The sequence below is a fragment of the Enteroscipio rubneri genome (assembly GCF_963929405.1).
In the GTDB taxonomy this organism is placed as follows: Bacteria; Actinomycetota; Coriobacteriia; order Coriobacteriales; family Eggerthellaceae; genus Enteroscipio; species Enteroscipio rubneri.
The window spans coordinates 154833-385518 of sequence record NZ_CAWVIN010000003.1; the positions used below are offsets into that span (position 1 = coordinate 154833).

Genomic DNA, 230686 nt, shown 5'->3' on the forward strand with positions numbered 1-230686 from the left:
CAAGCAGGTAAACAAGCGTACGCACGACGAACGAATGGGTGACCACGAGCACATTGCCGCCGCCGGCCGCAAGCGCAGCTCGACCCGCATCCTCGAAGAACCGCTTGAGGCGGATCTCGATGTCCGCAAAGCGCTCGGCGCGCCCGGAACGATCGGCTGCGGCGATGACATCGGCAACTTCGGGCAGACGGCTGTTGAGCTCTGCAAACGACAGCTTGCGACCAAACCCCTGGGCGAATACTCGGTGAAGCTGCTCGCCCGGCTCTCCCTCCAGATCGCCATAGCACCATTCGCGCAAGCGAGCATCCTGAGCAGCAGGGATGGAAAAGCCATCGTCCTCAGCGCACGCGGAGCGGGAGTTCGGCCCAGCCGGCACGTATACAGCGCTCTGCACGGCTTCGACGCTGGCAGGCGAGCCCTTGCCCTGCGCCCGCTCGTCGAAGCGCGCCCTTGCGCGTTCAGCCGCACGCGAATCGAGCACCTCGTGAAGCGTCTGCACCGCGCGTCCGCTGTCGCTCGAATACGCGGCGGCGAAATCGACGCCGGCGAGCCCCCGACCGAGCGAGCGTGCAGCTCGCACGCCCTCCTCGGTCAGGGGCGTATCGCACCAGCCCTGCACCTTGCCCATGACATTGAACAGGGTCTGACCGTGCCGCACGACGAAAAAAGTCACGTCCACGGCGCTACGCTCCTTCGTAGTTCGCCAAGAATGCCCGGGTGCGTTCATGCCGGGGGTTGTTGATCAGGTCTGCAGCCGTTCCCTCTTCCACGATCACACCCCCATCCATGAAGATAACGCGGTCAGCCACGTCACGCGCGAAGCTCATCTCGTGCGTGACGATAACCATCGTCATATGCTCGGCAGCAAGGTCGCGAATGACATTGAGCACATCCTTGGTCAACTCGGGGTCGAGCGCACTCGTAGGCTCATCGAAGAACAGGACTTCGGGATTCAGGCACAGCGCCCGGGCGATGGCCACGCGCTGCTGCATGCCTCCCGAGAGCTCGCAGGGAACCTTGTCCTCCGTGCCCGCGAGCCCCATCTTGCCCAGCAGGGCGCGCGCGTGCTCGAACACCTCATCCTTCGGGCGCTTTTGCACGTGGAGGGGCGCATCCGTGATGTTCTTCAGCACCGTGTAATGCGGAAACAGGTTGAAATTCTGGAACACCAAGCCAAACCGCATCTTGGCTTCGCGCTGCACCGCCTTCGATGCATACGCCGCCCGCCCCGCGGCATCGTTTTCGGCCACGATGAGATCGCCGTAAGCCAGGCGACCGGAATCGAGCGTCTCGAGCAGTGTCATGCAGCGCAGCAGCGTGGATTTTCCTCCGCCCGACGGACCGATGATGCCCACGACCTCGCCCTTGCTCACGGAAAGCGAGATGTCCTTGAGCACGATCGCGTCTCCGAAGCTCTTCTTCGCCTGTTCGAGCAACACGATTGGTTTGTCGGTCATCGGTACTCCTTCGTTCCCTAGAACCTCGCGGCTCTTTGAGCTTCGTCAGTCGTGGTAGTAGTCGAGCTTCTTTTCGATGCGGGTGAGGATCATCTCGACGACGAGGTTGAACACCCAGTATATTGCGCCGGCCACCACATAGGGCACCATACTCACTTGAGAGGCGGCGAGCGCCTTCGCCTGGCTGAACATCTCCATGATGCCGAGGACGAATGCAAGCGAAGTATCCTTGACCAACGTGATGATCTCGTTGCTCATTGCCGGAAGGATGCGCTTGACCACCTGCGGCAAGACGATTTTCATGAAGGTCTGGCCCTTGGAGTAGCCCAAGACCGTCGCCGCCTCATACTGCCCGCGCGGGATGGACTGGATGCCGCTGCGATAGATCTCGCCGAAGTAGGCCGCATAGTTGAGGATGAAGCCAACGGAGCATGCGACGTACTTCCAGTCGTTGCCCATATTGAGTCCGAGCAGATAGTACGGTCCGAACATGAGCGCCATGAGCTGCAACATGAGAGGCGTACCGCGCATGATGGAGATGTAGAACCGCGTGATGAGCGCAAGCGGTTTGAACCGGCTCATGCGGCCGAGCGCCACTACTACCCCGAGCGGCAGGGCTCCCACAAGTGTGGTCAAGAATATCTGGGCGGTGAACACCAGTCCTGATAGCAGCAGTTCGATCATGGTCGCGAATTCCATGTTGCCCCTTCCGCCGTTCTGCCGCGCCGCCCGATAGGCAGGTCCCCTTGGGGAGACAGCGGAACGGATTGACACCGCGAAGCGCCGAGGCACGCCGTCCTGCCGGTCGAAGTCCTCCCCGCGCGCATGGAGCGTGCTCTATCGGACGTTCGCGGCAATTCGACGCACCTCAGCGCTTCTCGCTGATTATTACACCAAGCTGCGTTACAGCACCCAGTTGTCGTAGGTGATGCCCTGGTCGGCGTACTTGTCGCACAATTCCTTGACGAAACCCTCGTCGTCAAGCTGCTTGAGAGCGTCGGTCACCTTCTGGGCCATCTCCGTGTTGCCCTTCTTGAAGCCTACTGCGTAGTTCTCGGTGGACAGGGGGTCGAGCTGCACGTAGGCATCGGGCTTCGCGGCCATCTGATACGCGGCGATGGACAGATCGCACGCAACAGCATCCACCATGCCGGACTCAAGCTGCATGAACGCGCTGTTGTATGTATCGATGGTCTGAAGCTCCTTGAACGTGGAGGCAAGGTCAGCCTGGTCGCCCTCGAGCACGTCGAGCGCCGCGGAATCGACCTGCGTCATGACGATCTTGTCGGCCAGGCCATCCAGCGCGGCAATTCCGCTATCGGCCTTCACGACCACCACTTGTTCGTTCATCATGTACGGATCGGAGAACGTGTAGTTGTCCTCGCGGCCCTCCATGGTGAAGCCGTTCCAGATGCAGTCGATGGAGCCGCTGTCGATGAGCGCATCCTTCGCATCCCAGTCGATGGCCTCAAGCTTGAGCTCCCAGCCATTCTTCTCGCATACAGCCTTGGCCAGCTCCAGGTCGAAACCGGTAAACTCGCCGTCGTCACCCACGTAGCCGTAGGGCGGATAGCCCTGATCGAAACCGAGCGTAAACGTGTCGCCCTGAGCGTCAGCCCCGTTGCCCGAATCCGCGGCCTGTTCGCTGCCGCCAGAGCATCCTGCCAGCAGCACCGCCGAAAACGCGAGCGTCGTCAGAGCGACGACGAGCGCCAAAAGCTTCTTCTTCATGTGGTTCTCCCATCCTTCTCCGAAGGTGCCGCTCCCTACCCCGGTAAACGGCACATCCGCTTTTCTACTTTACTGCACTAAAGTGCAGCAGAGAGTATAGCACAGATGGCGCAAGGCGCACGAACCTTCGGGGGACGAACGAACCTTCGGACAGAACGCGCGGCAGACGGCACACCGAAAAGCATGACGAACAGTCGGAGCGGAGCAACGAACGAGGCTATGCCTCGCACGGAACGCGACAACGGGGCGAGATGCGTCCGATACACGCCCTTCTCGGGATGCAGGCATGGCCTGTACGGCGCCTCTACCAGGAATCCCCCTTTTCGGAGGATGGGGCACAACCGGATGCGCCCGAAACATCCGATGCTTCACAGGCCGCATGAGCGCATCCTGCATTCAAGCCCGCAAGAGGTACGGCCCATCCGCCGTAGACGGCGGGCAAGCAGCGCCAATGGGAGAGGAACGAGAGGATAAGGAGAACATCATGAAGAACGAACGCGCCGCCAGCAAGACGAACGGAATGGCAGGATCGGGCAGCCTTTCAAGACGCGCTTTCCTCGGCGTCGGAGCGACGGCCGCGATCGGCGTCGGCGCCCTCGGATTGGCAGGATGCGCGCCCCAGGCGAGCGAGTCCGCCGGCACGTCCAGTTCGCAACCTGCACCTACCGCCGACGATCCGTGGGCCGGTTTCCGAGCCGAGGAGTACGCAGGATCCGCGAGCGAGACGGTCGATGTCGACTTCTGCATCATCGGCTCAGGCGCATCCGGCATGGTGGCCGCCGTCGAAGCCGCACAGAATGGCAAGCAGGTGCTCGTGCTGGAGTCGCAGGAGAACCCCGGCGGAAACGGCATGAACACCGACTGCTGCTTCAGCTTCGGCTCGCCTCAAATGGAGGAAGGCTGCGCGAAGTACGGGCTGACCGTCACCCCCTCCGAAATCATTCGCAGCGAAGTTGAGCTGTACGATTACATGGTAAACCCGCTGCTCTGGGCCGATACCATTGCCCATTCGGCCGACAACACCGCCTGGATGGTGGACAACGGCGTGCGCTTCGCGCCGACCACCGACTACTATGCCGGCAACATGGGCAAGACGCCCACGGCCCTCATGTGGGAGGACAGCTTCTTCAGCGGCGGCGAGTGCATGATGAAGCCCTTATTCGCTGCAGCCGAGAACTTGGGTGTCGAGACGCGAACCAAGACGCGCGCCAAGGCTCTCAAAACCTCGGAGGACGGTGCAGTGACCGGTGTGTATGCCGAGACGAAGGACGGCGTGCTGGAGGTGAACGCGAAGGTCGTCATCCTCGCAGGCGGTGGCTGGGCGGCCAACATGGACATGCTCGCCGAATACGGCGGCTACGACCCCGAAGCCATCACCTCCATGAGCGCAGCAGGCAGCATGGGCGATACGCTGAAGATGGCGGCGGCCATCGGCGCCCGCCAGGAGGCCAAAGCGCGCGGCTATATGTTTGGCAACATGATTGAGGATTTGACCACGTTCTCGCTGCCGCAATACCACCCGGGCATGTGGGTGAACGAGGACGGCGACCGCTTTGCAAACGAGGACTGCGGAGAACTCTGCCATGATTACACCGGCACGGCCGTAGGAGCCCAGAACGAGGTCTACGTCATCTTGAACGACGCGATGGTGGACGAAGCCGAAGCGAGCGGCAATAGCCCCGATTTGCGCAAGGAGATCGAGGCGGCCTTGGCCAAGGGATCGGCCAAGGCCGTATTCAAGGGAGACGACGCCGCCGATCTGGCGAAGAAGGTGGGTTGGGCAGGCGATTTCGAACAGACACTGGCCACATATGAGGAGTACGTCGCCAAGCAGTTCGACGACGAGTTCGGCAAGGACCCTTCGTACCTCGTCTCATTCGGCTCCGGCCCTCTCTACGCCCTCAAGATCCACCAGGAAATCGCGCTGTCGCTGGGCGGCATCATCACCAACCGCTCCTGGCAGGTCGTCGGCGAAGGCAGGCAGCCCGTTCCCAATCTCTACGCTATCGGCGCCGACGGACAGATGGTGTATTTGGGCCTGTACAACTTGAACACCTCGGGTGGCCATATGGCCACCAACGTTGAATCGGGACGCTACTCCGTGAAGCACGCCGTCGCGCACTGCTTCTAGCACTGCGAGCAGCACATCCACCGTTCCCGACGCGCAGCCTATCCCGTGCCCCGGCTTCCCTCCGCCGGGGCACGTCCATTGCGGCAGACGCTCTCGCTACCGGCCGAACTCGTCAAGCATCCTGAGCAGGTCCTGACGGTTGCCAACGCCCGTCTTCTCGTAGATGTGGCCGATATGGGTCTTCACCGTGCTGTGCGCTACGAACAGCTCATCGGCAGCGGCCTGCACGCTACGACCGCGCGCGATGAGCGCAAGGACCTCCGTCTCGCGCGCAGAAAGCCCGTATCGGCAGGCGAAGCGTTCGCACCTCCCAGGCGGTGCGTCCTCCTCGGCACGCGCAGGCGCCAGAATCGCGCCGTCCGCCAAACTCTTTCCCGGGATATCGAACGACCCCGCCAGAATGAAGGCGAATACGAGACCGAGCGAGATGACGGTCAGCCATGTTCCGGCACCGCTTGCCAAGAACAGCCCCAGGAAGAACGCGAGCAGCAGCGAAGCCTGCATGACCGCTCCGCCGAAACCGAACACGCGCCAAGGACTTTGGCGAGCCGCAAGGCAAGTGCGCGCCAACGACGTCAAGATAAACATCTCGAAAAGGATCGTCCCGGCCAGCACCAGCGCCGATGCAAGCACCTGATCTTGCGACCGCGCGAGCGCGAGCGCGATGAGGCCGACCGATATGATGGGCACAACGAACCGGTAGAGCAGATTCGAATAGCGCTCATGGCGCGCCAGCGCATAGTCCACCGCCGCCACAAGCGCGATGATCACCGTGTAGATGCCGTATATTTGGAACAGCGCAGTGCCAGATGCCTCGGCTGCAACCCGACTCGCCGCTCCCGTGACAAATCCTGCAGGCAGCTCGTATACGAACAGACCCACCACAAACGCGAGAGGGAACAGCGCACGCAACCGGGCCTTCGCAGCGCGCCCAGGAGCACAGCCCTCAAACACCAACCGGGAGGCGGAGGTCGGAAAGCCCGCCACAGCCGCACCGGACACGAGCGGCAGCACCAGGAGCGCTGCTACGGCCACCGTCGCATCGATTCGCGTCGTGACGAACCAGATGACTGTGCCGCATACGGTGGCCAGCAAAAAGACGGAGCCCGGCACCTTGCGCCCGACAAGCTCCGTGAACTTCGACATCCAGCAGAGGAACAGCAAAGCACCGCCGCACGCCGCCGCCGCACGACCGAGCACGATGCAAGCGGGAGGCAGCCCAAGGAGCACGGCGCCCGTCAGCATGGCCGTCCCGGCCGTGCACAATGCCGCCGTCAGAAAGAACGTGCGGTGACACGCGAACCCCATCGGACGAAGCGATGCCGCAACGGCGCAGATCACCTGCACGGCAAGGTATGCGACATGCACCACAAGCGATGCCGCGCCCGAATCCAGCGGCGACGACGCCCACACAAGCGGGCTGGACGTCATGGACAGCCACCAGGCGTTCGAAGCGCCGAGGCCCAGGCAGAACAACACGGTATGCAGCATGTCCTCTCGTTGCACCACAAGCCTCCCCGCCTCGTGCGTGTGCGATCGCACATCATCCCTCGGCCATTGTACGCCTTTCACATCGTTCGATCATCATGAACACAACGAAGGGCGCGCGCGGAGCGGACGCGGGACTGCGTCGGAAAAGATGGGACTGTTGTGACCTGGCCTTATCCGGGAACGAAACGCCTCGGCGGTTCTGAGTCCCTATCCTGATTCCCGAATTCGGCGATTGCCTGCCACTGAGTCCCGGCGGGAGGGAATGCGCTATCATAGGCGCATCGAAGCGATGGCCCTCCGGACGGCGGCCTTCCGGATGAAAGAGGAGGATATGGAAAGCTATCTGCACTATCGGGAAGAGGGAACGGGCGATCCGCTCATCCTGCTTCACGGAAACGGCGAGGACGGCGGGTACTTCGTACATCAGATCGAACGATTCTCACAGCGATTCCGCACCATCGCGGTCGATACGCGCGGACACGGCGCGTCGCCGCGCGGCAACGCGCCGTTCACGTTCGCGCAATTCGCCCGCGATCTCGAAAACTTCCTGAACGAACTCGAACTTCCGCGAGCGAACCTCCTCGGCTTCTCGGACGGCGGCATCATTGCGCTCCTGTTCGCGCTTGAGCACCCCGATCGCGTCGAGCGCATGGTGCTCAACGGCGCCAACCTGTTCCCAGAGGGCGTCGAACCCGGCCTGCGCGAACGCATTCGCGCGAAGCACGAGGCATACCGTGGCAACGCGCCCTACGAGGATGCCGACACGCAGCGGAAATACGAGCTTGTGCGCCTCATGGCCGAGGAACCGCATATCGACCCGGCCGATCTTGCCGACCTTGCCGTGCCGACCCTCGTGATTGCCGGCACCGGAGACATGATCGAGGAGGAGCACACCCGCCTTATCGCCGCAAGCCTACCCTGCGCCGAATTGGCCATCATTCCCGGCGATCACTTTATCGCCCGCGACAACCACGAAGCATTCAACGATGCGGTCGAGCGGTTCCTTCTTGCCCCGTAGGCAGCGTGCACGTTTCCGGAGCATGGATAGCCATCGGGTCCACCACGGCCCCGCGATAGCCTCGCAGGATTGCGAAGCGTGCAGCCCATCCAAGGAGGGTTGCACGCTTCGATCGCGTTCGCGCTAGCTTCGCACGCCCGATATGGTCTGCTCGACAATACTGTCCATGACATCGGCCGTGAGCATGCCCGATACGTAGCCGAACACGTTGCCGTCCTTGTCGATCATGAACGTCGTCGGAAACGACATGATGCCGTACGCGCCGAAAAGTCGGCTCGACGTGTCCATGAGCACGGGGTACGTGATGCCGTGCTCGTCGATGAACGCCTTCACCTCTTCCACGCTCGCATCGCTATTCTGCGGGTGCTCGTCGGTCTTGGGATTTGCCACGCCAAGCACCACGAGATCGCCTTCATTCTTACCGCGGTCGTTGTACAGCGCCTCGATATCAGGCAGTTCGCGTTGGCATGGCCCACACCAGGTGGCCCAGAAGTTCAGGAAGATCGTTTTGCCCCTGTAGTCCGACAAGGTATGCTCCACGCCGTTTTGATCCACGAGCACAAGATCTACGAGAGGAGCCTGCTGCACATCGGAATCCGCTTGCCCAGCCGAACCCGCATCGGAGTCCGGCGAACCGGAACCGGCTTTCGAGTCACCGTCTGCCGTACCCTGGTCGGCAGGCTGCTCCTGCGCAGCCGGCGCGGCGCCAAACGACGACAGGTAACTGGTCACGCCGTTCATCCACCCGGTTATGGTCATGATGCCCATGACGATGAGTAGCGCGCCGCCCACCTTCACCGTGTATTTCACCACGTTGCCATGCGACTTGAAGAACCTCAGCACCTCGCCCGTGAACAGGCCCACCGCCAAGAACGGCAGCACGAACCCGAGGGTGTACACGCCCACGAGCAGAAACCCCGTAGCCGCGGAAGCGCTCGACGACGCCATGAGCAGCACACTCGCCAACACCGGGCCCACGCACGGCGTCCACGCAAAACTGAACGTGAAGCCGAGCACGAGCGCCACGAGCGGATTCATGGCGAAGCGGTCGAGACGGAACGGCAGTCGCCGCTGCGTCTCGATGGCGCGAGCCTTGCCGAATGCGCCGAGCATGTACAAGCCGAATGCCGCCATGACGAGACCCGCCAGGATGGAGAACAGACGCTGATTGCCTGTGAAGAACTGACCGAGCGCCGTGAAGCCGAAGCCCAGCAGGAAGAACGCAAAGCTCACGCCCACAACGAAGAACACCGTGTTCATGAGTACGTTCACACGTGGATACTCAAAGGTGCCGTCCTCGCCCCGCTTCGCCGTGCCCCCGGCAAGATACCCCACGTACAACGGAATAAGCGGGAGCACGCAGGGCGAGAAGAAGCTCAACAATCCCTGGATGAACACGGTGATGGCGGGGACGCTCGTCTCGAGAGAAAAACCCATGGCGGCCTCCTTGCGGGTCGCGAAACATGTACAGGGTCAAGGCCTCAACAAGAGGCCGGATGCTTTATACGCTGCCGAAGATGCGCGCGTCGATGTCGGCCACGCTTGTGAGCGCTAACCGCTCGCGGCAGCGCTCATTGAGATCAACGAAGATATCGTCCATGATGTCCGCCATTCCCGAGGCCACAAGGCATTCCATATCAGTATCGCCGCTTCTCCACGATGACTGGACGAATCGAACGCCAAGCGCGTCGGCCACCTGCTTCAGATCAGTCTTGGCAGGATCGGCGGCGAACCGATAGCCGCCAACGCTTCCCTCCCGTGTCTCCACGAAGCCGGCGCGCTTGAGAGGGGCCATCACCTTGCGCACGCGCGCCGCGTTTGTGCATATATTATCAGCCAGCGCCTCGCTCGATACGACGTCGGCCTTATGGTTCAAGTACACGAGCGCATGAACCGCAACGACAAAATCGCTGTTCATAGTACACCTGCTTTCTTCATACCGAACATCCTGCGCACGACAACGGCCTCGTCGGCGCATATCGGACAAGAGGCGCAAGCACTTCCGCTCGGATTCTTCCGCGGTGCGCATGCTGAACCTCGGACGGCGCTTTGCAACCTAACTGTATTCATCATTTATACAGTATTTTCTGTACAGAAGCTAGATACAGTTTACCCGTCGACAAGATATCCACGAACCGAGCCGGCTAGCGCTTCAAACTGGAAAGGATGGCTGGGCGTGCCGGAGGATTCAGCAGGTGAATGAGGCGCGGCTCGAAATCAAACAGCTCGTCGGTGGAGACGACGGAGTCGACTTCGAGGCAGTCCTTGAGACAGGCGTCGGCGCACAACCCGCATTGCACGCAGTCAGCCGCCGAAAACTCGAGGAAGCTTCCCTCTCCTTCCTCGGGCTTCAAATCGCTTTTGGCGAGCGCGCCCGTAGGGCAGAACACCGTGCACATGCCACAGGAGCTGCACGCCTCAAGATCGATGGCAACGGTACCGAACAGGCGCGTATCGATCTCGTCCGCAACCGGCACGCCCAATCCGTCCATCGCGTCGAGCACGCGCATCCTTCGTTGCGGGTTGAACTGTGGAAGTGTGCCGGAATCGGACATGCGCAGTCGATCGCGCAGCGTGGGCGCGCCCTCTTTCTCGTTCTTGAAAGCCACCTCTACCGTCTTCTCGGCTGCGTCCTTCGCACGCGAGCGCGCCTGCGAGAAGAACCCGCGACGTGAAGCCCCCAGCAGGCTGCGCTTGTCTTCCAGCACGATATGCTCGGGAAAATCCGAGGCCCGTTCCACGCGGACGGCGCAGCCCTGCGCAGCTATGAGGCTGTTGGCCGACTTCACCGTGGCGTCGATGCCCGCCACGTTCGAACGGAACCGGCACGTATCGCACGTGCCGTCCACCAGCAGGATCTCGTCCACCCCGCGGGCGGCGAGGCCCAGCAGCACGCTCTCTTCAAGACGCGCGAGACAAGGAACCTCTGCATACTTCGAAGGATCGCCTCGATGCTTCGAAGCGATGCGCGCGCAGGCGAATACGGCCGGTCCGCCTGCGGCAACCACCGAGGAGGCAATAGCCGACGCCAAATCCTCGTCGAGCGGCTGAAGCGGAATGAGAGCCTCCGTCGGGCAGACGGTCGTGCAAGCGCCGCATGCAACACAGCGCTCCGTATCGATCGAGAGCACGTTGTGCTCGGCGTGCACGGCATCCATCGGACAGGCATCGGTGCATCTGCGGCACGATGCATGGCGGTTGCGAACGGCAACGCAACGGTCTACCGCCAGATACACCGCTTTACTCTCGAGCGCCTCGGCCACTTCCATGATATCTACAAGATTCGGCATGCCCGCCCATTCCGCCTTTCTTCGTTCCTTTTCACACTCGCCCCCGAGGAGACTAACATGCGCGTCCTTATTTTCCGAGGAACGATTCCTCGATGGAGCGCAGCTCCTCCGGCGTGTTCGCATTGATGAAGCAGCCGCCCATCGGCTCAGCTTCGAGCACCCGCTCCTGCGGAAACTCACACACGTTGACCTCGGAAAAGAACGCCTGGGCGCGCTTCTCGCCCCGATCAAGCGCCGCTTGCACGGCCGACAAGCATCCCGCTCTCCGGTAGAGCGCGTGAAACGGCTCGAAACCGTGCTTGTTCGAAGGAACGACGGCGTCCGCACCCGATTCGTTCATGGCAAGCGACTCGGCCACCACGAGTGACGCGCTGGCAAACACCATGTCGCACGCCACCACGGCCACGTACGGATTGCTCGCCGCCAGAAGCGCCGTGTAGAGTCCCGGGAGCGCACCGCGCACGGTGCGAGCATCGGGCACGAGCCGGATGCCGTGCTCCGGATACCGGTCTTTCAAGAATTCAAGATTCTCCGGCTCGTTCGTCGTGATGATCAGCTCGTCAGCCGCTGGAGCAAGGCGCTCAACCAGCCGGCAGATGAGGGGCCGACCGGCAAAGGCCACCGTCGCCTTGCTGCGGCCCATGCGGCGACTCTCCCCGCCCGCCTGGATGACCACCGTCACTCGGGGCCGCGCGAAACGCTGTTCGAGAAAGTCTGCCAGCGCACGCACGTCGTCCGGATCGAACGCCGGCACGCCGTAGGATACTGCGGCACGCCGAGCCTCGTCGATGTCAGTGACGACAGCGACCGTGCTTGCCGTAGGCAGCTTGCCTACAATATCGACACAGTCGATACCCGACGGCAAGGATCGGTCATCGCCCTCGCCGGGCGCGCCCAGGACGTCGTCAGACGCGCCCGAAGCCGCCAGTTCGCACGCACTTGTATCGAGGCTTCCCGCGCCAAGGGCAGCCCTGTATGCCCCGCGCTCCACCACGACGCGCTCGCGCGCAAGCTGAGTGAAATCGGCGCCGAGCGGCCAACCGCACCGCGCACCTTCGGCGAACACGGAAGCCGCGCGCGCATCAGACTCGTTGGCCGCACGCATGATCTCGATGGTGGGCAAGCCGCTTTTTCGGTAGCCCTCCACCACGACGATGTCGTGACCGGGCATGCCGCGCACGATGTCCGCGCACTCCAGCTCACCTTCGATGGACTTGATGCATGCCATTTGCCCTGGAGCGGCTATGACGGCCTCCCGCGCGCCCGCGGCGCGGTGGCGGTACGAGTCCTTGCCTGGATAGTCGATATCGAAGCCCGCATGGCTGTGGTGCTTCACGCTGCCCACATCCAAGCCACGCGCGACGAGTTCAGCGATGAGCCGCTCGACGAGCGTGGTCTTGCCTGAATTGTGACGTCCGACGACGGCAACAGCCGGGCTGGGAATGTACACCATGCGCTCCCCCCTCTGCATTCGGCGCACAGTATAGCATGACGTCCCTCTTCGACGCGTGAGGCTTAGCATCCGGCGCGCCCGCACGCAAGCAGAACAGCTCACCGAAAACTATTGTTGTGATTTCGTGGAGATTGTTTTATAATATGCTCTGTTTTACAAGAGGCTTCGATGCTTCGCTAAAGAAAGGGGTTCTGTTTTTGGAGGGGGCAGGACCCTTTTTCTTTCGTAAAACGGGCGGGCCGGATGCCAAGCATCCGGCCCGCTTCTTATGCAGCTTGACCACCTCGCTGCAGAACGGGTGCGCCTCGCATACTCGCCATCCGTCAAAAGCCTACAGCTCTCGACGCGCCTCGAGAGCGCGCCCAAGCGTCACCTCGTCAGCGAACTCCAAATCGCCGCCAACGGGAAGGCCGCTTGCCGGACGCGTGACGCGAATGCCAAGCGGCTTGATGAGACGCGCCAGATAGGCGGCCGTCGTCTCGCCCTCCACGTTGGGATTCGTGGCAAGCACAACCTCTTCGATATCTTCAGAGGCCAAGCGCTTCATAAGCTCGGCAATATGGAGGTTGTCCGGACCGACGCCCTCCATGGGCGACAGCTCCCCACCCAACACGTGATACAGCCCCGAGTATACGGCTGTTCGCTCGATGGGCGGAATATCGCGCGGCTCGCCGACCACGCAGATGGAGCGCGCATCGCGATTGGACGAGCGGCATATTTCGCACAGCTCGTCCTCGGCGTAATTGAAGCACCGCGCACAGAACCGCACGCTCTCCTTCACCTCTGAAATAGCCTCCGATAGACGCAGCGCCGTCGCCTTATCGGCGTTGAGGATCCAATAGGCTATCCGTTGCGCGGATTTGGGCCCGACGCCGGGTAGGCGCTCGAGCTCATCAAGGAGCTTTTGAATGGACGGCGCTGCATGCACGGCTTAAACGCTCCGACTACATGAGCCCGGGGATGTTCATGCCCCCGGTCACGGTGTTTAAGCGGCGCGAGCTTTCCTCGGAAACACCGCGCAGAGCCTCGTTGACGGCAGCGAGCACCGTATCCTCGAGCATCTCAACGTCGTCGGGATCAACCGCCTCGGGGTCGATAGAGATGCTCTTCACGGCCATATCGCCGGTTGCCACCGCCTTGACCATTCCGCCGCCCGCCGTAGCCTCGAACTCCAGATATTGGATCTCTTCCTGCGCTTTGGCGAGTTCAGCCTGCATGCGTTGGGCCTGTTTCATCATCTTCTTCATGTCCATGGTCTTGCCTTTCGGTCTCATTGGTATGTTCGAACGCCCGATTTCTCCTGCGCGCGCCACTTGCTCGCCGAACCGCCCCTACTCCCGCACTTCCTCGACAACGACGCCGTCTCCGAAGCTCGCCTCGAGCACGGCGCGCAAATCGTCAGGCGAGTCGAGAACCGCATCCGCCGACACGGGGGCGCGAACCCCCTCTTGCGCGGTTGCGACAGCGGGATCGGGAGCTGCAGGAGCTGCACTGCCGACGCTCGGAAGCGGCACGGATGCAGAAGCCGCAGGCGCAGCTGCGGGGATCTGGGGAGACCTGGCGGGCGCAGGCGCCGATCGATCGGCGGAAGCTCCTGCGAGCGCGGGTGCGAACTCGTCATCATAGGGCACACGCTCGTCCTCGTACGGAGGAAGATCGTCGTAAAGGTCGACCGGCACCTGGTCGGGATCGACTGACATTGACGGCGATGGAGCAGCGGGAGGCACTGATGCTCTCGCCGGCTGCGCTGGAGCGGAAGCCGGGCAGGTGGCGACCGGTGCGATCGGCGCGCCGGTATTCGAAGATGCAGGCGGCTGCGCAGCTCGCGAGACGGCTGTTTCGGCCTGTGCTCGCGCGGAAGATGCCGCGCGAGCGATCGGTCTCGGCGACATCGTCGGCGTCTCTACCGGAGCCGCCGACGGCGCCGGGGGGACGGACGTTCCGTTCTGCGTGTAGGCAAACGCCAGGGTCTCTCCGGTCGCCTGAACGAGAGCCGCTGATACGGCATCTTGCACATCGGGTTTCTGCACGGCTTTAAAGGCAAAAGCGTTCTCCGCAGGAAACTCGATGACGAACAAGGACTTCGCCTCGTCGTAGATGGCTTTTGTGTTGAGGAAGAGCACGCCGTACGCCGCCTTGTTTTTCTTGAGCGCGACGAGTGCGGCCTGCCACACCCGCTGCAACGCAGCGGGGTTGCGCAAGCTGGCGATCAACTGATCAGAGGGGCCTTTCCCCGTCCGAGCGACTGACGCAGCAGCCGGGACGGCGGGGGCCGCAGCGGGCTCCGCAGCACTCGGCTCGGGCGCAACAGATCCTGAGGCCGGGACGGGAGGGGCAGCAGGATCGGAGACAGCCGAGGGCGTTTGAACCAGCGTCTGCACAGGATCGTCCGACTCACCTCGCCCGTTCTGGACGGCGGAAGGAGCTTGCCCGCGCGGCATGGAAAACGGCTCGTCCGCAACGCCCGTCGATGCTGCCTGCGCAGCGAGGGCGGCCGTATTCGATGCTGGCGAGGAGGCGATCGGCGGCGCGGACCGCGCAATCTGCGAACCGTCGCCGGCAGGATCCGCACCCGTCACATGCGCGACAGCGGAATAACCGCTTTCGAGCGCTTCCACGCGCTCGGCAAGCCCGGCCAGCGTGAGGTCGGAATCGGGACGCACCATGCGCGTAAGCGCGATCTCGAATGACAGGCGTGGATTCGTGGACGTCTTGAGTTCGGCCGACAGATCGCCCAACACACCAAGCAGCCGTGCAAGACGGTCGGACCCGAACAAGGGCAACTCGCCCGTCAACTGGCGGCGCTCGGTAGCGCCCACCTCGAGCGCCACATCGGCATCGGTGAGCGACATCACATAGAGGTTGCGCACGTGTTCGGACAGATCGCGTGCGAATTGAGCGAGGTCGGCTCCTGTCTCCACATACTCTGCCGTCCAGCGAAAGCACGCCGCCACGTCACGTTGGCCGATAAAGCGGACGATCTCTGCAAGATCGTTCGTGTCCACGCCGCCCAGGAGCCGTTCGGCAACCTCGAGCGTGACCTTCCCTTCGCCGAACGCGATAAGCTGCTCAAGAGAGGTGAGCGCGTTGCGCATGCCACCCTCGGCACGGTGCGCGATGAGATCGAGCGCCTCCCCCTCGAACTCCACGTCCTCGCTCACACAGATAGCGCCAAGGCGCGATACAATGGCCTCGGCCGAAATGCGGCGGAAGTCGAATCGCTGGCAGCGCGAGTGGATGGTCTCGGGCACCTTCTGGGGATCCGTCGTGGCCAGGATGAACACCACATGGCTCGGAGGCTCCTCGAGCGTCTTCAACAGCGCGTTGAACGCAGCCGTCGACAGCATGTGAACCTCGTCGATGATATACACCTTGTACCGGCCGCGCGTGGGCGCGAACTGCACACGGCCGATAATCTCTTCGCGCACGTTCTCCACGCCGGTACGACTTGCAGCATCCAGCTCGTAGACGTCGGGGTGCTCGCCGTTGGCAATCATCACGCAGTCGTCACAGGTTCCGTCCGGCTCAGACGTGGGTCCGTGCTCGCACAGAAGCGCCTTTGCCAGCAGGCGCGCCGTGGTGGTCTTGCCCGTGCCGCGCGGACCGGTGAACAGATAAGCATGGCTTACCTTATCCTGCTCAATGGCGTTTTTGATCGTGCGCTCAATGCGCTCCTGGCCGACGACGTCCTCGAAGATCTGCGGCCGGTATTTTCTGTACAGTGCCTCTGACATGACGCGTGGATCCCGCTTTCCCATAGGCGTTTCAAGTTCTCGCACCTAGTATAAAAGAATCGCCCCGCACGCGGCGGCAGCCTTCTCCGCCCTCACAGCATCAGCAGGCGCTTTGGCGCGGCTACTCCGTGTCGGCCTTGGGGGCCTGCTTACCCTTGCGAGAACTCGTCGCCGCCTTGATCGCACCGATGATGGCCGGAGCTACGCTCACGGCCACGATACCCAGCACGATGACCTCAAAGTGCTCCTGCACGAACGGAATGCCGCCGAAGAAGTAGCCCACCAGCACGAACAGGCTTACCCAAGATATGCCGCCGATGCAGTTGAACAGCGTGAACTTGCCGAAATTCATGTGGCCCGTACCCGCAATGAACGGGGCGAACGTGCGGAAGAACGGCATGAAGCGCGTGATGACGATGGTGAGGCCGCCGTACTTCGCGAAGAAGTGGTCGAGCTTGGCCATGCGCTCGGGCGTGAGCGCCTTCACCTTGCCCGAATCGATAATCCGCGCACCGAAGAACCGAGCGATCCAGTAGTTCGAGGTGTTGCCAAGAATGGCTGCGACGTAGAACACGATCAGTGTGGCCCAGACATTCAGCCCGCCGCCATCTGCCGAGAACACGCCGGCCGCGAACAGCAGCGAGTCACCCGGCAAGAACGGGAAGAACACGAGCCCCGTCTCCACGAACACGATGAGGAACAGCGGGGAGTACACCCAGAGGGGCCCGAGCGCGATGATCCAACCAGCAATCGCCCCCCGAGGATCGGAGAGCAGGTTGACGAAAAAGTTGATGATATCCACAAACGCCCTTTGGTTTCGCTTTGATACACGAGTATCCCGGATAGGCAGGGGCGCTCGTCAGCGGTCCCTTATGGCTGCTTCCTCCCGGACCTGACCAGGTTCGGAACATGGCGCCGCCCCGGCCCATCCGGGATACTTCTCATAACACCGGTCAAGTATAAACGAAGGAGAATCTTCCCTGCTCCCCTTCCCACCTGAAAGCAACCAAAAGCACACAGACCCCAGAGGTTCGGCATATACGCGCCGGAAGCGCTCGGACCAGCGCAGGCAAGCACCTCGCTTCCGGCTTACAGGAAGCCGCGCTTCTCCAGAGCCATCAGCACATTGCGCCCTTCCTCAGTGCCTTCGATGATGCGCCGCGCGCGACTACTGTCACCGATGTTGATGATCTTCACGCTATTGTCGGCGTAGATCTGCTCCAAGTCCTCCAAAACAGGCTTGAAGGCCTTCATGCCCAGGCAAACGAACCCGTAATCGAAGGACAGCTCGCGCTCCCCTTCCTCGGTCTTCACCACAAAGCTGTCGGCGCGCACTTCCATCAAAGCCGTGTTGACAAGCTGCTCAACGTCGTTTTCGCGCATCATCGTGCCGAATGCAACCTTCGAGACGGGGTCGAGTCCGTTGCCGATGAGGGGCAGCATATCGACGATGGTGCAATCGGCGCCGCGGTTGGCGAAGAACTCGACAACGTCCAATCCCACCGCTCCCCCGCCAATGACCACCACGCGCTTGCCAGCCGCATCGTCTGGATATTCGTCGAGCGAGTCGATCATACCCTGGATCGACTTGACCGCGCCGCCCGGAAGGTCAATGAACTCATGCAAACCTGCGATAGGCGGCAGCAACGGCTTCGAACCTGTGGCGTTCACGATGATGTCGGGGTGGAACGTGGCGAGAGCGTCGGCAGTCGCCTTCGTCCCGGTGAAAACGTACAGGTTCTTGAGCTTCGCGGCACGCTGTACGAGATAGTGGGGAAAGTCGGCCAGTCGACGTTTCTCGGGGATCTTCGCGATGACAGTCGAAAGCCCGCCGAGCTCCTCCTTCTCTTCCAGCAAAAAGACACTGCATCCCACCTCGGCCGCCGTGCATGCCGCCTCGAGGCCCGCCGTCCCACCGCCGATGACAACGACATTGCACGGCTTATTCACCCGGCGCTGCAAATAGGCATCCCCGCCCACGACGTCGGGATTGACGGTGCAGCGGATGGGGATATTGCTGGAAATGCGATTGCCTGCGCATCCAATGTTGCAGGAGATGCACTTGCGAATCTCGCCTTCCCGTCCGTACCATACTTTGCGCACCCAGTTGGGGTCGGCAATGAGCCCACGCCCGATGCCGATCAGATCCGCATCGCCTTGCGCGAGCACCCGCTCGGCCACCTCGGGGTCGCGGTAGTTGCCCACCGAAATGCACGGCTTCCCATAACGCTCCTTCACCGCTCGGGCCATGTACGAGCGCCAGCCGTCAGGAAAGAACGGGGAATCGAGCTGCTTGTGCATCGATGCATTGAGTGCCGCCGAAACATCGAACACATCGATGTACTCTTCGACGAAGCGCAGGTATTCGAGGCAATCGTCAAGCGTGTTACCGCCAGGCAGGAACTCGTCTGCGCTGATGCGGCAGAGAACCGGGAAACGGGGACCCACCTGCTCGCGCACCTCGCGCGCGACGAGCGCGAGGAAACGGGCACGGTTCTCGGCGCTTCCGCCAAACTCGTCGGTGCGATGGTTGGTGAGTGGCGAAAGGAACTGGCTGATAAGGTATGAGTGGCCGCCGTGAATCTCGACTGCGTCGAACCCGGCAATGACTGCGCGCTTGGCGGCCTCGCCGTAGCGCCGAGCGATCTCGTGAATTTCCTTGACCTCAAGCGGACGCGGGATATCGCCGCCGTCTTTGGTCGGCACATCGGACGCGGATACGGGCTGGACGCCGGTACGGCTGAAGCTGGCCGACGCGCCAGCATGGTTGATTTGAACGGCAATGCGGCCTTCGGCCAGGTGCACCGTCTCGCACAGCTTGTGCAAGCGGGGGATAAACCCGTCATGATCGAGCCGCAGCTGCGTCGTGCCGTTGGAGCCGGTCGGCGAGTCGACGCTTGCGTTCTCCATGATGATGAGCCCGACGCCTCCGCGGGCGCGCTGCGCGTAGTATTCGATATGCTCGAAGCTCATCTCGCCGCTCAGTTTGCCGAAGTTGCTCCCCATCGGGCACATGACGATGCGATTTTTCAGCGTCATATCCCCGATCGTCAGAGGTTCGAAGATATGCGGATAACGCTGTTCCATGGAACCCTCCTTTATCGTTTCCTCCGGAATCGATTATGAAGCCGATGCCGCAGAGTTTCAAGCGGTTCCGCGCACGCAAAAGCCCGCCGAACCGTCGACGGGCTTTTGCTGCGTACAGGCTGAGGACGGATCAGGCAGTCTTGGCCGACCGCCGCCCAGTACGCTACAGCGTGCGCAGGTTGACTTCCTTGAGCTGGCGACCCGTCACGGCGCTCGGGGCGCCCGTCATCGGGTCGGACGCGCTGCTCGTCTTCGGGAAGGCGATGACGTCGCGGATGGATGCCTTGCCGCCCAGCAGCATGACCAGACGGTCGAGGCCCAGCGCGATGCCGCCGTGGGGCGGCGCGCCCAGCTCGAGCGCGTGGATGAGGTGGCCGAACTTCTCCTCAATCTCCTCATCGCTCAGGCCGCACGTGCGCAGCACGGCACGCTGCTCGTCGGCGTTGTGGATACGGATGGTGCCGCCGCCCACCTCAAAGCCGTCCATCACGAGGTCGTAGCTGTAGCTGCCGCACGCCAGCGGGTCGCTCTCGATCTTGTCCACGTCCTCGTCGAGCACGTGCGTGAACGGATGGTGCTCGGCGGCGTACTTCTTCTCGTCCTCGTCGTACTTGAACATGGGGAAGTTCACCACCCACAGCAGCTGATGGCCCTCGCGCGGCACGCTCAGCGCCTCGGCCATGTGCAGGCGCAGCGCGGAGAGCACGGCGCTCGCCACCTCGTAGGTGTCGGCGGCGAACAGCAGCAGGTCGCCCGGCTCCACGTCCATGGCCTCCTTCAGCGCGACGAATTCCTCGTCGCTGAAGAACTTGATGATGGGGCTCTTCTCCTTGCCGTCGGTCGTGAACGCGATCCAGGCCATGCCCTTCGCGCCGTTCTCGGCCGCGATGTCTGCCAGCTTCTCCACGTCGCCGCGGCTCCAGTCGCCCGCGCCCTTCGCGTTAATGGCCTTCACCACGCCGCCGGACTGAGCCACACTCGAGAACACCTTGAAGCCTGTGTCCTTTACGATGTCGGTGATGTCGACGAGCTCCATGCCGAAGCGCGTGTCGGGACGGTCGTTGCCGAAGCGGTCCATGGACTCGCGGTACTGCATGCGCTGCAAGGGGAACTCGTGGTCGACGCCCACGGCCGCGAGCGTCTCGGCCATGACGTCCTCCATGAGGTTCATCACGTCCTCGCCCTGCACGAAGCCCATCTCGATGTCCACCTGCGTGAACTCGGGCTGACGGTCGGCGCGCAGATCCTCGTCACGGAAGCATCGGGCGATCTGGTAGTAACGCTCGATGCCGCCCACCATGAGCATCTGCTTGAACTGCTGCGGGCTTTGCGGCAGCGCGTAGAAGCGGCCCGGGTTCGGACGGCTCGGCACGATGTAGTCGCGCGCGCCCTCGGGCGTGGAGTTCGCCAGGATGGGCGTCTCCACCTCGAGGAAGCCGCGCTCGTTCAGCGCGCCGCGCATGGCCTGGGCCACCTTGTGGCGCAGGTGCAGGGCCTCGAACATCTCCGGGCGGCGGATGTCCAGGTAGCGCCACTTCATGCGCGTGGTCTCGTCCGTCTCGATGCCGTCCTCGATGGCGAACGGCGGGGTGACGCTCGTGTTCAGGACCTCGACGGATTTCGCCAGTACCTCGATCTCGCCCGTGGCCATGTCGGGGTTCACGGCCTCCGCGCCGCGGTCGCGCACCGTGCCCGCGATCTTCAGCACGTACTCGCGGCCCAGGTGCTCGGCCTTCGCGAAGTCGTCGGCGCTCACGCAGTCGGGGTCGACGACCACCTGCGTGTAGCCCGCGCGGTCGCGCAGGTCGATGAAGATGAGGCCGCCGTGGTCGCGGTTGTGCCACGCCCAACCCGTGAGCACGACCTCGCGGCCGACGTCGCCACGGCGTAGCTCGCCGCACGTAGCGGTGTGCATGCAGTATTCGTTCATGAAGTCCGTCATAGTGGTGGTTCCTTGCTCCTTGGCGATGCTATCTGCATTTGCCGTCCGCTCAGGACGCAGCAGACGTTACTCAAACCTAGCCATTGTACAGGCCAACGAGGGGAAACAAACCCCTGATCGCGTCTTTTCATGCAAAATGCGCGCGAGGGCCCCTCTAAAACTCCGTATCCGTCAGCACGCAGTTCACCCCGTTGTCCAAACACAGCTGCTGCAGCTTGCGATCGAGCGTGAATAACGTGGCCGCGTGTCGCCGCGCGAGCACGAGATACATCAGGTCGTACACCGGATGATTCAGACGGACGGCCTCCGACAGCGCCTCGACGACAAGCTCGTCATCCTCGCAAAACTCGCTCACAAGGTTATTCGCAGCCTCGATATGACCCTTCGCTCCATCTTGGTCCATCACACCAGCTCGCACGAGTTTCCAGAGCGCATTCGCCAGCTCAACTTTGAAGAACCGAGGCGCCACCGTTTCTTCGCCCTCGAGCATCAGGGATTGAAAGGCGCACCCCTCCGCATGCTCCTGCGTGATGGCAAGCGCAGCATTGCAATCGAGGATTATCATAGCGCCTCCCTCATCCGACCCGCTTCCTCGTAGAAGCCACACGCTTCAAGGATCGTGCGCGAGCGCTCTTCCCTGCCCTCATGAATTATCGAGACAATATCATCGGCGGTCATTTCAACCTTCGGCAGCTTCTTGATTTCCTCAAACAGCGCCTTGCGCTTCTCGATGCGGGCGGCTCGCTGGGCTTCGGTGTCGAAGTCGAGGGGTCGCGGGCGTACGGCGCGGTAGAGCCGCTCGCCGTCCCAGAAGTGGGAGGCGTCCTGATGCGCCAGCATCTGCTCCACGGCCACGATGGTCTGCTGGGCGACGCTACGATGCTGGCTGGCGGCGTAGGTTTTCAGTTGCTCGTACAGATCGTCCGGGAAATCCCTCACTTGTAGTGCCGGCATAGGTGGCCTCCTTCAACGCATGTCTATAGCATGAATTATACATGCAATGGAAGAGAGCTGCAACTATGCCGGCACTTTGGTCGATTGAATCGGCCAGGTTTAATTGGCGGCCTTAATTGCCCTCGCTGATGCGGCCAAACACCTCGTCGATGCTCGGGCTTTCGGCGCCGTAGGGCTCGCCGCCAAAGCAGGCGAGCAGCGACTTCGCCGCCGCGAGATCGACCAGATGCTCCTCGTGCGTCTGCATGTTGCGCGCCTTCACCTGGCCAGCAGCAAGCTCGTCGGGGCCCATCACGACCACGAAGGCGGCGTCCAGCTTGTCGGCCAGCTTGAACTGGCTCTTCAGACTGCGGTGCTGGTGGTCCATCTCGCTAGCAAGGCCGGCGTCGCGCAGCGCCTGTACGAGCGAGAACGCCTCCGCGCGCACCGAGTCGTCGACGCACGCCACGAAACAGTCGCAGCGCCGGGCCGGCGGGAACGCGTAGCCTGCCGCCTGCAGTGCCAGCACGCAACGTTCGTAGCCCAGTGCGAAGCCGAAGCCGGGCGTGGGCCGTCCACCCACCTCCTGGGCCAGCTTGTCGTAGCGCCCGCCTCCACCGATGGCGTTCTGACTGCCCATACCCTCCGTCACCTGCACCTCGAACACGGTGCGCGTGTAGTAGTCCAGGCCGCGCACGAGCTTCGGGTCCTCCGTGTACGCGAGGCCCGCACCGTCCAGGTACGCCTTCACGGTGCCGTAGTGAGCGCGGCAGTCGTCGCACAGGTGGTCGGTGATCTTCGGTGCATCCTCCATGACGGCGGCGCAGCCGGGGTTCTTGCAGTCGAACGCGCGCAGCGGGTTGATGTCGGCACGGCGCTTGCACTCGTCGCACAGCTCGTCGGCGTGCGCGTCCATGTACGCCTTCACGGCGTCGCGGTAGGGCGGCCGGCACGCGTCGCAGCCCATCGAGTTCACCAGCAGCTCGGTGGCTTCCACGGGAATGCCGATGGCCGCGTAGAACCGCATGAGCATGATGATGCCCTCGGCGTCCACGCTGGGCTCCTCGGCGCCCAGGCACTCGATGCCCACTTGGTTGAATTGGCGCTGGCGGCCCTTCTGCGGGCGCTCGGCACGGAACATCGGACCCGCGTACACCAGCTTCACCGGAGGCGCGCCCTGCGGCACCAGGTCGTGCTGCACCACGGCGCGCACAACGCCGGCCGTGCCCTCGGGTCGCAGCGACAGGCGGCTCTTCGCCTTCACGGCGCCGCCGTCGAGCAGCCGTTTCAGGTTCTCGCCCGAGAGGGCGGTAAACATCTCCTTCGAAACCACGTCGGTTGCCTCGCCGATGCCGCGCACGAACAGGTCCGTCTGCTCGAACACGGGCGTCTCGATGGGCACGTAGCCGTACGCGCCAAACACGTCGGACGCCACCGCCTTGAAGTGCGCCCAGAACTTCGCCTCGTCGGGCAGGAGGTCGCGCGTACCTTCGGGAGATTGGATTGTCATGGAGGTTCCTTTTCGTATCGTGCGTTTCGATTGCCCGCTATTGTAGCGCATCGGAACGGGCTGCATGCGTCCGAGGTTTTCCGGCGATTCGAGCGACCGGACGGGCGGATGTCGACGCGAAAGCCTATTCCTCGAGCGACTTCAACACGTTCACAAGCGCATCGTCGGGACGATACCGCAAGCGCAACGCAAGCAGATTGCGCGACACATGGAACAAGCCCGCATCGGCCGCTGCAGCAGCGCTCTCATTCAGTATGTCGAGCACGGCCGCCGTCGGGGCAATCGGCACGCCGGCGGCGGCGAGCTTCTCATCCAAGCTGTCTTTATCGGGAAGCGCGACGCCGGTTTCCTCGACAAGCTCATGCAGCTCGGCCGTCGCCTGCAAAGCAACCGCCGGCGACGTGGCGAGCGACTTCACATAGCACAATGCGCCGACCTGCGGGTCACCCGCCTTCCAGCGCACATAGGCCAGCTGATAGTACGCCATGGCAATGTCGTCGGGCTGCACTGCGATACCCAGACCCCCTTCGAGCGTTTTCGCCGCGTTCTCCATATCACCCACAAGCATGAACGCACGACCGAGCTGTCGATAACCGGCGGACGTCGCGGGCGCAAGCTCGATAGCTCGGCGACCGAAGCGTAGCGCTTCTTCGGTGCGCTCGAAAGAGTGTTCGAGCAGACGCACAATCTCCAGATGGCAGAGGTAGAACGTATCGGGCGCGAGCTCGATGCGCCGGTGCGCGTCAGCTGCTGCAAGCGACGCGAGATCCGGAACGAAGGACGTCGTGCTGTCCGTACCGACACCCTGCATCTTGCTCGCCTCATCGGCGAGAACAGCGCAGTCATCGCACGCCGTGGCTCGTGCGCGGTTGTAGCATACGCGTGCCGCATACGAATCGAAGCATCGATAGACGGTCGCGGCGCCATCCGCGTACCCGTCGATCATCGATGCCTCCGCAACGGCATCGATCAGGATCGAGGCAGCACTTCCAGGATCCTGCGGTGCTCGCGTGCGGGCGCGTCCGAGGGCAACCAAACAACGATCTTCTCCGAGAAAACGGCCTACGATGGCGTTCTGCTCCTCCATATCGAGCGAGCCTTCGGCCAATGCCGCCATCAGCCTGGTACAGGCCGCGACCGTTCGTGCATCTTCACGCGCTTCTGCGGCATCCTGCTCCTCCCGCACGAGACGGATAGCCTCTATCGTGGTCTCGGCCCGCACAATGCCATCCGCAAGACGCTCGCCGATCCGACGGCGGTAGGTATCAACCTCAATGCGCAGGTCGCGAGCCTCGCGCGCCGCAAGAACCTCGGCAGCTTGACCAGATATCAGCGCATCGGCGCTCTCGGGAAGCGCACGACGCGATACGGCCGAGGGCAGCGCGTTCACGACGGCGAAGGGGTCGGCTGCCGGCAGATCGAACAGCGCGCCCGCATACGCGAACAAGGACGTCGGATCTCCCAGCCGAGCCGCATGGATGAGCTCATGATGCTCAAACAGGCCTCTCGTAAATGTAACCTGGTAATATGCAGGCGTATCTCCGACTTCCGCCGATCGGAATACGACGGGGTCGCCATCGGGAGCCTGAACGCGGTCGACATCCTCGACAGCAAGGGGACGGGCCACGAGATCGACGCGCTGAAGGAACGCGGACGATTCGAAAACGGCGAGCGCCAACGCGAGACCGACATGCATCGCATAGCAACGCGCTTGAGCCTCCCGTTCAGACGCCGTTGCGCTCGCCCAGCCATCAACCGACGAAGCAGGCGCACCCTGCGCAGCCGACGCGTTGCTGCAGCGACGCGTCGGCATGAGCCCGGCGTCAGGCACCGTAATCTCGATCGCCGCTGCACCTTCGCCGACGTCGCAGCGAAGCAAGGCCTCCACGCGAAATGGGAGCCTCATCCGTTCAAGCGCAGCGTTCACGGCGCATCGTGTCGCCCATTCTCCGCCGACCTCGCCGGACGAAGCGTCGCTTGCCAGATCAAAGGCGAGCGACGATGAAACGGCCGTGTCGACGAGATACCCCTCCCACCGCACGCAATCAATATCGCTCGCAAAGGATGCCCGTTCGTTGAACGCCTCGTTCATTAGAAGAAATCGGTTGAGCGCGCTCTCCAGGGCCCATATCTCACGGCGGGTGACAGGCGGATGCTCATCGTCCGCCGCAATGAAGAACGTATCGGCGTAGCGCGCGGTCCTGACAAGCCGCAAGATGTCGTCCGGCACGCCTCGAGCCTCAATCCGCTCGAGTCCGGCTTCGATAAGCCACCGCGCCAAACTTGACGCGAGCGCAGGGGGCCGCAGCACAGGATCCTCCTCAGCGCTTTCCACCGCGGAAACGATCGAGCGAAGCGCCAGAAGCAGCTTTTGCCCGCGCAGGACCGAGAAAGCAAAATCGACTCCGCGCGTTGGCATGGGAGCGTCGCAGGCTCGCGGCCGGTGGACAAACGCCAGAAAGGCGCGAGCCATCACATCGTCATAGGCCAGATCGGCCCCGTACGGCCCGAAATCATACCAGGAGTCGAAAATCGTATAGCGGCCGCGCCTGCATGCGTACTGCGCAACCTGACGCTTCCCTTCCGCATCGTGCACCTCGACGCTTCCCCGTTCCTCGTTCGATCCATCCTGCTCGGAGTACCGAGCGAACGCAAGCTCCGGCGGACGAGCAGGCGGCGACGGAACCGGACGATCCGTCGCAAACACCCGCCCGTAACGATCGATATAGGCAAGAATACGGAATTCGCTTGCACCGAGAAATTCCACCACGTAGCGATCGCTTTTGTTCGGCGCCGGGCACGCCCCTCCGATCCAGCCAAACGCACCGCAGTCGAACGCGACGGACGGCAACGCATGGGGTAGTACGCGTCGCACGGTACCGAGCAGCGCCTTCGCCGCGCCGATTCGATAGACGCCTTCGCGTTCCTCAACCTGCCGCACCCGTGCTCCTTTCGTGTCACCGAAAGCATAGCACGGCGTTTCGACTGGACGAGAAAAAACCGGACCGCAAAGGATACAACGCCCCCTCAGTGATGATGGTTACATGCCTGCTCCGCGCTCATGCGCGGAGCTTCGCCTGCAGCGACATGCTCAGCGGCGTCGCGCACGAGAGGATGTTCGTTGTCGAAGTACACAGCGATGCCCGCCTGATCGAACCCCATAAGCGGACGCATGCCCATACCTGCCGCAACGATGGCGTCTACGCCGGCCTTCGCAAGCAGACCAACGGGGCGCATGCAACCGCCCTCCTCGTGCGGAGGATTCGCAACCTCGAACGTGCCTGCAATCTGGCCGTCTACAATGTCGACCACCGTGAAGCAATCGCAGTGGCCGAAATGACCCGCGCGCTGGGAATCCAGGCCGGCCGCACCCATCGTGGGAATCGCCAGCTTCATCATCTTCTTTTCGTTCATCTTACCCTTCCTTCTCCGGTACTTCCGTATTCTCATCCAGCTGGTGCAGACCGCTTTCAAGCAGATCGACCAGCAGCTCGTCCAAACGCTGCCGGTCGCGCAGTACGTCGAGCCACTGCTCGGCAAGCTCGGCACCCTGCTGCGTAAGCTCGTATTCGCGGCGACGCGGGCCGACCTGCTCGTCGCACCATCGGGAAACGACAGCGCCCTCCTCTTCGAGGCGGCGTAGCGACCGGTACAATCCGCCCACGTCCACATCAACTTTCCCACCGGTCTTGTCTAGGATAATCTTGCGCATATCGTACCCGTAGCCGCCCGAATGCAGCAGCGCGGCGAGCGCTGCCGGCTCCGCAAGCGCCCCGCCCCCGCCGCCGCGCCGACGGCAACAGGACGTGCGCGTCGAAGTGGACGGCCCACCGCAGTCGCCGTGAGGCATGCGCATCATCCTTCCCGCTCCTTTCGCGCCCGCTTTGTCTGCGAACGACATGTATATGACATAAACATATATACGTCATATACATGCATGTTGTCAATATGCGGATGGGCAACGGATGGAGCGACACTCCTTCTCCTCGACGAGGATAGCGGACCTCATCCATCTATCCACCATTTCCCAGAACGCGCTTTTTTACCGTAGACACGTTTCGAGAAATCGGAAAGACAGGCTATCGCCGTCCCGCCATGGAACCGAAACGGGCTTCATACGCGAAACGACCCCTCCCGAGCATTCGCTCGGGAGGGGTCGTTTCGCGCAAGCCGTCACGCCGCTTGAGACCGTGCACCGTGTGCACCTCCGGATCCCTACAGGTGCGCCACCACGAGGTCGCCCATCTGAACGGTACCGACCACCTTGTCGGCGGGGGTGTCGACCTGCTTGATGTCGCCGGTGCGCCAGCCCTCGTCGAGCACGGCGGTCACCGCGCGGCGGATGTCGTCGGCGGCCTCACCCAGGTTGAAGCTGTAGCGCAGCATCATCTCGACGGACAGGATCTGCGCGAGCGGGTTCGCGATGCCCTTCCCCGCGATGTCGGGCGCGCTGCCGTGGCTGGGCTCGTAGAGCGCCGTGCCGTCGCCGAGGCTGGCGCTGGCCAGCATGCCGAGCGAGCCGGTGATCTGGGCGGCTTCGTCGGACAGGATGTCGCCGAACATGTTCTCGGTCACCACCACGTCGAAATCGACGGGGCGGCTGATGAGCTGCATGGCCGTGTTGTCCACGAGCAGGTCCTCGAGTTCCACGTCGGGGTACTCCTCCGCGCCGATGCGGTGCACGATCTCGCGCCACATGCGGCTCGTCTCCAGCACGTTCGCCTTGTCGACGCTCGTCACCTTGTTGCGGCGCTTGCGCGCGGCCTCAAACGCCTGGCGCGCGATGCGCTCGACCTCGTACTCGCGGTACTCGAGCGTGTCGTAAGCGCGCTGGCCGGCGGCGCCGTGGGTGCCGCAGCCCTCTTCGTCGTAGAAGCGTTCGCGACGACCGAAGTACAACCCGCCGGTCAGCTCGCGCACGATCATCATGTCCACGCCGTCCACGATCTCCGGCTTGAGCGTGGACGCGTCGGCCAGCGCGGCGAAGATCTGCACGGGGCGCAGGTTCGTGTACAGGCCCAGTGCCTTGCGGATGCCCAGCAGACCCTGCTCCGGACGCGGCTTCGCCGGATCCGTGGTGTCCCACTTCGGGCCGCCGACGGCCGCCAGCAGCACGGCGTCGGAGGCTTCGGCTACGTGCAGCGTCTCGTCCGGCAGCGCGGTTCCCGTCGCGTCGATGGCGCACCCGCCCAGCAGCGCCTCGGTGTAGGCGAACGCCGTGTCGTACTTCACGCCCACCGCGTCGAGCACCTTGACGCCCTCGGCGATGATCTCGGGGCCGATGCCGTCGCCGGGAAGCAGGCAGATGTTGTAGGTTTTGGCCATGGCTCTACTCCTCGCCCAGCTTCGCCTTCGTGCGGTTGATCAGGCCGCCAGCTTCGATGATCTCGCGGATGAACGGAGGGAACGGCTGAGCCTCGAAGGTCTGGCCCGTCGTCTCGTTCACGATGACGCCCGCGTCGGCGTCCACGCTCACCACGTCGCCCTGGCTGATGGCGTCCACCGCTTCGGGGCACTCCATGATGGCGAGGCCCGTGTTGATGGAGTTGCGGTAGAAGATGCGCGCGAAGCTCTTGGCGATGACCACGTCGACGCCAGCCGCCTTGATGGCGATGGGCGCGTGCTCGCGCGACGAGCCGCAGCCGAAGTTCTCGTCGGCCACGATGATGTCGCCGGGTTGCACGCGCTCGATGAACGACGTGTCGAGGTCCTCGAGGCAGTGCTTCGCCAGCTCGGCCGGATCGGACGTGGTCAGGTAGCGAGCCGGGATGATGACGTCGGTATCGATGTCGCGCCCGTAGCGGTGCGCGGTTCCTTTGAATTGCATGGTCGCAGTCCCTCCTAGTCCAAGTCTTCCGGCAGGCCGATGTGGCCGAGCACCGCGCTCGCCGCGGCGATGGCCGGCGAGGACAGGTAGACCTCGCTCGTAGGATCGCCCATGCGGCCGACGAAGTTGCGGTTCGTCGTGGCGATGGCGCGCTCGCCGGCGGCAAGGATGCCCATGTAGCCGCCCAGGCAGGGACCACAGGTGGGCGTGGATACGGCGCAGTTCGCATCGAGGAACACGTCCATGAGGCCCTCCTCCATGCACTGGCGGTACACGGCCTGCGTGGCGGGGATCACGATGCAGCGCACGTCGGGGTGGATCTTCCGCCCGCGCAGCACGTCGGCGGCCTGGCGCATGTCGACGATGCGGCCGTTCGTGCAGCTGCCGATGACGGCCTGGTCGATCTTAATGTCGCGCGCCTCGGCGGCCGGGCGCGTGTTCGACGGCAGATGCGGGAACGACACGGTGGGCACGATGGAGGCGGCGTCGATCTCGTAAACCTTCGCGTACGTCGCATCGGCGTCGGAGTGGTACTCGGTGTAGGGGCGCTCGGTGCGGCCGTCCATATAGGCGCGCGTCACGTCGTCGACCTCGATGAGGCCGGCCTTACCGCCCGCTTCGATGGCCATATTCGAGATGCTCATGCGCTCGTCCATGCCCATGCTCCGAATGGCGCTGCCGGTGAATTCCATGGCCTGGTAGAGCGCGCCGTCCACGCCGATCATGCCGATGATGTGCAGGATGACGTCCTTGCCGGTGACGCCGGGGGCCAGCTCGCCCTCGATCTTGAACAGCAGCGACTCGGGCACCTTGAACCACGCTTTGCCGGTGGCGTAGCCCACGCCGGCGTCGGTGGAGCCCACGCCCGTGGCGAACGCGCCCAGCGCACCGTACGTGCAGGTGTGGCTGTCCGCGCCGATGATGAGGTCGCCCGCGCCGACGACGCCCTGCTCGGGAAGCAGCGCATGCTCGACGCCCATGCAGCCCACCTCGTAGTAGTGGGTGATGCCCTGCTCGCGCGCGAAGTCGCGCACGATCTTGGCCTGCTCGGCGCTCTTGATGTCCTTGTTGGGGACGTAATGATCGGGCACGAGCGCGATCTTCGTGGGATCGAACACCTTCTCAACGCCGATCTTGCGGAATTCTTTGACGGCGATGGGGGCGGTAACGTCGTTGGACAGCACGAGGTCGAGATCGCATTCGATCAGCTGACCCGGCTCCACTTCGTCGAGCCCCGCATGGGCGGCGAGGATCTTCTCCGCCATGGTCATGGGACGTGGCATGTGTGCTCCTTTGTGCGGTGGGTCTCAAGCCTGCGCACGCGCAGGTACATGGAAAACGAGGCAATTGTACCACTGGCTTTTGCGCACAAGAAGAAGAGCCCCGCGGGGCTCTTCAAAGAGAAGCGATTTTCCAGATTGCGGTCGCACAGCGCGCATCCTAGTAGTAGCCGTGGCCGTAACCACCGTATCCCATGACGCTTGCTGCAACCGCGGAGATCATGCCGCCGATAGCCAAGCCGATCAAAAGGCCGATCACAATCCAAATCACGAAGCCGATGATGGCGAACTTGAGCGCGTCGCTTTTCACCTGCGGCATCTTGTCGACGTTCACAAGCCAGGCGATGATGATGCCTGGGATGCCCATGAGGGCGCCCACCACGAGCCAGGCAAACTTCATGCCCCCCGTCAGCTGCATGAGCGGAGCGGGAGCGTATACGGGCTGGGGCTGCGGGGCTCCGTACATCGGCTGCGGCGGCACGTGCTGGTTCATCGGAGGCTGCTGGTACGGCGCTGCCTGCTGGTACGCTGGCATCTGCGACCCGGCCGAATCGGGAACCGACGCACCAGCCTGCTGCTGGGGAGCCGCTTCGGGAGGCGTCGGTTGTAAAGGCTGCTGATTGTTCTGCTCGTCGGTCATGACGCACCTGCTTTCTTTTCGCCTGTCGTTACCATCGAACCGTCCTGTCGTCTCAAGGCCGACAGTCAGATGAATGCACCGTATAGGTTCGCAGCGTCCTGGTAGCGCCAGTATACGGGGCATGCGCGAACCGATGCGGCCCCGTCATCGAACCGACATGCAAATACACCATCTGGCGTAGAAACATGTCCGGGTTTATTGAGTTCTCCAGACGCAGTCGTCTAAGCGAGGCCTTCTAGCTAGGAAAGGGCTGAACAGAGCGCATCGAGCAACGTGATGGCGAAATGCTGCGCCGAACGTCCTTCGCCGGCGTCTCCCCATGCGGTGCCCGTCAGCTCAACGGCAATTCGCGACGGGGCCGACTCTTCAGCGACGCCGATAGCCGTCTCCAGCCGCAAAGCCAACGTCTCCTCGCCTTCGTAGCTGACCCGCGGGACGCTCGGAGCCGTATTCTCATCAGGCAGGACGATATGAACGAGCAGCATGGAGCTATCGGGCGCCACCAACAGGGAATCTGCGCTTACAATCTTGGATGCAGGGCTTGTGGCCAGCGCGAGATTCGACATGCGAGAAGCCACGCTGCGCGTGAATTCCTTTGTTCCGAACAGGCACAAGGCGTTGCGCTCAAGCACGTCGGCAGCTCGGGCGAAGCCCAGGTGGCTCGAGCCGTGCACAGCTTCCTTGCCCTCCCAGGAATGATGCAGGTTGCGAAGCGCCGCGTAGGTATAGGCGCCGGCGATACCGTCGGACGGAAGGCCGAGATTCAGCTGGAACTTGCGAAGAGCCAGCTCGGTGAAAGCACCAAAAATACCGTCGGTCTCACCGCACGCGAATCCGAGCGCACCGAGGGCACCTTGCAGCTCGAGCACATCCTGGCCATGAAAGTGGGGCATGCGCAGATATAACGTGCGGTCGCCCAGTTGAAAGGATGCATCTACCAGAGCGGACCACACCTTGTCCGTGACCTCGTCCGAAACGGGCAGGCACGCATGCTCGCAAAACGCCCATACGGCGGACGCCGTTCGCTCGCCAAATACGCCGTCGACCTCGTCTTCGTCGAGGAGGCCGACGATCGCGAGGCGCTGCTGCACGTCCTCGACCGCAGGACCTGTATCATGTCGCTTAATGGTTTCCATAGTCATCATGGTACCGCAGAAAGAAAGCGCCGCCCTGTACCGGGACGGCGCTTCCACCAAAGCAACAGAGCGACTATTGAAGCTGCCTTAGATTCCCCCATGTCGCATCGGCCGTCCTGCAACGTGAAAGACGCGCGGCAACGCTCAGAATCACTTCAACCGGTTCACGAACCAATCGGCCATGCTCACCAGAAGATCGCGCGAAGCGGAGGGGCGCACCATGTCGATCAGGCGATTCTTTGCAATGCTCGTAAGGTTCTCGGCATAGCTGCGCGCATAGTCGATGCTGCCTGATGCCTCCATGATAGCAACAGCATCGGCGAGCACTCTTTGGTCTTTCTCTTTCGACGAGAGGATCTCGATAAGGCGATCGCGCTCATCGGAATGCTGAAGCGCGTGCACCACCATAAGCGTGCGCTTGCCCTCCGTGATATCGTTACGGAAATCCTTCTTCGTGGACTCTTCGCTACCGATCAAATTCAGAAGGTCGTCTTGGATCTGGAACGCCAGGCCCGTGTCCAAGCCATAGTTGCGCAGCGCCTCAATCTCAGCCTCGGTTCCGCCACCTATGATGGCGCCAATGGCGAGCGGCACGGCACCGGAGTAATGAGCCGTTTTATGCGTGGCCATGACGAGGTAGTCCTCGGGCGTGATATCGTAACGGCTGTCGCGCGCCCAACCGATGTCGAGCGCCTGGCCTTCGATTGTGCGACGCGTCATGTCGATGAGCTCGGTAATGACGCGCACCTTCGTCGCATCATCGAGTCCCGTATCCGATACGACCGTCCCGTTCACAAGCGATAGCGCCAGATCTCCGGCATTGATGGCAAGACCCACCCCTTCGGTGAGGTGCATGCACGGCTCGCCGCGACGCAGCTCGGCCTCGTCAGCGATATCGTCGTGGATGAGAGCTGCCGTATGGAAATGCTCGATAGCGGATGCAGCGCTCGTAGCGCGTTCCATGTCGCCGCCGACCGCAAGGCACGCGGCAAAGCAGATGAGCGGACGATGACGCTTTCCGCCGTTTCTGCTGTACGCGACAAGAGGATCGTACAGATAGCGATCCATATCGGGATGAGAGCCTTTCGGGATGAACGAATTCACCAGATCGCCCACGCGATCAGCGTATAGCGACAAGTACTCTTCGAATGATTCAGGAGGCTCTTTAACAGCTGCGATGATCTCGTTGATGTTGTCCATGGCTCTTCTCTACACGGGTTCGTCTGCACGGCCGTTGGTCATGGTATCACAATGCCCGCAGTCGACTTGAACCGGCTTCACGAGCGGCGCATTTTTCCGTTATTCCCGCATATCGCCCAGGGCTGCGTTATTTTTGAACCTCATTGGGACATCCCGAGGCAAGGTTCGGTATTCGCAAACAATCCAATATGGTAGGGGCGGCGGGACTCGAACCCGCAAGCCTTGCGGCGGAGGATTTTAAGTCCCCTGCGTATGCCAATTCCGCCACGCCCCCAGGATGTTCGGATTCGCTGAACGGCGACCGGAATCATGGTAGCACGTCATCGGACGACGCTGCAATCTTTGACGTGCGCGCCTGCTCCCTTTCCGCCTCCCGCAAGACAATGCCGTGGAGAATGTCCGTCTCGCTCACGGTGAATGAATCGAATCCGGCAAGATCGAGCACGGTTTGCAGGATGATCATACCTGCCACGATCACCGGCGCACGACCGGGATCGAGACCCACGATCTTTTGGCGTTCCGCCAGCGGCGCGCAGCGAAGCTCGTCATACACGCTATCGAGCATCGGACGCGCAACGATCGCCTTGTGAACGCGCGTTGCGTCGTACACCTTCATGTGCTCGTGGACGGACACCACCGTGGTAGCCGTCCCAGCAACTGCAACCAGCCGATTTGGCACATGGTCTGCAACGCACAGCCTCTCAAAGAACGGATGCATGCCCTTCGCTATCCATGAACGAGCAGCGGCGAGTTCGTCCTTACTCGGGGGATCGGATGCGAGAAACTTCTCGGTCACCCTACGGCATCCGATGTCGAACGAATGCATGCGATCCGGCTCGCAGCCCGCCGTTCCCACGATGACCTCGGTGGAGCCGCCGCCTATGTCGACCACGATCAGCCGTTCGCCGCCAAACTCACATGAAGCGCCGGCGAAGGACAGCGCCGCCTCGCGCTCACCGGGGATCACCGTAAGTTCAATACCGGCGTCGCGCAGCAGCGCACCGAATTCTTCGGAGTTGTCCGCATCGCGCGCGGCCGACGTGGCCACAGCGGTCACCCGCACGTCCGGAGCGTCAGGAGCCTTATATGCTGCAAGCACCTCTTGGAATCGCACAATCGCATCGACAACGCGCCTCATCGCCTCTGGACGAAGCACGCCCGAAGCGTCGACGCCCTCACCCAGATTCGTGATCGCATATTCTCTGTCAAGTTCGGTCAGCCGTCCCCGCTCATCGATGTCGGCCACGAGCATGCGGCATGTGACCGTGCCGATATCGATAGCGGCGTAGCGGCCCGGCGCGCTCATCGCTGTTCCACACCTGCCGTTCGGGATCATCGGCCCCCCTACTCGACGCCAAACAGCGGATCGAGAATCGGCGAATACCAGGTTTCTGGCGCCGCTATGCTACCCGATACAATATTAGCGTGCACGGACGCGCTCTTCTCTTCGGAAGACGAGAGGCCCGATACCTTGGCCGTCTGCTCGCCTTCCTTGATCCAGCCCAGCTGATCGTGAGCCGCATTCTCTATGCCTGCATCGGTTTGCAAAGAGGACACCTCTCCCTGGATCGCATTGTTGCGCTCCACAAGGGCGGCATATTCGGCCGCAAGGCGATCACGTTCGCGCACCGATTGGTAATACTGCTGTACTGACGGATACAAAAACAAGCACGACAGCGCAAGGCAGACGACTACCGTCATGCTTGCTATGAACTTAGGCGCAGAAGCGGATGACGGGCTGGAGGCCGCCTTCGAACCGCGCTTCGCCGCGCGCGTCGAGGTTTTGTCCTGCATGCGAGCTGCCTGCCGGTGCTTCGCGCCCATTTCTCCCTTGTATACCGCAGCCCGCGGTCCCCCTTGGGAAGCCGATGACTCCGTATCGCCGAACTGCTTCGAATATGCGCGGCCGGCTTTGTTCTTCGCGCGGGAGCGCTTCAGAGAGGCAAGACGCGACTCTTTGCGCCGAATGGAATCATTCTGCACAGGATCGTCGTCGCAACCCTCGTCTGCCCGGCGCGTCTCTGTGCCGCTCCGGGCACGACGCGCGTCTCCGATACCGCGGTCAGCCGACGTACCACGACCGGCTTTTGCTCCACGATCCGATGGGAATCCATACCGATCGGCTACGGATGCTTCGGCACGCACAGCGCGACTCCCAAAAGACGAAGTGGCGGTCGTGTCGGGAAACGCGTCGGATGCGAAACGACGAGAGGTCGCGGTCGGGCAAGAAGCGGCGGGCGTCAAGCGGGAAAAGGCGCCGACCCGCTCTCGGGAAGTTGTGGAAACCAAAGATGCGGGGCGTTGCGAGCGGTTCTCTTGGCGATACGAGGAACGGGTGCTTGAAGCATGCTCCGAGTTCGGACGCGTGCGCACGCCTTGCCTTACCTCATCGAACGAGAGAATATTCGTCTGTTTAGCCAAACGGAATGCGCTCCTTTATGCATCGTGGTTCGTTACTGGTGTGTGTAATGCCGGAAGCTCGGTGCAGCATAGCACACTGAGCATGATTCTGCCACCGATGCAGAAGCCTGCAACATATCTGCGCTCCTTCGAAACCAGGCGATAACCGAATCGATAACCATCGGTACTTTGCATACACCGCGCACCGGCACGCGCCTTGCCGCATAAGACCGCGCTGAGCCCGCGACAATGCTACAAGTCGAGCTTCTTGACGTAAGCGCTCCACTTTGCAAAAGAGTCATCACTGATTGCATGCTCCATGAGGCAGGCCTCTTCTTCAGCACGCTCAGCGGGGATTCCGAGGGCCTTGGTGAGGAACGCGAACAGCAGATGATGTCGATCCAAAATGGACACCCCATAGTCGTACCCCTCGTCGGTGAGTGTTATATCGCCATAATAAGGCTGGTCCGCAAGGCCCTTCTCCTTCAGCGAGGCGATGGCCTTGTTCACCGAGGCCTTCGAAACGCCGAGTTTCGTTGCGACGTCGACAGACCTCACCGACGCCTCCGTCGTGCCGCCCAGCATGACGATTGCTTCGAGATAGTCCTCATGCGACTTGGACATCTTCTCCACGGGGCCCTCCTTCGGTTCGTCGTCACATGGTACCACACGACAAGGTCCGGCGAAATCGAGCGCCCGTACGGAGGGAAAGGAAGAGCCAGCGAGGAAGGGGGAGGCCTCGCTGGCCGCAGTGTGATGGACGACCAGACGAGAGGAGTCTCCACCACCGTGTTGGTGATAAAAAATGTCTGAGGACTCGATTCCTTTGCCCTACCTGACATTTGTTAGTTTAGGTCAACTTATATGTGACTGCAATGGGAGTTTACTGAGGTTTACAATCTCTCCACACAGACGAGACGGATCGGCGGGAATCACGCACGCCCACGAGCGCTCAAGGCGCGAGCACAGCCGAGCCGTTGCCTGGCACAGCGCGGATCACGCGCGCCCACGAGGCGCCCTCCATGCAGCCTTTCGTCGAAACGGCAAGAAATCGCCGAATTCGAAACGGCGCCGCTTCCGGCGGGCGCGGAGCGCGCCCGCCGGGCAGGGCCTCGCTGCAACCAGAAGCTAAACAAAAGAAGGCAGTCCGGCACACCCGCAGCGCGCGACCGATCTGCCAAATCCGGCGATTTCTTTCCATTCTCGCCCGTCCCCGGAAGCGGCGAAACGGATGTTTCACGTGAAACATCCGTTCGCTGATCGTTGTGTGGTTGCGCGACGCTTAGCGGCGAGGCTCGGCCGCGGCGCGCTTCTGCATGTCGGCCACCATGCGGTCGGCGGCACCGCAGCCGGAGCAGCCCGCGCATCCGCCGGCGCATCCGCCGTGCGCGTCATCCCCCTTGTGGCAATCGCACGGGCCGTTGCGCACCAGGCGTCGAATCGCGAGGAACGCGAGCGCCAGCACGACGAGTCCGACGACCACCGTGGACGGGGTGAATTCCAAACCGAGCATCTCGACTCCTTTCTTGCGAGTAGGGTCCGAAGGATCCCCCTCCCCCGAGCAACCTCTGTCGCGCCGCTTACGCGACGCCGCCCTCTGCTTCGAGCTTGCCTGCGGCCTCGCCCTTCTTCTTGTCGAAGGCGGGCATGGGCCGGAAGATCTGGAACAGCATACCGGCCAGCACCACGACCGCAACGCCGGTCCACAGGTTGAACGTCAGCTCGCCGGTGATGAGGCCGCCGAACTGGTAGAACATCAGCCCGATGCACCATGCGAAGACGGTCATGTAGCCGATGGTGAACCAGGTCCATTTCGCGTTGCCCATCTCGCGCCAGATGGTACCGATGGCGGCGAAGCAGGGCGCGCACAGCAGGTTGAAGGCGCAGAAGGCGAGGATGGCCGGCACCGATCCCGCGAACAAGGCGGCGAACGCGGCCCACATGGCAGGATCGGTCTCGCCGACCTCGCCCAGGCTGGTCAGAATGCCGACGGTGGCCACGACGTTCTCCTTCGCCACAAGGCCGGTGACGGACGTGACGGTGGCCTGCCAATCTCCGAAGCCGAGCGGCGCGAAGATCCAGCCGATCGCGTTGCCCAAACCAGCCATGAGGCTGTACTGGATGTAGTTGTCCGTCTCGGTGTCGAGCAAACCGAAACCCTCGCCCGCGTCGCCGAAGTTCATGAGCAGCCAGATGACGATGGTGGACAGGAAGATGATCGTACCGGCTTTGACGATGTAGCCCTTGATGCGGTCCCACGTGGACAGCAGGACGGACTTCACCGTGGGCATATGATAGGTTGGGAGCTCCATGACGAAGGGCGACGCGGGGCCGGCGAACATCCTGGTCTTCTTCAGCATGACGCCCGAGACGATGATGGCGATGACGCCCAAGAAGTAGAACGCGGGCGCAATCCACCAGGTTTGCTCGGTATTGCCGCCGGCGATGGCGCCGAACACGAGCGCGATGATGGGCATCTTCGCGCCGCAGGGGATCATCGTCGTCGTCATGATGGTCATGCGGCGGTCTTTCTCGTTCTCGATGGTCTTCGTGGCCGTGACGGCGGGCACGCCGCAACCGGACGCGACGAGCATCGGGATGAAGCTCTTGCCGGACAGGCCGAAGCGGCGGAACACGCGGTCCATGATGAACGCGACGCGCGCCAGGTAGCCGCACCCTTCGAGCAACGCCAACAGCAGGAACAGGATGATCATCTGGGGGATGAAGCCGATCACGGCGCCGACGCCCGCGACGATGCCGTCCATCACGAGGCTCTGGAGCCACGGGGCGACGTCGGCCGCTTCGAGGGCACCTCCGATCACCGCTCCCAAACCGGGGATCCACAGACCGTACGAGCCGTCGGAGGGGTCGGGCTCCTCTTCGGCCAACAGCGCCAGCTCCTCCTCGCTCGCACCGGCCTCCTCGGCGGCAGCCACGGACTCTTCCCACGCGCCCACGGCCTCTTCGTAGGCCGCGCCGCCGGTGTACAAAAAGCCGTCGCCGGAGATGCCGTCGTTGGCCCAGTCGGTGACCACGCCCGTGCCCACGGAGATGGCCAGGTAGTACACGAGCGCCATGACCACCACGAAGATGGGCAGGCCCAGCCAGCGGTTCGTCACCACGCGGTCGATCTTCTGCGTGGTGGTCATGCCCTTGCGCGAGCGCTTCATCGTCTCGTCAACGACGTGCGTGATGGCGTTGTAGCGCTCGGACGTGATGATGCTCTCGGCGTCGTCGTCGAGCTTGCCCTCCACCTCTTCGCGGATCGCCTCGACCGCCTTGAGGTCGGCATCGCTGAGCTTCATGGTGGCAACGGTGCGCTCCTCGCCTTCGAACAGCTTGATGGCGAACCAGCGCGCGGTTGCCGGGGACACGCGGTTGCCCAGGATGCCCTCGATCTTCTCGATGGCCTCCTCCACCTGCGCGTCGAAGGGCATCTTCGGCTCGGCGGGCTTTCCGGCCTTCGCGGCGTGCACGGCGGTTTCCATGAGCTCGGCCATGCCGTGCCCCCTGAGCGCCGTCGTCTCGACGACTGGGCAGCCCAACTGCTTCGACAAGCCGGCCACGTCGATCTTGTCGCCGTTCTTCTTCACGAGGTCCATCATGTTGAGCGCTACCACGACGGGCACACCCAGGTCGAGGATCTGCGTGGTCAGGTACAGGTTGCGTTCGAGGTTCGTCGCGTCCACGAGGTTCACGACGACATCGGGGCCGCCGTCCAACAGGTAGTCACGCGTCACGATCTCCTCGGGAGAGTACGGCGACAGCGAGTACACGCCCGGCAAGTCCGTGATGACCACGTCCTTGTCGCGGGTGTACTTTCCTTCCTTCTTCTCAACGGTCACGCCCGGCCAGTTACCAACGTACTGGCTGGCGCCGGTCAGATCGTTGAACATCGTCGTCTTGCCGCAGTTCGGGTTGCCGGCAAGCGCTATGCGAATTCCCATGTTCAGCCCTTCCATCTGCTTCGAAGCCTCCAGGGGTCTGCCATCCCCCGTCGGCCTGTTATAAGTTAGCTGTTACTAACTTAGTCTCAAAAAAGAAGCGCCGCAGCGCCTCTACCCTCGTCGTCTGGCGCTTGCGCCCGGCAACGTCAGCCGACGAGGATGCTCTCCGCCTCGCTCTTGCGCAGCGACAGCTCGTATCCGCGCACCGTGACCTCGATCGGGTCGCCCAACGGCGCGACTTTGCGGACGAACACGCTCGTCCCCTTGGTGATGCCCATGTCCATGATGTGACGCTTGAGCGCGCCCTCACCTTTCAAACGACGGACCGTGGCGGTTTTGCCGATGGCCACGTCGCGCAGCGTTCGATCCTGAGCTTCTGCCATATGCCTCGTTTCCTTTCCTTGATGTTTCCTGCGATTACGCCAACTCGATAAGCTCCGGCCGGTGCGGAGCAGATGTTTCACATGGAACATCTGCTCGTCTAGAACGAATGTTTCACGTGAAACATTCGCACGTGCACAGCGCACGATGCCCACCATGGGATGCACGCTATAGATGGCACCATGGATCCACGCCGTGAGGGTGCACCGTGCGAGGTGCGCTCCTTGCGGGGTGCGTGCTGTACCAGTTGTACGGTGCACGGAACGCCATAGTATGTTCGCTATGGAGGGTGCACCGTGCGGGGTGCGGACACGCTAAGCGGCGGCGTTCGTGATGATGCGGGATGCAACCTGGCGGTTGAGCGCAATCTGGGTGCCCTTGACCTCGACGATGAGGTCACCGGCGGCCTCGGAGACTACCGTCACCTGCGCGCCTTCGACGAAACCGAGGTTCTCCAGATGGTGATGAAGGTCACCGCGACCACGTACCTTCGCGATCGTGCCGGTCTCGCCGTCCCTCAGAAACGAGAGCGGCATCTGCTGGCACGCGATGCCGGGCGCAGACCCCGCGTCCGAACGACCGACCGTTCCCTGCATGCTTGCAACCGTTGCGTTGTCCATGGTGGCTCCCATCGAGTTAGCTTCATGTAACAAAAGTATCTTATAGCAAACTTTTGCAGAATGGAAGCCTTGGCTAACATTTTTTGGAATCGTTGACGGGACGTCGTGCGCAAGAGGACGTGGGCGGGAGCGGGGGCGAGAACCGGACGCCCCCGTGCGGGCTCAGTCGTCTTTGAGCGTCATCGCGTTCACGGCCACGATGACGGTGGACAGGCTCATGAGCACGGCGCCCACGGCGGGGCTCAGCAGGATGCCCGCGGGCGCCAGCACGCCTGCCGCCAGCGGGATGGCCACGATGTTGTAGCCGGCGCCCCACCAGAGGTTCTGCTTGATCTTGCGCGTGGTGTTCGTGCCCAGGTCGAGCAGCCGCACGATGTCCTCCGGGTCGCTCTTCACGAGCACGACGTCGGCGGAGTCGATGGCAACGTCGGTGCCGGCGCCGATGGCCGCGCCCACGTCGGCCTTCGCGAGGGCGGGCGCGTCGTTGATGCCGTCGCCCACCATCATGACCACGTCGCCCGCCGTGCGGCGCTCCTGCACGAGGCGCACCTTGTCCTGGGGCACGAGCCCAGCGTGGAACTCGTCGATCCCGAGGTCGCGGGCCACGGCGCGCGCGGCCTCCTCGTTGTCGCCCGTGAGCATGACGGGCGCGATGCCGCGCTCCTTGAGCTGCCGCACCGCCTCGCGCGCCGTGGGCTTCACCTCGTCGCCCTGGGCCACCACGCCGGCCACGACGCCGTCGATCACGAGGAAGCTCACCGTGAGGCCGCGGCCTGCGAGCTGCTGGAACAGGTCGCGGTCGTAGACGATGCGCCGCTCGTCGAGGTGGCGCGCGTTCGCAACGAGCGCCTTCCGCCCGTCCTCGAGCGTGCCCTCCACGCCCACGCCGGCCACGGCGTGCTCGTCGCGCACGGGCGCGGGGCGCACGCCCCGGTCGCGTGCTGCGGCCACGATGCTCGCCGCGAGCGGATGCGACGAGGACTGCTCGAGCCCGGCGAGGATCGCGAGCACGCGGTCATTGGCACGGTCGTCGGCGGATGCGCCGCCGTTTTTCCCGTCATTGCCGGCGACCGTGCCGTCGGCCCCTCCGGCATTATCGCCCTTGCCGTCGCCGGAGCCCGGCTTTCCCACCGCACGCACCTCCGCCACGCGGAAGTCGCCCTCGGTGAGCGTGCCGGTCTTGTCCATCATCACCACGTTCACGCGCGGCGCCACCTCAAGCGCCCGTCGGCGTCGCACGAGCAGGCCGTGCCGCGCGCCGATGGACGTGGAGCGCGCAGCCACGAGCGGTATGGCCAGGCCGAGCGCATGCGGGCACGCGATGACGAACACCGTGACCATGCGCGTGAGCGCGTCGCCCACGCTGCCCGTGACGGCAAGCCACGCGGCGAAGGCCGCGACGCCCACGCCCACGGCGGCGTAGAACAGCCAGCGCGCCACCTTGTCCGACAGCACCTCGGCACGCGACTTCTCCTGCTGCGCCTGCGACACCAGCTTCATGACCTGGGCAAGGTAGCCCGACTCGCCCGTGCCGGTCACACGCACGTACAGCGTGCCGTCGCCGTTCTGCGATCCGCCGAACACGGAGTCGCCCGCTCCCTTGGCCACGTCGCGCGCCTCGCCGGTGACGAGCGCCTCGTTCACCTGCGACTCGCCGCGCACGACCTCGCCGTCGGCGGGCACCTTCTCGCCCGCCTCTACCATGACGGTCTGCCCCACCTGCACCTCGGACAGCGGCGCATCGGCGAAGGAGCCGTCCGGCTGCTCCACGTGGGCCTGCGCCGGCAGGAGCTCGGCCATCTCCTTGAGCGCGTCGCCCGCGCCCATGACGGCCCGCATCTCCACCCAATGGCCCAGGAGCATGATGACGATGAGCGTGGCCAGTTCCCAGAAGAAGTCCATGTGCATGCCCGCTGCGTGCAGGACGGAGCGCTGGACGAAGGCGTAGATGCTGTAGGCGTAGGCCGTGGTGATGCCGAGCGCCACGAGCGTCATCATGGCGGGCTGGCGGCGCCTGAGCTCGTCCGCCGCCCCGCGCAGAAACGGCATGCCGCCGTAGACGAACAGCACCGTGGCGAGCGCCGCCACGACCCAGTCCGAGCCGGGGAACGCAAGCGTGATGGGGAGCGCCATCCCCATGGGCGAGGACAGCAGCAGGATGGGAATCGTCAGCACGAGGCTCGCGAAGAACCGCCGCTTGAGGTTCGCCCCGTGCATCGCCATGCCGCCCCCAGAGGCGTCCTTTCCGGAAGAGCCGTCCCGCCCGTCCTCGCGTTCGCCGTCATGCCCGCCCATCCGCCTCGCCTCGCCTTCATCGGTTGCCCTGCCTGCGCTATCGAGCACCAGGGTAGGACGCGACAGCGGCATCGCGCGGGTGCGGAGGCGAACCGTTGCACAGCGGAAACAAGGCGGTCGGGCGGGCGAAAGAGGCTCAGCCCACCATGCCCAAGGCGAGCGGCTCTATACGCTCAAGATCATCGCGATGGAGGTCGAGCGACTCCCACAAATCGGTGTTGCGCTGCAAGTTTAACCATACACGGGCGATGTGCCGAACAGGTTCTCGTCAAATCGAGTTTTCGGGAAGAAAAACAGGGTCTCGCGACGCGCCGGTTGTTTTCGGAACATAGTATACTTAGGATGGATAATCGAAACGTGCGAATTCGAGCAGAAAGCGCAGGACATGGCTGCAAACCATTACATCGACACGCGGGGGTGCGCCGAGCGCCCGGTCACGTTCACGGAAGCCGTCGTCGACGGGCTAGCGGCTGGCGGCGGGCTGTACGTGCCCGAGCGCATCCCGGAGCTTTCCCTGGAGGATATCGCGGCGCTGGCGCAGCTGCCCTACGCCCAGCGCGCGGCGCGCATCTACCGGGTGTTCGACGTCGACCTGCCCGCCGAGACCATCGAAGAGCTCATGGCCCAAGCCTACGGCGACAACTTCGACGACGAGCGCATCTGCCCCATCACGTCGCTTACGGCCGACACCCACGTGCTGGAACTGTGGCACGGTCCCACGAGCGCGTTCAAGGACATGGCGCTGCAGTGCCTGCCGCGGTTCTTCTCCGCAAGCGCCGCCCAGCTGCGCGAACAGGGGAAGCTCGACCACGACTTCCTCATCCTCGTGGCCACATCGGGCGACACGGGCAAGGCCGCGCTCGAGGGCTTCCGCGACGTGGACGGCGTGAGCATAGGCGTGATGTACCCCGACGGCGGCGTGAGCGACATCCAGTTCAAGCAGATGGCCACGCAGCGCGGGCGCAACGTGCAGGTGTGGGGCGTGCGCGGCAATTTCGACGACTGCCAAACCGGCGCGAAGAACGTGTTCGGCGACGAGGAGTTCGCGGAGCAGCTGTTGGAAGAGCACGGCGTGGCGCTCTCCAGCGCGAACTCCATCAACTGGGGGCGCCTCATGCCCCAGATCGTGTACTACGTGTCGGCCTACGCGCAGCTGGTGGCAGACGGCAAGTTGGGACTGGGCGACGAGCTGGACGTGTGCGTACCCACGGGCAACTTCGGCAACATCCTGGCCGCCTACTACGCCAAGCGCATGGGCGTGCCGCTGGGCATGCTGTACTGCGCCAGCAACGAGAACCGCGTGCTCACCGACTTCATCAACACGGGCACCTACGACATCTCCGAGCGCCCCTTCGTGCTGACGCCCTCCCCTTCGATGGACATCCTCGTGTCGTCGAACCTGGAGCGCCAGCTGTTCGAGCTGACGGGGCGCGACGCCGAGGCCATAGCCGGCTGGATGTCCGACCTGCGCGAGCAGCGCCACTTCCGCGTGGACGAGAACACGTTCGCCCGCGTGAGGGAGCTGTTCGCCTCCGACTCCATCGACAACGCCACGTGCCTTCGCACCATCAAGCGCGTGTTCGACGAGCACGGCTACCTGCTGGACCCGCATACGGCCGTGGCCTACCAGACCGCCGAGAACCTCCGGGGCGAGAACCCCGTGCTCATCGCGAGCACGGCGAACTGGGCCAAGTTCGGCGACAACGTATATCGCGCGCTGCACGGCATCGAGCCGGGCGCCGCGCTGCCCGACGACGTGGCCGCGCTTTCCGGCTGCGAGCTGAACGACCTGATCGCACGCGAGACGGGGGCGAATGACGTCCCCCGCGGCCTGGCCGAGCTCGACGCGCTACCCATCCGCTTCGGCGAGGTTATAGAGGGAGACGCGGACAGCATCGAGGCGGCGGCCGCGCGCTTCATGGAGAAGCTGGACGCGACGGCGTCCGCGCGCAACGACTGACGCTTCCCGCAACGAAAACGGCTATGACCGGAGAAGAACGAGGATAGACTATGAGCGAACTTGCGAACCTGAAGCCGACGATCAGGCTGTCCATCATGAACCCCGACTCCGAGAGCGGCTCGCTGTTCGGACGCGGCATCGCCAGCCTGTGCTTAGGCGTGCGCGAGACGGGTTCGCTCAACTCGTCGGCCAAAAGCATGGGCATGGCCTACAGCAAGGCATGGCGTATCGTGAAGGACACCGAAGCGGCTCTGGGCATCCAGCTGCTTGATCGCGACGGCGCGCACGGCAGCACCCTGACCGACGCCGGCGCCATGCTGCTCGAGGCCTACATGGCCATCGACAAGAAGCTTCAGGAAGACGCCGAGAAGGAGTTCGCCCGCATCCTGGGCTAGCGGGAAGCCCGCATGCCGCGCCCAGGCAAACCCGCTCGCCTGCTGGGATTCAGGTCTGGCACGGCATGGCATCAGGCGCTCGCCTGGAGCGACCGGCGCGAGGGATGCAGCACCAACTAACCTGCTGCCGCATCCAGTCCGACCCACCGCTGCGCGGCATCGAACAACCGCACGTACACGTCGTCGCCGCGCTGGCGCGCGAAGGCACACAGCGTGGGCGTCCAGTGGCGAAGATGACGCTCGAGAAACTCCTCGGCGAAGGCGCCGGCCGCCCTCCCCCGCACGTTCTCGGTCGCCTGCACGCGGCGCAGGTGCGCCATAAACGCGAGCTCGGCCACAAGGTGATCCGGGCGCATCGACCCGACGAGGGGGCCGAACCCGTTCAGCACGCGCGGGTCGAAGCCGTACATGCGATAGCAGGCCAGCACCTCGGTCATGCGCCTGCCGTCCACGTGCCCCGGTTCCAGGCGACCGTCCTCGCCCTGGCGCGCATCGGCCATGCAGCTTTCCACCGCCGGCACGTACAACGGTGACACCGCTACGACCAGGCGGTCATGGAAGCGGTGCACCAGTTCCTCGCCGACGGCAACGTCGCCGGGCGCTTCCGCGCCCGCTGCTTCCAGCAACAGACCCATGCGCTCAACCTGCTGCGCGTCGGGCTCGTTGGACAGCACGGAGGCGAACAGCGCATACACGCTCGCCGCGGCAAGGCTGTCGTTCCCTATCTGTTCCACAGCGTTTCCTCTCTCGAAGGAGGGACGGGGTCGCGCCCCGCCCCTCTGGCCGCAAGGGCAGATCGGCGAGCGCCCGGGAGGGGGCGGACGCTCGCCGTGATAATCATTCTGCTAGAAAGCGGCCCCCAAGGTGATGCTCACCGCAGCCATCACGATAACGTAGCGCATCGCGAACTCCCCGATGCAGGAAGCCACATAGCCGATCATGCCGACGTTCGTCACGTCGCGCCGCTTCGAAATAAGGCGGCATACGCCTGCGACCAGAGGAACGACGATTCCGCACACCACCACCCCTATCCAGAAAACAGGGGCGAAGGATCCCACGAGCATGCGCTGCACCGACAAACTCGCAGCAGCGTGCGCCGAGTCGCCGGGAACGGCCGCGGTGGCGACAAGCAACGCCGCAAAGAGAACCCCGACGAGCACCGGCAGCACAACCTCGGCTTTGGGCATGAATGTCAAGGAAGGGAGTTCGTCGCGAGCGGAAAAGTAAGCGATGGCCGACACGAGCGAGAAACCGGCAAGAGCAGCGGAAACGACGAACAATGCAGGGAGGATCGCCATGTTCCATAGCGGATACGCCTTCGCAGCCCCAAGAAGCACGCCGGTATACGTTGCGACGCCAAGCGAGCATAGCATCCCCAGCACGTCAATGAATTTTGGAACCTTCTTCTTGGCAAGCTGAAAGATCAGGGACGCCGCAGCAATCACGAGAAAGACGCTCAGGCACAACACTCCCCAAGCCATAGGCGAACCGAGATTCGACACGAGGCCGAAGAAGCGTGCAGGACTGCCCAGGCCCGCTCTTGCATCCACCATGAGAAGCAGCGTACCAACTGCAACCGTCGCCAAACCAACGACCGACCCGATAAGCCGGATCTTCTTCGTCGAACCGGAAAGCCATCCGGTGACGCTTGCAAGGAGAAACGACCCCGCTCCCAACCCGGCAAGAAACAGGTAGCATACGATAAGCTCGTTCCATACCATGGCGATCACGCTCCCATCTCTTCGAGTTTGACGGCCACGCGGCCGCCGTGCAGCACCGACGACGACTTCGGCAGCGCATTCGTCTCCGCCAGGCCCACGTAGCACGTGTTCGTGCCGATGCCCAGCTCGGGCAGCATGCTCTCGGCGCCCAGCTCGGCCACCTTCTTCGCCACCTCGCTGTTCGGGTCGTTCAGATCGCCGAACAGGCGCGCATGCGTGGGACAGTTGCCCGCGCACGCCGGAAGCAGCCCGGCCGACGTGCGGTTCACGCAGAACGTGCACTTCTCCACCTCGCCGGCGTCGTTCTGCCAGCGCACGGAGAAGGGGCAGGCCGCCATGCAGTACTTGCAGCCGATACACTTCTCCTGATCCACGAGGATGAGGCCGTCGTCGTTGCGGTACGTGGCGCCCGTGGGGCATACCGCCAGGCACGGCGCGTCATCGCAGTGGTTGCACAGGTGCGGCACGTTCGCCCGCACCACGTTGGGGTACTCGCCCGCATCCCACGTCTCGATCCACGTGTTGAACTGCTTGATCTCCAGCTCGTTTTCGAACTTGCACGCGTTCACACACGCGTGACACCCGATGCACAGCGACACGTCCACCAGCATGAACGGCCGTTTGCCCGATTTCGTCTCAGCTCTTTGCATGGTTCACCCTCTATTCTTGTCATCTCGTAGGTCCAGCAAAGTCAGCGAGGGTTTTCCGTGGTGCCCAAGATCGTGGGGAGGGCGAGGGCGAAGCGTACTTGCATACGCGAGTCCTCGGCCTCGCCGCGAGGTCGGGTGCCACGGGAAGCCGCAGCGTCGACCGGTTCCGACGGCCGTCAAGCCGTCGGAACCACCAATTTGAACATGCCGCCGTTGCGGCCCGGGGTGGACGCCTGCCATCAAGCTGGAGGACTTCGACAAGCTGTTTGTGGAGGTGCGCGAGACAAGGCCGCCGCAAGGCTACGTCACCGATTTCGGGAACCTCATCATCGCAGACGCGCTCGAGCCCGCCCCCGCCGCGGGCGCGCCGGAAGCGACGGGCGGGCGCGCGGCGGGGGCTGAGAGCGCGGTCGACAAGCTGGCCGGACGCTACGCGCTCTCGCCGCGCGAGACGGACGTGGCGCGGCTGCTGCTGGCGGGACGCAACCGACCATTCATCAAGGACGCCCTGTTCATATCCACCGGCACGGTGAACTCGCATATCTCGAGCATCTACCGCAAGACCGGCGTGAAGTCCCAGCAGGAGCTCATCTCGCTCGCCGAGCGCGTGGCACGGGGCGAGGACGATCGAGAGGCGTCGGAGCCCGGCTACCGTGCGCGGTAGTATGCGACGGCCAGCTGGGTACGGTTCTTCAGCTGGAGCTTCTGCAGGATGGCGCTGATGTGGTTGCGCACGGTGCCCTCGCCGATGTAGAGGGCGGCGGCTATCTCCTTGTTGTCCAGACCCTCGGCCACCAGCTCCACGATGGCGCGCTCGCGTTCGGACAAAAGCTCGAGCGCGGCGGCGGCATGAGCCTGCTCGGCGCTCTGCACCGCCGGCACCGCGGCGGCGGGTGCCAGCCGCGCCGCGCCGGACGACCCCGGCCCCCCGCCCTGCACGAGGGCCTCCACGCGGCCGAGCACCTCGCCGCCCAACACGCTCTGGCCGGACGTCACCGTGCGCAGCGCCGGGGCGATGGTGGCCACCTCCTGCTTGATGAGGTAGCCCTTCGCGCCCAGGCGCAGCGCCCGCACGATGTACTCGTCGTCGGAGAACGTGGTCAGGAACACGATGCGCGCCTCCGGGTGCGCGGCCAGGATGCGCTCGGCCGCCGCAAGGCCGTCCATGCCCGGCATCTGGATGTCCATGAGCAGCACGTCGGGCCGCTCGCGCTCGAACAGCGCCACGGCCGCCTCGCCATCGCAGCCCTCGCCCGCCACGGCCACGTCAGGCTCGGCGGCCAGGATGGTGGCGAGCGACGTGGTGACGAACGGGTCGTCGTCCGCGATGCACACGCGGATGCGCCCCTCCTGCGCCGCGGACGAGCCCGCGGCCTTCTCCTCGCTCATGGGAGATCCTCCTTCGGTACGGTGACGAACACCTTAAAGCCCTGGTCGTAGTCCACGCGGAGCATGCCGCCCAGCGCGCAGGCACGGTCGGACATGGTGGCCAGCCCGATGCCGCGAGCGGCCCCGGGGGCGGGCGCCGAGTCGGCCCCCTGTCGGTCGAGCACGGAGGCGGGCGGCGGCACGGAGCCGTTGTCGTGCACGGCCAGCCGGTAGAACGCCGGGTAGGCAGCCACCGACACGGACACGCGGCTGGCGTCGGAGTGCTTGGAGGCGTTCGAAAGCGCCTCGCGCACGATGGCCAGAAAGCCGTAGCCCACGTCGGGCGGCACGTCGGACGCGCGGTAGTCGATGTCCACGGCGAGCGTCGTGAAGGCGTCGGCCGCCTCCCTCAGCTGCGTCTCCAGGTCGAACGCGTCGTCGTGCAGATCGTGCACGCTGGCGCGGACCGTGCTCATGGCCTCGTGCAGCGTGGCCCCCACCTGCGCCAGCTCCGAGCGCACCCGCTCGTCGTCGCGGTGGACCACCTGCAGCGCCTCCACCTGCATGATGGATCGCGTGAGCAGATGTCCCACGTTGTCGTGGATCTCGCGCGCGATGCGGCCGCGCTCGGCCAGCGTCGCCAGTCTCACCTCGAGGTCCTGCTTGTCGCGCAGCCCGCGGTTCTTCTCCTCCAGTGCGAGTGACGTCTCCTGCACGCTGTCGCGCAGGAGACGGTAGGCAGCCTGCTCCGCCTGGGAACGGGAGGTGCGAAACGACAGCAGGAAGGCCACCGCGCAGGCCAGCAGCACGACGACGACGGCATCGAGCGGCAGGCGCACGGCGGCGGCGAGCGCGGGCACCGTCCAGCACACGCGCAGGGCCGGATGGTCGTCGCGCGCCAGGTCGTACACGGCAAGCGGCAGGAACAGCGCGAAGGGCGGCAGCGCGAGCGCGACGGCCGCGAAGGCCACAGGCGGCAGAACGCCCCAGCGCCGCGGCAGCACCTCGGCCGCGGCAGCGCTCACCACGGCCACGAGCAGGGCCACGATCAAGGCGGGCTCCCAGGGCACCATGACGAGGCCTGCCAGGCAGCAGACGAGCACGATGGCTTTGTCGACGGCTCTTTCCATGGGGCCATGGTAGCAGGTTGCGCGCCGCCCCACGCGCCGCGCGGCGGCGGCGCGTAGAATTCGTGACATTTGTCGCCCCGCGGGCGACGATCGATGACACCGCTCACTGGCGGGCGGCCCGCCGACGCGCGATGATGGTTCCAGCATCCGGTGCCGCCCGAGCGGCCGCGCCGCCCGCCCTCGCCCGCTTTGGCGGGCGGGCGCCTTCGAGAGAGGAACCGCAATGGAGGACATCATCGCCGTCGACAACCTGGTGAAGCGCTACGGCGACGTGATAGCGCTCGACCACTTCAACCTGCACATAGCCCCGGGGGAGGTGTTCGGCCTTCTGGGTCCGAACGGCTCGGGCAAGACCACCGTCATCAACTGCATGCTGCAGCTGCTCACCTACGACAAGGGCTCCATCAGCCTGTTCGGCGAGTCCATGACCCCCGTCCGCTACGACCTGAAACGCCGCGTGGGCATCGTGCCGCAGAACGTAGCCGTGTTCGAGGAGCTGACGGTGAGGCAGAACATCGACTACTTCTGCGCGCTGTACGTGCCGGACAAGGGCCGCCGCGCGGCACTCGTTGACGAGGCCATCGCCTTCGTGGGCCTGGAGGACTACGTAAGGTTCCGCCCGCGGAAACTCTCGGGCGGCCTGCTGCGCCGCCTGAACATCGCGTGCGGCATCGCGCACAAGCCCGAGCTCATCTTCTTCGACGAACCCACCGTGGCCGTGGACCCGCAGAGTCGCAACGCCATCCTGGAGGGCATCCTGCGCCTGAACACGCAAGGGTCGACCATCGTGTACACGAGCCACTACATGGAGGAGGTGGAGGACATCTGCACGCGCATCATGATCATGGATCAGGGCCGCGCGCTGGCAACCGGCACGAACGACGAGCTGAAGGCCATGATCGGCACGGGCGAGCGCATCCGCGTGGAGGTGGACGCCGCCGACGACGCCGTGCTGCGGGCGCTGCGCGCGCTGCCGTGCGTGGCGGGGGCGACGTTCGACGGCGCCGTGCTGGAGACGACCTGCGGCAACGGCCAGCACAACGTGGCCGACGTGCTGGCGGTGCTGGCCACGCACGGCGTGGCCACCGGCCGCATCTACGCGGAGCCGCCCACGCTGAACGACGTGTTCTTGGAAGTCACCGGCAAAGAGCTCAGAGACTAGGGGGCTGCCATGTGGAACGTGTTCAAGGGGGCGCTCACGGTGCTCACGCGCAAGCGGGAGCTGTTCGTGTGGTCGCTCGCCTTCCCCATCATCCTGTCCACCATGTTCATGTTCATGTTCTCGAACCTGGACAGCTCGACGGCATTCGACCCGGTGCCCACGGGCGTGGTGGCCGACGCCGCCTACAAGGGATCGGCGTTCGCCGACGTGGTCGACGAGCTGGGCGCCTCCGGCGACGACCAGCTGCTCGCCGTGCACGCCTTCGCAACCGCCGACGAGGCGCGTGAGGCACTCTCCGCGGGGGATGTGCTGGGCATCGTCTCGGTCGATGCGGAGGGGACGCCGCTGCTCGTGGTGACGCCCAGCTCTGGCGGGGTGGGCGTTGAGCAGATAGGGCGCACCGTCCTGGGCACCGTGGTGGACACCTACGTGCGCAACGCCGACCTGGTCGCCGGCATAGCCGCGGACAACCCGCTGGCGCTCGCCGATCCGAACCGCGTCGAGGAAGCGCTCTCTCGCGGCAGCGTCACCGAACAGGTCTCGCTCACGCATGCCGCGCCGACCGAGTCCGTGCGCTACTACTACGCGCTGCTGGGCATGGCCGCGCTGTTCTGCGGGCAGGTGGGCATGCTGGCCATCTGCGAGACGCAGCCGAACCTGTCGGCACTCGGCGCCCGCCGAGCCCTTGGCGCCACGAGCCGCGGCAAGACGCTCGCAGCCACGCTGGCGGCCAGCTGGCTTGTCTCGTTCGCGTGCCTGATCGTGGCGTTTCTGTACATGCGCTTCGCCGTGGGTATCGATTTCTCGGGGCGCGAAGGCCTCTGCGTGGCGGCCATCGCCGCGGCGGCGCTGCTGTCCACCGCGCTGGGCACGCTTCTGGGGTCGCTGCCGAAGGTGGGCCTGGGTGTGAAGACGGGCCTGCTCACCGCGCTCACCTGCTTCCTCTCGCTGTTCGCGGGCTTGTACGGCGAGCCGTGCATGGCGCTGGCCGACAGCATCGCGCGGAGCTTCCCGGCGCTCGCCTCGATCAACCCCGCGAAGGTGATCACAGATGTGTTCTACAGCCTGTACTACTACGACTCGCTCGTGCCCTTTGCCCAGAAAATCGGCATCCTGCTGGCGATAGCCGCCGCGCTGTTCGCCGTGTCCGCCCTGTTCATAAGGAGACAGCGCTATGCAAGCCTTTAAAGCCGCCCTGCACGTCGTCATGGACCATCCCGTGTACCTGCTGGTGTACGTCGGGTTCTTAAGCCTCATGGGCGTTTTCATTACCAGCAGCATCAACCTTGGCATCGACGGCTCGGAGTACACCGCGTCGAAGGCGCCCTTCGCGGTTATCGACCGGGACTCCAGCGAGCTTTCCGAGAGCCTGGCCGCCTTCTTGGGCGAGCAGGGCGAGCGTGTGGAAGTGACCGACGATCCCTTCGCCCTGCAGGACGCCGTGGCCACCGGCCAGGCGCGCTACCTGTTGGTGGTGCCGCAAGGATACGGCGACGAGTTCATAGAGTCCGCACGCACCGGGGCCGAGGAGCCGGTGCTGGAATCGACGTTCAGCTACGGCACCATGGCCGGCACGCTGGTGGACGAGCAGGTGAACCAGTACCTGGGCCTCGTGCGGGCCGCCGCGGCGCTCGAACCCGATGCCTCCATGGCGTCCGTGCTGGCGCGCGCTGACGAGGCGGCCGCCAAGGCGGCCGACGTGGAGACGGTGCAGACGCCCAACTCGTCGAAGCCGGCCGACCAGTTCGCCTTCTACCTGCAGTGGGGCACCTACACCATGACAGCCGCCATCGTGGTGTGCGTGGGACTGCTCATGGCGGCGTTCAACCGCACCGACCTGTACCGCCGCAACCTCGTCTCGCCGATGAGCAGCCTGCGGCTGGGTATGCAGAAGGCCGCGGCCAGCCTGCTGGTCACGGCTCTGGTATGGGCGATAACCTGCGGCATAGGCCTGGCCGCATTCGGCTCGTCACTCGCAGGAGTGCCCCCGGCGGCCGTCGCGCTGGCGCTGGGCGGCGCGCTCGTGTTCGCGCTCGTGCCGCTGACCATCGGCTTTTTGCTGGGACAGCTGGGCGCGAGCGAGATGGTGGCGAACGCCGTGGGCAACATCGCCGGCATGGTGATGTCGTTTCTGGGCGGAGCGTGGATCAGCATCGAGCTCATGGGCCCCGAGATCCAGACACTTTCCCGGTTCATCCCCACGTCCTGGTACACCGAGGCCGTGAGCAAGAGCGTCCACCTGACGGACGTGACGCTGTCCTCCGCCGCCCCGGTGCTGGCCAACCTGGGCGTCGTGGCCCTGTTCGCCGCCGCCCTGTTCGCCGTGGCCCTGGTGGCCGGCCGCGTACGCATGCGGTCTGCGGAGGCCGGCGGCAACGCCGCGGCGAGCATGACGGGGGCGTAGGGAGCGCACGACCCGACGTCATCGGCAGAGCGCTGCGCATGCAAGCCACAGCGCTAAGAACGGCGCCATGGGCATGCCGTCTTGCAGCGAAATCCGACGAGAAGCCAGGCCTACGAGCGCTGCGCAGGCGGCAGCTCCATAGCATGCAGCGAATCCCAGCGGCGCGTAGGCGCCGCTGGCCAGCGAGAGCGCGCCCATGCAGCGGATGTCGCCTGAGCCGATCGGCTTGGAATCGTCGCGCCGGAACAGGCGATTCGCCGCGCGACAGCCCGCAACCACGATGATCCCGCACACCGCCCCCGCCGCCACCCCCTCCACGCCGTCTTCGCAGGCGCGGAAAACCGTGCCTGCGATCGCAAGCACCGCACAAGCCGCAACGGGTATGGTTCGCGTGCGCAGATCGCACACGACAGCTACCGCCATGGCAATCGCGCATGCGCAGACTGCGCCAACGGTTACAAGCTCGCATGGAATCATCGCTATGCACCGCCGATGACGGACTTCGATACGACAAGGCCGTCCGACTGGTGCTCGCGGGCATGGGTGCCCCGCACGTCGCTGCGATCGACGACGAACCGAGCAGGAGCGCTCGCGCATTCGGGGCGGCGCTCGACGAACGGCGGCGCTGCGACGCGCACGACGACATTGCATGCCGCACGACGAATACCATGCCGCCCCTCCATGATTTCGCTTTCGCCCGCTCTTTCTGCGGACTCGATATCGGCGATGGGGACCGGGGGATCTTGTCCGACGACGTCGACCCCCGGCAGCTCGAACGTCACCGTCCAGCCTTGCATGCCCGACGGCTCGACGTGCACGTCGTCTCCGGTTGACTGCACGCTCACGCTTGCGCTCGGCGCTTCCGCCGCCTGATCCGCAGACGTGAGGCATGTCGCAGGCCGCGCGGACGCGAGAGCCGACGTCCCTCGCGAAACCCCGACCGGTTGCGACGCGCGTAGCGACGAAAACGGCACGGATGTCGAAGGGCACGACGACGCCGGCGCTTCCGAACACAGGGGCTCGCCGAAGTCGGTCGCGGACGCAATAGGAACATGCACCCGCCGGTTTGCCGATGCGTCCGGCACATCCGGCACGCGGAGGACGCCCGAGCTTCGCTCGAATCGGTACAGACAGCCATAGCACACCTCGGCGTCGTCGAACGCTTTGGCAGCGCATATCGGGCATGCCTTCATGCCTCCACCTCCCCGATCCGCACGACTCCAAGCCGATCACCCTCGGAAAACCACGGGCTTGAGCACGAGGAGAAGCGCTCGAGCACAGCGGCAGCACTGCGATTGCGCAAGCGACGCATCGGCCCCACGTCGCGATGGGCTTCGATCACGCGGCCTGCAACGTCGACGAAGGCGATGTCGAGCCTCCTTCGCATTCCCACCGTGTGAACATCGCTGCACGGCACGAGCAACAGCATCTCGTCATTCGGACGCGACAGCAAGAGCCCGCGCAGCCTGGCCGTTGCGCCCGAGGCTATCGCCAACGGCGCGCGGGCGGGATCGCAGAGTTCGTCGGCGAGGCGCGGTTTTCCGGCAGGACGCTGCCCTTCGTTGGGCAACGCGCCGTCGGAGCGTTCCTCTCTTTTGAGACGCTCTTTTCGACCTTGCACGTCTCCGATGCAGCCGAGTGCCGCGCAACGTGCCTTCTTTTCGCGCTCCATACCCATCACGCTCCTTCATCTAATGGCACGACCTGCACGACAACGCAAGTCGCAGTTCCGCTCCTCACGCAAGACGCGAGCGCCCAGCGGTATGCGCCGCCGCTTTTCACGAACGTCCCGTACGCGGAGGATCCGCTCCCGACGCGCGACCAACCCTTCGCCTCGAGCTCGGAGGACAGCTGGGCGAATGCGCGGTCGATCGGGTCCTCCACCGTGAATCCCACGATGCCCGCACGGGCATCTACCCGCAGATCGTCACGACCATCCAGCGTGAACAACTCCTCTTCGAACGATACCGGCGCATCGGATTGGCAAGTTGGTGTACCGGCGCTTGACATGAAGCTGGGAGACCCTTCGCCAACAGACCGAATCGAGAGGTCGGAAGCCTCGCGAAGCACGCCGGTGCCAGAAGCCCCTCCGAAGCCCCCGGCGAGCGCCACCGCGAGCAGCGCCACGGCGACAATCGCACAGGAGCGCAATGCTCGCACGCGCATCGAGGGCGCATGGTGCGCCGGCGCCCCTGCGAGGGCAGATGCGCGGAGTCGCCTCCGAGTCGCCGTCACACGAGCGCTCGGAGCTGCATGGAATCGCACAGCGCTCACAGCAGCACCCCCGGTTTGTAGCAGTCCACGGTGAATGAAATGGCATGCGCGATCTTCGGTAACGCAACGCCGAACACCGAGGTCTTCAAGCCCATGCCGAACAGCGTCGGAAAGAACTCGAGGGTCGATGTGAACGTGGCATGGCCACCCGCCGCGCCTTCGACTGCCACGCTCGACGCTGTGTACGGGCGGTCAAAAGACTCGGACAACGCAGCGGCTACGCGCGCCCTGCTCTGCTCCAGATCCTGGCCGTACGCAGGCGATGCGGCATGTATGCGCACCGCATCGCGAGAGGCGACGTCAAACGCGGCGCATTCGGAAAAGAACAGCAGCGCGTTAACGGCGATGGCGGCGACCGCCAGCAGCACCGGCAACGCAACGGCCAGCTCGACAGTCATCTGACCGTTTTCACCGCTGCGGCCCGCACTTGTCAATCCCACGCCCTCACCCCCGTCATCTGCGCGTATACTGATCTCAGACCATCCGCGATGCGTTGTACAAAATCGCTTGCCGCATGCTTCGCAGCGGCAGGAAGCGACACCTCGATCGTCACGGCGGGACCTCCTTCGCACAGCTCGACGACCGCAATCTCGAGCGTGCCCTCGAACGATTCGATACCCTCAACGGCGGTCTGCTCGAACGAGCTCACGATCGAGGAAAACACATCGTTCGATGCAAGCGGATTGGCGACAGCCTGCTCCTTCAAGAACAGCAGCCGAGCCGAAACCACGCCATCATCAGCCTGCGCCACGTGAGCCGAATTAACAAGAACCGGTTTGAGCGCATCGAGCTTTGCCGGCTCCAGACCTGCAGCGGAGATCGCTTCGCGCAAGGCGCCGGCAGCCCAGGTGCCGAGCCCGCTCGCGCTTGCAAGCGGCAGAGCGTCGAGCGCCTCGGCAACGGCTCCGTCGAGCACCTCCTGCCCCTCAGCATACGCCGAGAGCAATGCAGACCAGCAATCGAGCACCGCGCCCAACACGCCGACCGCCTGCCCGCCCTCGCCCGACAAGCCGTCAAGCAATGACGACACTACGTTCGCGCCCTCGTTCGCCGGCTCCGCAAGCAGCGTCGCAGACGAGACGGCGGCGCGGGCGCCCAGGATGCCCGTCGAGCGCACGAATGAGCTTTCGAACCCGGTAGACGCCGCTTCGCGGCCGCGATCCACCGCGAGGACCACGACACCGAGCGAACCGGGCGGCCGCGCATCGATGCGCATGCTCGACACAGCGCCAAGCGCTTCTTCGACGCGATCGAACAGCCCGCCCGCTTGCTGCTTGACTTCGGATGCGAGCGGATCCAGCTCAGCGCGCGCTTTCGCGTATTCGCTCGCAGCATCGGCAGTGGCTTCGTACTGATACTCGAACCCATTCTGGATGGAGGTCGACGCAGCCGCCACCTTCCCCATACTCGCAGCTGTGAACTCGCACCGGTCGCAGACAGGGTACGATCCTGCCTCCATCTGAGCGATCGAGCCAAACGATCCGGCTCCCACTGCGACCGGACACCCCGCCCACGCATGCATGACGAACGAGCCCGAAGCATTGCGCGTGACGGGATAGACGGCTTCGGTGTAGAGCGTCGTCGCGCGCATCTCCTCCGTGTTCTTCGGAAGATGGGGGAATAACGCCTCGAAGGATCCTTCTTCCTCATGCACGTATCCTCTTCCCACTTCTTCGGTCGCGAAGGAGTAGAACCGCTTCCGCAACTCCGAACGCGCATGCTCTCTGACCGACGAGCCCTCGGGCGCCTCCAGCGCGAGCCGAGCCGGATAGTACGCCTGAGCGCGCTCGAGCGCCACCGAAAAAGACCAGGTATCGACGCTCGAGAACAACGGATTCTCATCCCCCGCAAGCGAAGCGAGCGACTGCGCGCGTTCGTACATGCAGTAGGACGGATTCGCGCCGCAATCATGCTCGAATCCACGCAGCTTCGCCTCGTTGACACGCGCCGCCGCGCGCTCGGCCTCCTCGGCCGCCCGCTTGACCTCCTCTGCATCCTGATCCACAGCATCCTCCAGTTCAGCCGCTCCAGCAGCCTCACCCACGGCAATCTCCTCCCCCTCCGCGGGAACGAGCATTGCAAGCGCAAGATAGTTCGAGGTTCCGCGATCGTTCGCGGAGGCGACCGAGGCGGCATTCACCGCAGCTAAAAACGGCAGAGCGCGCTGAAGACGGCCGAGACCGGCTGAGGCCTTCTCCGCGAAGCCGTCACGCGCCCGCGCCACCTCCCTACCCGCTTTCAGAAGCGCATCGGAAGCCGCAGCAGTCGCCGGTGTGCACAGCGCGGCAACGCCAAGTCCCGTCGCCACAAGGCTCGTAAGCGACAGGGAAAGCACAACGGCATCGCAGGCATGCACAATGATCATGAATTCGGCGACTTCGTTCTGAGCTGCCAGCGCCGCCGCATCCGCAACGTTCTGCACCTTCGACGATGCCGCGTTGAGGCGGTATACCTGCGCTGCAGTAAATACGAGCGAGAGCGTGACCAGCAGAGCGATCACCATACCAACCGTCGTGAAGCCGTCTTCACACCGAAAGACGCTCATCGATTCCAACCGCCTGCATACAACCGATCGCTTCACGCATACCACGCTCCTATCCATCCCGCTGGATCACGACCGGCGTCCGCCGAGTCAGCCCATGCGGGCTGCGTCCGCTGCTCCGCCGCCACTTCGATCTCGAAATTCCCTGCGTCGTTCACAATGCCGAGCAGGACCCCACCCGCATCGAGCAATGGGAGCGGCTGCGCTTCGTTGCGGATGACAACGCGCACCGTTTCCGATTGCTCATCGCCCTCAAGCACGATGTCCCAGCTGCAACCGCCGTCATGCACGTGGAAGCAGGGTACGGGGGGCACGGCCCCAAGCCGATGCCTGACAAACGCCTCGCAGCCGTCGTCCATGTCGCCCGCCGCATCGGTCTTCGTAGCAAGCAAACGGCAGGCCTCCGCGGCGGCGGCGCCCATGATGATGCGGTCGTACAGGATCACGCCCGGCTGTATGAGGAGCAGCAACCCGATGAAGACGACCGGTATGAGAAAGGCCGCCTCGACTGTACCCTGCCCTTGCTTCGATCGCTCCAACAGCTCTTTCAACCTACGCCCAATGCGCACCTTCGACCCTCTCATCATGTCCCGCCGCCATATCAATACAAAAACACGTCGGCTATCGTTCCGGGGGCCGCCGACTCCACATGGTGCGACGCGGACGAGAGCGCATGCTCCACGAACAGCCCCTCCTCGAGTTGCCGCCACAGCAGAGCGCTCACGAGCACGACGACGAGCAGCGCCGCCGTCACGAGCGCAAACTCAACCGTCGACTGCCCGTCCGCGGCCTGTCGACGCCACGCGAGCCTTCTCAGAGTCCATTGATACCCTCTGCGATGGCATTCCACAGTTCCTGGAGCTTCGGGCGAAACACCGTGATAGCCAGGATCGCGATCACAACGAGGACGCCGACAAGAATGGCGTATTCCGTCGTGCCCTGCCCGTCTTCTCGACGCAACAAGCCCAACGCCCGACAGGTTCCCTTCGCGAGCCATTTCCGATACGTTTTCATAGTCGATCCTCCTCATTGGTCAGAACCCTTCCATCAACTCAAGCAACACGGGCCCGAGCACAAGCAGCAGCATGGCGGGGAGGATGAGAGCGCCTGTGGGCACCATCATCTTCACCGGAGCTTTCGCCACTCGTTCCTCTACGTGAGCCCGATGCTCGGCGCGTGCCTCGACGGCAGCCAATTCGAGTCCTTCGGCCAGCGACGATCCAAAGCGCAGGGATCGCACGACGCCCTCGACTACGCGTGCAAGCAGCGCCGAATCGTATGACGCGGCAAGCTCGCGCAGAGCCCGCTCCCGCGTCGCCAAACCGTACGACCATGTTCTCAACGCCTGTTCGCATGCGCTCGCGAACTTCGAATCGAAGTGGGCCGCATACAAGTCGAAGCTCCGGTCGAACGAGAGGCCGCTGCGCAGCCCGAGCGATACCACCTCGAGCATCTCGGAGAGGTCGCGCTCAAGCCCCTCTGCGCGCTCGCGCTCGAGCCTTTTGATAGATCGGGAGACAACGGATGCTCCCCATGTCGCGCCTGCCGCTGCGCCGAGTACCGCCAGCTCAGCAGAGAACGATGCACCGACGATTGCGCCCACAGAGGAGGCAGCCGCCGCGAGGCGGACGGCCGCTTCGCAAAGCCCTGCCGGCGAGACGGATCTCCCGATGCCGGCTTTGCCCGCGTGCGCCGCAAGCCACCGTTCGGAGCGTGCCGCCCCAAGACCCCGCAGTAACGGCGACGCAGCCCCGAGCGCGATCTTTTGGGTCAGATCCGCCGCGTACGCGACGATGCGAGCAGCGAAACCCTCACTGCCATGGCGTCTTGCCGCCCCGAGGCGGCAGCGTAGCCGGCGCTTGCGTTCGAGCGCGAAGTGCCTGCGCGTCCACGTAACCCCCAGGCATGCTCCTCCGGCTCCGGCGGCAACGGCGGACGCCATCGCGAGCAGCTCCACCGCAAGCGACGTCGACATCAGGATACCTCCACCTTCAGCATGCGGCGCACCATGGCTATGCCCGCAGCCTGCATACCCAGCGCCAGGGCCAGCGTCGCAAGGCCGAGTGCGCTCTCGAAGAATGGTTCCAGGAACCCGTCGCTCACGAGCGAGAACAGAGCAATCAAAACGAACGGCATCACGCTCACCACGCGCGCAGAGAGCTTCGCCTGCGCCGTTTGCACGCGCAGAGAGCGACGCAGTTCGATCTGGCTCTCGACGGAACCGCGCGCGGCGTCAAGCACTCGCTTCATGCTACCTCCTGCCTGATGCTGCACATCGAGAGCGACGGCTACGAACGCGAGTTCCGGAACCGAAGCCGATCCGTGCAGGATCGAAAGCGCCTCTTCGGCCCCGCGGCCGATTTCTAGCCGATGAGCTGCCTGCTCGAATAGGATCGAGAGCGGCTTCTTCGTCTCGACGGCCGTCTGCTGAAGCGTCTGCATCAGCGACAGCCCCGACTGAAAGCAAACGCTCATCGAGCGCAGGGCATCGGGAACCGCCTCCCTCAAAGCCTCGCGGCGGCGATCCTGCGCCGCCCGCAGCCATGTCGCCGCACAGGCGCACGTGCAGGCGCCCACTGCCAAACCGCACGCGATCGATGACGAAACCCATGACGAGGCGAGCATCGCGAGCGCGAGGGCCACGACAACGACGGACAACAGCGCTTCCGGCGTCGTCGTTATGCCGCGCGCATCCAGCGCCGCAACGGCCTCCTCCGCAAGCTCGGCAACCGGGCGGATGCGCACCGCCGCACGCGCCGCCGGCTTCGCCCACCCCACGCCGCGACGCAGCCACCACTGCATCCGGCCCACGGAAGCCGCATCGACGGCCCTGGCTGAAGCGCCCCTGCGTCTCGCGCCGGCACCAACCGCCGAAACCGTCAACGCACCGAAGAAGAACGCCGCAGCTGCGCCTATTCCGGCAAAAGGCACATGCGCGTCCACGTTCGCACCTCTTCTCCACTCGCAACGCCCAACTCCGCCAAACCGTCGATCCATGACGGTTTGCGCACCCATCTTCCCTGCTGTCGGGTAATCGGACGTCTGAACAGCGACGTTGCAACGCACCGACGCCGATCCTCGTCAAAGGAGAATTCGGCCACCTCGGAGATGAACCGAGAGCCGTCGAGCGCCCGAGACGTCTGCACAACCAGATCGAACGCGCTCGCCACATTCGCTTCAATGACGTCAACCGGTAGCTCAACCGCATAGCGCACCATCGTCGTCAGGCGGGCAACGGCATCGGCAGGCGAGTTCGCATGGAGAGTTGTCATCGATCCGTCGTGCCCCGTGTTCATGGCCTGCAGCATATCGAGCGCTTCAGGCCCGCGGCACTCGCCAACAACAATGCGATCAGGCCGCATCCTGAGTGCATTGATGACCAGGTCGCGAATGGTTACCTCCCCTGTGCCCTCTGCATTGCGCGGTCGGGCCTCCAGCCGCACCACGTGAGCATGTTCAAGAAAGCGCAGTTCTGCGGAGTCCTCGATCGTGATGATGCGCTCATCCTTAGGCAGGACGCAGGATAGCGCATTGAGCAGCGTTGTCTTGCCGCTTCCCGTCCCTCCCGAGACGGCTATAGATTTGCGCGCACGCACCGCCCACGTCAGGCACGCGAGCATGATCTCGTCCATTGAGCCAGCGGCCTTCATTGCTTCAAGCGTCATAACCTGATGGGCGAACTTGCGGATAGTCAACACGGGGCCATCCAGCGCGAGCGGCGGTATCACCGCGTGCACGCGATGGCCTTCGGGAAGACGCGCATTCACCAAGGGAGAAGCCTCGTCGATGCGCCGTCCCAGAGGCCCCAGGACGCGGTCGATAAGCGCTCTCACCTGGCCCTCGTCGACAAACGACCGGTCGCTGCGGTGCAGGCGCCCCTCGCGCTCGAAATAGACGTCGCGCGACCCGTTGACCATGATTTCGGTGACCGAGCTGTCGGCGAGCAAACTTTCGAGCGGACCGAAACCGAATGTCGCATTCAACAGCTCATCGACAAGCCCGCGGCGACGGTCATCCGAAAGCGCTGCCCAGGAGGGGTCCTCAAACGCACGGCGACAAGCACTTTTCAGCTCATTGCGCGCCCGACGAGGGTTTTCTCGTATCATGGCGGCGATATCGTCAACGGGCACCATGGCATGCACTTGGGTTTTCAGGATCTCCAAATCCTGCTCTCCTTGACTACTCGCCCCTTGAGAGCACCCGCCGGCCTTCGCCGCGCGTTCCATCAAAGACATGCCGCCTCCCTTCCCCTCCTGCGCGGACGCTTGCCTCTTCGCAATCCCAGACCTGTCCTGCGCGGCGCAGGCTCTGCGGCCGAGGGCGATGCGCCCGCGCTCGGAAGCATGTCGCGCAGCAGGGTCTCGAGGCTCCCGCACAATGCATTGCGCGACGACAAAAGCTCCTTCGGAAGCCCCATTCCCAAAAGCTCCTCGACCTCCCGACCGCCTTCAGCAAGCTCGACAACAGGAGCCCCTCGCAAAGCGCACGAGACGTCGATAGAGGTGAACAGAGCGTTTTTCGCGCATCGATTCACTGCAAACGAGAACGGGCCCGTTGCGATGCCGCATCGAGCGCAGAGGTCGAGAGCGTGGCGGCACGCCCGCAAAGAGGAGGCGCGCTGATCAATGAGGAACAGTGCCTTCGAGCTGCGCTCGAGCAGGACGGCATGCTGCTCGGCCCACGAAGCCCCCGTGTTACAGACGACCACGTCGAAACGCGGGAGCAGCCAATCGAGCAGCGCCGACGCATGCCCGGCCACGGCTTCGGACTGCTCAAGCCGCCTCGGGGCAGCCAGCAGCGCTGGAAGATCGCCCTCGGGAGCAAGGTGCTCGATGCGTGCGGGCGTCGACAGCACTTCGTCGACCGTCTGAGGACGCTCCACGCCGAGCAGATCGGGCATATCGCCGAACTGCAGATCGAAATCGAGCAAGAGCGTACGATAGCCGAGGCGCTGGCACAGGAGCGCGCTTAAAGCTGACACGGTGCTCTTCCCGGCTCCGCCACTGCCGCTGACAATGGGCATGAGAAAGCCTGTCCGCATGCAAACGCCGCTCGCCTCCTGCTCCGATGCCGCGCACGCCGCCGACCAGACGCGCGGCGGGACCTCCTTCGCCGGCGGCGCCATGACCGTGCCGGACGGGCCGTCGAGACTTGCCAGCGCTTGTTCCCGGGCACGCGCTTCATGCTCGCAACGTGCATCGAGCGCAGACCGCTTACGTTGCGCGTAACGGGCAAGGAACGCCTGGCGTGTAAGCGAGGCGTCGATGCCGGCAGCCGAAGCACGGCTCTTGAGCGACCCCGTTCCCTCGAACGCCACGAGGCACACGCGCCGATCCACCCGATCGCGCTTCAGCGTGGCCGCCAGGTTGATAGGGGCGACATCATCGCAGGACGCAATCCACACTTCATCCACCGAACGATCATCGCGCAAGAACCTGCGGGCCTCCGCCGCCGTTGCAAACAAGCGCAGCCACTCCTGCGCCGCAAGGTTCTCGCCCGCAAGCCCGAGCGTTTCCGGATGCTGCAGGCACGCCATATCGGCGCATAGTGCAACGTGAGACGTCATCGCTCCGCTCCTTCCTCGGTTTCTTCGACACGAGAACCGAGGCTCGCTCCTCCCCCGGCGTCTCCAGACTTCTCGGCGTCGGACTTCGCCGACATCTCGTCTCCCGGCAACGTGAAGTACAACTCCGTCTTTTGCGCCGCGGTCACGACCTCCTGTACGGATTCGGGAGCGACCGCCACGACGATCCATGTCACGCCCGTATCCGACGTCGAGCCTCCCGCGCTTGTTGCCAGCACGAGCACACTCCGAGCGATAACGTCGGTCGAAGTCCCACCCGTCGCATACATGTCCACCCGCGATCCCGCGCCCACTGCCCCGCCGACCGCCTGAACATCCTTCGCAGGCACGCTCACGGCAGTCAGTCCTTCGGGCACATCAAGCTCCGCTCCCACTTCTCCGAACCTACGCTCGGTCATGACTTCGCCCGCGACGATGGATGAGGCGACCTTCCTGCCCACCGCATCGTCGACCGAGCGCACGGCCTCAGCCGGCAGCAAATCCGCCACCCACATCCGAATCTCAACCGCCGCTGCATCCACTGTCTCACCGGCGGCGATATCCCGCTTCGCCACGCACACCTCCAGCTGCTCGCCTCCGTAGCGGGCAAGCGCCTCCGCCCGCGCCGCCTCCGCCTCCCCCCGCACACCTTGCGTGTAAGCGAGCACGCACGCCGCACACAGGAACCCGCACACGATACCCGCGAACGCCGTTCTGTTTCGTTTCATGTCGTCCGCCTTTCCGCTACGCTTCCCAGTATGAACAGCGTCCCCAGCAGCTCCATGGCGCGTTTCTCCTCGGATAGTCGCTTCGATCAAGCTTCGCCCCTACTTCCCATACACCCCGTTCCTGCACGCGGCTAATGCAGGTTCGGCGCGCATCCGATGCGCTTCTTTCGAAAATCAAGCAGGGATTCGACACGCACAGGAAATGCGGGCGACGGTGCGCATCGCAAGCGCAGGAGGGCGGCTGACGCGCATACGGCAGGCGCGAACGAACGACCTGAACCGCGAATGCGCAAAGAAAGGCAACTCATGCGATGAGCCGTTGCGCACTCAAGCGTTCTATGGGAGAATGGAAAATCGCCGCAAGGCGAACGGCCGGTTGGCGCAGCGGGAGCGCAGGTCCCTTACAAGGACAAGGTCACAGGTTCAAATCCTGTACCGGCCACCATGCCAGATACGGGCCATCGAGCTTCCTCGCCGATGGCCCGCTCGTTTTCACCTGAAAAAGAAGCGTCTTTGCGAGCCGAGCTTTTACGAACGCCCCTCCTACTTCGGCTTGGTCTTCGGAGCCCAGTCGCGCAGGCCCGACACCGCGCCGCCGGCAATCTCCCACAGATACAAGCTGGCCACAGTGCCGTAGGGCGAGTAGCGACGACGATACTTCGCGAACAGCTCGGGCGTGATGCGCCGATGATGATGAAGCATACGCAGGCCGCGCTGGATGGCCAAGTCGCCAAAGCTCATGATGTCGGGACGTTGCAGGGAGAACGTCATGAGCATCTCGGCCGTCCATGCTCCGATTCCCGGCAAACCCGAGAGCTCGCGGCGCACCTCGTCGTCGGGCAGCGCGGCGATCGCATCCAGGTCGAGCTCCCCTGCGAGCACGCGCTTTGCTGCACCCTTGATATAGCTCACCTTGCGAAACGATAGACCGAACGCCTGCAGCTCATCGTTGGAAAGCGCATCGATGCACTCGGGCGTCACGTCGCCGAGCGAGTCCGTCATGCGCTTCCAGATGGTGGCTTGCGCCTTCGTGGATATCTGCTGCCCCATGATGGCATTGACGAGCGCAGCGAACAGATCCGGGTGCACCTCTCGGCGAATAAACCCCACCGCCTCGATGGCCTCAGCCATCCGAGGATCGCGAGCGGCCAAGTATGACGTCTCCTCGTCTCCATACTCGAAATAGCGCAGCTCCCGCCCCATCTCGCCTCCATCTTCGCATCAATTCCGTCAGTATAGCGGAAGCTCGACGTATCGCGGCGCCGGGAAAAGCGCTATCATCGACAACGTCGTCCCATGAGAGAGGAAGCGCCATGCCGCCGATCGTTCGCGCCGTATATTTCAGCCCTACGCATACCACTGAGACCATCGTATCAGATGTGGCGAACGAGCTGGCCACCGCGCTCTCCGCGGAAACTGCAACCGTGAGCCTCACGCTGCCCAACGAGCGCCTCGCCAGCGTATCATGCGACGCCGGCGACGTGCTCGTGCTCGGGTTCCCGGTGTACGCGGGACGCGTGCCGGAGCTTGTGACCAGCGAAATTGCTCGGATGTCGAGCGGCGGCGCGCAAGCCGTCATCATAGGCATGTACGGCAACCGCCATTACGACGATGCCCTGCTGGAAGCCGCCGACGCGCTCGAAGAACGGGGCTTCCGCATTGTGGCGGCGGGGGCGTTTATAGGCGAGCACTCCATGACCGCGCACGTGGCTGCGGGACGTCCCGATGCGTCCGATCGAGAAGCCGCGCGCAGCTTCGGACGCAGCATAGCCCTCGTTATAGCGTCAGGCACCGCAGAAGCGCCGGCCATCGCAGGCAACCGCCCCTACAAGAAGCGCCCCGAACCCGCCGATATCCGTCCTTTGACTACGGACGACTGCACGTCGTGCGGGATATGCGCAACCGTGTGCCCGATGGGCATCATCGACCATGAAGATCCCAGGCTTGTACAAGCCGGATGCCTGCGCTGCAACGCGTGCGTCAAGCGCTGCCCCGAGAACGCCAAACACTTCGAGAGCGAGCTGACCGACAAGATCGTCGCTATGCTTGAAACCACCTGCCGGGAGCCTCGGAAGCCGGAGCTGTTTCTCTGATCCTGCGGCGCCTCGTCCCGTCAGTCGAGCAGCGCTTCGCCGAGAACTGAATCGAACCGTACCGAGGTACCGTCGGCGTATGCGATGTTCCACACGCGGTAGTCCAAGCTGTCGGGCACATCCTCGTCGGATAGCGCACACGCTTCCTCAGCCGCGTCAAGATCGCGCGCCTCGTCCCTCGGCGAAAGCTCGGCGGTGGATGCAGCATCGTCCTGCCCCAGATCCACCTCAACAACCTGCATCATCGGCTCGTTTCCGGCGTCGGCGGGATCATCGCCCCGTCGGAGGGCTGCTTCAGCCTCGGCGACTGCCGCCTCTATATCGGCCCGTGTCGGCTCGTCGCGCTGTACCGAAGAGGAAGCCCAGGCGTTCTGAGCATCGGGATCGGCAGCCGCCCATCCGCGCGAGTCGTCGCTGAAGCCCGCGGCTTCGTTCACGGCCTCGATAATGTCGGACGCCGAAGTCGACGAACGCTCTTCCCGTCCGATGTCCTTGAGCGCCTCAGCAGGGACTCCTTTTGCTGGAACGACATCGGATTCGCGCGGATCGTCTTCGGCCTCGCGGATGATATCCGCCGCCTCCGACTCCGCACGCTGCACCTCAATGGCGGCGCACGCCGGGATACGAATGGACGAGACAGGATCGGCCCCGAAGGCCCCTTGCACGAGCAGCGTCCGGGCACGCGCCACATAGCCTGCCGCCTCTGCCGGAATCGCCGAGCCTTTCATGCGAATGGCGATGACGGGGCCCATGCCGAACTTCACTTCGGCCCATTGAAACGGCACCGTCTGCTGCCCGTTATTGCGTCTCGCATCGTTCTCGCGCGCCACGAGCGCCGTCGTTTCATCGAACTCCTCGTCCAGCCAGGCGGTGAGCGCATCGCGCCAAACCGAGTCGTCGCCGGCCCGCTCGACGGCTGCATCGTCGCTCAGATCGAACCGCAGCACATTCGAACGTTGCGAGCCCTTGCTGGCGCGCACGACCTCCGTCGGCGCCACGGCGGCGAAGCGGCGCGCCAACTCGACGCTGTCGCCCCCCTCGTAGCTTTCCTCGTCGAGCACAATATGAAGCTGTACGGCAGGATGAATCGAAGCAGGCATAAGGCGGATCCTTTCGACGCGAGCCGCACGCACTGCGCTGCGGCAAGAATTGCTCGGTGCGCCCATTGTCCCCTCGTCCGCCTCTTTCAGGCGGCAGCGTTCAAGAGCGTTGCATGGCCGTTGCGCCGCCATTACGAAAAGGAGAGCCTGCCACGTCAGGGCCGCATGATCGCGACACTAGTCGAAAAGGACTATATCTGCAGGCTAGAAATAGCTACTTGGAGGATGGCAACCTCGCCCCCGGCGTCTAGTATGCGATCGACCGGTGCAGCGGCATCGAAAAACGAGAGGGGCTTGTATGACCGAACTGCGAACACCATCCGCCATCACGCTCGACCGCCGAAGCTTCATCGCGCTCAGCGCGGCTGCCACATCAGCACTCTGCGCCGCGGGCCTTGCAGGATGCGAGAACGACCTTGCCGAAGCGCCTGCGGAAAACGGGACCGCATCCCAAGATGAAACTTGGCTGCCGGTCGTCTGCTGGGCACACTGCGGAGGCAAGTGCGGACTGAAAGCGCTTGTGAAGGACGGAGCCGTCATCCGGCTGAAAACGGATGATACTCACGAAGACGACCAGGACTACCCTCAGCACCGCGCGTGCCTGCGCGGACGTGCTCGTCGAATGGACGTCTTCTCTGCCGACCGCATCAAATACCCCATGAAGCGCAAGCATTGGCAGCCGGGTGGTGGCGAGAATTCCCACGGCGATATGCGCGGCGTTGACGAGTGGGAGCGCATCGGCTGGGACGAGGCGCTCGACTACGTTGCCGACGAGATCGCCCGCATCAAAGAGGCCTATGGGAATCGCAGCATCCTGGGTAGCGGCTTCAATCCGACAGACGCAAGTCTCTTGGAGGCGAAAGAGCTGCCCGACTTCGCCGAATACTTTATCAAGGGACTCGATTTCGGCAACGTGTTGAACGCCTTTGGTGGACAGGTGTACCATTACGGCACCGCTTCAGCCGGCTCGTACCAATGCGTTCCGCAGATGTTCGGCTACGGCACCGGATCGAACAGCGGCGGTAAAGACTTCATGAACGACCGCATGGACGCCCGCACGTGCGAGTACGCCATCATGCTGGGCGTAAACCCCGCTTGGAGCGCTGACGGCACGACGTTCTGGGCGAACTACCTGCCCATGAAGGAATCCGGCTGTACGTTCATCAGCATCGACCCGTTCTACACGGACAGCGCCGAGGTGCTGGGGGCTGAATGGATACCCATCAGACCCGGAACCGACACCGCCTTCTTGCTGGCATGCGCCTACGTCATGATTATGGAAGACGATCCCGAAACTAATCCGCTCATCGATTGGGACGTGGTCGATCGCTGCACCATCGGGTTCGACGCCGGCCGCATGCCCAAAGGCAGCGATCCTCAGCAGAATTTTAAGGATCATGTGCTGGGCACCTACAGCGGCGTTCCCGCATCTCCCGAATGGGCAGCGGACATTTGCGGCATCGCGCCCGAAGATATCGAGCGCATCGCTCGCATTCTCGGCAAGGACAACAAGGTGGCTTTACTGTCCAGCTGGGCACCTGCGCGCGGAAACAACGCCGACAGCCTGCCCCAGATATTCATGGCCCTGGCAGCACTCGGCGGGCACTTCGGCAAATCAGGGCATATGACCGGCTGCTCCATACGCGACACCGGCGTCAACGGCGGCGATTTCCTCATCACCCCAGGCATGCGCAAGCTCCCCTACATTCCCAACCCTGTAGACGATTGCATCTACGACCCCATCATCTGGCCAGCGGTACTGAACAAGCACTACACCTACAACGGCATGGCGCAGTTCTTGCAAGCCGAAGAACGGGACTTGGACATTCACTGCATATACAATTATTCCCTCAACATGATGCACCGCCACGAAGGCCTCATGCAGGCGATCGAAGCCTACCGCAGCGTCGATTTCGTCGTCACGCAGGCTATCAATTTTAACGTGAATGCACAGTACTCAGACATCGTGCTTCCCCTTGCCACGCCATGGGAGTCGCCTATGCAGTTCGCCATGTTCACCGGACGCGAATCGGCTTTTATTGGCAACCAGGTGTGCGAACCTCTATGGGAGACAAAGCGCGCAAGCTGGATCGGACGCGAGCTGCTCACGCGCTGGGGCCTCGATCCGGACACCGTGTACCCGTACTCCGACGAGCAGCAGTCGTTCTTCCAGATGTCGAGCGCGATGGTGGCTACCGAGGATGGCTCCGGCTACGAGCCGCTCATCTCCTTCACCCAGCAGGATATCGACGAGCTCGGCGTGGAGGGGCAGCCGCAGGAGGGCCGCATTGCGTTTTCCGAGATGAGAATGCAAGGCGTATTCGCCGTCCCCCGCAAAGAGGGAGACCCGTACGGGCATATCGCCTACCGCGAGTTCCACGACGACCCGGAAGGGCATCCCATGAACTCCGAGAGCGGTAAGATGGAACTCTACTGCCGGCGCGTCAACGAGGTATCGCGGCGCATGGGCTTTAGCGAAGTTCCTCCCCTGCCCACTTACACGCCTCCAATCGGCGGATACGAGGACACGTTCAGCGACGTCGCCTCAAAGACAAAAGGCGCGTATCCCTTCCAAGTGTACAACCCTCATTATCCGCGCACCTCGCATTCCCACTTCGACGATGTCGCACAGCTCCGCGAGGCATGGAAGCGTCCCCTGTACATCAATGCGCGCGATGCGGCAGCCCTCGGCATCGAAGAGGGCGACACAGTGCAGGCTTCCAACGACTACGGCACCGTGGTCAGGCAGGCGTGCGTCACGAACCGCATCTGCGAAGGCGTGGTGGCGCTGCCGCACGGCGGTTGGGTGGAGATAGATCCTGAAACAGGGTTCGATCTCGGAGGCTCGGGCAACACCCTGTGCGCGCCCATCGCCACCGGATGCGGGACCTCGGGCTATAACACGCAGGTCTGCTCCATCGCCAAGGTCGACGCCAAGCCCGTCGACTGGGAGAGGCCCCTCGTCATGCCCGCATGCCAAGCCGAGGATCAGGAGGACTAGCCATGGGAAAACTCGGTTTTTACTTCGATAGCACGCTCTGCATCGGATGCAGAACCTGCCAGGTGGCCTGCAAGGACAAGAACGGCCTTCCTGCGGGCATCAGCTACCGCGTCGTGCGTTCGTTCGAAACGGGCGACTACCCCCGCCCCGGATTCTATCACTACTCAGGTGCATGCAACCACTGCTTCAGTCCGGCCTGCGTAGCCAGCTGCCCCGTCGGTGCGATGCACATCGACGAGGACGACGGCACCGTGCAATACGACGAGGAGACGTGCATCGGTTGCAAGGCATGCGTCGCTGCATGCCCCTACGGGGAGCCGCAGTACTTCGAGGAAGAGAACGTCGTCAGGAAGTGCGACGCATGCAAAGACGTGCGCGATCAGGGAGGCAACCCGGTATGCGTGGACGCCTGCCTCATGCGCTGTCTTGAGTTCGGCGATGTCGACGAACTGCAGAAGATTCACGGGGACAGCGTGGTCGACGAGTTGCCCATCCTGCCTTCAGCCGATCAGACGGCGCCCTCCCTGCGCATCAACCCCCGGCCCGCCGCGCTCGAGAGCGCATTCGCCGAGAAGTTCGTTTAAGACCCCTCCTTCCTCCCTGCGCGCCGCCCCGCATTCAAGGGCGGCGCGCCCTCACGATCGGAGCCATCATGCATACGACCAGCACGCATTGTACCTGCACGCCTTCCGATCTTGCGGAACAGCTTTCCGCCCAGGCGGTGCTCGCGAGGACCTTCCAAAGTGTGTTCGGCGTCGAACCGACGGCCGCTCAACTCGCGGCGCTGCACAGTCCCGCCGTCGAGGCCGCCTTCCGCATGATGTCGCTGGACGAAGGCGATACCACGGCCGACGCCCACGCGTTTCTCGCACGCACCGCCGACCGCAGAGACGAAGCCGTCGAGCGCCTGAAGATGGAGTACACGCGCCTGTTCATAGGCCCCGCGCGTCTACCGGCCCCGCCATGGGAGTCGGTCTATCGGGGGGAGGACCGCCTGCTTTTGCAGAACTCGACCCTTGAGGTGCGCGCGCTGTATCGCTCGCAGGGCGCGCTGCCGGCGCGCTATCCCGCCGTGGCGGACGATCACGTGGCCTTAGAGCTCGCCTTCCTCTATCTTGTTTCGAGTCGGGCGCAAGAAACCATTGCGAACGGCGCTCGTGCAGATTACCCCGCCCTGTCGTCTCTTGCAATAGGCATGGATCGAATCGTCAACGAGCATCTTCTGACATGGCTCCCCCGTTTTTCGCGCGCGCTCAGCTGCGACGCCCCGCAGGGGTACTATGCTGTATGCGCACGGTTGCTCGTCCGGTTCGCGCGGGCCTGCGGCAGCTTGGCGAAGGAGGTCCGGCCTCAATGGGAGGGCAGGGCCCGAGAGATGGCGAAGCCCTGACGAGGGAGGTTTCGCAGCACGTGGAAGGGGCGTTCCGCATGCGGAAGAGCGTATTCGCAGAGGTGGGGAAACGGTGGCCGAATCTGCAGCTTCTCAGTTTCACGTTCTTGCTGGCCTGGGTATATTTGGCTTTCTACGGAAACCCCTGGATAGACTGGAGCCTTGCAAGCGAGCGAGCGCCTCTGCTTATATTCGTGGTGCCCAACAGCGTATCGGTGGCAGCGTTCCTGCTGTGCTTTCTCTTTCAAAAGCACGTCTGCGCGATGCTCTATCGCCGATGGACTATTCCACTAGCCGGATGCATCGCCGCCTTGGGCGATCTTCTGATGGTTCTCTCCACGCAAGGTGCCGGAAGCGAGCAGCTCCTCATCGCAGGATGCCTGGCTGCCGGAGCAGGTACTTCGCTTCTCACCTTGAGGCTCGCCTATCTGCTGAGCGAGCAGGGAGCACGACGCACGCTGCTCTTCGTCGCGGTTTCGAGCTCCCTTGCCCTTCTTGTCTGGTTCCTCGGTATCGGCGTGCCGTTCGGCTACTCCGTCGTCCTGTTCGTTGCCGTGCCGCTGCTGCTGAGCGCCCTTCTTCTCACCGGATCGGGATCCTCTCTCAGGAAATACTGCCAAAAGCTGCAAAACGATCCGCCAGAAGCCGTGCCGCATGACTTCTGGCGCTTCTCCATCGTGTTCTGCTTATTCGCCCTCATCACCGGCATCACGAAAACGATGTTCAGCGAGTCGACGGGGTTTGACTATCCTCAGATCACGCTGTTCTGGGCGCTCATAGGCTGCATGGTTCTGACATGCGTCGCCGCATTGGGCCTGTCCTACCGCTTGGTGGAGCGCATGTACTACCTGCTCACGTTCTGCGTGGTCATCGCGGTGCTGGTCTCGCTCGTCATCGGGGCCGATTCGCCGCTCCTGTTCATCCCGGTCAATATGCTGTACATCGTCTTCGACATCATATCGTGGTGCCTCATCGCGGCCGCCGCGTATCAGCACCGGGGCATTCGCATGAAGATCATGGCATTCGGGCGCTTCTCGTTCATCGGAGGGACCGTGCTAGGCTACACCATCGGGTATAGCTTCCTTCCCTCCCTATACGATAACGGCATCTTTCTCATCTGCATCATCGTAGCAGTGATGCTGCTGGTCGCGGGAATCACCCTCGTCTTCTCGAACCGCAGCCTCGCGAACCTCGTCGAATCAGCTGTGAACGATTCGCCCGAAGCGTACGAACATGAAGGGATCGACTTCGAGAAAGCGCGCCAGGAGCACCTGCGCAACCTGTGTGAACGCATGGCCGCCGAATACAGCCTTTCGAACCGCGAGCTGACCGTGCTCATCATGCTCGCACGTGGGCGCAGCAATAGGGACATACGCGACGAGCTACTCATCAGCATCAACACCGTGCGCGCTCACGTCCAGAGCATCTACGGGAAGCTGGGCGTGCACAGCCGAAGCGAACTCGCGGCGTTTTTGGAGAACAGCTGAACGCCGGATAATCGGTGCCGGAACGACGCCGCCGGAACACCTTTGCCAAAACCTGCAATGCAAAGCCGCAGAGCGTGCGGCCCGATAAAACGGGCCTTACGCTATTTCACCGTGAGCACCGGCATATCCGCGTTTCGAAGCACCGCGTAGCTGACGCTACCGAGCATGCCCCGCAATGCTCCCAGGCCCCGCCGGCCCATAACGATAAGATCGCAGGTATGATCTTCGGCGTATTCGGTGATGCCGTCGGCTGGCGAGGCGGATACCACGGCCTCTACCGTAACCGAGCAGGATACCTCATCGAGCGCATCGCCGATGCTATCGAGCAGCTCTTCCTTCGCATTGCTCAAGATGCTGCCCATCACGTTTTCGTACACATCGTAGTTCGCGAACCTGAGCGCCGATCGCGCGAGCGGATTCCCCGAAGCGTCATAGGTCGCGGCCAGCGTTGCCGTCGGCAGCACGGTTATCACGTGCAATTCAGCAGACGCCTCGTCCCCGACAAGGTCGAGCGCAATGCGCAGAGCGCTTTGGGCATGCTCGGAATTGTCGAAGGGAACCAGGATGTTGGCGAACTTCATGACGTCTCCTTCCCGCCGCATCACACATCCAGTATCGCACATTCGCGGCGCTGCGTGCACGGCGATCCTCGTGCACTATCGCAGGCGCGTTCAACCTCGCCGACGCGTGCCACATGCGAAGCTTTTTGCGATTGGCAGGCACAACCGAGCAGCAAGGCCCTACAATATGGACAAGATCGAGAAAAGGAGCGCGCATGCCGGCCGACGCAAACCGACAAGCACCGCAGCCGGGCCACACCTACGTCATTGACCGATCCTACCGGGTCGTCTATATGGATCGAGCCTCGCGACGGGTATTTCCCGGCGGGCGCATCGGAGCGCTCTGCTACGAATGCTTCCGAGGCGCATCCGAGCCCTGCCACGACTGCCCTTGGCAGGCCGACACGCACGCGAGTGTGAATCAGACCGTCATTTACAGCGAGCGGCTCGATCAATGGTACGAGATCACGTGCGTCGAATTGGAATGGCTTGACGAGGGGCCCTGCGTGCTATTCTCGGGTCGGTCGGTCGACGATAGCAGCCGCAGCCTGTTCACAACGCTCAGCGAGCCTTCGTCATACGACGAGCTGTTCGAGATCAATGTCACCGGCAACGCGTACAAAGTGCTCTACAGCGAACCCGACAAGTACGTCATGCCGCCGTCCGCCGGCGCGCTCGATGTCATGTTCGCTGACGTGCTCGAGCACATGATCCACCCCGAAGACCGTGCCCGATTCATCGAGTTCTGGAATTTCGAGACCCTGCTCGAACGGATCGAGCAGTCGGGCGGCGCGCTACGTGCAGAGTTCCGCAAGCTGCTCACCGCAGGCGGATGGGGTTGGGCGGCGCAGACCATCGTGTCCGTGAAGCGCGGCGAAGGCGGCGAGACGGTGGTCATGTGCTTCATATCGGATATCGACGACGAAGTCCGCGAACGAGAAGCGCGCGCCCAGGATGCGCAGATGCTGCTTCTCAAAGAACGCGATCCTCTGACAGGACTGTACAACGCAAGCACGTTCTTCAGTAAAGCTCACGAATTCGTGGCGGACAACCCTTCGAAGCGCTACGAGGCGGTTTACCTCGATATCGAGCACTTTAAGCTCTTCAACGAATGGTACGGGCGCGAGGCTGGCGACGAGGCGCTGCAATCTGTCGCGGAAAGCATAGCGCGGCTGACGCGCGAGGGCGGTGTCGCCGGCTATTTGGGCGGCGACGACTTTGCCCTGATCCTCCCACAAGGAACGGCCACGCAAGACCTTATCGACGAGGATCTGCGAAGAAAGCCTCTCGCCTCCGAAGACGCCCTCGGTTTCCAGCCGTTGGCGGGCGTATGCCCGGTTGAGGGCAAAGGAGATGCCATCGTCACCGCCTGCGACCATGCCATGATCGCCATGAACTCGGTGAAGAGCGTGTACGGCAAGCGCATTGCCTGGTACGAGCCGTCTATGTCAGAGGAGATGGAAGACGAGACGAAGACCCTGCTTGAAGTCAGGCAGGCTCTCAAGAACCGCGAGTTCGTGTTGCACTGGCAACCGCAATGCAGCACGCGCACGAGCCGCATCGTGGGCCTGGAGGCGCTTGTGCGCTGGAACCATCCCGAGCGCGGCCTTGTCATGCCCGGTGCGTTCATCCCCATCCTCGAACGCACCGGATTCATCGCCAACCTCGACCGGTACGTCTGGGAGGAAGCGTGCCGCCACATCCGGTCGTGGCTCGATCGCGGTGGCACGCCGCTTCCCGTATCGGTCAACATTTCCCGTGCCGACCTTTACGCCATCGATGTCGTCGACACCATCGAAAGCCTCGTGAATCTCTACGGCATCGAACGCGGGCTGCTTGAGCTGGAGATCACCGAGAGCGCCTATGCCGAGGACGAGCGGATGACGCAGGCAGTCAACGAACTGAAGGAGCTGGGGTTCACCATTCTCATGGACGACTTCGGCAGCGGCTATTCGTCGCTCAACATGCTGAAGGACATCACCGTCGACGTCATCAAGATCGATATGAACTTCCTGAACCGCCAGCACAATATCCAGCGTGGCGAAGGCATTCTCGAAACCATCGTGTCTATGGCCCGCCTCATGGACCTCCGCATCATCGCGGAGGGTGCGGAAACGGCCGATCAGGTGGAATTCCTGAAGAGCATCGGATGCGACTACGCGCAGGGCTACTACTTCTACCGACCGATGAGCACCGAATCGCTCGAAGAACTCATACAGGATCAGGATGTCGTCGACTACCGAGGCGTGCTGAGTCCTATGGTCGATACCATCGATGTGGACGCGCTCGTTCACGAAGACGCCATGAGCCGCACCATCGTGGACAATCTCATCGGAGGCATGGCCGTGTACGCGGTGTACGACGACCGGTACGAGCTCATGCAGGTTAACAACGAATACTACCACGTCACAGGATGCAACCCGGTAGATCTGAAAGAGCGGCAGACCTGCATCTGGCAGCAGACGCATCCCGAGGACCGCGATGCCATGCTGTCTCTGTTCGATGCGGCCGAACAGCATCCGATATCGGGAGCCGAAGGCACCATCAGGCGCTACCGCCTGAACGGCGAGCTCATGTGGTTAAAGTTGCGGGTGTTCTTCCTGAGCCGCCAGGAAGATCGGCGACTGTTCTACGCGGCCGTGGAAGACGTCACGGAGCAACGGCAGCGCGAGCTCTCGATCATCGGGTCCGTCAACAGCGACGCACGTTTATTCGAACTGCTCAACGCGCAATCGGCCCATCATTGGTGCTTCAACGTGACGCGCGGAAGCTTTCTGAACGCCTTCGATCGGGAGCTGCTCGGCGCAAAGCTAGATATGCGGTTCGTGGATTGGTTGGACTACGACCTGAGAGCGACCATCGGAGCCGGCGTACGACCAGCCGGCGGATATGAAGCCGTCGCGGAGTTCCTGAATCTCGACGATATGCTCGCCCGCTTCGCTCAAGGGTTTTCCTCGCGCGTTATGGAGTACCGACGGCTTTCCGACCCGGCAGAGCGCCCGGATGCGCCCTCATCGGATGCCTGCCCTCCGCAGAACACCGCAGGAGCACGCGAAGGCGCTGCGCCGCAGGAGCGCTGGGCGGAGCTCCGCTACCATCTCATGCGTTTTGACGAAAGCGACGACGTGTACGCCTATCTCTACGTCATCGACATCGACGAGCGTAAACGCCGCGAGTTGCGGCTTGCCGACCAGGCTCAACGCGATTCCCTTACCGGACTGCTCAACCGCCAGACCGCATCGGCCCGCATACCTGACGCATTCGCCGCCACCATCAACGACGGGAAGACCGGAGCATTCGTCATTGTCGACCTCGACGACTTCAAAAACGTCAACGACGGCTACGGCCATCTCATGGGCGACCGGGTGCTCTCCGGTATCGGGCAGCACCTGAAGGCCGCTTTCCGCAAGCAAGATTTGATCTGCCGCTGGGGCGGCGACGAGTTCATCGTCTACTGCAACGACATCGGCTACGATGACATCGAGCGACGTGTGCGCGGGCTCTGCACGGAAACCTGGGAGACCGAGGCGGGTCCCGGCGCAACCGTCGCGCTGACCGTATCGGCCGGCGTCGCAATGGTACCCGAGCACGGCACGCGGTTTACCACGGTCTACGAGCGGGCCGATGCGGCTCTCTATCAGGCAAAATCGGAGGGTAAAGCACAGTTCCGTTTGTACGAGACCGGTATGCAGCCCCACATAACCGCACATGATCGCGACGAGGGCGAAACGAGCCGCAAGAACACTTCCGCGTAATGTCCCGCAACGAAGAGCCGCGGCCGGACATGCCCTCAGAAAAGGACGCGACCGCGCTGCGCCATGCGCATGGCCTCGCAACAGCGCTCAAATGCCAAGGCCGACCGTCATGTGCATCAGGTAGAACGCGAACCGCATGACGAAGATGCCAGCCAGCACGAGGGCGCTGGCCCACGCGGAGCGCACCGTCAAGCGAAGGGCATCACGCCGACTGTCTGGGAAACCGCGCACGTCGCCATCCTCCCGCGACGCAGACGGGTCGCCGTCTCGCAGCGTACGCGCCACGAGCGCTATCCCCGCACCGCCCAGCACGCCGAACGCCGCGATCATACCCCCGTAGCAGGGCACGAGTTCGGCCGCCGTCGTAAACGAGTTCTCCAGATAGGGCAGCTGGAAAGCCTGCATCGCATAGACCATCATGTTCGCCGCAAGCGAGGCAACCGAGCAGAGCACCAGCATGCGACCGCACCGTCCCTCCGCCGACGCGCATCCCGCCGCCCGCAGACCGAGCATCGCCAGCACCGGACCCCCTGTCAGCGCATTAAGCCAGAGGCCCAATGGAACATAGACGGTGTACCACGACACAATGGTCTCGGCGTTGTACGCGAACGCAACAGAGGTCACGAACACGATTCCGGCCACAATCGAAAGCGCCATCCAAACCCGCTGCACCGCACGGTGCGGCCGTTCGGCAAATGAATACAGCCAGTACACGCCGGCCAGCAGCAGAAACACGACAGCGCAGAACACCTCATTCGAAAGCGGGCTCCGCCCCACGCCCATGAACACGAAAAGCGCGTTTGCCGGATTCCCGAGATGCGTCGCCGAAGCAACCAGCCCCACCATGGAAACGACGAGAGGGATGGCGAGGAACAGATCAATGCGACGGTGGGCTTCGTCTGACAGGCCGCCTCGCACGATGAATAGCCCCATGATGGCGAACGCGACAACGCCCGAAGGGGCCAGCGTCGTGAACAACACGAGCGTGATCTCACCGAGCGCCGTGTCGATACCCGAGACCATGCCAGCCTACTGGAAAAACCTCGGGTAGACGACATCGATGCCCAACTCGTCGCGAATGCCCTCGAGGCTTGCCTTGGTCAAGCGCGCGAGTCCTTCGTAGAACGGGTGCTCTGATGCGGCGGCTAACGCGTCGAGAAAGTGCGATGACCAGGTAAGCAGATGCTCGCGCAGATATTCGTCGAGCACCTCGGGCCGATTGCGCGCAATCCATGCCATCAGAGCGAGCATGAGGCCGATATGATCCTCCGGCGTGCGATCGTCGGTCGTACGCTCGATGCCCTGATCGCGCATCCACTGGCGCAAAGCGAGAGTACTCGCGCCGAACACCACGCACTCCCGATCGGTGTAGACCGAACCCCATGGAGGAGCCGGCTTCGCCGCCGGCCCGACGAATAGGCGGCGATACTCCCAGACAAGGGCGTCATCATCGACGCCTGCGGAAAGACCTTCGACCATGAGGCAGAGCGTATCGCGCGCCACCACCTCGTCGACGAACGGCCATTCGGCTGCCGCGATGGGCGCATCGAGAGCAGACAGCACTTGGAAGGAAGGACCCGCATCACCCGTGCGCGGATCCTGGAGGAAGAACGGGGCGAGCGTCTCCCCGACGAAGGCCACGGCTTCCATCATGGTATCGTTGTCGTTCATCGAACCCCCCTTGTGGTCGTGCACGGTGCACGCAATCGGTAAGAAGACAGGATGCGCCCCCATTGTAGCGCACCCTGCCTTCCGCTTCGAAAACAGCCTCGAACGCCTAGGCCAGCCCCACCGACAGCTGCAAGCCATAGAACACGAGACGCGCAACGAACACACCCACGACTACCAGCGTCGAGGCCGAGACCGCTGCAACGACGGCACTGCGCCCGCGAAGCGCAACGACCGTCGCAGCGCATCCGAGGACGAGGCAGACGACGGCGCCTGCAAGCCACGGCATGGCCGCAGCCACGAGATCGGCGCCCGCCACGTGCGGGTTGGCCAGACTGCCCACGAGCGCAGCCTGGCCGCACAATCCGACGAGAGCAAGCACGGCGCCTGCAACCACCACGATCAGGGCCGCCTGCCTATACGCTCCCTGAAGCGCAGTCGGCAACGCTCCGGAAAGCGCCAGGACGAGCGTGCCGAGCGCGATGCCACCTGCAAGGGCGAAACCGACTATCTGGACGGGAGAAAGCGGACTGTTCCACGACGCGATGGTCTCCATCACATAGGCAAGCCCCGTGAAGCAGGCGAACACGAGTGCCGACGCCGCCACGACGACCACGAGCACCTTCCGCGCTCCGCCTGAGAGCCTGCCGGTCAGCGCGCAGACGACGTAGACGACAGCGAGCACCGTGAAAATCGCTCCGACGAGGATCTCGTTCGACAACGGCGAACCCCCTACACCCGCAAACACACCGGGAGCATGGAGCGGCGATGCAAGATGGAAGAACGACGCCGCGAAGCCCATGATCACCACTACGAGCGGGATGAGCGTCATCCGATCGATGCGCTTGAGCTGCTCGTCGCTGAACGGCGTCGTGAGCAAGGCGATCGCAAGCGCGACGAACGCGCCGGCGCCGATCGGGGCCAGGGTCGTGAACAGCGCCAAAGGCAGTTCTGCGAAAGCGGCCTCCATGCTACATCACCTCCAGGGGATTAACGACCTTGCCGTCGGCGCTGCCTGCGGGCAGGGCGTCAACGGAAGGCTTGACGTACAGGTTCGGATTCGTGTACGACGGCTCGGGAAGCGGCGCGATGGCAGCCCGCTCGCCCTTCGCAGCCATGTCCTCCGCGATGCCGAAATCGAGCGCGCGGGCCGGGCAGGCCTCGACGCATACCGGCTTGCGGCCAGCAGCCACACGCTCGGCGCAGCCGTCGCACTTCACGGAGTGCCCCTTCTCGCGGTCGACCTTCGGCGCATTGTAGGGGCAGGCCATATGGCAGTACCCGCAGCCGACGCACTTCTCTGCGTCCACGGACACGAGTCCCGTTTCGGCGTCCTTGTGCATGGCCCCGGTCGGGCACACGTGCGTGCACGCTGGATCGTCGCAGTGGTTGCACGCCAGAGAAAGCGGATAGCTCGTGCACGAGGTGGCGAAGCAGCCGTTGCTGTCCTTGGTTGTCTCCCCGTACGTTACCTCGTACACCTTGCGATACGCGAAACCCACCTGCAAGTCGCGAAAGTCCTTGCAAGCGAACTCGCACGTCTTGCAACCGGTGCAGCGCGTGCCGTCGAAATGGAATGCGTACTGGCTCATCGTCGATCATCTCCTTTCTTGGCGCGCTTAGGCTTTCGATACGTTGCAGATGTTGCTATGCTGGGGATTGCCCTTCGCCAGAGGCGAGGGGCGCTGGGTCGTGAGCGTGTTGATGCAGCCTCCGCGGTCGATGCGATCGCCCTGCATGTCGGCGTCGTGCCAGGCTCCCTGCGCCATCGCCACGGTCCCGGGAACGATGCGCGGCGTCACCTTTGCAAGCAGCTGCGTTTCGCCAAACTCGTTTTTCACGGACACCCGATCACCCTGCTTGATGCCACGCGACTCGGCGTCAACCGGATTGATCCAAAGCTCCTGGGGGTTGGCCTCCTTGAGCAGTTCGATGCTCCCCCACGAGGAATGCACGCGTCCGCGATAGTGGAAACCGGAGAGGGCGAGCGGGAATTCGTCGGTCGTGGTCTCGACGCCGTGCCATTCGGGAACGTAGGCGGGGACGGGGTACACCGTCTCATCTTCGGCGAACTCCCACTCCTCCATGGCCTTCGCTATCTTCTGCGAGAAGATCTCGATCTTCCCCGAAGGCGTGGCGAGCGCGTTCTCCACCGGATCGGCGACGAACTTGTCGAGCGCGATATTGCCGGGACGCTCCCGCTTGTACACCCCCATCTCGACGAGCTCGGCATAGCTGGGAAGCTCGGGGTCCTCCTCGCGGTCGGCCTCGTAGAGTTCCTCGATCCACTCTGCCTGCGTCTTGCCTTCGGTGAACTCGTCGCGCACGCCCAGCTTCTCGGCCAGCATCTCGCACATCTCATAGGCCGTCTTGCGCTCGAACTTCGGCGACGTACACGGCTGGGCCGTCACGATGTAGGCCGTATTGCTGCCGGTGCTGGCCAGCGACACCTGCTCCGAGCGGAAGAGGTCGGGCAGCAGGATGTCGGCGTACTTCGCGGAGTCGCACATGACCGTGTCGACGGCCAGGATGAACTCACATTTCGACTCGTCGGCCAGGATGTCGTGGGCCTTGTTGATGTCGGAGTGCTGATTCGTCAGGCAGTTGCCTGCGTAGTTGATGAGGAATTTGATGTTGTTGGACAGACGATCCGCACCGCGCACGCCGTCCTTCGTCTTGGTCATCTCCGTGCCGTGGTCGATGGCGTCTGTGAACAGGAAGCACGAGATGGACGCCTCAACGGGATTCTCGCCCGAGGGGAAGTCGGTCAGAGGAATGATGAAGCGGCTCTCACGATTGCCGTTGTTCGTACCCGGCTTGCCCGCTTGGCCCACGAGCAGGGGAAGCAGGCAGATGGACCAGAAATTCCACTCTCCGTTGCTGCGCCGCTGAGGACCCCAGCCCTGTGTGACGAACAACGGAGATGCCTCGGCTATCTCGGCAGCAAGCGCGCGAATGGCGTCCGCGTCGATGCCGGTGATGGGAGCGGCCCATTCGGGCGACTTCTCCACCTTGTCGTAGCCTTCGCCCAACACGTAGTCTTTGTAGCTGAGATGCTTGCCGCGCGCGGCTTCGGGCATGGACTCCTCGTCGAAGCCAGAGCAGTATGTATGCAAGAAGTCCACATCGATGCGATCTGCGGCGATAAGCTCGTACGCGATCGCCGCAACAAGCGCTGCGTCCGTTCCCGGGTTGATGGGCAGCCACTGATCCGAATGACCTGAAAGCGAATCGTTGAAGCGGGGATCGATGACGATGATCTTCCCTTTCGTCTTCTCGCGAAGGGCCACGTAATCGTAGTGGGTGTGCAGACCTCCCTGCCGCGTTTCGATCGGGCTGCTGCCAAATACGAGAACGAGTTCGGCGTCCTCAGCCGTTTTGAGCGCGCTACCTCCGCCGGATGCGCCGAACACCGTCGCCTGCATGTACGCCAGCTGCGCCGCGCTGTAGCTGCCGTAGTAATCGAGGTAGCCGCCGCACAGGTTGAGCAGGCGCTGGAACGGCTGGCCCGTGGTTACGCCCTCGACTCCGGTCGCATAGTCGATGTACACCGCATCGTTGCCGTACGACTCGATCACGCGAGTCAACTCGCCGGCGATGGTATCGATCGCCTCTTCCCAGCTGATGCGCTCGAACTTACCCTCGCCGCGAGCGCCGACGCGCTTGAGCGGGTAGCTCAGACGATCTGGGCTGTTCATCCAACGCCGATAGGAGCGTCCGCGCAAACAGGCGCGCGCTTGGCGGTCTTCGAACGCAGCGTCGGACGATGTGTCGGCCTCCACCCAAACGATCTCGTCATCCTTCACGTGAAACTTGAGCGGACAACGGCTCGGGCAGTTGATGGCGCAGTGACCCCACACCACCTCGTCCGGCGCGTCGGCGTCGGCATGCGCGGCTCCGACGCCGAACAGAGAACCCGTCGCCGTCGCAGCACCACCCGCCGCCGCCAGCGCTCCGAGCGCACCCGTCGTTTTCACGAAGGAGCGTCGGCTTATGCGCGGCATCGATTCTTGCATAGGTGTTCCCCCTTTTCCATGCGATCCGCGCGTCACGTTAGATTATCGGACGCGCTGCGGAACCGCTCGGCATCCTCGCGGTGCCGATACCGGTCTGAAACCGGGGAAACCATACTCGCACTCGTGCAAGAGCTTGTCACATAAAACGTGGGAATTTCTTGAAAGACCTGATCAGAAATATGTTTCAACATGTCATGGTATCAGATCGGACCGCATTCGCGCTCCCCCACGCGAAAGGACCCGCATCGCTGCGGGCCCCGGAATCGATCGGTTGCTCCTCTACACTTGCAACGCGTAGAACAGCATGCGGGCCACGAAAATGGCCGCGAGCACCGCCACGTTGCTCACAAGCAGCAGCGGCACGGCAGCGCGCACGCCCACCGGCTCGGACTCTTCCACCATTCCGTATGGCATGGCTGCAGCCGCCCCCGCCGTCCTGCCAACCGGCGCAGCCGAGCGTCCGTTCGGGCGCAATGTCGCGCGCAGGCTTGCGAGCATAACGATGAAGCCGATCACGGAAAGAGCCACGTACACCCACGCGCCCGGCACCGCGTCCACGCCGGGAAGCGCAGAGGAGAAGATGGATTGAGCGAACAGCAGTTGGGCCGCAATGGCGAATACGGCCACCACCGCGCCCACAAGCGCGATCGCAAAGGCTGCAGTGGAGAACGCGGTTGTGCGAGCAGCGGGCAAGCCGCCGGCGAGCGCAACGACGAGCACCCCAAGCGGCACGCCTCCCGCCACGCAGAAGCCCATCATGCCGATAGGCACGAGCACTGAGTTCCAGGTAGGCACCGAGGAACCCACGTAGATGGCGCCGATGGCAAGCGAATAGACGAGCGCAGAGGCGCCGAGCACAGCAGCGAACACCATGCGCGGCCGATACGACAGCATGCCCGCTCCCGCGATCACCCAGTACACTACGCTCAAAAAGCCCAGAAGCGATCCAATGATGGACAGCACGATCATGGAGCCCGCATCGATGCCCTGGAACACGGTGACGGCACTGCGCGGATCCGCCAGGAAAGCCACGCCGGCGATGAAGCCCACGACCGTGATGCCGATCGGCAGCAGCGTCCAGAGATCAATGCGCTTGAGGCATGCATCAGAGAAATGCGTTGTGAAAAACATGATGGCGAGGCCGATGAACGCCCCCGACGCCATAGGCACGAGCGTCGTGAAGAGCACCATGGGTAGTTGTAGTGTGGCTAGTTCCATGAGCATGCACCTCCTGGGATCTGCGAGATCCCTTTGCAGTAATCGTCTGCCACCATGCTAAAGTGCGCGCGCCCTCCCTGCCCGCACCGTCGAAAAGTTCAGGAAGGCGTTGACGCGGCGTGCGCACCGCGTCAAGCGACAAGTCGGGTATACTTGCCGCACGCACGGGCGAACGCTCGCGCGAAGACGCCCGCGCGCATCATGCGCATCGGATTCTCAAGGAGCCGCCGTGGCAGTCAGCACCCTCGCACGTATGCTTAAGCCAAATGTCACCTCACTTGGCTACGCGCTCTTCTTGGCCATCAATGCCGCCGGTGTCTGGGGAGGCGTGTTCCCGTTCCTGCCGCTCGAGTTCCAGACTCAGGAAATCGTGTTCTGGTTCTTTCTCGCCCAGGCGCTTGTCTTCTCCGCAAGCTATTTCGCCAGCGCGCTGGGCGTATACTTCCTGCCAGGGCCGACGCGCTCCTTCCTCGTGCGGCTGGCGACGATCCCCTACCTGTCTGGCTGGGGATGCCTCATCGCCGCCATCTACCTTGAAGAATACGCGCTTGCTCTCGTGATCGCAGGCGGCGCGCAGCTGGGATTGGGATCAGCGGGATTCTACATGCTATGGCAGCGTCTGTTCGCAAGCCAGGATTCCGATGCCGGCAATCGCGACCTCATCGTGGGAACGGCGTATGCGTCCGTGCTGTATTTCTCGCTGTACCTTATTCCCGTGGCTGTGACGGCATTCCTCATCCCACTCGTGTTCCTTCCGCTGTTCGGCCTCACCATTGTGCTGAAAAGTCGACAGATCGACCGGGATCAGGCCATGTTCCAGGACGTGCCGCGCGAGCATCCAAACGTCTACCGACGCGTCCTGCACGACTATTGGCGCAGTGCGCTGTGCGTGGGGGCGCTCGGATTCTGCACGGGCATCATGCGTTCGCTGGCAATCGGCGAGCCGCAGGTCGGCTCACTCGTGAATGCGCTTTCAATGGGCGGGTCACTTGTTGTCGCCGTCGTCGTGCTCGCACTATGGCGATTCAAGAACCTGCGCCTCAACGTGGTGGGCGCCTACCGCATCGTCTTCCCGTTCGTGATCACGTCGTTTCTGCTGCTGCCGTTTTTTGCCCCTGCCCTACGCTCGCTGGCTGGCCGCCATCTTATACGCCGTCTACAGCGCAGCCATCATGCTCATGATGATCCAGTGCGCCCAAGCGTCGCGCGACCGCGGCATCAACCCCATCTTCATCTACGGGTTTTTCGGAGGCATCGTGTACACGCTCCACGATGCCGGGCTCTTGGGCGGCACGTTCGCGGAGCAGATCACCATCATGGGCATCGCCCCTCTTGCAGTCGTTGCGCTTGTTGCCTTGTACCTTCTAGGACTCATGTACTTCGTCGGTCAGGGCGGATTTCGCAAGGTCCTCGGACGCGAGAACGACGCAGCCAGCATCGAGCTCGTCGCATTACGACCGCCGGAAGCGCTCGACGACTCGCGCAAACGTCACGATGCCGACATGAAAGCGCGCGGATTTCGAGGAGAGCGCGCCCGCACGACGCCGTCCACGACACCCGATGTCCCACGAAAGCGCGGCCTGGGAGAGCCGACGTACCAGGACCGCATTTCGAAGCAGGCTGTCCTCCTTCAGCGGCATTACCGTCTGAGCGCCCGCGAGACTGAGGTCATGGAGCTCATCGCACGCGGAAACACGGTTGCACGCATCGCCGAGGACCTCGTCGTGTCGGAGAATACCATTCGTACGCATTCGAAGCGCATCTACGCAAAGCTCGCCATCCACAAGAAACAGGAGTTGCTCGATCTCGTGGATTCCTTCGACCCGCGCGATCTGACGGATTGCATGCGGCCAAAGCCGCCTTCCGCTTCCTGAATACAAAGCGCCCCTCCCGATGGGCTATCTTTCGGGAGGGGCCGAGAGCATATAGCGATACCGCGCTTAGAACTGCAGGGCGTAGAACAGCACGCGAGCCGCGACAAGGGCTGCGAGCACGACGACATTGGCGATTACCAGCATCGGCACAGCCGACACCGCATCGGCGTCAACGTCCGCACGTGCGCGCTCGGCGCCAACCACGCGGAAGCCGGCATCATCGCGACGTGAAATCGGATCGTCGTCCAGCGCATCGACGGAATCCCATGGCATGGCGGCAGCGCCGGCGGTACTGCCGAGAGGAGCGGCGGAACGTTCCACGCGCGGACCGTTCAGAGAGCCGCGCATCAGCGCCAGCGTCGCGACGAAGCCCGCGATGGATACGATGAGCCACACCCACGAGCCCGGCACGGCGTCGGCGCCCGGGAAGAATGCAGCTATCGTGGCCTGCGCATTGAGGAGCTGCACCGTCACTGCAAAGATGGCCGCCACGGTGCCCACGAGCGCAACAACCAGAGCGGTTGCACCGAACCGGGTCGCCCGCGCCTCGGGAAGCGCCTTCGCCAGCGCCAGCACGAGCATGCCCAGCGGGACGCCGCTTGCCAGGCTGAAGCCGGCGAACCCGATGGGCACGATGATGGATGCCCACAGCGGCACAGCCGACATCATGTAGGCCACGCCGATGGAAACCGCATACACGACGGCCGATACGGCCGCAACCGTGGCAAACGCTTTACGCGCTCCATATGACAGGCGTCCGATCATCGCAACGATCCAGTACACCAGAGCCACGACGGCGAATGCGACCGCCATGAACGCCGCAAACCCGAACGCTCCGGGATCGATCCCCTGGATAACCAGAAGCTCGCTTTGCGGAGAAGCGAGGAATACGACAGCGGCAACGACCCCGACGGCGAGGATAGCCAGAGGCAGAAGCGTCCAGCGGTCGATACGCCTCAGCGTGTCGACCGAAAAACGCGTTGTGAGAAACGCACAGGCCAAACCGATGAATGCGCCCGATGCCATGGGCGCGGCCGCCGTGAAGAACACGAGCGGTAGTTGCATGTACACCAAATCCATTGGGCATCAACCTCCTCAGAGCCGAACGCTCTTTGGTCGCAGGAACAGTGCGGCCATCGTAGGCACTCGAGAAGATGCTGTCGCGGCGCTCGTCTCGATTCCTCTCAGATGTTTCCGCTTCGAAGCGAATCCGCGATGAGCGTACGATGCCTGTGCCGGTGAATTCGGTTGTAAAAAGTGCGCGATCTGCGGGCGTTCGCAGTAACCTTGACGCTCGCAGCCTACCCCTCCTCGCCGAACAACACGTCGAACAGGTAGCGCGTGATGGTGGCGCGGCGCACCACGCCGATGAGCCTGCCGTCCTCGTCGATGACCGGCACCTTCTTGAACTTCTTCTTCGCCAGCACGTCGGCGATCTCGCCCACGGTCTGGTCGGCCGTGGCACACAGCACCTTCTGCACGGCCAGCTCCATGACGTTGCGATGCTTGAGCGCGCGAGCCTTCTCCTCGAAGGACTCGTTGTCGTACAGCACCATGTTGGCGTAGCCGCCGCCGAAGATGGAGCGCGTCTTCTGCGCGGCCACCGCCTTCATGATGTCGCCGTCGCTGATGAACCCCACCACGTGGAGCTCTTCGTCCACCACGGCGAGGCCGCTCGTGCCCAGCTCGTTGAACAGGGCCACCACCTCGCCGAGGGTCTGGTCGTAGCGGCACGTGAACGCGTCCCGCTCCATGATGTCGCCGATCGTCTGGCTCATCGTCCAGCTCCTTCCGTCGCTTCCTCCATGCATGCGGTCGACGATGCGACCGCCACAGTCCCCGTCGCGCCTTCGTCCGGTCGGGCAGACGGCGCCTTCGCCCCTGCCTGCACAAGCGGCTTCTTAGGATTGCGCACCTTCAAGATGGCGATGATCAGCGCGACCGCCGCCACCGCCGCAGAGATGCCGTACGCCACGTCGATGCCCGCCGCCGTGGACAGCACAGGACCAGCCTCGGCGTTCGCCGCAGTCACCATGGTCATCACCGTCACGATAAGCGCCGTGCTCACCGCGCCGCCCACCTGGCGACCCGTGTTGCTGATGGCGTTACCGTGCGCGATCATGTCGTTCGACAGCGCATTGATGCCCCAGGTGGTCACCGGCATGTTCGCCAGCGTCAGCCCCGAGGATTGGATGACGTAGAACACCACGAGGTACGCGACCATCGTCTTGTCGTCGACGAAGGACAGCGCCGCCAGCGAGGCGGTGAGCCCCGTCAGTCCCACGATGGCGATGACGCGCGGGCCGAACTTGTCGAACAGCATGCCGCTGATAGGGCTGAGGAAAATGGTGGCCACGGCGCCGGGCGTCATGAGGATGCCGGTTTCGAACGCCGTCAGCCCCAAAACGTTCTGCAGGTAGATGGGCAGGATGACGCTGCCCACGGCCAGCGCCGAGTTGACCACCGTCACGATGACGGCCGAGTACGCGAACGTGGGCGTCTTGAGGGCTCGCAGTTGCAGCAGCGGTTCGTCGATGTGCAGCTGGCGATGGATGAACCACGCGAGCGCGACCACGCCTACCACGATGCTGCCGATGACCACGGCATGGCCCCAACCCAGCGTGCTGGCGCTGGAGAAGCCGTACAGCAGACCGCCGAATGCGAACGTGGACAGCACGATGGACAGCACGTCGAGGTGGGGGCGCTTGAGCTCGCCCACGTTTGTGAGCTTGAAGAAGCTCACCGCCAGCACGAGGATGGCCAGCGGGATCATCGCCCAGAACATCATGCGCCAGCCCCACGCGTCGATGATGCCGCCGGCCAGCACGGGGCCGGCCGCCGGCGCGCAGCTCATCACGATGCCGGCCATGCCCATGGCCGTGCCGCGCTTCTCGGGCGGGAAGATGAGCATGGGCACCACGCCCACGAGCGGCAGCTGCACGCCTGCGCCGGCCGCCTGCAGCACACGGCCCACGATGAGGAGCTCGAATGAGGGGGCCGCCGCGCACAGCGCCGTGCCCACGATGAACGAGACGAGCGAGACGAAGAACAGCTTGCGCGTGGAGAAACGGTCGATGAGGAACCCGGTGATAGGCACCATGATGCCGTTGACCAGCATGTAGATGGACGTCACCCACTGCGCAGTGCCGGCCGAGATGGAAAACGCGTCCATCAGCTTCGGCAACGCGGGCGACAGGACGGTCTGGTTCAGGATGGCGAGGAACGCACCGGCCAGCACGATGCCGATGACGGTGATCTCCTTGCGGGTTACCTTGTGCTGTTGGGCTATCAATTGTTGCTCGTTCAAAATGACATCATCTTCCTAATCGCACGTCGACAGGCCTGACGGCGTACGCAGCCAAGCGTACAGACGGAACGCAGCCGAGACGCTATCGCGAGGCCGTCGACAGGGTATGTACCGTATGGAACGTTGGAGATGGAAATTCGCACGCGGTCGCAGCGAAGCTCTCGAAAGGCCGAACGGCCCGAGGGCCTACGCTCTCATGCTGAAAAGCGGCGTATCGAGCGGCGCGATGAAACGTGCGTGCGCGCTCACAAGCTGCCTTTCCACACGCCCGAGCCTACCTCGCCCGCCAAACGGAACGCGCCCGAACAGGCGCGCCGACGGCGGCCGGCAGCCAAGGAATATGCGAAGGAAGTCGATTGCATGACGAGCAAGTATAGCGGAGCCGCAACCCCCCGTGGTTCCGAGAAAGTGCACCGCTTCAAGCGAATTTCACAATCCCGCTCATGCGGTCGAGCGCGATACTCCAACCGGCAGGGCGGTCGGACCAGAAAACGTGCTAGTCTGTGACGTCGCCCGACTGGTGCAGGCTGATAGAGTCGCCAACGAACGTCGAGGGCGTCTGCGCGATCACATAAAAGAAGTCTTTGGTGCGAGCGGGGATCTCGCGCAGATCGTACCACGTCTGACCGCTGTATGAACGGGAGTCGCTCGCCACCCCCACGGCTTCCATGCCCAGCCCGTTGGCGTCGTAGATTGCGCGGTACAGATGGTAGGTCTGCGTCGCAATGATGATGCGCTCGGCTCCGAATACATGCTTGGCACGATACATGGTCTCGTATGTGGAGAACCCGGCATGGTCGCAGAACACGTCCTCGCTCGGCACGCCTTGCGAGATAGCGTAGTTCTTCATGCCTCTGACCTCGTTGTATGACACCGTGCTGTTGTCGCCGCTCATGATGAGCTTGGGCGCTGCTCCAGCAAGATACAGCTCGATGGCCACATCGAGACGATCCTGCAGGATGCGAGACGGCGTGCCGTCGGAGAGCACTGAAGCGCCCAGCACCACGATGGCGTCGGCATCGTAGGCGGTCGTCTCCTCGATACTGACGATGGCGGGCTTCGAGGTCGCGATCACTGCGGCGTTCGTGCACGCAACGACAAGGGCAGCCGCAACCGCGCCGACAAGCAGCACGCCAGCCGCACGCTTCAACCACCGTTTGTTTCCATGAGCGCTCATAGATCCCGATGATAGCAAAGACGCTGCACGCCCGAACGGAGCAAGCCGCCTCGCCATCGAAACTCGAAGCCGAATCCACGCAAATTGCGGGGCGAAGACGGTGCCTGCGTGCAAAGATCTTGCCCCCGAAGCGCAAGTGCCGAATGGGCCGAGCATACGGAGACGGAGTATGCTGGCCGCCGTTGACGAGAATAAGCCTTCGGTCCTCTGCCTTTCGACGGCCTTTGCGCGCCGGCATCCATCTTCCCCGCTCAAATGCAGGCATGCAGCATAGTCCGCCGACAAGCAAACTCTCGGATCGCTCGATCCGGTATCGCATCGGCATGGGCATAGGAACGTGCAACTTGCCGTCATATCCCGACGCATGCTACACTGGACGGCATCATCACCCCGCAGCCGCCCCAATGCCAAGCGGCCGCTTCTGCAAGGAGAGCGATACATGAAGTTGTAGCGATGCCCCCATCTCGACGTATCCCTTGGCGTTGCATGGCGCCGGGCTTGCGCGGATCCGCATCGCAGCTTCATAGGCATCCCGCCCTCTCCCTCACGCGCTTCGCACGCATGCCGCCCGCGAGCATCCGCACAGGCCCCCCTTCACGAAGGAGGCCTCCATGGTTCTCACTTTGCATGACATCCGCTACACCTACCCCGGCTCGCCTGCACCGGCGCTTGACCTCGTATCCGCCACGTTTGCGGAAGGCTGGTGCGGCATCGTAGGCGACAACGGCTGCGGCAAGAGCACGCTCGCGCGCATCGCCTGCGGTCTGCTCGCACCCGATTCCGGTTCGACGTTCCCGCGCCTGTCGGCCGCGTACTGCCCTCAGGACGCGTCCACCCCGCCTGAGATGCTGGAAGACTTTGCCTGCGACTTCTCCCGCGAAGCCCAGCGCCTGCGCGAGAGCCTTGGCATCGAGAACGACATGCCCTGGCGATTCGGCGCCTTGAGCTACGGAGAGCAAAAGAAGCTCCAGGTGGCGTGTGCGCTCTGGCAGAATCCCACCGTGCTGGCGCTCGACGAGCCTACGAACCATGTCGACGCGCCCTGCCGCGATGCCCTCGCGGACGCGCTCGAAGGCTTTCGCGGCATCGGCCTGCTCATCTCGCACGATCGCGCCTTGTTGAATCGGCTGGCGGATCGTTGCCTCATGCACGAAGCAGGCAGTTGGACCATGCGCCCCGGCGGCTATGACCGGGCGCATGGCGAGCAGGAGCGCGAGCGTGTCGAGGCATCGGCTTGCAAAGAGACCACCAAGCGCGAGGCCGCGCGCTTGGCGTCGGAAGCCGACGCCCGAGCGCACCTGGCAGCGCGCACGGCCAGCCGCCTGAGCGCGCGGCATCTGGACAGGCACGACCGTGACGGACGGGTGCGTAGGCAACTGGCCGTGTACTCTGGAAAAGACGGCCAGGCCGGCGTGCTCGCCACGCGCATGGACGCCCGCGCTGCCCGGGCGAGCGAAAAGGCCGCCGCCATCCGCATCGCGAAACGCTACGATGGATCGCTCTGGATGGATGCGCGTCCCCATCCACGCGCGACGCTCCTATTCATGGACGAGCACGACATCGCCTGCGGCCAAGGAAGCCTGCAGCTGCCGAAGCTAACGCTGGGTCACACCGACCACTTGGGCGTGAGCGGGCCGAACGGCGGCGGCAAATCCACTCTCGTGCGGCATGTGCTCGAGCAGCTTCCCGCCGACGTGCCCACGCTTGTCATTCCCCAGGAGGTGGAACGGGACGAGGCCGGCCGCGTTCTCGCACGCCTGCATGACGCCGATGAGATGCGACGCGGCAGGCTGCTCTCCTTTGTCACGCAGCTCAATTCGAGCGCCGAGCGCATCCTGGCCGGCCGCGACGTCAGCCCCGGCGAGATGCGCAAGCTCATGTTGGCCGAGGGGGTTCTCGACGGCCCGTCTCTCATTGTGATGGACGAACCCACGAACCACCTGGACCTCCATTCAGCAGAAGCGCTTGAGCGAGCTCTTGCCGCGTACCCCGGCGCGCTCATCGTCGTCTCGCACGACGAGGCTTTCCTGGACGCCTGCACGAGCATCCGCTGGACCGTCGAAGAAGGGCGTGTGAACGCGAGATGATCCGACAACTGGAGTGCGCGTTGCCGCGCCCCTACTTCGCGACGATGTTCACCAGGCGGCCAGGGACGACGACGACCTTCTTCACGTCCTTGCCCCCGAGCGCCGCCTCGACGGCGGCGAGGGCGGCGGCGCGCACGTCGTCCTCGGGGGCGTCGGCGGCCACCGTGATCTTGGCCTTCACCTTGCCGTTCACCTGCACGGCCAGCTCCACCTCGTCGGCCTTGGCCTGCTCGGGGTCGAACTCCGGCCACGGCTGCTCGTAGGCCGAGCCCTCACGGCCCAGCACGCTGCGCCACAGCTCCTCGGCCCAGTGCGGGGCCATGGGGGCCATGAGCTTCACGATGACCTCGGCGGCCTCGTGGTCGAACGTGCGCGAGAACGCGCAGGCGGCGCGCTGATCCGCCGAGCACTTGCGCAGATAGTCGCCCGCGGCGTTGCACAGCTCCATGATGGCGGCGATGGCGGTGTTGAAGTTGTTGCGGTCGAAGTCGTCCGCCACCTTGCCCACCACGCGGTGGCGTTCGCGCACGAACTTCTCGAGCGCCTTCTCGCCCTCTTCCTGCGAGGCGCCCTCCTGGTAGAACGTCTCGTCGCCCGCCTGGCCCACCAGGTCGTTCACGATGCGCCACGCGCGGTTCATGAACTTGTAGATGCCCGCCAGGCCGTCCTCGTTCCACTGGAGCTCCTTGTCGGGCGGCGCCATGAACAGGATGTACGTGCGCACGGCATCGGCACCGTAGCCGGCGATCATCTCTTCGGGCGAGATGACGTTGCCCTTGGACTTGCTCATGACCTCGCCGTGCTCGTCCAGCACCATACCCTGCGTGAGCAGGTTCGCGAACGGCTCGTCGAAGTCCACGAGCCCCAGGTCGCGCAGCACCTTCGTGAAGAAGCGGCTGTACAGCAGGTGCAGGATGGCGTGCTCGATGCCGCCGATGTACTGGTCCACCGGCAGCCAGCGGTTCGCCTTCTCGGGCGCGAACGGCAGCTCCTCGTTATGCGGGTCGGTGTAGCGCAGGTAGTACCAGCTGGAGCACGTGAACGTGTCCATGGTGTCCGTCTCGCGCTTGGCCGGGCCGCCGCACACGGGGCAGGTGGTGTTCACGAACGCCTCGTGCGTGGCCAGCGTCTCGCCGGCGGCCAGGTCGATGTCCTCGGGCAGGCGCACCGGCAGGTCGCGCTCGGGCACGGGCACCAGGCCGCACTCCGGGCAGTGGACGGCCGGGATGGGATTGCCCCAGTAGCGCTGGCGGCTGATGAGCCAGTCGCGCAGGCGGAACTCCACCTTGCGTCGCCCGCGGCCGGCCGCCTCGAGGTCGGCGATGATGGCGTCCACGGCCGGGCTGTGCTTGCCGCCCACCATGCCGGTGTACGTGCCCGACTGCACGAGGATGCCCTCGGCGTCGTAGGCATGGTCCCAGTCGACGCTCGTCACGCGGCGCTCCTGCACGCCGTCGAGCTCGGGGTACAGCGGGTCGTCCTCGCCCAGGATGATGGGGATGATGGGCAGGTCGTACTTGCTCGCGAACTCGAAGTCGCGCTGGTCGCCGCACGGCACGGCCATGACCGCGCCGGTGCCGTAGTCGCTCACGATGTAGTCGGCCACCCACACGGGCACCTTCTCGCCGTTGATGGGGTTCACCATGTAGCGCCCGGTGAACGCGCCGTGCTTCTCGCGGTCGCCCTGGGCGCGCTCCACGGCGCTCACCTTGGCGGCCTGCTCCACCACCTCGCGCACGCCGGCCTCGTACTCGGTGCCGGCCACGAGGTCCATGAGACCCTTGTACTCGGGGGCCAGCAGGAAGAACGAGCAGCCGAACAGCGTGTCGGGGCGCGTGGTGAACACGGTGATGAGGTCGTCCTCGGTCGGCTCGGCGGGCGCTTCGCCGTCGGGCCCGCACAGCGTGAACGTGACCTCCGCGCCCTCGGAGCGGCCGATCCAGTTCGCCTGCATCTGCTTGACGCGCTCGGGCCAGCCGTCCAGCTGGTCCAGATCGTCCAGCAGCTCCTGCGCGTAGTCGGTGATCTTGAGGTACCACTGCGTGAGGTCGCGCTTCTCCACCGCGCCGTGGCAGCGCCAGCACTCGCCTTCGGTGACCTGCTCGTTCGCGAGCACGGTCTGGCAGTTGGGGCACCAGTTCACCGGGCTGTTGCGGCGCTCCACCAGACCCTTCTCCCACATCTTGAGGAAGATCCACTGGCCCCAGCGGTAGTACTCGGGGTCGCACGCCACCACGGTGCGGTCCCAGTCGTAGCTGAAGCCCATGCGCTTGAACGACGCCTTCTGCGTGTCGATGTTCTGGTAGGTCCACTTCGCCGGATGGCTGTGGTGCTTGATGGCCGCGTTCTCCGCCGGCAGGCCGAACGCGTCCCAACCCATGGGGTGCAGCACGTCGAAGCCGCGCATCTTAGAGTAGCGCGCGATGACGTCGCCGATGGTGTAGTTGCGCACGTGCCCCATGTGGATGTCGCCCGAGGGGTACGGGAACATCTCCAGCACGTAGCGCTTCGGCTTGGAGGCGTCCTCGGTCACTTTGTACAGGTCGGCGTCGGCCCACGCCTTCTGCCAGCGGGGCTCGATCTCATGCGGGTTGTACTGTTTCATGGCGGTGTCTTTCCTTGGACGAGCGGGGCGAATCGTAATTGCCTATTGTAGCAGGTGTGGCAAGCGCGCAGGAAGTTATTCGCTTACGTTGCCGGTCAAGCGGCATACACGGATGAAGCGCTTCGCACCCACTGAAAGCAAAGCGATCAACAGCTTATCTCTTTTCAAACGCATCAACGAGGTCGATGACCTCCTGTTTGCTATGCACACCCAGCTTCACGTAGATGTTCTTCATGTGCGTTCGCACGGTGTTCTTGGACACAACCAGCTTATCGGCGATGTAGGGCAGATCACGCCCTTTCACGATGAGGCCGAACACTTCCGTCTCGCGCGCCGACAGACCCGCATCGCGCGCAATGGCGCCGCATACATCCCGTGCACCCTCGACTTCGCCATCCACCGCACCCGCCGGTTTCGACTCCCTCCAGCGGAACTTGATCGCGAAGAATACGGCTGAGAGGCCGTACACCAACACGAGCGCCAAAACCAGCAGGTGGGCAAAACCGAAGTCGCTGCCGCCTTGCAGCGCGTGGCCCACCACGAATCCGGCCGTCATCGAAGAGTACACGAATCCCGCAAACACGCCCACAACAATAATGGGGTCGACGTGCAGGCTCTCCGATTTTTGCAGACAGGCGAGCTGCATGAGGATGGACATGACGCCGAACGCAAACAGCGAAAACGATATGAAAGCCACCCGATAGCTGTATCCGAAAAAGGGCATCAGCAGAAACCCCGTCGCCATAATGGGGAACAGAAGCTGAAATACCAGCTCAATATGCACGTATTCGTGAAACCGATACCAAGCAATGCCGAGAGCGAGCGAGGCAAGCAGCTGGGAAAACACAAACGAGCTCTGCAGGACAGCAGAGAGCGACGGATTGCTCAAACCGAGCGCATACACGATCTGCCACACGAACCCGAACGCCGAGACACACAGTACAGGCTTCCAAAGGTCCCGAAAGGGCGTCTTACGCGCCCATCCGAGCATCGCAGGATACACATCTGATGGAGCGTCTTTTCCCACCGCCCATAGGATGCCAGCCGACACCAGGGCTGCGCACACGCTCATCGTAATCGGATAACCGAAAAAGCCGACGAGCGAAACCGCCAAGAACAGCAGGACCCCTAAGGCACTTGCAATCATAAGGCAGTAGCCAGCAACGAAGATTCCACGCAGGGAGAACGCCTTCTGCCACAGCATAAAGAGCACGGCGCTCCCAATCCCTATGAAGCCTGCCCCCAGCATGGCCATCCAAACAGACACGAGACTCGCCGCCAGAACCGACAGGCCCCCGAGAGCGATAAGGCCAGCGGCGACGCAGAGGACGCGCCCGAATCGATACGACCCGCGTCGCTTCCAAGCGCAGTACGCGCCGAGGAAGAAGCCACCTGAAAAGAACAGGAGGCGCACAAGCCCGAACGTGAACGCGGCCTCTCCTGAAAGCAGGCTCGATTCCGGCGTGCGAGAGCCGTCCCATACGAGGATGGTAACGGACAGCAGGTAAAAGGCCCACCCCAAACACGGCGCGACATGCCGGCGCATCGAAACCCCCTCCAGAAACGCGCGCCTCCGATGCGTCCCCTTTTAAAAACCCGCCGCATGAAGCCTCCACGCTTATCCGTTTCCCAACCCCATTATAAGCCCCGAAGGTTTCCCGCCTCCCGCTCGTTCACCTCCGTCATATATGCAATGCTGGAATTCACATCTGGGATGTGAGGCCCCGTAGCGCTTTTCCCGCACGGGGGAGGAAGCCCGCTGCGCCCCACAACCCTACGATGCATGCATCGGCGAAAAAGCCGGCCGCATGAAACAAGGAGGGAGCTATGAGCATGGATCGTCGTTCTTTCATTAAGGGTATGGCAGTATCGGGAGTCGCCGCGACCGCAGCAGGCCTCGCCGGATGCGCGGCCGCCCCGAACAAGGGCGGAGCTGCGTCAGGGTCTGGGAATGCATCGGCGTCCGCCGAGGCGGGCGCGAAGCGCTATTCGTTCGAAACGCCGCCCAAGTCTATCGAGGAATCCCAGATCGCAGAGACGTATGAAGCGGACATCGTCGTGGTCGGCGCCGGCGTGTCCGGTATGGTGTGCGCCGCGTCCGCAGCGCAGGAGGGGGCGGACGTGATTCTGTTCGCCGCCAGCACGGCACCGGTGTTCAGGGGCGGCTCGAACCATGGCATCGGGACCAAAGCCCAGAAGCGTTACGGCATCGACTACAACGCGAACAACCTGCCGCCCATGATCAAGAAGCAGATGGCCGACGCGGGGTATCTGATCGATCAAAAGAAATGGTGGAAATGGATCAACCACAGCTCCGAATCGATGGATTGGCTCATTGACGTCATGGAAGAAGCCGGCTGGGAAACCACGATCGAAGTCGGTTACGACGACCCTGACGGCGTGTTCAGCTTCCAGCCGTCAGCCCACAACTGGATCGGCGACGAGGTGACCAACGGATCCGCGAACGGCCAAGGGCTGGTCGTCTCCGAACTGGAGAGGATCATCCTCGAAAACGGCTGCCGGATTGACTACCGGACCGTGGCGCAGCACCTGGTTCGCGATGACGATAACACGGGCCGCGTCAGCGCGGTCGTTGCGCAGAACGAGGCGGGCGACTACGTCAAGTACATCGGCCGAAAAGCCGTCGTCTTGGCGACAGGCGATTTCTCCGGCGACCGGGAGATGATGGAGAAGTACTGCCCGTGGGCGATGGACTTGCTCGATGAGAACTGGAGCCTTGACTACGATGCGGGATTTCAATTCGGGGGCCTCTATCCCGGCGACGGCCAGAAGATGGGGCTGTGGGTAGGGGCAGGCTGGCAGAAGGTGTATCCAAACGCCCCCATGATTCTGGGCATGATAGCCGCCCAGCTGCCGTCCCAGATCGGCGTGCAAAACTACACCGGGCCAAACCTCAACATGAACGGCGAGCGCTACATGAACGAAGACACCACGGCAACCTACTCGGTCATGAGCGTCATGAACCAGCCGGAGCGCACAGCCTACTTTATCTGGGAAGCCGCTTACGCATACCGCTATGACACCTGGTGCGTTGGCGGAACCACCATCGACCAGGACAACGGCCCCAAGCCGAAGACGTCGGAGGAGATTTTGGCTGAATGGGAGGCTGCAGCGGAAAATCGGGCGTACGTGAAGGCCGATACGATCGAAGAGCTGTTCTCACAGCTTGACGGCATAGATGCCGAGCAGGCGAAAGCCACGCTCGAGCGGTACAACATGTACTGCGAAAACGGCGTGGACGAGGACTTCCACAAGGATCCGCGCTACTTGGCACCCGTGAAAACGGGGCCGTTCTTCGGATTCAAGTACCAGGTTGATCCCTCTGCGTTCCTGTGCGTCACCGGCGGCCTCCGCACCAATGAGAACATGCAGGTCTGCGACGAGAACGACGTCCCCATCGACGGCCTGTACAACCTGGGCGTTATGGTGGGCGATTCGTACGGCACCCTCTACAACTTCGGCGTGGAAGGCCACAACCTAGGCATGAACTGCATCACGTTCGGCTATCTGGTTGGCAGGGATCTCGCGCGCGCTTAACGGGGCTCCCCTGTTACCCCTCTGGCGGCATCGCGTCCCAGCATGTTCAGGACGCGATGCCGCTTTCGAAAGCGCAGTTGCTGCGCGAGAAGCTCCAGCGGCATTCCTGCAGCATACCGAAAGCCAATTGCAGGTCCGCCGCCGAAACAGACTTTCACCCACCGATTTAGGTTTCCGCCTACCCTTGCCACTCCCTCCGCATGACCTCCCATTTCGCGTCGCGGGCGGCTTCGACGACGGCGATATCCTCGTCGGTGAGCGCCTTGAAGCGGCCTTGGCTTCTCAGGTACGCCTCGACGCTGCCGAACTCCTTCGGGTTGCGGCTCAGATGGAAGCGCCCACCCGGCTGGCCGCTCAGCTGCTCGCCCTCGTACTCGGCCAGATACCACAGCCCGCAGTCCACGATATCCTTCGCCATGTCCACCATCTCATCCTCGGCGCGGCCCCAGCCGGTCGGGCACGGGGCGATCACGTGGATGTAGCGCGTGCCTTCGATATCCCGTGCCCGCTCCACTTTGCGGATGAAATCGTTGAGATACCCCACACTCGCGGTAGCGGCATAGGGAATGCCATGAGCAGCCACGATCTCGAACAGGTTCTTCTTCTGCGTCAGGCAGCCGCGTGCGTTCGCTCCGACTGGCGTGGTGGTGGTCTTGGCCCCGAACGGCGTGAGCGAGCTCTTCTGGATGCCCGTGTTCATATATGCTTCGTTGTCGTAGCAGATGTACAGCACGTCGTCGTTGCGGTCGATGGCGCCCGAGAGCGCCTGGATGCCGATATCAGCCGTACCGCCGTCGCCCGCGAAACCCACCACGGTGCAATCGTCGGGCTTTTTGCCCTGCGCGCGCAGCCCCACCTCGATGCCGGTCAGCACGCTGGCCGTGGCGGCGAAGGGCGTGATCATGGCGTTATTCGCGAATGAGAGCTGCGGGAAGTTGAACCCGACGGCGCTCATGCAGCCGGCCGGCAGAGCGGCCACGGCGTTCGGCCCGAGCACCTTAAGTGCTGCGCGCACGGCGAGCGACCCGCCGCAGCCGGCGCACGCCTTGTGCCCGAAGAAGAACTCGTCGTCGGCGATGGTTCTCGCGTTCACGGCCATGGCTATCGGCCCCCTTCCGCACCGAGCACATCCGCCGGCGAATCAATTCCCAGAAATGAAACGCGGGGCACGTCCGCGCCCTCGGCCGCCTGCTGCAGTACGCGGAAGATACCGGCCACTTGTGCCTCTGATATGTCGTCGCCGCCCAGACCGCCCACGAAATCGTACGTAGGCATCATAACGCCCGCCTGATGCAGGGCAGCATCCACGTTTGTACACACCGTGCCCTCTGCCCCGAACGAAATGTCCTGCTCGAGCACGCCAACGGCCTTCGCACCGCGCAGCGCCTCCACGACGAGGGCACTTGGCATCGGGCGCAGATATCGGATGCGCACGAGCCCCACGCGCACGCCCTCTGCGCGCAGCTGCTCGATCACTGAACGTACGAGTCCCGCCGTCGATCCCAGCGTCACAATAATGAAATCCGCATCGTCGCAGGCCACTGTCTCGATCATACCGGAATAGCACCTGCCGAACACAGCGGCGAAACGTGCTTCCACGCGCTCGATGACCGCCGGGGCGTTCATCATGTCGCGATGTTCCCAGTACTTGTAGTAGCGGTTGTACTCGGGGCCGGCCGAATAGCCGATGTTCGTCGGGTGATCGAAGTCGAAGCGGTTGCCAACGCCGTCGTAGGGCGGCAGGAACGCGTCGGCCTGCTCGGGCGCAGGCACGTCCACCGTCTCGTAGGTGTGCGTGAGCGCGAAGCCGTCCAGGTTCACCATCACGGGCGTGCGCACGGCCGGGTCCTCGGCTACCGCATAGGCCATGAGGGCCAGGTCGAGCGCCTCCTGGTTGTTCTCGGCGTACACCTGGATCCAGCCGTGGTCGACCAGCGCAAGTGAATCGCGCTGGTCGCCGTAGATGTTCCACGGCAGCGCCGTCGCACGGTTCGCGTTCATCATGACGATGGGGAACCTGCCGCCCGACGCGTAGGTCAGGCACTCAGCCATGTACAGCAGGCCCTGGCTCGACGTGGCCGTGAACGTGCGCGCACCCGTGGCCGACGCGCCGATGGCGCACGAGAGCGCCGAGTGCTCGCTTTCCACGTGCACGTACTCGGCGGCCAGCGAGCCGTCCTCCACCATCTCGCTCAGGCGCTCCACCACCACCGTCTGCGGCGTGATGGGATACGCGCTGATCACCTGCGGGCGCGCCAGCCGCACGCCTTCGGCGAGGGCCTCGTCGCCGGAAAGGAACCGCTTCATCGGGCATCCGCCCCCTTCGCTTGCTCGCTTGCGTTCGATGCAAACGCGATTCCCGCAGTCGCGGCAGAGCCTTCGACAGCAGTCGGCGCATCAGCTGTGCGCTCAGAGGCAAGCGCCTCTCGCTCGGATACCATGGCGATCGCCTCGAAACGGCATACCTTCGCACACACGCCGCATCCTTTGCAGAAATCGTAGTCCACCGCCACAAGCGCCGGCCGTCGCCGTTTCGGTTTCGCACCGTCCACCTCGGTTGCATCTGCGCCTGTGCTCGCTCCAACGGCATCGTCGAAGTCCGCATCAACCTTGTAGATCGTTCCATCCGGGCAGTGCATATAGCACTCCAAACAACCGGTGCACGCAACGCGATCCACCACGGGGCGGACGTTGCGCCACCCGGCGTTCTTCGCAACGAGGAAGCCTGCTTCATAGCATGTCGAGCGCGCATACTTCTCAGGTTGCAGCTCATCGCAGCGCAGCGTGGGAATGGCGCAACCGTCCGGTCGCGGCGGCTGCGGAGCACCCGCGAGAGCGACGAAGCGGTCGATGGTTCGATCAACGGATTCCGCAGCTGCACTTTCCGAGCGCTCAGAATCGGCCGCTCCTGCATGCGGCGCGCCATCCGCCTCGGAGCACGCGCTGCCGAACGCGCCGTCGCAGCTGAGCCGCTCCACCAGTTCGCGCGCCGCATCCACGAGGGCTATGTTCTTCGCATGCAGCTTGGGTGGCATGTACTGACGTATGGCCTCCTTCACATCCTCGGCTCTCACGTGCTCGCACAAGGCCGAAATCGCCCCCAGGAACACCGTGTTGGGAATGGGCCGCCCGAGGACGGCGGCGGACATGCCGTCGGCATCGATAGCCAGGATGCGAGGGTCGTGAAAAGCGAGCACGCTGTTCACAAGCACGAGACCGCCGGGCTTAAGCTCGTCGGCCCACTCATCACCGAGCAGGGTATCGTCCAGATACACCACGTAGTCAGCCCGCGCAACAGCGCTCCGATCGCCAATGGGCTCATCGGCCAACTTCGTGAATGCGCGCATGGGCGCGCCGCGTCGCTCGGGTCCGAACGAAGGAAATGCGAGCGCGTGCCTCCCATCTATCAACGATGCCGCCGCGCCGAGCAGGCGCGCTGCCGTAAACGCGCCCTGCCCCCCTCGGCCATGCCAGAGTACTTCGATCATGAGCTTCTCCCGTACGCCCTTGATAATATCCCTGCAAGTATAGCGCTCCGGCGCAGAATAGCCTCGCGAAGCCTGGCGCGAAGCTCGCAGAACCCTGCCGACGGCAAGCGGTCTGAATCGCACAGGCATTCGAGCGCCAAGAGGCCTGAGTGCGAGCCGATGCGAGCAAATTCGAGCGCGTTTCTACTCCCTTTGGCACGCAAGTCTTCCACCATGGCAATGCACACGAATCAACCTGCCAATCAGCTTCGAGGAGCGCGTCGGAACCCGCGTTTGATGCTGCTGTGGATATCGGGAATAGCGCGGACGATGAACTATAATTCGGAGCTATGAGACGTCTTGAGAAGGATCCAGCCAGCAAACCCCGCAGTCACGCGCGCGAGAACGGACGAGCCGAGATGCGCGACCCGCGCCCGGCCGATCGCAGCCTCTCCGCGCGCCATGTCCGCACGTCCGAGGACGATGCGCAGTCCGCGCGCGGACAAGGCGCCCACGCATCCGCCTCCCCTTCGGACACCACGCCCTTCCTCGGCGCATCCGCGCGCGCCCGTCAGGACGAGGCCACCAAGAAACCCCGCAAGCCCAACTTCATCACTCGACAGGTGAACCACTGGTGCAACCGCCTGCTCGGCGCCGTGTCGGAGCGATCACTGGCCGCCCAGGAGGAGCAGTACGCCGCGCATCGCACCACGCGCGACTACGTGTGGAACTCCATCGGCATCGGAGCCTGGGGCATGGTGTTTCCCATCCTCACCGTCGTGGTCACGCAGCTGGTGGGCGTTGAGCAGGCCGGTATGTTCTCCATGGCGTTCGTCACCGGCATGCTGCTCATGTACCTGGCGAACTACGGCGTGCGAACCTACCAGGTGTCGGATTTGGACGAGCGGCATTCGTTCTCCGACTACCAGCTGAATCGCTGGATCACCTGCGCCATCATGGTAGCAGTCGGTTTCGCGTATTGTTCGATCCGCGGATATGCCAGCGACATGTTCACCATCAGTCTGGGCGTGTACATGTACAAGATGGTCGATGGACTGGCCGACGTGTACGAAGGCCGCCTGCAGCAGGTGGACAAGCTGTACCTCGCCGGCATTTCGCAGGCGTTCCGCTCTATCGTGGTGCTCGTGGTGTTCTCGCTCGCCCTGCTCGTCACGCACAATCTCGCCGTAGCCTGCATCGTCATGGCCGTGGCGGCAATCGTCACATTCGTGGTGCTCACCTTCCCGCTTGCGCTGTTCGAAACGCCGAAATCTCGCCGCGTGAGCCCCTCGAGCGTGACCATGCTGTTTAAAAACTGCTTTCCGCTGTTCTTGGCACTGTTCCTGTACGCGCTCATCGACAACATGCCGAAGTTCGTCATGGAGGGCGTGCTCAGCTACGACAACCAGCTGTACTTCAACGCGCTGTACTTCCCCGCGCAGGGCATCCTGCTCACCATCGGGCTCATCTACAAGCCGCTTCTGGTGCGCATGGCCGAAGCGTGGAACGACCCCGCCAAACGGGGGAAGTTCGACCTCATCATCGTTGCCATCATGGGCGTGATCGTAGCGTACACGGGCGCGACGGCGCTCGTCATGGGTTGGATCGGCATTCCCATCATGAGCTTCCTGTACGGACTGGACTTCGAGCAGTTCCGTGGCCTCCTGTTCATCATGATTGCCGCGGGCGGCGTAACGGCGGCCATCGACTTTTTGTACCAGGTCATCACCGTGCTGCGGCGGCAGCGGGCCGTGACGAGGCTTTACATCATCACGTTCGGGTTCTCGCTGTTCGTGCCGCTTCTGTTGGTGAACTTCACGGGGCTGCCGGGCGCGGTCATCGGCTACCTCATTGTCATGTGCATCCTGCTGGTGCTGCTGGTGAGCGAGTACATCGGCATCCGACTCGGGTTCTCGAAGGAGACCGAAGACGCGGCGGCGGGAGTCAGCAGCCCGATCGGCGTCCGTGGTTCCGGCGCGACGGCAGCGGCGCGCGCCGCTGCCCACGAGAAGGTGCGCGTCCGCGCGATCAAGGCCGAGCTGGAGGTCGAAGACGCGGCAACGACGCGCTCCATGTCCCCCGCCCGCGCAGCCGCCCATGCCAAGGCCCGTGCCCGCTCCGAAGAGCCTTTCAGCGCCCTGAGCGCCCCCGACGACGAGAACCCGCAGCCGCAGTAAGTTGCGGGATCGACCGAGAAGGCGTCCCGATTGGCGTAGTAAGTCAGCGAGGCCGGCCGCAGCGTCGGCTTCATTCCGGCGGTCGGCCGATCGCCGGAACCCCTAGAACCGCGCGTACCTCACGAGGTTCTTCTTGAGGGTGTCGACGAAGCGTTGGCCGATGTCGCTGAGCGCTTCGCCCTTGCGCACCACGTAGCCGAGATGCAGCTTCACGTCGGTGTCGAGCGGCACGGTGTTGAGGCCCGCGCCGTCGGAGATGCCCACGAGGATGCCGCTGGTCACCGTGTAGCCGTTGAGCGCCACGATGAGCTCGGACAGCGACGCACGGTCAGTGCACGCGATGCTCTTGGCGCGCGGCACGCTGGCGAGCGCCTCCTCAGCAAAGGCGACCGGCGAGTCCTCGTCCTGCTCGAAGTAGAGGTACGGGAAATCCTCCATGTCCTCCAGCGTCAAGCTAGCGGCGTTCACCATCGGGTGGCTCTTCGGCAGCGCGACGCGCGGAGCCGACTGGATGAGCTCAACGAACTCGAGACCCGCCGCGTCGAGCGCGGCGTTCACCTCGTCGGCCGTGGCTGACGTCTCGAACAACACGCCCAGCTCGCTCTTCCCGCTCACGACGTCGTCAATGACGCCCTGCGTCGTGCGGTCGCGCAAGGCATAGCGAAAGGAATCGCCACCGAGGGCAAGCACCGTGTGCGCGAATGTCTGCACGTTGAACAGATAATGCTGGCCAGAAACGGCGAAGGTAGTTTCAGTGGTCATAGGAGGTCCCTTCTTGTAATCCTATAGGTCCAAACAAGTCAGCGAGGGTTCGCGTGGTGCCCGAGATCCGTGCGATGGCGAAGGCGAAGCGTACTTCGGTACGCGAGTCTTCGTCAGCGTGCGGAGATCGAGCGTCACGCGAAGCCGCAGCGTCGAGCCGTTCCGCCGTTCGGCAGAACGGCGGAACCTACTGACAGCGCTCGTCGATGAAGCGCGATGCCTTGTGTTCGGACGACGTGCCCAGCTTACCTGCATCATACACGATGACCTTGGCCGGGCGCACGCCCGTGTGCGCCTTGAGCGCAGCTTCGGTGCGGCTCGCCACCTCGTCGTAGGGCTCGTCGCTGCCGAGCGAACGCTCGACGGACACCTCGTACTTGCAGGTGAAGTTCTTCTCGTACACGCGGATGGAGTACTCGCCTGTGAGGCCGTCCAGGCCGCGCACCACGTACTCGATGTCGCTGGGAAACACGTTGACGGCGCCCACGATGAACATCTCGTCCTTGCGGCCTGTCACGTGGATACGGGCCAGCGTGCGGCCGCATTCGCAGGTGTCGGTGCTCACGTAGCCGATGTCGCCCGTACGGAAGCGGATCATCGGGCGGGCCTTCTTGCACAGCGTCGTGTACACGAGCTCGCCCGTCTCGCCCGGCGCCAGCACCTTGCCGGTCGTCGGATCCACTGTTTCCACGAGGATCTGGTCCTCCACGATGTGCAGGCCGTCGTGCGCCTCGCAGGCGGCCGCGCACGCGCCGTAGATGTCGGACAGGCCGTAGAAGTCAACGACCTTCGCGCCCCACAGGCTCTCGATGGCCTCGCGCGTGGACGTGATGGAACCGCCCGCCTCGCCGGCCACGATGATGGTGTGGATGTTGAAGTCCGCCTTCGGATCGAAACCCTTCTGCTTCGCAATCTCGCCGAGGTGCCACGCGTAGGACGGCGACGTCCAGATGACCGTGGGCTGGTACTGCTGGAGCACGAACAGCAGGCGATCGGACGGCACGGCCCCCGCCCAGATGGCCAGCGCGCCCAGGCGCTGCGCGCCGATGACGTCGGGGCCGCCCACGTACAGGGCGAAGTTCAGGCCGTGCACGTAGCGGTCGTTCGGGCGCATGCCCGCCTGCCAGAACAGGCGCGCCTCGGTATCCTGCCACAGGTCGAAGTCCTCCTGCGTGAAGGGGCTGACCGTAGGGACGCCCGTCGAGCCTGATGAGGTGGCCATGAAGATGACCTCCTCTTCGGGCACGCTGCACATCTCGCCGAAGAAGCTTCCCACATGCTGCGTCTCGCGCTCCGTCTTCTTATCACAGAAGGGGAACTTCGCGATGTCGTCGAGCGTCTGGATGTCGGCGGGCTTCACGCCGGCCTCGTCGAACGCGCGCTGGTAGTACACCGTGTTGTCGTATGCATAGGCCACCATATCCTTCAGGCGTTGCAGTTGCAGCGCCTGAAGTTCCGGCCGCGGCATGCATTCGATCTCCGGATCGTAGTACTTCTGATCGTAGGGGATGTTTTTCGCCATGGTTGCTCCTTGTTCGTCATGCTTTTTCGTCGCCGTTTTCGCACTCCACGTTGGCCGGCGGCCGTCGCCTCTTGCATCGCCCTGCATTCGCCAGCCTTGTTCGTCAAGCTCGTTCTTTGTCCGGATGCCGCTGCTGAAACGCCGGAGCATTTCAGTCTTCGGATATTCACTGTGGAACGTTTGCTTATCCCAGGCGCATCTGCCCGCCCTCCGGAACATGCAGCGTATTGCATGAAACCACGAACGCGTGTTGAACACAACCGCTCAGGTCATTCGATGTTTTGATGCGCCGCTATCGTTCTTTACTATAACCCGGTACAATGACAGGAAGAAGGCCGCAAGCTAAGGGTACTCGGATCGGCCGCTCGAGAGTATCGATCCGCTGCGGTCGCTCGGACGACAGGACGGAAAACATCATGACCTTGCAGCAGTTGCGCTACCTCATCGCCATAGCCGAGTACGGCTCCATCAACGCCGCAGCTCAGAACCTGTACGCTTCGCAATCGAATCTTTCCACCGCCATCAAAGAGCTCGAACGAGAACTGGGAATCGGCATTTTCACCCGAAGCAATCGAGGCGTCACGCTCACGAACGACGGAACCGAGCTTCTCGGTTACGCCCGCCAGGTCATCGAGCAGGCCGACATGCTGGAAAGCCGCTATGCGGACAAGAACGTCGCGCACCTTCGACTCGCCGTTTCCACACAGCACTACGCATTCAGCGTGCAAGCCTTCGTCAACGTGGTGGAGGCATGCGAGAACGACGACTACGAATTCATCCTGCGCGAGAGCACGACGGCCTCAATTATCGATGACGTGCGGTCGTTTCGCAGCGAGGTAGGCATCCTCTACACCGACGACTTCAACCGTCGCGTGCTGTACAAGGCATTCGCGGACGCAAACGTAGCCTACAATCCTCTGTTCGACGCGCGGGCCCATGTGTTCGTCGGCGAGCAGCACCCTCTCGCGCAAGCCAAGCTGTTGCGTCCTGAAGACTTGGAACGCTATCCACGCTACTCGTTCGAGCAGGGCACCGCCAACTCGTTCTATTATTCGGAAGAGCCGCTCAGCTACCTGCCGCACAAAGGAAACATCCGCATTTCAGACCGAGGCACGCTTACCAACCTGCTGACCAGCCATAATGGCTATACCCTATCCACCGGCGTGCTTTCAGCCGAAATGCAGTCGGGAATCGCGAGCATCCCGCTCGACGTCGACGAGACCATGCAAGTAGGCTATATCATGCATAACGAACGTCGTCCGAGTCCACTTCTCCTGCGCTACATCGACGAGCTGCACGCCATCATCAAGCAGAACCCGACCGTCGCCGCGCGCGAGGATGGCGAGCCTCATTCCACATCGAGCGCAACCCGGGCGCGTCATCCGCAGGACGAACCTCGGCGCAGCCGATGATTAGCCAACCGGCCTTCGAGAACGAAGGACAGCCGCAGAATGCAGAGCACGTACAGAACGCAGAAGTAGCCGCAGAACGTGGTCGGGATGCTTTAGCATGCTAAAGCATCGTCCTTCGGACTGCCAGAAAACAGGCCGGTTTGGCACGTACGATGCGCGTCGCAGAGCATTGAGCGTACCTATTTCGTACGTACAATGCTCTTTCCCCCAGGTCGCCTTACTACGCTTCGAAAAAAGATCGCCTGTGTCGTGCCAAACCGTTACATTTTTTGGCGCACGACTGCAAAAGCGGGCACCCGAAGGTGCCCGCTCGTCATACGTATTGGGAAACCGGTAGGGAAAACCAGTTTCAGACGTCTTGGATTCTATGCGTCCACGCTCATGGTAAGCAGGAGCAGTGCATCGTGCGCGCGAGCCTTTTCGATGATCCCGGACGTGAGCACCGTGCCCTTCGATACCGTGAACGAGCCGTCGGAACTGGCGACGTCTTCGATCGTCGTCTGGCCAAGCAGGAAATCAACCAGTTCCGTATCCTCGTCGTCCCCGGCAGCCTTCGCAGGTTCGGCCGTGTCCTCAGCGACTTCAACTTCGACCGTCACCGAAGCCTTGTCGTCGGGAACTTCCTCGATCTGCTCGGCCTCAACCTGCGCCTCAGCCGGTTCGATGCCATCTTCTGCACCAGACCGCGCGTCGGCAGAGTCTGCATTCGTGGAAACCTCGACTTCACTTTCGGGCTCCGCAACGGCTACTTTCTCGTCGCGCATCTCAGCTGCGGTCCTCTCGCCGTCGTCAACAAACACGTACTCGGACGCGAAGAACACGAACTGATCGCTCGAGAACGTCGCACCGGAATCAAGTACGAGTTCGGCCACCGCGCCGAAGACAGGGTCAAACTCATAGGAAGCTATAGTACCCAGTCGATTGCCCGTCTTGGAATACACTTCGACGCCCACAAGCTTGAAGCCGTCGTTCACGATGCCGAGAGCATCGTTTGACGTGGGCAAAAAATCGTCGCGACTCTGAATGGTGACGAACGTATCGCCCACGGCTATGGCCTTGTCATAAGGCAGGACCAGCGGGCTATTCGTGCTCGCACTGTTCACGATATAGTGGCTCACGCCCAGCGTATTGCAATCAACGCGCAGATCGCTCATTTTTCCGATGGTTTTCCGATCATCAAGGGCGACGATCTTGCGGGTGAGGATGGTCTCATTCGTTTCCATAGCGTCTCTCTTCTTGTAATCGGCCATAGTATAACCCCATTTCCTGCTCGGTATCATTGTAGCGAAGGAACGACCTCGGCACAGCCCCTGTTCTATTTCGAGGGATCGACGCTTCCCTCAGAAAGAACGACCGTGGAAGGCTGTGGAATGAAGTAGGTATCAGTGTGCATCAGGTCCCGGTACTGCACCACCCCGTCGAGATAGTAGACGCGATACGACTCCGCCACATAATGGAGGTCGCCGTCGTCGTCGACGTACTGGTCGACAACCTTCGACGTCGCATCGATGGTCGTGCCCGTTTCCAAAGGCTGACCGATGATGGAAACCTCCACCGTCTGGCCGACCGCCATGGCCTTGATGCGCATGGGGTCTTCGCTCGCGTTCTTGATTCGCAGATCCATGGTGCCGTAAACAAGCGTGGCATCGAGCCCGACCGGCGCGTAATCGGAGGCAATCGAGTGCGGATGACGCTCGACGATCTCCAGATCGGCTTTCAGGGCGGCGATATAGAGCGCTGTGGACACTTGGCAGATGCCGCCGCCGGCGCCCTCTACTGTTTCTCCGCCTACGATGACGGGTGCAGCGCGGTAGCGCGAGTCCTGTTCGACGTCGCCGACATGATCGTTGAACGAAAACGTCTCGCCCGGCTGGATGACCACGCCGTCGATCGCCCCTGCAGCGAGGCGGAGGTTCTCGGCGCGATCGGCATTCGTGCTTTGCGAGATGGCCTGATAGCTCCCGATGACCTCGCCCTCCGCAACGTCGGCTTGTTGCGCCTGAGGTTCCGGCTGGGAGGCGGGCGCGGCCTCCTCGGGAGGCATCTGCACCTCTGCAGGCATCGCCGAAGTGGTGAGCACCATGCAAGCGGCAACCAGCACGCCGCACACAGCGACGACGGCATAGTCAGGAGCCGTGCGCAGCTTCGCGCGCGGACGATCCGACTCCCTGCGATGCGCAGCAGCCATCTAGATCATCCTCGCTACCGCATCAAGTTTTATGCGCTCGGCGCTGGTCAAATGGTCGCCGCACACCCGCAATTCGTCTGCGAGCGCACGCGCCCGATCGTGCTGGCCGGCCAACACGTAGCATGCAAGCTCCTCGAACTCGGCCTTCCTCCGCTGAGCTTCATCGGGTGCGCGATCGGCGCTTTCCCTGAAAAGCCGAGCGGCAACGGCATGCGCACCCTTCATCTTGAGGTTGCGAGCCTTCTTGAAGCAATCGGAGGACTCGAGGCTGCGCGGAGCATGCGCTTCGGGAACAGGAGCAGGGTCGGGAACGGAGTCGAGAGCGCGGGTGCAAGTGGAACCGCCTGCATGCTCATGCGAACTTGCGGACTCGCTTGCGAAGGCATTTGCATTGGACGGCATGGACGGTTTCGCGGCCGCACTCGCATCGGCGGGCGCACTCGGCTCCGCAGGCTTGGTCGCATCGGCGGCCGTGGACGGTTTAGCGGGCACGCTCGTCTCGGCGGGCGCGCTCGATTCGGCAGCCAGACTCGCATCGGCGGCCGCGCTCGGCTCCGAAGGCACACCCGACTTGGCGGCAGCGCCTCTTTCGCCGAGCGCATCAGCACCGGAAGTCGGATTTGCTTCGACAGGCGCAGATGCGGCAGAGGATACCGTCGCGATCGAAGCCGCGAGCGCAGCCGTGGAATCCCATCCGGACACCGGCGACGCCGAACGGCCGAGAGGCGTCGGAACCTTATCGGGAGGAACGCGCAGTTCGCCGCCGATCGTGCGGGGCGTCCTGAAGGACCCTTGCGAGGACTTGGGACGACCGACGCTCAGCGGCACGAAAGAAGAAGCAGGCTCGATCGCATCGGCACTCAGCCCTGCTTCGCGCGGGCGGCTCCCCGAGCGCGCGGGCGGCTTCGCCGAACGCGGACGCGGATCCATAGCCAGGTACACCGCCAGCGGCACAACGATGCTCCCCACTGCGAACATCGGCGCCGCCCACAGCTGCTGGCCCATGAGCACGGTACCCGCGAAAGCAAGCGCGATCAGTGCGAGCGTCGCAAACGAGACTCGAGACGCGCGTGAAAGCGCGGCGGCGCGACCGGAATGCGCTCCGTCGTTTCTAAAACGGCAGACAACGGCCCCCGCCACGATGATGGCGGCCATGAAGGTCAACCCCCATCCGCTTGCCTGCATGCTGCACTCCCACTCAAGATCAAGTCAACGCGTGACACAATGAAATATCATTCTACCTTTATGCGAACAATTATATAAGCATCTGATAAAGTTACACGCAGAATCCCTGATCAACTATAATTTTATGGCAAGTTTAAAGCACCCCCCATGACCTATTCATTCCGAATGCGCCACAGAAGGAAGAACCGTGTTCCGGATTCTCGCATTCTCTTTCCACCATGCGCGCGATTCATCCGTCGGCGCCTTCCCGAAAAAAGACCGGACAGCGCACGAAGAAACGGGTCCCGAAATCAACGCCCTTTCGCGATTTCCGAAACGTCTCATCACAACAAAACGGAGCAGCCCGAAGACTGCCCCGTTCGCATAACACACTATGCTGCCCGCGTCTTAGTGGATGGTGTTGCTCACATAGGGCGTCTTGTCCTTAAGCACGACGTCGTGGGCGCCGCCCTCGACGATGGACGTGGATGACACCACGGTGAGCTTGGCCTTCTGCTGCAGCTCGGGAATGGTGAGCGCACCGCAGTTGCACATCGTGGACTTCACCTTCGACAGCGTCAGGTCGACGTTGTCCTTCAGGCTGCCGGCATAGGGAACGTAGCTGTCGACGCCTTCTTCGAACGATAAGCCCTTCTTGTCGCCGCCCAGGTCGTAGCGCTGCCAGTTACGGGCGCGCGCGCTTCCCTCGCCCCAGTACTCCTTCATATAGGAGCCGTTGATGTTCACCTTGTTCGTGGGGCTCTCGTCGAAGCGGGCGAAGTAGCGGCCCAGCATGACGAAGTCGGCGCCCATGGCAAGCGCGAGCGTGACGTGATGGTCGTACACGATGCCACCGTCGGAACAGATGGGGATGTAGACCCCCGTCTCTTCGAAGTACTCGTCACGCGCCTTGGCCACTTCGATGACCGCTGTGGCCTGACCGCGGCCAATGCCCTTTTGCTCGCGCGTGATGCAGATGGAGCCGCCGCCAATGCCGATCTTGATAAAATCTGCGCCCGCATCCGCCAAAAAGCGGAAACCCTCGGCGTCGACCACGTTGCCCGCGCCCACCTTCACGGAGTCGCCGTAGTGCTCCCGGATCCACTCAATCGTGAGCCGCTGCCAGTCGGAATAGCCCTCGGAGCTGTCGATGCACAGCGCATCGGCACCGGCCTCGACAAGCGCCGGCACGCGCTCGGCGTAGTCGCGCGTGTTGATGCCCGCACCCACCATGTAGCGCTTGTGGGCGTCGAGCATCTCGTTGGGATTCGATTTGTGGGAATCGTAGTCTTTGCGAAACACCAGGTACAGCAACCGATCTTCGTCATCTACGATGGGCAGAGCGTTCAGCTTGTTGTCCCAGATAATATCGTTGGCCTCTTTGAGCGACGTATCGGCAGGCGCGACGATGAGCTTCTCGCGCGGCGTCATGAAGCTGGACACCTTCTCGTCCATCGACATGCGCGACAAACGGTAGTCGCGACCGGTCACGATGCCCACCAGCCTACCGTGCGCCGAACCGTCCGCAGTCACGGGCATAGTGGAATGGCCGTGCTCCTCCTTGAGCGCCAACACGTCGGCCAGTGACATCTCGGGAGAAAGGTTCGCATCGCTCGTGACAAAGCCGGCCTTGTAATCCTTCACGCGCGCGACCATGGCGGCCTGGCTTTCGATGGTCTGGGATCCAAAGACGAACGAAAGCCCCCCCTCCGTCGCCAACGCGATAGCCATGCCGTCATCGGACACGGCCTGCATGATAGCCGACACCATCGGTATGTTCAGCGAGATAGCCGGCTCTTCGCCGCGCTTGAACTTCACGAGCGGCGTCTTTAGACTGACGTCGGCAGGGACGCACTCCGACGACGAGTGGCCTGGAACCAGCAGGTACTCGTTGAACGTGCGGGACGGCTCATCGAAATAGTAGGCCATGGGCTGCTTCCTCCATCTGCGGTTTGGCGCGATGCGCGGCATGTGTTCTGTCCGGTACAGTCGACGCCACCCAGAAAACGCGCCCGTCAACCGCCCGTTGCTCACTTGTTACCGCTATTATAGCCACGGGACGCCCGCGCACGGAATGAATCCGAGGGAATATGGAGAAAACTCCGGCCGTCCTCACTGTCGTTTTCCATACTGTCAGATCGTGCGCGCTAGCCCATCCCCAACCACACCTGCACGATGGGCACGTAGCCCGCAACGAACACCACGATGATGAGCACCGGCAACGCGAAGCGCACGTAGCCGCGAGCCCACCGGGGGAAACGCGCGCCCTCCCCCGTGTCGGCCTCGCGCAGAAACGCATCCCAACCCCAGCCGCGGCGCGAGGTGCAGAACAGCAGGAACACGAGCGCGCCCAAGGGCAGTACGTTGTTCGACATGAGGAAGTCCTCGATAGCCTGGATGTTGCCGATGCCCGGCACCTCCACGCCCGCCCACACGTTGAATCCCAGCACACACGGAAGCGAGAGCGCCGCCAGAGCCAGACCGTTCACCAGGCACGCCTTATTCCGCGACCAACCCCACTCATCCATGCTGAAGCTCATGATGTTCTCGAACACCGCGATGACCGTGGAGAGCGCTGCGAAGCTCATGAACAGGAAAAAGAGCGTCCCCCACACCTGCCCGAACGGCATCTGCGAGAACACGCTCGGCAGCGTGATGAACACGAGTCCCGGCCCGCTGCCCGGCTCCACGCCGAATGCGAAGCACGCAGGGAAGATGATGAGACCCGCCATGAACGCCACGAGTGTGTCGAGTCCTGCAATGCGCAGAGCCTCACCGGTGAGGCGGTAGCGCTTGTCGATATAGCTGCCGAAGATGGACATGGAGCCCACGCCGACCGACACGGTGAAGAACGCCTGCCCCATGGCCGCGAACACCGCATCGGCGAACGTGCCCCAGCCGCCTTCGAACAGCTTCCCGAAGTCGGGCATGAGGTAGAACGCGAGACCCTCCTGGGCCCCCGGCAGCGTGACTGCGCGCACTACGAGCACGGCGAGCACGGCGAACAGCGCGATCATCATCACCTTGGTGATGCGTTCCACGCCGTTGCGAAGTCCAGCGCGCGTCACAAGAACGCCGATGAGCACCACAGTCAGCATGAACGCGACCATGAGCCACGGATCGGCCAGCAACGAGGTGTACACGCCTTCGACGCCGCCCGCATCCTGGCCTTCGAACATGCCCGCACCGCTGAACAGCATAAACGCGATCATCCATCCGGCCACGGTGGTATAGAACATCATGAGCAGGTAGTTTCCCGGCAAAGCAGCCCATTTGAAGCGATGCCATTTCGTACCCGCTGGCTCCAGCTCGTCGAAGCTGCGCGCGACCCCCTTCTGGCTGGCGCGTCCCACCGCGAACTCCATCACGAGAATAGGCAGCGCGAACACCACGAGAAACAGCAGGTACATGAGCACAAAAGCCGCACCGCCGTACTGCCCCGTGATGTAGGGAAAGCGCCAAACGTTCCCAAGGCCAATAGCGCATCCGGCGCTGATCAGGATGAACCCCAGCCGGGTTCCAAATTTCTCTCGAGCCATGTCCGCCTACCGTCGAAAAGCGCCTACCCCGGGCCTGACGACCCATCGGCCGCGGCCGACGGGCGCATGCTTGCAATGCGAGCAGTGTAGCGGAAAGGGCACCGGCTCGCCAGGTCTGCGAGAGAGAGGATCTAGCGCACCCATGCACGCACGACGGTCGCGCGGAAGCGGCGCCCGGCAAGGACGGGCACGGCATCGTCGCCGTCAGGCTCGGCAGCAAGCGCAGCGCCAAACTCGCAGCGCGCAAACCCGGCCCGGCGGGCGTCGGCTTCGAACTCCGCTGCGGACGGGGCGGCGCCGAATGCGTTGCCGACAGCGGCAAGCGCGCGGGCCTCCTCCGCCGGCAACGGCTCCTCGGCGAACACGCCCGCATGATGGAGGGCCCCGCCAGGCGCGAGCACGCGCGCGATCTCGCGCAGGGCCGCCTCACGATCCCACGCCAGATTGAGCACGCTGTTCACGAACACGAGGTCCACCGATGCGTCCTCGATACCTGCTTGGCGCAAATCCTCGAACGGCGCACGCCAGAACGTTGGGTCGATCGCGCCCGCAACACGGGCCCGACGCATCTGGTGCTCCGCCACGTAGGCGCGAGCAGCTTCAACATACGCCTCAGACGGGTCGACGCCCAGCACGGCCCCATCAGGCCCTACGAGGTCGGCGATCTTGCATGCCCCCTTGCCGCGGCGACATCCCAGGTCGAGCACGCGCTTGCCAACCAGCTGGTCGGGCAGCAGCATCTCGCAGCGGCCGACGACATGCCCCTCGCGCGGCATGGCTTCGTAGTAGCAATCCCTCTCGGCATCCATCCGCATGCCTCCCTTCCTGGCGCGCTTCGATCGAAACAAGCGCGCAAGCCGGCGTCCTCGGCGAGTCCTGTTCCGCCAAACGCCCAGATGACCGACCGCACGGCAAACCCGTGCCGCACTCCGGCGTTTCGCGTTATGCGTTCTTCAAAAATGCCTCATAACCTTTGAACGCCTCGTAGATATCGGCTTTGCTGGTGACTTCCCAGGGAGCGTGCATCGAGAGCACCGCCACGCCAGAGTCGATGACGTTCATGCCGTACTTCGCGGGAATATAGGCGATAGTCCCGCCGCCGCCCGCGTCGACGCGGCCGAGCTCGGCGGTTTGGAACGACACGCCGGCATCGTCCATGATGCGGCGAATGCGCGCGACGTACTCGGCGGAAGCATCGTTGCTTCCGCTTTTGCCGCGCGAGCCCGTATATTTGTTGAACACGAGGCCATGGCCCAAAAATGCGCTGTTCTTCGTCTCGAACACGCTCGCGTACGCGGGGTCAAAGCCGGCGGATACGTCGGAAGACAGCATGCTCGAAGCGGCTAGCGCACGGCGCAGCAGCAACGGGCCGCCCTCGCCCACCAGCTCCATAATCTCCGCCATCGTGTTCTCGAAGAACTGGGACGCCATGCCCGTGGCACCCACGCTGCCGATCTCCTCTTTATCCACAAGCACGCACACCGCCGTCTTCTCCGGCGCATCGTCGAGCGCAAGCTGCGCCGCGAGCGAGGTGTAGGCGCACACGCGGTCGTCCTGCCCGTAGCCGATCACCATGCTCCGGTCGAAGCCCAGATCGCGAGCGCGCCCAGCCGGCACGGCCTCGATCTCGGCCGACAGGAAGTCCTCCTCCGTCATGTCGTACTTCTCCGCCAACAGCTTCAGCACGAACGCCTTCACCGGCTCTTTCTCGGCATCGCCATCATCGCTGCCCGCGGCGACGAGCGGCCGGTTGCCCACGAGGATATCCAGATCCTCGCCCTCCACGGCCTCGCTCGCCTTCTTGCCCATCTGCTTGCTCGCCAAATGGATCAGAAGATCGGTTACGCAGAACACGGGATCGCCTTCGTCGTCGCCCACGTTCACCTCGACCACGGTGCCGTCGGTCTTGACCACCACGCCGTGCAGTGCAAGTGGCAGCGCGACCCACTGATACGGCTTGATGCCGCCGTAGTAGTGCGTGTCCAGAAACGCGAGGCCGTTGGCCTCTGCAAGCGGATTCTGCTTGAGGTCAAGGCGCGGCGAGTCGATGTGCGCGCCGAGAATGTTCAGGCCCTCCGCGAGCGGCTTCTGCCCGATGTGCGCGAGCATGAGCGCCTTGCCATGGGCGAGCGCCCACACCTTGTCGCCTGTCGCGAGTGCGCGCCCATCGCGGACCGCCTCGTCGAGCGGGCGGTAGCCGCGCTCCTCGGCCTGCGCGACGACCGCTGCGGCGCATGCGCGCTCCGTCTTGTTGTCTGAAATGAAATCGATGTACTCGGCAGCCAGCTGTTCGAGCGCCTCGAGGTCGGCCTCGTCGTACTTCTTCCATGCCACGTCGCGTTCCATATGCTCGTTCCTTTCGTTCCAGCGGCTCTCGGCCGTCGTCCGCTGCGCAGGTCGAATTCCATTATCCACAACCAGCTCGAGCACGCCAGCCATTGAGACGTTTTTCCACCGCGCCGCAGCGCAGTCGTGACGAGGAGGAGGCGAAAGGCCTTCTCCTCGCTTGACGCCAAAGGATTCGATGCCGATCTCGCGTTTGGCCATCTTAGCATCGCAGACTGCGTTGGCGACGAGGCGGCCGCCGTTCCGCATTCGGGTTTCCTGTGTAGAAAACGCGCGGCTAAGGCCTGTTTCGCCAGACAATGCCTACTATTGACAGCGAGAAAACGACCGGGCGACGCTTGATAGTCAAGCGATCGTGCCAGCGAAAGGCATAGGACACGCATGCTCCAGCTCAACCGCATATGCAAATCGTACACGACGGCCGACTTCACGCAGACTGCGCTCGACAACGTGTCGGTGTCGTTTCGCGATAACGAGTTCGTGGCGATACTCGGCCCCTCCGGCTCAGGCAAGACGACGCTGCTCAACATCGTGGGCGGCCTCGACCACTACGATTCGGGCAACCTCATCATCGACGGCATCTCCACCGACGAGTACAAAGACCGCGACTGGGACGCCTACCGCAACAACCGCATCGGCTTCGTGTTCCAAAGCTACAACCTCATCCCCCACCAGACGGTACTGTCCAACGTGGAGCTGGCGCTCACGCTGTCGGGCGTGTCGCGCGCCGAGCGGCACGACCGCGCCGTGGCCGCGTTGCAGCAGGTGGGCCTGGGCGACCACATCAACAAGAAGCCCAGCCAGCTGTCCGGCGGCCAGATGCAGCGCGTGGCCATCGCGCGCGCCCTTATCAACGACCCCGAGATCCTGCTGGCCGACGAGCCCACCGGCGCCCTCGACTCCAAGACGAGCGTCCAGATCATGGACCTGCTCACCGAGATCGCGAACGACCGCCTCGTCATCATGGTCACGCATAACCCCGAGCTCGCGGAGCAGTACGCCACGCGCATCGTTAACCTGTCCGATGGCGTCATCCGCTCCGACACCGACCCCTTCGAGCCCACCGCCGAGGACATGCACGAGAGCGAGAAGCCCGCGCGCCGTACGAAGATGTCGTTTTTCACGGCGCTCGCGCTTTCGTTCAAGAACCTCATGACGAAGAAGGGCCGCACGCTCATGACGGCGTTCGCAGGCTCCATCGGCATCATCGGCATCGCATCCATCCTGGCGCTGGCCAACGGCGTGAACAACTACATCAAGTCGGTCGAAGAGGAAACGCTTTCGGAGTACCCCCTGCAAATCCAGAGCACCGGCTTCGACATGACGTCCATGATGTTCGGCGCGGCGGGCGAAGGAGCGGAGGCCGCCGGCGACAACGGCGCCGAGGACCAAGGCGAAGACTCCGTGCACGTCGTGGAGATGGTGTCGAGCATGGTGTCGAGCATCGGCTCAAACGACCTGGCCTCGCTCAAGAAGTATCTCGACAGCGGGGAGAGCAACATCGACCAGTACACGAACGCCATCGAGTACACGTACAACGTGGCGCCGCAGATCTTCAGCTCGAACACCGAGAAGCTGCGCCAGGTCAATCCCGATACATCGTTCTCCGCGCTGGGACTGGGCTCCTCCACCAGCTCGAACAGCCTCATGTCCATGTCGATGAGCACCGACACGTTCTACGAGATGCCGAGCGACCCGAACCTGTATCAGAACCAATACGACGTGAAGGCCGGACGCTGGCCCCAAAGCCATAACGAGGTGGTGCTCGTGCTCACCGGCAACGGCGGCATCAGCGACTTCATGCTGTACACGCTGGGCCTGCGCGACTCGGCCGAGCTCGACGACATGGTGAAGAAGTTCGCGGCCGAAGAAGAGGTGACCGCGCCCACCGACATGGAGGATCCCTCGTACGAAGATATCCTGGGCGTCTCGTTCAAGCTGGTCAACGCCGCCGACTACTACGTCCACGACGACGAGTTCAACGTGTGGAAAGACAAGACCGACGATACCGACTACATGCGCAATCTGGTCGAGCACGGCGAGGACGTGCATGTGGTGGGCGTGGTGCAGCCACGCGAAGACGCCGCCGCGACCATGCTGAGCTCGGGCATCAACTACCCCTCATCCCTTACCGACTACGTCATCGACCAGGCCGCGAACAGCGCCATCGTGAAGGACCAGCTGGCGCACCCGGACACGAACGTGTTCACGGGCAAGTCCTTCGACGAGGAGGACGAGGAGGGCAGCGATTTCAACATGGACTCCTTGTTCACCATCGACGGCGATGCCATCCAAGCGGCGTTCACCATCGACCAGAGCAAGCTGTCCGTGGACATGTCCAACGCCCTGAACCTGCAGGGCAGCCTGCAGAACATGCCCGCCGCCCCCGAGCCGAACATGGACGAGATCGCCGGATCGCTCAACATCGACCTGCCGGTCAATCAGGTGAGCGCGCTTATGTCCAACCTGATGGAAGGCTATGCAGCCTATCTGCAGCAGTTCTACGCCGCCAACACCCCCACCATCCCCAACCCCGACTACGATGCAAGCGACCCCGCATCGAGCCCCGTCATCCCCAATCCTGCCTATGACCCCGATGCCAAACCGCTTTCCGCACAGGAATGGCTGAACCAACCTGCCGTGCAGGGGCAGATTATGGCCGGCGTACAGGGCATGGTCGACCAGGACGCCCTTAAGGCCCAACTCGCCACCGCCCTGCAAGGCTACGTGCAAACCACCATGACCACCTATATGACCGCCATGGCAAGCGAGCTGCAATCGCAGGTGACCACTGCGCTGCAGCAATCGATGAACCAGATGGCGAACAACATGGCGTCGGCCATGAGCATCGATCCCGACAAGTTCAAAGACGCCTTCCAGATGAACATGACCGAGGAGGACCTCGGCGAGCTGATGATGTCGCTCATGAACACCGAGGAGGCCTCCTACGACAACAACCTGAAGAAGTTGGGCTACGCCGACCCCAACAAGCCGGGCGGCATCGACATCTACCCCATCGACTTCGAGAGCAAGGAAAAGGTCATCGGCATCCTCGACGGCTACAACGATCGCATGACGGCCGACGGCCAGGAAGACAAGGTCATCACCTATACCGACTTCGTGGGCACGCTCATGTCCTCGGTCACCGACATCGTGAACATGATCAGCTACGTGCTGGTGGCGTTCGTGGCCATCTCGCTCGTGGTGTCGTCCATCATGATCGGCGTCATCACCTACATCAGCGTGCTCGAGCGCAAGAAGGAGATCGGCATCCTGCGCTCCATCGGCGCGAGCAAGGGCGATATCGGCCGGGTGTTCAACGCCGAGACCATCATCGTGGGCTTCACCGCCGGACTGATCGGCGTGGGCGTGACCGCGCTCTGCTGCATCCCTGCGAACATCATCATCTATTCGTTGTTCGACGTGGTAGACGTGGCCTCACTACCGTGGCAGGCCGCCGCAATCCTCGTGGGCATCAGCGTGCTGCTCACGTTCCTAGCCGGCCTCATCCCCTCGAGCGCCGCCAGCCGCAAGGATCCTGTGGAGGCGTTGCGCAGCGAATAGCGGGGGCCACCGCCTTCCTTCAGATCGCAACGGCACGACTCGTGGCCAGGGCGGCTTCATCGCTCTGGCCGAGGCTTTCCAGCAAGGACTCGGCCAGAGCGCAATCCGCGAGCACCCAGACGCGGTCGCCCTGAGATAGGAGGGTGTTCCTACTCGGCTTCATGACGATGCGGGCGCTGTGCTCGAACGCCACCACCAAGCTGCCGTAAGCGTCCTTGAAATCGATCATGGCGATGGTCTTTCCGCGAAACTCGGAGGTCGGCCCCAGTTCGAACGAGAAGCAGCGTGTTTCCCGGGGAGCCCGACCGCTGCCCAGGTAGCGCTCCAGCGTCACGCTTTCCGCCTCGTCCTCGTCTACCATGTCGTCCTTCAGCAGCTTCTGCAGATACCAGTCCACCTCGTCTTCCGTCCCCAGAAATGTGAGCAGGTCGCCTTCGCGAATGCCCAGGGGATCGTTCGGGTCGTTGATGCGACGCCCCAGCTCTTCCTTGGAAAGGCGCGGCACCAGCTCCTCGCCCACCAGGTGCCCGTTCCGCTCGATGGCGATCAGGTCGAGGTTGAAGGCAATGCCGAAAAGATAGTCAGCCGAGCGGATGAGCCCGCGCCCGCTCTTCCGTCCCGTCGCGGCCACCTGCGCAACGTAGAGCTGCCGTTCCACCCAATTCACATGCTCTTCGTCATCGAGCTCCGCCCTGCGCTCGTCCATGACGCTTTGGTTCAGATTGCCAAGGAAGGCGGATTCCATCCTCAGGAACCCAGCGTGAACGGCGCGCGATCGGGCAAGAGCGGTCGCCAGGAGGAAGGCCAGCAGGATCAGCCACCACGAGAGCACGCCTTCCAAAACGTAGACGATGTAGACGAGGGCCATGCTGGACACGGCGACACTCACGAGCGTGAGCGCCACGAGCATCGCCTGCTCGCGCCGCGCGCCCAGCCACAACAGCCTGAGCTCGCCCTTTCGGCTCCCGTAGAACAGGTTCGCCATGAACGCCCCCGTCACGAGAATGCCAGCCACGGAAAGCGCGATACCGAGTGCGGGTTCGGACACGTACCCCCTCAGCAGCGGCTTCACAACTTTGGAAAGCACTTCGGCCGAAGCGACCGCCGCGATCGCAACCATCGCGATGCGCAGCGCCCAGCGCTTGGCGTACTCGCGCTTCCCCGAAGCTCCTCTGTCGTCCGACGACGGCTTACGGTATTCCAGTCGATCGAGCAGCGGCTGGGGCAGCAGCCTGACAAGAAGCCGGTAGACTCCTTCGGAATGTTTGATGTAGAAAGGCGTGGTGAGCGTCGTGACAACCGATACCGATACGATGACGGGATACAGGAAGCCGTCCATCACCCCGAGCGATACCCCAAGCGACGCGATGATGAAGGAGAACTCTCCCACCTGCGACAGGCTCAATCCGCACTTGACCGCGGTCTTGAGCGACTGGCCCCCCAATAGCGCGCCCAATCCACTGAACAGCGGCATGCCCACGAGCACCACGAGCGCGATGACGGCGATGGGCGCGACGTTCTCCGCTATCTGGGACGGCGAGACCATCATGCCCACCGAAACGAAGAAAACCGCTCCGAACAAATCTTTGACCGGCTTGAACAGGACCTCGACTCTATGGGCGAGCGCGGTTCCCGCCAAGATGGAGCCGGCAAGAAACGCTCCGAGCGCCGCAGAAAACCCGATAGCATCGGCCACCAGCACCATGACCAGGCACAGCGCGACAGCCACGGTGATGAGGATCTCGTCGCTGAGCGCCCGTGCGACCCGCCTGAGCGCACTCGGCACCACGAGAACGGCCAGCACGAACCACACTATAAGGTACAGCGCCATCTGCCCGATATCGCGCGCCACTTCGCCACTCTCGGCAGTGCCGACGGCGATGGTGGAGAGCACCACCAAGAGGAAGACGGCGACGATATCCTCGGTTACGAGCGCCCCGAGCGCCAGTTCGGCGAACCGCTTGCCCTTCAGGCCGAGTTCGTCGTATATCTTCGATACGATCATGGTCGAGGATATGGACATCATACCGCCCAAGAACAGGCTCGTGTAGGACGACCATCCGAGCAGCGCCCCCACTGCCATGCCGGTCATCATCATGCAGCCCATCACGACGACGGCCACAACAAACGCGCCTTTGCCGATGGTGGACAGCCGCACGATGCTGAATTCGAGCCCCAACCCAAACATGAGGAAGATAACGCCGATCTCCGACCAAGCCGCGATATCTTCCGCGTCCCCAACATTGGGAATCCAACCGATCGCGGGGCTGATCAGAAAACCCGCAACGACGTAGCCCAGCAGCACCGGCTGCTTGACGAGCTTGCAGATGATCGTCGTAACTGCCGCGGTCGCCATAAGAAGGGCCAGGTCGACCACGAGTTGGGGAATTGCAACCATGCCGCCCTCCCTTGCGCATGACGTCGACCCCGCCGCACAGCGCGGACGACGGCCCACCCGACGGCGACCGCGAGCGCCGTTCGCCCGTATTGTACCCCATCAGGAAGCACCTCGCCTGCGCTCCGCCGGACTGCAAGGTACGGGTAGGTGCACGAGCAACAGATCAGACAACCGCGAACAGGACGGCGAACACCGCCCGATCGTGCTAAGCTGGCTTCACCGAAAGAAGGAGGAGGATCGCATGTATCGCAACATCATCGTCGACAAGCGCGACGGAGCGCTCGTCATCACGCTCGATCGGCCCGAGGCGCGCAATGCGATGTCGGTAGAGCTCCAACAGGAGATCACCCAGGCGCTCGACGAGCTGGAAGCCGACCCCGATCTGCGAGCGGGCATCATCGCCAACACCGGCCCCGTGTTCTGCGCCGGCGCCGATCTTAAGGAGATATCCGAGGGCGTGTGGGACACGCCCCACGCACCGGACGGCACCGACTACGGCTTTGCGGGCGCGACCAAGCGCTACATCGAAAAGCCGCTCATCGCAGCGGTCAACGGCAAGGCGGTGGGCGGCGGCCTTGAGCTTGTCATGGCGTGCGATCTCGTCGTGGCCAGCGACGATGCGATCTTCTGGTTCCCCGAGCCGCGCCGAGGGCTCACGGCTGCCGGCGGAGGCTCGCTGCTTCGGGCGGGCCAGCAGCTCACCGTGAAGCGCGCCAACCAGCTGCTGCTGCTCGCCGAGCCCATCAGCGCCCAGGAAGCGCTCGACTGGGGACTTATCAATTTCGTCGTCCCCGGCGACCACGTGCTCGACAAGGCGCTGGACATGGCAGGCAAAATCGCGCTCGGTGCCCCGCTGGCCATCCAGTACACGAAGCGCACCGTGTATGAGACCATGGGATATCCTCCCGTCTATCCCAACGAAGGGTGGGACATCCTGGAGCAGTACGAGAAGTTCACCGTGGAGAGCCGGGATGCGCACGAGGGCTCGACGGCCTTCGTCGAGAAGCGTCCGCCCCGCTGGGAGGGACGGTAGCAAGGCTTGAACAGCCAAGCCGCCCGACTCGACGGCAGCCCAATCACGCGCATGTGAACGTTATGCGAATCGTGACAGCTGCATAGATTATCCCCTTGCGCGCCGTTTGCGCTCGGAGTACAATAGTCTTATTGAGATTGATTCTCATTAAGATACGACGAGACCGGCACGATGAGAAGGAGCCCCACACATGAAAGTACGTTCCACCGCCCCCACCGCCGAGAACTCCACGAACATGAACGGCTTCGGCACCTGCGAAGTCGGCACTACGCTCGAGAACCTGAAGGCTGCCATCTCCGGCGAAACGGGCGCCTCCGCGAAGTACGCCGCATTCGCCAAGGCCGCCAAGGAGCAGGGCTACGACCAGATCGCCCGTCTGTTCGAGGCCACCAGCGCTGCCGAGCAGATCCACATCGGCCTCGAGTATGCACTCGTCGCCGAAATGGAGCCCGGCTTCGAGAAGCCGACCGCCCCTGAGGCAGAGGGCGCCCAGACCGATCTGAACCTCATCTCAGGTGCGCAGGGAGAGATCTTCGAGACCTCCGACATGTATCCGGCGTTCATTGCAAAAGCCCAGGAGGAGGGCAACGCGAAAGCTGTTCAGGTGTTCACCCGTGCCAAGCTGGCCGAGTCCGTGCACGCCGAGCGTTACCTGGCCGCGTATAACGACCTGGACGCCGCCGACGATGACGTGTTCTACCTGTGCCCTGTTTGCGGTTACATCCACAAGGGCGAAGACTTCGAGAAGTGCCCCATCTGCTTCTGCCCGAAGGCCTCTTTCAAGGCATTCTAGGCGTCAAGCCGATTTTGCGCTCGAAGCGGCGGCCTTCCCGGCTTGCCGCTTCGCCTGCAGAACGACCGCCCGATTCGGGCGGTCGTTCTGCATTTGGGACGTGCACCCGGTTGGATCACGCCAGAGCATGGTTTCGGTCATCGCATGGTGCCGGAAGCCGCCCGCACTTCTGGCTGGCATCGGACACAAACGGAGCTGACCTCCTTGCACTCGCACGACATGGCACGGGTGCGCTATCATGATGTTTTCAACCGAAAGAAGGCTTGCATGGAACCGAAGCGGAATCGGCAGGAACCTGCCTCCCCTACCATCGACGGCATCCTCGCACACAACCGCACGTTCGTCGAGCGCCGCGAGTTCGAACGCTACGCCACCGACAAATACCCCGACAAAAAGCTTGCCATCGTATCCTGCATGGACACGCGCCTCACCGCGCTGCTGCTGGCGGCACTCGGGCTGAAGAACGGCGACGCGAAGATCATCAAGGTGGCCGGCGCCGAAGTGGCGCACCCCTTCGGCAGCGTGATGCGCTCGCTCTTGATCGCGGTGTGCGAGCTGGGCGTGGAAGACATCATGATCGTGGCCCATACGAACTGCGGCGCGCAGCACATGAGCGGCAAGGAGATGGTGGCGAGCATGGAACGCCTCGGCGTCACGCCCGAGCGCATCGAGCTGGCGCGGCACTGCGGCATCGACTTCGACCGTTGGCTCGCCGGCTTCGGCGACACCGAAGAGGCCGTGCGCAAGAGCGTCGATATGGTGCGAAATCACCCCGTCATGCCCCCGCACGTGCGCGTGCAGGGCTTCGTCATGGACTCCGTCACCGGCCAGCTCGCCCGTGTGGCCTGCTAAGCTGGAACCGGCGGGACGCCTGGCGACGCAAGCGCAAAGACGCATGTATCACTCAAGGCCGAATCGAGTTCGGGAGGTCGGGGAAGCAACCAGTATCCTCTTCGAAGCTCCCTTTACCCCTTCGCCTTCAGAGCGTCGGTCATGTGGTTGAACGCGGCATCGCTGAAGCCTTCGCTGTAGGCACTCGGGATGACCACGGTGCCGCCGGACCCCTTCACGCTCTCGTAGAGCAGGTGCATCGTGCGCAGGCGCAGCGCGACGTCGTTTTCCTCATAGACGTGCGCGGCATCCACGAGCATGGCCGAGATGTCCTTTTCCACCTCGGCCAATACCATGCGCGCGTTCTTCTCGCGCTCGGCCTGGGCTTCGGCGGACATGACCTCCTGCAGCTCCTGCGGGATGACGATGTCGCGGATCTCCACCGAGAGCACGGTGATCCCCCACGACGACGTGCGCTCCTCGATGATCTCCTGCAATTCCTGGTCGAGCTGGTTGCGGCGAATGGCCACCTCGCTCACGCTCGCGCGCCCGATGGCGTCGCGCAGCGCGGTTTGAGCCGCCAGCGATACCGAGTTGTAGTAGTTCTCCACCTCGAGGCACGCTTTCTCGGCATCCCACACCATCCAGAACAGCACCGCATCCACGTTGATGGGCACAAGATCGCTCGTGAGCGTTTCCTCTGCGCCGAAACCGGTCACCATGATGCGCTGATCGGCCTTGAGGGCGGTCTGCTCGATGAACGGGATGGTGAAGTACAGCCCCGGTCCTTTCGTACGATTGAATCTTCCGAAGCGCAGCACGACCACCTTCTCCCACTGCATGGCGATGTGGATGGTCATGACCGCCAAGCACGCGAGTGCAAACGCCGCTACGACCGCCCAAACGTCGAAGCGCCCGGAGATTGCGAAGCCCCCGGCTACCACTGCCGCGAACACCACGGCGAAAACGAATGCCGAGAACGCGAGCGGCCCGTTCTGGGACGTCCGTCTATCTGTTCTGGAATTGTATTGCTCGATGGAGAACGGCCTGGGAGCCGTCGCCTCAATCGGCCTTTCCCCTTTGCGATTTCTCATACAAGCCTCGTCTCATGCTCTCGCCCGCGTCAGCTTCCTGCTGGATACGATGGACAACGTCGATCATCCGCAGCATCACCTCGTCGATCGTCATGCCCAGCGATAAACAGCGCCGAATGCTCTCTTCTATTTCGGTATCGACGATCGAGCGCACGTCGTCGGCCGCCCGATCGCCGATGTCGCGCACGAATACGCCACGACCGCGAACCGACTCCACGTAGCCATCGTGCTCGAGGTTGACGTACACCTTGCTCACCGTGTTGTAGTTGATAGCCGCCTCGGCGGCGAGCGTGCGCACACTCGGCAGCTGATCGCCGGGCTGGTAATGACCCGTCTTGATGAGGTAGACGAACCGGTTGCGCAACTGCACCCACACGGGCAGACCGGATGATTCGTCTATCTCGAACAACGCCATGCGCATTCCCCTGATCGTTTATCTCGTACCGTCTTCGGCCGCTTCGCCGAATAACCGAGGCCTTCATTCCGGCCAGCGCGCCCACGTCGCGCTCGCGGCGGCGGCCACGTTCCGCATTGTACAAGAAACGGGCCGATCCTCCACGACGGGATGCGCAACTTCAATGCGTTTCAATGCGTTCCCGACCAAATCACGCAGAAGCGCAGCGCCAACCCGCCCAGGATGCACAGCACGTCCACCGGCAGCAGCTTGAACGACCGGCCCGAAACCGCCATGAGCGTCTCCACCGACAGGGGCGCGAGCACGCCCATGCCCACCACGACGACGAGGAACCACCCGCCGAAGACCTCGCCTCCCAGCAGCATCCGAAGCGACTCGCTCGCCGAAGGGCTCAGGAACGCGGCAAGCACGAACGCCGCCAGCGCAACCAACTCGAGCGCGAGCACCGCCAGATGGACGCGATGCAGGCCGGCTATCCATCGGTCGAGCAGCCACCAGTCGCATACGAACGGCGCCGCGATGAACATCACCGACAGTCCGGAAGATGCCGACGAGAGCGCGAACAGCACAGGTATGGCGATGTTGTTCCACAGTGCGACCGCCTCCATGCACGCCACGTACACACCGGTATACGTCATGAGGCACACCGACGCGACGATACAGGCAACCTCGGCTATCTTGCGGGCGCGGGCGTGCACGAAGGGAACGTAGAACAGGTTCGCCACGACGAGAAAACCTCCGACGATCAGGCTGGCCAGCAGCGTGTACGAGCCGAAGGAGAGAACGGAGGTGGTGGGCTGCGTGAACAGCAGGTAGGCGAACTCAGGTCGGCCCAGATCGAGCAGCAAGCACAGAGCCGCCACGCACAGCATCGCAAAGCCTGCCACGTAGCAGCGCGTCATGAGGGATTCGAACGCGCGGGTCTGGCTGAGCGTGCGATCGAGCGAGCGATGGAACGCGAGTGACCATGCAGAGGTCGCACCCAGCACGCCTGCGCCGCATCCGCCGAGGAACAGGTAGAAAATCACGAGCGCCCCGATCATGTCCGTCCCTCCTCTCGTCAGACGCTTCGTCCATGATAGGGCCTTGCCTCGGCGCTGCCTAGCACTCGTTTCGCGCGAAGACCTGCTTCTCCTCGTCGAATGCGATACCGAAGCGCCGGGCGTAACGCGCGCACAGCCCGAACGCAAACGCTCCTACGCCCCGGTAGTAGTCCGAATCAACGTTCTTCTCGACGGCGTAGCGCCACACAGCCAGCCACGGCAGCACATGCTCAGCCAAAAACGCCTTCTGCTCGTCGGCGGCCACGCGAGCCGCATCCTCCTGACCGTCCGCGAGGGCATCTGCCTCCACGCCGCAAAGATGCCCCATGAATCCCAGCATCAGGCCCAGATGATCGTCGGGCTCTGCGTGGAGCCGCTCGATTTGCAGTCCGCGACGTCGGTACGCCGCGCGCACCTCGAGCGTTTTCTCGCCGAACATCTGGCTGTTCGGTTCCAGGTAGAACGATTCCCAGCATGGGGCGTCGGGCGTGCCCGCGCCCACGAACAGACGGAACCACTCGCGTTTGAGGCCGTGCGCTCGCTCATCGAATGCCCTGCATCCGTCGGCGTCCGACACCCGGGCCGCCTCGACGCACCAGGCGTCCAGGCATGCCAGCCCACGTTGCACATACGCGTCATCCATGCCGTACGGCGCAGCCTCGAACAAGCGCTCTCGAACCTGAGCGGCCACCTCTTCGGTGTCCGGCTCGCAGTACAGCAGCCGCGAGGCCTGCGCGAAGCAGGCCCCTGCGGCAGCGAGCTGCTCCTGATCGTATTCGGTCGTCATCACAGCCTCCTGCCATCGGGCGGAGGGCGCCGGACGAATTGGGAGGGAACCTCTCGTCCGACGCCCCGACCGCCCGTCATGATGTTAGAGTTCTTCCTCCAGGTTCACGAGCGCGCCCGTGCCGCTTCCCGTTTTCTGTGCGTTGCGGTGGGGGTTCACGATCAGGTTCGGACCTGTCGAGTTCACCGGAAGCGGCTCGACTTCAACGTCGCCAGCTCCATAGAGAGCCTCCATGTCCTCTCGCGTGCCGAAATCGAGCGCGCGCATGGGACAGGCGGTCACGCAGATGGGCTTGCCGCCGGCCGCCACTTCGTCTTTGCACATATCGCACTTGATGACCAGACCCGACTCCTCGCTGAAGGACGGCGCGTCGTAGGGGCATGCGGTGACGCAGGCCTTGCAGCCGATGCACGACTCGGCGTCGACCCATACGATGCCGGTATCCTCGTCTTTCTGGATGGCGCCCGTCGGGCAGTTGCCGAAGCAGGCGGGTTCATCGCAATGGTTGCAGGCCACGGACATGAAGTAGCCGAACACGCCGCTGGGTACGTAGCTGCCGGCCTCGTTGAGCTCCCAGGCGCCTCCCTGGTAGTTCAGCACCTTGCGGTACAGGTTGTTCGCCGGCAGCTTGTAGGTTTCCTTGCACGAAACCTGACAGGTCTTGCAACCGGAGCACTTGTTCGAATCGAAGTGGAACGCGTACTGAGCCATGATGCACCTCCCCTATTCCTCGATGCCGACCGGCATAACGATGGGCCGGTTCTTGTCGGGCTCGAGCGTGATATTCCCCGTGTACTTCTCCACCTGCACGAGCGTGCCGGTCCAGGACTGCGAAGCCTGTCCGGATGCCTTGGGCGCCTGCAGGATGTTCGGGTCGCCGCCCATATCGATGCCGGTCGCCTCGTCGATCTGGATCCAAGCGCCATCCTGCAGCGCCACCGATCCGGGGACGAGTGTAGGCATTACCTTTGCCGGGCGCAGCACCTGCCCGTGAGGACTGGTCATAAGCACCAGATCGCCGTTCTTGATGCCACGCGCCTCGGCGTCCACCGAGCTCATGAAGCATTCTTGCGGGAACGCCTCGCGCAGCGACACCACGTTGTCGTTGACCGTATGGGCGCGGCGCAGCGAATGGGGCGTCCATAGCAGCAGCGGATACTCATCGGTCTGCGTGCCCTGGCCTTGCTCCGGGTCGCCGATCTGCCACTTGCCGATCGGGGAGATTTGCGAGTAGCCGAGCGAGTTCACGATGGCAGCCAGCGTCGGACAGTAGATCTCGAACTTGCCCGTCGAAGTAGGTAGCGGATTGGCCGCGGGATCGGCGAAGAACGCGCTCCACGGCACACTCGTCAGCTTGTCGCCCTTCGAGCGCTGCGCCTTGTAGCAACCCTTCTCCTTCAGCTCGGCCACGGTCATGATACCCTCTTGCGGAGCGCCCTCGACGCCGAGCGCGTCGATGTCCTCCTGCGTGATGGTGAGCAGCGGCTGGTAATCCATCGTCGCGCCGTCGACCAGATAGGCCGCACCCGCAAGCGAAGCGTATGTGCGCTCCTCGTCGGTCATCGTGTTGGCAGCCTTGGGATCGAGGTCGAGACGTTTGCACAGCTCTTCGGCAATGTATCCTTCAGGCTTCGACTCGTAGAGCGGCTCCATGATCCTATCGGCCCAGAATACCGTCTCGGAGTTGTTGGTCCAAGCGAGGTTGCCCTTCTCCCACCACGTGGCCACGGGCAGCACGATGTCGCAGTACTGGCGCGATGGATCGAAGAACGGATTGGCGCCCCACACGAAGTCGACCTTGCGGAACACCTCGATGCCTGCGTTTGCATTCGGCAGCGAGTTCAAAGAGTTCTCATAGCCGCCGCTGTAGATGTGATGGATGTCGAGCGGTTTCTTGCCGCCCGGCCAGATATCCCGACCATAGGCGCCGTCGAGGATGGACTGCCAGCATTCGGTGAAGTCGATCTTCTCCCACGAACCGGGATCTTGAATCTCGGCGAAATTGGGCGTGACCATGAGCGAAGGCGGCGTGAGCGGATTGACCGGGTTCTTCTGTGCGCCGTTCGAGGAATCGCCCGCAGTGACATAGGGGGCTCCCGACATGCCCTCATGAAGCCCGACCCACGAGGCGTAGTTGCCCGGCGTGCCCATGCCGCCGTGCATGAACGCGAGCGTGTAGAACACCTGGGCGAACATTTCACCTGCGGGTATCTTCGTAGTCGACTGACCTGCGAAGAAGTTGACGTTCTCGGCACCGGCAAGCTCCTCCGCGAGTTCGCGGATCCGCGCGGCCGGCACGCCGCAGATAGCTTCGGCCCATTCGGGCGTCTTCGGTTCACTGTCGTGCGTGCCCAGCACGTAATCCTTGAAGTTGTCTTCGGCAGGAGCGCCCTCGGGCATGTGCTCGGCGTCGAACCCGACGCAGTACGTATCGAGATACTCCTGATCGAACAGATTGTTCTCGATCTGATGATAGGCCATGCCCAGACAGAACGCCGTATCGGTGCCGGGACGGATAGCCACCCATTCGTCGGCCACCGCTTGTGCGGTCTGGTTGAGCCATGGATCGACGATGATGATCTTGCCGCCCTGCTGACGAGCATAATCGAGCTGGTAGGTGGTGTTGCCGCCCTTGTTCGCCATCCAGTTGCAACCGAACAGGATGTGCAGATCGCTGTCGGCCACGCTCAAGGCGTCGGGAGCCGCCAGCATACCGCCCGTCATGAACATCTCGGGGAGCGGCCACGAGCCGAGCGAGACGGTACCCAGATCGTGATGCACCGCGCCACCGAGGAGGTTGAACATACAGACGACCGGATCGAAGTACGTGTCACCGATGTCGTCATATGCCGCGCACAGAATGGCCCTGTTGCCGTACTGGTCGAGGGTCTTCTTGATCTCGGCCGCGATATAGTCGAGCGCTTCCTCCCAGCTAATGCGCTCCCATTCGTCCTTGCCGCGCATCTCGCCGTTCGGATTATCCGGGCTCCAGCCCTTGCGCTTCATGGGATACTTGATGCGCGCCGGAGACATCATATTGCTGATCTGGGCGCGACCGCGCGGGCATGCACGCCGCTGCGGCACCTCGATCGTGTCTTCATCCTGCTCGTCGGTGCGGATTCTCAGCGGAACGCCATCCTCGACGTACACCCGCAGCAGACAGCGCGAAGATCCGCAGCTGCAGTTGTTCATGCACGCGCCGGTCTTCCATTCGCCGGCAGCTTCGGACCCCTGCTGGCCTCCTCCGGATTCGCCTCCGGATGAAGCGCAGCCCGTGAAGCCCACGAGCGCCGCCGCTCCAGCCGTAGCCGTTCCCCACTTGACGAAACTTCGCCGCGTCAATGTCGTGTCCACGTCTGACCCCCTCTAGATCGCGTCCGGGAGACGCCCCCTGATCGAATCGTCCCCCCGACAATTCCAACCACGACACGGGAAAGATCAGTGCATGTGACACCGTCATATCTTCATATGATACCTTCCCCTGCGGCCATACTATCACCCGCCTCTAGGACAGTCAACGCAAATACCCTGCTTGTACTATCTATTTTAAGGATAATATCGAGTTGATCATGCCAAATTTTGGCAGTGAGCAGCGCGTTTTCAAACCCATTGCCAACCTTTCTATACTATGATAGTATGACAGCATCCATCGACCAAAGGGGGTTGGTCATGAGGTTTCTAATCGCGCTCGTTGTTGCAGTCGCGTTGCTTGCGGTATGCGAACGACCCTTGAAGCGCTATCCCGGATTGTTCTATGCGCTATCCGCCGCACTCGTTGCCCTGTACTTTTTCGGATCGGCATCCAACGCGACGGGCGGCCTCTGGCCGTACTTCCTACCGCTCGTGCAGCGTTGCGCACTGGCCTTCGTGCTCTTCTCTATCGTCATGTTCGCAGGCGCGCTTGAAGACTCCTCCCGTTTGAGGCTTCGAATCATGGCGGTCAGAAGGCAGCTTTCCGTAATGGCGTGCATCTTCGTCGTCGGGCACATCGCCTTCTACGCCGCCTCGTACGTGCCTACCATCGCCGCGACGCCTACCGTGAATCTAGCGCTGTCGCTGGCTCTCGCCACGGCGCTCGTTGCACTCATGGCTATCCTACTGGCCACGTCGCTGCTGGCGGTCAAACAGCGTCTCAAGCCGTCCGCTTGGAAGGGTGTCCAGCGTCTCGCCTATCCGTTCTACCTGCTCATGTACGTGCATCTGGCCCTGCTTCTGCTGCCGTCGGCCCTGTCCGGCAAGGAGACGGCCCTGGTGAGCCTAAGCGTGTACACCGCCGTGTTCGCCTGCTACGCGATACTACGAAGCAGGCGGGCGCTGCAACGGCATGCATTGGCGAGAACAGTCGCATCGCAGTCGCGTACCGAAGCCTCGTAACGTCCGAGAACGAGGCTCAAGCCCGTGGCAGCTTGTCGAGCGCACCTGTTTCGAACACGGTCGCACCGTCCAGCGACGAGATGCGCGCGCCCAGCACGCGACCATCATCGACAAGCATGCGCCCCGTGCATTTAGGAAACCCGCCGCGCTGACGAAACACCGCACCGGGGCAGATGAGCAGATCGGCCGGGCGCGCTTCCTTGCCTGTAAGCAGCTCGGGAACATGGGTGTGACCGTGTACGAGCACCTGCGGTACGGGATCGCCCGGCGCGACGCCTCCGCCGCCCGCGAAACTGATGCGCACATCTCGTGGGTAGTGCGCCACGAGAAAGCGCACACCGTCGATGACGGGTCGAGCGAAACGTTGGACGGAGGAGCCGTACTCATCGAAGTCGTTGTTGCCGAGCACCGCTATCGTAGGCGCGAGTTCCGAGAGTTCGCGCAGGATGGAGGGCCCGCCGATATCGCCTGCGTGGATGATGTAGTCGACGTCGGCCATGGCCGCCAGCGCCTCGCTCGGAAGCTTTCCATGCGTGTCGGAGATGATGCCGATCGTGGTCAAAGCCGGTCTCCTTTCGTGCGGGGCGTATCCCGTTCTTGTGCGCTCATCATCTGCTCGCACGCATCTCAGTATAGAACAACAACTCGCGCATGGCATTCCCTCGCACCGGTCCTACGGCGCGCAAGCGCGATCGGCGATGAAGATGCAAGCCGCCTTCGAGCGCAAGCCGTCGGAACCGCACGGACATGGGAAACGACCGCGCGACGATAAGAAACGGCGGCATACAAGCGCGTTGCGAGGGCTCGCCGCTGATGGCGAGTTGTGCGGGGAGGCTTGCTGCTTGACGGCGGCCTGCCGGGGGTTTGTCGCTTTAGCAGCCTCGTATGCTCGGCCGGAGCGAAGCTCCGGGCACGGGATACCATGCGTTAAAACCTCGAAGCGTCGGACGGACGTGCAGCCAGAATGCGCTTCGAGATCGACTATGGCGAAGTTGACGAAACCGTAACTTTTGGCACTCGCCGGTTGACAGTGCTAATTGTCGGATTTATAACGTTGTCGTACAGAAAATCATATAGAGAAAGGCTTAGATTTCCTACGCTCGTTTTGAGCACTTCAGAGAATCCGAGCCGCACACGAAATGGAGATGATCGATATGGCCATGATGGTACCGATGAGAAGGAACCGCAACCTGTTGAGCGAGCTGATGACCGATCCGTTCGACGCATTCTTCGACGCCGCATCCGCCCCGATGCAGTCCATGCAGAAGATGGCGCCCACGCTCATGCGCACGGACATCAAAGAGACCGACGATGGCTACGAGCTAACCATCGATCTGCCCGGCTTCAAGAAGGACGACGTCCAGGCTGATCTGAAGGACGGCTACCTCAGCATCACCGCTCAAACGCAGAGCGAATCCGAGGACAAGGACGAGAAGGGCACGTTCGTCCGTAAGGAGCGCTTCAGCGGCAAGTGCAGCCGCACGTTCTACGTCGGCGACGATATCGAGGAAGACGACATCAAGGCACGCTTCGAGGACGGCGTGCTCAAGATCGACGTGCCCAAGAAGCAGGAGCAGCCCAAGCTCGAGGAGAAGAAGACCATCGCCATCGAAGGCTAATCCGCAGGATGCCCGCGCGCCTGCAATACGGCGTCCGAGGTGCATCGAAACATCTTTTCAAACGAACCGGACCCTCGAAGGGTTCGGTTCGTTTTATTCTAAAGTACATTGCGCCTGCTGGCGCGCTACACCATAGATTATCGGATTTTCACTGCGGCGCACGCCCTCCTATGATCATTGACGAACGCAGAGCCGGACTTCGCCCTGAAGTTTGCTCGCGTGCATAGCCCCGCATGCTATGATGCGCCCCGAGGAACGAACCGCGAGCTTTTCGTGAAGGAAACGGCTTTTTGCAGGAGGCACTATGGCCGAACAACCGCGCAGCCAAACCAGTCGCGACCTCGAAACGTTTCGGCGCTGGGTGGCCGAGACGCCTGTAGGCGGCATGGTGTTCTTCGGCGGCGCGGGCGTGTCAACCGAAAGCGGCATCCCCGATTTCCGTAGCTCAGACGGGCTGTTCGTCCAGAAGTACCCCTGCCCTCCCGAGCAGATGGTATCCCGCAGCTTCTTCGACGCGCGCCCGCGCGAGTTCTTCGATTTCTACTGCGAGCGCATGATCGCGCTCGACGCGCGGCCCAACCAGGCGCACCGCAAGCTGGCCGAGCTCGAGCGGGCGGGCGCGTGCGCCGCCGTGGTCACGCAGAATATCGACGGGCTTCACCAGGAAGCTGGCAGCAAGAACGTCTTCGAGCTGCACGGCAGCGTGCTGCGCAACTACTGCCGGAAATGCCGGGCTCCCTACACCGTCGAACAGCTGCTCGCCCTGCGCGCCGAGGCGGCCGACGGCGTGCCACGGTGCCCCGCCTGCGGCGGCATCGTGAAGCCCGATGTCGTGCTATACGAGGAACCGCTCGACGAGGCGGTGCTGCAAGGCGCCCTGGTAGCCATCCAACAGGCTGATCTACTCGTGGTGGCCGGCACGTCGCTGGCAGTGTACCCCGCGGCCGGGCTCATCGACTACTTCACGGGGAACCGACTCGTCATCATCAACCGCACCCCTACCCCACGGGATCGGCAGGCAGATCTCTGCATCGCCGCCGACGTGGGCGTCGCATTCGACTTCTAGCGAGCGATGCCGACGATCCCGACCCGCTTGGAGCGCGTACCTAAAACGCCTGGTATACTACCTGCAACGCATACACTCCTTCGACGAAAGCGAATCCCCATGTCCGTCAACGATTCCGCATCTCCCCAGCTCGAAGACATCCGTCAGGTCTCGTCGGGATGGATAAACAAGTACGTCCTCACCTACGAGCTGCCCGACGGGACGCGCTACGAGTACGAAAGCGCTTCGCGCAAGAAGCTCGACGACTACTGTCGAAGCCTCGAAGGCCGCGCTGCAGGAGCGGCGCCCACGGCCGATGCGGTGTGCATCGTGCCGCAGACGGCGGACGGCACGCTGCTGCTCATCCGCGAGTTCCGCTATCCGCTGAACAGCTGGTGCATCGCTTTTCCCGCAGGTCTCGTCGAAGAAGGCGAGCATCTACGGGACTGCGTCGACCGCGAGCTGCGCGAAGAGACGGGCTATGCGCTGCGGACCGACCTGGGCGACGATGCGCTCGACCCTCTGCCGCAGGCCGGCTTCTCGTCCACCGGACTCACCGACGAGAGCGTGCACGTCGTGTTCGCACAGGTGGAGAAGGCATCGGATGCGCAACCCGAGCCGTCGGAGTTCATCGAGCCGTTCGAGTTGGCCATCGAGGACGTCCCGCGCTTTTTGGACGAGAACACGACCCCTATCGGCACCCGCGCCCAGCTCGTGCTGGAGGCGTTCGCTCGACGGCGCTAGCAGTTCGCGCGGCGGAAGCGCGCTCGCTTAGCCGAGCTGGGCGATCTGCTCGCGCGCCTTATCCAGCCGCGCCTCCACGTCGATGCCGACGATGTCGAGCCCCTCAGCCGCCACGAGCCTCGTCTCCGGGATGCCGAACATCTTGGCAATGCCGCAGAAGTACTCGTATCCGTAGTTCGCGCCTTCGACGAAGCCGCCGCACGTGGTGATGTAGGTGAGGCGGCGCGCCTTGCAGATGCCCTCGCAGCGCGCGTCCTCGGTGTAGTGGAACGCAAGGTCGCATACGCTCACATATTCAAGGTAGATCTTGAGCGCGGACGGGAACGAAAGGTCCCAGTACGGCGCGCCGATGACGATGTCTTCCGCCTCGACGAACTGGCGCGACAGGGCGAAGATGGGGTCGTCCCACTCGCGGGCGGTCTGCTTCTCTGTGCGGTACGCCACCATGGCGGCGTCGAACGGCTTCAAGTCGAGCGCGGCCAGATCCACCTCGACAACGTCGTCTTCGGCGCCTTCGAGATACTCGCGGCACAGTTGCAGCGTGCGCGACTGCTCGCCCCGCATGCATGCGTTCACAAACAAGATGGTCATGAGTGCTCCTATAGACGTTCGACACCAGCGTTTGTGTCGGTATGATACCGCATCTGCCGCTCGCGCGAGCGGCAGATGCGTCTGCGACTGCGCGGTTAAGCGCGCGACTCGTCGGGAGGCGCCTCGAGCGGCTGCATGTCCAAATGCAGCGCCTGCTCCACCACCTTCATGAGCGCCTCGTCGGAGATGGCGGGGTTGATCTTCACAAGGCCCACCAGGCCGAAGATGACCACGCAGAACATCTCGTACACGAACTCTATCTCCACCTGGTGGTATTCCGCGTACTCGGCCACGATGTTGTCGTTGATGCAGTCCACCGTCTCCCGCACGGCGCGCACGTCGAACGCGTCGCGCTCTCCCAGCTCCTCGAGCACGCCGATCATGGGGCGCGGGTTGCCCTCGGCGTCGTAGAGCGCGCGGCGAAACGTGGCGATGCACGCGCGCAGCGATCCCGGCGTGTCGCCGAAGCGGCGCGACTCGTTCCACACGATGACGCTCTCCACGAGGTCTTCCACGTAGTCATCCAGCACAGCGTCGATGACGGCCTGCTTGTTCTCGAAGTAGTAGTACACCAGCTCGCGCGTGACGCCGGCCTCGGCGGCCACGTCCTTCACCGTGGTCTTCGCCACGCCTTGGCGCTCGAACAGGGAGCGCGCCGCCAGCATGATGTCGCCGGCCGGTCCGACGAGGCGGCGGCTCTCGGTGAGGGCGCGCCCGCACTCGCGCCGCACGGGCGCGTACCTGGTCTGCCGGGTGCCCAACCGCATGGTCCCTCCCCTCGCTCCGAAGCGCGCATGGACGCGCGCAGGGCGGTCCTGCTCGCGTCCATTATACGGGAGAGAGGCGGCGTCGGTCATGGGGCGCGCCTAGCGGTTCTCCTCGACGACCCGCTGGTAGGCCTTGGTGTCGGCGTACAGCTCGTCCTTGAGCGGGTTGAGCTTGCGCTGGCGGATGCGACGGAATTGATAGACGGCCAGCGCTACGTTCGACGCGAGCGCCAGCAGGCTGACCACGAAGAACACCGTGGGGTTGTGCGTGGTGGGGATGGGCGCCAGCACGTCGGCGAACTGCGGCACCGTCATCACGAACATGATCCAGAGCCCGAGCGTCTGCGCGCGGTGCTGCAGCCACGCCCCCTTCTTGATGAAGAAGGTGGGGATGGTGCACGCGAGCAGGAGCGCCAGGCCGCAGTACGCCGAATGGTCGGAGATGCAGTTGTACGTGTAGGCGAAGTTCCACAAGTCGTAGGCGATGACCCACGCCCAGATCATGTCGGGCCAGATCATGTCGCGCGACGAGTCCTTCGAGATGAAGATGCCGAACCAACCGCATATGGTGACGATGTTCAGAATGCCAGCGATGCCGTTCATGATGTTCCACGGCCCGGAGATGGTCCACAGGTTCTCGACGATGCCGCCCTGCCACAAGCCGAAGCTGAACACCTGGAAGTCGCGGATCACGGCCTCGGCGATGTTGATAGCCAAGATGAGCGGAGGGAAGCAGAGCGCCCAACGCTTCTCGTACAGGTGATGGGTGCGGCCGTCGGCCCCGCGCCACTTCACGAAGCGCAGCGCGATGAAGCCAAGGCAGCCCGCCAGCGCCGAGTACGTCTTCACCCAGTTGAACCACGTGCCCGTGCCGTAGGGGTTGCCCGGCGCGGCCGTGGTGGGCCACACGAACACGGTGAGCACGAGCGGCACCACCGCGAACAGCGCGATGCCGGCCCACAGCTTCACCCGCCCCAGCTCGTTGAACGCCATGAGCGCGAACAGGATGAACAGCCATATGGCCCAGTACAGCGGATCTTCGGCCTGATACAGAATGCCCATGAGGATCGCCCCCTTCTGCGAGTCCCTGCGCGGATGAGCCCCTCGCCCGCCACGCGCCTGCTCGCAGTATACGAAGCTCGTGTACGTGAAGTCTTTCACACAGCCGGGCGGTTTGTGAAAGAAGCAGCGGGGCCGGCGATGCTAGACTGGCGGCGTCAACGTTGTCGGCATCGCATGCCGTTCCACGGCAGCAGCCGCTTCACCGGGGGAAAGGGGCCTCGCCATGACCGTGCCTGTGTGGGTCACGCCGATCTCGATGGTTGCGTACACCGTGCTGCTCATGCTGCTCACCGAGTTCATGCGACGGCATTATCGCACGTCAATGTGGGTGTGGGTGGTGTCGCTCGTCACCATTCCGCTGTGGATAGCCAACATTCCCGGCGACGACTGGTTCCGCTGGGCCAAGAACCTCTCCGTCATTCTGCCGCTCATCTTCGCCGGCCTCGGGCGCATCGCCGCCGTGGAGCAGAAGGACACGCCGTTCTGGCGGACCATGCGCAAGCGCTGGGTGCGCTGGGCGCTGTACGGCATCGTGTTCTGCAACATCGCCGAGGCCACGCTGCGCGACGTGCAGATGGGCAACATGATGAACGCGCTCGCCGGCTTCATCCTGTGCGTCACCATGCCCCTCGGCGACAAGTTCTGGAAGTACGACACCTCGAGCCACGGCGAGATCCTGTCCTACACCGTGCCCATGTGGAACTTCCTGTACACCACCTGGAACGCGTGCTTCGTGTACGCCGAGGGCCACGAGTTCTTCGCCTCGACCTGCTGCATCCTGGCGGCGGCCGAGCTGTACCCCATCGTCATGCGCCGGCCTGAGCTCTACATCACCGGGCGCATCTACACGCTAGGCGCGCACCTCTTGCTGCGCAGCTGCTTCCCGGCGCTCTTCCCCACCATCATGAACAGCGCCGCCTGGTTCAACCCCGACTTCATGGCGGGATGGGGCCTGTTCAACGGCATCATCGGCATCCCGTTCGTGTTCTGGTACTGCTACCAGCTGCACACGGGCCGCGCCGACGTGTCGTTCCGCCGCGGCAAGGCGCGCGCGATCTACCTGGAGGGACGTGCGAACGGCACGATCGACGAGTACGGCGACCCCGTGGCACTGCCGGCGCCGGCCGCGCACAAGCCGCAGGCCCCCGCGCTCCCGGACGACGACGCCGCGCCCGTGGCTGGGTAGCGCGCTGCCGAACCGCCGTCGGTACCCGCAGACGGCGCTTCCCCGTCTCGATGATGGCATAACGGAAACAGCCTCTTCTCGTACCGAGGTGAGCGCAGGACAAGGAATCCGACTGGGCCATCGGCTTCGACAGGCCCAGATTGCGGGATGCTACGAACGCTTCTTGTCGGCGTCGTCGAGGGCGTTCAGGGCGGCGGTGTAGCCGCCTGCGCCGTAGGACAGGCATTTCGAGACGCGCGCGATCGTGGTGGCCGAAGCCCCGGTGGCCTCCTCGATGACAGCATAGGACCGTCCCGCGTCCAGCAGCCGCGCAACGGCCAGCCGCTGCGACGTTTCCTTGATCTCGCGAATAGTGAACAAGTCCTCCAACAGGGAGAAGATCGTATCCTCGTCATCGAGCGCGGCGAAGACGCGCAGCAGATCGTCTACTTCAGTCGTCCTGAGCTCGCTCATGTCACGCTCCTGCTCTCATCAAGCCGTACTCGATCGAATCGACCAGCGCGTTCCAAGACGCCTCAATGATGTTCTCGGACACGCCCACCGTGCCCCAGCTGGCACTACTGTCACGCGTGGTGATGACGACGCGCGTGATAGCGTCGGTGCCCACATTCTCGTCCAGGATGCGCACCTTGAAGTCGACGAGCTCCATCTCGTTGACAGCCGGATAGAACGCGGTGATGGCCATGCGCAGCGCGTTGTCGAGCGCGCCGACAGGACCCGCGCCCTCGCCTGTGGCAACGAAGCGCTGATCGTCCACGTGGATCTTGATGGTAGCCTCGCTCATGGCGTCCTTGGCGAGCGCGCCGGTGTCCTCATGGTCGTCCACGATCACACGGAAGCTCTCCAGCGTGAAATGCGGGCGATACGCGCCCAGATGCCGCTGCAACAGCAGCGCGAGCGAACCGTCAGCCACTTCATAGGAGTAACCAGCAGCCTCCCGCGCTTTGATATCGTCGAGAATGGCCTGCGTCTTGTCTTGATGTGCGGCAAGATCGATGCCGAGGCTCGCCGCTTTCGCAACAAGCGAGGCTTTACCGGCGAGCTCGCTCACGAGCATGCGCTGCGTGTTGCCCACGCTTTCGGGGCGGGCATGCTCGTAGGCTTCGGGGAAGCGCGCGATGGCGCTCGCGTGCAACCCGCCCTTGTGAGCGAACGCCGATGCGCCCGTATAGGGATGATGGGTCGGCACGGACAGATTGCATGTCGCGGCCACGAACTGCGACACGCCGGTCAGCTGACGGAGATTCTCGGCGCCGACGCATGTACAGCCCATCTTGAGTTCGAGATCGGCGATGACGGTGAGCAGATCGGCATTGCCCACGCGTTCGCCGAACCCGTTGACCGTACCCTGCACCTGAGTCGCGCCGGCGCGCACAGCGGCCAGCGTGTTGGCTACGGCACAGCCCGAATCATCGTGACAATGAATACCCAATTGCTGACCAGGGAGCGCCTCGGCCACCGTACGCACGATTTCCTCCACTTCGTGGGGCAGCGCGCCGCCGTTCGTCTCGCACAGATCGATGGAATCGGCCCCGGCCTCGCTTGCAGCCCGCACGCATGCGAGCGCGAAATCAGGATTCGCCTTGTAGCCGTCGAAGAAGTGCTCAGCGTCGAACACAACGCGCAAGCCCTGGGCCTTCAAGTACGCCACCGATTCGCGGATCATCCGCAGGTTCTCGTCGAGCGTGGTCAGAAGCGCGCGGGTGACTTGCTCGTCCCAGGTCTTGCCTACGATGGTGACCGCAGGCGCACCGCTGCCTACAAGATCGGCGAGGCCCTGATCGTCTTCGGGAGCCACCCCCTTCTTGCATGTGGAACCGAACGCCGCAATGCTCGCATGCTTGAGCGGCATTGCACGCACGCGCTCGAAGAACGCAATATCCTTCGGATTCGAAGCGGGGTAGCCGCCTTCGATGAAGTCCATGCCGAACGCGTCGAGCCGCTCGACGATGCGCAGCTTATCCTCAAGCGACAGCGCGATGCCCTCGCTCTGCTCGCCGTCGCGCAGCGTGCTGTCATAGGTGAAGATCCTCGTCAAGAACGCATCCTTTCCAGGTCAAGAAGAGCGCGACGGTTCGCGCGAAGCGCGAACATTGCCGCGCCGGTTGGCGCAGTGAGTCAGCGAGGGACGCCGAGGTGCGCGGAATTGCCGTGAAAGCCCGAGGAAGCGTACTCTGTACGCGACGAGGGCTTGGAGCGGCAAGGCCGGGCGCCGCGGCGCCCCGCAGCGTCGGTGGGTTCCGGCGGCCGGCAGGCCGATGAAGCTTTTTAGACCTCGGTGACCCATTCGGCGTACTCTTCGACCTTGCCGTACACGACGTCGAAGTAGCGATCCTGCAACGCGCGCGTGATCTCGCCGGGTTTGCCGATCACGCGGCCGTCGACGCTGCCGATGGGCGTGAGCTCGGCGGCCGACCCGGTCATGAACACCTCGTCGGCCACGTAGAGGTCGGAGCGCGTGAGGCTCTCCTCGATGGCGGGTATTTCCAGATCGTCAGCCAGGCAGAGCACCGTGTCGCGCGTGATGCCCTCCAGCAGGCCGTCGGACAAAGGAGGCGTGGACAGGATGCCGTCACGCACGACGAACAGGTTCTCGCCCGTGCCCTCGCACACAAGTCCTGCCTCGTTAAGCAGGATGGCCTCGGCGTAACCGTGCTCTTTAGCCTCGAGCTTTGCAAGGATGGAGTTCATGTAGGAGGCGGTTGCCTTCACCGAGGGCGGAATGGAGTTGTTCGTGCGTTGGCGCCAGGAGGACACGCCCACGGCCACACCGTTCTCGAGCGCGTCGGCGCCCAGGTAGGAGTCCCACGGCCACACGGCGATGACCACGTCGGTTGGCGCGCCGGTAGGATCGACGCCCATCACGCCGTAGCCGCGGTACACGAGCGGGCGGATGTAACACGACGGAAGATTGTTCTTGCGGATGACCTCGAGCGTAGCCTCGCACAGCTCGTCCACCGAATACGGCAGATCGATGAGCGCGATCTTGCAGCTGCGGTGCAGGCGCTCCATGTGGTCGCGCAGGCGGAACACATAGCTCATGTTGTCCTCGGGACTCTGATAACAGCGGATGCCCTCGAACACGCCCGAACCGTAGTGCAGCGAGTGGGACAGGACGTGCGTCGTCGCCTCGGCCCACGGGACGATCTCCCCGTTTTTCCAAATATACTCGACCTCGGTGATGTCTGCCATAACGCGTGCCTTTCCTCGTATGAGCCTCGGGCGCCGCCCCCATGCGTTCGCCTCGATCCTCCCCGACGCGCAGTCGGGCGGGAAGAAAGCAAGTCCATGCGGTCTGACGTGCGGGTTTCGTTCGGATAATTCGTTCGCTCATTGTACTCTAATCGGCTAAAGAGCGCGCGCCCGTTCCGGCAACGGCGGGGATTTTCAACGAAAGCGACAAAAAGGGCCCGCACGCGCCGTCGATCCTGCCGGACACTCGATTCTGCCTTCGGCGAAACGCTGATGAAGGAACGCAGGAAACGTGTTTGGATGCGCCTTCCGGATCGAGCTTTCTCCGTTTTTCGAAAGGCGTCGCATTTTACAGCAGCACGTCGTCCACCTTCTCGTAGGTGCCGATACGGTAGCTTTCCACGGCGTTGCCCTTCACAACGTAGAAGGTATCGTCGATAAAGACCCCGCGCGTGCCCACCCAGGTGCCGCCGTTAACCTCCTCGGCCATGATCTGGTCGAGCCCTTCCCTGTCGTCGTAGTCGAACACGTAGTACGTCTCGCGGTCGGCATATCCCGAGAAGCCGATGATGTTGCGCTCGACGCTGACGAGCGCCGCGCGGTAGTCGGAGAAAACATCGGAGCCGTACGCGCCCTCGATGACGAACGTGTCGGCCTCCTGCACGTCCGCCGGGTCGGACACGTCGAACATTGTCACCTTCATCCCGTTCGTGACACCGCTCTCCTCATCCACGTCCATGCCGATGCCCAGCAGTCGGCCCTCACCGTACGGATGCAGGTACTCCGAGAAGCCTGGGATCTTTAAGCTGCCGATGATCTGCGGATTCGCCGGATCGCTCAGATCCACCGTGTACAGCGGGTCGGTTTCGCGGAACGTGACGAAGTACGCGGTGTCACCAAAGAAGCGCGCCGAGTATACGCGCTCGTCCTCCGCGAGGCCCGTGATGGAACCGACCTCCTCGAGGTTCTCGTCCAGCACGTGCACCTCGTTGGTCGAGGTGGTCTGCGCGCCTTCCGCATCCCAGCTGCTCAGCGTGGTGACGAGGCGCAGCATGCCCTCGTGCTCGTCGATGCTGAAGCTGTCGTTCAAGGTGCCGCTCACTTTCGCCTGCGCCACACCCTCCAGCTTCCCATCATGGTAGGCGATCTTGCGCACCGTGATACGGCCCTGATCGTCCGCCTCGCCGGATCGCGCAAGCGGCATGAACGACCGCGCGTTCTCGTACACGTAGATGTTCCCCGCACTCACGTACTGGGAATTCGAATCCGAGAGTACCGCCTTCTGGTCGACCGTCTGCGTGGGATCGTCCACGTTGATCGAGGCGATGACCAAGTACTGGTTTGCGCTGGCGAGGGGAGGCAGGTAGATGTCCTGGCAGGCAACCGCCTGGCCGGCCACGCGGGGGATGAAGGGCTCGATGTCGTCTTCTTCCAAAGCGTAGGGCACGGCGTAGGTGCTGAACAGGTACAGATAGCCGTCCACGAGCCGCGAGGATTGGTACCAGCCGCTCTGCGACACCGAGCCGAGGGATTTCGGGTTGCGCGCGTCCGTCACGTCGAACGTTTCGAGCCGCATCTCGGAACCGCCGTAGACCTCCGTCCCGTCTTCGTCGGTCCTGACGAGCGAGACGTTGGCAAGCACGAACGCCTTGCCGTCGCGCACGTAGAACTCGGCGATCTGGCCTTGATCGCTCGCGACGATGCTGCCCACCTTGCGCATGGCGTCATCCGTCGCGTCGACCACCGCGATCTCGGTCGCGCTGTCCTGCAGGATGAAGAGGTGCTCGCCATCCGTCTTGACGATATCGGCCTCGTCGACGCCCTCGGTGCGCACGTTCGTGTCGGAGTGGTCGGCGGTCGGCACAGCGGACGCGGTCGAGCCGCTTCGCGCGGATTGCGCACTCGACCCAGCGGCATCGGCGGATTCCGGCACCGCCATATCCTTGGCAGCGGGTGCTTCGTCGAACACGATAGCGCCCCCGTTGGATGCAGAAAGACACTCCTGCTCGGCTGCGTACGTCTCGAAGCAATGCCTCACCTGGTCATAGCTCTCCGCTGCGGTTATGCGGCTGTCGATCGGCGTGTCGGGATCGGCTGTCGGCGCTTCCGAGTCATCGTCCGCCGCTCCGAGGCCAGCCGAAGCAGCGTTTTCGCCCGCGCCGTTCGAGGGTGGAAGCGCGCGACCGGCGACCAGTCCCGCTCCCGCAAGCAGCACGAAGCAGGCGGCGATGCCCCACGGAAGCGCGCACCTGCGCCAGCCGGACGATGCGCGGCGCGCGGCGGTGGAAGGCGAATGCTCCTGAGCTTGCACGCGCTCGTGCACCTGCACGCGCTCTTCTGCCTGCGCGGCTTCCAGCAGCTCCTCGATCGCCTGTGGTCGCAAAGCCTCCGGCACGGCGATGTCGCGCGTCGCCTCGTCGATCGCTTTCATGATCTCGTCTTCGCTCCGCGTCATTGCGCCACTTCCTTCAATTCCGCGGCCATCTTCTCCAAAGCGCGCTTGCGCTTCGAGCGCACCGTGTTGGCGTTCAGCTCGAGCACGCTGCCTATTTCCGCGCTCGTGTACCCACCGAACACCGAAAGCGACACGATGAGCCGCTCCTCCTCGCTCACGGCGGCGAACGCCGCGCGCACGTCTTCCCGCAGATCGCCAGCGCTGTCGTCCGACAGCGGTCTTCCGTCGAACGCAGCCGAGGGCTCCCGCGTGCGCGCCGCGGCGAAGTCGGCCACCGGCTCCACGCGCGCGGCCCCTTTCAGCCTCTTGCGGCACACGTTGGCCAGGATGGCGAACATCCACAACTTGAACGCCTCGTCGCTCCTGAGCTGGTGGCGCTGCCGGAATCCGGCGAGGACCGCCTCGCTCACCGCGTCCTCCGCGTCGTGGGCCCGCCCCATCATGCAAAGCGCGAATCGATACAGGTCGTGGTAGACCGCGCCGTAGCGACTCGCGAACGTTCGCGCATCCATGATTAGCCGCGCCCCTCTCCAAGACGTCTTTGCTATAAGAGTACGCGAACGACGTGTATGTTGCATCGATTTTCGCAAACCGCCGAAAAAGCTTCCAAGGTCCTTTCCGAAAACCTTTCCGAGGTCCCTCCTAATACGACCTCTCGCGCCTCGACGACGTCGCCGACGTGCTTGGCATAAACCCGCAGCTTGACGAGCGCTTCATCGAAGCCGTCCAGCGCCAAACCGCCAAGCAGGTAGAAACCGTGAACGACCTGGCTTTCGAACGCCGGATATTTATCCCAGGACGATAAGCGATCGTAGTTAAGCGCCAGCGCCCATACCACCGCCACGCATGCCGTGTCGGACGTCGCCGCCCTGGCCGGCGGCCATAGGATCGCCACCCATGCCAAGGCCGCCCATGCCTCCGGCAGCCGTCGTGGAGACGGCGATCTGGGTGGTCGTGCCGCCGCTCACGGAGCCGTCGTCGGTGTAGCCGTCGGCGTTCGCGCCATTCACCTGGCCGCCGATGACGAGCGAGTACATGCCGCTCTCTTCGAACGCGGGCGAGCTGGCCAGCACCATGCCGAACTGCTTGGTCGCCGTGAGGGAGGCTACCACCGTGCCGTCGGCATCCACCACGGCCACGCTCTGGCCGGCGTTGCCGCTTACGGTGGCGAACGCGAAGGGCTGCGTGCCACTCGTGAAGTTCTGCGCCATGCCGGTGGAACCCACCATGAGCACCGTGCCGCCGGTCACCGTGGCCGTGAGGTCGTAGTCGAACGCACCGTCGCCGCCGCTCAGGGGGCCGTTCACCAGCAGCATGCCGCCGGTGATCTCCACGCTGCCGTTGCTGTCGACGCTATCGCCCGCCGAATCGAGCACGATGGAGCCGCCGTTGATCTGGACGAGACAGTTCTCGTCTCCCATGGTGGGCGCGCCGGCCTCGGCGAACGCGTTGTCGGGCGCGCCGCCGTTCTGCTGCCGCTCGCCCATGGCGGGGTGATCGCCGCCGTCGGGTATCGCGCCGTCTTGGGGCATCGTGCTGCCATCCATAGCAGAAAGCTCGCCGTTGCCCTCGGGCGCGGCGTCGGACAGCGCGGCCGCATCGGTCGCTGTCGTCGTCGCGTCAGCCTCATCGCCCGTCAGGTCGGCCGCAGCCGCGTTCACGGCGTCATCGCTAGCAACGATGTGGGTTTCGCCGCCGTTCACGTAGATCTTCTCGGCCTCGTAGCCCTCGTAGCAGCCGGTCACGTCCACCGTACCGTCGTCGATGACGAGCTTCGTCTCGGCGTGGAACGCATGGTCACCGGCCTCGATGGCAAGCGAGCCGCCCGCAAGCAAGCCCTCAAGGTCGGAATGCAGCGCGTCGTCGGCAGCCGCGATGTCCAGCTCGCCGCCCGCGATGCGCAGGTACGTCTGCGCTTGGATGCCGTCGTCGCCGGCCTCGATGGCGAACGTGCCGCCGCCGATAGAGACGAAGCCGCGAGTGGCGTCTCCGTCGTTGTTCGACTTGATGCCATCGCCGCCCGCCGTGAGCGTGAAATTGCCGTCCGCGATCTTCACGCAATCGCGCCCGCGCAGCGCATCCTCCGCCGCGTCCACCACGTAGGTGCCGCCCGTGATGACCAAATCGTCCTTCGAGCAGATCGCATGCCGGTACGCGCTCGTCACCGTCAGCATGCCCGACCCGTTGATCGTGAGATCGTCACAGCTGAACAACGTGGCAGAGGGCTCGTCCGTACCGTCTTCGAGCACGTACTCCGCGCCGTCGGTGAGCGTGTTCGTCGTCCCGTCCGCCAACGTGACGAAGCACTTGTCCGCCTGCTTCACGTACACCGCCGGCCCATCCTCGTTATGGATGGCCGCGCCCGCCAGCACCACCTGCACCTTGTCGGTGTCCGCAGCGTCCACCACCAGCTGGCCGTCGTCAAGTGTGCCAGATACGACGTACGTGCCCTCGGCCAAGATAGTCACCGTAGACCCCTCGGCCGACGCTCCGTCGCCATCGACCGCAGCCGACGACCCATCGAGCACGATGCGCGTGGCCGAAGCCTCGTCGTAGGAAGCATCCTTGTCGCGGTTCGAGTATTCCATATCGAGCGCCGCAGCATCGAATGCAGCCGCCACCTCCTCGAAAGTCGTCGCTTCAGTCGAAGAGGAAGACGAAGCAACAACATCCCCCGTCTCCCCCGACCCGTCAACCTCGGACCCCGCGCACCCAAGCGCCCCGGCAAGCACGATGCACAAAGCGACCATGGCAATGCCGCGACCCGCGGCGCGAGGCAACGCCCACCAAGCGAGTTTCCCCTTCGGGGACTTGCTTCGCTTCGCTTCGCGGCGCCGCGCACCTGCGCAGCGAGGACTGTTTGAGCGACTGGGCGTTGCCCCGCGGCGCCCACAGAAACCATTCAACAAAGTAGTTTTCATCCTACAGCACATCCTTACCAGCCGCCGCGCGCCCGAGCACGACCTTGAGGTTGCCGTTCAAGCGCCGCACCTCGTCGATCATCCGCTTCTCCATGCCGGGAGCTTTCATGTGTACCGCGTACTCGAGCAGAAACAGGCTGCCCATGTTGGTGGTCTGCACCTCCACCAACTCGTGCTCGTCAGTGTAGCGCGCCAGCACACCGTCGAACACGCCGTCGTACTCCAGGTCCTCGGGGATGGTGATCTTGAGCGTCTTCTCCGGCTCCTTCTGCTTGCCGAACGGCGTGAGCACATACACCACGTTCACCACCGCCACGATGACCGTGAACAGCACCGCGAGCACGATGAATCCCATGCCCGTCGCCAGGCCGATGGCCATGGCCAGAAACACGCTGCCGATATCCTTTGCGCTGCCGGGAATACTGCGGAAACGCACGAGGTTAAACACGCCCATCACCGCGATGCCCGCGCCTAAGTTGCCGTTCACGAGCGTGATGACCATCTGCACGATGAGCGGCAAAAGCGCCAGCGTCACTACGAAGTTCTTCGAGTAGGTGTGGCGGAACATGTAGATGGCCGCCACGGCCGCGCCCAGCACGATGGACGACAGGCAGCATACAAGGAAATCGATGGTCGACACGCTCGCAACGAGCGATTCGGCCGTTCCGAAAACGGAGTTCAACGCCGTATCAAGCACAGCAGCCTCCCTTCTTCGCCGAAGTCGTTGCTCGAAAGCGGCGCGGACGGCCAGCGAGCAAAGTCACCGCAAGGCAGCCGGCCTTCTGGTCGGCGACTGCGTGCGCATGCGCTGCCCGTGCGTCCACGCGCGCAGTCGCAGAAACTTCTGCTGCCGGCTGCGCGATCGCCGACGCGACGGCCGGAGCGCTCATGCATGCGCGGTACGCCGCGCCGTACTTGGAGAACGACGTTGGGTAGGCGCGGCACGCATCGAGCGCGGCCACGAGCCACAGCGGGAAGGAGCCCGAGGCCTTGATCTCCATGACGGACTCGTCGGCGCGGAGAAGAGCTGAAAGCGCACGCGCGGATCCGCTGGTGGGAACCGCAGGCGCTGCAAACAAATCGCGGTAGGCGACGCACTCGTCGAACGTGATGCGCAGGTCGGACGGCACATCGGCAGGCGGCTGGCCCGAGAGCGCGTCGAGCACGGGCACGTAGGCCACACGCTCGCACCGGATGAGCATGGACGGCACAAGCGGCGCATGCCAAGTCATAAACCGGTCGATCTCGGCCGCAATCTGCAGGCTGCGCGGCGCGCACGACTCGGCCGCAGCCATCGGGTCGACCAGCGGGAAGCGCGCGCAGGCCTCCTCGTAGGGCACGCCTCCCAAATACGCACGAGCCGCCGCGTACGAGCATCCCACGCGGCGCTTGTACACGATGCCCTTGAACTTCTTCTTGATCTCGATGAACACGAGGCCGTCGCCCGTGGGCGCGCCGTAGCTGCGCAGCCGCAGCTTCTCCTTGTACAGCGGCTTGTCGAGCGAGCGCTCGATGAGGGCGCGCTCGGGCGTGTCCAGGTAGAGGCTGCGCACACTCGTGCGGCCGTACTCATCGGGCGCAAGACGTCCCGCCAGCGCGCGGCGCATCTCCTCGGCCTGGCGGGCGCTCAGGCGGTACTTGACTTCCTTCCGCTCGAACACGTCGGTGAATGTTGCCATATCGGGTTCCTTTCCTTCCAGCATGACGGCCATCCTAGCCGCCGACGCTGAAAAAACCCTGAAAGGGGATGCCGCCATGGGCTCGACATGCCGGTTCTTTCAGGGAGATTTCAGCATCGGCGATACAATAGGAGGCGACGCAGCGCGAGGAAGGCGGGCCCAACATGCAGACTCTCATCGTCGAGGACGACGTGCGGCTGGCGCGGGCGCTCGCGCACATTCTGGAGGAGAACGGCTACGGCGCCGACGTCGTACACGACGGCGCCACCGGGCTGGCCTGGGCTGAAAGCGGGATGTACGACGTGATCATCCTGGACGTGATGCTGCCGAAAATGGACGGGTTCGCCGTAGTGGCCGACCTGCGTCGCGAGAACGTGAGCACGCCAGTGCTGCTGCTCACCGCGCGCGACGCCGTGCCCGACAAGATAACCGGCCTCGACAGCGGCGCGGACGACTACATGACCAAGCCCTTCTCGCCTGCCGAGCTCTTGGCCCACCTGCGCGCGCTCACGCGCCGTCAGGGCGAGGTGCTGTTCGAGAAGCTGGCCGCCGGCGACCTCGAGCTCAACCTGGAAAGCCACGACCTCTCGCGCGGCGGGAAGTCCATCCACCTGAGCTACAAGGAGTACTGCCTGGCGAAGGTACTCATGACCAACGCCGGCCAGGTGGTGTCGAAAGACCTGATCATCGCCAAAGTGTGGGGCATCGAATCGAGCGCCGAGGACAATAACGTGGAGGCCTACGTGTCGTTTCTGCGCAAGAAGATGAAGTTCCTCGGTTCCACGGCGCGCATCGAGACGCTGCGCAAAGCCGGCTACCGCTTCGCCGCCGGCGCGGAGGAGAGCGTGCCATGCTGAGGAAGCTGCGCCTCAAATTCGTCGCGCTCAACATGGTCACCGTGACCGTGGTGCTGGCCGTGGTGTTCACCGCCATCTGCGTCATCGACTACCAGCAGAGCGTCGCGCGCGTGCAGGAGGCGCTCGACGCGGCCGTGGTGCACGCGGGCGAGGCGGCGAACGGGCCGTTCGGCGGCGTGGATCCGCTGGCCGGACAGGCGCCGTCCGACACGGCGCCCGAAGGCGCGACCCCGCCCGAGATCGGCGGCAAGCGCGGCGGGTCGAACCCGACCATCCCCGTGGCCGTGTTCTTGGCGGGCGAGGACGGTGCGCTCGAAGCCGTGCAGGCGCGCACGACGGCCTCGCTCGCCAATGACGTGCTGGCCCAGGCCGCCGCGCAGCTAGCTGACGCGCCCGGCGGATTCGGCAGCCTGGACGGGCTGGGGCTCTTCTACGAGAAGCGCGTCGCGGGCGGGGCCGCCTACCTCGCGTTCGCTGACATGAGCGCAGCCAACGGCTGGCAGGCGCTCGCCCTCACGCTGGCGGGCGTGGGCGTGGCGGCGCTAGCGGCGTTCCTGGTGATCAGCGTGTTCTTCTCGCGCTGGGCGCTGCGGCCGGTAGAGGACGCATGGACGCGGCAGCGCCGGTTCGTGGCCGACGCGTCGCACGATCTGAAGACGCCGCTCACGGTGATCCTGGCGAACACGTCCATCCTGATGGAGCACCCCGAACGCAGCGTGGCCAGCCAGAGCCAGTGGGTGGAGAGCACGCAGCACGAGGCCGAGCAGATGCAGGGCCTGGTGGGCGACCTACTGCTGCTCGCGCAGGCGGACGAGAGCGCGTCGAAGCCCTCGATGGAGCGGCTCGATCTGGCCGACCTCGTGGAGGGCGAGCTGTTGCAGTTCGAGTCCGTGGCGTTCGAACGCGGGGTGGAGCTTCGCTCCCAGCTTGAGCCAAGCGTAGAGATACGCGGCAACGTGAACCGCCTGCGCAAGCTCGCGGGCACGCTGCTGGACAACGCCTGCAAGTACGCCGACGAGGGAGGCCAAGTGAACGTCGAGCTGCGCCGGAGCCCGCGGCGTGTGGAGCTTGCGGTGCGCAACACCGGCTTCGCCATCGCGCCCGAGGACCTGCCGCACGTCTTCGATCGCTTCTACCGCGGCGACAAGGCCCGTACGCGCGACGAGGGCGGCTACGGATTGGGCCTGGCCATCGCCCGCGCCATCGCTGAGGAGCACGGCGGAACCCTCTCCGCCGCCAGCGACGAGGCCAGCGGCACCACCTTCACCCTCGCGCTGCCGGTCTGCGAGTAACGGACGCTCGCGAAGTCCTCTATAATGGGGCTTCGTCCGAATCCGTTCGAACTCGCTGAGGAGAGAGAATCCTACACATGGCGCTTCACTCATGGCTGACGCGACCGCAACGGCGGCTGGGCCCACTGGGCCTCATCGCGCTGCTCGTCATTACCTCGCTGGTCACTCCCCTGTCGCTGGACATGTACACGCCGGCCGTGCCGCACATGACCGAGCACTTCGACACGTCCGAGGCGATGGTGAACCTCACGCTCGTGGGATACTTTCTGTTCTTCGCCGTGGGGCTGCTGGCGTTCGGTCCCGCAAGCGACCGATACGGCCGCAAGCCCGTGCTGGTGACCGGCATTCTAACGTATGCTCTGGCCAGCGCCTTGTGCGCAGTGTCGAGCAGCATCGGCATGCTCATCGCCATGCGCGTGCTGCAGGCACTGGGCGCGGGCGCGGTGAGCGCAGTGTCCACCGCCGTGGTGAAAGACGCGGTGGTGCCCGAACGGCGCGAGGCGCTGCTGTCCATCGTGCAGGTGATGTTCGTGGTGGGGCCGGTGCTCGCACCGGTAGCGGGCGCGCTTATCCTGCAGGTGGCCGACTGGCGCATGACGTTCTGGGTGCTCGCAGCCATCGGACTGGGATGCGCGGCGCTGGCGCTGCTGTTCGAGGAGACACTGCCCGTCGGAGAGCGCTACGAGGGCACGGTGCTCGGCAGCGTGAAGCAGCTCGGCGTCGTGGCGCGCAACAAAGGGTTCTCGACGTTTCTGGCCATCGTCGGGTCGTTCAATCTGCCGTTCATGGCCTACATCGCCGTAGGATCGTACGTGTACATCGCGTTCTTCGGACTGACCGAGCTCGAGTACAGCCTGTACTTCGCATTCGCCGCACTGCTCACGGCGGCGGGACCGTTCGTATGGCTCGTCGCTTCGCACTTCGTATCGGCGCGACGGTTCACCAGCATCGTACTGGGCGTCGCGCTGGCGTCGGGCGCGGCCATGCTGGCCGTAGGCCAGGCGGGGCCGACGCTGTTCTGCCTCGTATTCCTCGTATTCGCGCTGTGCGAAGCAGCCATCCGACCCTACAGCACGAACATTCTGCTCTCTCAGCAGGAAGGCGACACCGGGGCCGCCTCGTCGCTCATCAACTTCGCCCACACGGCCATCGGCTGCCTGGGGATGCTGGTCGCCGTACTCCCGTGGCCGAACTACGTGGTAGGGGTGGGGGTCATCATCGCTGCGTCGATGGCCGCCGCGCTGGCGGGATGGGTCGCGCTCCTGCGATCGAGCATCCCACTCGTCGGAGTCAAAGACGCATGCGCCGCAAAGAACGCGCGATTCGGCGATGACGGCGCGCTCGAAGGACGCTAACGCTCGCCCGCGCAGCTGCTCCTGCTAGCATCCGCACGTGGCGGCTGGCAAGCCGCCGGAACCTCAGACGTAGAACAGCATGTTGTTGTACGAGGGCACCGGCCAATGATTGCGATCGGTGATGATCTCCATGGCATCCACCGCGGCGCGCAGGCCCTCCATGATGGGGAGAAGCTCGTGGGCGTTGTATTTCGCCTTGGCCAACTCGTCTTCAAGCGCTTCGACCGTGGCGCACGCATCGTCAAGTGCCTTCAGCTGCACGTTGATCTCCTTGATACCGCCCAACAGATCGGCGAGCAGCTCCTCCTGCGCGCCCGTCTCAGCACCGACGACGGCCTCCTTGAACGCGACCACGCTCGCGGCGACCTCAGAAGCATAGCGGTTGATGGCGGGCAGGTAGGTGCGCCGCGCCATCCGCTTCATCACGCGGGCCTCGATGTTGATGAGCTTGTTGTACTTCTCCAGCTTAACCTCGTAGCGGCTGTGGACCTCCGTCTCGGAGAGGATGTCGAATTCAGCGAACAGGTCGATGCTCTTCTGCTCGATGAAGCACGGCAGCGCATCGGCTGTGGTCTTGTGGTTTGCCAAGCCGCGCCGCTGCGCTTCGACGGGCCACTCCTCGGAGTATCCGTTGCCGTTGAATACGATGCGCTGGTGGTCCGAAAGCGTCTTCTTGATGTAGGCTATGGCCTTGGCTTCGAATTCCTCGCCCGAGGAACCATCCATCGCGTCGGCGAACTCTTTCAGGCTCTTCGCCACGGCCGTGTTGAGGATCATATTGGCATCGGACAGGTTCACGTGAGAACCGGGCATGCGAAACTCGAATTTGTTTCCGGTGAAGGCAAAGGGCGAGGTGCGGTTGCGATCGGTGTTGTCCTTGAGGAAGTTCGGCAGCACGGCCACGCCCAGATCCAGAGCCACCCGCTCGGCATTCGTGTAGTCCGTACCCGTGATCAGGGCATCCACAATGGCGCCCAGCTCGTCACCCAGGAAGATAGAGATAATGGCCGGAGGCGCTTCGTTCGCTCCCAGGCGATGATCGTTGCCGGCGGAAGCAACCGACATGCGCAAGAGCTCCTGGTACTCGTCGACAGCCTGGATGACGGAGGTCAAAAACACGAGGAACCGGAGGTTGTCCATAGGGCTCTCGCCCGGATCGAGCAAGTTCTTCTTGCCGGCCGATATTGACCAGTTGTTATGCTTGCCCGATCCATTGATGCCCTCGAACGGCTTTTCGTGCAGTAGGCACACCAAGTTGTAATGCGACGCCAGAAGCTGCATCTTTTCCATCGTCAGCAGGTTCTCATCGATGGCACGGTTGGCATTCGCGAAGATAGGGGCCAGCTCGTGCTGGGCCGGCGCCACTTCGTTGTGCTTGGTGCGCGCAGGCACGCCGAGCGCCCACAGCTCGTCGTCGAGCTCCTTCATGAATTCATTGACCGTCGGACGGATGGCACCGAAGTAGTGCTCTTCGAGCTCCTGGCCCTTGCACGGTGCGTAGCCGAACAGCGTCCGGCCGGTGAGCACGAGATCTTCGCGCCGCTCGTACTCCTTCTCGGGGATGAGAAAGAACTCCTGCTCCGATCCGACCGTAGCGACCACGCGCTGGCGAGGCTCGCCGAACAGTGCGAGCACGCGATTCGTCTGCTCCTCGATGGCGTTCATAGATCGCAGAAGCGGGGTCTTTTTGTCCAGAGCTTCACCGGTGTAGCTGCAGAATGCCGTGGGAATGCACAGCACCTCGTCCTTGATGAACGCATAGGACGTGGGATCCCACGCCGTGTAGCCCCGCGCCTCGAAGGTAGCGCGTAGGCCGCCGGACGGGAAGCTGGACGCGTCGGGTTCGCCCTGGATGAGCTCCTTGCCCGAGAAACTCATGATGGCACGACCGTCGCCGGTAGGGTCGAGGAAGCCGTCGTGCTTTTCGGAGGTGACGCCGGAGAGCGGCTGGAACCAGTGCGTGAAGTGGGTCGCGCCTTTCTCGATAGCCCATTCCTTCATGGCATGCGCCACGACATTGGCAACTTCGATGTCGAGCGGCTTGCCTTCGGTGATGGTTTTGAGCAGGCTTTTATACGTCGCAGAAGGCAGGCGCTCCTGCATCGTGTGCTCGTTGAACACCATCGAGCCGTAGATATCCGAAACTTGCGCCATGGGTGTGCGCTCCTTATTCGTCGCTTTCAAGGCGTATCCTCCCCGCGTCGTACTAACCACCGCTGCGAACGGCACCGCACTACGATAGCACGACGTCGGGGCTGCTCGCATCGACATCGTACGGTTCTCAAACTAACCTCGAAATGTTTCAGGTTCTTTTCGGGACGCGAAAGAGCGCCGCGAATGTCGATCGCAGGCGGCGGAAGCTTTCAAGCACCCTCGCGCGCCAGGAGGCCCTCCACCAGCCGGTGCAACTCCTCCTTGCTATGGATGCCAAAGCTCACGCCGCGTCCCCTTATATCGGCAGCCGACGCGGGATCGACATCAACCTGATGCGTCACCACCCCTCCTGTCTGAACGCCTTCGCAGCCATAAGCGCATTCAGCGCGCCGCTCGGAGCGATGGCGTGCCCGAATCGGATGCCGATCGCTGACGCATGCGACGCGCCGACCAACGTGCCGACGGGCTCAAATCCGCACCTCCTCAAGCTCGCCCTCTTCTTCCATCCCGAGCGCGCGCTGCTCGGCGACGACAGCGGCGAATACGTCCTGCTGAGAGTGGATATCCATTTTGCGATAGATGTTGCGCACGTGGGTCTTCACCGTCTCCTTGGACAGCGTCAGCACCTCGCCGATATCCGCACGCGGCACATTGCGCGCGAGCAGAGCAAACACCTCCTGCTCGCGCGCGGTCAAGTCGTAGCGCCGGCAGACGAGCTCGCAACCCCGCTCGAAACTGTCAGGAAGCTCTTCGATATCGCCGGGCCGCACCATGCCCCAGCCCGTCTGCAAGTTCTTGCGGTCGCTCAAGATAAGCGACACCCCCAGCAAGACGAACACCATGACCGTCGCCAGATCGCGCGCTGTGTGGACCGTGATATCGAACGCATACACCACACCGCTTCCCACAAGCGCTCCGACCACTTGACCCAAAAGCAGAAAGCACGTCGTGATGGCAAACACCCAGTTCGCCGGTAGACCGCGCTGACTGATCAGGAACGTGCACAGCGCCCACATCATGATGTCGACGAAACGGTACCCCATGGTGTGGATGAACAGTCCGCCCAAAGCATCGGGGCTGACCACCGCCAGAATCAGGTAGCCCGCAGCCATAATGAAGAACCCAACCTGATAGATGAGCTGGTTGAAGTCCATGCGGAAAAACAGCGCACACACGAACAGCGCCACGGCCGAGAGCGCGAAGCTCGCGGCAGAAAGCGCCGCGACCGGCCCTGCAACCCCGCCCAGCAGCAGAACGGCCTGCGCGATGCCGAACGAAAGCCCTTGCGTAAACGATGTCACCAGAAACCGGCGCGGGATGTGCAGCGGCGCGTCCAGCCCGTGCGAGAGCATCGCGGGGGTAGCCGGCGCGTCCCGCACGAGCAGCCGCATGCACACGGGGGGCAGAACGATGGCCGCAAGCCACACCACGGCATCCGGCAGAAAGGTGATGAGCACGGTCAGAAGCGCTGCGAACACCGTTCCCACCACACCGTGCAGGATAGTTGTGCGAGGACCCAAATCGCCCAGGACCCGACCCCATTCCACATGCAAGCAGGCCGTGCCTGCGCCCATGAGCAGACCGCCGAAGCACGTGACGGCAGCGTTAACGGAAAAAACGGTAAGGGGCGAGTATGTCAGCATGCCGCACAAGCCGACGCCCATCGACATGGAGACCGGTATGCAGACGAGGTACCAGCGCCCCTGAGGGACGATCCCTTTCAGCTTAAGCAGAAATCCCAGCAGGAGGAACGTCAGCGCATAGGCCGAAAGCGGCACGACCCAACCAGGTAGAATGAAGTCGAGCTCGTCCAGGAACGTGGGGCTGAACAACGTCGTCTGGAACACGAGCCACACCCATGTCCAGAACAAGCCGAAGCCAGCCGACAGTCGGGGATGCAGGCGCATTTCGCGCAGAAACGACGCGAGCATCGCATGTCGCTCGTTCCAGCCGGTCACGGTTCCGCGCGCGTCGTGGTCGTACCCCGCTTCGGCAGCCGATCCAAACTTCGAGCCGTTCTCGTTGCGCATGACCAAAACGCCCCTCCCTGAGCATCCGCCAAGCATGCGGCTCATCCTATCACAGCGCGCCAAAATGCGCCGCTCTCGTTCCTACCCCTTCCGGGGGTAGATGTTCTCACCTGCGAATTTACCGCGTAGGGGGGATGGCGTGATGCTGTATAGCGGCGGTAAGGTGCGCTCGTACCCGGGATGCGACAGCAACCCGAACCGGCCCCGTCGATCGACGGGGTGGAACGGAGGCAGAACAAGGGAGGAAGGGAGCACCATGAAAGAGAATCGAGAACAGACTTCGAAGCAGGGCGTCTCACGCCGTCAGTTCCTGGTGGGCGCTGGCCTGGCAGGCCTCGGCGTAGCGGGAGCGGGCATTGCAGGATGCGCGCCGGCGAGCCAGTCGAGCGGGGATGCCGGCGCCGCTAGCGCAGGGACGGCCGACTCCGCATCGCTCGCCAACAACCCGCTTGGCGCAAACGCCGCAGTGAACTGGACGTTCCTGACACCGCCGGAGGACATCGCCGAAGACCAGATCAAAGGCACCGAAGACGTGGACGTGCTCGTAGTGGGCTGCGGCTTCGCCGGAGCCATCGCGTCGGTCACCGCAGCCGAGCAAGGCGCCAAGACGCTCTGCATAGACAAGCAGGACACCTGGTCGGGCCGCGGCGGCCACATTACGGCTTACGGCTCGAAGATCGTGAAGCAGTACGCGGGCGAGGGCTGGTTCCAGGAAGCCGACTACTCCCATGTGGTCCGCCGCCTCATCGAATGGGCGACCGTCCGCGTGAAGGAGCCGCTCATGTGGCAGTTCGCGAAGAAGTCCGGCGCCTGCATGGATTGGCTCGTGGACCTCGTGGCCGATTCCGGGTTGCACCCGACGCTTTGGGCCGGCTTCTACAAGGGCCCCGACTACACCGAGGAGCCTATCACGCACTTCTTCTACGATGACAGCACTGACTTCGTCTACCTCGACGGCGTGTCCACGGGACTCGGCATGGCCGTGCTCATCCCCGCAGTCATCGCCGAAGGCGAAAAGCTGGGCGTCGAGTACCGATACAGCACGCCGTGCGCTCGTCTTGTGCGCGACGGAGACGGCCCCGTGACAGGCGCCATCGTGGGCGAAGAGGGCAACTACACGAAGATCAACGCAAAATCCGTCATCATCGCCGCCGGCGACTACCTGGATGACGACGAGATGCGCAGCCGCTACCAGCCGTTCACCTGGCACGCCGACAGCCGCCTGTACATCCCCTTCGGCATCTCCACGGGCGACCTGCACAAACAGGCCCTGTGGGTGGGTGGCGCCATGCAGGAGTCCGAACCCCACTGCGCCACCATCCACCTGGAGTCAGGCGCGCAGAGCTACAACTTCCTACACGTGAACAAGAACGGCGAGCGCTTCATGAACGAGGACGTGAACACCCAGTCCAAGTCGTGCGTGAAGTCCTACCAGCCCGAGGGCAAGGCGTTCACCATCTACGATGCCAACTCGCTTGAGAAGTTCGCGCAGTCGTGCAACGACGGCATCTCCGGCGGCATCTCGTCCGACCAGCAGTACCGTCGCTACGGCGTGCCCTTCGATATGGAGGTGGAGCTGAAGCTGCGCGAAGCCAAGATCGAGCAAGGGCTGCTGTTCCAGGCCGACACACTTGACGAGCTGGCAGAGAAGGCGGGCATCGACGCCGAGGGCCTGAAAGCTACCGTGGCGCGCTACAACGAACTGGCCGCCAAGGGCAACGACGACGACTTCGGCAAGCGCCCAGAAATCCTGTGGCCCGTCGATACGCCTCCGTTCTTCGCCGGCCAGCTGGTGTCCACGCTGCTTGCGGCATCGGGCGGCCTGCGCCAGGACACCGCGTGCCACGTGCTCGACGAGGAGAACAACGCCATCGAGGGCCTGTACGTGTGCGGCGCCGCAGGCGGCGAGTACTTCTCTAATGACTACCCCACCATCTGCCCCGGTACGAACCACGGTCGCTGCCTGACCTTCGGACGCATCGCCGGCATCAACGCCGCCGGCGGCGATGCTGACAAGGAGATCCCCGACCTTGAGATCCCGAGTGGGAACATGCCCGAAGAAGACCGCATCAACACGGTGACGCCCTCGAAGCTGTAGGCCTCGAGGCTGCCCCGGAGCACCATTCCGACAGTGCGGGACTTCACCGCGGCATTCCCGCCGCGACCCGCCATGTGCAAGAGCCGCCTGGCCCCTCCCTCCCCGCCGGGCGGCTCTCCGCTATCCTCGTTCGGGAACGCGCTGCCAGAAAACAGGCCGGTTTGGCACGGATTCGGGTGAAGACAGGGCCTTTCGAGCCCAGATGTTCCGACAGCGCTGCAAAACCCCAGTCGGCACGTTCTCCATTTGAAATCTGTACCGGGCCGGCGTGCCAAACCGGCGCTTTTTCTGGCGCTCCGCATCGGCGCACTCCATCGTGCGATAGTGCCGAGCGCGAAATGCAGGTGCAAACGCGGCGAAGACACGAGGAGATGATATCGAATAGCTTGACGTGTCCGATATGCCGTTGCTGATCAGACGAACGACCACGGCGTCAAGGCGCCCAGCGCCGCAACGTCGGCCTTGCGCACGCTCCGCGCGAAGCCGACCGAAGGGTCGCATGCTCCCGTGCGCGCCCACTGCTCGACCAGGCTTGCGATACATCGCGCTACGGCCGGGTCGAACGTGCGGCGCGGCGGCCACCCCAGCGGAACGCTCGGAGTACCGCTGGCGAGCGCATCGACGAACAAGGTCTCGCATTCCCCTGCGCGCGCATCCCCCAGAACGACGATCGAAAGCGGCGGACGATCGTCGTCGAACAGGCCGCCGGGAAGCGCTATCACCGCACGCACGCATCCCGACGCGATAAGCTCGGCACGGACTGCGGGTTCGCAACCCCGTCCTTCATGCAGAAGCGCGTTCGCCGCAAGCAGCACTGCGTATCCGCCTGGCGCCCGGTGCGCATGGGCATGCTGTAGCCAAGCGAGATTCGCTTTATTCCGCGGAGGCACGCCGAAGGCCCAGCGCAGATCAGCCGGATCGGGAGCGGAAACGCACCACTCCCCCTGGTTCGGAGGCAGCACGGATGCAACCAGGTCGAACATCACACCTGAGAATCGATCGTCCGTAAGCGACGGCCCCGTCCGCACCGAGTCCTGCTCGAACGACCAGCCTTCGCACCGAGCAGCCAACGCGGATGCAAGCGCATCCGAAAACCGCTCAACCTGACCCGCGAGAGCAGCTTGCGGAAAACGTTCACGAATCGCCGCAAGCACGGAGCCATCACGCATGCAAGGATCGAATGCACGCGCCGCATTCGGCGCGAACGCACGGGCAACGTCGGCTAACAGATCGATTACCGTGCGAGGACACGGTGCATCGAGGTGACGCTCGGAAGTGAGCGAACCCTTGGAAACAAGCTCCGTCTGACATGCGAGCGCAAGCCATCTGACGAGCGCTCCCGTGCACGCAGCCGGAGCCAGCTCATCGAGTTCACGGATAATCCGCGTTCGCTCGTGCGCGTTCAACGCCGACGATGCACCGGTGAGCGCTTCGAGGAAGGCAAGCATCGGCTCTTCGGCGGCCAGCGCTTCAAGCTGAAGGTCCGCCGCAGCAGCAGGATCGCCCGCAGTAGCGATGCCCTTCCACCGGTCTCCCCGGTCGACCGAGCGCAAGAAGAGCAGCGGCAGAATCTCCCAAGCGGCATCGAAGGACGAACGGGGCGTACCAGCCGCATGAGCCATGTTTGAGCGCACTTCCTGCACGAGTCCGGACAGCAGCGCTTTCGCCGCCATATCGGTTCCGTTGTCGGTCCCGCACGTGCAACCGGTCGCAGAAAACGCAGAACCAATCGCCATGCGCGCATCCGCCCCAGCCGCGCATCCGCGTTTCCCCGACTCGACAGCGCACGCCTTCTGATCCGCATCGTCCGCCCACGCCCTCGACAACAGATTGGCTTCCACATCGTCGCTGCATTCCATCAACCTGCGCGCCGTGTCTTCAACCTGCTTTCGCATCCGAACGGCACGCGCCTCAAGCCGATCGATCTCCTTGATCGTCCGAACCGCCTCATCTTGGAACGCGCGCCGCTCTTCTTGCGGAACTGCACGCACCTCCAGCTCGCCAATACGCTCGAGCGACATCGCCAACGCGTCGACAGCACGCCCCGCCACCCGCAGGCGCGGCCGCACGCCCGCGGCGGCAAGCGCAAGCACAAGTGTCTCGAATCCTATCGACGTGCCATCGGCAACCGTCACGGCAGCGCAGTCTGCCAGCGGGTACGCGCTTCTCTCCATGCGCCGGCCGAGCACGTACTGCCCCGCCTGGCCGAGCACCAGACACGGCCCTGGCACACCCGCCTCGTCGGTCGAGCCCACGATTCCCTGCGATGACACCACCGCGACAGACCCTTCGCGAGCGCGAGCCGATGCGTCGAGCGGCCGACCTTCGTGCACCGTGCACGCCTCGTCGAGCCGGAACGTCTCCGACGAGGCTGCCGTCGCTTCGAGATAGCGTGCCGCCCCTTCGTCGAAGAGCCGTCGCGCCCGCTCCTCATCTTCGGCAACCGCCGCTTCACGTTCCTCCATGAACCGCACGAACGCGCGACGCACGGCGACGTCCGGCCAAGGCACGCGGATATGGCGGAGGCTGTTCTCGGACAGGCGAACCGTCTGCCCGCTCACGTCCGCGTGTGCGTGAGCGGGAATGCGCGACAGGATCAGCCGCAGGTACGCGATGTCCTCGTCACACTCGCAGGCTATCACGTGATACAGATCGGTTGCGGCGAACCTTCCGTGCGCCTCGACCACGCGCAGGCACCCATCGGGCGCCTCCACGTTGCACACCGATCCCAGCAGCAGATACGTACCATCGAAAGCATAATCGTCGAACGGAACGGTTCCCGTCTCCACGTACAGCGGATACGGGCCGCGCCTCAGCAGGCGCTGCACGCCGCGAACCGCGCCGCAGCGTTCGTCGAGCACGTCAGCCACTTCTTCGAGGCGCCTCGTCTCAATCGACATGGCATTCCTCCCTCTCTCTATACTCCTCCACCAGGTCGAACACCTGCTGCCTATTGTGCACTCCCAGCTTGCGATACAGGTTCTTGCAATGTGAGCGCACCGTGTTCTCCGAAACGAACAGGGTTTCCGACATGCGGGCGACGTCGCGCCCGCGTATGATGAGCTCGAGCACATCGGTCTCGCGGTTCGACAGCCCGTATGTCTTCTTCATCATGCGGCTGCACACCGGGACCATATCTTGCGCGACGATGACGTTGCGCACGAGCGGTCGGATAGGTGCCTGGGGATCCTCAACCGCCTCGGCGCCTCCGGCCGAACGCGTTTTTCCAGGCGTATCCATTCCCGTGCGATCCGATCTCGGACCCTCATCTGAAGGCGCGCCCGCGATCGGGTCGAACTCATGATCGGCCCGTCCTCCCCGCCGGAGGTTGACCACCACGCCGGCGAACGAGAGCACATACGTCGACAAAAGCGCGATGACGAGTATCTGCGACACATCGAAGGTCTGGCCGAGCGCGTCGCCCACTGCCCGGCCCACCAGCACCCCGCCGTACACGATGGCGGAGAACACGCCGAACGCGGCGATAGGATCAACCTGCCGAAGCTTCGCTATCTTGATGCACGTGAGCATCATGAAGATGGACACGACTGAGAAGGCCGCGTTCGCAAGGCCGGCGAACAGCACGCGATACCCCGCATCGAAGAAGGGCAGGAACAAGAACCCCGTCATGACGGCCAAAAACAGTGCCGTATACACCGCCGAAAACGACAGTCGTCCCCGCACCTTGTCCCACGCGATCGCCAAACTCGCTGCGGCCGCGAGCATCCCCAAGGCCAGCGTGGCGTTCAGTACCGTAGACGAGCCGCCCGCCTGCTGGGCGAACATGCGCGACACGCCGCCGACGTAGCCGATGGCGGCCGTGCACAGCATGTAGCGCCACGTGCTGCTTACGATATTCGCGAACGTTCCGGCACCGCTTTGACCGACGATGATGCCGCCGGAAGCTCGATCGAACACGTTCCCCCTGCAGTGTCGCAGAAAGAGCGCGTTCAGTACCACGAAGCAGAACAGCACGACCATATAGAGCCAGAGCCACGCAATGAAGGCCACGGCAAGGTAGAATACGGCCGAAAGTGCCGAACCGACGATGATCCTGGATGCAGCCGCATCGACATCCTGTTCGGCGAACAGGCGCTGCCACACGATGAACGACAGCGATGAGCCCGCTCCGATGAGGACCGCCGAAACCAGTATCAGCGCATCGTTGGGTACGTGCATCGCGGCAAACAGTCCCGCATACCCCGCGATCAAGCAGACCGTGGAATGGTATGTCGTATCGCGTTTGCATTGCGCAGGCAGATACAGGCATCCCAGCCCGAACACGACCAGAACGCCTATGTAGCCGATGGAGCGGGCAGTCTCGGCACCGCCCATGCCGCTGAACGAAAACGGCGACATGGAAGCAAGCCAGAGCAGCCCCCATGCGGAGGTCGAGCTCAAAACAAGGTATATCGCGAATCCGACGCTGTATGAATCGAAGACGCGAGCGCTTTGACCGGACATTGCGTCCTCCTCGATGCGAAACGCGCCGCTGGGCGGCGCGATCCCAGATTTCCCATATACACCATAACGTCTCGCACCCTGTCAAACGGGTGAAAACGGAGAAATTCACCTATGCCATGTGAGGTTCGCGCCCAGATTTTTTCTACACTGCGAACCAGTAGGAATGCATGCGTTCGAGCATGCGAAAGACCGAGGAGGGTTATATGGATAGCAAGAGCAAAGCGTTCGATCGTCGAAGCTTCCTCAAGGGAGCGGTGCTCGCGGGAGCCGGTACTGCGGCATTCGGATTGGCCGGATGCGCGCCGAGCGGAGAAAGCTCGTCGTCTGATGGTTCTTCGAGCGGCGCATCCTCTGCTTCTGCCGATGGGCACCTGACGGCGGACAGCATCAACAATGGCACGTGGGCGTTCGAAGTCGCACCCGAACCCGTGGCCGACAGCGAGATTGCGAACACCTACGAAGCCGACATCATCATTGTGGGCGCAGGCGTGTCGGGCCTCGCGTGCGCGGCCTCTGCGACCGAAGAGGGCGCCGAGGTAATACTCTTCGCGGCCAGCTCCCAGCCCGTTGCACGCGGCGGATCGAACCACGGCATCGGCACGAAGTTCCACGAGCGCCTGGGCATCACCGACTACACGAAGGACTCGATCGGCGGGTTCATCCGCCAGGAACTGGCGCGCAATGGATACCGCGTCGACCAGAAGAAGTGGTACAAGTGGATCAACAACTCCGCCTCAACCATGAACTGGCTCATCGATCTCATGGAAGCGAAGGGCTATACCACCACGATGGAGATCGGCTACACCGACACCGAAGGCGTGTTCTCCGCACATCCCGGATCGCATAACTGGGTGGAAACCGCCGACGGCAAAGAATCCGGCGCAGCCACTGGCGAGAACCTGGTCATCGCCATGTACGAGGAGAAGATCAAGGAGCAAGGCGGCGAGATTCACTACAACACCATCGGCCAGTACCTCGTCCGCGACGACGACGGAAAGGGCCGTGTGTCGGCCATCGTCGCAAAGGACCCTGATGGCAACTACGTGAAGTACGTCGGCCGCAAGGGCATCGTGCTGGCCACCGGCGACTTCTCCGCCAACCAGGACATGATGGCGAAGTACTGCTCATGGGTAGCCCCGCTTCTGCAGTACAACGAGGTGGACTACGACGCCATGTTCCAGTTCGGCGGCCTTGGACCGGGAGACGGCCAGAAGATGGGTCTGTGGGCAGGCGCTGCTTGGCAGCAGACGCTTCCCAACGCGCCTATGATCGACGCCGTGGGCCCCATGCCCTACCGCCAGTCCATCGCCGACTTCTCGGGCTTGCTGCTCAACAAAAAAGGACAGCGCTACTCAAACGAAGACGTCATCTTCTCGTATGGCACCTACGCCATGATGATGCAGCCCGATATGACCCGCTACGGCGTATGGGATGCCGCCTACGCAAACCACTTCGACTCCTGGGAGACCTTCGGCACCACTATCGTTGAGCATGAGGGTAAAGACGCCTACACGCCCGAGCAGTACCGGGCCCTGTGGGACGAGAACGTGGAGAAGGGGACGTTCGTTAGGGGCGACACGATCGAAGAAGTGTTGGCCCAGCTGGACGGCCTGGATGCCGAGCAGGCCAAGGCATCCGTCGATCGCTACAACGAGCTGTGCGCCGCCGGCAAGGACGAGGACTTCCACAAGGATGCTTCGCTCATGGCCCCCATCACGGAGGGTCCCTTCTACGGTTGCAAGCTCGAAATGAGTCCTGCGAATTTCCTGTGCGTCACGGGTGGATTGCGCACCAACGAGAACATGCAGGTGTGCGACGCCGAGGACAACCCCATCGAAGGCCTGTACAACCTCGGTATCATGGTGGGCGACAGCTACGCGAACTGCTACAACTTCGCCATCTGCGGCCACAACCTGGGCATGAACTGCAACACGTTTGCTTATCTGCTGGGCAAGGACTTGGCTGAAGCGTAGGCGAGAGCCTGCCGACCCGAGCCTGGCTGTTCCGGCAGGCTCGGGTCGAGCCTCCTCGGCAAGTCCGGACCCGGCTGCGACTCGTCCGTCAGAGCGGAGAGCGGGATGGCCGGGTCGAAGCCGGCTAACCAACTGCGGCGAGCCGACGCGTTTCCTAAAACAATACCGGCTTGCGTGCATCGTGCACTCGAGCGCGGGCCGCGCGCCCGCATTTCCCCCGAACGAGACCGGGGCCGATTTCCCTCCCTCCCCTGGCCCCGGCTCGTTTCACTTTCATTCAGGATCCTGCCCGCTGCAGAAACCAGTGCGCAGAATGCCCGTATCAGGCGCTCCCTCTGCAAGCCCAGCCTTGCGAGCTTGCGCTCGTGTTGCCAAAAAAGTGCCGGTTTGGCACAGATTTTGGCAGAATCGAGGCCTTCCAAGCCCAGCGCCTTCGGTAGTGAGGGCAAAACCCCAGGTGATCACTTCTCGACCTTGATCTCAACCGCAGTTGGCGTGCCAAACCGACGCTTTTTTGGCGCTCCGCATCGGTGCGCTTTAGCATGCTATAGCGTCGAAAATCGACTCGTGAATAACGGCTCAGCCTGGGCCATTGCAGGAACCGCCGACCACCGGACGTTTCAACGTGTAAAGTCGCCGGTCGTTCCAACGTGTAAAGGCCCACCTCCGAAGAGACGGGCCTTTACATTCGTGCAAGAGGCGCATGCGGAACGCCGAAACGCACCGCGAATGCGAATCCTAGCGCTTGCTGAACTGCGGGCGCTTGCGAGCCTTCTTCAAGCCGTACTTCTTGCGCTCCACCATACGAGAGTCGCGCGTGAGGTAGCCGGCCTTCTTGAGCTCGGCGCGGTAGTCGCCGGCATCGAGCAGGGCGCGGGAAATGCCGTGGCGCAGTGCCCCGGCCTGGCCCGAAATGCCGCCGCCGTTGATGCGGGCGATAACGTCGAAATGATCCATCGTATCCGTGACTTTGAACGGCGTCTTCGCGTAGTTCACGAGCGCGTCGCGACCGAAGTAGTCCTGCGCCTCGCGACCGTTGATAGTCATCTTACCGGTGCCGGGAACAAGGCGCACGCGAGCGACGGCGTTCTTGCGGCGGCCGGTGCCGTAGTACAAAGCTTCACCTGCCATTGGTTAACCCTCCATCTTGATCTCGCGGGGCTTCTGAGCCATGTGCGGATGCTCCGCGCCCGTATAAACCTTGAGCTTCTTGCCCATGGCGCGGCCGAGCGTGTTCTTCGGAAGCATGCCCTTCACGGCATGCTCGATGACGCGCTCAGGATGCTTGGCCATGGCCTCTTCGAAGGTTTCGGACTTGAGACCGCCGGGAAAACCGCTGTGGCGGAAGTATTCCTTCGAGCTGGCCTTCGTGCCCGTCACGCGGATCTTGTCCGCATTGATGATGATCACGAAATCGCCCGTGTCCACGTGCGGCGTGTACTGCGGCTTGTGCTTGCCCTTGAGGATATGAGCGGCCTTGGTGGCGACGCGGCCGAGCACTTGGTCCGTCGCATCGATCAAGACCCATTCGCGCTCAACTTCGTTGGGCTTCGCGTAATACGTCTTCACTGCTGTCCTCCATACATCTGTCCTGCCCCGCCATGCGGGGCGGGTCCCCGTCGCGAGTCGCGGCATTTCGCCCCACGGCTTGCAACGGCTGTTTGTTTTCAAAAGTGCAGGTCGATCGGATGCCGGGTTCCTACGCCGACGCGCGACTTCGGGCCTGGACTCCCTTGTCTGCGTTTCCGCCTTATCCTGCATGCACGGGGCTTTTGAAAGCGAACCTTTGCATTGTAAACAGCGGGGGCCCACGAAGTCAACGGGAAACATCCACGTTCTGACCGATCTGCACAAATGAGCCGCCGGGCCGCATCTCAACAGGCAGCCCGGCGGCTGGAGAACCCCCTTTCAGATCGCGCATGCAACGTGTGCAAGCGCGCGGGCAACGGTACCAAACCCGCCAACGTGCAAAGCCTTCCGAACGCCTACGACCGCATCGAGAGCAGCTGCTGATGCTCGTCGTGGATCTTCGGCACAAGCAAACGGAATGTCGCGAGCAGGACCAGCGTTGCAACCGACACCGGCTCGAACGCCCCCGCCAGCAGCACGGCCGTCGCGCACCACGCCGCGCATGCAAGGCCGAGCCCCAGCGCGATGCGTCGGGCGGGCCTCAGCGCGTATCCATCGTAGAGCCAGGAAAACCCGTAGAGATGGACGGCCACCGATGCAATGCCGACAGCCAGGCAGAACAGAGCCTCGAACCGTAGAAGCGTGGCGATGCTGAGCCCGTTGCGGTACGCCCCTCCTTCAGCGACGAGCTCCCAGCTCGAAAGTTCTTGCCCTTGGAACGTGGCAAGCACGGTGAACCCTGCGCACAGCAGACCCGCGAACGCACCCCAGACGAAGAACCCGTTCAACAGGCGATGGGCGCGCGTGCGGTACTTCGTCATGGGCAAGCCGTCGTCGCCGATGCGACGGCCTTGGGCATCGAAACGCTTCTCCTGGCGCGGCCGACTCGCGAACCCGCGCTGGCAAGGCGCCGGCTTCTGTTTCTGCTTTTTCTTGCTCATGATCCCTCGATCCCGGTAATGTCAGAACGGCCCTTCCCTGCTGCGACCAACGACCGATGAGAGCGCCGGCAGACGCATCGGCGCTCTCCACGAGCCTACCTGGCTCAATCGGCATCCAGCTCGACGACGCTTCGACTCTCGGCCGACTTCAATATCGCCTGGACGACCTTGAGCGTGGCCAGGCCCTCCTCGCCCGAGCAGCGCGGAACCAGCTCCACGCCGTCGATCAGGTCGCCGAAATGCTCGAGCGTCGCCGTGGCAGGATCGGGACGGCCCACCTCGTAATGGGTTTTCAAAAGCGGCTCGGTCCAGCCGTACTGACCGGGGCCGTAACGGTAGAAATCCATGTTCGGAAGCCCGAACGACCCTTTGGTCCCGAATACGCGCAGGCTGTTCTCGCCCGGCCGGCAGTTGATGAAATGCATCTCCTCGGCCGCCAGATCGTAGCCCCAGGGACCAGGCACGCCGTCCGACACGAAGTACGTGCACGTGGGTCCTTCGGCATACTCGAACACGATGGAGGCGGAGTCTTCGACCTCACCGCCGCGAATGCTGTTGCGCGCAGCCGCGTACAGACGCTTTACCCGCATGCCCGTGAGGTAGTGCAGATCGTCAACGTCATGGATCGCGTTGATCAGCAGCGGGCCTGTCGTGCGGTGCCAATCTATGTCGAAGTAGGAATCGGGCTTGGCGTAGATTGCCGAACACTGAATGCCCACGATATCGCCCAGATTGCCCGCTTCTATAAACTGCTTGAGGAAGAGCATCGTGGCCGACGACCGCCTTTGATGGCCGATGAGCAGCGTCGCCCCCGCCTGATCGCACGCATCGATGATCATGCGCGCATCCTCTTCGGTGTCGGCGATGGGCTTTTCGACCAGCAGGTGCTTGATGCCCACCGCTAAAGCTGCCTTCACGGCCGGCAAGTGCAGGCCGTTGGGAAGGGCGATTACAACGCCGTCCAGCACAACTGATTCCAGCAGCTCCTGGTAATCCTCGTAGAGCGGAGCGCCCAGCTCGGCGGCGACAGCCTGCGCCTGCGGCCCCATTCCCGCCACCGCCGCAAGGTCGAACCGCTCGCTTGCTGCCGCATCGCGCGCGGCCTTCGCCCCCTGGTTCAGGCCCAGGACGGCCAGTCTGATTGCTTCCATGTTCGGTACCTCCTCAAGTCGTGTTGCCACAAGGCCGCACGTCCAACGAGGTCCGCATCCGAATAGACAGCCACGTCTTTCTTCTTCGAGGGTACCAGGTGCGCCCGAAACCGTACAATTAAATCTGTTCAGGGAAGATGCCTTCGTTTGAGAGTTTCAATCCGCAGAGCGGAAGCACACCGGGCGCGAAGGAGCCGAGTGCCGAGAAAGACGCCACGATGATCTTGAACGCGCGACTCCCAGACGCGCAGAAGGGCCGGTGCCCCTCCCCCAGGAGGCCCCGGCCCTTCTTATGCAGCTGCCGCTGTTGCTGTAGCGGCGGCGCGCTCGAGATGCAGGCGAACTGCCGGCACGACGCGTCTCGGGCTAACGGGTGCAACCGGGAAAATTCAGCTGCCCATGCCCTCGGCTGCGCCCGCTCGGGCCGGATAGCGCGGGCCGCATTCCGCGCCTGTCCCTACTTCGTATCCTGAAGCACGCCCTCGCTGATCTCCTCGAGCGATTTGCCGCGCGTCTCAACGCCCAGCACGGCCACGATAACGGCCCCGACAATCGCGATGCCGCCCGAAGCCAGGTACACGCCCACGGCCCCGATGCCGCTATTCAGGAAGAACGCGATCCAGATAGGATTCAATATGGCGCCGATACGGCCGAACGCGTTGGCCAACCCGGCGCCGCGCACGCGGATCTGGGTGGGGAACGGCTCAGGCAGGTACACGGAACTGCAGATCAGCGACCAGTAGTACGTGATGACGGTCATAAGGAAGCCGACGATGATGATGAGTACGGTCTGATCGACCGGAATCATGGCCCAAGCGTAGCCGAACACCGCCGTGAGCGTGAAGCCCACCACCAGCTGTATCTTGCGGCCCAGCTTGTCGACGAACACGCTCAACAGCGCGACGCCCACCGGGATGCCCAGCAGCATGATCGTGGTGAGCGCAACCGAGTACGTGACATCGAATCCGCGCGAGACGAAGATGGTCGGCGTCCACGTGACGATGGTGTAGACGCACACGAAGTTGACGAAACAGATAGTGCAGGCGACGATGGTCCGGGGCAGCATCTTCTTAGTGAACAGGAACGTGAAGGGAAGCTGCTTGACCTCGGTAGCGGCCGCGCGCGACGCGTCGGCTTCGATCTTGCAATCCGGCACCGGCTCGATATCGTGGCCGGCGGCACGCATGATGTCCTCGTATTTCGTGACGATGGCATCGGCCTCTTCGTTGCGCCCATGCTGGGCGAGCCAACGGGGCGAATCGTCCATGTACTTGAGCACGAGCACCGCGACAATGAGGCCGACGAGGCCGCACACTCCGAAGATGGCACGCCATCCGACAAGCGGGAGCATGATCAGGCACATGAACGACGCGATAGGCGTTCCGCAGTTGGCGATGAGCCCGACCCACGCCTGGTAGCGCCCTCGGACCTTCGGGGGAGTGTATTCGCTGAGCGACCCGTATCCGGCAGGATAGGCCGCCCCCAAGCCGAATCCCATGAAGAACCGGCAGACGATGAGGACGGTCATGTTCGGGGCAAAGGTCGCCACCAGGCAGAACACCGAGAACAGCGATGCGAAGAACACGAGTCCCTTCCTGCGCCCGAACTTGTCCGATACGATGCCGGCCAACAATCCACCGATCAGATAACCGAACGCCGTCATCGATACGAAGATGGAGTTCAGGTTGTTGTCCGACCATCCCGAAGCCAGCAGCTGGGCGATGATGGGACCGGCGATGTTCATGTCGAGGCTGTCGCAGAATGCGACGCCGCCGATAAGCCACAGCACTTTGCGATGCGCCTTGCCGGCCGGCAGCCTGTCCAAGCGGGCCGCTATACCGTGGTACGAGCGCTGCACGATGTCGGCATTGACTGCTTCGAGCCGGTCGATGCGCGCGTTGATATTTGCAGCTGAAGCCATGTTCCCTCCTTGAGATAGGGTTGATGTGCAGAAAGACATCTGTTCCGTGGCTGAATGCGGATGCGGATCCCGCCAGATGCGGCTCTCGCCTCTCTCCTGCCCATCGGATTGGGCTCCCCCCGCCTCCTTCCTCTCGGCTTATTCGATAGTAAAGAACATGCGCACCCCGGTGAACGCACATGGTTTTGCATCGGCAATCCGCATGCCCTCCGGTTGAAAAAGCCAATGGGAGACGGGGTTTGTCGCGATTCGGAACAGCGCATGAGCGCGGCGATGCCTCATCCAGCATGGAGAAGCAGCCTCGAAGGATTCGAGTAGAATCGTGCAACCGCAGGACGCGCTTGCGCAAGCTTCAGCGCGGCGAGATCATCATATCCCCGCCGCCGCTGCGGGGACTCGCGTTCTTAAACTCGTAGCCTTTCATGAAGGAGACAAACTCTTCAACCGCGAAAGGCAGGCGCTCGCGCTTGCGGTAGCTCAGATAGAACGTGTGGAAGTCCGTCGGAGCCTCTTTGACGGGGATCGGCACGATGTCGGGGAACGCATCGAGCAGCCACGAGTGGCATGCGATGGCCATCACGTCGGGATCGGCCGTCACCAGGGAGCAGAGCGTGATCTCGTCGGAATACTCGCACGAAACGTTCAATCCGCTCCCTTTGCTCAGCAAGGCGTTCACCTCGACGGCGAACGGACCTGCAGTATTGCGATAGGTGATGAGCTTGATGCCACGAAGCTCGTTGAGCGAAATCTCCGCCCTTCCAGCAAGAGGATGGGAGCGGTTGACCACGAGAGCGACCCGCTGCGTGAAGCAGGGTATGGAGGCCACATCCGAATCGCCTTTGCCGAGCACGCCAGCGAAGATAACGTCGACCGAACCGTTCTTCAGCTCGTGCATGAGGCTTTCGGTCGTGCCCTGCTTCCATTTGAACTGCACCTTGCTATGCGAGTGCTCGCGGTAGTCCCTGATGGCTTCTGACCACGCCTGACTCTGGATAGAGTAGACCGTACCCACGGTCATAACGCCGAATTCGAGCGAAGCTCGCTCCCGAATAAGCGAGACGGCGTGGTCGAGCGCGTTCGTGGCCACGACCACCGCCTCATAAAGATCTTCCCCGTCGATCGTGAGCTCGAGGGTGTTGCGCTTCTTCTTGATGAGCGCGACCCCCAGCTCCTTCTCTAAGTTCGAAACCGCAAGCGACAGCGTGGGCTGTGCGATGAACAGTTCCTTCGCTGCACGCGAATAGTTCCGCACCTCGACGAGCTTCCTGAAGTAGTACAGATGCGCGAGATTCATCGTAGCCTCACTCTCAGTGAGAAAGCCCCCCCCCCCCCGACATATCTCTTGACACGTATCGTGCGTTCGTGCGAGGGGTTGGCAATCGCAGAGAGCGCGATTGCTCCGAGATCGCTCCGATCAAGACGGGAGACCCTTCCATTGCCGACGGCCTTCCGCACCCGGCCAAGCCGTCGGCCTCATTGTAGCGTCCACAAGCCGAGCCTTGTCAATACTCAGCGGCGACGTTCTGGGCAAACGCACGGGCCAGACCCGCCCACTCGTCGATGCAGGCGAGGTCCGATGCGGAGCGAGGCGGCAAGCCGTTCGACGCGGTTCGAAGGCGATGCTATGTTCGGAACGCGCGGCGTCGGCCGGGTAAGGGAGGGGGAGCCGGCCGACGGCGCGCAGGAGGATGCCGAGGCGGATCGAACCCGCCCCGGCCGGGATGAGCTTTACGCTTGAGCCAGCTCCTGGCCCAGAAGATAGCCGTAGGTGATGCAACGCCCGTGGCTGTTGCCGGCCACGTTGATGGGATAGTCGACGGCGGTGATGTCGCCCATCGTGTTGCCGAGCGCATACAGGCCCTCGATGGGGGCGCCTTCGGCGTCGAGGCACTGGAAATCGACGTTGGTGCGCAGGCCCCCCGTGACGGTGAGCAGCGCCGGACCGACCTTCAGCGCGTAGAACGGACCCTGCTTGACCGGCGTCAGGAACACGGGCTTCTTGTAGTAGTCGGTGTCCTCGCCCGCTTCGCACATGCCGTTGTAGCGCTCGACCGTCGCCATGAGTGTGGCGGCGTCGCAGCCGATCTGCTTCGCCAGCTCTTCCAGCGTGTCGGCCTGGTAGGCGATGCCTTGCTCGACGTAAGCCGGGATCTGCGTCTCGAAGTAGTCGGCCGCCAGCTGCGGATCGCTGCCGTACGGGCGGAAGGAGTCCCAGAACATACCGCCGCCGTAGGGCAGGCCGTTCACGAGGTCGGTAGGCCAATTCGCATCGAAGACGGACCAGGCCTCGCCGTTCGGCTGGCGGTTGATGGCCAGCGACTTGCCCTGCACCCACGTGTCCTCGCACATGAAGCGCTCGCCGTTGTCGTTCACGAACAAAAACGGCCCGTGGAACCAGCAGAACGCCTGCGGGTGCATCATCGTGGGCAGCGGCAGATCCTGCAACTGCGCGCCGGCCCACATGCCCATCTTGTGGCCGTCGCCCGTATTCACGCCCACCGGCGTGTACTGGCTGCGCGGCTGACCGTACTCGGCGCAGATGGGAGCATACGCCTTGCACATCTCGATATCGCCGCCGATATCGCCCGTGCACAGCACCACGCCCTTGCTGGCGTTGTACTGCACGTAACCGTCCGACGTCTCGCAGATGCAGCCAATCACTTTATTCCCGTCCTTGACCAGCTGGATGGCGGGGCTGTCGAACACGAACTGGGCGCCGGCCTCGACTGCGTCGAGGTAGCACAGCTCGGCGCCAGCGAAACCGGTGGAGGTGAGCCCGGCGTCCTCGGGAAACATGAGCATATGGTAGCCGGGCTGCTCGGCGTAGACGTCGTCATGACTGTAGAACGCGCCGACCATGGCGGAGCCGCCGCGCGCTTCGGCCTTGTCGAGCAGCCAGTTCGACGCCTCTTCGGAATTGTTGAAGAACTTGACGATGAGATCCTCATTCGCGCGGCTGGCGCACTGCGCGATCCAGTGCTGCTTGGCGTTCACCTTGTCCACCTTGATGCCCAACTCGTCCATGTAGCGCGAATTGATGGCGCCGAACCCACCGCCGCGGCCGTTCCAGCTGGGGGACTTCTCCACGACGGTCACGGAGCCGCCCTTCTCGGCAGCCGAGCAGGCACAGGCGCAGCCCGCGATGCCCGCGCCGATGATGAGGATGTCGGCGTCCACCGTGCTCGCGATATCCGTGATGGGCTCGGGCGCGACCTCCCATGCGTACTGCGCCTGACCCGTTGCCGCGGATTCACTCGAGTCGGACGAGCCGGCCGCCGGCGAGCAGCCGGCCAGGCCCGCAGCGCCCGCTGCGACGGCAGCCGTGGCGCCAAGGCCTAAAAAGGCGCGGCGCGACAGGCCGCTCTTGGTGATTTCTGACATATGATGCCCCTTTCGTATTCGCACGGACTCCCTCGGCCCGCGCCTTGGATGGAGCGCCGCGTGCGGCATATCAGACGTGCTGCAGGCCGGGCGACCGCGCCGCCCGAAGCCGATCCTGCCGAAATGCGGTGGCTCCTTGTGCCGATACTGCACCATCCTCAGCGGTTCCGTCATCGAACGATGCGGCCCATTTCCGCAGGAAACCACGGTATGGGCCGCATCGGCCCATACCGTTTCGCCGGTTGCGGCCTTGCGCGGCACCGGGTGTTTTGCTAGTTTGAAGCGGGGATTTCGGAGGGGATGGGACGATATGCGCGCACCGCGACAACAAGACGAAGGCGCCCGGTTCTCGGGCTGGCGCCTGCTGGGATTGGGATTCTGGCAAGCTTGGCAGATGATAAGCATGTGCACAGGAACCCTCGTGCCCGATTCCGGCCGATTCCCTTCCGCCGGCAACGCGCTTCTGTGGGTGCTCACGCTCATCGCGTTGGGGTTCCTCGTCGTCATGCTCACGGCAAAAAAGCACGCTCCGTTCCTCGCACGCCGAGCGTTCTTCCTGTTGGCAGGGGGACTGACCGCCGCCGGCACCGTGATCGTACCGGTAGCGCTCACGTATGGCCAAGGCCCAGCAAGCTTCGCCCTCTTCTTAGCGGGCGCAGCGGCGGTCTCGTTCGGCAATGCGCTCCTGCTCATCATGTGGGGCGAGCTGTGGAGCGCGCTGGCCACCGGCCGCGTGGGACGTCATCTGTACGTGTCGTATACGTTCGCGTTCGTGCTGTTCTTCGCCGCGAACGCCCTGCCCTTCTGGGCGGCCGTCGCGTTCAACGCGCTCATGCCCATAATTTCAGCCGCCATCCTGACAGCCTGCAAGCAGGAACCGCGCCGCGAACCGTCCGTGCTGCCGCTTGACGTGAGGACCGTGCCCGTGCTGCGCATCCTCGTCTGCATCCTCGTGATCAGCATCGCGTACGGCACGTCGCAAGGTATGGTGAATACGTTCGCAGACGGGGATGCTTCGTTCATCGCGAAAGCCCTGCTGCTGGCGGGCGGAGGCATCGCGGCCATCACGCTGTCGATGGTGGTGGCGCCCTCGTCCGCCGAGCCTATCGCACTGTATCGCCCGGTCATTCCCGCTATGGTGGCCGGACTCATTCTGCTGCTCCTGCTGCCGCCGACCTTCCGGTTCCTGGGCGCGGGACTCATCATCATGGGCGTGTACTGCCTGGACATGTTCATGATGCTCGTATCCACCGACGTGGCGTTCCGCGCGCGCATCCCCGTTGCGCTCTCCTTCGGCCTGTGCATCTTCTGCGCGCGCACCGGCACGCTGATCGGTTCGTTCGCCGCGAATGCGGCGCTGCAGCCGGCTCTCTGGTCAGACGCACTGCGCACGGACGTGTTCTTGGCCGGCGTCCTTGTCCTCGTGCTCGTGGGTATGCTGTTCTTCACGCAGACCGACGTCCACAAGCTGTACGGCACGCCGCGCGAAGGAACCGCCGATGCCAGCCTCGAGCAGAAATGCGCGGACATCACGGACATGTGTCGCCTGACGAACCGCGAGGCCGAGGTGCTGGTACTGCTGGCCCGCGGACGCACCGTGCGCTACATCTGCGACGAATTATCCATAGCCCAAGGTACCGCAAAGCACCATGTGAGCAATATCTATCGCAAAATGGGCGTCTTCGACCGCCAAGGCCTGCTCGACACCATCGAGCAGGGCGGCGTGGGGAAGCCGGGCTGGGAATAGCGACCCCTACACCACCTGATGCCCCCTGAAAGCCCTCGCAGCCAGGGGCACGCACACAATCAGAGCGAGAGCATAGACGCCCACGAGCAAGCCCACGAGGTCCACCGCGAACGGGCCCGCCTGGTACGACACGAGCGAGTTGAACAGCACCTGATCGTTCAAGGCGTTGAGGGGAAACAGGTACAGCGCGTGCAGCAGCACGGCGTTGCCGCCGGAGGGAACCATGCCTGTGAGGAAGATGAGCGCCGCACAGGTGACGAAGATGGCCAGCTGGGAACGCAGCTTCGACGACAGCAACAGCGTGAGCGCCGCAAAGCCGAGGGTGATGAGGTAGGCGATCCCCACCGCGATCCACGTCGCTTCGGCCATCGTGAGGTCGTAGGGGATGCCGAGCGACAGCACCTGCACCGGCAGGTCCCCGCCCTCGGCGCCGAAGAACGCGAGCGCCGCGCCCATGATGATCAGCGCCGCCAGCGCGAAGTAGACCGTGGCGAACACGAATGCCGCGACGATCTTCGCCGCGACGAGCTTCGATCGCCCGTAACGCGCGGCCAGCAGCACGGCGTCAGTGCGATCCTGGTACTCGCCCGCGAACACGGGCGTGAGCGCCACGCAGACGGCCACCATCGCGAAGGCGAAGAACCCGAGGCAGGCCAGCACGTCACCCCATCCGCCCGCGTACCCGTACGCGAGCGGCTCGCCCACTGCCGCCTGCTTCTCCGTCCAGTACGCGCGCTCCGCGTCGGAGTACGCCCAGGTGCCGCCCATGCCGTCGTCGAGCGTGCGCTGCAGCTTGTCGGCGATCGCTCCGTAGAACCCGTCGGCAGCGCCATCGTCGAGCTGGGCCGCCACCTGGTACGGCTCGAGCGCGCCCGCCTTCCACGGCGAGAATAGGTAGGCATAGTAGGTGTCGTAGATCGCACGGAACTCGTCCTCGTCGTACGCCTGCTTCATGAGCGCGTACGCCGCCTCGCCGCTGAGCCCGCTCACGTCGGCGGGGTCCACCTTCGAAAACGCGAGTTCCTTGTACGCAGCCACCTCGTCCTGCACGCGCTCGACGCTCAGCACGCCTTCGTGCGAGGCGGCCTTCTCCTTCTGGTACGCGATGGCGGCGGTGCCGTTCAGCACTTCGCCCGTGTCGGACGCCGTCTTCGTCTGCACGATGTTGAGCGTCATGATCCCGCACAGCATCACGAGGATGCCCGCGCAGGCGATGAGCGACGCGCGGCGCACGAACAGCTTCTTGAGCTCGAATCTCACCAGATCAAACATGGTATATTCCTTCTCCCACCAGTTGAATAAAAGTCAGCGAGAAGCGTCGAGATGCCCGAGATCGCTTCGTTTCGCGGCCGAGCGTGCTTCGCACGTGCTGAACAAGCCAGAGGCTTGTTCAGTGCCACACAATGCGCCCGAGCGGGCGCGCTCTGCGCAGCTTCGCTGCGGCAGAGCAAAAAGAGGCGAGGTCGGGCGCATCGACGCTTCGCAGCGTCGGCATGTTCCGCTGTCCGTCAGGACAGCGGAACCGCCTCGTCACGGAACACGTACAGGTACACATCCTCCAGCGCAGGCTCGAGCGGCCGCGCGCCGGCCACGGGCGGCTCGTCGGCCACGACGCGCGCCACCGCATGGCCGTCCGCGGCGTAGTGGACGTTGCTCACGCAGTTCGTGGTCGCCAGGTCGTCGGCGCGCCGCGCGTCCACATGGCACTCCCACACCTTGCCCGTCACCGTCGCGACGATGTCCGTCGGCGCACCCTGCATGATGAAGGAGCCGGCGCGCATGACGAGGATCTCGTCGGCGACGTACTCGATGTCCGACACGATGTGCGTGGACAAGATGACGATCTTGTCTTGCGCGAAGCTGGCGATGAGGTTGCGGAACCGCACGCGCTCCTTCGGATCGAGGCCGGCCGTCGGCTCGTCGAGCACGAGCACCGCGGGGTCGTTCAGCACGGCCTGCGCGATGCCTAGGCGCTGCTTCATGCCGCCCGAGAACGTGCGGATCTTCGCCCGCGCCACGTCGGCGAGCCCCACCGTCTCCAGCAGTCCGAGCGAGCGGCGGCGCGCCGCGCGGCGGTCGAGCCCCTTGAGCGCGGCCAGGTAGCACATGAAGTCGAGCGCCGTGAAGTCGGGGTAGTAGCCGAAATCCTGCGGGAGGTAGCCGAGGCAGGCGCGGTACTCGTCGCCGAGCATGCGCACGTCGCGGCCGTCGAAGCGGATCTCGCCGGAGGTGGGGCGCAGCACGTCGCACACCATGCGCATGAGGGTGGTCTTGCCCGCGCCGTTCGCGCCCAGCAGGCCGTACACGCCGGGCTCGAGCCGGGCCGACACGCGGTCGACCGCGATCTTCGATCCGAACTGCTTGGTCAGGCGGTCTATCGTCAGGTCCATGCCATGCTCCTTGTCATCGTAGGGTCATCAGGTCCGCGGGGGACTGCGAGGGTTTGCGGGAGTCGCGGTGCGCATAAGGGTTGCGGTGCGCGCGGGCCGCGACCCCCGCGGGGCTCACCGCGGCGTCGGCGCGGGCGCGAACACGTCAAGGCCGGCCGCAATGCTGCCGAGCCACGTGCGCACCTCGCGCACGGCCCAACCGAGCGAGCCGGCTGCCACGAGCGCCCACGCCCACGTCGACGCCTGGGCGTACGCACCGGGCGCGAGGGCGTGCAGCGCATACGCCCCCGCCATCACGAGCAGCGTCCACAGGCAGGCCAGCGGCAGCGACTGCGACGGCGGGAAGCGTCGCGCAGCGAGCAGGGCGCCCCCGCACGCGAGGAAGTAGGGCACGCACGCGTGCACGAGCGACGCGAAGGGATCGGCTCCCAGCGCGATCGGCGCCGCGAGCGCGATGGCCGTGACCGCCACCACGTCCGAGCATCCCAGCACGATGAGCCGCGCCAAGGCGACCGCGCGGCAATCGAAGCGGCAGGCGTACTCGAGCTCGGATACGCGGTGCGTGGCGCTGGCCAGCAGGTCGGGCAGGCCCACGAGCACCGTCGCTGCCGCCAGCATGCCCGAGACGACCGAGAAGCCGCGCGCCATGCCGCTCGACGGCAAGCAGACCGCCGCCATGATCGCCACGAGCGCAAGCTGCGCTGCCCACACGCGCGGATGGATGAAGCGCGCCTGAACGGCCACGAACCCGGCGAACGTCATCCCGCCGCCCCGCTCGCCCGCCGGCCGCTCCGACGCCACCGCCGCGCGCACGGCCGCGAGAGTCGCCGCCTTCGCCTCCGCGTCCGGCGCGCCGCGCTCGGCGCGATAGTGCGCCCGCAGCGCTCGCTCCACGTTCCGCTTGCTTTTGCCGCTCATGCCTCGCTCCTTCCTTCCAAGCCGCGCCGCACCTTCGCGAGCGCCCGATTGAGCCGCCGGTTCACCGCGAAGCGAGACACCCCCAGCACGCTCGCGATCTCGCCCACCTTGAACCCTTGGTCGAAGCGCAGCTCCACCACCTCGCGCAGCTCAGGTGAGAGCGCCTCCACGAGCGCGCCCACCTCGCCGCCCACGACCGCGGAGGCCGGATCGGCATCGGGCGAACCGTCGGGCACGTCCACGTCGAGCGGCCCAACGGGCAGCCGCCGCACCCGCGCGGCGTCGATGCAGAGGTTGCGCGCGATGGTGAAGAGGTACGCGAGCGGCTTGCCCTCGACCGGCGAGCGCCCGCTGCGCACGAAGCGCAAAAACGTCTCCTGCGCCACGTCCGGCGCGTCGTCCAAGGACGGCGCGTGCCGCCGGCAGTACGCCAGCACGTCGTCGTAGTGCTCCTCGACCAAGCGATCGAACGCCTCTCCGTCCCGCAACCGATTCTTCAAGCCCCGCTTCACCTCCTCTGCCCTGTATAACGAATCCTACCCGCGATCCGTGCGGGTGCCGGTGAAAAAACCCGGATCGCCTGCTCCCCAACGAGCCAACATCCGGCGGCGGAACCAGACTCCCCCTTGACCCTCACGCGGCGTGAGGCCGTAGCATGGGGCACGCACCCGACAGAAAGGACACCTCATGAACGTGCAACCCGTTCGCTCCGACGCAGCCTACCGCGCCATGATGGCCGCGCCCGCCGGCAAGCGCGGCGACCTGTACCGCTACGAGCTCATGGCCCCCTTCAAGGAGAAATGGGACTGCTACCGCGTGCCGCTCAAGGCGGCGGAACCCGGCGGCTACGACGTGGTCATGGCCAGCGAGATGCTCGGCATTCTGCCGCCCGCGCAGGTGGACGAAAGCCGCGCCGAAGCCGTGCGCCTCCTCGGCAACGACGTCTTCTGGGACGCGTGCCGGCGCTCCGTCGAGCGCTCGCTCTCGCGCTTCGCCGCACGCGGCATCGAGCTTCCGCGGCAGGACTACCGCTTCACCGTGCTGCTGGCGAACCCCGGCCATCCCGTCGTGCGAGCGAGCGAGGGCTACTGCGGCGACGGCGGCATCCCCGGCTCCATCCTCGCTTGGCTCGACCCGGACGAGTCGACGATGCGCCGCCTGCCCGCCGCGCTCGCGCACGAGGCGAACCACAACGTGCGCTTCCAGTTCGTGAAGTGGCGAGACGACATCACGCTCGGGGAGATGCTGGTGAGCGAGGGCCTGGCCGAGAACTTCGCCGTGGAGCTCTTCGGCGAGGAGCTGGCGGGGCCGTGGGTCACGCGCACCACGCCGGAGGCGCTCGCGCAGGTGAAGCCGCTCGTGCGCGCAGGCCTGGAAACACAGGGCCTCGCCGAGCTGTCCGCCTACCTCTACGGCGACGAGACGGCCGCGCTCATGGGCTACCCCGTGCGCGGCATCCCCTACTGCGCTGGCTACGCCTGCGGATACCACCTGGTAAGGCGCTTCCTCGACGAGACGGGAGCCGACATCGCGGAGGCCACCCTCCTGCCCGCCGCCGACATCCTCGACGCCGCCCGCGGCTTCTGGGAATAAAGGCGTTCGGCTGCAAAGTCCTCGAGTTTTGCACCCTTGCGTAGCCGAAACGGCCCCGAAAATGCAATGTACGCGAGTTATGCACCCATCCTGCGCTCCCTATCGAGGGTTGCGCAAATCGCGACCTGGGCTTTTACGAACAGCGTCGCTTGCCTCAGTGCAAGAATCCCCCATCAACGCCAGCGCAAGGGTGCATAACTCAACGACATTGCATTCTCAGGCCTATTCCCCTCCTGCGGGCTCCACCCTCAGGCCGCGCGTGAGGAACGGAGGGAAGTCGTCGTAGGCCTCCGGCGGAACCGACCGCGGATCGGCCGCAGCATAGTTCGGCGCAGGCGCGGCAGCGACGCCTGCGAATCGCACGGGCACGCCCAGCGAAGTGTAGAAGCTCTGCCCCTTCTGGATATGAAAGTGCAGGTGCGGATGCGAGCTGCAGCCCGAGCTTCCGCAGAATCCGACACGCTGCCCGCGTTGCACGTGCCGGCCCGCCTCCACCAGCACGCCGCCCGGCTTCAGATGGCACAGGCACGAGAACTCGTCGTTCCCGTGGTCGATGAGAACGTAGTTGCCGCGAATGTCACCGCCGCCGAAGTGCACCGTCTCATCAAGCATGATCTGTGCATTCGGACACGACGTCCCCACTTCCGCCACGATGCCGTCGGCGGGCGCAAGCACCGGCAAGCCGTAGCAGTAGTACGAGGCAGGATCGGCCGGATCGGCGTCGGGCGGGCAGTTGCGCCCCTCGTCGTCGAGCACCACGAAGTCGTAGGCGTAGCGCTGGGTGAGCACGTCCCATGAATGCGACGTCTCCTTGTCCACGCCGCCGTTGACCACCGTCCAAGCACCCTCGAACGGCAGGGCGTACTCCTCCTGCGAGGCCCCCTTGCGCTTGTCGGGCTCCTTGCCGTTGTAGCGCACGGCCATCGCCATGAGCCCTCCGACCTGCTTCGCCGACTGTAAAAAGAGCGCGGCTTTCTTGCCCACGACGACCCCTTCCCGTCAGCGCTGCAGCGGACGGTAGACGGCACAGTTGTTCGGCGTCTCGTACATCTCCACCTGGGACACGGGAAGCCCCTGCTCCACCAAGCAGTCGCAGAAGTAGCGCGCCAGGTTCTCCGCCGTGGTGCGGAAGGGCAGCAGCGTCAGACTGAATCCCTCGGATTCGAGGGCCGCCAGCGTGGCGTCAGCGAGCGAGCCTTCCTCAACAAGGAAGGTGTGATCCAACTCCTCGGCCAATTCGCGTACCGCGCGCTTGAACACGCCGAAATCGAGCACCATGCCCTTCATCGTGCCCTCGGTTTGCAGGTCGTCGACCGCCAGATGCACCACCACGCGCCAACGATGGCCGTGCAGATTCTCGCACTTGCCGTAATAGTCGGTGAGAAAATGGGCCGAGTCGAAGCTGGCCTCGGTTTTCAGTCCGTACATGGTGGCTCCTTCGCCGCGCCGTGTCGTTCGCCGTCATGATAGCACACGGGGTCAAACCTCATAGAACGAATGTTTCACGTGAAGCCTTCGGACTTTCGGCGGTGCCGAAGAACCTGTCCCCGGCACCGCCTGTCTTCGTTACCCGCGCCTCGCGCGCACGACGACCACCTGGTGCGGCCGCAGCTTGACGGCGAGCAGGTCCATGCCGTCGGCAGACGTTACGAGCCCCTCTTTCGCGAGGTCCGCAAGCCTCCTTCGCGCAAGGCCCAGTTTGGCCAGCAACACCTCGGCGAGCCGGATGCCCGCGAGCCCCTCGGCTTCTATCTGCACGCAGCAGTCTTCACCGTCATCAGGCACATCGCCTTCGACGACGAAGTTGATCCGACCCCGCCGCGCGCCATTGCTTTTGAGCAGGCCTGTATCGAGTGCGCACGCGAGGGCCAGGTCCGCGTCGTTGGCCATGAACCGCTCGAGCCTTTCCCGGCCGATGCCGCCCGGACGACCGCAGCTGATCACGGCGCAATTCCATACGCTTCCGCACGTGGCACACCGGTAGATGAGCCACACATCCAGGCGCTTCTTCTGGGAGTTCACGCGGAACCGGCCCGTCGATTCGAACCTTGCCTCAGCACCGCAGGTGCCGCAGGGACGCAGAGCGGCTGGCGCGGAGATCGCCTCCACGCGCCACCGTATCGTTTTCATGATGGTTGCTGCCTTCCTTCGCATTCCGAATACGTTCGAATAGGAAGGCGAGCGCAGGCGGCACCACGCCGTTGTTCAGCTTTTTCATTGGGAAAGCCTCTCTTGTTGTGTGATCGTTCAACCGTATGAGCCCGTCACGAAACAACCGCACATCATGTGCAGGCGGAAGAGAACGGACTCGTCGCAAAACGGCCGCGCACTGCGCAGCAACGAATTCGACGGGATGGTTCGCGTGATTTACCGGTTGGGAGGAACGGTCATACGAGGGGCCTTTCGATAGGAGTACGGGCTTTGTCGCCCAACGTGCGAGACATCGAGCGGATGAGGACGCATCTTACCACACTCGCTCGTTTCTCCCGCTCGTTTATGTCCAGGAGCTCGCGTCGAGCCGGGCGACGGCGCATAATGCGCCGACATCTCGACCGCGGCATGCGCACCATTGCGGCGTGCTCTCTACTGCAGCATGCGCTCTATTGCCGTATGTGCTCTATACCGCCGCGAGCGCCTGATCGACGTCGGCGATGAGGTCCTCGGTGGCCTCGATGCCGCACGACAGGCGGACGAGATCGGGCGTGATGCCCGCAGCCGCCAGCTCGTCGTCGTTCATCTGGCGATGCGTCGCGTTGGCCGGATGCAGCACGCAGGTGCGCGCGTCGGCCACGTGCGTGGCGATCTGCGCCAGCTTGAGGTTCGCCATGAACGTCTCGGCCGCGGCGCGCCCGCCGGCCACGCCGAAGCTCACCACGCCGCTCGCGCCGTTCGGCAGGTACTTCTGCGCCAGGTCGTAGTAGGCGTCGCCCTCGAGTCCGGGGTAGCGCGCCCACGCGATCTTCGGATGCGCGGCCAAATGCTGCGCCAGCGCCAAGCCGTTCTTGCTGTGCTGTGCCATGCGCAGGTGCAGGCTCTCCAGTCCCAGGTTGATGAGGTAGGCGTTCTGCGGCGACTGGATAGCGCCGAAGTCGCGCATGAGCTGGGCCGTCGCCTTCGTGATGAACGCGCCTCCCAGCCCGAAGCGCTCGGTGTAGGTCACGCCGTGGTAGCTCTCGTCGGGCTCGCACAGGCCGGGGAACTTGTCGGCGTGCGCCATCCAATCGAACGTCCCGGAGTCCACGATGGCCCCGCCCACGCTAGCGCCGTGGCCGTCCATATACTTCGTCGTGGAGTGCGTCACGATGTCGGCTCCCCATTCGATGGGGCGGCAGTTCACCGGCGTGGGGAACGTGTTGTCCACGATGAGCGGCACGCCGTGCGCGTGCGCCGCGGCGGCGAAGCGCTCGATATCAAGCACCGACAGCGCCGGGTTCGCGATGGTCTCGCCGAACACGGCCTTCGTGTTCGGCTGGAACGCGGCCTCCAGCTCTTCGTCGGCGCAGTCGGGCGCGACGAACGTGCATTCTAGCCCCATGCGCTTCATGGTGTTCGCCAGCAGGTTGTACGTGCCGCCGTAGATGGCCGAGCTGGCCACGACGTGGTCGCCCGCCCCGGCGATGTTGAACACGGCGAAGAAGTTGGCTGCCTGGCCCGACGACGTGAGCATGGCCGCCGTGCCGCCCTCGAGCTCGGCGATCTTGGCCGCCACGAAGTCGTTCGTGGGATTGGCGAGACGCGTGTAGAAGTAGCCGGATTCCTCCAAGTCGAACAGGCGGCCCATGTGCTCGCTTGTGTCGAACTTCCAGGTGGTGGACTGGTAGATAGGAATCTGGCGCGGTTCGCCGTCGCCGGGGCGGTAGCCGCCCAGCACGCAGGTGGTGCCGATGGATTCGCTCATGGGTGCTCCTCGCTCGCTGGGGTACGGCGCTATGACCGCATTATTATAACGGCAGCGCCTTCTCACCGGGTAGCAGGGTCTTTCCGATACCTTGCTATATATTGAAGTGATTGCTAGGTGATCGTATTTTAACCTATCCTCTCAACACACCCCGTAGAGCGAGAAGCGGCTGCCGGCACGGCGAAACACCGGCAGTGGCGCCTCTACCAGCCCTTGCCCTCGGGCACGATGCTGTCGGGCACGAGCCCGGCCTCCACCTCGCCGATCACGCGGTCGAGCACGTCGAGCGCGCGGTCCAGCTGCTCGTGCTCGATGACGAGCGGCGGCTGGAAGCGCAGCACCGATTCCGCCATGCAGATGATGACCACGCCCTCCTCGAACGCGCGGTACACCACCTTGAGCGCGTCGAGCGCGCACTTCTCGCCCGTCTCCGGGCGCACGATGTCGATGCCCAGGTTGAGCCCGATGCCGTGCACGCCGCCCACGATAGCGTGGCGGGCGGCCATGTCCTCGAAGCGCTCCTTTGCGTAGGCGCCCAGCTCGGCGCCGCGCTCGAGCAGCCCCTCGCGCTCGATGACGTCGATGGTGGCGAGCGCCGCTGCACAGCACACGGGGTTGCCGCTGGTGGTGAAGATGTGCGCCGGGAAGCTCAGGCTGTCCATGATGTCGGCTTTGCCCACGATGGCCGACAGCGGCAGGCCGCTGGCCAGCGACTTCCCCACCGACATGAGGTCGGGCTCCACGCCGAACTGCTCGATGCCCCACCACTTCCCCGTGCGGCCCATGCCCTGGTTGATCTCGTCCACGGCAAACAGGATGCCGTGCTCGCGGCAGAATGCGACGAGGGCGTCCACATAGGCCTGCGGCGGCACGATGATGCCAGCGTCGCCCGCGATGGGCTCCATCACGATGCAGGCTATCTCGTCGGCCGGCAGGTACGTCTCGCACATCTCACGCAGCGGACGCATGAAGTGCTCCGCCTGCTCCGGCTCGCTCAAGTGCCCCACGCCCGCGCTCTGCACGTCCGGGTACGGGATGTGGTAGATGCCCGGCAGCATGGGCCCCATCTTGCGGCGCATCCCCAGGCTGAGGGCCGAGAGCGTCATCGAGCCGTAGGTGGAGCCGTGGTAGGCGCCCAGGAACGACACCACGTAGGGCCGTCCCGTATAGGCGCGCGCGAACTTGATGATGGCGTCGTTGGCGTCGGAGCCCGACGTGCCGAACACTACCTTCTTCGGCGTGTCGCCCGGCGCGATGGCGGCCAGCTTCTCCACCAGCTCCACCTCGGGCGCGTGGTAGAAGTAGGCCGGCGAGCATTGGATGACCTTCTGCGCCTGCCCGCAGACAGCTTCCACGACCGCCGGATGCGAGTGCCCCACGTTGGCCGACGTGGCCGCAGCCAACAGGTCGATGTACTCGTTGCCCTCCACGTCGTAGAGCAGCGCGCCGCGCGCGTGGTCGACCACTAGATCGTAGTAGGGGATGCGCGCCGTGGGGCCCATACGGGCGCGGTCGCGTTCCACGTAGTCCTGCGCGCGTGCGCTATCGATTTCCCGATAAGTCAAGTCGATTCTCCTTGATGCCTGTGTTGCCTGTTTCCTGTGATGCCTGTTCCGATAGCGCCGTCTGCGTCGCCGCTCGATGCAGCCGCTCGCAGCAGCGGTGCGATCCGAGTTCGCGCCTACCGCTCGGTCCCCCGAGCTTCATGGATGCGCCACCTGATCAGCTGCACGACGACCACCACGATGAACAGTGCGCCGAAGTAGCCCACGAACGGGTAGATCAGATTCACCAGCATGCCGAACGGCAGCTGACCGCCCATGAAGATGATGGCGCACAGAAGTGCAATGAGAAACTGGTACTTGCGCTTGTCCTGCTTTTCGTCCACGAACTGATTGGCGACCGTCCACACCATGGGCACGGCCGTGTTGTAGATCTCGGCTAAAAGCACGATGGCGAACAGGAGCCCGACGATGGGAGATACCTGTTGCGCCAGGTAGAGCACCGGCACTTCATAGGCCGACACTTCCCCGTACATGGACAGGAGCGCCAGATTCAGCAGGAGCGCGCACACGCCCAGAGCCGCGCCTCCCAGCGCGCCGCCCACTATGGCTTCTTTGCGCGAGTCGGCCTCAGTGCCCATTTCCGACATGAATGGAACGCCCGCCAAGATGTTGTACGCCACGTACATGAATGCGCCGAGCGCGAACCAAGAGGCGCCCGAGCCCACACCGTACACGACCGAATCGCCCGCCGCGGCAACAGCCGCATCGGCCTCGGCAAGCCCTCCCGCATGGGTGGCGAGCGCGTAGGCAGCCAGCGCGATGAGGAACACGATGGTCACCGGGCCGATGGAGCCTAGAATGTCCACGATGCGCCGCAGGCCGAACAGCGCGCTGACCAAGACGAGCAGCGCCATCAGACCGCTGCCCACAATCTGCGGCACGCCGAAGTACTGGTTGAGCGTGGCGCCTGCGCCCGACACCATGATGATGCCTACGAGAAAGCAGAACAGGATGGTGAACCACTCCATAAACGTGCCGAGGTACCTGCCGCAGAACGTGCGGAAGGCCGAGAAGTCGTCGGCCCCTTTGTGCTTGAAGCCGTAGTCCAGCAGCACGCCGCTCATCACGGCGAACAGCACGATGGCGATGACGCATCCGACGATGCCCAACGTGCCATACGCAGCGAAGAACTGCATGGCCTCCTGTCCCGAGGCGAATCCCGACCCGATCAGCGTGGCGATGACCGCGCCCGCGAACTTAATGACGGCGACCGGCCGCACCGCCCGCGCCTTCTGCTCTGACGCCATAGCCTTCCCTTCTCTTGAGCCGCCTCCGATGCCCGAACGCGGCGTCTGGCGGCAACCAGGCGGTCGGGCATCGGACGCGAGCGCATGCAGCCCCCTGAGCAGCACGCGCGCATTTTGACAACGTGCACAAATTGTACCGCTCATCACCGCTACCGGCGAGAAAAAGAGCGCGGAGAGGCGATCCGCCGCGTCGCGTACCGTTGGTCTGCAGAGTCGCCGGCGCTATACGAGGACGCCGTCGAGCGAGAACTCCACGCACTCGGGAAGCCGGTCCCGGTAGGAGACCGTCTGAATGCGCCAAGGATGCACACGGTTGTCTTTTTGGCGAATGACGTCGAATCCGCGCCGTTGGAAAAACGAGAGCGTCCGATCCGACTCGCGCACAAGATCGTTGCCGAACAGCTCGCCCATGATGCCCCGGCAGCCATACCAATCCGCAATCAAGTACAGGACCTCGATCGCAAAAGTGCCGCACCCTATGCCCTCGGCGACAACCGAAAGTTCGATGATGCGCAGATGGTCGTCGTCGTGATCGTCCTCGTTGAGCGTCACGTCGGCCACGACGGTGGCGACGGCGTCCGCGCTGGAATCATCCTTGGTGCGAATGCTCAGGTAAAGCTGGGCACGATCGTATCCGAGCGGAGCGTACTCCGGACGGCGGCGCAGCGTGCCCGCCAAAAAGCAGTACAGCGTGCGCTCGCCGACGTCTTTCGTCGCAATGAGCTTCTCGATTCCGGCCACGAAGCCTCCTTCTTCCAGCGCCGCTTCTTTCCGGCGTCCCATCCGGCGGGCGCCATGCACGGCGTTTCAGAAGAGTATCCTACCCGTTTTTTCTATCGGAATCCTCCGGCAATTCGCATGGAACGACCGATTTGCTATGATGAAGACGCCGACATCGCAGCTTCGCTTCGCAGCAGCCGCGCAGAAAGGATGCACATGCCCATCAGGATCCCCGACTCGCTGCCCGCAACCGACGTCCTCGAGAGCGAGAATATATTCGTCATGACCGAATTCCGGGCCATGCACCAGGACATTCGCCCGCTCAAACTCGTCTTGCTCAATCTCATGCCCACCAAAATCGTCACCGAAACGCAGATAATGCGCAAACTGTCGAATACGCCGCTGCAAATCGAGATCGACCTCATGCAGACAGCCAGCTATACGTCGAAGAACGTATCCGCTCAGCACCTCGACACTTTCTACACCACCTTCGACGACATCAAAGACGAACGCTTCGACGGCATGATCATCACCGGCGCCCCCGTCGAGCTGCTCGATTTCGAATCTGTCGATTATTGGGACGAGCTGACGCAGATCATGGCATGGTCGACCACGAACGTGCATTCGACGCTGCACATCTGCTGGGGCGCGCAGGCCGGCATCTACCACCACTATGGAATTCCAAAGTACGAACTGCCCGCGAAGCTGTCGGGCGTGTTCGAGCACGAGGTGGTGAAGCCCTCGTCGCCGCTCGTGCGCGGGTTCAACGACTTCTTTCTCGCACCGCACTCGCGCTTCACCGAGGTGCATGCGGCCGACATCGAGGCTCACCCCGACCTGGAGCTTATCGCCGTGTCCGACGAAGCTGGCGTCTATATCGCCAAAAGCACCGACAGCCGCAACTTCTTCGTGTTCGGCCATCCTGAATACGATGCCGATACGCTCAAGCGCGAGTATGATCGCGATGCGGCAAAAGGCCTCGGCACCCCGGTGCCACAGCACTACTTCCCCGACGACGACCCCTCCCAAGAGCCGCACGCAACGTGGCGCGCCCACGCGCAGCTTCTCTACACGAACTGGCTGAACTACTACGTCTACCAGACCACGCCCTACGATCTGGCGCGCGTGGGTTCGGAGGACGACAACGGCCCGGACGATCGCAATGCCGATGCGCGCGCCTGATGCGGGCGATCCGGCAAGCCGCGAGCATGCCGATCGCAAGGCGACGAACGGCGGAGGACCGGAGCCGCGCTACCGGTTGCGCCCTGTGACCACGCCGGCGCCTTCGAAAACCGGGCCGACGGACGGCCACGACGAAGCAGAACCAGCCTTTTCGTCGACTCAGAGTGCGGCAGGTATCGGTTTCGAGCGCGCACCGGGGAAGCGCGATCCTTTCCTGCGTCCCGCAGACGAAGACGACGACGGCTACGACCCGTTTTCCGATCGCCCACCCGCTCCCGAGCCCGCCTTCCAAGAAGATCCCTGGCGCTAACCGTAGCCCGCTCCTGCCCGCAAGGTCGGAGCATGACGCGAAACGCGCGAGGGCGCCGCTACAAGAAGGCCCCGCGGGTTTCCGATCGGAAGCCTGCGGGGCCTTGCATACTCGAACGGCCGGATCCCGCCCAAACAGCCAGGATGACCGAGCGGCGACTAGCTTTGCGCCTTGTACTTCTTCACGAGCTGGCGGCCGGAAATATAGTCCATAACCTCGGTCGTACCGCCGGCCATCTCGTAACCGCGCAGATCCTGCCAGATGCGAGCGGCGCGGAGCTCCTTGGTATAGCCGATCGCTCCGTAGATAGCCAGCGCGTGGTCGGCGACCTCGGTCAAATTCTGGCAAGCATAGCTCTTGAGCAGAGCGGACTCGAGGCGCGTGGATTCGCCGCGATCGAGCATATCCACCACCTGATACAGGCGCAGGCGGACGTTCTGCAGGATGTTCTCCATGGCCACCAGGTGATCCTGGATGGCGCCCAAATGCCCGATGGGCTTCTGGAAGCAGATACGCTCGGAACAATAGGCGCCCGCGTCGTTCATGACGGCCTGCGCCTGGCCGAGCGCCTGCGCGACCACGAGGCAGCGCTCATACTCGAGCTTCTTCATGAGAAGCTTCCAGCCCATGCCCTGCTCGCCGATGCGCATGTCTTCGGTGAGCACAACGTTGTCGAAGAAACAGTCGACGAAGGGAATGGTCTGCTGGCCCACCTTGTCGAGATGGCCGATGGTGTAGCCTTCGATATCGTTCGGCACCAGCCACAGGGAGTACTGGTCGTTCTCGTAGGCCGGGCTCTCGTCCTTGGCAATGACGACCGTGTATAGAGACAGTCCGGACAGCGTCGCCCAGGTTTTCTGGCCGTTCAACAGGTAGGTTCCATCGGGCTGCTTGACGGTGATGCAGGTCATAGCGTTGTTGTCGGAACCGGCGGCAGGCTCTGAGATGGCCGTGGAGGCCACGCAGGTGCTCTCGCGATTCTCGATGGCGTCCATAATGAGTTCCTGCTGGGCCTTGCTGCCGAAATCGATGACGTCCGTGATGGAGTTCGTGTCGGTAGTGAACGGCAGTGCGGTGCCGGTGAACTCGTGCAGCTTCTCGGTCAAGATGATCTGGGTGAGCTTGCTGCACGGCACGCCGCCCACCTCCTCGGGAAGGCCAAGGTGCATGAAGCCGGCCTCGCGATAGGCCATGGCCGCTTCGAGGCTGATATGGTGATCGACCTCGTAGGCCTGCTTCACCGCTTCCTCAGTGAAGTAGCGCTCGGCATACTCGCGTGCGCTTTCGATAAAAAGCTCCTGGTCATCGGTTAGTTGAAAGTCCATGTGATCCCCCATCCTGGTCGGGTAGCCGCAACGGATCGTTTCCGAATCGCCCAACTCTCGCGTGTCGACGAGGCGATTCGAATCGGAGCGTATCGTCGAGATTCAGTATAGGACGCATCAACGTCGCTGTGTTATTCAAGTTTTTCATTCTTTAGGGGCTCATTCATTTGTCAAATCGATTCTTGTATGAACGGAATCGATTGAATAGAGCGATCCTAGCCGACTGCGAGAGCAAGAAATGCTTCAGCCGACAGCTCATCGAAACCGCGGACGGCAATATCGCAGAGCGCTGACAGCTCGTCATAGCTCCCGGCGAGATCGCAGTCGTATATGCCCGCCGTTCGGTACCCCGCCGAGCGAAGCGTGCGGATCGCATAGATCGAGTCCTCGAATCCCCAGGTTGTTTTGAGCGGCGTTCCCATGAGGTTGCGCGCACGATCGTATACGGCAGGCTCGCGCTTGGACGCCCCCACATCGTCGACCGAGACGATCGCCCGCAGATAGGGCGCGAACCCGCAGCGCTCGAGGCCGGCGCGCAGGTAGGATTGCGGACTGGACGACGCGACGCTGAGAACCGCGCCGCGCGCATGCAGCTCGCGTACGAAGGCGAGTGCCCCGGGACGCTCGCACGACCGCTCGCGGTAGTATGCCAGCATGAGTTCATCGATCAAACCCACCACCTGCTCGGGCGAAGTCCCCAAGCCGAACCGGCCGTGGAAGAACGCGCCCGCCTCGGGGATGGTGAGCGTGGCAAGCTCCGCGCTGTCGGCTGCAGTCAGCGCGACGCCCGCTCGACCGGCCAGCTCATCCTCCACTTCGCGCCAAACGTTCATGGAGTCGAGCAGCGTTCCGTCGCAATCGAACACAATGCCAATGGATGAAGCGCGCATACCGCGTCCTCTCATGCACCGGGCGACCCGAAGAGTCTCGCGACCGGAGGCCGCCCGCCTCCCGTTTCGTTCATCAAGCTTACCAAAGATGATGGATGGTGAACAGCAGACGCAACCGCCTCGCGCGAAGCCTACAGAAACCGCTCCTCGAACTGCGCGATAGGCATCGGACGACCGATAAGGAAGCCTTGCGCGCGCGTGCATCCTACCGAGCGCAGCGCATCCAGCTGCTGCACTGACTCAATGCCCTCGGCCACCGTCTCGATGCCCAAATCGGCGCAAAGGCCCACGAGGCCCTTGATCACAGTGAGCGAATGAGCGTCGTTGCCAAGACCCCAGACGAGTGTTTTATCAAGCTTCAGAACGTCGAATTCGAGCTGCACGAACAGAGCATAATTCGCGTTATCGACGCCAAAATCGTCGATAGCCACACGGAATCCGCGCGAGCGCAGACCGTCTGCCACTTGCCGCAGCAAGTCGTCGCTCCGCTCGCGCGCCGACTCGGTCAACTCGACCTCGATGAGCGACGGATCGAGAGCGTATCCGCTCACCGTGTCAGCCAGGCGGTCGACGAAGCCGTCGTCGCTCGCGGTCAGGCGCGAGAAGTTCACCGAGATCGGCACGACGGCGCGCCCTTCGCGCTGCCAGCGAACGAGCGTTGCGCAGGCACGGGATAGCGCGAAAAAATCAACGCTTGATATCTCGCCCATATCCTCGAGCGCAAGCACGAACGATGTCGGCAGCGCAACCGTGCCGTTCGCTTCGTCGATGTAGCGAATGAGGGCCTCGGCGCCTACGATCCGATCCGTACGGCTCGACGATTGCGGCATGAGATAGATGTCGAATTTGCCTTCCTCGACCGCTCGCTGGGCACCGCCTTGACACAGCAGACTGCCCACCGCCGCATCCGAGGCAAGGTCGACCCCGAGCGCAACTGCGCGATGCCTTCCCCGTTTCGCCCGGCGCATACGGTCTCCCGCCATGTCGAGCACGGCTACCGTGCGATGGCAATTCTCCTGCCAGGCCGTTCCCACCGAAGCCGGCAGATCCCTGTCGGCGAACTGCACCGTCAATTGGGTTGCAAGCTCTGAGAAGCGTGCGTAGTCGACGTGTTCAACCACGGCGCAAAACTCGTCGTCTCCGATCCGATACACGCGGTCGAACACGCTTTTCATGGTCTTGGCGATGTTCTGCAGGATGCCATCGCCAGCAGCCCTGCCCCACTCGCAGTTCACCAGCGCGAGCCCGTCGGCATCTGCAAGCACGATACCGAGGCGTCCGAACTCGCCTTGATCGTAGTCGCGGTGAAAGGCTGCACGCGAGCGTACGCCGGTCAGCGTATCGTTCCAGATGAGTTCGGCCACCTTGCGTTGCGCTTCGTCGCGCTTCATGCGAGCCGTCACGAAATGAGCCAGTCCGAGAAGCGGCGTCACAACCACGTCGAGGCGTCCCCCGAGCCGTGGGTTCTCCACGCCGATGCAGCCGATCAACTTGCCGTTGTCCACGAGCTGAACCGCAACGAGCGAGCTAACGTGCCGCTGGAGCAGCATAGAGCACTCTTCGGCATTCCCGCTCTCCCGCAAGCTGTCGATGTCGTCGATGACCATGGCTTCGCCCACCGCGAATGTTTCCACCCAGTTTTCAATAAGCGACACGGGGATATCCTGGAAATGATCCTTATGGGTCTCTGCCTGATCGTTGCACCACTCGCGCATGTTCGCCACGCGGGCGCCCTCAAGTTCGAACACGTAGGCGCGATCCGCGATGAAAAACGTTCCGAGGCGTCGCAGCACCTCGTCGAACGCAAGGTACAGATCGTCATCGGCCTCGAGTATACGAATGCAGTCCACGATCATCGCACTCGCGTCCACCATGAGCGCGAGCGCCATCTTCTCGTTCTCGCGCTCGGTTATATCGAAGGCTATCTCCAGGCGCGCCAAGACGCCATCCCAATCTATGAGCTTGTCGCGCAGCACATAGTGGCGGTTCGTCACCGGGTTGGTGGCTTCCCACTCGAAGAATTCCTCGGTATTCAGCAACTGATTCGTACAGAACTCGCAAGGAGCTTCGCGGCCCTGCAGCACCCGATAACACGGCTCGTGCTTCTCGACGGCCCGATCTCCATACACGGACCTGCCCGCCTTATTGAGATAAAGCAACTCGTGCGTAGCCGGATCGCACACATAGACCAGCTCGGACAGGCCGTCGAACAGCGCATCGACCATCGCCTTCATCTCGCCTTGCCGCCCCTTCTCGCCGAATTCTTGTGCGAACGGCAGATAGTTCCTCTTGGATTCTAAAGAAACAAGCTTCCGATCGCGCTCGAGCCGGCGCGAACCGGCTTCATACATCCTTCTGAGAAGAAACTATACACGCAAGCTCAAGGGGGATACAAGAAAAAACTTATCGACACCCCCCTGAGTTTATCCTGTTCAAACAGCTTTTTTTGCCCCGTATCGGTCGTAGTAGGCATCGAGCGCAGCCTTCACTTCGTCGTCGATGACAACCTTGCCCTGAACCTCGCGATTATGCAGATACGTGGTCACCTCGGTCATGTCCACGATGGACGCCGTGGGAAACCCGTAGCGCTCCCGCACCTCGTCGAGTGCGCAGATTTCGCCGCCCTTGCCCACCTCCATACGGTTGAGCGATACCATGAGGCCCTTCACTTTCACGTCTGCCTGCGACATGAGAATGGGATGCGTCTCCTCGATGGATTTGCCGGACGTAGTCACGTCCTCCACCATCACCACTCGATCGCCGTCGCGCAGTGCCGAACCGAGCAGAATGCCCGTGTCCCCGTGATCTTTGACCTCCTTGCGGTTGGAGCAATAGCGCACTTCGACGCCATAAAGCTCGTGGATCGCCATCGTGGTGATCACCGACAGCGGAATGCCCTTGTATGCCGGCCCGAATACGACGTCGAAATCCAGTCCGAAGCTATCGTGGATTGCGCGAGCGTAGAACAGTCCGAGTCGATGGAGCTGATCGCCCGTCACATAGGCGCCCGCGTTCATGAAGAAGGGGGACTGCCGTCCGCTCTTCAGCGTGAACGAACCGAACTTGAGCACTTCGCTCTCGACCATGAATTCGGTAAAATCCTGCTTGTACTGCTCCATGGACCATCCCTTCTCCTGATGACGCATACGGCCGCCACGCTCCCAGCGCGACGGCCGTTCTATGATACCCGAATACGATTGCGTCCGGCGCCGGTTCGCGCTACTCGATCCAGCCTTTCGCCTGCCAAGCGGTCGCTTGGTCGATATCGTGTCCGAAGAACACTTCGGCTTGGTACGTTTGCTCCATGATCTTAAGCAGCTTGAGGTTTTCAAAGAACTCGTCGTCCGTCTCGTTGATAGCGCCGCCGGGAGGCAGCTGCTGCTCGTAGGCTTCGCGGGTGTACACGGTGTCGGAGCAGAAGATCACCCAGCCGCCGTCCAGCTTCACGCGCATGCCGACAAGCCCGGCGGTGTGGCACTTCTGGACGAACAGAACTAGATCGTCCGCGAGCTTCATCCCCTCGTCCGGCACCGGTTGGAATGAGATGCCCGGAAGGCAGTACAGGGGCCGGATGTAGGCGCCGGAAATGCCGCCCGGAGCCGTATACGCTTTGTACAGCGCATCGTGCAGCTCCGTTTCCGACGCCATGACCTGCCCGCCAGCGCGCGTTCCCTCGAAATGCCGCAGCCCGCCCGCATGGTCGAAGTGCAGGTGCGAGAGGATCAGCAGATCGATATCGTCGACCGTAAGCCCTTCTTTCGCCAACGCCTCTTCGATGCCGACCAGCTTCGTGATCGGATAGGTGGCCTTCATATCGTCGGAATACGTGGCCTCCCACGCTTCGTCGTTGCCGGTATCGTACAAGATACGTCCCAGCTCGTGATGCTCGATCAGCACCGCTTGCGCCGGCGAAACGATCATCGCGGCCTCGTCGGGCGTGCGCACCAGCTCCTTTTTCGAGAAGGTCATGTTCCCCAAGTCCAAGATGCGCACACGGGTCTTTTTCATCGCCATCGCTCCCCTTCCGATCCGCCATCGCTCTCCCGCGCCAAACGCCCGACACAGGCGTGCGCCCGGCGCGCTGCCGCCTAGTCCTCTACGCGGATGAGGCTCGGTTCATCGCGCAGAATGTCGTCCAATTCCGCAATCTCGGCCAATACGTCGCGGACGCTCTTCTCGCACGCGGTATGCGTGACGTACACGAGATCCACCGTGCCGCCCTCTTTTTTACCGCGCTGCACCACCGAGTACACGCTGACGTTGTGCTTGGCGAATACGCCCGCCATGGCGGCTAGCACGCCGGAGCGGTCGGCCACTTTGAAGCGAATGTAGTACTTGGTCTTAAGATCGTCCATCGGCACGATGGGAAGCTCGTCGGTACAGGTGCAGCCGACGATGGGAGCGATGCCCTGCTGCACATGGCGCGCCACCTCCAGCACGTCACCCATCACAGCGCTGGCAGCTGGACCGGCGCCCGCGCCCTCGCCGAAGAACATGGTCTCGCCCACGGCGTCCCCCACCACGTAGATGGCATTGAATACGCCGTTCACCGTAGCCAGCTGATGGGAGAGCGGCAACATGGTGGGATGTACGCGCACGTCGACGCCTTCGTCGGTGCGATGTGCGATGGCGAGCAGCTTTACGCAGTAGCCCATATCGCGTGCGGCGTCCAGATCCATGGTGGTGATGTTGCGGATGCCTTCGGTATGAACCTCGCCCATGGTCACGCGCGAGTTGAACGCGATGGATGCGAGAATGGCGATCTTTGCAGCAGCGTCGAATCCATCCACGTCGGCTGTGGGATCCGCCTCGGCAAAGCCCTTCTCCTGCGCCTCCTTGAGCGCGGCGTCGTAGCTGAGGCCGTCCTCCACCATGCGCGTGAGCATGTAGTTCGTCGTACCGTTCACGATGCCCATAACGGAATCGATGCGGTTCGCGATAAGAGAATGCTTCATCGGATCGATGATAGGGATGCCGCCGCCTACGCTGGCCTCGAACGCAATTTCCTTGCCCGCCTCATCCGCCAGGCGCATGACTTCTTCGCCGTAGGTGGCCATAAGCGCCTTGTTGGCCGTGACCACATGCTTGCCGGCGCGCAGAGCGCCGCACACCACGTCGCGCGCGACCGTCGTGCCGCCGATGAGCTCGATGACGACGTCGATGTCGGGGTCGTTTAGAACGTCTTGAAAGTCCTGCGTGAAGATATCCTCCACCCCGTGGGCGATCGCCTGCTCGGGGTTGCGCGAGCACACCCGCACCAGTTCCACGTCGATACCGTAATGACGCTTGAAGTCGTCGCGATGGTTCCTCAGAATGTCAATGCATCCGCCGCCCACCGTGCCGGTTCCCACGAGCCCCAGTTTAACCGTCATCTGCCATTCTCCTTACATTGCGTGCCGCGCCTTCGGCCCACATTGTACCCCATGTGCTCGGCAGCATGCACAGGCATCAGAATACCGACAGGTTGCGAAACGCGCGAACAGCTCGTGCGCGGGATGCGCGCCGCGAGAGGCTCAGCTCGGGGGCCTACACATCCCTGCTCATGAGGTCTTCATACGTCTCCCGCCGCGTGGTCACGCGCGCCTCGCCGTCCTTCACGAACACAACGGCCGGCCGCGGCTGACCGTTGTAGTTGCTCGCCATAGTGTAGCAGTACGCGCCCGTGCCGAAGACTGCGACGATATCGCCCAGGTCAGCGTGCTGCATCGGCATGTCGATGACCACGGCGTCGCCGCTTTCGCAGTGCTTTCCGGCAATGGTGACGATCTCGGTGCGCGGCTGGCCTGCCTTGTTCGCAATGACCGGCTCGTAATCGGCGTGGTACAGCGCGGTGCGGATGTTGTCGGACATGCCGCCGTCCACCGCCACGTACTTGCGAATGCCCGGCAGCGTTTTCAGGATGCCCACCGTGTACAGCGTCACGCCCGCGGTGGCCACGAGGCTGCGGCCCGGCTCGGTGAGCAGGCATGGCTCGACCACACCATGCTTCGCGCACGCGCCGCGCACGGCTGAGGCCACCGTTTCGGCGAACTCCTCGATAGAAGCCGGCTTGTCGTCGACCGTGTACGCGATGCCGAGGCCGCCGCCCACGTCCAACTCCTCGATGCGGTAGTCGTACTCCTGCTCGATGCGCGCCATGAGCTCCACCATGACGTCGACGGCCTCGGGGTAGGAATTCAGCGAGAATATCTGCGAGCCGATGTGGCAGTGCAGCCCCGCCAACCTCACGTTCGGGGCCGCCAGCACGTCCTTCACGCACCCGAAGGCGAAATCCTCGCGCATGGTGAAACCGAACTTCGAGTCTTCGCATCCCGTGCGGATGTACTGATGCGTGTCGGCCTCGACGCCCGGCGTGATGCGCATGTAGATAGCCTGCTCGACGCCCAGCTCGCCGGCGATCTCGGAAATGCGCCCGAGCTCGATGCGGCTGTCGACGATGATGCGGCCGACGCCCGCCTGGATGGCTTCGCGCAGCTCGCGCGGCGTCTTGTTGTTGCCGTGCATGAAAATGCGCTCGGCAGGAAAGCCTGCAGCAAGCGCGATGGCCAGCTCGCCGCCTCCCGACACGTCGAGGCACAACCCCTCGTCGGCCACGATGCGTGCAGCCTCCTTATTGAGGAACGCCTTGCTGGCGTATACGATGCGGGAGTTCCCATAACGACTGCGGAACGCCTCGCGATAGGCCTCCATGCGGGTGCGCATGTCCTGCTCGTCCATGACGTAGAGGGCTGTGCCCATCTCGCGCGCCAGCTCCACCATGTCGACGCCGCCCACGTACAGGCGATCGTCCTTCACCTCGGCGGTTAGGGGCAGCACCGCGCCCAGCTCCATGGCTGTGCGATTGTCCGGTTGTTTGCTCTGGTCAGCTGCGGGTAGGGCCATCCTCTTCTCTCCTTCCGCCTAGTTCGCCCACCCGCAACCCGCGGAAAGGCGCAGGAAGAGGGTGTCGAACGTCGTCGATTGGAACCTATCCTATCAGCCTAGCCCGCGCCGTATGCCCGGCAGGAACATTCTGGACAAAAACTGCGTCCGAGCGCACGGCGAACGCCTTCCTCCGAGCGGCTGTGCATGCGGTGCGGAGTGCACCAGGAGCCGGAGCGGACGCCGGCCGCTTCGAACACTCCGATTCGATTCGAACATCTCTGATTCAATCTGCATGCGACACGGGAATGTGACGTATACTGATGCAATCATCCTCAAGGAAGGAGAATTATGTCTGGACAGGAACCCTCTATCGACCGGTGGCTGGCTGAAGCAAAGCAGGATCCGAAGGCCTCCCAATGCGGCATGTTCCTCACCCATACTGGCGTGGTGCGCGTGACGCCGAAGCGGCAAGTACGCGAAGGCGCCAAAGGTCTGGGCGACGTGGCGCAGATCGAGTTCTCCTACGATGCGGCCGGCGTCGACGCTGCCGTCAAGGAAGCGCTCACCTGGCCCGGCGTCTACTACGTGCGCGTGTGGCTGAACGAGGGAACGTTGAGCGTGGGCGATTCCATCATGTACGTGCTCATCGGCGCCGACATCCGCCCGAACTGCATCGACGCGCTGCAGAAGCTGGTTGGAAAGATAAAGAATGACCTGGTGGTGGAGACGGAGATCTACGCATAACGCGAGCTTCCTTTTACACACCTCTCGAATTCGCAATCATTTCAGGCCCCGTTCCGGTACCCATGCCGAGACGGGGCCTGCATTCTTAGGGCGGCGGCTGACGACGCTTCAACGGTCCGGCAAACGCCCGGCGGCACTTCCAACCCTGCGGGTACACCCCATCGTCTTTCTTCTAGAGTAATCGCACTCTATTCGCAAGCGCGCCGCAGATGCGATGCGCGCACGAGAAAAGAAAGGCGGCATGTATGGGAAAGTTCAAACGCTTTTGCATGATCGTGTTCGTCATTGCTGCCGTGCTGGGCATCGGCGTGCTCGCAGCCCTCTGGTTTGCATGGGAACCGCTGTTCCCCGCCATCGCGTGGCTCATGAGCATGCCTTGGTTCTACGTCGTGGAAGGCGTGCTGCTGGGCATCACGGCGCTCGGCCTGCTCGTGGTGCTCATCAGGGCCATCACTGCGCCGGGCAAGAACTCCCGGCTTGAGCAGGAACGCGACAACGGCAGCATCTCGATCACGCAGAATGCCATTCAGTCCACGGTGAAGCACGTCATCGAAGGCCACCGCGGGCTGGTGACGGACAACGTGAAGGTGGATATCACCAACCGTCATGATCCGCGCATGTCCATCCACGCCAAGATCGATCCGGGCCGCAACGCGGAGCTGGGCGAGCTGGGCGCAAAGCTGCAAGACGAGATCGCTGCGACACTCGAGGCATTCACGGGATATCCGGTCGATTCCGTGCGCATCACGTTTGCCGGAGACGCGGATGTGGTCACTCCCGCGTTCACGCAGCAGGCAAAGGCTCAAGCCAACAGCACGCCGCATATGCAGCCGTCGAAGCCCATGCCCGTTCATGCCGCGAAGTAAGGAGGTGCGCGCATGACTCAATCAGCAATGAACATGAAGTCCGGCGTCCGCTCGGCGCAAAAAGGTCAGCAAGGACCTTCGAGCCGACCGGCCGACACGCCTTCCGACGTCATCGCGAACGCCGCGTCCGAGACGAAACAGAATCGCGGCGTCTACGCCAGCATGAAGCAAGCCGTATCGCCCTATGTCGAGCGCCATAGCCATGCAGTGCTCTACGGCATCCTCGGCTTCATCGCGGCGGCCCTCATTCTCATCGTTGGATTCTGGCCGACCGTGTTGTTGGCGGTATTCGCCGCAATCGGAACCATCATCGGCAAATATCGCGACGGCGACCGCACAACGCGCGAGCAGATGCGGAATTTTCTGGACCGTTTCAACTAGCACCCCGCAAGCGGCGACGCACGGCAGCACGGCCTTTCGGCGCGTTGCCAGTGCCGCGCCGCCGCTTGCTCGGCACAGCACATCATTCACGTGAAAGGATTGCATCATGACCCAGAGCACCATGACCAGGCCCGAGACGAGCACGTACAACCCCTACTCCACCATGGACGACACTCAGGCCTCGTCCCAGGATCGCACGCCGTCGGCGGACAGCGTCCCTGCCGAGCCCGTGTACAAGCTTGTTATCGACGAGAACGTCGTCGAGAAGATCACCTCCAAGGCCGCTCAAAAGATCGACGGCATCATCGACATGAAGGGCAACCTGCTGTCCACCATCCAGGAAGGCCTTGGCGGCAGCGACAAGACCAAGGGCGTGGATGCGGATGTCGTGGACGACAACAACGCAAAGGTCGACCTCAGCGTCATCCTGGAGTACGGCAAGTCCGCAACCGATGTGTTCGATCAGATCAAAGACGTCGTCGGCGGCGATTTGAAGGATATGACCGGCCTCAACCTCGTCGAGATGACGGTGAACGTCGTCGATGTCATGACGCCGGAAGAGTTCAATCAGAAGAACGGCTCCAACAACGACGGCGGGCAAAACGACGGCTCCAACTAACCCTCCGAGGAACCGTTCAGCGTCGTTGCGCGGAGCGCGCCCCGTCCGCGCTCCGCACCTCGCCATCCAGGCCCGCTCCGCCGCAGCAACGCAGAGCGGGCCTTCGTGCGCCTTCGGTGTTGCGGCCCTCCCCTTCCCTCGTTCGCACGTGGCCACCCCGCTGGTCGAGAGTTGCGGTTCGGAAGCAAGGCGGCATACGGCGATCCTTGCGATCCCGCTCTGCGGCCGCGCATGCGCAACGGACCGGAAGCGATGGCTGCAGACACCGCTATAATGTGATCCCATTGCCTACGCAGGCGAGAAACGGAAGAGGGGCCATGGCAGTCAGTGATGTCCGAAGCTTTATCGAAGTGGCTCGCAACGAAATACGCAGCCCGGCGCGCCTCGCGGGCATGGGCGTATACTGGGCCTGGCTCCAGATCGTCTTCTCGTCAGCCTCCTTGGCGCCGACCGACCTGCTTCCGGCGCCTCTCGCTCCGCAGCACCAGATCTGGACCGCCTCCCTTCTCACGACGATCCTCGTGTTCCTCGTTGTCCTGTTCTGCAAGCCTGGCCGCGCACTGCACGGACCCCGTGCTGTGGGAGCGTCCTCGTTCTGCATGGCGGGTGGATCGCTGCTGCTGGCCTTCAGCTCGACGGCAAGCGACCCGCTCCCGTTCGCAGCGGCCGGCGCACTCGGCGTCGGCGTGGGCAGCGCGCTGGCGTTCTTGTGCTGGGGCCTGCATCTCGCACGCCTCGTGCCGCGCCGCGTGCTGTTCGACATGTCGGCGTTCGCGTTCTTAACCGCCCTGTTCTTCGGCATCGTGACGCCTCTGCCACCTGCCGCCGTCCAGGCGTGCGCCGTGCTCATGCCGCTGGCATCCGGTGCGCTGCTCTGCGTCGCGAACCGGCACGAGGCGCCGACATCGCACGGGCAGACGTCCTCGGCCTCCGAGCCCGCCGAGCGATCGCTTTCGCACGCGCGACGCGGCAGCGGGCTGTTAGGTCTTGCCGTGCTCGTCGGGCTCGTGTACGGCATCATGCGCGGCATCACGCTCGCATTCGGCACGAGCACCGTCGAAGCAGCCACCGTGGCAACGGTCATCGGCGTGGCAGCTTCGGGCGTATTGCTGCTCGTCACCACCGTGTTCTACCGTCGCGAAAGCGAGCTGTACCTGGTCTGCGAGATCTCGTTCCCCTTGCTGGTCGCGGGCTTTCTGCTGCTTCCTCAATACGCGGGGCCGTTGCCGCTTCCCATCATCGTGTTCACCGTGGGGCACGGCTATTTCTACTTTCTCCTCTGGGTGTTCTGCGTCGATCAGTCCCAGGCGCAGGGCCGCGATCCCCTCAGGGTGTTCTCCGCCGGGCTGCTCGCCTTCCTCGGCAGCTCGCTGGCCGGATCGCTTGCCAGCGATGCGCTTGCGCTATCGGGCTTCGAGAGCAGCGGCTTGGTGGGCATCGTGTCGCTCGTCATCGTGTACGCGTTTGTGCTTGCCTTTGCGGTGCTGTTCGGGCGCACGCGATCGGAGCGGATGCGTGATGCGCAGGAGGCGGACGAGCGGCGGCATGCCGAATTCGAGCGGTGCGCGAAGCTCGTTGCGCACGACGGCGGACTGACCGCACGCGAGACGGAGATATTCCTGCTGCTGGCACGCGACGAAAGCCGTGCCGCTATCCGCGAGCGGCTGTGCATCTCCAACGACACGGTCAAAACGCACACCCGCCGTTTGTACGCGAAGCTCGACATCCACGCCAAGCAGGAGGCGCGTGCCCTCGTGACAGCGCGCATGGAGCGCGAGCGCCGCGGGATGTGAGGGACATCGGGGATGCAAGGCGCTGCGCCGCGCGCATCAGGCGGCAGCGCGCCAAGCATGCGCGCTCGTCTTGCCGCCGCGTGTTCATCCAACCTCGTCCGGCCCCTTCAGCCGTAACCCGCAGTGGGTGACGGCCCTTGCGCTCCGGTTCACCCCTTGCGGGCGCTTTTCGGCAGACGCATCACGCCGTACCCTCGAACGAGCGAAGGGAGCACACCTTCGACCGAACCGAGGAGGGAACGTATGAGCACCCCATCGAGCAAGAACCTGTCCAGAAGATCGTTCATCACCGGAGCCGCGTTGGCGGGCACCACGGCCGCGCTGGCAGGCCTCAACGGCTGCGCCCCGGCCGCATCCGGCGGAAGCGACGCGGCATCCGGCGAGGCGGTGTCAACCACCTCGCACGCCTGGTTGAATCCCGCACCCGAGCTGCCCGAGACTGTTGCCGAGGAAACCTACGACGTCGTAGTGATCGGCGCGGGCATCGCCGGCTGCACGGCAGCACAAGCGGCCGCCGAAGCGGGTGCGAGCGTGTACGTGGCCGAAAAGTTCGAGGGCGTCACCGCCCATGGCACCGACATCGGCGCCGTGGGCTCGAAGCTCCAGCAGGCCGAGGGCGTGAACATCGACAAGGACCTGGCTGCGCGTCTCATATACCAGTGGGGACAGTCGGAGGCGAATTACTACCTCATCAAGACGTTCGTCGAGCGTAGCGGCGAGGCAATGGACCACTATATCGACATGGCGGTCGAGGCTGGATACGAGGTGATCCTCAACAGCGAGATGACGGCGCGATCCGATTGGGACACACTCGACGACCGCTTCAAGCAGTTCCGCACCGCGCACAAGTTCCTACTGCCTGAGGGGAGCTCTCTTCCCGAGCAGCCTTGGAACGTGGGGTACTTCATCAGCATGGTGGCCGAGGACGCACAGAAGCGCGGTGCTGTATTCGCCTTCGAAACTGCAGCCGAACAACTCGTTCGCGAAGGAGACGCCGTCACGGCCGTCATCGTGCGCGACGCCGAGGGCGCCAAGCGCATCAATGCGTCGAAGGGTGTCATCCTGGCCACCGGGGGCATCACCGACAACGAAGAGATGAAGCGCTGCTTCTGCCCCATCGCGCTGCGCGCGGACAAGTCGGACTACTTCCCCGTGGGCGGCAACATGGGCGACGGCATAACCATGGGCTCGTGGATCGGCGCGGCGCTCTCTCCCTGCTATCCGGCGCCCATCATCCACCCGGTGAACCTGTCGGTCATGGGTCCGGGCTTCGACACGTGCTGGCTTACCGTGAACCGCGACGGCATGCGCTACTGCTGCGAAGTGGGATTCGAGCCCATCGTCACCAACGCCCGCATGAACACGCCCGGCAACGTCGCGTGGGCTATCTGGGACTCCCATTACCCCGAGCATGCCCAGCGTCAGGAGCCGGTGAAATCCGCCTCGTTCATGGACGGTTTGGAGGACAAGGTGGAGCAGGCCGTGGCCGACGGTGCGTTTTTCAAGAGCGAGACGCTGTCTGAGCTGGCGGAGGCCATCGGCGTGCCGGCCGACGCGCTGCAGAAGACGGTCGATCGGTACAACTCGCTGTGCGACGCGGGCGAGGATCGCGACTTCGGCGTGCCGCCGCGCTTCTTGAGCTCGGTGAAGGACGGCCCGTTCTACGCGAGCAACGTGTCGGCCTGGCTGCTCGCGCTGCCCTATGGCCTGCGCGTCGACCAGAACTCGCAGGTGCTCGACACCGAGGACGGCCCGATTGGCGGCCTGTTCGCCATCGGAAACGCACAGGGCGACTTCTTCGCGAACTCCTACCCAGTCACCCTGCCCGGCACGAGCCACGGCCGCGGCATGACCTACGGTTACCTGGTGGGCCGCGCGCTGGCGGGCGGCACGACCATCGACGGATACGCGTTCGGCGCTCTGCAGTAGCGCCTGGATCGGGAGCGGGAGCGGCGCAAGCGCGCTCCCGCTCCCGATAGTTCGAGCCCCTCCGAACCCGCTCGGCAAAGCGGCGCGGAATCGGCCCTTCAACCGCACGTTCGCGCACGCCTTTCAAGCGCGCCTTGGCCGCACGGCCGCCCGCCTATGCTGGGCGCGCCTCCACGGAATGCACGCTCTCCGTGATTGCGGCGAAGTCGGCGGAGCGTGCACAGTACCGCTCGAAATCGTTCGTGTTCACGCTCTCGACCCCTTCGAGACGCGTCACGGCCCCTGCTCCGAAACCAAGGGAATCGGCACCACGAGCTCGCATCAACTCGAAACGATCCTCCTTGCCCGGGCGGGCGAACAGTCCGTTCTCGTAGGTGGAGAAGCCTGCGTCGACAAGCACCGAGCACATCTCGTCGAACTGGCGAGCCGCCTCTTCGTCTGAAACGGCCATCGCGCCCGCGCAGCGCACGAGCCGCACATGCGAAGCGTGCGAGCGGGCCGCCGCCAAGGCGGTGCGCCGCACATTGAGCATGCCGTCGGAGCCCTTGGGCGCCGCATGTCCGTATGCAAACACGAATCCGAGCGAGTCATTCGCATACGAATGTAAAAAGTGATCGCAGATGATGGGCAGGTCGTTCAAGTTGTCAACGCGGTTGAGTACCGTAAAGTCCACAGGATTGAGCGAGAGCATCTCGAAGTCGAATCGGCTCACGCGCGCCCGTCGGAAGAAGGGCATGGTGGCACCGCTCACATTGGCGATCGAAGCCCGCATGGTCACCGGCGCATCCTCTTCGATTTCGCACGTCCGCCGCAGCGCCCGCACAATAGTCGCGACGCCCGCGCCCGCATTCGACGCGATGCCGCCGTCAAGTGCGATCGCCTTCACGCGGCAGTCATCGAACTGGCCCGCATTCGCCTCGATCTCCGCCACCACAGCCTGCGCATAGCGACTCGCCCGCGCACTGTCCCAACCCCGCACAATCCCCGGACGCTCGAGCGCACGGTCGTCCACACTCAGAGGCACTCTCACCTCGACCGTCACGTCGCGCTTGTCTGCCATGTCGAAGCCTCCTTCGATTCGATGCACCTATGATAGCGGAGTGTGCGGCGAAGGCCGGCACGCCGCAGCCCCTTCCCTGCATGCGCAGGATAGCGCGGTTCGACGGCGGCCGAAGACCGCCGTCGAACCGCCAGGACCGGTCGCGGGAGGGGAAGACGACCGGCCCGGATGGGGAATGCCTACGCCAGATCGGCGATCACGCTTTCAGCCGCACAGTAACCGGACGTCAATGCCGAGCCGCAGCTGTTGCCGGCCGTCGGCGTCGCGTATTGGATGCCATAGCGCTGCCCGCACGTATTGCCCGCCGCGTACAGACCAGGGATGGGCTGTTTGTCGCCGGTCAGCACGCGGTAGCCGCCATCGGTGCATACGGCGGCATGCTGGCAGAGGCCGCCGGAGGGATTGCCGCCCGTGGTGCCGAAGCTCGCGAAGAACGGCGCGTCCTTGATGGGCAGCAGGTTCTGCGGATCGCAGCCCCAATCGTCGTCATGGCCCTTGGCGCAAAGTTCGTTGTAGCGCTCGACCTCGGCCAGGAAGCTCTCCTTGGCCTCGCCGGAGTATCCCACGATATCGGCCAGCTCCTCGAGGGTATCCGCAGCGTATACGGTGGAGTACTCCTTGCCGAAGCGCGAGAACGCGCGCACGTCGAAGCCGTCCTTGCCCGTCTTGTAGTTCGCCATGTTCTCGCGTACCTCGGCCACCATGTAGTCGGAGCTGCGGTCCATGGTCTCATGGCCGAAGCCTTGATGCGACAGGTACTCTTCCCAGTTGGCATCCGTCACGTTCACGAGCAGCTGGCCTTCGGGGAGCATATCGAGGTAGCCGTTGCTGCCATGCTTGACCATCGTCTCGTTCATGAAGCGCTTGCCGTCGTTGCCGAAGCACGGCCACGCGCCGCCGAACGCGAACCCGGGCACTCCGTTGATGCCGCACGACTGACCGGCGCGAGGGCCGCCTTCCATCGTACCGCCGGCCCACAGGCACATGCGGATGCCCGAGCCGTCACGACCCATGCCGCCGATGGAACTCGCATCGGTGCGGTCGTTGCCGTACGACCAAGCCAGGTTGCGCATCGTGTCCGCCAAATCGAGGCGCATATCGGGGTTGCCGCCGAAATCGCCGGCGGCCATCACGACGGCCTTTGCGTTGATCCGATGGTACGCGCCGTCCACGTCCTGGAACACGGCGCCTGTCACCGCGTCCCCGTCCTGCACGAGCACGACGCCCTGGTAGCCCCACTTGATGGCGCCGCCAGCCTCCTCGAACGCCGTGTGCACCGAGCGGATGACGAAAGGCCACATGTTGATGTTGGTTTCCTCGTCGCGCCACTGCGTCATGGCCGGCCAGGATTTCTGCCCGCAGCATTCGCCGTTGAAGTTCTCGTTGCCCTTGTAATTGGACGTCTTCGCGTACTTCTCCACGTATTCGGTCGGAATGTGCCCAGTCAGCCAGTCGAGCATCTCGCCGGAGCGCGTAGCGTAATCGCGCACGATCTTCTGATGCGCATGGCCGCGCGAGAGACGCATGTACTCGTTGAATACTTCGGTAGCGTCAATTTCGGGCGTGCCTTTGTCCAGGAAGAGCTTCGAGTTGTAGCAGGCCATGTCGCAGGCGTACTCGTCGTACTCGTCGTACGTTTGCATCTCGGCGAGGATCACCGATGCGCCCTCCTCCTGGCAGCGAAGCGCGGAGGTGGTGCCCGCGTTGCCTGCGCCGATGACCAGCACGTCGCACTCCTCGGTATCCGCGATATCGGTCACTTCGGGGGCGTCGCCGAGCCATGCCGGCTTGTTCAGCATGAAATCGGCGGGCTTGATGCCGAGCGGGTCACAGCCGCCGCCGGCCGACAGCACGCCATCGCCTTTCATGGTGATGTACTCCTCCGGCGTGGCGGGCGCTTTGGCGTCGGGCTTCTCGCCGCGATTGAACGTCGAGAGCTCTTTCATGACGTCGTAGGACCCCGCCTCGGTCGATGCGGTCGGCTCGGAAGCCCCGGACGACGTCTGCTGCGGCGAGCATCCTGCCATCGCGCCGAGCGCCGCCACGCTCACCGTACCGGCGGCCGCTCCCTTGAGGAAGTCGCGACGAGACCAGCTACGCGTTCCATTTTTTCCCATGTTCCCTCTCCTTCGTCGTCGATAAACCAACCTTCATGCTGCGGAGCATGGTTTGTTGTCCGCCGGCATGCGATCCGCTACACTAAAGAATGCAAGAGGGTTCATCTATCGCTGAAATCGATGATCTTTGTTTCGAATGCAGCGGCCACCGCGATCGGTCGCATCGCTGTTTTTGATGATTTGCGCGATCTATGAGGGAAAACGCGTCCGCGTTACGGAGAGGGCATGGAAAGCGCTCGCAAAACCGAGCTGGTGTACCCGCGCGCAGCGCGGGTCGCGCTTGTCCCCGCGCTGCTCGGGGCAGGCTTGTTGTTCGCGACGTTTTTGAACGTCATCCGCTTTTTCAACGACGATGCCGGCGCCTCGCTTCATCCGTTTGTGGTCGCAACCGGATGGGGCGCCTTCACGTGCGGATCGCTTCTGTTTACAGCAGAGGCCGTCGCTCGCTCGCGCGGGCTCCGTGGCCCCTATCCGACGTGCGCTGTCTGCATCGCGTGCGGTGCGGCGGGGGCGCTCGGCGGCATGCTGTACGTGACGCCCCTGTACGTCCCGGTCGAGTTTCCGCTCTTCCATCCGCACGCGCTCGGTGCGGCGTTCGGGGCGGGGCTCATGTTTCTTGCGAGCGCCTGGGGATTGCTATTCTCGCGGCTCGAACCCGCAAGCCAGCTGCTCAACAGCGCCGCGAGCGTCGCTCTTGCGGCCATGCTGCACTTCGCGGCCGAACTGCTGTCGCCCTCTCCTGCCGCTCTTGCGCTCGTTGCGGGGTCGCTCGGCGCCTCCCTCGGCCTACTGATGATCGCGCGAAGGACGATGCGCCCAGCGGGCGACGGCAAACGCGAAGATATCGAAGGAGCGACTGATGACGAAGAAAACGCACAGGCCGAACGACTTGGACGCGCCCGCAAAGCGCTCGGCATCCTCTGGATGCCGCTCGTCGGCGCGTGCATAACCTGCTTCATCTTCGGGCTGACCTGGGATCCCATCGTCTCCGACGAACCGACGCTGGCAGATGGCTCCGTTCATGCCTGGAAGCTCCTCATCGGGCCCCTCCTTCCCACGATCGCTATAGCCCTTGCGCTGGCGAAAAAACCTGCATCCTCCACGCTGCGGCTCGTCAACCAGGTGATCTACCCCATCGCCGTCGCGCTGCTCCTTGCGCTCCCCGTCGTGGAGGCGAATAACGAAGCCATCACCGTCGCGGTGGAAATCCTCAAACCGGCGAGCTTTTCGGTCATTGTGCTGGCCATCTGGTTCAGCATGGCAAGCGCCGTGCGCAGCGTGCCCGCTTCGGCGGCGCTCGTCATCCCGCCATGCCTCGCGCTGCTCGCCGGCTCGTTTGTGGGCGGGCTGTACGCCATCGAGCACATCGGCACCTCCGGCCGCACACTCTGCCTGGTCATTCTGACAGGATATCTCGTGCTCATCACCATCTCCTATGCGCTGGGCAGCCGCAACCAGAAGGAAAGCCGCGCGGAGCCCCGCGCCGACGCGAGAACTTACATCCATCGCCGCTGCGACGCGCTTTCGAGCGCCTGCGGCCTCTCGCCGCGGGAGCGAGAGGTGCTCTACTATCTGGGCCGCGGATACAATCATGGTTATGTGGCCGAGAAGCTCTACATCTCCGAGAACACCGTGCGCACGCACGTGCGGCACATCTACGCTAAGCTGGACGTGAAATCGCGCGAAGAGCTGCTCGCGCTTATCGACGAGACGGAAGAGGCCGGAAGCTGAGGGGACAAGTAGCAGCAAGCGGCTTTGCACTGCGCCACGAACATGCTGTCGGACCCCCTCGTCGAGCACGCGCAAGCCGGAGCGCAAGGAACCGGCCTACGCGCCGCTGCCGAACCCATACGAAATGCGAGGAATATTGTGGACTTACTCGACTACCTGGCGACAGAGTTCGCCACCTTCGACGACAAGCCGTTCAATCCCGTGGACTCCGCGGCCCTCTCGCAGTTTTGCATGGTGCGCGCCGAGGGCATCGTACCGCCGCTGCGCGAAACGGATTCGTCGGCAGCGCCGCGCCTCCGACGAACGTTCTCGGCTTTGCGCAAGCGGCAGTTGATCCAGAAGCTGAGCGATTTGGTGCAGGACCGTTCCCCGTCTTTGCGAGGAGGGGTTCGTTTTGTCGATTTCCTGCGCGCCGAGCGCTACGAGGATATGTTCACCGGACTCATTCCTGGCAGGGTGAAGGAGAACCTGGTGGCGCTGGCGGCCAGCCCGCGGTTCCGCGATATGGCCATGCGCGACTACGCAAGCCTGTTCGACGCTGAACGCCAAACCCAGTTTGCAGCTATGAGCTTCGTCCGCGAGAAAGACTTCGCCTACATCGGTTTCCGCGGCACCGACACTTCGGCGATCGGCTGGCGCGAGAACTTCAACATGGCCTGCCAAGCACCCGTCCCTGCTCAAGAGCAGGCCGCACGCTACCTGGAGGCAGTTGCGCCGAACCTGCCTTGCCGTCTCTTTGTGGGCGGGCACTCGAAGGGAGGCAACCTTGCCCTGTATGCGGCGATGAAAGCATCGCCCGCTGTTCAGGATCGCATTGAGCTCGTGTACTCCCACGACGCCCCCGGCTTCAAGGCGGGCACCTTCGCACCTGACGATTGGAATCGGCTCAGCGGCCGCATCCACCGCACCGTGCCGCAGGAATCTGTTGTGGGCATGCTCATGGAAACGCCCATCGCGCCGCACGTGGTGAAGAGCAGCGAACACGGCATCATGCAACACAGCCCGTTTACGTGGGAGGTGGCAGGCGACGACTTCGCCTACCTCGACGATGTGGCGGACAGCGCGAAGTTCACTGACGCCCTCATATCCGAGTGGCTGGCCCGCTACACCGACAGCGAGGCAGCCGCTATCGTAGACGCGCTGTTCAAAGCCATCGAGGCTTCGGGCGCCCAGAACGCGACCGATGTGTTTTTCGGCGGTGCAAAGACGGTCGCGCTCGTCACCGAGGCGGCGAAGAACATCGACGGCTCCGCGCGCGATACGCTGCTGGGCGCGCTGGGCGCGCTCGCCGAGGTGGCGGCCCGTCTGACGGCGCAAGGCCTCGCCGGCGCCGCGCAGACCGCGGTATCCAAGCTGGTGCCGAAGACGCCGAGAACGTCCAGGTCGTCCAAGCCGCAGGCGTAGCCCGCACCGCCGTCGGCCTGGGCGAAGCCCGATCGAGGCCCGCGAGCGCACGTTGCCTGCTATGCTGCGTGAGGGGATTCCAAACGAGAGGAGTACGAACATGGCACGTTATGCCGTCATCGTCGTCGACATGCTGAACGACTTCGTCACCGGGTCGCTCGGCTGTGACAACGCCAAGAAGATCGTCGAGCCGTTGCAGCGCCTATGCGACGCCGCGCGTGAGCGCGACGTCCCGGTCGTCTACGCGAACGACTCGCACCTCAAGGGCATCGACCGCGAGCTGGAGCTGTGGGGCGACCACGCCGTCCGCGGAACCGAGGGCGCCGAGGTCATCCCGGAGCTTACGCCGAAGGAGGGCGACTACATCATCCCGAAGCGCCGCTACTCCGGCTTCTTCCAGACCGACATGCACATCACGCTGCAGGAGCTGGGCGTGGACACGCTCATCGTCACCGGGCTGCACACGCACATGTGCTGCCGCCACACGTGCGCCGACGGCTACTGCTACGGCTACGACATCGTCGTCCCCCGCGAGACGACCTCCTCGTTCACCGACGAGGACTACGAGGCCGGCCTCGCGTACCTGAAAGAGGTGTACGGCGCGAACGTCTGCACCTTGGACGAGATTCCCTGGTAAAGCTCAGATTGCCGTTTGAAGATGACCGCTTCGCACGACGCGGGGCCCATCGCTGCGCTCGTGAGCACGTCGGGCAGCGCGGCGAACTGGTCGAAGTCCGATGAGAAGGCGATGATTGAAATCCTTCAGAATGCCGAACGACTAGCGTTCAGAACACGAACACGCCGTCGAAGGTAGCGTGAAGCGAGCCTCCGCGCCGCAGCCTTAAGCCGCAGGCATCTCGAGCGCTTCCACGGTCTTGTCGCTCAGCACGAACTTGAGCGGCTTCCTCGATACGGTTGCGATGAGGCCCTTCCCCTCCAGCTCTTGCAAGTACCGGCGCGCCGTCTGCGTGCTCACCTCGAGGTTCCCGGCGATATCCTTGAGCGAGGCCTCGGAAAACGCGCCGAACAGGTGGAACTGGGCCATGACGAACAGCACGTTCACAGCCATGTCGGTAAGCTCGCATTCCGATGCTAGCCGCCCCATGCACGCGCAAGCGGCGTCGAGCTGCATCCGCTTCAGTTCGATGCTCTCGATGAGCGAGTCTTGTGCCAACCTGATCAGCTCTATGATCTGCATCACGAAGAAGGTGGCTTCAGCATGGTTCATCGGACGTTCGGTCACATCGAACGCTTTGTAATACTTGCTCTTGTTCTCCGCGATCACGCGCGAAAGGGAAAGCACCGTCGTCTCCGACAACGGCTCGCTCAAATAGAGCGCCAACAGATACCGCCCCGTCCTTCCGTTGCCGTCGTAGAACGGATGGATGTACTCGAACAGGAAATGCGAGAGGATAGCCGAATATGTTTGCGGGATGTCGGGCGAGGCAACCAGCTCGATCATACGGTCGATCATCTCGACGATCTTGCTTTCCGGACCCACTCCCGTGTGAAGCGTCTTCTGGCTCGCCGACTTCACGTCCACGAGCCCGGCCCGGAACAGCTTCCCATCCGGCAGATCCCGGTCATCGATGGCGTCGGCCACCACCTTGTCGTAAATCGCCCTGATGTCGGCAGGTGTTTGAGGGTACACGTGGTTCGAATCGGTGAGCTCCAGGTAAAGGCTGGCGAATTCCCTGAACCGCTTTGCCTCCTTCGTCGGCCGCTTCGCCTCCGCGCTTTCGAGCGCCTCCTCGATCTGCCGCCGGGAGCTGTGGACACCTTCCATCTCGTTGGTGAACATGATCTCGTCCATGATGAGGCTGCGCAAGTACGCCCACCGCGCGATACCCGGCAAATCGCGCCAAAGCTGGGACACTTTGCGCTCCGCCCGAAGCATCTTCTCGTTGAGGAGAGACAGCTCGCGCGGCGTTGCCAGGAAGAGCTCCCCCGAGGACAGCTCGATGCCCGTGCGGAATGAGGCGGGGTTGTTGAGCCGCCTCTCAGCCTCGGCCTTCACATGCTCGACGCGCTCGGACGACGAGTCGGAATAGAAAAGTTTTTCCAGCGTTGGGTAGTCGCTCATATACTGATCCTGCCCGTTTGTTATCAAATACAAGCGTCATTGTACTCTCCTATTTGATCAAAATCGCGATTTCTATCAAATAGCGACAGGAAATCAGTTTCTATTTGATACCTTTCCGCACCTGCATCACAAGAACCACTCGAGGTGGCCGCAGTCCTTGCAGACGAGGACCGTGGCGCTCCTGTTCGCCCAATCGAGGTCGAGGAACGTGAGGCCCATCGTGTTGAGCTGCGCCGACCGCTCGTCGAACGCGGTGCCGCCGCAGTGCGAGCACGCCACCTGCCTGCCCGCGAACTCGTAGCCGTCATCCCCGCTCAGCCCGCGGTTGAAGCTTTCGAGAAAACCCATTCCGCACCTCCTTCGCCGGAGTCTCGCCTATTTCTTGAGTATCCGCTTCAAATACGCGGTATCCAGCAGGTTCACGGTCTCGAACGTGCCCTTGTAGAACACGGCCCAGTTGTTGAACACGCAGGGTAGGTCCTTCGCCGTTTGCAGCGAATCGACCTGGATCAACGTCAGCGGGACATCGTTCTCCTCGCAGTACCGCTGCACCGCGGCGATATGCCCGGGCACGTAGGGGCACTGGAAATCGTAGTAGATCGTCAGCTCGTCGCGCTCGATCCTCTGCGCCTTGGCGCGCGGCGCGAACGCCGGCACGGTGCCGTCGAACGACAGGGCAAGCAGCTCGTACCCGTCGTCCGTGGCGTCCACCGCCTCGAAGCCGAACTTCTTCGCGAACGATTGGTCGGACAGCCACGACTTCTGCTTCTTCGAGCCCAGCATGCACACGCCCGACTTGCCCTGCTCGCGCGCATCGGCAAGGCAGTGCTCCATGAGAGCGCGCCCGTACCCTTTCCCCTTGGACGCGCCCAACACCCAGAGGCAGTACACGTACAGGTAGTTGTCGCCCACGATGGGAACCCACGCCGTCTCAAGCGGGGCGTACTCGATGAACACCGGGTCCTTCACCTGCAGCTTGCGGAACACATGGCCCTCGCGCAGGCGGTCGGCCAGCCATCGGCGCTTCGCCTCGACGCCCGGATGGGGCTTTTTGACGCGGATGAGGCAGGAGAGGTGCTCGTCGGCGAGGTTCTCCGGCGTGAGGTTGACGAATTCGGGTTCCATGGGCATCCCGTCCTTTTTAATCGAGAAAGCGACGCGCCCCGAAGGACGCGCCGCCCGAACGTCCCCCATGGGGACTGTCCCCATGGGGGACGTTTAGTCGGTGAAGTAGCCCACGCCGCCTTCGAACAAGGGCTGGAACAGGTCGCCGGGAACGTTCTGGTACAGGCCCGCGCCGCGGCGCTCGCTGTGGCCCATCTTGCCGAGGACGCGGCCGTCGGGGCTCGTGATGCCCTCGACCGCCCAGGCGGAGCCGTTGGGGTTCACGTCCAGGTCCATGGACGGCTGGCCGTCCGCCCCCACGTACTGCGTGGCTATCTGGCCGGCGTCGCGCAGCTGGGCGAGCAGCTCATCGCTCGCCACGAAGCGGCCCTCGCCATGGCTCACCGGCACCGTGTGCACGTCGCCCACCTCGCAGCGCGAGAGCCACGGCGACAGGCTGGACGCCACGCGCGTGCGCACGAGGCGGCTCTGGTGGCGGCCGATGTCGTTGAACGTGAGCGTGGGGCAGCTCTCGTCCATCGGGCGGATGTCGCCGAACGGCACGAGGCCCAGCTTCACGAGCGCCTGGAAGCCGTTGCAGATGCCGAGCATCAGGCCGTCGCGGTTCTGCAGCAGGTCGCGCACCGCTTCCGTCACCGCGGGGGCGCGGAAGAACGCCGTGATGAACTTGGCGGAGCCGTCGGGCTCGTCGCCGCCGGAGAAGCCGCCCGGCAGCATGATGATCTGGCTGTTGTTGATGAGCCGCACCAGCTCGGCCGTGCTCTCGGCCACCTTGTCGGGCGTGAGGTTGTTGATGACGAACGTGTCCACCACGGCCCCCGCCTGCTCGAAGGCACGCGCGGAGTCGTACTCGCAGTTGTTGCCCGGGAACACGGGGATGACCACGCGCGGACGCGCGATGGTTCCGTTGTAGGTGAGGGGCGTGGCGCTGCCGAAGGACACCGGCTCCACGCGCTCGCCCTCGGCGCGGTACGGGAACACGGGCTCCAGCTGCGATTCCCAGGCCTCTTGCAGGTCGGCGAGGGGGATCGTCTCGCCGCAGGCGGCGAACTGGTAGGCCTCCGTCGTTTCGCCCAGCACGTCAACGCGCACGGCTTTGCCGGCGGCGGGCACTGCGGCGTCGTCGGCCAGCTCCACGAGGAAGCTGCCGTAGGCGGGAGCGAACAGCTCGTCGGCCGTCACGGCTTCGTCCAGCGTCAGCCCGATGCCGTTGCCCACGCACATCTTGAACAGGGCCTCGGCCGTCCCGCCGTAGCCGGGCGTCGACACGGCGAGCGCCGCGCCCTCGCCGATGAGGCACTCCACAACCGCGATGGCCTCCAGCAGCCCCGCCGCCTCGGGCACCACGCCGTCGTAAGCCGCGGGAGCAATGCGCGCCACCCGATGGCCCGCCCCCTTGAACTCGGGAGACGTCACGCGGTCGATCGACCCCACGGCCGTCGCGAACGACACCAAAGTCGGCGGCACGTCAAGCTGCTCGAAGCTGCCGGACATAGAGTCCTTGCCGCCGATGGCCCCCACGCCCAGGTCTACCTGCGCCATCAGCGCGCCCAGCACGGCCGCGGCGGGCTTGCCCCAGCGCTCGGGCTCGTCGCGCAGCTTCTCGAAGTACTCCTGGAACGTGAGGTACATGTCCTCGCGCGCGAAACCGGCGGCCGCCAGCTTCGCCACGCTCTCCACCACGGCGACATACGAGCCCACGAACGGGTTCGCCGCCGTGAGGTACGGGTTGAAGCCCCAGGCCATGCCGCTCACCGTGGAGGTCTCGCCGAACACGGGCAGCTTCGCCACCATGGCCATTGCCGGCGTGAGCTGGCGCGCGCCGCCGAACGGCATGAGCGCCGTGGCCGCGCCGATGGTGGAGTCGAAGCGCTCCGACAGGCCCTTGTTCGAGCACACGTTCAGGTCGCGCACGAGCGCGCCCAGGCGCTCGGCCAGCGTCTCGCCCTCCCACGTGCGCTCGTAGCCGCCGCCCGGCACCACATGCACGTCCTGGTGCTTGGCCGCGCCGTTGCTGTTGAGGAAGTCGCGGCTCACGTCCACGATGGTGGAGCCGTTCCACTCCATGCGCACGCGCGCCTCTTCCGTGACCTCGGCGATAGGCGTGGCCTCGAGGTTCTCCTCGTGCGCGAGCGCGATGAACGCGTCCACGTCCTCGGGCGCAAGCGCCACGGCCATGCGCTCCTGGCTCTCGGCGATGGCGAGCTCCGTGCCGTCCAGGCCCTCGTACTTCTTCGGCACCTTGTTCAGGTCGATGAACAGGCCGTCGGCCAGCTCGCCCACGGCCACGGACACGCCGCCCGCGCCGAAGTCGTTGCAGCGCTTGATCATGCGGCACGCGTCGCCGCGGCGGAACAGGCGCTGGATCTTGCGCTCGACGGGCGCGTTGCCCTTCTGCACCTCCGCGCCGCACGTCTCGAGCGATTCCAGCTTGTGCGCCTTCGACGATCCCGTGGCGCCGCCGATGCCGTCGCGGCCCGTGCGCCCGCCCAGGAGCACGATCACATCGCCCGGGGCCGGCGTCTCGCGCCGCACATGGTCAGCCGGCGTCGCGCCCACCACCGCGCCGATCTCCATGCGCTTGGCCGCGTAGCCGGGATGGTACAGCTCGTTCACCTGGCCGGTTGCAAGGCCGATCTGGTTGCCGTACGACGAATAGCCCGCCGCGGCCGTGGTCACCAGCTTGCGCTGCGGCAGTTTGCCGGGCAGCGTCTCGCTCACGGGCACCAGCGGGTCGGCCGCGCCGGTCAGGCGCATGGCCTGATACACGTAGCTGCGCCCGGAAAGCGGGTCGCGGATGGCGCCGCCCACGCAGGTGGCCGCGCCGCCGAACGGCTCGATCTCGGTGGGGTGGTTGTGCGTCTCGTTCTTGAACAGGTACAGCCAGTCCTGCTCCTCGCCGTCAACGTCCACGTTCACCTTCACGGTGCAGGCGTTGATCTCCTCGGACTCGTCGAGCCCGGTGAGGATGCCCTTCGCCTTCAGCCAGCGCGCGCCGATGGTGCCCATGTCCATGAGGCACACCGGCTTCTCGTCGCGGCCCAGCTCGTGGCGCATGGCCAGGTACTTCTCGAAGGCCGCCCGCACGGCCTCGTCGTCGATCCGCACGTCGTCGAGCACCGTGCCGAACGTGGTGTGGCGGCAGTGGTCGGACCAGTAGGTGTCGATCATCTTGATCTCGGTGATGGTGGGGTTGCGCCCCTCCTCCGCGAAGTACCGCTGGCAGAACGCGAGGTCGGCCAGATCCATGGCCAGGCCGCGGTCGGCGATGAACGCCGCGAGCCCCGCCTCGTCCAGGTCGAGGAAGCCCTCCACCGTCTCCACCATGGGCGGCACGGGCTGCTCCATGCGCAGCGTCTCGCGCGGCTCGAGAGAGGCCTCGCGCGCCTCGATGGGGTTGATCACGTAATGCTTGATGGCGGCCACGTCCTCGTCGGCGAGCGGGCCCTCCAGCAGGTACACCTTCGCGCTGCACACCTCGGGACGCTCGCCCTGGCTGATCAGCTGTATGCACTCGCTGGTCGAGTCGGCACGCTGGTCGAACTGCCCGGGCAGGTACTCCACCGCGAACACGGCCGCGCCCTCCGCCGCCGGCATCTCCAACGTGGCCACGTCGGACTGCGGCTCGCTGAACACCGTGGGCACGCACTGAGCGAACAGCTCGTCCGAGATGCCCTCCACGTCGTAGCGGTTCACCAGGCGCAGGCCTTCGAGCCGCTCGATCCCTAAGATGTCGCGCAGCTCGTGGGCGAGCTGCTGCGCCTCCACGTCGAAGCCGGGCTTCTTCTCAACATACACGCGAGAAACCATGGTCCCCACCTTACTTCATCGAATCCTGCGATTCCACTGCTCGTCGATTTCGGCCTGCCGGCGTACGGCTACTTCGACGCTTTGTTCTGCTTACCGGTTTTAGCAGGCTCAGTTGAAGCGGCTTCGCGTGCAGAGGTCTCGCTCTGATCGGCCGGTTCGTCGGACGAACCCTTCGCCGCCTTTTCCTTCTCAGCCTTGCTCAACCGAAAGCCGCTTCCGAACAGGCCTCGCTTCTTGGGCTCTTCTTCCTTGGCAGGCTCGCCCTCAGAAGCTTCCTTGGCGGCGCGCTGCTGGGCTTTCTGGGCCGCACGCTCCGCCTTTTCCATGGCGCGGATGTCCTTGCTCTTGTGCTCCATCTGGTCCTGATAGATACGACGCAGCTTGCGAATCTTCATGGAATCCAGCAGCAGTGCGGCCACTGCCAACAGGTAGGTGACGGCCAGCAACACGTACACCAGAGGCGTAGGTAGAAGCTGCTGGCCGGCGAACGTGACGACGCCGCAGACGATAGCTCCGATGATGAGGCCCCACCACAGCTTGCGCATCCGCTGGTATTCGCGAGTCGGCGGGTGGTAATACTTCCTGTTCAGCTCAGCGCGCTTCTCACGCTCAAGCTTCTTGGCCGACTTGCTCTGCTGGTTGCCACCGCCTCCGCCGCCGAAGAATCCCTTTTTCTTGGGCTTCTTCGTCGACTGCACGCGCACCGTTGCAGCGGCCTTGGTCTTCGGCTTTGCCGACGCGGCGCTTTTGCGGGTTTTGCCCACATGCTCGTCGGTCTGATAACGGTCGTTCATGGGGTTGCGTTGGGACATGGTATGTTGCTCCTTGTTGAATGCTTTTGAACTTCGCAGGTCTCGCAAAGTCAGCGAGAGGCGCCGAGGTGCCCGGGATTGGCGCGAAAGCTTTGCGAAGCGTGCTTGCGCACGTGGGCAAAGCTTGGAGCGCCGAGATCGGGTGCCTCGGCGCCCCGCAGCGTCGAGGAGTTCCGCTTGCCGCTAGACAAACGGAACAAAAGTCCGGCCCGTGATCTTCTCGTAGGCCTGGATGTACTTCTCGCTCGTGCGATCGATGATGTCCTGGGGCAGGCGGGGCGGGTTGCCCTGACGGTCCCAGTTCGCGTTCAGCCAATCGCGCACAAACTGCTTGTCGAAGCTGGGCTGGTCCTTGCCCTCGGCGTACTCGTCGCCCGGCCAGAAGCGAGACGAGTCGGGGGTCAGCACCTCGTCGGCCAGGATGATCTGGCCATTCAGACGGCCGAACTCGAACTTCGTGTCGGCGATGACGATGCCCTGCTTCTCGGCATGGTCGCGCGCCGTGGTGTACACCTTGATGGACAGGTCGCGCAGCTTGGAGGCGTCGTCCTCACCGATGATCTCCACGAGGCGCTCGTAGCTGATATTCTCGTCGTGGTCGCCTATCTCGGCCTTCGTGGACGGCGTGAAGATGGGCTCGGGCAGCTTCGACGAGTTCACGAGGCCCTCAGGCAGTTGAATGCCGCACACCGTACCCTGTTTCTGGTACTCCGCCAGTCCGCTGCCGGCCAGGTAGCCGCGCACGATGCACTCGGCGGGGAACATGTCGGCTTTTTTCACCAGCATGAAGCGCCCGCGCAGGTAGTCGGCGTACGGCTTGAACTGCTCGGGCAGGTCGGCCACGTCGGCGCTGATGAGGTGATTCTCCACCACGCCGTCCAGCAGCTCAAACCAGAAGCACGACAGCTGCGTGAGCACCGCGCCCTTGTGCGGGATCTCGTCTTCCAAGATGTAATCGAACGCTGAGATGCGGTCCGTCGCCACCAGCAGGAGCCTGTCTCCCAGGTCGTACAGATCGCGCACTTTGCCTTGCGCGTCGGGTGTGATGTCAATTCCGGCCATGCTGGTCCTTTCGTTGCTCTCTCAACAACTCCGCATGGCGCCCGCCCCTGCGCGCGCCATATCCCATTATCGTCTATTTCTGATCTTTGCGCGACTTTCCGCGCGATTTCTGCGCCTTCGGGGGACGTACCGCTTTCTGATCCTCTCCCGTGTATAGCGGGATGTGGATGGTGAAGCAAGCTCCTACGCCCGCGCACCCCTCCACCTGCACCCAGCCATGATGCCGGTCGACGATCTCTTTCACCACCGAGAGTCCGATGCCCAACCCTCCGCTCTCGCGCGTGCGCCCCGCGTCGGCGCGCCAGAATCGCGAGAACACCATCTTAGCTTCGTCAGGCGTAAGGCCGATGCCCGTATCCTCCACCTGGATGGCCGCCATGATGTCGCCGCGACGTACGCGCACCGTGATATGCCCGCCTTCTGGCGTATAGCGAACCGCATTCGAGATGAGGTTGGCGGTAGCCTGGCGGATCATATCGGCATCTCCGAGCACCCGCACGTTGCGCTCCATTTCGTAGGTAAGCGTGAGATTCGAATCCGCCACGAACGCCTCATGCGTGGCCACGATGCCCTCGATAAGCTCGCCGACGTCCACGACTTCCGTCTTCATGGGAGTTGAACGGTTTTCGAGACGCGAGAGCTTCAAAATGGCATCGACCAGACGGCTGAGACGCTGCACCTCAGAGTTCACCGTTTCCAGCCGCTCCTCGTCGGCCTCGAACACTCCGTCCACCATAGCCTCCACGGTGGACTGTATCGCCATGAGCGGCGTGCGCAGCTCATGGGCCACGTCGGTGGTCAGCCGGCGCTCAAGCTCGCGATCGCGCTCAATGGAATCGGCCATGGCGTCGAACGTCTCGCCAAGTCGCGCGATTTCGTCTTCGCCGTGCAGCTCCGTGCGCGCAGACAGATCGCCTTCCTTGATGGCTTTGGCGGTTCTCGTCATGCGGTTGATAGGGCTGACGAGAGCACGGGCGAACAGGAACCCGATGCACGAAGCAAGCACGATGGCCAGCACCGTGGCGAATACCATAGCCTGGTAGGAATTGTCGCGGAACTCCTCGTCTGCCGAGCGCAACAGGGTTTGAGATCCGAGCACCCACACATTTACGGAGCCGACCGCTCTGTCATCGTGCTCGATGTTCGCATAGGCGAACTGGCTGTTCGAAGAAGGCTGCGGGGCGAGCGATAACCTTCCCGCGTCCGACCTCCAATCGCTGCCCGACTCCCCCACCTGGGTGGAGTCCCAAATGAAGCCGCCTCCGTTTTGGCGGATGGACACGCCGATACCGCTGTTCATTGTTGCCGCATACTCAGCGGCGGCAATCACGCGAGGGTCGTCGAGCGTGCCCGTCTCGTCGTAGATTTCCTCGATGTTCCGCGCGGTCGATTCCGCGAGAGACTTCATGTTCTCCTGCGTGTACGTTTGGAAGTGCTGCTCCCACACGAATGAAAGCACGCCGATGGCCACAAGAGCGGTCATCGCGGCAACAAACGCGAATGCCGCGGTGACGCGCGTCGTATAGGTGAAGTTATCCCACCGCAGTCGCCGATGCGTGCGCTTGCGTTTCCCGGCCTCGTCGCCGGCGGGAAGGACAATGGGGCCGGTTGCACCGCCGTCGGCCTCGACCGTCACGCGCTCAACGCCGCCCGAGCGCTGCCTCGATTCGCACGAGTCCTGCCCGTCAGCAGGATCCTGTCGCCTCGCTTCCTCCACGTCGGATTACTGGGAAACCTTGGTGGGGTCCTCGAAGCGATAGCCCACGCCGTGCACGGTGTGCAGCCATTTCGGACTGCGCGGGTTGTCGCCAATCTTCGCGCGCAGGTTCTTCACATGGCTGTCGATGGTGCGCTCATAGCCCTCGAAGTCGTAGCCCAGCACCTTCTCCACCAGCTCCATGCGCGAATACACACGTCCGGGGTAGCGAGAGAGCGTGGTGAGCAGCTTGAACTCGCTGGCGGTGAGGTCGATTTCCTCGTTGTTGACCAGCACTTTGTGGCCCGACACGTCGATGGTGAGCTCGCCGAACTCCAGCACTTCGCGCTGCGGCTCCGAATCGGCGTGCACGCGGCGCAGCAGGGCGCGAGCGCGGGCCACCAGCTCGCGGGGGCTGAACGGCTTCACCAGGTAGTCGTCGGCGCCCAGCTCCAGGCCGATGATGCGGTCTTCCACTTCGCCCTTCGCGGTGAGCATGATGATGGGCACGTCGGAGTTGTCGCGGATGGCGCGGCAGACGCGCTCGCCCGGCACGCGGGGCAGCATGAGGTCGAGGATGACCAGGTCGAAATGGTGCTTCGAGAACTCCTCGAGCGCCTCCTGGCCGTCGCCGACCGCCGTCACCCAGTAATTCTCACGCTCAAGATAGGCCGTCACGGCGTCGCGGATGGCTTTTTCGTCTTCAACCAAAAGGATGCGTCGTGTTTCGTTGCTCATAGGGTCACTCCTCAAGCTCGTCGTCTTTCCGAGTTCTCACGGAGCCCGCTCGGCCCGCTTCCTTCCCTGTACAGGCCAGCTCCGAGCGCATAGGTCGTGTTTGCGTTTATTGTAGCAATTAGACTCGAACGGGCTCGAACCTGTGCGTGAAATGACACAATAAACACCATGGTAACCCGCAGATCAACACACTCTCATCACGCCAAATCGCACTCGTCGGCAGCACGACGCGCCAGCCGGAGGTCGGCCTCTGCGAACGGCTCACTGTACGCCGGCGGCAGGACGGGCGGATCCCACGGCGGTCACGTCGGAAACGTCGCCGGACTGGGCGGCGCAGCATCGGGTGGCGGCCGGAGGGGCGAAGCGCCCAGCGTTGGTAACGTCGCCGGCTTAGGCGGCTCGAGGGGCCCGCGTCCAAGCGGCGCGCATCGACGTCCAACCGGCGGAACCGCAGACGGGCCCAACGGGCGCGGATCGACGAGTGTGGGCGGAACACATCGGGCGGCGGGAGCACGCAGCCCGAGGGCAGCAGGCGGCTCAAACGGTCCCGGCGGCGGCTTGGGAGGATCCGGCGGCGGCTTCCACATCCCTACACCGAACGGCGGCGATGTGCTGCTCACAAGGCGCCACTTCCTTTTCGGCGCCTTGGGCGTCGGGGCCGTCGCGGCCCTTGCCGGCGGCGGCTCTGTCATCGTCGACCAGATGCAGAGCGCCTCGTCCGACGACCTGACTGTGCTTACGGTGCCTGAAAGCTCCGTCACCACCTCTGACGCTTGCTCGGAGGTCGATGCATCGGAGCGCATGGCACTCGCCGGCAGTTTCGAGCTGCCTTACGGGACGCTCGTCTGGGCGAATGACGATGATATCGCCGCCTGCCTGTTGCCCACGGAGCAGTCGAGCCCTATCGCCCAGGTGGGCTTGCTCGCCCTCGGTTCCGGTTCGTGCACCACGGTGCTCGAACAAGCTGTCGGCACCGCCGAGGGTTTTGAAATCTACGATGTGCGAGCCACATCGGAAGGCGTGATCTGGACGGAAGCGGACATACTCGACGGCACGTGGCGCATCTACACCGCAACCTCGGACGGGTCGAGCATCGGCGAGCCGGCATTGGTTGACGAAGGCGACGGCGAATGGCAGACGCCCACGATCGCCGCCGTGGGCGATCGGGCATTTTGGCAGGTGCTGCCCCGAATTGACGGCAGCAAAAAAACCGAGGGCTCCACGCTCAAACGCGCGACCATGGGCGCATCCGATGCCGAAATCGCCTTCACGTCGAACGGCCGTATGGCCACGCCTCCCTACGGTTTGGCAGACTCCGTCGTCATCTCGCCGCGCACCGACACGTCTTCCATCCATTACCAGCTCACGCGTCTCGACGCACGCACGAACGACGTGTTGGACACCATGGCGCTACCGACATCGATGCGGCCTCTTGAAGCCGGGTACGGGCAGACGGGCTTTTTGTTCTCGTTCGACGCTATCTACAATTACGGCGGAGGCATCGCGAACCTGGGAACATACGCTCCTACGGTCACCGTAACCGAGGGCAGCTACAGCGACGTGCCTTGGTTCCGGTTCAACCGTACGCCCACCGCCGCTCCCGCCTGGTGCGGATCATACCTTATGGTGAAGTCCACGCTCAACGTGTGCGGCATCGACTTGAATGCGAACGAGAGCTTCCGCTTCGAAATCGAAAACGGCGCGGATGATTACGGCGAGTACCTGGCCACTACCGGCGTGCACGACAGTATCGTCACGTTCACGAACGTCGATGACAACCCGGTAAACGGCGAGCCGCGAAAATGCTGCGTCGTGAAGGTCTGGAAGCCGCTCGCGTAGTGCCGATCCCCTGGGAGTGGTTGCAGCCTTTCTTAGAGTGCACGTCGAACGAGACCGCGCCGAGGCGCGGTCTCGTTCGAATCGTTTGCCTTGTTAGCTGTGCGAGCCTATGGCTGTCCGCTACTTACCCTGCAACACCTTGAGCGGCGTTGCTTCAGTGACGGCGCCTTCCTCGATGGCAGCCTTGATTTCGTCGTCGGAATAGCCGAGCTCCTTCATGACGTCGGCCGTCGCCGAGCCAAGCATGCCAGTGGGCTCGAGCGCCAGCGAATCGTTCAGCTCGAACTGCACGGGCGCCGTCGGGCACCAGCGGTCGCCCTTCGGATAGGGAACCGGGGCGATGTACTCGTTCACGAGAGCGTTTTGGTCCTCGTAGACGTCAAGCGGCGTCTGTGCGGGCTCGCACGGCATGTCGTTCTCCTTGAACATCTTCAACAGCTCTTCGCGGGTGAACTGAGCGAAGCCGTCGTCGAGGATCTTGGTGACTTCGGGGGCGAGGCCCTTGTCGTTGACTGTCTGGCACACTGAATAGTCGGGGTGCTCGGCCAGCTCTTCGCGACCGATAAGTTTCATGACGCGCGGCCAATCGCGATCGTATTCGGGCAGGCAGAGCACCACCCACTTGTCGTCCTTCGAATGGAAGACGTTGTTGAGCGGATTGTTGACCTCCGTCCTGCTCTTCGGGTACGGGTTGCCGTACTGAGCCGACACCATGCCCGTCGACAGCGCGTAAATGCCTGCATGCTGCAACGCGCAGGTAACGTAGTCGCCCTCGCCGGTCTGCTCGCGACCGATGTAGGCGGCCAACAAGCCCGCTGCCAAGAACATCGACGCCTGGAAGTCGCCGTAGCCGTTCGTCGGAATCATGGGGGCGTCTCCCCTGTTCACCGTGGTGCCGAACACGCCGCCGCGCCCCATGTAGCACGTGACGTCGAAGCCCGCCGCATCCTTTTCGGGCCCCTTCTTGCCGTAGCCAAGTCCATGCCCCATGATGAGGCGCGGATATTTCGCATGGAGGCTCTCCCAATCAAGGCCCATCTTCGCGAGCGACTTCGTGCGGTTGTTCGTGATGAAGATATCGGCGTCGGCCAGCAGCTTGTGCATGACCTCGAGGCCCTTTTCGCTCTTGAGGTTAAGCGAGACGAAACGCTTGTGCATGTTCGCCATGTCGAATCCGAGGTTCTCATCGTCGCTCGCCGTCATGCCGAAAACGACCGCCTGATTCACGCGCCCGGGATCGCCCTTGGCCGACTCGACCTTGATGACGTCGGCTCCCCACTCTCCCAGCACGCGACCGGTCGTTGGCGTGGCGAGGAACGTGGTCAGATCGACTACCTTAACGCCTTTCAGTGGCAACATGGCTACCTCCCTGATTCGTTGAATATTGAATCTTGCACGAGCATCATCCCCGATGCAAACCGGAATCCCAGCTTCAGGATGCGCTTGCTTTCATTGTGCACCTTGGCAAGCGCGAGAGTCAAATTTGCTGCGACAATCGGGGGGATCTGCCCAAATCGAAGCGCGACAAGCGCTTCTGCAACGGTGCCGCGCCAGACTCGGATCCTCTGCGCAACCTTGAAGCTTAGAACTCCAACTCCTTGAGGCGGTCGAACACCACGTCTTTGCGGGTGAGGAAGTCCCAGGGGTCGAATATCTCGTCGAGCACCTCGGCCGAGAGGTTCGCTTCGAGGTCGGCCTCGAGGTTCTCGCGGTAGGTGGGGCCGTCCACGGCGTTCTGGATATCCTCCCACACCTTCATGGCGTTGCGCTGCACGATGACGTAGGCGTCTTCGCGGCTGATGCCCGTGTCCACGAGCGCCAGCAGCACCTTCGAGCTGAAGATGAGGCCTTTCGTGCGCCACAGATTGTGCTCCATCTTGGCGGGGTAGGTCTGCAGGCCGTCGAGCATCCACTGCATCTTGCCGAACATGTAGTCGAGCGCGATGAAGCTGTCGGCCAGCGCGACGCGCTCGGCGCCGGAGTGGCTGATGTCGCGCTCGTACCACAGCGCCACGTTGTCGAAGGCCACCTGCGCGTTGGACTTCACGGTGCGGGCCAGGCCGCAGACGCGCTCGGCCGTGATGGGGTTGCGCTTGTGCGGCATGGCGCTGCTCCCCTTCTGGCCCTTCGCGAACGGCTCCTCGGCCTCGATGACATCGGACTGCTGCAGCAGGCGCACCTGCATGGCGATGGACTCCAGCGTGGATGCCGTCACCGCGAGGCCGGCCATGACCTGGGCGTGACGGTCGCGCGCCAGCACCTGGGTGGACAGCGGGTCGGCCTCAAGCCCCAGGCGCTCGCACACGAACTGCTCGACGAACGGGTCGATGCTGGAATACGTGCCCACGGCGCCGCTGATGGCTCCCGTGGCGGCCACCTTGCGGGCCTCCTCCATGCGCGTCTGGGCGCGCTTGAGGGCCCAGGCCCAGCTGCCGAACTTCATGCCGAACGTCATGGGCTCGGCATGGATGCCGTGCGTGCGGCCCACGCACAGCGTCTCCTGGAACTCGAAGGCG

Annotated in this window: 189 protein-coding genes, 2 tRNA genes and 1 other RNA gene (2 of these 192 only partly in view); 47 read left to right on the forward strand and 145 right to left on the reverse strand. The window is 63.5% G+C overall.

From position 1 onward, the window contains the following. From ABGT83_RS07930 to ABGT83_RS07945, 4 genes are all read right to left on the reverse strand, one after another. Nucleotides 1–679, reverse strand: the 5' portion of a protein-coding gene (locus ABGT83_RS07930; RefSeq protein ID WP_239926462.1) for a histidine phosphatase family protein. The gene continues 116 nt to the left of window position 1, outside the view; only the first 679 of its 795 coding nucleotides appear in the window; the start codon lies at nucleotides 677–679; its stop codon lies off the left edge, out of view. Between the two features lie 4 nt (nucleotides 680–683). After that, complete coding sequence (locus ABGT83_RS07935; RefSeq protein ID WP_346686884.1) at nucleotides 684–1457, reverse strand: amino acid ABC transporter ATP-binding protein; 774 nt, start codon at nucleotides 1455–1457, stop codon at nucleotides 684–686. A gap of 45 nt (nucleotides 1458–1502) precedes the next feature. Continuing rightward, entirely contained in the window at nucleotides 1503–2156 is a 654-nt protein-coding gene (locus tag ABGT83_RS07940) for an amino acid ABC transporter permease (protein WP_346686886.1), read from the reverse strand. A 204-nt stretch (nucleotides 2157–2360) separates the two neighbouring features. Further along, on the reverse strand, nucleotides 2361–3188 hold the full coding sequence (locus ABGT83_RS07945) for a transporter substrate-binding domain-containing protein (protein WP_103265089.1): 828 nt from the start codon (nucleotides 3186–3188) through the stop codon (nucleotides 2361–2363). Nucleotides 3189–3672: 484 nt separating this feature from the next. Between ABGT83_RS07945 and ABGT83_RS07950 the strand changes: the two genes are divergently transcribed. Continuing rightward, a complete protein-coding gene (locus ABGT83_RS07950; protein WP_346686888.1) occupies nucleotides 3673–5319 on the forward strand; it encodes an FAD-dependent oxidoreductase in 1647 nt (548 codons plus the stop codon). A 96-nt stretch (nucleotides 5320–5415) separates the two neighbouring features. On the opposite strand, the gene ABGT83_RS07955 is transcribed toward ABGT83_RS07950, so the two are convergent. Further along, on the reverse strand, nucleotides 5416–6810 hold the full coding sequence (locus tag ABGT83_RS07955; RefSeq protein WP_346686890.1) for a response regulator transcription factor: 1395 nt from the start codon (nucleotides 6808–6810) through the stop codon (nucleotides 5416–5418). 331 nt (nucleotides 6811–7141) lie between these two features. On the opposite strand from ABGT83_RS07955, the gene ABGT83_RS07960 reads away from it, so the two are divergent. Then, entirely contained in the window at nucleotides 7142–7828 is a 687-nt protein-coding gene (locus ABGT83_RS07960; protein WP_346686892.1) for an alpha/beta fold hydrolase, read from the forward strand. Between the two features lie 123 nt (nucleotides 7829–7951). On the opposite strand, the gene ABGT83_RS07965 is transcribed toward ABGT83_RS07960, so the two are convergent. The 32 genes from ABGT83_RS07965 to ABGT83_RS08120 all read right to left on the reverse strand — a co-directional run bounded on the left by ABGT83_RS07965 (nucleotide 7952) and on the right by ABGT83_RS08120 (nucleotide 43503). After that, nucleotides 7952–9265, reverse strand: coding sequence for a cytochrome c biogenesis protein/redoxin (locus ABGT83_RS07965; protein ID WP_346686894.1), 1314 nt, complete (start codon nucleotides 9263–9265; stop codon nucleotides 7952–7954). A gap of 64 nt (nucleotides 9266–9329) precedes the next feature. Further along, the gene (locus tag ABGT83_RS07970; protein ID WP_103265085.1) at nucleotides 9330–9746 is read right to left on the reverse strand and encodes an RrF2 family transcriptional regulator; all 417 of its coding nucleotides are present in this window, start codon (nucleotides 9744–9746) and stop codon (nucleotides 9330–9332) included. Between the two features lie 226 nt (nucleotides 9747–9972). Further along, on the reverse strand, nucleotides 9973–11118 hold the full coding sequence (locus ABGT83_RS07975; protein WP_346686896.1) for a 4Fe-4S binding protein: 1146 nt from the start codon (nucleotides 11116–11118) through the stop codon (nucleotides 9973–9975). A gap of 67 nt (nucleotides 11119–11185) precedes the next feature. Beyond that, entirely contained in the window at nucleotides 11186–12571 is a 1386-nt protein-coding gene (mobB, locus tag ABGT83_RS07980) for a molybdopterin-guanine dinucleotide biosynthesis protein B (RefSeq protein ID WP_346686898.1), read from the reverse strand. A 331-nt stretch (nucleotides 12572–12902) separates the two neighbouring features. After that, entirely contained in the window at nucleotides 12903–13499 is a 597-nt protein-coding gene (gene recR, locus ABGT83_RS07985) for a recombination mediator RecR (RefSeq protein WP_103265082.1), read from the reverse strand. Nucleotides 13500–13515: 16 nt separating this feature from the next. After that, nucleotides 13516–13824, reverse strand: a complete 309-nt coding sequence (locus ABGT83_RS07990) for a YbaB/EbfC family nucleoid-associated protein (protein WP_103265081.1) — start codon at nucleotides 13822–13824, stop codon at nucleotides 13516–13518. Between the two features lie 78 nt (nucleotides 13825–13902). Then, nucleotides 13903–16305, reverse strand: a complete 2403-nt coding sequence (gene dnaX / locus ABGT83_RS07995; protein WP_346686901.1) for a DNA polymerase III subunit gamma/tau — start codon at nucleotides 16303–16305, stop codon at nucleotides 13903–13905. A gap of 121 nt (nucleotides 16306–16426) precedes the next feature. Continuing rightward, the gene (locus ABGT83_RS08000) at nucleotides 16427–17107 is read right to left on the reverse strand and encodes a VTT domain-containing protein (protein ID WP_103265079.1); all 681 of its coding nucleotides are present in this window, start codon (nucleotides 17105–17107) and stop codon (nucleotides 16427–16429) included. Nucleotides 17108–17142: 35 nt separating this feature from the next. Continuing rightward, nucleotides 17143–17236: signal recognition particle sRNA small type (ffs, locus tag ABGT83_RS08005), an RNA gene on the reverse strand. A 158-nt stretch (nucleotides 17237–17394) separates the two neighbouring features. Further along, complete coding sequence (locus tag ABGT83_RS08010) at nucleotides 17395–19392, reverse strand: FAD-dependent oxidoreductase (protein WP_346686902.1); 1998 nt, start codon at nucleotides 19390–19392, stop codon at nucleotides 17395–17397. Between the two features lie 163 nt (nucleotides 19393–19555). Then, nucleotides 19556–21334 carry an aspartate--tRNA ligase gene (gene aspS, locus ABGT83_RS08015; RefSeq protein WP_346686904.1) on the reverse strand — a complete coding sequence of 593 codons (1779 nt, stop codon included), beginning with the start codon at nucleotides 21332–21334 and terminating at the stop codon, nucleotides 19556–19558. A 154-nt stretch (nucleotides 21335–21488) separates the two neighbouring features. Continuing rightward, nucleotides 21489–21899, reverse strand: coding sequence for a type II toxin-antitoxin system VapC family toxin (locus ABGT83_RS08020; protein WP_129588485.1), 411 nt, complete (start codon nucleotides 21897–21899; stop codon nucleotides 21489–21491). Then, nucleotides 21896–22288, reverse strand: coding sequence for a ribbon-helix-helix domain-containing protein (locus ABGT83_RS08025; RefSeq protein ID WP_103265076.1), 393 nt, complete (start codon nucleotides 22286–22288; stop codon nucleotides 21896–21898). The genes ABGT83_RS08020 and ABGT83_RS08025 overlap by 4 nt, the downstream gene beginning before the upstream one ends. 112 nt (nucleotides 22289–22400) lie before the next feature. Continuing rightward, on the reverse strand, nucleotides 22401–23777 hold the full coding sequence (gene hisS / locus ABGT83_RS08030) for a histidine--tRNA ligase (RefSeq protein WP_346686906.1): 1377 nt from the start codon (nucleotides 23775–23777) through the stop codon (nucleotides 22401–22403). Between the two features lie 124 nt (nucleotides 23778–23901). After that, nucleotides 23902–26718 carry a hypothetical protein gene (locus tag ABGT83_RS08035; protein WP_346686908.1) on the reverse strand — a complete coding sequence of 939 codons (2817 nt, stop codon included), beginning with the start codon at nucleotides 26716–26718 and terminating at the stop codon, nucleotides 23902–23904. Nucleotides 26719–26804: 86 nt separating this feature from the next. Continuing rightward, nucleotides 26805–27191: a NifB/NifX family molybdenum-iron cluster-binding protein gene (locus ABGT83_RS08040; RefSeq protein ID WP_204600465.1), complete on the reverse strand. Its 387-nt coding sequence runs from the start codon at nucleotides 27189–27191 to the stop codon at nucleotides 26805–26807. A gap of 1 nt (nucleotide 27192) precedes the next feature. Then, nucleotides 27193–27636, reverse strand: coding sequence for a PadR family transcriptional regulator (locus tag ABGT83_RS08045; protein ID WP_239926459.1), 444 nt, complete (start codon nucleotides 27634–27636; stop codon nucleotides 27193–27195). A 356-nt stretch (nucleotides 27637–27992) separates the two neighbouring features. Continuing rightward, the gene (gene leuB / locus ABGT83_RS08050; RefSeq protein WP_346686910.1) at nucleotides 27993–29102 is read right to left on the reverse strand and encodes a 3-isopropylmalate dehydrogenase; all 1110 of its coding nucleotides are present in this window, start codon (nucleotides 29100–29102) and stop codon (nucleotides 27993–27995) included. 4 nt (nucleotides 29103–29106) lie between these two features. Further along, on the reverse strand, nucleotides 29107–29604 hold the full coding sequence (leuD, locus tag ABGT83_RS08055; RefSeq protein ID WP_346686912.1) for a 3-isopropylmalate dehydratase small subunit: 498 nt from the start codon (nucleotides 29602–29604) through the stop codon (nucleotides 29107–29109). 14 nt (nucleotides 29605–29618) lie between these two features. Then, nucleotides 29619–30887, reverse strand: coding sequence for a 3-isopropylmalate dehydratase large subunit (gene leuC, locus ABGT83_RS08060; protein ID WP_346686913.1), 1269 nt, complete (start codon nucleotides 30885–30887; stop codon nucleotides 29619–29621). A gap of 157 nt (nucleotides 30888–31044) precedes the next feature. Further along, complete coding sequence (locus ABGT83_RS08065) at nucleotides 31045–31524, reverse strand: spore coat protein SP96 (RefSeq protein WP_239926457.1); 480 nt, start codon at nucleotides 31522–31524, stop codon at nucleotides 31045–31047. 239 nt (nucleotides 31525–31763) lie between these two features. Further along, complete coding sequence (locus ABGT83_RS08070) at nucleotides 31764–32669, reverse strand: peptidoglycan-binding domain-containing protein (protein WP_346686914.1); 906 nt, start codon at nucleotides 32667–32669, stop codon at nucleotides 31764–31766. Nucleotides 32670–32810: 141 nt separating this feature from the next. Beyond that, nucleotides 32811–33860, reverse strand: a complete 1050-nt coding sequence (locus ABGT83_RS08075; RefSeq protein ID WP_103265070.1) for a polyprenyl synthetase family protein — start codon at nucleotides 33858–33860, stop codon at nucleotides 32811–32813. Nucleotides 33861–34049: 189 nt separating this feature from the next. Further along, nucleotides 34050–34134: transfer RNA gene (locus ABGT83_RS08080), tRNA-Leu, on the reverse strand. Nucleotides 34135–34167: 33 nt separating this feature from the next. After that, on the reverse strand, nucleotides 34168–35166 hold the full coding sequence (locus ABGT83_RS08085; protein ID WP_346686916.1) for a Ppx/GppA phosphatase family protein: 999 nt from the start codon (nucleotides 35164–35166) through the stop codon (nucleotides 34168–34170). 38 nt (nucleotides 35167–35204) lie between these two features. Next, nucleotides 35205–35654: an FtsB family cell division protein gene (locus ABGT83_RS08090; protein ID WP_239926453.1), complete on the reverse strand. Its 450-nt coding sequence runs from the start codon at nucleotides 35652–35654 to the stop codon at nucleotides 35205–35207. Nucleotides 35655–36512: 858 nt separating this feature from the next. Further along, the gene (locus ABGT83_RS08095; RefSeq protein WP_103265067.1) at nucleotides 36513–36893 is read right to left on the reverse strand and encodes a metal-dependent transcriptional regulator; all 381 of its coding nucleotides are present in this window, start codon (nucleotides 36891–36893) and stop codon (nucleotides 36513–36515) included. 649 nt (nucleotides 36894–37542) lie between these two features. Beyond that, nucleotides 37543–37773, reverse strand: coding sequence for a hypothetical protein (locus ABGT83_RS08100; RefSeq protein ID WP_346686918.1), 231 nt, complete (start codon nucleotides 37771–37773; stop codon nucleotides 37543–37545). 67 nt (nucleotides 37774–37840) lie between these two features. Then, on the reverse strand, nucleotides 37841–40207 hold the full coding sequence (feoB, locus tag ABGT83_RS08105; protein WP_346686920.1) for a ferrous iron transporter B: 2367 nt from the start codon (nucleotides 40205–40207) through the stop codon (nucleotides 37841–37843). 146 nt (nucleotides 40208–40353) lie between these two features. Then, nucleotides 40354–40590 (reverse strand): FeoA family protein, encoded by a 237-nt coding sequence (locus ABGT83_RS08110; protein ID WP_103265064.1) that lies wholly within the window; start codon nucleotides 40588–40590, stop codon nucleotides 40354–40356. Nucleotides 40591–40902: 312 nt separating this feature from the next. Further along, nucleotides 40903–41208, reverse strand: a complete 306-nt coding sequence (locus ABGT83_RS08115) for a FeoA family protein (protein ID WP_239926451.1) — start codon at nucleotides 41206–41208, stop codon at nucleotides 40903–40905. A 162-nt stretch (nucleotides 41209–41370) separates the two neighbouring features. Next, nucleotides 41371–43503: an HAD-IC family P-type ATPase gene (locus ABGT83_RS08120; RefSeq protein WP_346686922.1), complete on the reverse strand. Its 2133-nt coding sequence runs from the start codon at nucleotides 43501–43503 to the stop codon at nucleotides 41371–41373. A 385-nt stretch (nucleotides 43504–43888) separates the two neighbouring features. On the opposite strand from ABGT83_RS08120, the gene thrC reads away from it, so the two are divergent. Both thrC and ABGT83_RS08130 read left to right on the forward strand, forming a co-directional pair. Then, a complete protein-coding gene (thrC, locus tag ABGT83_RS08125; protein WP_346686924.1) occupies nucleotides 43889–45463 on the forward strand; it encodes a threonine synthase in 1575 nt (524 codons plus the stop codon). Between the two features lie 50 nt (nucleotides 45464–45513). Next, nucleotides 45514–45858: a winged helix-turn-helix domain-containing protein gene (locus ABGT83_RS08130; protein ID WP_103265060.1), complete on the forward strand. Its 345-nt coding sequence runs from the start codon at nucleotides 45514–45516 to the stop codon at nucleotides 45856–45858. Between the two features lie 116 nt (nucleotides 45859–45974). Here ABGT83_RS08130 and ABGT83_RS08135 read toward each other — a convergent pair whose 3' ends face one another. From ABGT83_RS08135 to ABGT83_RS08145, 3 genes are all read right to left on the reverse strand, one after another. Further along, a complete protein-coding gene (locus tag ABGT83_RS08135) occupies nucleotides 45975–46592 on the reverse strand; it encodes a molecular chaperone TorD family protein (RefSeq protein ID WP_346686926.1) in 618 nt (205 codons plus the stop codon). A gap of 111 nt (nucleotides 46593–46703) precedes the next feature. Then, on the reverse strand, nucleotides 46704–47579 hold the full coding sequence (gene nrfD / locus ABGT83_RS08140) for an NrfD/PsrC family molybdoenzyme membrane anchor subunit (protein WP_346688028.1): 876 nt from the start codon (nucleotides 47577–47579) through the stop codon (nucleotides 46704–46706). Between the two features lie 5 nt (nucleotides 47580–47584). Continuing rightward, complete coding sequence (locus ABGT83_RS08145) at nucleotides 47585–48229, reverse strand: 4Fe-4S dicluster domain-containing protein (RefSeq protein WP_103265057.1); 645 nt, start codon at nucleotides 48227–48229, stop codon at nucleotides 47585–47587. Between the two features lie 274 nt (nucleotides 48230–48503). On the opposite strand from ABGT83_RS08145, the gene ABGT83_RS08150 reads away from it, so the two are divergent. Then, nucleotides 48504–48893 (forward strand): response regulator transcription factor, encoded by a 390-nt coding sequence (locus ABGT83_RS08150; protein WP_346686928.1) that lies wholly within the window; start codon nucleotides 48504–48506, stop codon nucleotides 48891–48893. Here ABGT83_RS08150 and ABGT83_RS08155 read toward each other — a convergent pair. Both ABGT83_RS08155 and ABGT83_RS08160 read right to left on the reverse strand, forming a co-directional pair. Beyond that, nucleotides 48878–49618: a response regulator transcription factor gene (locus ABGT83_RS08155; RefSeq protein WP_346686930.1), complete on the reverse strand. Its 741-nt coding sequence runs from the start codon at nucleotides 49616–49618 to the stop codon at nucleotides 48878–48880. The two genes, ABGT83_RS08150 and ABGT83_RS08155, sit on opposite strands and share 16 nt — an antisense overlap. Next, entirely contained in the window at nucleotides 49615–50796 is a 1182-nt protein-coding gene (locus ABGT83_RS08160) for a sensor histidine kinase (protein ID WP_346686932.1), read from the reverse strand. The genes ABGT83_RS08155 and ABGT83_RS08160 overlap by 4 nt, the downstream gene beginning before the upstream one ends. A 154-nt stretch (nucleotides 50797–50950) precedes the next feature. On the opposite strand from ABGT83_RS08160, the gene ABGT83_RS08165 reads away from it, so the two are divergent. Genes ABGT83_RS08165 through ABGT83_RS08175 form a run of 3 tightly spaced genes read left to right on the forward strand, consistent with a single transcriptional unit; the run spans nucleotide 50951 to nucleotide 54293 of the window. Beyond that, on the forward strand, nucleotides 50951–51889 hold the full coding sequence (locus ABGT83_RS08165; RefSeq protein ID WP_346686934.1) for an ABC transporter ATP-binding protein: 939 nt from the start codon (nucleotides 50951–50953) through the stop codon (nucleotides 51887–51889). Nucleotides 51890–51898: 9 nt separating this feature from the next. After that, nucleotides 51899–53077, forward strand: a complete 1179-nt coding sequence (locus tag ABGT83_RS08170; RefSeq protein ID WP_346686936.1) for an ABC transporter permease — start codon at nucleotides 51899–51901, stop codon at nucleotides 53075–53077. Continuing rightward, complete coding sequence (locus tag ABGT83_RS08175; protein ID WP_346686938.1) at nucleotides 53064–54293, forward strand: ABC transporter permease; 1230 nt, start codon at nucleotides 53064–53066, stop codon at nucleotides 54291–54293. The genes ABGT83_RS08170 and ABGT83_RS08175 overlap by 14 nt, the downstream gene beginning before the upstream one ends. Nucleotides 54294–54311: 18 nt before the next feature. Here ABGT83_RS08175 and ABGT83_RS08180 read toward each other — a convergent pair whose 3' ends face one another. The 14 genes from ABGT83_RS08180 to cpaB all read right to left on the reverse strand — a co-directional run bounded on the left by ABGT83_RS08180 (nucleotide 54312) and on the right by cpaB (nucleotide 65400). Beyond that, entirely contained in the window at nucleotides 54312–54890 is a 579-nt protein-coding gene (locus ABGT83_RS08180; protein WP_346686940.1) for an A24 family peptidase, read from the reverse strand. Continuing rightward, a complete protein-coding gene (locus ABGT83_RS08185; protein ID WP_157938942.1) occupies nucleotides 54773–55138 on the reverse strand; it encodes a hypothetical protein in 366 nt (121 codons plus the stop codon). The genes ABGT83_RS08180 and ABGT83_RS08185 overlap by 118 nt, the downstream gene beginning before the upstream one ends. A 344-nt stretch (nucleotides 55139–55482) precedes the next feature. Continuing rightward, the gene (locus tag ABGT83_RS08190) at nucleotides 55483–55965 is read right to left on the reverse strand and encodes a DUF192 domain-containing protein (RefSeq protein WP_346686942.1); all 483 of its coding nucleotides are present in this window, start codon (nucleotides 55963–55965) and stop codon (nucleotides 55483–55485) included. 5 nt (nucleotides 55966–55970) lie between these two features. Beyond that, the gene (locus tag ABGT83_RS08195) at nucleotides 55971–56459 is read right to left on the reverse strand and encodes a hypothetical protein (protein ID WP_346686944.1); all 489 of its coding nucleotides are present in this window, start codon (nucleotides 56457–56459) and stop codon (nucleotides 55971–55973) included. Nucleotides 56460–56563: 104 nt separating this feature from the next. Next, entirely contained in the window at nucleotides 56564–57007 is a 444-nt protein-coding gene (locus ABGT83_RS08200; protein ID WP_346686945.1) for a hypothetical protein, read from the reverse strand. Next, nucleotides 56998–59148 carry a pilus assembly protein TadG-related protein gene (locus tag ABGT83_RS08205; RefSeq protein WP_346686947.1) on the reverse strand — a complete coding sequence of 717 codons (2151 nt, stop codon included), beginning with the start codon at nucleotides 59146–59148 and terminating at the stop codon, nucleotides 56998–57000. The genes ABGT83_RS08200 and ABGT83_RS08205 overlap by 10 nt, the downstream gene beginning before the upstream one ends. Further along, entirely contained in the window at nucleotides 59145–59648 is a 504-nt protein-coding gene (locus tag ABGT83_RS08210; RefSeq protein WP_346686949.1) for a TadE family protein, read from the reverse strand. The genes ABGT83_RS08205 and ABGT83_RS08210 overlap by 4 nt, the downstream gene beginning before the upstream one ends. Nucleotides 59649–59710: 62 nt before the next feature. Then, on the reverse strand, nucleotides 59711–59863 hold the full coding sequence (locus ABGT83_RS08215) for a hypothetical protein (RefSeq protein ID WP_239926442.1): 153 nt from the start codon (nucleotides 59861–59863) through the stop codon (nucleotides 59711–59713). Nucleotides 59864–59922: 59 nt separating this feature from the next. Then, nucleotides 59923–60123, reverse strand: a complete 201-nt coding sequence (locus tag ABGT83_RS08220) for a Flp family type IVb pilin (RefSeq protein ID WP_103265045.1) — start codon at nucleotides 60121–60123, stop codon at nucleotides 59923–59925. Nucleotides 60124–60142: 19 nt separating this feature from the next. Continuing rightward, nucleotides 60143–61084: a type II secretion system F family protein gene (locus ABGT83_RS08225; protein ID WP_346686952.1), complete on the reverse strand. Its 942-nt coding sequence runs from the start codon at nucleotides 61082–61084 to the stop codon at nucleotides 60143–60145. Beyond that, complete coding sequence (locus ABGT83_RS08230) at nucleotides 61084–62052, reverse strand: type II secretion system F family protein (protein ID WP_103265044.1); 969 nt, start codon at nucleotides 62050–62052, stop codon at nucleotides 61084–61086. The genes ABGT83_RS08225 and ABGT83_RS08230 overlap by 1 nt, the downstream gene beginning before the upstream one ends. Then, on the reverse strand, nucleotides 62022–63344 hold the full coding sequence (locus ABGT83_RS08235; protein ID WP_346686954.1) for a CpaF family protein: 1323 nt from the start codon (nucleotides 63342–63344) through the stop codon (nucleotides 62022–62024). The genes ABGT83_RS08230 and ABGT83_RS08235 overlap by 31 nt, the downstream gene beginning before the upstream one ends. Beyond that, nucleotides 63335–64675 carry an AAA family ATPase gene (locus tag ABGT83_RS08240; protein WP_346686956.1) on the reverse strand — a complete coding sequence of 447 codons (1341 nt, stop codon included), beginning with the start codon at nucleotides 64673–64675 and terminating at the stop codon, nucleotides 63335–63337. The genes ABGT83_RS08235 and ABGT83_RS08240 overlap by 10 nt, the downstream gene beginning before the upstream one ends. Beyond that, nucleotides 64672–65400, reverse strand: coding sequence for a Flp pilus assembly protein CpaB (gene cpaB / locus ABGT83_RS08245; protein WP_346686958.1), 729 nt, complete (start codon nucleotides 65398–65400; stop codon nucleotides 64672–64674). Before cpaB ends, ABGT83_RS08240 begins: the two co-directional genes overlap by 4 nt. Nucleotides 65401–65770: 370 nt before the next feature. Between cpaB and ABGT83_RS08250 the strand changes: the two genes are divergently transcribed. Then, a tRNA-Val gene (locus tag ABGT83_RS08250) sits at nucleotides 65771–65845 on the forward strand. Between the two features lie 98 nt (nucleotides 65846–65943). On the opposite strand, the gene ABGT83_RS08255 is transcribed toward ABGT83_RS08250, so the two are convergent. Then, nucleotides 65944–66603, reverse strand: coding sequence for a DNA-3-methyladenine glycosylase family protein (locus ABGT83_RS08255; RefSeq protein WP_346686960.1), 660 nt, complete (start codon nucleotides 66601–66603; stop codon nucleotides 65944–65946). 110 nt (nucleotides 66604–66713) lie between these two features. On the opposite strand from ABGT83_RS08255, the gene ABGT83_RS08260 reads away from it, so the two are divergent. Continuing rightward, nucleotides 66714–67493, forward strand: a complete 780-nt coding sequence (locus ABGT83_RS08260; protein WP_346686962.1) for a 4Fe-4S binding protein — start codon at nucleotides 66714–66716, stop codon at nucleotides 67491–67493. 20 nt (nucleotides 67494–67513) lie between these two features. Here ABGT83_RS08260 and ABGT83_RS08265 read toward each other — a convergent pair whose 3' ends face one another. Continuing rightward, nucleotides 67514–68593: a hypothetical protein gene (locus ABGT83_RS08265; RefSeq protein ID WP_346686964.1), complete on the reverse strand. Its 1080-nt coding sequence runs from the start codon at nucleotides 68591–68593 to the stop codon at nucleotides 67514–67516. A 298-nt stretch (nucleotides 68594–68891) separates the two neighbouring features. Here ABGT83_RS08265 and ABGT83_RS08270 point away from each other — a divergent pair, with 298 nt between their 5' ends. The 4 genes from ABGT83_RS08270 (at nucleotide 68892) to ABGT83_RS08285 (ending at nucleotide 74471) form a co-directional block, all read left to right on the forward strand. Next, nucleotides 68892–71594, forward strand: coding sequence for a molybdopterin-dependent oxidoreductase (locus ABGT83_RS08270; protein ID WP_346686966.1), 2703 nt, complete (start codon nucleotides 68892–68894; stop codon nucleotides 71592–71594). 2 nt (nucleotides 71595–71596) lie between these two features. After that, nucleotides 71597–72178: a 4Fe-4S dicluster domain-containing protein gene (locus ABGT83_RS08275; RefSeq protein WP_103265758.1), complete on the forward strand. Its 582-nt coding sequence runs from the start codon at nucleotides 71597–71599 to the stop codon at nucleotides 72176–72178. Between the two features lie 68 nt (nucleotides 72179–72246). After that, a complete protein-coding gene (locus tag ABGT83_RS08280) occupies nucleotides 72247–72984 on the forward strand; it encodes a TorD/DmsD family molecular chaperone (RefSeq protein WP_346686968.1) in 738 nt (245 codons plus the stop codon). A gap of 38 nt (nucleotides 72985–73022) precedes the next feature. After that, a complete protein-coding gene (locus ABGT83_RS08285; protein WP_346686970.1) occupies nucleotides 73023–74471 on the forward strand; it encodes a helix-turn-helix transcriptional regulator in 1449 nt (482 codons plus the stop codon). A 101-nt stretch (nucleotides 74472–74572) separates the two neighbouring features. Here the strand turns inward: ABGT83_RS08285 and ABGT83_RS08290 are convergent, their stop codons facing one another. Then, on the reverse strand, nucleotides 74573–75052 hold the full coding sequence (locus ABGT83_RS08290) for a universal stress protein (RefSeq protein ID WP_103265755.1): 480 nt from the start codon (nucleotides 75050–75052) through the stop codon (nucleotides 74573–74575). 194 nt (nucleotides 75053–75246) lie between these two features. Here ABGT83_RS08290 and ABGT83_RS08295 point away from each other — a divergent pair, with 194 nt between their 5' ends. Beyond that, nucleotides 75247–78786 carry an EAL domain-containing protein gene (locus tag ABGT83_RS08295; RefSeq protein ID WP_346686972.1) on the forward strand — a complete coding sequence of 1180 codons (3540 nt, stop codon included), beginning with the start codon at nucleotides 75247–75249 and terminating at the stop codon, nucleotides 78784–78786. Between the two features lie 87 nt (nucleotides 78787–78873). Here the strand turns inward: ABGT83_RS08295 and ABGT83_RS08300 are convergent, their stop codons facing one another. From ABGT83_RS08300 to ABGT83_RS08325, 6 genes are all read right to left on the reverse strand, one after another. Further along, the gene (locus ABGT83_RS08300; RefSeq protein ID WP_103265753.1) at nucleotides 78874–79809 is read right to left on the reverse strand and encodes a dimethyl sulfoxide reductase anchor subunit family protein; all 936 of its coding nucleotides are present in this window, start codon (nucleotides 79807–79809) and stop codon (nucleotides 78874–78876) included. A gap of 6 nt (nucleotides 79810–79815) precedes the next feature. Beyond that, the gene (gene dmsD, locus ABGT83_RS08305; RefSeq protein ID WP_346686975.1) at nucleotides 79816–80457 is read right to left on the reverse strand and encodes a Tat proofreading chaperone DmsD; all 642 of its coding nucleotides are present in this window, start codon (nucleotides 80455–80457) and stop codon (nucleotides 79816–79818) included. A gap of 106 nt (nucleotides 80458–80563) precedes the next feature. Continuing rightward, nucleotides 80564–81424: a dimethyl sulfoxide reductase anchor subunit family protein gene (locus ABGT83_RS08310; protein WP_103265751.1), complete on the reverse strand. Its 861-nt coding sequence runs from the start codon at nucleotides 81422–81424 to the stop codon at nucleotides 80564–80566. Between the two features lies 1 nt (nucleotide 81425). Further along, nucleotides 81426–82046: a 4Fe-4S dicluster domain-containing protein gene (locus ABGT83_RS08315; RefSeq protein WP_103265750.1), complete on the reverse strand. Its 621-nt coding sequence runs from the start codon at nucleotides 82044–82046 to the stop codon at nucleotides 81426–81428. A gap of 27 nt (nucleotides 82047–82073) precedes the next feature. Continuing rightward, a complete protein-coding gene (locus ABGT83_RS08320) occupies nucleotides 82074–84470 on the reverse strand; it encodes a DMSO/selenate family reductase complex A subunit (RefSeq protein ID WP_103265749.1) in 2397 nt (798 codons plus the stop codon). Between the two features lie 279 nt (nucleotides 84471–84749). Then, nucleotides 84750–85688, reverse strand: a complete 939-nt coding sequence (locus tag ABGT83_RS08325; protein WP_103265762.1) for a DmsC/YnfH family molybdoenzyme membrane anchor subunit — start codon at nucleotides 85686–85688, stop codon at nucleotides 84750–84752. Nucleotides 85689–86797: 1109 nt separating this feature from the next. Between ABGT83_RS08325 and ABGT83_RS08330 the strand changes: the two genes are divergently transcribed. Then, nucleotides 86798–87562, forward strand: coding sequence for a helix-turn-helix transcriptional regulator (locus ABGT83_RS08330; RefSeq protein WP_346686977.1), 765 nt, complete (start codon nucleotides 86798–86800; stop codon nucleotides 87560–87562). A gap of 66 nt (nucleotides 87563–87628) precedes the next feature. Here the strand turns inward: ABGT83_RS08330 and ABGT83_RS08335 are convergent, their stop codons facing one another. The 4 genes from ABGT83_RS08335 to ABGT83_RS08350 all read right to left on the reverse strand — a co-directional run bounded on the left by ABGT83_RS08335 (nucleotide 87629) and on the right by ABGT83_RS08350 (nucleotide 92019). After that, on the reverse strand, nucleotides 87629–88642 hold the full coding sequence (locus ABGT83_RS08335; protein WP_103265747.1) for a DmsC/YnfH family molybdoenzyme membrane anchor subunit: 1014 nt from the start codon (nucleotides 88640–88642) through the stop codon (nucleotides 87629–87631). Nucleotides 88643–88863: 221 nt separating this feature from the next. Beyond that, a complete protein-coding gene (locus tag ABGT83_RS08340; protein WP_103265746.1) occupies nucleotides 88864–89340 on the reverse strand; it encodes a CBS domain-containing protein in 477 nt (158 codons plus the stop codon). Continuing rightward, nucleotides 89337–90854 carry an MDR family MFS transporter gene (locus ABGT83_RS08345; RefSeq protein ID WP_346686978.1) on the reverse strand — a complete coding sequence of 506 codons (1518 nt, stop codon included), beginning with the start codon at nucleotides 90852–90854 and terminating at the stop codon, nucleotides 89337–89339. Before ABGT83_RS08345 ends, ABGT83_RS08340 begins: the two co-directional genes overlap by 4 nt. A gap of 511 nt (nucleotides 90855–91365) precedes the next feature. After that, nucleotides 91366–92019, reverse strand: coding sequence for a SanA/YdcF family protein (locus ABGT83_RS08350; protein WP_346686980.1), 654 nt, complete (start codon nucleotides 92017–92019; stop codon nucleotides 91366–91368). 638 nt (nucleotides 92020–92657) lie between these two features. On the opposite strand from ABGT83_RS08350, the gene ABGT83_RS08355 reads away from it, so the two are divergent. Beyond that, nucleotides 92658–94133, forward strand: a complete 1476-nt coding sequence (locus ABGT83_RS08355) for an ATP-binding cassette domain-containing protein (RefSeq protein WP_346686982.1) — start codon at nucleotides 92658–92660, stop codon at nucleotides 94131–94133. A gap of 31 nt (nucleotides 94134–94164) precedes the next feature. On the opposite strand, the gene leuS is transcribed toward ABGT83_RS08355, so the two are convergent. Further along, the gene (gene leuS / locus ABGT83_RS08360) at nucleotides 94165–96738 is read right to left on the reverse strand and encodes a leucine--tRNA ligase (protein ID WP_346686984.1); all 2574 of its coding nucleotides are present in this window, start codon (nucleotides 96736–96738) and stop codon (nucleotides 94165–94167) included. Nucleotides 96739–96892: 154 nt separating this feature from the next. Continuing rightward, nucleotides 96893–98284 (reverse strand): LuxR family transcriptional regulator, encoded by a 1392-nt coding sequence (locus ABGT83_RS08365; RefSeq protein ID WP_103265742.1) that lies wholly within the window; start codon nucleotides 98282–98284, stop codon nucleotides 96893–96895. A gap of 281 nt (nucleotides 98285–98565) precedes the next feature. Here ABGT83_RS08365 and ABGT83_RS08370 point away from each other — a divergent pair, with 281 nt between their 5' ends. Then, a complete protein-coding gene (locus ABGT83_RS08370; protein ID WP_346686985.1) occupies nucleotides 98566–100296 on the forward strand; it encodes an FAD-dependent oxidoreductase in 1731 nt (576 codons plus the stop codon). A gap of 178 nt (nucleotides 100297–100474) precedes the next feature. Here the strand turns inward: ABGT83_RS08370 and ABGT83_RS08375 are convergent, their stop codons facing one another. Genes ABGT83_RS08375 through ABGT83_RS08385 form a run of 3 tightly spaced genes read right to left on the reverse strand, consistent with a single transcriptional unit; the run spans nucleotide 100475 to nucleotide 103784 of the window. Further along, on the reverse strand, nucleotides 100475–101395 hold the full coding sequence (locus tag ABGT83_RS08375) for a thiamine pyrophosphate-dependent enzyme (protein ID WP_346686987.1): 921 nt from the start codon (nucleotides 101393–101395) through the stop codon (nucleotides 100475–100477). A 2-nt stretch (nucleotides 101396–101397) separates the two neighbouring features. Beyond that, nucleotides 101398–102603 (reverse strand): transketolase C-terminal domain-containing protein, encoded by a 1206-nt coding sequence (locus tag ABGT83_RS08380; protein ID WP_346686989.1) that lies wholly within the window; start codon nucleotides 102601–102603, stop codon nucleotides 101398–101400. After that, nucleotides 102600–103784, reverse strand: coding sequence for a 2-oxoacid:acceptor oxidoreductase family protein (locus ABGT83_RS08385; RefSeq protein ID WP_346686991.1), 1185 nt, complete (start codon nucleotides 103782–103784; stop codon nucleotides 102600–102602). The genes ABGT83_RS08380 and ABGT83_RS08385 overlap by 4 nt, the downstream gene beginning before the upstream one ends. A gap of 398 nt (nucleotides 103785–104182) precedes the next feature. Here ABGT83_RS08385 and ABGT83_RS08390 point away from each other — a divergent pair, with 398 nt between their 5' ends. Beyond that, complete coding sequence (locus tag ABGT83_RS08390; protein WP_346686993.1) at nucleotides 104183–105940, forward strand: lipopolysaccharide biosynthesis protein; 1758 nt, start codon at nucleotides 104183–104185, stop codon at nucleotides 105938–105940. 102 nt (nucleotides 105941–106042) lie between these two features. On the opposite strand, the gene ABGT83_RS08395 is transcribed toward ABGT83_RS08390, so the two are convergent. Next, on the reverse strand, nucleotides 106043–106702 hold the full coding sequence (locus tag ABGT83_RS08395; protein ID WP_103265737.1) for a LysR family transcriptional regulator substrate-binding protein: 660 nt from the start codon (nucleotides 106700–106702) through the stop codon (nucleotides 106043–106045). 187 nt (nucleotides 106703–106889) lie between these two features. Then, nucleotides 106890–108224, reverse strand: coding sequence for a phenylacetate--CoA ligase family protein (locus tag ABGT83_RS08400; protein WP_346686995.1), 1335 nt, complete (start codon nucleotides 108222–108224; stop codon nucleotides 106890–106892). Nucleotides 108225–108640: 416 nt separating this feature from the next. Between ABGT83_RS08400 and ABGT83_RS08405 the strand changes: the two genes are divergently transcribed. Continuing rightward, a complete protein-coding gene (locus ABGT83_RS08405) occupies nucleotides 108641–109636 on the forward strand; it encodes a LysR family transcriptional regulator (protein ID WP_346686996.1) in 996 nt (331 codons plus the stop codon). Nucleotides 109637–110001: 365 nt separating this feature from the next. Here the strand turns inward: ABGT83_RS08405 and ABGT83_RS08410 are convergent, their stop codons facing one another. The 7 genes from ABGT83_RS08410 to ABGT83_RS08440 form a co-directional block, all read right to left on the reverse strand. Next, nucleotides 110002–110859: a hypothetical protein gene (locus ABGT83_RS08410; RefSeq protein WP_346686998.1), complete on the reverse strand. Its 858-nt coding sequence runs from the start codon at nucleotides 110857–110859 to the stop codon at nucleotides 110002–110004. Between the two features lie 92 nt (nucleotides 110860–110951). Then, nucleotides 110952–111824 carry a VanW family protein gene (locus ABGT83_RS08415; RefSeq protein ID WP_346686999.1) on the reverse strand — a complete coding sequence of 291 codons (873 nt, stop codon included), beginning with the start codon at nucleotides 111822–111824 and terminating at the stop codon, nucleotides 110952–110954. Beyond that, on the reverse strand, nucleotides 111825–113009 hold the full coding sequence (locus ABGT83_RS08420; RefSeq protein ID WP_346687001.1) for a hypothetical protein: 1185 nt from the start codon (nucleotides 113007–113009) through the stop codon (nucleotides 111825–111827). It lies immediately after the preceding gene. Nucleotides 113010–113396: 387 nt separating this feature from the next. Then, nucleotides 113397–114917 (reverse strand): IMP dehydrogenase, encoded by a 1521-nt coding sequence (locus ABGT83_RS08425; RefSeq protein WP_103264788.1) that lies wholly within the window; start codon nucleotides 114915–114917, stop codon nucleotides 113397–113399. Nucleotides 114918–115135: 218 nt separating this feature from the next. Further along, nucleotides 115136–116527 (reverse strand): sodium-dependent transporter, encoded by a 1392-nt coding sequence (locus ABGT83_RS08430; RefSeq protein WP_103264787.1) that lies wholly within the window; start codon nucleotides 116525–116527, stop codon nucleotides 115136–115138. 131 nt (nucleotides 116528–116658) lie between these two features. Further along, a complete protein-coding gene (locus ABGT83_RS08435; RefSeq protein WP_346687002.1) occupies nucleotides 116659–117336 on the reverse strand; it encodes a class I SAM-dependent methyltransferase in 678 nt (225 codons plus the stop codon). 133 nt (nucleotides 117337–117469) lie between these two features. Next, nucleotides 117470–118873, reverse strand: a complete 1404-nt coding sequence (locus ABGT83_RS08440) for an aminopeptidase (RefSeq protein ID WP_103264805.1) — start codon at nucleotides 118871–118873, stop codon at nucleotides 117470–117472. A 381-nt stretch (nucleotides 118874–119254) separates the two neighbouring features. On the opposite strand from ABGT83_RS08440, the gene ABGT83_RS08445 reads away from it, so the two are divergent. After that, nucleotides 119255–122437 carry an ABC transporter ATP-binding protein/permease gene (locus ABGT83_RS08445; RefSeq protein ID WP_346687004.1) on the forward strand — a complete coding sequence of 1061 codons (3183 nt, stop codon included), beginning with the start codon at nucleotides 119255–119257 and terminating at the stop codon, nucleotides 122435–122437. 19 nt (nucleotides 122438–122456) lie between these two features. Here the strand turns inward: ABGT83_RS08445 and ABGT83_RS08450 are convergent, their stop codons facing one another. Next, nucleotides 122457–124835: a cation:proton antiporter gene (locus ABGT83_RS08450; RefSeq protein WP_103264784.1), complete on the reverse strand. Its 2379-nt coding sequence runs from the start codon at nucleotides 124833–124835 to the stop codon at nucleotides 122457–122459. Nucleotides 124836–125076: 241 nt separating this feature from the next. On the opposite strand from ABGT83_RS08450, the gene ABGT83_RS08455 reads away from it, so the two are divergent. The 3 genes from ABGT83_RS08455 to ABGT83_RS08465 all read left to right on the forward strand — a co-directional run bounded on the left by ABGT83_RS08455 (nucleotide 125077) and on the right by ABGT83_RS08465 (nucleotide 127513). Next, nucleotides 125077–125868, forward strand: coding sequence for an enoyl-CoA hydratase-related protein (locus ABGT83_RS08455; protein ID WP_157938930.1), 792 nt, complete (start codon nucleotides 125077–125079; stop codon nucleotides 125866–125868). A gap of 190 nt (nucleotides 125869–126058) precedes the next feature. Further along, nucleotides 126059–126661 (forward strand): nigerythrin, encoded by a 603-nt coding sequence (gene ngr, locus ABGT83_RS08460; protein WP_103264783.1) that lies wholly within the window; start codon nucleotides 126059–126061, stop codon nucleotides 126659–126661. A 267-nt stretch (nucleotides 126662–126928) separates the two neighbouring features. Then, nucleotides 126929–127513, forward strand: a complete 585-nt coding sequence (locus ABGT83_RS08465; RefSeq protein WP_103264782.1) for a beta-class carbonic anhydrase — start codon at nucleotides 126929–126931, stop codon at nucleotides 127511–127513. A 113-nt stretch (nucleotides 127514–127626) separates the two neighbouring features. Here the strand turns inward: ABGT83_RS08465 and ABGT83_RS08470 are convergent, their stop codons facing one another. The 6 genes from ABGT83_RS08470 to ABGT83_RS08495 form a co-directional block, all read right to left on the reverse strand. Continuing rightward, on the reverse strand, nucleotides 127627–128586 hold the full coding sequence (locus ABGT83_RS08470; RefSeq protein ID WP_103264781.1) for a slipin family protein: 960 nt from the start codon (nucleotides 128584–128586) through the stop codon (nucleotides 127627–127629). After that, complete coding sequence (locus tag ABGT83_RS08475; protein WP_103264803.1) at nucleotides 128555–129001, reverse strand: GntR family transcriptional regulator; 447 nt, start codon at nucleotides 128999–129001, stop codon at nucleotides 128555–128557. The genes ABGT83_RS08470 and ABGT83_RS08475 overlap by 32 nt, the downstream gene beginning before the upstream one ends. A 170-nt stretch (nucleotides 129002–129171) precedes the next feature. After that, entirely contained in the window at nucleotides 129172–130044 is an 873-nt protein-coding gene (gene nrfD / locus ABGT83_RS08480; protein ID WP_103264780.1) for an NrfD/PsrC family molybdoenzyme membrane anchor subunit, read from the reverse strand. Between the two features lie 58 nt (nucleotides 130045–130102). Then, nucleotides 130103–130831, reverse strand: a complete 729-nt coding sequence (locus ABGT83_RS08485; RefSeq protein ID WP_346687008.1) for a TorD/DmsD family molecular chaperone — start codon at nucleotides 130829–130831, stop codon at nucleotides 130103–130105. Between the two features lie 84 nt (nucleotides 130832–130915). Further along, entirely contained in the window at nucleotides 130916–131542 is a 627-nt protein-coding gene (locus ABGT83_RS08490; RefSeq protein WP_346687009.1) for a 4Fe-4S dicluster domain-containing protein, read from the reverse strand. A 12-nt stretch (nucleotides 131543–131554) separates the two neighbouring features. After that, nucleotides 131555–134185, reverse strand: a complete 2631-nt coding sequence (locus ABGT83_RS08495; protein WP_346687010.1) for a molybdopterin-dependent oxidoreductase — start codon at nucleotides 134183–134185, stop codon at nucleotides 131555–131557. Between the two features lie 315 nt (nucleotides 134186–134500). On the opposite strand from ABGT83_RS08495, the gene ABGT83_RS08500 reads away from it, so the two are divergent. Continuing rightward, on the forward strand, nucleotides 134501–135205 hold the full coding sequence (locus tag ABGT83_RS08500) for a ferric reductase-like transmembrane domain-containing protein (RefSeq protein ID WP_346687012.1): 705 nt from the start codon (nucleotides 134501–134503) through the stop codon (nucleotides 135203–135205). 16 nt (nucleotides 135206–135221) lie between these two features. Here the strand turns inward: ABGT83_RS08500 and ABGT83_RS08505 are convergent, their stop codons facing one another. After that, entirely contained in the window at nucleotides 135222–135767 is a 546-nt protein-coding gene (locus ABGT83_RS08505; protein WP_103264775.1) for a metallophosphoesterase family protein, read from the reverse strand. 592 nt (nucleotides 135768–136359) lie between these two features. Here ABGT83_RS08505 and ABGT83_RS08510 point away from each other — a divergent pair. From ABGT83_RS08510 to ABGT83_RS08520, 3 genes are all read left to right on the forward strand, one after another. Then, nucleotides 136360–136824: an Hsp20/alpha crystallin family protein gene (locus tag ABGT83_RS08510; RefSeq protein WP_103264802.1), complete on the forward strand. Its 465-nt coding sequence runs from the start codon at nucleotides 136360–136362 to the stop codon at nucleotides 136822–136824. 304 nt (nucleotides 136825–137128) lie between these two features. Next, nucleotides 137129–137890: an NAD-dependent protein deacylase gene (locus ABGT83_RS08515; RefSeq protein ID WP_346687014.1), complete on the forward strand. Its 762-nt coding sequence runs from the start codon at nucleotides 137129–137131 to the stop codon at nucleotides 137888–137890. A 99-nt stretch (nucleotides 137891–137989) separates the two neighbouring features. Continuing rightward, on the forward strand, nucleotides 137990–138613 hold the full coding sequence (locus ABGT83_RS08520) for an NUDIX hydrolase (RefSeq protein ID WP_103264773.1): 624 nt from the start codon (nucleotides 137990–137992) through the stop codon (nucleotides 138611–138613). A gap of 27 nt (nucleotides 138614–138640) precedes the next feature. On the opposite strand, the gene ABGT83_RS08525 is transcribed toward ABGT83_RS08520, so the two are convergent. From ABGT83_RS08525 to ABGT83_RS08535, 3 genes are all read right to left on the reverse strand, one after another. Next, nucleotides 138641–139204 carry an NAD(P)H-dependent oxidoreductase gene (locus ABGT83_RS08525; protein ID WP_103264772.1) on the reverse strand — a complete coding sequence of 188 codons (564 nt, stop codon included), beginning with the start codon at nucleotides 139202–139204 and terminating at the stop codon, nucleotides 138641–138643. 95 nt (nucleotides 139205–139299) lie between these two features. Further along, complete coding sequence (locus tag ABGT83_RS08530) at nucleotides 139300–139971, reverse strand: TetR/AcrR family transcriptional regulator (protein WP_103264801.1); 672 nt, start codon at nucleotides 139969–139971, stop codon at nucleotides 139300–139302. Nucleotides 139972–140070: 99 nt separating this feature from the next. After that, complete coding sequence (locus tag ABGT83_RS08535; RefSeq protein WP_103264771.1) at nucleotides 140071–141033, reverse strand: DUF5692 family protein; 963 nt, start codon at nucleotides 141031–141033, stop codon at nucleotides 140071–140073. A 223-nt stretch (nucleotides 141034–141256) separates the two neighbouring features. Between ABGT83_RS08535 and ABGT83_RS08540 the strand changes: the two genes are divergently transcribed. Beyond that, on the forward strand, nucleotides 141257–142219 hold the full coding sequence (locus ABGT83_RS08540) for a hypothetical protein (RefSeq protein ID WP_346687015.1): 963 nt from the start codon (nucleotides 141257–141259) through the stop codon (nucleotides 142217–142219). A 150-nt stretch (nucleotides 142220–142369) separates the two neighbouring features. Here ABGT83_RS08540 and ABGT83_RS08545 read toward each other — a convergent pair whose 3' ends face one another. The 9 genes from ABGT83_RS08545 to ABGT83_RS08585 all read right to left on the reverse strand — a co-directional run bounded on the left by ABGT83_RS08545 (nucleotide 142370) and on the right by ABGT83_RS08585 (nucleotide 152466). After that, complete coding sequence (locus ABGT83_RS08545) at nucleotides 142370–142672, reverse strand: YerC/YecD family TrpR-related protein (RefSeq protein ID WP_103264769.1); 303 nt, start codon at nucleotides 142670–142672, stop codon at nucleotides 142370–142372. A gap of 1 nt (nucleotide 142673) precedes the next feature. Then, nucleotides 142674–144257, reverse strand: a complete 1584-nt coding sequence (gene cimA, locus ABGT83_RS08550; RefSeq protein ID WP_346687017.1) for a citramalate synthase — start codon at nucleotides 144255–144257, stop codon at nucleotides 142674–142676. A 230-nt stretch (nucleotides 144258–144487) separates the two neighbouring features. Then, complete coding sequence (locus ABGT83_RS08555) at nucleotides 144488–145411, reverse strand: branched-chain amino acid transaminase (protein ID WP_103264767.1); 924 nt, start codon at nucleotides 145409–145411, stop codon at nucleotides 144488–144490. Between the two features lie 349 nt (nucleotides 145412–145760). Next, complete coding sequence (locus ABGT83_RS08560) at nucleotides 145761–147866, reverse strand: beta-propeller domain-containing protein (RefSeq protein ID WP_346687019.1); 2106 nt, start codon at nucleotides 147864–147866, stop codon at nucleotides 145761–145763. Further along, on the reverse strand, nucleotides 147863–148378 hold the full coding sequence (locus tag ABGT83_RS08565; protein ID WP_346687020.1) for an RNA polymerase sigma factor: 516 nt from the start codon (nucleotides 148376–148378) through the stop codon (nucleotides 147863–147865). Before ABGT83_RS08565 ends, ABGT83_RS08560 begins: the two co-directional genes overlap by 4 nt. A gap of 32 nt (nucleotides 148379–148410) precedes the next feature. After that, a complete protein-coding gene (locus ABGT83_RS08570) occupies nucleotides 148411–148710 on the reverse strand; it encodes a hypothetical protein (RefSeq protein WP_187143278.1) in 300 nt (99 codons plus the stop codon). Continuing rightward, nucleotides 148682–150616 (reverse strand): carbohydrate-binding domain-containing protein, encoded by a 1935-nt coding sequence (locus tag ABGT83_RS08575; RefSeq protein ID WP_346687022.1) that lies wholly within the window; start codon nucleotides 150614–150616, stop codon nucleotides 148682–148684. The genes ABGT83_RS08570 and ABGT83_RS08575 overlap by 29 nt, the downstream gene beginning before the upstream one ends. Before the next feature lie 172 nt (nucleotides 150617–150788). Beyond that, nucleotides 150789–151484 carry a DUF4956 domain-containing protein gene (locus ABGT83_RS08580; RefSeq protein WP_103264763.1) on the reverse strand — a complete coding sequence of 232 codons (696 nt, stop codon included), beginning with the start codon at nucleotides 151482–151484 and terminating at the stop codon, nucleotides 150789–150791. Beyond that, on the reverse strand, nucleotides 151477–152466 hold the full coding sequence (locus ABGT83_RS08585) for a polyphosphate polymerase domain-containing protein (RefSeq protein ID WP_346687023.1): 990 nt from the start codon (nucleotides 152464–152466) through the stop codon (nucleotides 151477–151479). The genes ABGT83_RS08580 and ABGT83_RS08585 overlap by 8 nt, the downstream gene beginning before the upstream one ends. A gap of 164 nt (nucleotides 152467–152630) precedes the next feature. Between ABGT83_RS08585 and ABGT83_RS08590 the strand changes: the two genes are divergently transcribed. The 3 genes from ABGT83_RS08590 to ABGT83_RS08600 all read left to right on the forward strand — a co-directional run bounded on the left by ABGT83_RS08590 (nucleotide 152631) and on the right by ABGT83_RS08600 (nucleotide 155970). Then, nucleotides 152631–153323 carry a response regulator transcription factor gene (locus ABGT83_RS08590; RefSeq protein WP_346687025.1) on the forward strand — a complete coding sequence of 231 codons (693 nt, stop codon included), beginning with the start codon at nucleotides 152631–152633 and terminating at the stop codon, nucleotides 153321–153323. Then, the gene (locus ABGT83_RS08595; RefSeq protein ID WP_346687027.1) at nucleotides 153317–154615 is read left to right on the forward strand and encodes a sensor histidine kinase; all 1299 of its coding nucleotides are present in this window, start codon (nucleotides 153317–153319) and stop codon (nucleotides 154613–154615) included. Before ABGT83_RS08590 ends, ABGT83_RS08595 begins: the two co-directional genes overlap by 7 nt. A 77-nt stretch (nucleotides 154616–154692) precedes the next feature. Next, a complete protein-coding gene (locus ABGT83_RS08600) occupies nucleotides 154693–155970 on the forward strand; it encodes an MFS transporter (protein WP_103264759.1) in 1278 nt (425 codons plus the stop codon). 63 nt (nucleotides 155971–156033) lie between these two features. Here the strand turns inward: ABGT83_RS08600 and ABGT83_RS08605 are convergent, their stop codons facing one another. From ABGT83_RS08605 to ABGT83_RS08615, 3 genes are all read right to left on the reverse strand, one after another. Then, complete coding sequence (locus tag ABGT83_RS08605) at nucleotides 156034–158124, reverse strand: glutamine synthetase III (protein WP_103264758.1); 2091 nt, start codon at nucleotides 158122–158124, stop codon at nucleotides 156034–156036. A gap of 209 nt (nucleotides 158125–158333) precedes the next feature. Then, nucleotides 158334–158465 carry a hypothetical protein gene (locus ABGT83_RS08610; protein ID WP_346687029.1) on the reverse strand — a complete coding sequence of 44 codons (132 nt, stop codon included), beginning with the start codon at nucleotides 158463–158465 and terminating at the stop codon, nucleotides 158334–158336. A gap of 126 nt (nucleotides 158466–158591) precedes the next feature. Continuing rightward, nucleotides 158592–160154, reverse strand: coding sequence for a helix-turn-helix transcriptional regulator (locus ABGT83_RS08615; protein WP_346687031.1), 1563 nt, complete (start codon nucleotides 160152–160154; stop codon nucleotides 158592–158594). 256 nt (nucleotides 160155–160410) lie between these two features. Here ABGT83_RS08615 and ABGT83_RS08620 point away from each other — a divergent pair, with 256 nt between their 5' ends. Next, nucleotides 160411–162252 carry an FAD-dependent oxidoreductase gene (locus ABGT83_RS08620; RefSeq protein WP_346687033.1) on the forward strand — a complete coding sequence of 614 codons (1842 nt, stop codon included), beginning with the start codon at nucleotides 160411–160413 and terminating at the stop codon, nucleotides 162250–162252. 413 nt (nucleotides 162253–162665) lie between these two features. On the opposite strand, the gene ABGT83_RS08625 is transcribed toward ABGT83_RS08620, so the two are convergent. Both ABGT83_RS08625 and ABGT83_RS08630 read right to left on the reverse strand, forming a co-directional pair. Beyond that, nucleotides 162666–165152, reverse strand: a complete 2487-nt coding sequence (locus ABGT83_RS08625; protein ID WP_346687035.1) for an N-6 DNA methylase — start codon at nucleotides 165150–165152, stop codon at nucleotides 162666–162668. Further along, the gene (locus ABGT83_RS08630) at nucleotides 165142–166716 is read right to left on the reverse strand and encodes a helix-turn-helix transcriptional regulator (protein WP_346687037.1); all 1575 of its coding nucleotides are present in this window, start codon (nucleotides 166714–166716) and stop codon (nucleotides 165142–165144) included. Before ABGT83_RS08630 ends, ABGT83_RS08625 begins: the two co-directional genes overlap by 11 nt. A gap of 203 nt (nucleotides 166717–166919) precedes the next feature. Between ABGT83_RS08630 and ABGT83_RS08635 the strand changes: the two genes are divergently transcribed. After that, on the forward strand, nucleotides 166920–168689 hold the full coding sequence (locus ABGT83_RS08635; protein WP_103264754.1) for an FAD-dependent oxidoreductase: 1770 nt from the start codon (nucleotides 166920–166922) through the stop codon (nucleotides 168687–168689). A gap of 738 nt (nucleotides 168690–169427) precedes the next feature. On the opposite strand, the gene rpsI is transcribed toward ABGT83_RS08635, so the two are convergent. The 7 genes from rpsI to ABGT83_RS08670 form a co-directional block, all read right to left on the reverse strand. Continuing rightward, nucleotides 169428–169820 (reverse strand): 30S ribosomal protein S9, encoded by a 393-nt coding sequence (gene rpsI, locus ABGT83_RS08640; protein ID WP_103264753.1) that lies wholly within the window; start codon nucleotides 169818–169820, stop codon nucleotides 169428–169430. 3 nt (nucleotides 169821–169823) lie between these two features. Further along, nucleotides 169824–170258 (reverse strand): 50S ribosomal protein L13, encoded by a 435-nt coding sequence (gene rplM / locus ABGT83_RS08645; RefSeq protein ID WP_103264752.1) that lies wholly within the window; start codon nucleotides 170256–170258, stop codon nucleotides 169824–169826. 416 nt (nucleotides 170259–170674) lie between these two features. Continuing rightward, nucleotides 170675–171259: a hypothetical protein gene (locus ABGT83_RS08650; RefSeq protein ID WP_346687040.1), complete on the reverse strand. Its 585-nt coding sequence runs from the start codon at nucleotides 171257–171259 to the stop codon at nucleotides 170675–170677. Nucleotides 171260–171363: 104 nt separating this feature from the next. Then, a complete protein-coding gene (locus ABGT83_RS08655; RefSeq protein WP_103264750.1) occupies nucleotides 171364–172410 on the reverse strand; it encodes a Gfo/Idh/MocA family protein in 1047 nt (348 codons plus the stop codon). Nucleotides 172411–172867: 457 nt separating this feature from the next. Further along, nucleotides 172868–174331, reverse strand: a complete 1464-nt coding sequence (locus tag ABGT83_RS08660) for an MFS transporter (protein ID WP_157938929.1) — start codon at nucleotides 174329–174331, stop codon at nucleotides 172868–172870. Nucleotides 174332–174683: 352 nt separating this feature from the next. Then, nucleotides 174684–175625, reverse strand: coding sequence for a LysR family transcriptional regulator (locus ABGT83_RS08665; protein WP_346687043.1), 942 nt, complete (start codon nucleotides 175623–175625; stop codon nucleotides 174684–174686). 434 nt (nucleotides 175626–176059) lie between these two features. After that, complete coding sequence (locus ABGT83_RS08670) at nucleotides 176060–177712, reverse strand: FAD-dependent oxidoreductase (protein WP_346687045.1); 1653 nt, start codon at nucleotides 177710–177712, stop codon at nucleotides 176060–176062. A 310-nt stretch (nucleotides 177713–178022) separates the two neighbouring features. On the opposite strand from ABGT83_RS08670, the gene ABGT83_RS08675 reads away from it, so the two are divergent. After that, nucleotides 178023–179459 (forward strand): response regulator transcription factor, encoded by a 1437-nt coding sequence (locus tag ABGT83_RS08675; protein WP_103264746.1) that lies wholly within the window; start codon nucleotides 178023–178025, stop codon nucleotides 179457–179459. Between the two features lie 6 nt (nucleotides 179460–179465). On the opposite strand, the gene ABGT83_RS08680 is transcribed toward ABGT83_RS08675, so the two are convergent. The 4 genes from ABGT83_RS08680 to ABGT83_RS08695 all read right to left on the reverse strand — a co-directional run bounded on the left by ABGT83_RS08680 (nucleotide 179466) and on the right by ABGT83_RS08695 (nucleotide 183267). Next, nucleotides 179466–180731: an ABC transporter permease gene (locus tag ABGT83_RS08680; RefSeq protein WP_346687047.1), complete on the reverse strand. Its 1266-nt coding sequence runs from the start codon at nucleotides 180729–180731 to the stop codon at nucleotides 179466–179468. Between the two features lie 236 nt (nucleotides 180732–180967). After that, nucleotides 180968–181849 carry an ABC transporter ATP-binding protein gene (locus tag ABGT83_RS08685; RefSeq protein WP_346687049.1) on the reverse strand — a complete coding sequence of 294 codons (882 nt, stop codon included), beginning with the start codon at nucleotides 181847–181849 and terminating at the stop codon, nucleotides 180968–180970. A 114-nt stretch (nucleotides 181850–181963) separates the two neighbouring features. Beyond that, the gene (locus tag ABGT83_RS08690) at nucleotides 181964–182767 is read right to left on the reverse strand and encodes a hypothetical protein (protein WP_346687051.1); all 804 of its coding nucleotides are present in this window, start codon (nucleotides 182765–182767) and stop codon (nucleotides 181964–181966) included. After that, the gene (locus ABGT83_RS08695; protein ID WP_346687053.1) at nucleotides 182764–183267 is read right to left on the reverse strand and encodes an RNA polymerase sigma factor; all 504 of its coding nucleotides are present in this window, start codon (nucleotides 183265–183267) and stop codon (nucleotides 182764–182766) included. The genes ABGT83_RS08690 and ABGT83_RS08695 overlap by 4 nt, the downstream gene beginning before the upstream one ends. A gap of 187 nt (nucleotides 183268–183454) precedes the next feature. Here ABGT83_RS08695 and ABGT83_RS08700 point away from each other — a divergent pair, with 187 nt between their 5' ends. Then, nucleotides 183455–184360: a DUF2268 domain-containing protein gene (locus tag ABGT83_RS08700; protein ID WP_346687055.1), complete on the forward strand. Its 906-nt coding sequence runs from the start codon at nucleotides 183455–183457 to the stop codon at nucleotides 184358–184360. 222 nt (nucleotides 184361–184582) lie between these two features. Here the strand turns inward: ABGT83_RS08700 and ABGT83_RS08705 are convergent, their stop codons facing one another. From ABGT83_RS08705 to ABGT83_RS08735, 7 genes are all read right to left on the reverse strand, one after another. After that, nucleotides 184583–185344 carry a M23 family metallopeptidase gene (locus tag ABGT83_RS08705; protein WP_346687057.1) on the reverse strand — a complete coding sequence of 254 codons (762 nt, stop codon included), beginning with the start codon at nucleotides 185342–185344 and terminating at the stop codon, nucleotides 184583–184585. Nucleotides 185345–185359: 15 nt separating this feature from the next. Continuing rightward, nucleotides 185360–185788 (reverse strand): 6-pyruvoyl trahydropterin synthase family protein, encoded by a 429-nt coding sequence (locus ABGT83_RS08710; protein WP_346687059.1) that lies wholly within the window; start codon nucleotides 185786–185788, stop codon nucleotides 185360–185362. 138 nt (nucleotides 185789–185926) lie between these two features. Next, on the reverse strand, nucleotides 185927–186490 hold the full coding sequence (locus tag ABGT83_RS08715; RefSeq protein WP_346687061.1) for a DUF1062 domain-containing protein: 564 nt from the start codon (nucleotides 186488–186490) through the stop codon (nucleotides 185927–185929). Between the two features lie 487 nt (nucleotides 186491–186977). Continuing rightward, entirely contained in the window at nucleotides 186978–188258 is a 1281-nt protein-coding gene (locus ABGT83_RS08720; RefSeq protein ID WP_346687063.1) for an O-acetylhomoserine aminocarboxypropyltransferase/cysteine synthase family protein, read from the reverse strand. Nucleotides 188259–188461: 203 nt separating this feature from the next. Beyond that, on the reverse strand, nucleotides 188462–189823 hold the full coding sequence (locus ABGT83_RS08725) for an aspartate aminotransferase family protein (protein WP_103264736.1): 1362 nt from the start codon (nucleotides 189821–189823) through the stop codon (nucleotides 188462–188464). 116 nt (nucleotides 189824–189939) lie between these two features. Beyond that, on the reverse strand, nucleotides 189940–191070 hold the full coding sequence (locus ABGT83_RS08730) for a YkvI family membrane protein (RefSeq protein WP_103264735.1): 1131 nt from the start codon (nucleotides 191068–191070) through the stop codon (nucleotides 189940–189942). 222 nt (nucleotides 191071–191292) lie between these two features. After that, complete coding sequence (locus ABGT83_RS08735; RefSeq protein ID WP_346687066.1) at nucleotides 191293–191811, reverse strand: hypothetical protein; 519 nt, start codon at nucleotides 191809–191811, stop codon at nucleotides 191293–191295. 195 nt (nucleotides 191812–192006) lie between these two features. On the opposite strand from ABGT83_RS08735, the gene metA reads away from it, so the two are divergent. Then, entirely contained in the window at nucleotides 192007–192972 is a 966-nt protein-coding gene (gene metA, locus ABGT83_RS08740; protein WP_103264733.1) for a homoserine O-acetyltransferase MetA, read from the forward strand. A 468-nt stretch (nucleotides 192973–193440) separates the two neighbouring features. On the opposite strand, the gene ABGT83_RS08745 is transcribed toward metA, so the two are convergent. The 7 genes from ABGT83_RS08745 to lysA all read right to left on the reverse strand — a co-directional run bounded on the left by ABGT83_RS08745 (nucleotide 193441) and on the right by lysA (nucleotide 202379). After that, a complete protein-coding gene (locus tag ABGT83_RS08745) occupies nucleotides 193441–194607 on the reverse strand; it encodes an acyl-CoA dehydrogenase family protein (protein WP_103264732.1) in 1167 nt (388 codons plus the stop codon). Nucleotides 194608–194822: 215 nt separating this feature from the next. Further along, nucleotides 194823–195497, reverse strand: coding sequence for an HAD family hydrolase (locus ABGT83_RS08750; protein ID WP_103264731.1), 675 nt, complete (start codon nucleotides 195495–195497; stop codon nucleotides 194823–194825). A gap of 131 nt (nucleotides 195498–195628) precedes the next feature. Beyond that, the gene (locus tag ABGT83_RS08755) at nucleotides 195629–197731 is read right to left on the reverse strand and encodes a sensor domain-containing phosphodiesterase (RefSeq protein ID WP_346687068.1); all 2103 of its coding nucleotides are present in this window, start codon (nucleotides 197729–197731) and stop codon (nucleotides 195629–195631) included. Between the two features lie 198 nt (nucleotides 197732–197929). Then, entirely contained in the window at nucleotides 197930–198616 is a 687-nt protein-coding gene (gene pyrE / locus ABGT83_RS08760; RefSeq protein WP_346687070.1) for an orotate phosphoribosyltransferase, read from the reverse strand. A gap of 100 nt (nucleotides 198617–198716) precedes the next feature. Beyond that, nucleotides 198717–199505: an N-acyl homoserine lactonase family protein gene (locus tag ABGT83_RS08765; protein ID WP_346687072.1), complete on the reverse strand. Its 789-nt coding sequence runs from the start codon at nucleotides 199503–199505 to the stop codon at nucleotides 198717–198719. A gap of 80 nt (nucleotides 199506–199585) precedes the next feature. Then, a complete protein-coding gene (locus tag ABGT83_RS08770; protein WP_103264728.1) occupies nucleotides 199586–200869 on the reverse strand; it encodes a homoserine dehydrogenase in 1284 nt (427 codons plus the stop codon). A gap of 154 nt (nucleotides 200870–201023) precedes the next feature. Further along, nucleotides 201024–202379, reverse strand: coding sequence for a diaminopimelate decarboxylase (lysA, locus tag ABGT83_RS08775; RefSeq protein ID WP_346687074.1), 1356 nt, complete (start codon nucleotides 202377–202379; stop codon nucleotides 201024–201026). 330 nt (nucleotides 202380–202709) lie between these two features. On the opposite strand from lysA, the gene ABGT83_RS08780 reads away from it, so the two are divergent. The 6 genes from ABGT83_RS08780 (at nucleotide 202710) to ABGT83_RS08805 (ending at nucleotide 208693) form a co-directional block, all read left to right on the forward strand. Next, nucleotides 202710–203105, forward strand: coding sequence for a molybdenum cofactor biosynthesis protein MoaE (locus tag ABGT83_RS08780; RefSeq protein WP_103264726.1), 396 nt, complete (start codon nucleotides 202710–202712; stop codon nucleotides 203103–203105). A 245-nt stretch (nucleotides 203106–203350) separates the two neighbouring features. Then, nucleotides 203351–203971, forward strand: coding sequence for an alkaline shock response membrane anchor protein AmaP (amaP, locus tag ABGT83_RS08785; protein WP_103264725.1), 621 nt, complete (start codon nucleotides 203351–203353; stop codon nucleotides 203969–203971). 12 nt (nucleotides 203972–203983) lie between these two features. Further along, a complete protein-coding gene (locus ABGT83_RS08790; protein ID WP_103264724.1) occupies nucleotides 203984–204352 on the forward strand; it encodes a DUF2273 domain-containing protein in 369 nt (122 codons plus the stop codon). A 106-nt stretch (nucleotides 204353–204458) separates the two neighbouring features. Next, nucleotides 204459–204971 (forward strand): Asp23/Gls24 family envelope stress response protein, encoded by a 513-nt coding sequence (locus ABGT83_RS08795; RefSeq protein WP_103264723.1) that lies wholly within the window; start codon nucleotides 204459–204461, stop codon nucleotides 204969–204971. Between the two features lie 317 nt (nucleotides 204972–205288). Next, nucleotides 205289–206764 carry a helix-turn-helix transcriptional regulator gene (locus ABGT83_RS08800; RefSeq protein ID WP_346687076.1) on the forward strand — a complete coding sequence of 492 codons (1476 nt, stop codon included), beginning with the start codon at nucleotides 205289–205291 and terminating at the stop codon, nucleotides 206762–206764. Between the two features lie 243 nt (nucleotides 206765–207007). Continuing rightward, complete coding sequence (locus ABGT83_RS08805; protein ID WP_346687077.1) at nucleotides 207008–208693, forward strand: FAD-dependent oxidoreductase; 1686 nt, start codon at nucleotides 207008–207010, stop codon at nucleotides 208691–208693. A 154-nt stretch (nucleotides 208694–208847) separates the two neighbouring features. Here ABGT83_RS08805 and ABGT83_RS08810 read toward each other — a convergent pair whose 3' ends face one another. Together ABGT83_RS08810 and ABGT83_RS08815 are read right to left on the reverse strand one after the other, a co-directional pair. Continuing rightward, entirely contained in the window at nucleotides 208848–209753 is a 906-nt protein-coding gene (locus ABGT83_RS08810) for a coproporphyrinogen III oxidase (protein ID WP_346687079.1), read from the reverse strand. Between the two features lie 179 nt (nucleotides 209754–209932). Beyond that, nucleotides 209933–211870, reverse strand: coding sequence for an FAD-binding protein (locus tag ABGT83_RS08815; protein WP_346687080.1), 1938 nt, complete (start codon nucleotides 211868–211870; stop codon nucleotides 209933–209935). 225 nt (nucleotides 211871–212095) lie between these two features. On the opposite strand from ABGT83_RS08815, the gene ABGT83_RS08820 reads away from it, so the two are divergent. From ABGT83_RS08820 to ABGT83_RS08830, 3 genes are all read left to right on the forward strand, one after another. After that, on the forward strand, nucleotides 212096–213601 hold the full coding sequence (locus ABGT83_RS08820) for a response regulator transcription factor (protein WP_346687083.1): 1506 nt from the start codon (nucleotides 212096–212098) through the stop codon (nucleotides 213599–213601). 138 nt (nucleotides 213602–213739) lie between these two features. Further along, nucleotides 213740–215005, forward strand: coding sequence for an Mbeg1-like protein (locus ABGT83_RS08825; protein WP_346687085.1), 1266 nt, complete (start codon nucleotides 213740–213742; stop codon nucleotides 215003–215005). Between the two features lie 100 nt (nucleotides 215006–215105). Further along, on the forward strand, nucleotides 215106–215642 hold the full coding sequence (locus ABGT83_RS08830) for a cysteine hydrolase family protein (protein ID WP_103264716.1): 537 nt from the start codon (nucleotides 215106–215108) through the stop codon (nucleotides 215640–215642). 204 nt (nucleotides 215643–215846) lie between these two features. Here ABGT83_RS08830 and ABGT83_RS08835 read toward each other — a convergent pair whose 3' ends face one another. The 8 genes from ABGT83_RS08835 to ABGT83_RS08870 form a co-directional block, all read right to left on the reverse strand. Beyond that, nucleotides 215847–217088, reverse strand: a complete 1242-nt coding sequence (locus ABGT83_RS08835; protein ID WP_103264715.1) for a Fic family protein — start codon at nucleotides 217086–217088, stop codon at nucleotides 215847–215849. Between the two features lie 126 nt (nucleotides 217089–217214). Beyond that, complete coding sequence (locus tag ABGT83_RS08840) at nucleotides 217215–217436, reverse strand: DNA-binding protein (protein WP_096227435.1); 222 nt, start codon at nucleotides 217434–217436, stop codon at nucleotides 217215–217217. Between the two features lie 27 nt (nucleotides 217437–217463). After that, complete coding sequence (locus ABGT83_RS08845) at nucleotides 217464–218213, reverse strand: GNAT family N-acetyltransferase (protein WP_346687087.1); 750 nt, start codon at nucleotides 218211–218213, stop codon at nucleotides 217464–217466. 93 nt (nucleotides 218214–218306) lie between these two features. Beyond that, nucleotides 218307–222023 carry a phosphoribosylformylglycinamidine synthase gene (locus ABGT83_RS08850; protein WP_346687089.1) on the reverse strand — a complete coding sequence of 1239 codons (3717 nt, stop codon included), beginning with the start codon at nucleotides 222021–222023 and terminating at the stop codon, nucleotides 218307–218309. A gap of 68 nt (nucleotides 222024–222091) precedes the next feature. Then, nucleotides 222092–222835, reverse strand: coding sequence for a hypothetical protein (locus tag ABGT83_RS08855; RefSeq protein ID WP_346687091.1), 744 nt, complete (start codon nucleotides 222833–222835; stop codon nucleotides 222092–222094). Between the two features lie 183 nt (nucleotides 222836–223018). Beyond that, the gene (locus ABGT83_RS08860) at nucleotides 223019–223897 is read right to left on the reverse strand and encodes a phosphoribosylaminoimidazolesuccinocarboxamide synthase (RefSeq protein WP_103264711.1); all 879 of its coding nucleotides are present in this window, start codon (nucleotides 223895–223897) and stop codon (nucleotides 223019–223021) included. Nucleotides 223898–223970: 73 nt separating this feature from the next. After that, complete coding sequence (locus ABGT83_RS08865; protein ID WP_187143283.1) at nucleotides 223971–225533, reverse strand: sensor histidine kinase; 1563 nt, start codon at nucleotides 225531–225533, stop codon at nucleotides 223971–223973. Between the two features lie 87 nt (nucleotides 225534–225620). Beyond that, nucleotides 225621–226331: a response regulator transcription factor gene (locus ABGT83_RS08870; RefSeq protein ID WP_103264709.1), complete on the reverse strand. Its 711-nt coding sequence runs from the start codon at nucleotides 226329–226331 to the stop codon at nucleotides 225621–225623. 483 nt (nucleotides 226332–226814) lie between these two features. Here ABGT83_RS08870 and ABGT83_RS08875 point away from each other — a divergent pair, with 483 nt between their 5' ends. Continuing rightward, the gene (locus ABGT83_RS08875; protein WP_346687092.1) at nucleotides 226815–228170 is read left to right on the forward strand and encodes a Tat pathway signal protein; all 1356 of its coding nucleotides are present in this window, start codon (nucleotides 226815–226817) and stop codon (nucleotides 228168–228170) included. 120 nt (nucleotides 228171–228290) lie between these two features. On the opposite strand, the gene ABGT83_RS08880 is transcribed toward ABGT83_RS08875, so the two are convergent. Further along, the gene (locus tag ABGT83_RS08880) at nucleotides 228291–229529 is read right to left on the reverse strand and encodes a CaiB/BaiF CoA transferase family protein (protein WP_346687094.1); all 1239 of its coding nucleotides are present in this window, start codon (nucleotides 229527–229529) and stop codon (nucleotides 228291–228293) included. Between the two features lie 223 nt (nucleotides 229530–229752). Continuing rightward, nucleotides 229753–230686, reverse strand: partial view of an adenylosuccinate lyase gene (purB, locus tag ABGT83_RS08885; RefSeq protein WP_346687096.1) — the 3' portion only. Its footprint extends 410 nt past the window's final position; the window shows 934 of its 1344 coding nt (coding positions 411–1344); its start codon lies beyond the right edge, outside the window; it ends in the stop codon at nucleotides 229753–229755.

What these genes read in the sequence shown, in the direction of transcription:
- ABGT83_RS07935 (WP_346686884.1), bottom strand. Translation starts at nt 1,457, where the DNA reads ATGACCGACAAACCAATCGTGTTGCTCGAACAGGCGAAGAAGAGCTTC.
- ABGT83_RS07940 (WP_346686886.1), bottom strand. Translation starts at nt 2,156, where the DNA reads ATGGAATTCGCGACCATGATCGAACTGCTGCTATCAGGACTGGTGTTC.
- ABGT83_RS07945 (WP_103265089.1), bottom strand. Translation starts at nt 3,188, where the DNA reads ATGAAGAAGAAGCTTTTGGCGCTCGTCGTCGCTCTGACGACGCTCGCG.
- ABGT83_RS07950 (WP_346686888.1), top strand. Translation starts at nt 3,673, where the DNA reads ATGAAGAACGAACGCGCCGCCAGCAAGACGAACGGAATGGCAGGATCG.
- ABGT83_RS07955 (WP_346686890.1), bottom strand. Translation starts at nt 6,810, where the DNA reads ATGCTGCATACCGTGTTGTTCTGCCTGGGCCTCGGCGCTTCGAACGCC.
- ABGT83_RS07960 (WP_346686892.1), top strand. Translation starts at nt 7,142, where the DNA reads ATGGAAAGCTATCTGCACTATCGGGAAGAGGGAACGGGCGATCCGCTC.
- ABGT83_RS07965 (WP_346686894.1), bottom strand. Translation starts at nt 9,265, where the DNA reads ATGGGTTTTTCTCTCGAGACGAGCGTCCCCGCCATCACCGTGTTCATC.
- ABGT83_RS07970 (WP_103265085.1), bottom strand. Translation starts at nt 9,746, where the DNA reads ATGAACAGCGATTTTGTCGTTGCGGTTCATGCGCTCGTGTACTTGAAC.
- ABGT83_RS07975 (WP_346686896.1), bottom strand. Translation starts at nt 11,118, where the DNA reads ATGCCGAATCTTGTAGATATCATGGAAGTGGCCGAGGCGCTCGAGAGT.
- mobB (WP_346686898.1), bottom strand. Translation starts at nt 12,571, where the DNA reads ATGGTGTACATTCCCAGCCCGGCTGTTGCCGTCGTCGGACGTCACAAT.
- ABGT83_RS07990 (WP_103265081.1), bottom strand. Translation starts at nt 13,824, where the DNA reads ATGGACATGAAGAAGATGATGAAACAGGCCCAACGCATGCAGGCTGAA.
- dnaX (WP_346686901.1), bottom strand. Translation starts at nt 16,305, where the DNA reads ATGTCAGAGGCACTGTACAGAAAATACCGGCCGCAGATCTTCGAGGAC.
- ABGT83_RS08010 (WP_346686902.1), bottom strand. Translation starts at nt 19,392, where the DNA reads ATGGAACAGCGTTATCCGCATATCTTCGAACCTCTGACGATCGGGGAT.
- aspS (WP_346686904.1), bottom strand. Translation starts at nt 21,334, where the DNA reads ATGACGGACTTCATGAACGAATACTGCATGCACACCGCTACGTGCGGC.
- ABGT83_RS08020 (WP_129588485.1), bottom strand. Translation starts at nt 21,899, where the DNA reads ATGATAATCCTCGATTGCAATGCTGCGCTTGCCATCACGCAGGAGCAT.
- ABGT83_RS08025 (WP_103265076.1), bottom strand. Translation starts at nt 22,288, where the DNA reads ATGCCGGCACTACAAGTGAGGGATTTCCCGGACGATCTGTACGAGCAA.
- hisS (WP_346686906.1), bottom strand. Translation starts at nt 23,777, where the DNA reads ATGACAATCCAATCTCCCGAAGGTACGCGCGACCTCCTGCCCGACGAG.
- ABGT83_RS08040 (WP_204600465.1), bottom strand. Translation starts at nt 27,191, where the DNA reads ATGAACGAAAAGAAGATGATGAAGCTGGCGATTCCCACGATGGGTGCG.
- ABGT83_RS08045 (WP_239926459.1), bottom strand. Translation starts at nt 27,636, where the DNA reads ATGATGCGCATGCCTCACGGCGACTGCGGTGGGCCGTCCACTTCGACG.
- leuB (WP_346686910.1), bottom strand. Translation starts at nt 29,102, where the DNA reads ATGGCCAAAACCTACAACATCTGCCTGCTTCCCGGCGACGGCATCGGC.
- leuD (WP_346686912.1), bottom strand. Translation starts at nt 29,604, where the DNA reads ATGCAATTCAAAGGAACCGCGCACCGCTACGGGCGCGACATCGATACC.
- leuC (WP_346686913.1), bottom strand. Translation starts at nt 30,887, where the DNA reads ATGCCACGTCCCATGACCATGGCGGAGAAGATCCTCGCCGCCCATGCG.
- ABGT83_RS08065 (WP_239926457.1), bottom strand. Translation starts at nt 31,524, where the DNA reads ATGACCGACGAGCAGAACAATCAGCAGCCTTTACAACCGACGCCTCCC.
- ABGT83_RS08070 (WP_346686914.1), bottom strand. Translation starts at nt 32,669, where the DNA reads ATGATGACTATGGAAACCATTAAGCGACATGATACAGGTCCTGCGGTC.
- ABGT83_RS08075 (WP_103265070.1), bottom strand. Translation starts at nt 33,860, where the DNA reads ATGGACAACATCAACGAGATCATCGCAGCTGTTAAAGAGCCTCCTGAA.
- ABGT83_RS08085 (WP_346686916.1), bottom strand. Translation starts at nt 35,166, where the DNA reads ATGAGCGCGCCGGGCCGCTACGCCGCTATCGATATCGGCACGGTCACA.
- ABGT83_RS08090 (WP_239926453.1), bottom strand. Translation starts at nt 35,654, where the DNA reads ATGCAGGACAAAACCTCGACGCGCGCGGCGAAGCGCGGTTCGAAGGCG.
- ABGT83_RS08100 (WP_346686918.1), bottom strand. Translation starts at nt 37,773, where the DNA reads ATGCTCGGTTTGGAATTCACCCCGTCCACGGTGGTCGTCGGACTCGTC.
- feoB (WP_346686920.1), bottom strand. Translation starts at nt 40,207, where the DNA reads ATGGGAATTCGCATAGCGCTTGCCGGCAACCCGAACTGCGGCAAGACG.
- ABGT83_RS08110 (WP_103265064.1), bottom strand. Translation starts at nt 40,590, where the DNA reads ATGGCAGAAGCTCAGGATCGAACGCTGCGCGACGTGGCCATCGGCAAA.
- ABGT83_RS08115 (WP_239926451.1), bottom strand. Translation starts at nt 41,208, where the DNA reads ATGGACAACGCAACGGTTGCAAGCATGCAGGGAACGGTCGGTCGTTCG.
- ABGT83_RS08120 (WP_346686922.1), bottom strand. Translation starts at nt 43,503, where the DNA reads ATGGGCGGGCATGACGGCGAACGCGAGGACGGGCGGGACGGCTCTTCC.
- thrC (WP_346686924.1), top strand. Translation starts at nt 43,889, where the DNA reads ATGGCTGCAAACCATTACATCGACACGCGGGGGTGCGCCGAGCGCCCG.
- ABGT83_RS08130 (WP_103265060.1), top strand. Translation starts at nt 45,514, where the DNA reads ATGAGCGAACTTGCGAACCTGAAGCCGACGATCAGGCTGTCCATCATG.
- nrfD (WP_346688028.1), bottom strand. Translation starts at nt 47,579, where the DNA reads ATGGTATGGAACGAGCTTATCGTATGCTACCTGTTTCTTGCCGGGTTG.
- ABGT83_RS08145 (WP_103265057.1), bottom strand. Translation starts at nt 48,229, where the DNA reads ATGCAAAGAGCTGAGACGAAATCGGGCAAACGGCCGTTCATGCTGGTG.
- ABGT83_RS08155 (WP_346686930.1), bottom strand. Translation starts at nt 49,618, where the DNA reads ATGAGCGAGGAGAAGGCCGCGGGCTCGTCCGCGGCGCAGGAGGGGCGC.
- ABGT83_RS08160 (WP_346686932.1), bottom strand. Translation starts at nt 50,796, where the DNA reads ATGTCACGAATTCTACGCGCCGCCGCCGCGCGGCGCGTGGGGCGGCGC.
- ABGT83_RS08165 (WP_346686934.1), top strand. Translation starts at nt 50,951, where the DNA reads ATGGAGGACATCATCGCCGTCGACAACCTGGTGAAGCGCTACGGCGAC.
- ABGT83_RS08170 (WP_346686936.1), top strand. Translation starts at nt 51,899, where the DNA reads ATGTGGAACGTGTTCAAGGGGGCGCTCACGGTGCTCACGCGCAAGCGG.
- ABGT83_RS08175 (WP_346686938.1), top strand. Translation starts at nt 53,064, where the DNA reads ATGCAAGCCTTTAAAGCCGCCCTGCACGTCGTCATGGACCATCCCGTG.
- ABGT83_RS08180 (WP_346686940.1), bottom strand. Translation starts at nt 54,890, where the DNA reads ATGCGCGAGCGCTCCTGCTCGGTTCGTCGTCGATCGCAGCGACGTGCG.
- ABGT83_RS08190 (WP_346686942.1), bottom strand. Translation starts at nt 55,965, where the DNA reads ATGGAGCGCGAAAAGAAGGCACGTTGCGCGGCACTCGGCTGCATCGGA.
- ABGT83_RS08195 (WP_346686944.1), bottom strand. Translation starts at nt 56,459, where the DNA reads ATGCGCGTGCGAGCATTGCGCTCCTGTGCGATTGTCGCCGTGGCGCTG.
- ABGT83_RS08220 (WP_103265045.1), bottom strand. Translation starts at nt 60,123, where the DNA reads ATGAAAACGTATCGGAAATGGCTCGCGAAGGGAACCTGTCGGGCGTTG.
- ABGT83_RS08225 (WP_346686952.1), bottom strand. Translation starts at nt 61,084, where the DNA reads ATGTCGACGTCGCTTGCGGTGGAGCTGCTCGCGATGGCGTCCGCCGTT.
- ABGT83_RS08235 (WP_346686954.1), bottom strand. Translation starts at nt 63,344, where the DNA reads ATGTCTTTGATGGAACGCGCGGCGAAGGCCGGCGGGTGCTCTCAAGGG.
- ABGT83_RS08240 (WP_346686956.1), bottom strand. Translation starts at nt 64,675, where the DNA reads ATGACGTCTCACGTTGCACTATGCGCCGATATGGCGTGCCTGCAGCAT.
- cpaB (WP_346686958.1), bottom strand. Translation starts at nt 65,400, where the DNA reads ATGAAACGAAACAGAACGGCGTTCGCGGGTATCGTGTGCGGGTTCCTG.
- ABGT83_RS08255 (WP_346686960.1), bottom strand. Translation starts at nt 66,603, where the DNA reads ATGGGGCGGGAGCTGCGCTATTTCGAGTATGGAGACGAGGAGACGTCA.
- ABGT83_RS08260 (WP_346686962.1), top strand. Translation starts at nt 66,714, where the DNA reads ATGCCGCCGATCGTTCGCGCCGTATATTTCAGCCCTACGCATACCACT.
- ABGT83_RS08265 (WP_346686964.1), bottom strand. Translation starts at nt 68,593, where the DNA reads ATGCCTGCTTCGATTCATCCTGCCGTACAGCTTCATATTGTGCTCGAC.
- ABGT83_RS08270 (WP_346686966.1), top strand. Translation starts at nt 68,892, where the DNA reads ATGACCGAACTGCGAACACCATCCGCCATCACGCTCGACCGCCGAAGC.
- ABGT83_RS08275 (WP_103265758.1), top strand. Translation starts at nt 71,597, where the DNA reads ATGGGAAAACTCGGTTTTTACTTCGATAGCACGCTCTGCATCGGATGC.
- ABGT83_RS08280 (WP_346686968.1), top strand. Translation starts at nt 72,247, where the DNA reads ATGCATACGACCAGCACGCATTGTACCTGCACGCCTTCCGATCTTGCG.
- ABGT83_RS08285 (WP_346686970.1), top strand. Translation starts at nt 73,023, where the DNA reads ATGCGGAAGAGCGTATTCGCAGAGGTGGGGAAACGGTGGCCGAATCTG.
- ABGT83_RS08290 (WP_103265755.1), bottom strand. Translation starts at nt 75,052, where the DNA reads ATGAAGTTCGCCAACATCCTGGTTCCCTTCGACAATTCCGAGCATGCC.
- ABGT83_RS08295 (WP_346686972.1), top strand. Translation starts at nt 75,247, where the DNA reads ATGCCGGCCGACGCAAACCGACAAGCACCGCAGCCGGGCCACACCTAC.
- ABGT83_RS08300 (WP_103265753.1), bottom strand. Translation starts at nt 79,809, where the DNA reads ATGGTCTCGGGTATCGACACGGCGCTCGGTGAGATCACGCTCGTGTTG.
- dmsD (WP_346686975.1), bottom strand. Translation starts at nt 80,457, where the DNA reads ATGAACGACAACGATACCATGATGGAAGCCGTGGCCTTCGTCGGGGAG.
- ABGT83_RS08310 (WP_103265751.1), bottom strand. Translation starts at nt 81,424, where the DNA reads ATGGAGGCCGCTTTCGCAGAACTGCCTTTGGCGCTGTTCACGACCCTG.
- ABGT83_RS08315 (WP_103265750.1), bottom strand. Translation starts at nt 82,046, where the DNA reads ATGAGCCAGTACGCATTCCATTTCGACGGCACGCGCTGCACCGGTTGC.
- ABGT83_RS08320 (WP_103265749.1), bottom strand. Translation starts at nt 84,470, where the DNA reads ATGCAAGAATCGATGCCGCGCATAAGCCGACGCTCCTTCGTGAAAACG.
- ABGT83_RS08325 (WP_103265762.1), bottom strand. Translation starts at nt 85,688, where the DNA reads ATGGAACTAGCCACACTACAACTACCCATGGTGCTCTTCACGACGCTC.
- ABGT83_RS08335 (WP_103265747.1), bottom strand. Translation starts at nt 88,642, where the DNA reads ATGGATTTGGTGTACATGCAACTACCGCTCGTGTTCTTCACGGCGGCC.
- ABGT83_RS08340 (WP_103265746.1), bottom strand. Translation starts at nt 89,340, where the DNA reads ATGAGCCAGACGATCGGCGACATCATGGAGCGGGACGCGTTCACGTGC.
- ABGT83_RS08355 (WP_346686982.1), top strand. Translation starts at nt 92,658, where the DNA reads ATGGTTCTCACTTTGCATGACATCCGCTACACCTACCCCGGCTCGCCT.
- leuS (WP_346686984.1), bottom strand. Translation starts at nt 96,738, where the DNA reads ATGAAACAGTACAACCCGCATGAGATCGAGCCCCGCTGGCAGAAGGCG.
- ABGT83_RS08365 (WP_103265742.1), bottom strand. Translation starts at nt 98,284, where the DNA reads ATGCGCCGGCATGTCGCGCCGTGTTTGGGGTGGGCCTTTTACCTGCTG.
- ABGT83_RS08370 (WP_346686985.1), top strand. Translation starts at nt 98,566, where the DNA reads ATGAGCATGGATCGTCGTTCTTTCATTAAGGGTATGGCAGTATCGGGA.
- ABGT83_RS08375 (WP_346686987.1), bottom strand. Translation starts at nt 101,395, where the DNA reads ATGGCCGTGAACGCGAGAACCATCGCCGACGACGAGTTCTTCTTCGGG.
- ABGT83_RS08380 (WP_346686989.1), bottom strand. Translation starts at nt 102,603, where the DNA reads ATGAAGCGGTTCCTTTCCGGCGACGAGGCCCTCGCCGAAGGCGTGCGG.
- ABGT83_RS08385 (WP_346686991.1), bottom strand. Translation starts at nt 103,784, where the DNA reads ATGATCGAAGTACTCTGGCATGGCCGAGGGGGGCAGGGCGCGTTTACG.
- ABGT83_RS08390 (WP_346686993.1), top strand. Translation starts at nt 104,183, where the DNA reads ATGCGCGACCCGCGCCCGGCCGATCGCAGCCTCTCCGCGCGCCATGTC.
- ABGT83_RS08395 (WP_103265737.1), bottom strand. Translation starts at nt 106,702, where the DNA reads ATGACCACTGAAACTACCTTCGCCGTTTCTGGCCAGCATTATCTGTTC.
- ABGT83_RS08400 (WP_346686995.1), bottom strand. Translation starts at nt 108,224, where the DNA reads ATGGCGAAAAACATCCCCTACGATCAGAAGTACTACGATCCGGAGATC.
- ABGT83_RS08405 (WP_346686996.1), top strand. Translation starts at nt 108,641, where the DNA reads ATGACCTTGCAGCAGTTGCGCTACCTCATCGCCATAGCCGAGTACGGC.
- ABGT83_RS08410 (WP_346686998.1), bottom strand. Translation starts at nt 110,859, where the DNA reads ATGGAAACGAATGAGACCATCCTCACCCGCAAGATCGTCGCCCTTGAT.
- ABGT83_RS08415 (WP_346686999.1), bottom strand. Translation starts at nt 111,824, where the DNA reads ATGGCTGCTGCGCATCGCAGGGAGTCGGATCGTCCGCGCGCGAAGCTG.
- ABGT83_RS08420 (WP_346687001.1), bottom strand. Translation starts at nt 113,009, where the DNA reads ATGCAGGCAAGCGGATGGGGGTTGACCTTCATGGCCGCCATCATCGTG.
- ABGT83_RS08425 (WP_103264788.1), bottom strand. Translation starts at nt 114,917, where the DNA reads ATGGCCTACTATTTCGATGAGCCGTCCCGCACGTTCAACGAGTACCTG.
- ABGT83_RS08430 (WP_103264787.1), bottom strand. Translation starts at nt 116,527, where the DNA reads ATGGCTCGAGAGAAATTTGGAACCCGGCTGGGGTTCATCCTGATCAGC.
- ABGT83_RS08435 (WP_346687002.1), bottom strand. Translation starts at nt 117,336, where the DNA reads ATGGATGCCGAGAGGGATTGCTACTACGAAGCCATGCCGCGCGAGGGG.
- ABGT83_RS08440 (WP_103264805.1), bottom strand. Translation starts at nt 118,873, where the DNA reads ATGGAACGCGACGTGGCATGGAAGAAGTACGACGAGGCCGACCTCGAG.
- ABGT83_RS08445 (WP_346687004.1), top strand. Translation starts at nt 119,255, where the DNA reads ATGCTCCAGCTCAACCGCATATGCAAATCGTACACGACGGCCGACTTC.
- ABGT83_RS08450 (WP_103264784.1), bottom strand. Translation starts at nt 124,835, where the DNA reads ATGGTTGCAATTCCCCAACTCGTGGTCGACCTGGCCCTTCTTATGGCG.
- ABGT83_RS08455 (WP_157938930.1), top strand. Translation starts at nt 125,077, where the DNA reads ATGTATCGCAACATCATCGTCGACAAGCGCGACGGAGCGCTCGTCATC.
- ngr (WP_103264783.1), top strand. Translation starts at nt 126,059, where the DNA reads ATGAAAGTACGTTCCACCGCCCCCACCGCCGAGAACTCCACGAACATG.
- ABGT83_RS08465 (WP_103264782.1), top strand. Translation starts at nt 126,929, where the DNA reads ATGGAACCGAAGCGGAATCGGCAGGAACCTGCCTCCCCTACCATCGAC.
- ABGT83_RS08470 (WP_103264781.1), bottom strand. Translation starts at nt 128,586, where the DNA reads ATGAGAAATCGCAAAGGGGAAAGGCCGATTGAGGCGACGGCTCCCAGG.
- ABGT83_RS08475 (WP_103264803.1), bottom strand. Translation starts at nt 129,001, where the DNA reads ATGGCGTTGTTCGAGATAGACGAATCATCCGGTCTGCCCGTGTGGGTG.
- nrfD (WP_103264780.1), bottom strand. Translation starts at nt 130,044, where the DNA reads ATGATCGGGGCGCTCGTGATTTTCTACCTGTTCCTCGGCGGATGCGGC.
- ABGT83_RS08485 (WP_346687008.1), bottom strand. Translation starts at nt 130,831, where the DNA reads ATGACGACCGAATACGATCAGGAGCAGCTCGCTGCCGCAGGGGCCTGC.
- ABGT83_RS08490 (WP_346687009.1), bottom strand. Translation starts at nt 131,542, where the DNA reads ATGGCTCAGTACGCGTTCCACTTCGATTCGAACAAGTGCTCCGGTTGC.
- ABGT83_RS08500 (WP_346687012.1), top strand. Translation starts at nt 134,501, where the DNA reads ATGAGGTTTCTAATCGCGCTCGTTGTTGCAGTCGCGTTGCTTGCGGTA.
- ABGT83_RS08510 (WP_103264802.1), top strand. Translation starts at nt 136,360, where the DNA reads ATGGCCATGATGGTACCGATGAGAAGGAACCGCAACCTGTTGAGCGAG.
- ABGT83_RS08515 (WP_346687014.1), top strand. Translation starts at nt 137,129, where the DNA reads ATGGCCGAACAACCGCGCAGCCAAACCAGTCGCGACCTCGAAACGTTT.
- ABGT83_RS08520 (WP_103264773.1), top strand. Translation starts at nt 137,990, where the DNA reads ATGTCCGTCAACGATTCCGCATCTCCCCAGCTCGAAGACATCCGTCAG.
- ABGT83_RS08525 (WP_103264772.1), bottom strand. Translation starts at nt 139,204, where the DNA reads ATGACCATCTTGTTTGTGAACGCATGCATGCGGGGCGAGCAGTCGCGC.
- ABGT83_RS08530 (WP_103264801.1), bottom strand. Translation starts at nt 139,971, where the DNA reads ATGCGGTTGGGCACCCGGCAGACCAGGTACGCGCCCGTGCGGCGCGAG.
- ABGT83_RS08535 (WP_103264771.1), bottom strand. Translation starts at nt 141,033, where the DNA reads ATGGGCATTCTGTATCAGGCCGAAGATCCGCTGTACTGGGCCATATGG.
- ABGT83_RS08540 (WP_346687015.1), top strand. Translation starts at nt 141,257, where the DNA reads ATGACCGTGCCTGTGTGGGTCACGCCGATCTCGATGGTTGCGTACACC.
- ABGT83_RS08545 (WP_103264769.1), bottom strand. Translation starts at nt 142,672, where the DNA reads ATGAGCGAGCTCAGGACGACTGAAGTAGACGATCTGCTGCGCGTCTTC.
- ABGT83_RS08555 (WP_103264767.1), bottom strand. Translation starts at nt 145,411, where the DNA reads ATGGCAGACATCACCGAGGTCGAGTATATTTGGAAAAACGGGGAGATC.
- ABGT83_RS08560 (WP_346687019.1), bottom strand. Translation starts at nt 147,866, where the DNA reads ATGACGCGGAGCGAAGACGAGATCATGAAAGCGATCGACGAGGCGACG.
- ABGT83_RS08565 (WP_346687020.1), bottom strand. Translation starts at nt 148,378, where the DNA reads ATGGATGCGCGAACGTTCGCGAGTCGCTACGGCGCGGTCTACCACGAC.
- ABGT83_RS08575 (WP_346687022.1), bottom strand. Translation starts at nt 150,616, where the DNA reads ATGGTCGCTTTGTGCATCGTGCTTGCCGGGGCGCTTGGGTGCGCGGGG.
- ABGT83_RS08585 (WP_346687023.1), bottom strand. Translation starts at nt 152,466, where the DNA reads ATGGCAACATTCACCGACGTGTTCGAGCGGAAGGAAGTCAAGTACCGC.
- ABGT83_RS08590 (WP_346687025.1), top strand. Translation starts at nt 152,631, where the DNA reads ATGCAGACTCTCATCGTCGAGGACGACGTGCGGCTGGCGCGGGCGCTC.
- ABGT83_RS08595 (WP_346687027.1), top strand. Translation starts at nt 153,317, where the DNA reads ATGCTGAGGAAGCTGCGCCTCAAATTCGTCGCGCTCAACATGGTCACC.
- ABGT83_RS08600 (WP_103264759.1), top strand. Translation starts at nt 154,693, where the DNA reads ATGGCGCTTCACTCATGGCTGACGCGACCGCAACGGCGGCTGGGCCCA.
- ABGT83_RS08605 (WP_103264758.1), bottom strand. Translation starts at nt 158,124, where the DNA reads ATGGCGCAAGTTTCGGATATCTACGGCTCGATGGTGTTCAACGAGCAC.
- ABGT83_RS08615 (WP_346687031.1), bottom strand. Translation starts at nt 160,154, where the DNA reads ATGCGCAACGAGAACGGCTCGAAGTTTGGATCGGCTGCCGAAGCGGGG.
- ABGT83_RS08620 (WP_346687033.1), top strand. Translation starts at nt 160,411, where the DNA reads ATGAAAGAGAATCGAGAACAGACTTCGAAGCAGGGCGTCTCACGCCGT.
- ABGT83_RS08625 (WP_346687035.1), bottom strand. Translation starts at nt 165,152, where the DNA reads ATGTCGATTGAGACGAGGCGCCTCGAAGAAGTGGCTGACGTGCTCGAC.
- ABGT83_RS08630 (WP_346687037.1), bottom strand. Translation starts at nt 166,716, where the DNA reads ATGTCCGGTCAAAGCGCTCGCGTCTTCGATTCATACAGCGTCGGATTC.
- ABGT83_RS08635 (WP_103264754.1), top strand. Translation starts at nt 166,920, where the DNA reads ATGGATAGCAAGAGCAAAGCGTTCGATCGTCGAAGCTTCCTCAAGGGA.
- rpsI (WP_103264753.1), bottom strand. Translation starts at nt 169,820, where the DNA reads ATGGCAGGTGAAGCTTTGTACTACGGCACCGGCCGCCGCAAGAACGCC.
- ABGT83_RS08650 (WP_346687040.1), bottom strand. Translation starts at nt 171,259, where the DNA reads ATGAGCAAGAAAAAGCAGAAACAGAAGCCGGCGCCTTGCCAGCGCGGG.
- ABGT83_RS08655 (WP_103264750.1), bottom strand. Translation starts at nt 172,410, where the DNA reads ATGGAAGCAATCAGACTGGCCGTCCTGGGCCTGAACCAGGGGGCGAAG.
- ABGT83_RS08660 (WP_157938929.1), bottom strand. Translation starts at nt 174,331, where the DNA reads ATGGCTTCAGCTGCAAATATCAACGCGCGCATCGACCGGCTCGAAGCA.
- ABGT83_RS08665 (WP_346687043.1), bottom strand. Translation starts at nt 175,625, where the DNA reads ATGAATCTCGCGCATCTGTACTACTTCAGGAAGCTCGTCGAGGTGCGG.
- ABGT83_RS08670 (WP_346687045.1), bottom strand. Translation starts at nt 177,712, where the DNA reads ATGTCAGAAATCACCAAGAGCGGCCTGTCGCGCCGCGCCTTTTTAGGC.
- ABGT83_RS08675 (WP_103264746.1), top strand. Translation starts at nt 178,023, where the DNA reads ATGCGCGCACCGCGACAACAAGACGAAGGCGCCCGGTTCTCGGGCTGG.
- ABGT83_RS08680 (WP_346687047.1), bottom strand. Translation starts at nt 180,731, where the DNA reads ATGTTTGATCTGGTGAGATTCGAGCTCAAGAAGCTGTTCGTGCGCCGC.
- ABGT83_RS08685 (WP_346687049.1), bottom strand. Translation starts at nt 181,849, where the DNA reads ATGGACCTGACGATAGACCGCCTGACCAAGCAGTTCGGATCGAAGATC.
- ABGT83_RS08690 (WP_346687051.1), bottom strand. Translation starts at nt 182,767, where the DNA reads ATGAGCGGCAAAAGCAAGCGGAACGTGGAGCGAGCGCTGCGGGCGCAC.
- ABGT83_RS08700 (WP_346687055.1), top strand. Translation starts at nt 183,455, where the DNA reads ATGAACGTGCAACCCGTTCGCTCCGACGCAGCCTACCGCGCCATGATG.
- ABGT83_RS08710 (WP_346687059.1), bottom strand. Translation starts at nt 185,788, where the DNA reads ATGTACGGACTGAAAACCGAGGCCAGCTTCGACTCGGCCCATTTTCTC.
- ABGT83_RS08715 (WP_346687061.1), bottom strand. Translation starts at nt 186,490, where the DNA reads ATGAAAACGATACGGTGGCGCGTGGAGGCGATCTCCGCGCCAGCCGCT.
- ABGT83_RS08720 (WP_346687063.1), bottom strand. Translation starts at nt 188,258, where the DNA reads ATGAGCGAATCCATCGGCACCACCTGCGTGCTGGGCGGCTACCGCCCC.
- ABGT83_RS08730 (WP_103264735.1), bottom strand. Translation starts at nt 191,070, where the DNA reads ATGGCGTCAGAGCAGAAGGCGCGGGCGGTGCGGCCGGTCGCCGTCATT.
- metA (WP_103264733.1), top strand. Translation starts at nt 192,007, where the DNA reads ATGCCCATCAGGATCCCCGACTCGCTGCCCGCAACCGACGTCCTCGAG.
- ABGT83_RS08745 (WP_103264732.1), bottom strand. Translation starts at nt 194,607, where the DNA reads ATGGACTTTCAACTAACCGATGACCAGGAGCTTTTTATCGAAAGCGCA.
- ABGT83_RS08750 (WP_103264731.1), bottom strand. Translation starts at nt 195,497, where the DNA reads ATGCGCGCTTCATCCATTGGCATTGTGTTCGATTGCGACGGAACGCTG.
- ABGT83_RS08755 (WP_346687068.1), bottom strand. Translation starts at nt 197,731, where the DNA reads ATGAAGGCGATGGTCGATGCGCTGTTCGACGGCCTGTCCGAGCTGGTC.
- pyrE (WP_346687070.1), bottom strand. Translation starts at nt 198,616, where the DNA reads ATGGAGCAGTACAAGCAGGATTTTACCGAATTCATGGTCGAGAGCGAA.
- ABGT83_RS08765 (WP_346687072.1), bottom strand. Translation starts at nt 199,505, where the DNA reads ATGAAAAAGACCCGTGTGCGCATCTTGGACTTGGGGAACATGACCTTC.
- ABGT83_RS08770 (WP_103264728.1), bottom strand. Translation starts at nt 200,869, where the DNA reads ATGACGGTTAAACTGGGGCTCGTGGGAACCGGCACGGTGGGCGGCGGA.
- lysA (WP_346687074.1), bottom strand. Translation starts at nt 202,379, where the DNA reads ATGGCCCTACCCGCAGCTGACCAGAGCAAACAACCGGACAATCGCACA.
- ABGT83_RS08780 (WP_103264726.1), top strand. Translation starts at nt 202,710, where the DNA reads ATGTCTGGACAGGAACCCTCTATCGACCGGTGGCTGGCTGAAGCAAAG.
- amaP (WP_103264725.1), top strand. Translation starts at nt 203,351, where the DNA reads ATGGGAAAGTTCAAACGCTTTTGCATGATCGTGTTCGTCATTGCTGCC.
- ABGT83_RS08790 (WP_103264724.1), top strand. Translation starts at nt 203,984, where the DNA reads ATGACTCAATCAGCAATGAACATGAAGTCCGGCGTCCGCTCGGCGCAA.
- ABGT83_RS08795 (WP_103264723.1), top strand. Translation starts at nt 204,459, where the DNA reads ATGACCCAGAGCACCATGACCAGGCCCGAGACGAGCACGTACAACCCC.
- ABGT83_RS08800 (WP_346687076.1), top strand. Translation starts at nt 205,289, where the DNA reads ATGGCAGTCAGTGATGTCCGAAGCTTTATCGAAGTGGCTCGCAACGAA.
- ABGT83_RS08805 (WP_346687077.1), top strand. Translation starts at nt 207,008, where the DNA reads ATGAGCACCCCATCGAGCAAGAACCTGTCCAGAAGATCGTTCATCACC.
- ABGT83_RS08810 (WP_346687079.1), bottom strand. Translation starts at nt 209,753, where the DNA reads ATGGCAGACAAGCGCGACGTGACGGTCGAGGTGAGAGTGCCTCTGAGT.
- ABGT83_RS08815 (WP_346687080.1), bottom strand. Translation starts at nt 211,870, where the DNA reads ATGGGAAAAAATGGAACGCGTAGCTGGTCTCGTCGCGACTTCCTCAAG.
- ABGT83_RS08820 (WP_346687083.1), top strand. Translation starts at nt 212,096, where the DNA reads ATGGAAAGCGCTCGCAAAACCGAGCTGGTGTACCCGCGCGCAGCGCGG.
- ABGT83_RS08830 (WP_103264716.1), top strand. Translation starts at nt 215,106, where the DNA reads ATGGCACGTTATGCCGTCATCGTCGTCGACATGCTGAACGACTTCGTC.
- ABGT83_RS08835 (WP_103264715.1), bottom strand. Translation starts at nt 217,088, where the DNA reads ATGAGCGACTACCCAACGCTGGAAAAACTTTTCTATTCCGACTCGTCG.
- ABGT83_RS08840 (WP_096227435.1), bottom strand. Translation starts at nt 217,436, where the DNA reads ATGGGTTTTCTCGAAAGCTTCAACCGCGGGCTGAGCGGGGATGACGGC.
- ABGT83_RS08845 (WP_346687087.1), bottom strand. Translation starts at nt 218,213, where the DNA reads ATGGAACCCGAATTCGTCAACCTCACGCCGGAGAACCTCGCCGACGAG.
- ABGT83_RS08850 (WP_346687089.1), bottom strand. Translation starts at nt 222,023, where the DNA reads ATGGTTTCTCGCGTGTATGTTGAGAAGAAGCCCGGCTTCGACGTGGAG.
- ABGT83_RS08855 (WP_346687091.1), bottom strand. Translation starts at nt 222,835, where the DNA reads ATGTCCCAACGCAACCCCATGAACGACCGTTATCAGACCGACGAGCAT.
- ABGT83_RS08860 (WP_103264711.1), bottom strand. Translation starts at nt 223,897, where the DNA reads ATGGCCGGAATTGACATCACACCCGACGCGCAAGGCAAAGTGCGCGAT.
- ABGT83_RS08870 (WP_103264709.1), bottom strand. Translation starts at nt 226,331, where the DNA reads ATGAGCAACGAAACACGACGCATCCTTTTGGTTGAAGACGAAAAAGCC.
- ABGT83_RS08880 (WP_346687094.1), bottom strand. Translation starts at nt 229,529, where the DNA reads ATGTTGCCACTGAAAGGCGTTAAGGTAGTCGATCTGACCACGTTCCTC.